This window comes from Synechococcus sp. PH41509 (genome assembly GCF_020514285.1).
In the GTDB taxonomy this organism is placed as follows: Bacteria; Cyanobacteriota; Cyanobacteriia; order PCC-6307; family Cyanobiaceae; genus Parasynechococcus.
In genome coordinates, this window is the sequence record NZ_VTLD01000024.1 from 1 (window position 1) to 213,735 (window position 213,735).

General features: G+C 57.7%; 248 protein-coding genes, 2 tRNA genes, 1 other RNA gene, 1 pseudogene and 1 riboswitch. Of the genes and pseudogenes, 124 read left to right on the forward strand and 128 right to left on the reverse strand.

Features of this window, described 5'->3' with window-relative positions; all coding sequences use genetic code 11:
- The first annotated feature begins 436 nt into the window (after positions 1–436).
- Positions 437–610 (forward strand): hypothetical protein, encoded by a 174-nt coding sequence (locus FZZ88_RS08210; protein ID WP_166016488.1) that lies wholly within the window; start codon positions 437–439, stop codon positions 608–610.
- 188 nt (positions 611–798) lie between these two features.
- Here FZZ88_RS08210 and FZZ88_RS08215 read toward each other — a convergent pair whose 3' ends face one another.
- Entirely contained in the window at positions 799–984 is a 186-nt protein-coding gene (locus FZZ88_RS08215; protein WP_166016489.1) for a hypothetical protein, read from the reverse strand.
- 519 nt (positions 985–1,503) lie between these two features.
- Complete coding sequence (locus FZZ88_RS08220; RefSeq protein ID WP_166016490.1) at positions 1,504–2,940, reverse strand: site-specific integrase; 1,437 nt, start codon at positions 2,938–2,940, stop codon at positions 1,504–1,506.
- Between the two features lie 74 nt (positions 2,941–3,014).
- Between FZZ88_RS08220 and FZZ88_RS08225 the strand changes: the two genes are divergently transcribed.
- A complete protein-coding gene (locus FZZ88_RS08225) occupies positions 3,015–3,779 on the forward strand; it encodes a 16S rRNA (uracil(1498)-N(3))-methyltransferase (protein WP_206339074.1) in 765 nt (254 codons plus the stop codon).
- Here FZZ88_RS08225 and FZZ88_RS08230 read toward each other — a convergent pair.
- Positions 3,769–4,257: a hypothetical protein gene (locus tag FZZ88_RS08230; RefSeq protein ID WP_166016491.1), complete on the reverse strand. Its 489-nt coding sequence runs from the start codon at positions 4,255–4,257 to the stop codon at positions 3,769–3,771. The genes FZZ88_RS08225 and FZZ88_RS08230 overlap by 11 nt on opposite strands.
- Before the next feature lie 86 nt (positions 4,258–4,343).
- On the opposite strand from FZZ88_RS08230, the gene FZZ88_RS08235 reads away from it, so the two are divergent.
- On the forward strand, positions 4,344–5,063 hold the full coding sequence (locus FZZ88_RS08235; RefSeq protein ID WP_166016492.1) for a TIGR00297 family protein: 720 nt from the start codon (positions 4,344–4,346) through the stop codon (positions 5,061–5,063).
- Here FZZ88_RS08235 and FZZ88_RS08240 read toward each other — a convergent pair whose 3' ends face one another.
- Positions 5,064–5,789 carry a sigma-70 family RNA polymerase sigma factor gene (locus tag FZZ88_RS08240; RefSeq protein ID WP_166016493.1) on the reverse strand — a complete coding sequence of 242 codons (726 nt, stop codon included), beginning with the start codon at positions 5,787–5,789 and terminating at the stop codon, positions 5,064–5,066.
- Between the two features lie 59 nt (positions 5,790–5,848).
- On the opposite strand from FZZ88_RS08240, the gene FZZ88_RS08245 reads away from it, so the two are divergent.
- Positions 5,849–6,067, forward strand: coding sequence for a PCP reductase family protein (locus FZZ88_RS08245; protein WP_370520000.1), 219 nt, complete (start codon positions 5,849–5,851; stop codon positions 6,065–6,067).
- A gap of 3 nt (positions 6,068–6,070) precedes the next feature.
- Here the strand turns inward: FZZ88_RS08245 and FZZ88_RS08250 are convergent, their stop codons facing one another.
- Genes FZZ88_RS08250 through FZZ88_RS08275 form a run of 6 tightly spaced genes read right to left on the reverse strand, consistent with a single transcriptional unit; the run spans position 6,071 to position 11,311 of the window.
- A complete protein-coding gene (locus FZZ88_RS08250) occupies positions 6,071–6,238 on the reverse strand; it encodes a hypothetical protein (protein WP_166016494.1) in 168 nt (55 codons plus the stop codon).
- A 54-nt stretch (positions 6,239–6,292) separates the two neighbouring features.
- A complete protein-coding gene (locus FZZ88_RS08255; protein ID WP_166016495.1) occupies positions 6,293–6,979 on the reverse strand; it encodes a GDSL-type esterase/lipase family protein in 687 nt (228 codons plus the stop codon).
- Positions 6,976–8,502 carry an ABC transporter permease gene (locus FZZ88_RS08260; RefSeq protein ID WP_166016496.1) on the reverse strand — a complete coding sequence of 509 codons (1,527 nt, stop codon included), beginning with the start codon at positions 8,500–8,502 and terminating at the stop codon, positions 6,976–6,978. Before FZZ88_RS08260 ends, FZZ88_RS08255 begins: the two co-directional genes overlap by 4 nt.
- Complete coding sequence (locus FZZ88_RS08265; protein WP_166016497.1) at positions 8,481–9,185, reverse strand: phosphonate ABC transporter ATP-binding protein; 705 nt, start codon at positions 9,183–9,185, stop codon at positions 8,481–8,483. Before FZZ88_RS08265 ends, FZZ88_RS08260 begins: the two co-directional genes overlap by 22 nt.
- Positions 9,182–10,105, reverse strand: a complete 924-nt coding sequence (locus FZZ88_RS08270; protein ID WP_166016498.1) for a putative selenate ABC transporter substrate-binding protein — start codon at positions 10,103–10,105, stop codon at positions 9,182–9,184. Before FZZ88_RS08270 ends, FZZ88_RS08265 begins: the two co-directional genes overlap by 4 nt.
- Before the next feature lie 27 nt (positions 10,106–10,132).
- Positions 10,133–11,311 (reverse strand): pyridoxal phosphate-dependent aminotransferase, encoded by a 1,179-nt coding sequence (locus FZZ88_RS08275; RefSeq protein WP_166016499.1) that lies wholly within the window; start codon positions 11,309–11,311, stop codon positions 10,133–10,135.
- 95 nt (positions 11,312–11,406) lie between these two features.
- Between FZZ88_RS08275 and FZZ88_RS08280 the strand changes: the two genes are divergently transcribed.
- The 4 genes from FZZ88_RS08280 to FZZ88_RS08295 are packed head-to-tail and all read left to right on the forward strand — an operon-like array spanning position 11,407 to position 14,963.
- Positions 11,407–11,799: a VOC family protein gene (locus FZZ88_RS08280; RefSeq protein WP_226423611.1), complete on the forward strand. Its 393-nt coding sequence runs from the start codon at positions 11,407–11,409 to the stop codon at positions 11,797–11,799.
- Positions 11,796–12,383 carry a uracil-DNA glycosylase gene (locus FZZ88_RS08285; protein ID WP_166016501.1) on the forward strand — a complete coding sequence of 196 codons (588 nt, stop codon included), beginning with the start codon at positions 11,796–11,798 and terminating at the stop codon, positions 12,381–12,383. Before FZZ88_RS08280 ends, FZZ88_RS08285 begins: the two co-directional genes overlap by 4 nt.
- Entirely contained in the window at positions 12,380–13,576 is a 1,197-nt protein-coding gene (gene ispG, locus FZZ88_RS08290) for a (E)-4-hydroxy-3-methylbut-2-enyl-diphosphate synthase (RefSeq protein WP_166016502.1), read from the forward strand. Before FZZ88_RS08285 ends, ispG begins: the two co-directional genes overlap by 4 nt.
- 34 nt (positions 13,577–13,610) lie before the next feature.
- Positions 13,611–14,963, forward strand: coding sequence for a S41 family peptidase (locus tag FZZ88_RS08295; RefSeq protein WP_166016503.1), 1,353 nt, complete (start codon positions 13,611–13,613; stop codon positions 14,961–14,963).
- A 1-nt stretch (position 14,964) separates the two neighbouring features.
- Here FZZ88_RS08295 and FZZ88_RS08300 read toward each other — a convergent pair whose 3' ends face one another.
- Positions 14,965–15,132, reverse strand: a complete 168-nt coding sequence (locus tag FZZ88_RS08300; RefSeq protein WP_006849887.1) for a hypothetical protein — start codon at positions 15,130–15,132, stop codon at positions 14,965–14,967.
- 79 nt (positions 15,133–15,211) lie between these two features.
- Positions 15,212–18,790, reverse strand: coding sequence for a transcription-repair coupling factor (mfd, locus tag FZZ88_RS08305; protein ID WP_166016504.1), 3,579 nt, complete (start codon positions 18,788–18,790; stop codon positions 15,212–15,214).
- A 341-nt stretch (positions 18,791–19,131) separates the two neighbouring features.
- On the opposite strand from mfd, the gene FZZ88_RS12160 reads away from it, so the two are divergent.
- Positions 19,132–19,266 (forward strand): hypothetical protein, encoded by a 135-nt coding sequence (locus tag FZZ88_RS12160; protein WP_255453052.1) that lies wholly within the window; start codon positions 19,132–19,134, stop codon positions 19,264–19,266.
- Between the two features lie 90 nt (positions 19,267–19,356).
- Here the strand turns inward: FZZ88_RS12160 and FZZ88_RS08310 are convergent, their stop codons facing one another.
- Complete coding sequence (locus FZZ88_RS08310; RefSeq protein ID WP_226423612.1) at positions 19,357–19,809, reverse strand: hypothetical protein; 453 nt, start codon at positions 19,807–19,809, stop codon at positions 19,357–19,359.
- A gap of 333 nt (positions 19,810–20,142) precedes the next feature.
- Here FZZ88_RS08310 and FZZ88_RS08315 point away from each other — a divergent pair, with 333 nt between their 5' ends.
- Positions 20,143–20,397 carry a hypothetical protein gene (locus FZZ88_RS08315; RefSeq protein WP_166016506.1) on the forward strand — a complete coding sequence of 85 codons (255 nt, stop codon included), beginning with the start codon at positions 20,143–20,145 and terminating at the stop codon, positions 20,395–20,397.
- Between the two features lie 583 nt (positions 20,398–20,980).
- On the opposite strand, the gene FZZ88_RS08320 is transcribed toward FZZ88_RS08315, so the two are convergent.
- Both FZZ88_RS08320 and FZZ88_RS08325 read right to left on the reverse strand, forming a co-directional pair.
- A complete protein-coding gene (locus FZZ88_RS08320; protein ID WP_166016507.1) occupies positions 20,981–21,169 on the reverse strand; it encodes a hypothetical protein in 189 nt (62 codons plus the stop codon).
- A gap of 1,606 nt (positions 21,170–22,775) precedes the next feature.
- Complete coding sequence (locus tag FZZ88_RS08325; protein ID WP_166016508.1) at positions 22,776–23,519, reverse strand: hypothetical protein; 744 nt, start codon at positions 23,517–23,519, stop codon at positions 22,776–22,778.
- Between the two features lie 38 nt (positions 23,520–23,557).
- Between FZZ88_RS08325 and FZZ88_RS08330 the strand changes: the two genes are divergently transcribed.
- The 3 genes from FZZ88_RS08330 to FZZ88_RS08340 are packed head-to-tail and all read left to right on the forward strand — an operon-like array spanning position 23,558 to position 25,277.
- Positions 23,558–24,295: a DUF475 domain-containing protein gene (locus tag FZZ88_RS08330; RefSeq protein ID WP_166016509.1), complete on the forward strand. Its 738-nt coding sequence runs from the start codon at positions 23,558–23,560 to the stop codon at positions 24,293–24,295.
- The gene (locus tag FZZ88_RS08335) at positions 24,285–24,623 is read left to right on the forward strand and encodes a DUF6464 family protein (protein ID WP_166016510.1); all 339 of its coding nucleotides are present in this window, start codon (positions 24,285–24,287) and stop codon (positions 24,621–24,623) included. Before FZZ88_RS08330 ends, FZZ88_RS08335 begins: the two co-directional genes overlap by 11 nt.
- Before the next feature lie 3 nt (positions 24,624–24,626).
- Positions 24,627–25,277 carry a hypothetical protein gene (locus FZZ88_RS08340; protein WP_166016511.1) on the forward strand — a complete coding sequence of 217 codons (651 nt, stop codon included), beginning with the start codon at positions 24,627–24,629 and terminating at the stop codon, positions 25,275–25,277.
- Between the two features lies 1 nt (position 25,278).
- Here FZZ88_RS08340 and fmt read toward each other — a convergent pair whose 3' ends face one another.
- The 11 genes from fmt to FZZ88_RS08395 all read right to left on the reverse strand — a co-directional run bounded on the left by fmt (position 25,279) and on the right by FZZ88_RS08395 (position 35,249).
- Positions 25,279–26,295: a methionyl-tRNA formyltransferase gene (gene fmt, locus FZZ88_RS08345; RefSeq protein WP_166016512.1), complete on the reverse strand. Its 1,017-nt coding sequence runs from the start codon at positions 26,293–26,295 to the stop codon at positions 25,279–25,281.
- A gap of 2 nt (positions 26,296–26,297) precedes the next feature.
- Positions 26,298–27,665 (reverse strand): TldD/PmbA family protein, encoded by a 1,368-nt coding sequence (locus FZZ88_RS08350; protein WP_166016513.1) that lies wholly within the window; start codon positions 27,663–27,665, stop codon positions 26,298–26,300.
- A gap of 2 nt (positions 27,666–27,667) precedes the next feature.
- Positions 27,668–29,077 (reverse strand): TldD/PmbA family protein, encoded by a 1,410-nt coding sequence (locus FZZ88_RS08355; RefSeq protein WP_166016514.1) that lies wholly within the window; start codon positions 29,075–29,077, stop codon positions 27,668–27,670.
- Positions 29,078–29,108: 31 nt separating this feature from the next.
- Entirely contained in the window at positions 29,109–30,179 is a 1,071-nt protein-coding gene (acsF, locus tag FZZ88_RS08360) for a magnesium-protoporphyrin IX monomethyl ester (oxidative) cyclase (protein WP_166016515.1), read from the reverse strand.
- A 66-nt stretch (positions 30,180–30,245) separates the two neighbouring features.
- Positions 30,246–30,683, reverse strand: coding sequence for a DUF2996 domain-containing protein (locus FZZ88_RS08365; RefSeq protein WP_115093862.1), 438 nt, complete (start codon positions 30,681–30,683; stop codon positions 30,246–30,248).
- Between the two features lie 45 nt (positions 30,684–30,728).
- Positions 30,729–31,202 (reverse strand): hypothetical protein, encoded by a 474-nt coding sequence (locus FZZ88_RS08370; RefSeq protein ID WP_166016516.1) that lies wholly within the window; start codon positions 31,200–31,202, stop codon positions 30,729–30,731.
- Positions 31,199–31,807, reverse strand: coding sequence for a flavin prenyltransferase UbiX (locus tag FZZ88_RS08375; protein ID WP_166016517.1), 609 nt, complete (start codon positions 31,805–31,807; stop codon positions 31,199–31,201). The genes FZZ88_RS08370 and FZZ88_RS08375 overlap by 4 nt, the downstream gene beginning before the upstream one ends.
- A gap of 3 nt (positions 31,808–31,810) precedes the next feature.
- A complete protein-coding gene (locus tag FZZ88_RS08380; RefSeq protein ID WP_166016518.1) occupies positions 31,811–34,132 on the reverse strand; it encodes an RNB domain-containing ribonuclease in 2,322 nt (773 codons plus the stop codon).
- 100 nt (positions 34,133–34,232) lie between these two features.
- Positions 34,233–34,550 carry a TMEM165/GDT1 family protein gene (locus tag FZZ88_RS08385; RefSeq protein WP_166016519.1) on the reverse strand — a complete coding sequence of 106 codons (318 nt, stop codon included), beginning with the start codon at positions 34,548–34,550 and terminating at the stop codon, positions 34,233–34,235.
- A 2-nt stretch (positions 34,551–34,552) separates the two neighbouring features.
- On the reverse strand, positions 34,553–34,885 hold the full coding sequence (locus tag FZZ88_RS08390) for a TMEM165/GDT1 family protein (RefSeq protein WP_115023142.1): 333 nt from the start codon (positions 34,883–34,885) through the stop codon (positions 34,553–34,555).
- Positions 34,875–35,249 (reverse strand): YkgJ family cysteine cluster protein, encoded by a 375-nt coding sequence (locus FZZ88_RS08395; RefSeq protein WP_166016520.1) that lies wholly within the window; start codon positions 35,247–35,249, stop codon positions 34,875–34,877. Before FZZ88_RS08395 ends, FZZ88_RS08390 begins: the two co-directional genes overlap by 11 nt.
- 108 nt (positions 35,250–35,357) lie before the next feature.
- On the opposite strand from FZZ88_RS08395, the gene psb30 reads away from it, so the two are divergent.
- Positions 35,358–35,465, forward strand: coding sequence for a photosystem II reaction center protein Ycf12/Psb30 (gene psb30 / locus FZZ88_RS08400; RefSeq protein ID WP_115023138.1), 108 nt, complete (start codon positions 35,358–35,360; stop codon positions 35,463–35,465).
- 10 nt (positions 35,466–35,475) lie between these two features.
- Here the strand turns inward: psb30 and recJ are convergent, their stop codons facing one another.
- Positions 35,476–37,374, reverse strand: a complete 1,899-nt coding sequence (recJ, locus tag FZZ88_RS08405) for a single-stranded-DNA-specific exonuclease RecJ (protein ID WP_166016521.1) — start codon at positions 37,372–37,374, stop codon at positions 35,476–35,478.
- 32 nt (positions 37,375–37,406) lie between these two features.
- Here recJ and FZZ88_RS08410 point away from each other — a divergent pair, with 32 nt between their 5' ends.
- Genes FZZ88_RS08410 through FZZ88_RS08420 form a run of 3 tightly spaced genes read left to right on the forward strand, consistent with a single transcriptional unit; the run spans position 37,407 to position 39,461 of the window.
- Positions 37,407–38,186, forward strand: coding sequence for an HAD-IA family hydrolase (locus tag FZZ88_RS08410; RefSeq protein WP_230332860.1), 780 nt, complete (start codon positions 37,407–37,409; stop codon positions 38,184–38,186).
- Positions 38,183–38,494, forward strand: coding sequence for a DUF565 domain-containing protein (locus FZZ88_RS08415; RefSeq protein ID WP_166016523.1), 312 nt, complete (start codon positions 38,183–38,185; stop codon positions 38,492–38,494). The genes FZZ88_RS08410 and FZZ88_RS08415 overlap by 4 nt, the downstream gene beginning before the upstream one ends.
- Before the next feature lie 10 nt (positions 38,495–38,504).
- A complete protein-coding gene (locus FZZ88_RS08420; RefSeq protein ID WP_226423613.1) occupies positions 38,505–39,461 on the forward strand; it encodes a phosphoribulokinase in 957 nt (318 codons plus the stop codon).
- On the opposite strand, the gene rpmF is transcribed toward FZZ88_RS08420, so the two are convergent.
- A complete protein-coding gene (gene rpmF / locus FZZ88_RS08425) occupies positions 39,425–39,601 on the reverse strand; it encodes a 50S ribosomal protein L32 (RefSeq protein WP_006851068.1) in 177 nt (58 codons plus the stop codon). The genes FZZ88_RS08420 and rpmF overlap by 37 nt on opposite strands.
- An 87-nt stretch (positions 39,602–39,688) precedes the next feature.
- Between rpmF and ftsH (FZZ88_RS08430) the strand changes: the two genes are divergently transcribed.
- Positions 39,689–41,488 (forward strand): ATP-dependent zinc metalloprotease FtsH, encoded by a 1,800-nt coding sequence (ftsH, locus tag FZZ88_RS08430; protein WP_166016525.1) that lies wholly within the window; start codon positions 39,689–39,691, stop codon positions 41,486–41,488.
- On the forward strand, positions 41,485–44,232 hold the full coding sequence (locus tag FZZ88_RS08435) for a UPF0182 family protein (RefSeq protein ID WP_166016526.1): 2,748 nt from the start codon (positions 41,485–41,487) through the stop codon (positions 44,230–44,232). The genes ftsH (FZZ88_RS08430) and FZZ88_RS08435 overlap by 4 nt, the downstream gene beginning before the upstream one ends.
- A 45-nt stretch (positions 44,233–44,277) precedes the next feature.
- On the opposite strand, the gene FZZ88_RS08440 is transcribed toward FZZ88_RS08435, so the two are convergent.
- Entirely contained in the window at positions 44,278–44,880 is a 603-nt protein-coding gene (locus FZZ88_RS08440; protein ID WP_166016527.1) for a peroxiredoxin, read from the reverse strand.
- A 121-nt stretch (positions 44,881–45,001) separates the two neighbouring features.
- Here FZZ88_RS08440 and FZZ88_RS12265 point away from each other — a divergent pair, with 121 nt between their 5' ends.
- Positions 45,002–45,304 (forward strand): hypothetical protein, encoded by a 303-nt coding sequence (locus FZZ88_RS12265; RefSeq protein ID WP_166016528.1) that lies wholly within the window; start codon positions 45,002–45,004, stop codon positions 45,302–45,304.
- 47 nt (positions 45,305–45,351) lie between these two features.
- Positions 45,352–45,425, forward strand: a tRNA-Met gene (locus tag FZZ88_RS08445).
- Between the two features lie 62 nt (positions 45,426–45,487).
- Here FZZ88_RS08445 and FZZ88_RS08450 read toward each other — a convergent pair.
- From FZZ88_RS08450 to FZZ88_RS08475, 6 genes are all read right to left on the reverse strand, one after another.
- Entirely contained in the window at positions 45,488–46,207 is a 720-nt protein-coding gene (locus tag FZZ88_RS08450) for a peptidoglycan DD-metalloendopeptidase family protein (protein ID WP_370519985.1), read from the reverse strand.
- Between the two features lie 402 nt (positions 46,208–46,609).
- Positions 46,610–47,101: a tRNA (cytidine(34)-2'-O)-methyltransferase gene (locus tag FZZ88_RS08455; protein WP_166016530.1), complete on the reverse strand. Its 492-nt coding sequence runs from the start codon at positions 47,099–47,101 to the stop codon at positions 46,610–46,612.
- A complete protein-coding gene (cobU, locus tag FZZ88_RS08460; protein WP_166016531.1) occupies positions 47,098–47,682 on the reverse strand; it encodes a bifunctional adenosylcobinamide kinase/adenosylcobinamide-phosphate guanylyltransferase in 585 nt (194 codons plus the stop codon). Before cobU ends, FZZ88_RS08455 begins: the two co-directional genes overlap by 4 nt.
- Positions 47,669–48,817 (reverse strand): proton extrusion protein PcxA, encoded by a 1,149-nt coding sequence (pxcA, locus tag FZZ88_RS08465; RefSeq protein WP_166016532.1) that lies wholly within the window; start codon positions 48,815–48,817, stop codon positions 47,669–47,671. The genes cobU and pxcA overlap by 14 nt, the downstream gene beginning before the upstream one ends.
- Positions 48,818–48,830: 13 nt before the next feature.
- Positions 48,831–49,502 carry a photosystem II repair protein Psb32 gene (psb32, locus tag FZZ88_RS08470; protein WP_166016533.1) on the reverse strand — a complete coding sequence of 224 codons (672 nt, stop codon included), beginning with the start codon at positions 49,500–49,502 and terminating at the stop codon, positions 48,831–48,833.
- 33 nt (positions 49,503–49,535) lie between these two features.
- Positions 49,536–49,943, reverse strand: coding sequence for a tellurite resistance TerB family protein (locus FZZ88_RS08475; protein ID WP_166016534.1), 408 nt, complete (start codon positions 49,941–49,943; stop codon positions 49,536–49,538).
- Positions 49,944–50,005: 62 nt separating this feature from the next.
- Between FZZ88_RS08475 and FZZ88_RS08480 the strand changes: the two genes are divergently transcribed.
- Positions 50,006–50,644 (forward strand): cofactor assembly of complex C subunit B, encoded by a 639-nt coding sequence (locus FZZ88_RS08480; RefSeq protein ID WP_166016535.1) that lies wholly within the window; start codon positions 50,006–50,008, stop codon positions 50,642–50,644.
- Here the strand turns inward: FZZ88_RS08480 and lptC are convergent.
- Together lptC and metG are read right to left on the reverse strand one after the other, a co-directional pair.
- Positions 50,601–51,770, reverse strand: coding sequence for an LPS export ABC transporter periplasmic protein LptC (lptC, locus tag FZZ88_RS08485; protein WP_166016536.1), 1,170 nt, complete (start codon positions 51,768–51,770; stop codon positions 50,601–50,603). The two genes, FZZ88_RS08480 and lptC, sit on opposite strands and share 44 nt — an antisense overlap.
- Positions 51,771–51,778: 8 nt before the next feature.
- On the reverse strand, positions 51,779–53,323 hold the full coding sequence (metG, locus tag FZZ88_RS08490) for a methionine--tRNA ligase (protein WP_166016537.1): 1,545 nt from the start codon (positions 53,321–53,323) through the stop codon (positions 51,779–51,781).
- Between the two features lie 86 nt (positions 53,324–53,409).
- Here metG and FZZ88_RS08495 point away from each other — a divergent pair, with 86 nt between their 5' ends.
- Entirely contained in the window at positions 53,410–55,188 is a 1,779-nt protein-coding gene (locus tag FZZ88_RS08495) for an FAD-dependent oxidoreductase (protein WP_166016538.1), read from the forward strand.
- Here FZZ88_RS08495 and FZZ88_RS08500 read toward each other — a convergent pair.
- Genes FZZ88_RS08500 through rpmG form a run of 3 tightly spaced genes read right to left on the reverse strand, consistent with a single transcriptional unit; the run spans position 55,185 to position 57,680 of the window.
- Entirely contained in the window at positions 55,185–57,215 is a 2,031-nt protein-coding gene (locus FZZ88_RS08500; protein WP_166016539.1) for a ribonuclease catalytic domain-containing protein, read from the reverse strand. The genes FZZ88_RS08495 and FZZ88_RS08500 overlap by 4 nt on opposite strands.
- Before the next feature lie 10 nt (positions 57,216–57,225).
- Entirely contained in the window at positions 57,226–57,447 is a 222-nt protein-coding gene (gene rpsR, locus FZZ88_RS08505) for a 30S ribosomal protein S18 (protein WP_006041316.1), read from the reverse strand.
- Positions 57,448–57,485: 38 nt separating this feature from the next.
- Entirely contained in the window at positions 57,486–57,680 is a 195-nt protein-coding gene (gene rpmG, locus FZZ88_RS08510; RefSeq protein WP_006851071.1) for a 50S ribosomal protein L33, read from the reverse strand.
- 126 nt (positions 57,681–57,806) lie between these two features.
- On the opposite strand from rpmG, the gene pheT reads away from it, so the two are divergent.
- Complete coding sequence (gene pheT, locus FZZ88_RS08515) at positions 57,807–60,230, forward strand: phenylalanine--tRNA ligase subunit beta (RefSeq protein WP_166016540.1); 2,424 nt, start codon at positions 57,807–57,809, stop codon at positions 60,228–60,230.
- On the opposite strand, the gene rlmD is transcribed toward pheT, so the two are convergent.
- Positions 60,220–61,617 (reverse strand): 23S rRNA (uracil(1939)-C(5))-methyltransferase RlmD, encoded by a 1,398-nt coding sequence (gene rlmD / locus FZZ88_RS08520; protein ID WP_166016541.1) that lies wholly within the window; start codon positions 61,615–61,617, stop codon positions 60,220–60,222. The genes pheT and rlmD overlap by 11 nt on opposite strands.
- A 100-nt stretch (positions 61,618–61,717) precedes the next feature.
- Here rlmD and FZZ88_RS08525 point away from each other — a divergent pair, with 100 nt between their 5' ends.
- The gene (locus FZZ88_RS08525; RefSeq protein ID WP_115023095.1) at positions 61,718–62,212 is read left to right on the forward strand and encodes an allophycocyanin subunit alpha-B; all 495 of its coding nucleotides are present in this window, start codon (positions 61,718–61,720) and stop codon (positions 62,210–62,212) included.
- A 532-nt stretch (positions 62,213–62,744) separates the two neighbouring features.
- Positions 62,745–63,278: a YqhA family protein gene (locus FZZ88_RS08530; protein ID WP_166016542.1), complete on the forward strand. Its 534-nt coding sequence runs from the start codon at positions 62,745–62,747 to the stop codon at positions 63,276–63,278.
- A 63-nt stretch (positions 63,279–63,341) separates the two neighbouring features.
- On the opposite strand, the gene FZZ88_RS08535 is transcribed toward FZZ88_RS08530, so the two are convergent.
- Positions 63,342–64,289: a molecular chaperone DnaJ gene (locus tag FZZ88_RS08535; protein WP_206339076.1), complete on the reverse strand. Its 948-nt coding sequence runs from the start codon at positions 64,287–64,289 to the stop codon at positions 63,342–63,344.
- A gap of 78 nt (positions 64,290–64,367) precedes the next feature.
- Positions 64,368–65,912 carry a DUF3370 family protein gene (locus FZZ88_RS08540; protein ID WP_166016544.1) on the reverse strand — a complete coding sequence of 515 codons (1,545 nt, stop codon included), beginning with the start codon at positions 65,910–65,912 and terminating at the stop codon, positions 64,368–64,370.
- Between the two features lie 155 nt (positions 65,913–66,067).
- On the opposite strand from FZZ88_RS08540, the gene FZZ88_RS08545 reads away from it, so the two are divergent.
- Positions 66,068–66,253: a hypothetical protein gene (locus FZZ88_RS08545; protein ID WP_226423614.1), complete on the forward strand. Its 186-nt coding sequence runs from the start codon at positions 66,068–66,070 to the stop codon at positions 66,251–66,253.
- On the opposite strand, the gene FZZ88_RS08550 is transcribed toward FZZ88_RS08545, so the two are convergent.
- Positions 66,238–66,870: a sigma-70 family RNA polymerase sigma factor gene (locus FZZ88_RS08550; protein WP_226423615.1), complete on the reverse strand. Its 633-nt coding sequence runs from the start codon at positions 66,868–66,870 to the stop codon at positions 66,238–66,240. The genes FZZ88_RS08545 and FZZ88_RS08550 overlap by 16 nt on opposite strands.
- Positions 66,871–66,964: 94 nt before the next feature.
- Between FZZ88_RS08550 and FZZ88_RS08555 the strand changes: the two genes are divergently transcribed.
- On the forward strand, positions 66,965–67,495 hold the full coding sequence (locus FZZ88_RS08555) for a hypothetical protein (RefSeq protein WP_166016546.1): 531 nt from the start codon (positions 66,965–66,967) through the stop codon (positions 67,493–67,495).
- 20 nt (positions 67,496–67,515) lie between these two features.
- Here the strand turns inward: FZZ88_RS08555 and FZZ88_RS08560 are convergent, their stop codons facing one another.
- The gene (locus FZZ88_RS08560) at positions 67,516–68,358 is read right to left on the reverse strand and encodes a DUF4922 domain-containing protein (protein WP_166016547.1); all 843 of its coding nucleotides are present in this window, start codon (positions 68,356–68,358) and stop codon (positions 67,516–67,518) included.
- Entirely contained in the window at positions 68,348–69,268 is a 921-nt protein-coding gene (locus FZZ88_RS08565; RefSeq protein ID WP_226423616.1) for a SpoIID/LytB domain-containing protein, read from the reverse strand. The genes FZZ88_RS08560 and FZZ88_RS08565 overlap by 11 nt, the downstream gene beginning before the upstream one ends.
- Before the next feature lie 76 nt (positions 69,269–69,344).
- Between FZZ88_RS08565 and FZZ88_RS08570 the strand changes: the two genes are divergently transcribed.
- Complete coding sequence (locus FZZ88_RS08570; RefSeq protein WP_166016548.1) at positions 69,345–70,073, forward strand: SDR family NAD(P)-dependent oxidoreductase; 729 nt, start codon at positions 69,345–69,347, stop codon at positions 70,071–70,073.
- On the opposite strand, the gene FZZ88_RS08575 is transcribed toward FZZ88_RS08570, so the two are convergent.
- Positions 70,055–70,450, reverse strand: coding sequence for a DUF2237 family protein (locus FZZ88_RS08575; RefSeq protein ID WP_166016549.1), 396 nt, complete (start codon positions 70,448–70,450; stop codon positions 70,055–70,057). The two genes, FZZ88_RS08570 and FZZ88_RS08575, sit on opposite strands and share 19 nt — an antisense overlap.
- A gap of 111 nt (positions 70,451–70,561) precedes the next feature.
- On the opposite strand from FZZ88_RS08575, the gene FZZ88_RS08580 reads away from it, so the two are divergent.
- Positions 70,562–70,792, forward strand: coding sequence for a hypothetical protein (locus FZZ88_RS08580; protein ID WP_166016550.1), 231 nt, complete (start codon positions 70,562–70,564; stop codon positions 70,790–70,792).
- A 34-nt stretch (positions 70,793–70,826) separates the two neighbouring features.
- On the opposite strand, the gene FZZ88_RS08585 is transcribed toward FZZ88_RS08580, so the two are convergent.
- From FZZ88_RS08585 to FZZ88_RS08595, 3 genes are read right to left on the reverse strand one after another with little or no spacing between them, the layout of a single operon-like run.
- The gene (locus FZZ88_RS08585) at positions 70,827–71,099 is read right to left on the reverse strand and encodes a DUF4090 family protein (RefSeq protein WP_115023072.1); all 273 of its coding nucleotides are present in this window, start codon (positions 71,097–71,099) and stop codon (positions 70,827–70,829) included.
- A 46-nt stretch (positions 71,100–71,145) separates the two neighbouring features.
- Positions 71,146–74,772 carry a methionine synthase gene (gene metH / locus FZZ88_RS08590; protein ID WP_166016551.1) on the reverse strand — a complete coding sequence of 1,209 codons (3,627 nt, stop codon included), beginning with the start codon at positions 74,770–74,772 and terminating at the stop codon, positions 71,146–71,148.
- 52 nt (positions 74,773–74,824) lie between these two features.
- Positions 74,825–75,739 (reverse strand): branched-chain amino acid transaminase, encoded by a 915-nt coding sequence (locus FZZ88_RS08595; RefSeq protein ID WP_115023068.1) that lies wholly within the window; start codon positions 75,737–75,739, stop codon positions 74,825–74,827.
- Between the two features lie 65 nt (positions 75,740–75,804).
- Between FZZ88_RS08595 and cobN the strand changes: the two genes are divergently transcribed.
- Positions 75,805–79,533, forward strand: coding sequence for a cobaltochelatase subunit CobN (gene cobN / locus FZZ88_RS08600; protein WP_166016552.1), 3,729 nt, complete (start codon positions 75,805–75,807; stop codon positions 79,531–79,533).
- Here the strand turns inward: cobN and FZZ88_RS08605 are convergent.
- From FZZ88_RS08605 to FZZ88_RS08635, 7 genes are read right to left on the reverse strand one after another with little or no spacing between them, the layout of a single operon-like run.
- Entirely contained in the window at positions 79,523–80,077 is a 555-nt protein-coding gene (locus FZZ88_RS08605) for a hypothetical protein (RefSeq protein WP_166016553.1), read from the reverse strand. The two genes, cobN and FZZ88_RS08605, sit on opposite strands and share 11 nt — an antisense overlap.
- Before the next feature lie 27 nt (positions 80,078–80,104).
- The gene (locus FZZ88_RS08610; RefSeq protein ID WP_166016554.1) at positions 80,105–80,752 is read right to left on the reverse strand and encodes a PHP domain-containing protein; all 648 of its coding nucleotides are present in this window, start codon (positions 80,750–80,752) and stop codon (positions 80,105–80,107) included.
- Between the two features lies 1 nt (position 80,753).
- On the reverse strand, positions 80,754–81,326 hold the full coding sequence (hemJ, locus tag FZZ88_RS08615; RefSeq protein ID WP_166016555.1) for a protoporphyrinogen oxidase HemJ: 573 nt from the start codon (positions 81,324–81,326) through the stop codon (positions 80,754–80,756).
- Between the two features lie 35 nt (positions 81,327–81,361).
- The gene (locus tag FZZ88_RS08620) at positions 81,362–82,849 is read right to left on the reverse strand and encodes a cryptochrome/photolyase family protein (protein ID WP_166016556.1); all 1,488 of its coding nucleotides are present in this window, start codon (positions 82,847–82,849) and stop codon (positions 81,362–81,364) included.
- A gap of 2 nt (positions 82,850–82,851) precedes the next feature.
- On the reverse strand, positions 82,852–83,139 hold the full coding sequence (locus tag FZZ88_RS08625; protein WP_115023056.1) for a hypothetical protein: 288 nt from the start codon (positions 83,137–83,139) through the stop codon (positions 82,852–82,854).
- Complete coding sequence (uvrC, locus tag FZZ88_RS08630; RefSeq protein ID WP_166016557.1) at positions 83,136–85,121, reverse strand: excinuclease ABC subunit UvrC; 1,986 nt, start codon at positions 85,119–85,121, stop codon at positions 83,136–83,138. The genes FZZ88_RS08625 and uvrC overlap by 4 nt, the downstream gene beginning before the upstream one ends.
- A 9-nt stretch (positions 85,122–85,130) precedes the next feature.
- On the reverse strand, positions 85,131–85,613 hold the full coding sequence (locus FZZ88_RS08635; RefSeq protein ID WP_166016558.1) for a flavin reductase family protein: 483 nt from the start codon (positions 85,611–85,613) through the stop codon (positions 85,131–85,133).
- A gap of 69 nt (positions 85,614–85,682) precedes the next feature.
- Here FZZ88_RS08635 and coaD point away from each other — a divergent pair, with 69 nt between their 5' ends.
- Entirely contained in the window at positions 85,683–86,174 is a 492-nt protein-coding gene (gene coaD, locus FZZ88_RS08640; protein WP_166016559.1) for a pantetheine-phosphate adenylyltransferase, read from the forward strand.
- A gap of 1 nt (position 86,175) precedes the next feature.
- Positions 86,176–87,195 carry a hypothetical protein gene (locus FZZ88_RS08645; protein WP_166016560.1) on the forward strand — a complete coding sequence of 340 codons (1,020 nt, stop codon included), beginning with the start codon at positions 86,176–86,178 and terminating at the stop codon, positions 87,193–87,195.
- Here the strand turns inward: FZZ88_RS08645 and dacB are convergent.
- From dacB to dapF, 5 genes are all read right to left on the reverse strand, one after another.
- Positions 87,140–88,444 carry a D-alanyl-D-alanine carboxypeptidase/D-alanyl-D-alanine-endopeptidase gene (gene dacB / locus FZZ88_RS08650; protein ID WP_166016561.1) on the reverse strand — a complete coding sequence of 435 codons (1,305 nt, stop codon included), beginning with the start codon at positions 88,442–88,444 and terminating at the stop codon, positions 87,140–87,142. The genes FZZ88_RS08645 and dacB overlap by 56 nt on opposite strands.
- Positions 88,444–88,950: a DUF4330 domain-containing protein gene (locus FZZ88_RS08655; protein WP_166016562.1), complete on the reverse strand. Its 507-nt coding sequence runs from the start codon at positions 88,948–88,950 to the stop codon at positions 88,444–88,446. Before FZZ88_RS08655 ends, dacB begins: the two co-directional genes overlap by 1 nt.
- A gap of 62 nt (positions 88,951–89,012) precedes the next feature.
- Entirely contained in the window at positions 89,013–89,729 is a 717-nt protein-coding gene (locus FZZ88_RS08660) for a DUF1995 family protein (RefSeq protein WP_166016563.1), read from the reverse strand.
- A 12-nt stretch (positions 89,730–89,741) separates the two neighbouring features.
- Positions 89,742–90,914 (reverse strand): aminotransferase class V-fold PLP-dependent enzyme, encoded by a 1,173-nt coding sequence (locus FZZ88_RS08665; protein WP_166016564.1) that lies wholly within the window; start codon positions 90,912–90,914, stop codon positions 89,742–89,744.
- The gene (dapF, locus tag FZZ88_RS08670; RefSeq protein WP_166016565.1) at positions 90,901–91,983 is read right to left on the reverse strand and encodes a diaminopimelate epimerase; all 1,083 of its coding nucleotides are present in this window, start codon (positions 91,981–91,983) and stop codon (positions 90,901–90,903) included. The genes FZZ88_RS08665 and dapF overlap by 14 nt, the downstream gene beginning before the upstream one ends.
- Positions 91,984–92,010: 27 nt before the next feature.
- Between dapF and FZZ88_RS08675 the strand changes: the two genes are divergently transcribed.
- Positions 92,011–92,232: a hypothetical protein gene (locus FZZ88_RS08675; protein WP_166016566.1), complete on the forward strand. Its 222-nt coding sequence runs from the start codon at positions 92,011–92,013 to the stop codon at positions 92,230–92,232.
- Positions 92,233–92,278: 46 nt separating this feature from the next.
- Positions 92,279–94,888, forward strand: a complete 2,610-nt coding sequence (leuS, locus tag FZZ88_RS08680; RefSeq protein WP_166016567.1) for a leucine--tRNA ligase — start codon at positions 92,279–92,281, stop codon at positions 94,886–94,888.
- A 12-nt stretch (positions 94,889–94,900) separates the two neighbouring features.
- On the opposite strand, the gene FZZ88_RS08685 is transcribed toward leuS, so the two are convergent.
- Complete coding sequence (locus tag FZZ88_RS08685) at positions 94,901–96,499, reverse strand: glucose-6-phosphate isomerase (RefSeq protein ID WP_166016568.1); 1,599 nt, start codon at positions 96,497–96,499, stop codon at positions 94,901–94,903.
- A gap of 116 nt (positions 96,500–96,615) precedes the next feature.
- Here FZZ88_RS08685 and FZZ88_RS08690 point away from each other — a divergent pair, with 116 nt between their 5' ends.
- Positions 96,616–97,386, forward strand: a complete 771-nt coding sequence (locus FZZ88_RS08690) for a helicase DnaB (RefSeq protein WP_166016569.1) — start codon at positions 96,616–96,618, stop codon at positions 97,384–97,386.
- 477 nt (positions 97,387–97,863) lie between these two features.
- Here the strand turns inward: FZZ88_RS08690 and FZZ88_RS08695 are convergent, their stop codons facing one another.
- From FZZ88_RS08695 to FZZ88_RS08710, 4 genes are read right to left on the reverse strand one after another with little or no spacing between them, the layout of a single operon-like run.
- The gene (locus FZZ88_RS08695) at positions 97,864–98,103 is read right to left on the reverse strand and encodes a TIGR03643 family protein (RefSeq protein WP_166016570.1); all 240 of its coding nucleotides are present in this window, start codon (positions 98,101–98,103) and stop codon (positions 97,864–97,866) included.
- Positions 98,104–98,140: 37 nt separating this feature from the next.
- Positions 98,141–99,067, reverse strand: coding sequence for an N-acetylmuramoyl-L-alanine amidase (locus tag FZZ88_RS08700; RefSeq protein ID WP_166016571.1), 927 nt, complete (start codon positions 99,065–99,067; stop codon positions 98,141–98,143).
- Entirely contained in the window at positions 99,049–100,746 is a 1,698-nt protein-coding gene (locus FZZ88_RS08705; RefSeq protein WP_166016572.1) for a PDZ domain-containing protein, read from the reverse strand. The genes FZZ88_RS08700 and FZZ88_RS08705 overlap by 19 nt, the downstream gene beginning before the upstream one ends.
- Position 100,747: 1 nt before the next feature.
- Positions 100,748–101,098, reverse strand: coding sequence for a DUF1257 domain-containing protein (locus FZZ88_RS08710; protein ID WP_166016573.1), 351 nt, complete (start codon positions 101,096–101,098; stop codon positions 100,748–100,750).
- A 72-nt stretch (positions 101,099–101,170) separates the two neighbouring features.
- On the opposite strand from FZZ88_RS08710, the gene purN reads away from it, so the two are divergent.
- On the forward strand, positions 101,171–101,731 hold the full coding sequence (purN, locus tag FZZ88_RS08715; protein WP_226423654.1) for a phosphoribosylglycinamide formyltransferase: 561 nt from the start codon (positions 101,171–101,173) through the stop codon (positions 101,729–101,731).
- On the opposite strand, the gene argC is transcribed toward purN, so the two are convergent.
- On the reverse strand, positions 101,722–102,795 hold the full coding sequence (gene argC, locus FZZ88_RS08720; RefSeq protein ID WP_206339098.1) for an N-acetyl-gamma-glutamyl-phosphate reductase: 1,074 nt from the start codon (positions 102,793–102,795) through the stop codon (positions 101,722–101,724). The two genes, purN and argC, sit on opposite strands and share 10 nt — an antisense overlap.
- A 137-nt stretch (positions 102,796–102,932) precedes the next feature.
- Between argC and ribBA the strand changes: the two genes are divergently transcribed.
- Positions 102,933–104,528, forward strand: a complete 1,596-nt coding sequence (gene ribBA, locus FZZ88_RS08725; protein ID WP_226423655.1) for a bifunctional 3,4-dihydroxy-2-butanone-4-phosphate synthase/GTP cyclohydrolase II — start codon at positions 102,933–102,935, stop codon at positions 104,526–104,528.
- On the opposite strand, the gene FZZ88_RS08730 is transcribed toward ribBA, so the two are convergent.
- On the reverse strand, positions 104,529–104,972 hold the full coding sequence (locus FZZ88_RS08730) for a peptidylprolyl isomerase (RefSeq protein WP_115022066.1): 444 nt from the start codon (positions 104,970–104,972) through the stop codon (positions 104,529–104,531).
- Between the two features lie 40 nt (positions 104,973–105,012).
- Here FZZ88_RS08730 and mtnP point away from each other — a divergent pair, with 40 nt between their 5' ends.
- Positions 105,013–105,921 (forward strand): S-methyl-5'-thioadenosine phosphorylase, encoded by a 909-nt coding sequence (mtnP, locus tag FZZ88_RS08735; RefSeq protein ID WP_166016575.1) that lies wholly within the window; start codon positions 105,013–105,015, stop codon positions 105,919–105,921.
- Here mtnP and murQ read toward each other — a convergent pair.
- Genes murQ through dnaK form a run of 4 tightly spaced genes read right to left on the reverse strand, consistent with a single transcriptional unit; the run spans position 105,903 to position 110,256 of the window.
- Positions 105,903–106,853, reverse strand: coding sequence for an N-acetylmuramic acid 6-phosphate etherase (murQ, locus tag FZZ88_RS08740; RefSeq protein ID WP_166016576.1), 951 nt, complete (start codon positions 106,851–106,853; stop codon positions 105,903–105,905). The genes mtnP and murQ overlap by 19 nt on opposite strands.
- A gap of 3 nt (positions 106,854–106,856) precedes the next feature.
- The gene (locus tag FZZ88_RS08745) at positions 106,857–107,306 is read right to left on the reverse strand and encodes a DUF3110 domain-containing protein (RefSeq protein ID WP_166016577.1); all 450 of its coding nucleotides are present in this window, start codon (positions 107,304–107,306) and stop codon (positions 106,857–106,859) included.
- A 42-nt stretch (positions 107,307–107,348) separates the two neighbouring features.
- Entirely contained in the window at positions 107,349–108,281 is a 933-nt protein-coding gene (locus FZZ88_RS08750) for a DnaJ domain-containing protein (RefSeq protein WP_166016578.1), read from the reverse strand.
- A complete protein-coding gene (gene dnaK / locus FZZ88_RS08755) occupies positions 108,265–110,256 on the reverse strand; it encodes a molecular chaperone DnaK (RefSeq protein ID WP_166016579.1) in 1,992 nt (663 codons plus the stop codon). Before dnaK ends, FZZ88_RS08750 begins: the two co-directional genes overlap by 17 nt.
- Positions 110,257–110,409: 153 nt before the next feature.
- Here dnaK and pstC point away from each other — a divergent pair, with 153 nt between their 5' ends.
- Genes pstC through pstB form a run of 3 tightly spaced genes read left to right on the forward strand, consistent with a single transcriptional unit; the run spans position 110,410 to position 113,119 of the window.
- Positions 110,410–111,357, forward strand: a complete 948-nt coding sequence (gene pstC / locus FZZ88_RS08760; protein ID WP_166016580.1) for a phosphate ABC transporter permease subunit PstC — start codon at positions 110,410–110,412, stop codon at positions 111,355–111,357.
- 1 nt (position 111,358) lies between these two features.
- The gene (gene pstA / locus FZZ88_RS08765) at positions 111,359–112,276 is read left to right on the forward strand and encodes a phosphate ABC transporter permease PstA (RefSeq protein ID WP_166016581.1); all 918 of its coding nucleotides are present in this window, start codon (positions 111,359–111,361) and stop codon (positions 112,274–112,276) included.
- A 21-nt stretch (positions 112,277–112,297) separates the two neighbouring features.
- A complete protein-coding gene (gene pstB, locus FZZ88_RS08770; RefSeq protein WP_166016582.1) occupies positions 112,298–113,119 on the forward strand; it encodes a phosphate ABC transporter ATP-binding protein PstB in 822 nt (273 codons plus the stop codon).
- A 135-nt stretch (positions 113,120–113,254) separates the two neighbouring features.
- On the opposite strand, the gene FZZ88_RS08775 is transcribed toward pstB, so the two are convergent.
- Positions 113,255–113,341, reverse strand: a tRNA-Ser gene (locus tag FZZ88_RS08775).
- A 53-nt stretch (positions 113,342–113,394) separates the two neighbouring features.
- On the opposite strand from FZZ88_RS08775, the gene FZZ88_RS08780 reads away from it, so the two are divergent.
- From FZZ88_RS08780 to FZZ88_RS08835, 12 genes are all read left to right on the forward strand, one after another.
- Positions 113,395–113,763 (forward strand): 2Fe-2S iron-sulfur cluster-binding protein, encoded by a 369-nt coding sequence (locus FZZ88_RS08780; protein WP_166016583.1) that lies wholly within the window; start codon positions 113,395–113,397, stop codon positions 113,761–113,763.
- A 2-nt stretch (positions 113,764–113,765) separates the two neighbouring features.
- Positions 113,766–114,653: an inositol monophosphatase family protein gene (locus FZZ88_RS08785; RefSeq protein WP_230332861.1), complete on the forward strand. Its 888-nt coding sequence runs from the start codon at positions 113,766–113,768 to the stop codon at positions 114,651–114,653.
- Between the two features lie 22 nt (positions 114,654–114,675).
- Positions 114,676–115,854: an ATP phosphoribosyltransferase regulatory subunit gene (locus FZZ88_RS08790; protein WP_166016585.1), complete on the forward strand. Its 1,179-nt coding sequence runs from the start codon at positions 114,676–114,678 to the stop codon at positions 115,852–115,854.
- A gap of 25 nt (positions 115,855–115,879) precedes the next feature.
- Positions 115,880–116,104 (forward strand): ferredoxin family protein, encoded by a 225-nt coding sequence (locus tag FZZ88_RS08795; protein WP_115022046.1) that lies wholly within the window; start codon positions 115,880–115,882, stop codon positions 116,102–116,104.
- Positions 116,105–116,192: 88 nt separating this feature from the next.
- Positions 116,193–118,097, forward strand: a complete 1,905-nt coding sequence (gene htpG, locus FZZ88_RS08800; protein WP_166016586.1) for a molecular chaperone HtpG — start codon at positions 116,193–116,195, stop codon at positions 118,095–118,097.
- A 79-nt stretch (positions 118,098–118,176) separates the two neighbouring features.
- The gene (rpmB, locus tag FZZ88_RS08805) at positions 118,177–118,413 is read left to right on the forward strand and encodes a 50S ribosomal protein L28 (protein WP_006850205.1); all 237 of its coding nucleotides are present in this window, start codon (positions 118,177–118,179) and stop codon (positions 118,411–118,413) included.
- A 12-nt stretch (positions 118,414–118,425) separates the two neighbouring features.
- Positions 118,426–118,986, forward strand: coding sequence for a peroxiredoxin (locus FZZ88_RS08810; RefSeq protein ID WP_115022043.1), 561 nt, complete (start codon positions 118,426–118,428; stop codon positions 118,984–118,986).
- Between the two features lie 52 nt (positions 118,987–119,038).
- Entirely contained in the window at positions 119,039–120,529 is a 1,491-nt protein-coding gene (gene ggpS, locus FZZ88_RS08815) for a glucosylglycerol-phosphate synthase (protein ID WP_166016587.1), read from the forward strand.
- Positions 120,526–121,791, forward strand: a complete 1,266-nt coding sequence (locus FZZ88_RS08820; protein ID WP_166016588.1) for an ABC transporter substrate-binding protein — start codon at positions 120,526–120,528, stop codon at positions 121,789–121,791. The genes ggpS and FZZ88_RS08820 overlap by 4 nt, the downstream gene beginning before the upstream one ends.
- On the forward strand, positions 121,788–122,654 hold the full coding sequence (locus FZZ88_RS08825) for a carbohydrate ABC transporter permease (RefSeq protein ID WP_166016589.1): 867 nt from the start codon (positions 121,788–121,790) through the stop codon (positions 122,652–122,654). The genes FZZ88_RS08820 and FZZ88_RS08825 overlap by 4 nt, the downstream gene beginning before the upstream one ends.
- Positions 122,651–123,466 carry a carbohydrate ABC transporter permease gene (locus FZZ88_RS08830; RefSeq protein WP_166016590.1) on the forward strand — a complete coding sequence of 272 codons (816 nt, stop codon included), beginning with the start codon at positions 122,651–122,653 and terminating at the stop codon, positions 123,464–123,466. Before FZZ88_RS08825 ends, FZZ88_RS08830 begins: the two co-directional genes overlap by 4 nt.
- Complete coding sequence (locus tag FZZ88_RS08835) at positions 123,463–124,440, forward strand: ABC transporter ATP-binding protein (RefSeq protein ID WP_166016591.1); 978 nt, start codon at positions 123,463–123,465, stop codon at positions 124,438–124,440. The genes FZZ88_RS08830 and FZZ88_RS08835 overlap by 4 nt, the downstream gene beginning before the upstream one ends.
- Here FZZ88_RS08835 and csaB read toward each other — a convergent pair.
- Entirely contained in the window at positions 124,373–125,479 is a 1,107-nt protein-coding gene (gene csaB, locus FZZ88_RS08840) for a polysaccharide pyruvyl transferase CsaB (RefSeq protein WP_166016592.1), read from the reverse strand. The two genes, FZZ88_RS08835 and csaB, sit on opposite strands and share 68 nt — an antisense overlap.
- Before the next feature lie 54 nt (positions 125,480–125,533).
- Between csaB and FZZ88_RS08845 the strand changes: the two genes are divergently transcribed.
- The 3 genes from FZZ88_RS08845 (at position 125,534) to psaK (ending at position 126,433) form a co-directional block, all read left to right on the forward strand.
- Entirely contained in the window at positions 125,534–125,830 is a 297-nt protein-coding gene (locus FZZ88_RS08845; RefSeq protein ID WP_166016593.1) for a DUF2499 domain-containing protein, read from the forward strand.
- A complete protein-coding gene (locus tag FZZ88_RS08850; RefSeq protein WP_166016594.1) occupies positions 125,820–126,107 on the forward strand; it encodes a DUF3593 domain-containing protein in 288 nt (95 codons plus the stop codon). Before FZZ88_RS08845 ends, FZZ88_RS08850 begins: the two co-directional genes overlap by 11 nt.
- A 68-nt stretch (positions 126,108–126,175) precedes the next feature.
- Entirely contained in the window at positions 126,176–126,433 is a 258-nt protein-coding gene (gene psaK, locus FZZ88_RS08855) for a photosystem I reaction center subunit PsaK (RefSeq protein ID WP_115022027.1), read from the forward strand.
- Positions 126,434–126,485: 52 nt separating this feature from the next.
- Here the strand turns inward: psaK and FZZ88_RS08860 are convergent, their stop codons facing one another.
- Positions 126,486–127,673 (reverse strand): NAD(P)/FAD-dependent oxidoreductase, encoded by a 1,188-nt coding sequence (locus FZZ88_RS08860; protein ID WP_166016595.1) that lies wholly within the window; start codon positions 127,671–127,673, stop codon positions 126,486–126,488.
- Positions 127,674–127,686: 13 nt separating this feature from the next.
- Positions 127,687–129,618 carry a 1-deoxy-D-xylulose-5-phosphate synthase gene (gene dxs, locus FZZ88_RS08865; protein ID WP_166016596.1) on the reverse strand — a complete coding sequence of 644 codons (1,932 nt, stop codon included), beginning with the start codon at positions 129,616–129,618 and terminating at the stop codon, positions 127,687–127,689.
- Between the two features lie 80 nt (positions 129,619–129,698).
- Here dxs and ilvA point away from each other — a divergent pair, with 80 nt between their 5' ends.
- The 3 genes from ilvA to FZZ88_RS08880 are packed head-to-tail and all read left to right on the forward strand — an operon-like array spanning position 129,699 to position 132,086.
- Positions 129,699–131,228 carry a threonine ammonia-lyase, biosynthetic gene (gene ilvA, locus FZZ88_RS08870; protein ID WP_166016597.1) on the forward strand — a complete coding sequence of 510 codons (1,530 nt, stop codon included), beginning with the start codon at positions 129,699–129,701 and terminating at the stop codon, positions 131,226–131,228.
- Between the two features lie 39 nt (positions 131,229–131,267).
- Positions 131,268–131,765 (forward strand): SMC-Scp complex subunit ScpB, encoded by a 498-nt coding sequence (gene scpB, locus FZZ88_RS08875; RefSeq protein WP_115022019.1) that lies wholly within the window; start codon positions 131,268–131,270, stop codon positions 131,763–131,765.
- A gap of 24 nt (positions 131,766–131,789) precedes the next feature.
- Positions 131,790–132,086: a YggT family protein gene (locus FZZ88_RS08880; RefSeq protein ID WP_166016598.1), complete on the forward strand. Its 297-nt coding sequence runs from the start codon at positions 131,790–131,792 to the stop codon at positions 132,084–132,086.
- Here FZZ88_RS08880 and FZZ88_RS08885 read toward each other — a convergent pair.
- Both FZZ88_RS08885 and FZZ88_RS08890 read right to left on the reverse strand, forming a co-directional pair.
- A complete protein-coding gene (locus FZZ88_RS08885) occupies positions 132,075–132,560 on the reverse strand; it encodes a hypothetical protein (RefSeq protein WP_166016599.1) in 486 nt (161 codons plus the stop codon). The two genes, FZZ88_RS08880 and FZZ88_RS08885, sit on opposite strands and share 12 nt — an antisense overlap.
- A gap of 8 nt (positions 132,561–132,568) precedes the next feature.
- Positions 132,569–132,898, reverse strand: a complete 330-nt coding sequence (locus tag FZZ88_RS08890; protein ID WP_166016600.1) for a nucleoside triphosphate pyrophosphohydrolase family protein — start codon at positions 132,896–132,898, stop codon at positions 132,569–132,571.
- A 56-nt stretch (positions 132,899–132,954) separates the two neighbouring features.
- Here FZZ88_RS08890 and pyk point away from each other — a divergent pair, with 56 nt between their 5' ends.
- The 3 genes from pyk to ftsH (FZZ88_RS08905) are packed head-to-tail and all read left to right on the forward strand — an operon-like array spanning position 132,955 to position 137,627.
- The gene (gene pyk / locus FZZ88_RS08895; protein ID WP_166016601.1) at positions 132,955–134,406 is read left to right on the forward strand and encodes a pyruvate kinase; all 1,452 of its coding nucleotides are present in this window, start codon (positions 132,955–132,957) and stop codon (positions 134,404–134,406) included.
- 13 nt (positions 134,407–134,419) lie between these two features.
- Positions 134,420–135,649 (forward strand): ABC transporter permease, encoded by a 1,230-nt coding sequence (locus FZZ88_RS08900; RefSeq protein ID WP_166016602.1) that lies wholly within the window; start codon positions 134,420–134,422, stop codon positions 135,647–135,649.
- A gap of 58 nt (positions 135,650–135,707) precedes the next feature.
- The gene (gene ftsH, locus FZZ88_RS08905) at positions 135,708–137,627 is read left to right on the forward strand and encodes an ATP-dependent zinc metalloprotease FtsH (RefSeq protein ID WP_166016603.1); all 1,920 of its coding nucleotides are present in this window, start codon (positions 135,708–135,710) and stop codon (positions 137,625–137,627) included.
- A 51-nt stretch (positions 137,628–137,678) separates the two neighbouring features.
- On the opposite strand, the gene FZZ88_RS08910 is transcribed toward ftsH (FZZ88_RS08905), so the two are convergent.
- Both FZZ88_RS08910 and clpP read right to left on the reverse strand, forming a co-directional pair.
- Entirely contained in the window at positions 137,679–137,849 is a 171-nt protein-coding gene (locus FZZ88_RS08910; RefSeq protein WP_115022000.1) for a DUF2256 domain-containing protein, read from the reverse strand.
- Positions 137,846–138,439 carry an ATP-dependent Clp endopeptidase proteolytic subunit ClpP gene (gene clpP, locus FZZ88_RS08915; protein ID WP_115021998.1) on the reverse strand — a complete coding sequence of 198 codons (594 nt, stop codon included), beginning with the start codon at positions 138,437–138,439 and terminating at the stop codon, positions 137,846–137,848. The genes FZZ88_RS08910 and clpP overlap by 4 nt, the downstream gene beginning before the upstream one ends.
- Before the next feature lie 81 nt (positions 138,440–138,520).
- Here clpP and psb29 point away from each other — a divergent pair, with 81 nt between their 5' ends.
- Complete coding sequence (gene psb29 / locus FZZ88_RS08920) at positions 138,521–139,168, forward strand: photosystem II biogenesis protein Psp29 (protein WP_166016913.1); 648 nt, start codon at positions 138,521–138,523, stop codon at positions 139,166–139,168.
- Here the strand turns inward: psb29 and FZZ88_RS08925 are convergent.
- The 3 genes from FZZ88_RS08925 to petN all read right to left on the reverse strand — a co-directional run bounded on the left by FZZ88_RS08925 (position 139,150) and on the right by petN (position 140,716).
- Positions 139,150–140,259: a hypothetical protein gene (locus FZZ88_RS08925; protein WP_166016604.1), complete on the reverse strand. Its 1,110-nt coding sequence runs from the start codon at positions 140,257–140,259 to the stop codon at positions 139,150–139,152. The two genes, psb29 and FZZ88_RS08925, sit on opposite strands and share 19 nt — an antisense overlap.
- A 197-nt stretch (positions 140,260–140,456) precedes the next feature.
- Complete coding sequence (locus FZZ88_RS08930) at positions 140,457–140,606, reverse strand: hypothetical protein (RefSeq protein ID WP_166016605.1); 150 nt, start codon at positions 140,604–140,606, stop codon at positions 140,457–140,459.
- Between the two features lie 8 nt (positions 140,607–140,614).
- Positions 140,615–140,716, reverse strand: a complete 102-nt coding sequence (gene petN / locus FZZ88_RS08935) for a cytochrome b6-f complex subunit PetN (protein ID WP_011364412.1) — start codon at positions 140,714–140,716, stop codon at positions 140,615–140,617.
- Positions 140,717–140,788: 72 nt separating this feature from the next.
- On the opposite strand from petN, the gene clpS reads away from it, so the two are divergent.
- A complete protein-coding gene (gene clpS / locus FZZ88_RS08940) occupies positions 140,789–141,085 on the forward strand; it encodes an ATP-dependent Clp protease adapter ClpS (protein WP_166016606.1) in 297 nt (98 codons plus the stop codon).
- Between the two features lies 1 nt (position 141,086).
- Here clpS and FZZ88_RS08945 read toward each other — a convergent pair whose 3' ends face one another.
- Entirely contained in the window at positions 141,087–141,314 is a 228-nt protein-coding gene (locus tag FZZ88_RS08945; RefSeq protein ID WP_166016607.1) for a hypothetical protein, read from the reverse strand.
- Positions 141,315–141,386: 72 nt separating this feature from the next.
- Between FZZ88_RS08945 and FZZ88_RS08950 the strand changes: the two genes are divergently transcribed.
- Complete coding sequence (locus FZZ88_RS08950) at positions 141,387–141,662, forward strand: DUF2103 domain-containing protein (RefSeq protein WP_166016608.1); 276 nt, start codon at positions 141,387–141,389, stop codon at positions 141,660–141,662.
- Between the two features lie 343 nt (positions 141,663–142,005).
- Here FZZ88_RS08950 and FZZ88_RS08955 read toward each other — a convergent pair whose 3' ends face one another.
- Positions 142,006–142,158 (reverse strand): hypothetical protein, encoded by a 153-nt coding sequence (locus FZZ88_RS08955; protein ID WP_166016609.1) that lies wholly within the window; start codon positions 142,156–142,158, stop codon positions 142,006–142,008.
- Positions 142,159–142,285: 127 nt separating this feature from the next.
- On the opposite strand from FZZ88_RS08955, the gene FZZ88_RS08960 reads away from it, so the two are divergent.
- Positions 142,286–142,498, forward strand: coding sequence for a hypothetical protein (locus FZZ88_RS08960; RefSeq protein ID WP_166016610.1), 213 nt, complete (start codon positions 142,286–142,288; stop codon positions 142,496–142,498).
- A gap of 404 nt (positions 142,499–142,902) precedes the next feature.
- Here the strand turns inward: FZZ88_RS08960 and ssrS are convergent.
- The 3 genes from ssrS to FZZ88_RS08975 all read right to left on the reverse strand — a co-directional run bounded on the left by ssrS (position 142,903) and on the right by FZZ88_RS08975 (position 145,178).
- Positions 142,903–143,085, reverse strand: a non-coding RNA gene (gene ssrS, locus FZZ88_RS08965) — 6S RNA.
- A gap of 7 nt (positions 143,086–143,092) precedes the next feature.
- Complete coding sequence (locus tag FZZ88_RS08970) at positions 143,093–144,253, reverse strand: 5-(carboxyamino)imidazole ribonucleotide synthase (RefSeq protein WP_166016611.1); 1,161 nt, start codon at positions 144,251–144,253, stop codon at positions 143,093–143,095.
- Between the two features lie 52 nt (positions 144,254–144,305).
- Complete coding sequence (locus tag FZZ88_RS08975) at positions 144,306–145,178, reverse strand: carbohydrate ABC transporter permease (protein ID WP_226423656.1); 873 nt, start codon at positions 145,176–145,178, stop codon at positions 144,306–144,308.
- Between the two features lie 76 nt (positions 145,179–145,254).
- On the opposite strand from FZZ88_RS08975, the gene aroB reads away from it, so the two are divergent.
- Positions 145,255–146,370: a 3-dehydroquinate synthase gene (aroB, locus tag FZZ88_RS08980; RefSeq protein ID WP_166016613.1), complete on the forward strand. Its 1,116-nt coding sequence runs from the start codon at positions 145,255–145,257 to the stop codon at positions 146,368–146,370.
- On the opposite strand, the gene FZZ88_RS08985 is transcribed toward aroB, so the two are convergent.
- Positions 146,324–147,439 (reverse strand): class I SAM-dependent methyltransferase, encoded by a 1,116-nt coding sequence (locus FZZ88_RS08985; protein ID WP_230332862.1) that lies wholly within the window; start codon positions 147,437–147,439, stop codon positions 146,324–146,326. The genes aroB and FZZ88_RS08985 overlap by 47 nt on opposite strands.
- Positions 147,440–147,554: 115 nt before the next feature.
- Between FZZ88_RS08985 and FZZ88_RS08990 the strand changes: the two genes are divergently transcribed.
- Positions 147,555–148,364, forward strand: a complete 810-nt coding sequence (locus FZZ88_RS08990; protein ID WP_166016615.1) for a TPM domain-containing protein — start codon at positions 147,555–147,557, stop codon at positions 148,362–148,364.
- 16 nt (positions 148,365–148,380) lie between these two features.
- On the opposite strand, the gene FZZ88_RS08995 is transcribed toward FZZ88_RS08990, so the two are convergent.
- The 3 genes from FZZ88_RS08995 to FZZ88_RS09005 form a co-directional block, all read right to left on the reverse strand.
- Positions 148,381–149,097, reverse strand: a complete 717-nt coding sequence (locus FZZ88_RS08995) for a glycoside hydrolase family 104 protein (RefSeq protein WP_166016616.1) — start codon at positions 149,095–149,097, stop codon at positions 148,381–148,383.
- A 207-nt stretch (positions 149,098–149,304) separates the two neighbouring features.
- On the reverse strand, positions 149,305–150,390 hold the full coding sequence (locus tag FZZ88_RS09000) for a hypothetical protein (RefSeq protein ID WP_166016617.1): 1,086 nt from the start codon (positions 150,388–150,390) through the stop codon (positions 149,305–149,307).
- On the reverse strand, positions 150,384–151,232 hold the full coding sequence (locus FZZ88_RS09005; protein WP_166016914.1) for a TIGR04168 family protein: 849 nt from the start codon (positions 151,230–151,232) through the stop codon (positions 150,384–150,386). The genes FZZ88_RS09000 and FZZ88_RS09005 overlap by 7 nt, the downstream gene beginning before the upstream one ends.
- Before the next feature lie 53 nt (positions 151,233–151,285).
- On the opposite strand from FZZ88_RS09005, the gene nadA reads away from it, so the two are divergent.
- The 3 genes from nadA to FZZ88_RS09020 are packed head-to-tail and all read left to right on the forward strand — an operon-like array spanning position 151,286 to position 152,980.
- Positions 151,286–152,218 (forward strand): quinolinate synthase NadA, encoded by a 933-nt coding sequence (gene nadA, locus FZZ88_RS09010; protein ID WP_230332863.1) that lies wholly within the window; start codon positions 151,286–151,288, stop codon positions 152,216–152,218.
- A complete protein-coding gene (locus tag FZZ88_RS09015; RefSeq protein WP_226423618.1) occupies positions 152,215–152,520 on the forward strand; it encodes a hypothetical protein in 306 nt (101 codons plus the stop codon). Before nadA ends, FZZ88_RS09015 begins: the two co-directional genes overlap by 4 nt.
- 37 nt (positions 152,521–152,557) lie before the next feature.
- Positions 152,558–152,980 (forward strand): hypothetical protein, encoded by a 423-nt coding sequence (locus FZZ88_RS09020; RefSeq protein ID WP_166016619.1) that lies wholly within the window; start codon positions 152,558–152,560, stop codon positions 152,978–152,980.
- Here the strand turns inward: FZZ88_RS09020 and FZZ88_RS09025 are convergent, their stop codons facing one another.
- Positions 152,981–153,214 (reverse strand): hypothetical protein, encoded by a 234-nt coding sequence (locus FZZ88_RS09025; RefSeq protein ID WP_166016620.1) that lies wholly within the window; start codon positions 153,212–153,214, stop codon positions 152,981–152,983. It lies immediately after the preceding gene.
- 67 nt (positions 153,215–153,281) lie between these two features.
- Here FZZ88_RS09025 and FZZ88_RS09030 point away from each other — a divergent pair, with 67 nt between their 5' ends.
- A complete protein-coding gene (locus FZZ88_RS09030; RefSeq protein WP_166016916.1) occupies positions 153,282–154,268 on the forward strand; it encodes a ligase-associated DNA damage response exonuclease in 987 nt (328 codons plus the stop codon).
- On the opposite strand, the gene FZZ88_RS09035 is transcribed toward FZZ88_RS09030, so the two are convergent.
- Entirely contained in the window at positions 154,265–154,525 is a 261-nt protein-coding gene (locus FZZ88_RS09035) for a hypothetical protein (RefSeq protein ID WP_166016621.1), read from the reverse strand. The genes FZZ88_RS09030 and FZZ88_RS09035 overlap by 4 nt on opposite strands.
- Before the next feature lie 119 nt (positions 154,526–154,644).
- Between FZZ88_RS09035 and FZZ88_RS09040 the strand changes: the two genes are divergently transcribed.
- On the forward strand, positions 154,645–156,303 hold the full coding sequence (locus FZZ88_RS09040) for an ATP-dependent DNA ligase (protein WP_166016917.1): 1,659 nt from the start codon (positions 154,645–154,647) through the stop codon (positions 156,301–156,303).
- A gap of 32 nt (positions 156,304–156,335) precedes the next feature.
- On the opposite strand, the gene FZZ88_RS09045 is transcribed toward FZZ88_RS09040, so the two are convergent.
- A complete protein-coding gene (locus FZZ88_RS09045) occupies positions 156,336–158,183 on the reverse strand; it encodes an alpha-amylase family glycosyl hydrolase (RefSeq protein WP_166016622.1) in 1,848 nt (615 codons plus the stop codon).
- A gap of 130 nt (positions 158,184–158,313) precedes the next feature.
- Here FZZ88_RS09045 and FZZ88_RS09050 point away from each other — a divergent pair, with 130 nt between their 5' ends.
- From FZZ88_RS09050 to FZZ88_RS09060, 3 genes are all read left to right on the forward strand, one after another.
- Complete coding sequence (locus tag FZZ88_RS09050) at positions 158,314–160,758, forward strand: ligase-associated DNA damage response DEXH box helicase (RefSeq protein ID WP_166016623.1); 2,445 nt, start codon at positions 158,314–158,316, stop codon at positions 160,756–160,758.
- Between the two features lie 200 nt (positions 160,759–160,958).
- A complete protein-coding gene (locus tag FZZ88_RS09055; protein ID WP_166016624.1) occupies positions 160,959–161,183 on the forward strand; it encodes a hypothetical protein in 225 nt (74 codons plus the stop codon).
- Between the two features lie 167 nt (positions 161,184–161,350).
- The gene (locus tag FZZ88_RS09060; RefSeq protein WP_166016625.1) at positions 161,351–161,563 is read left to right on the forward strand and encodes a hypothetical protein; all 213 of its coding nucleotides are present in this window, start codon (positions 161,351–161,353) and stop codon (positions 161,561–161,563) included.
- A gap of 994 nt (positions 161,564–162,557) precedes the next feature.
- Here FZZ88_RS09060 and FZZ88_RS09065 read toward each other — a convergent pair.
- Complete coding sequence (locus FZZ88_RS09065; protein WP_166016626.1) at positions 162,558–162,704, reverse strand: hypothetical protein; 147 nt, start codon at positions 162,702–162,704, stop codon at positions 162,558–162,560.
- A 193-nt stretch (positions 162,705–162,897) separates the two neighbouring features.
- Here FZZ88_RS09065 and FZZ88_RS09070 point away from each other — a divergent pair, with 193 nt between their 5' ends.
- Both FZZ88_RS09070 and FZZ88_RS09075 read left to right on the forward strand, forming a co-directional pair.
- Positions 162,898–163,203 (forward strand): hypothetical protein, encoded by a 306-nt coding sequence (locus FZZ88_RS09070; RefSeq protein ID WP_166016627.1) that lies wholly within the window; start codon positions 162,898–162,900, stop codon positions 163,201–163,203.
- 401 nt (positions 163,204–163,604) lie between these two features.
- Positions 163,605–163,787 carry a hypothetical protein gene (locus tag FZZ88_RS09075; RefSeq protein ID WP_166016628.1) on the forward strand — a complete coding sequence of 61 codons (183 nt, stop codon included), beginning with the start codon at positions 163,605–163,607 and terminating at the stop codon, positions 163,785–163,787.
- A gap of 2 nt (positions 163,788–163,789) precedes the next feature.
- On the opposite strand, the gene FZZ88_RS09080 is transcribed toward FZZ88_RS09075, so the two are convergent.
- The 5 genes from FZZ88_RS09080 to FZZ88_RS09095 form a co-directional block, all read right to left on the reverse strand.
- The gene (locus tag FZZ88_RS09080) at positions 163,790–165,424 is read right to left on the reverse strand and encodes an FAD-dependent oxidoreductase (RefSeq protein WP_166016918.1); all 1,635 of its coding nucleotides are present in this window, start codon (positions 165,422–165,424) and stop codon (positions 163,790–163,792) included.
- A gap of 242 nt (positions 165,425–165,666) precedes the next feature.
- Positions 165,667–165,876 carry a hypothetical protein gene (locus tag FZZ88_RS09085; protein ID WP_166016629.1) on the reverse strand — a complete coding sequence of 70 codons (210 nt, stop codon included), beginning with the start codon at positions 165,874–165,876 and terminating at the stop codon, positions 165,667–165,669.
- A complete protein-coding gene (locus FZZ88_RS12165; protein WP_255453053.1) occupies positions 165,869–166,000 on the reverse strand; it encodes a hypothetical protein in 132 nt (43 codons plus the stop codon). Before FZZ88_RS12165 ends, FZZ88_RS09085 begins: the two co-directional genes overlap by 8 nt.
- A 283-nt stretch (positions 166,001–166,283) precedes the next feature.
- Complete coding sequence (locus tag FZZ88_RS09090) at positions 166,284–166,811, reverse strand: hypothetical protein (protein WP_226423621.1); 528 nt, start codon at positions 166,809–166,811, stop codon at positions 166,284–166,286.
- Between the two features lie 78 nt (positions 166,812–166,889).
- Complete coding sequence (locus FZZ88_RS09095) at positions 166,890–167,081, reverse strand: hypothetical protein (protein ID WP_115094203.1); 192 nt, start codon at positions 167,079–167,081, stop codon at positions 166,890–166,892.
- Between the two features lie 575 nt (positions 167,082–167,656).
- On the opposite strand from FZZ88_RS09095, the gene FZZ88_RS09100 reads away from it, so the two are divergent.
- Positions 167,657–167,761, forward strand: coding sequence for a DUF4278 domain-containing protein (locus FZZ88_RS09100; RefSeq protein WP_166016630.1), 105 nt, complete (start codon positions 167,657–167,659; stop codon positions 167,759–167,761).
- 232 nt (positions 167,762–167,993) lie between these two features.
- Here FZZ88_RS09100 and FZZ88_RS09105 read toward each other — a convergent pair whose 3' ends face one another.
- The 5 genes from FZZ88_RS09105 to FZZ88_RS09125 form a co-directional block, all read right to left on the reverse strand.
- Positions 167,994–168,779, reverse strand: coding sequence for a J domain-containing protein (locus FZZ88_RS09105; protein ID WP_166016631.1), 786 nt, complete (start codon positions 168,777–168,779; stop codon positions 167,994–167,996).
- A gap of 15 nt (positions 168,780–168,794) precedes the next feature.
- The gene (locus FZZ88_RS09110; protein WP_166016632.1) at positions 168,795–169,460 is read right to left on the reverse strand and encodes an SDR family oxidoreductase; all 666 of its coding nucleotides are present in this window, start codon (positions 169,458–169,460) and stop codon (positions 168,795–168,797) included.
- 69 nt (positions 169,461–169,529) lie between these two features.
- Positions 169,530–169,742 (reverse strand): hypothetical protein, encoded by a 213-nt coding sequence (locus tag FZZ88_RS09115; protein ID WP_166016633.1) that lies wholly within the window; start codon positions 169,740–169,742, stop codon positions 169,530–169,532.
- Between the two features lie 110 nt (positions 169,743–169,852).
- Positions 169,853–170,038, reverse strand: a complete 186-nt coding sequence (locus tag FZZ88_RS09120) for a hypothetical protein (protein ID WP_115023459.1) — start codon at positions 170,036–170,038, stop codon at positions 169,853–169,855.
- 212 nt (positions 170,039–170,250) lie between these two features.
- Positions 170,251–170,550 (reverse strand): hypothetical protein, encoded by a 300-nt coding sequence (locus FZZ88_RS09125; RefSeq protein ID WP_166016634.1) that lies wholly within the window; start codon positions 170,548–170,550, stop codon positions 170,251–170,253.
- A gap of 125 nt (positions 170,551–170,675) precedes the next feature.
- Between FZZ88_RS09125 and FZZ88_RS09130 the strand changes: the two genes are divergently transcribed.
- From FZZ88_RS09130 to FZZ88_RS09170, 9 genes are all read left to right on the forward strand, one after another.
- Positions 170,676–170,831, forward strand: coding sequence for a hypothetical protein (locus tag FZZ88_RS09130; protein ID WP_226423622.1), 156 nt, complete (start codon positions 170,676–170,678; stop codon positions 170,829–170,831).
- A gap of 340 nt (positions 170,832–171,171) precedes the next feature.
- The gene (locus FZZ88_RS09135) at positions 171,172–171,336 is read left to right on the forward strand and encodes a hypothetical protein (RefSeq protein WP_166016636.1); all 165 of its coding nucleotides are present in this window, start codon (positions 171,172–171,174) and stop codon (positions 171,334–171,336) included.
- Between the two features lie 474 nt (positions 171,337–171,810).
- Positions 171,811–171,911, forward strand: a riboswitch (guanidine-I (ykkC/yxkD leader).
- A 26-nt stretch (positions 171,912–171,937) separates the two neighbouring features.
- On the forward strand, positions 171,938–173,128 hold the full coding sequence (gene speB / locus FZZ88_RS09140; protein ID WP_166016637.1) for an agmatinase: 1,191 nt from the start codon (positions 171,938–171,940) through the stop codon (positions 173,126–173,128).
- Between the two features lie 3 nt (positions 173,129–173,131).
- Positions 173,132–173,530 (forward strand): hydrogenase maturation nickel metallochaperone HypA, encoded by a 399-nt coding sequence (locus FZZ88_RS09145; protein ID WP_166016638.1) that lies wholly within the window; start codon positions 173,132–173,134, stop codon positions 173,528–173,530.
- Positions 173,531–173,552: 22 nt separating this feature from the next.
- Positions 173,553–174,257: a hydrogenase nickel incorporation protein HypB gene (gene hypB / locus FZZ88_RS09150; protein ID WP_166016919.1), complete on the forward strand. Its 705-nt coding sequence runs from the start codon at positions 173,553–173,555 to the stop codon at positions 174,255–174,257.
- A gap of 38 nt (positions 174,258–174,295) precedes the next feature.
- A complete protein-coding gene (locus FZZ88_RS09155) occupies positions 174,296–175,297 on the forward strand; it encodes an ABC transporter substrate-binding protein (protein ID WP_166016639.1) in 1,002 nt (333 codons plus the stop codon).
- Complete coding sequence (locus tag FZZ88_RS09160) at positions 175,297–176,124, forward strand: ABC transporter permease (RefSeq protein WP_166016640.1); 828 nt, start codon at positions 175,297–175,299, stop codon at positions 176,122–176,124. Before FZZ88_RS09155 ends, FZZ88_RS09160 begins: the two co-directional genes overlap by 1 nt.
- A 3-nt stretch (positions 176,125–176,127) precedes the next feature.
- The gene (locus FZZ88_RS09165) at positions 176,128–176,883 is read left to right on the forward strand and encodes an ABC transporter ATP-binding protein (RefSeq protein ID WP_166016641.1); all 756 of its coding nucleotides are present in this window, start codon (positions 176,128–176,130) and stop codon (positions 176,881–176,883) included.
- A gap of 8 nt (positions 176,884–176,891) precedes the next feature.
- Positions 176,892–177,962, forward strand: coding sequence for an SRPBCC family protein (locus tag FZZ88_RS09170; RefSeq protein ID WP_166016642.1), 1,071 nt, complete (start codon positions 176,892–176,894; stop codon positions 177,960–177,962).
- Here the strand turns inward: FZZ88_RS09170 and FZZ88_RS09175 are convergent.
- Genes FZZ88_RS09175 through FZZ88_RS09185 form a run of 3 tightly spaced genes read right to left on the reverse strand, consistent with a single transcriptional unit; the run spans position 177,884 to position 179,302 of the window.
- Entirely contained in the window at positions 177,884–178,753 is an 870-nt protein-coding gene (locus tag FZZ88_RS09175; RefSeq protein ID WP_166016643.1) for a sugar phosphate isomerase/epimerase, read from the reverse strand. The two genes, FZZ88_RS09170 and FZZ88_RS09175, sit on opposite strands and share 79 nt — an antisense overlap.
- Complete coding sequence (locus tag FZZ88_RS09180; protein ID WP_166016644.1) at positions 178,750–178,929, reverse strand: hypothetical protein; 180 nt, start codon at positions 178,927–178,929, stop codon at positions 178,750–178,752. Before FZZ88_RS09180 ends, FZZ88_RS09175 begins: the two co-directional genes overlap by 4 nt.
- Positions 178,930–178,963: 34 nt before the next feature.
- Positions 178,964–179,302, reverse strand: coding sequence for a phenylpyruvate tautomerase MIF-related protein (locus tag FZZ88_RS09185; RefSeq protein WP_166016920.1), 339 nt, complete (start codon positions 179,300–179,302; stop codon positions 178,964–178,966).
- 158 nt (positions 179,303–179,460) lie between these two features.
- On the opposite strand from FZZ88_RS09185, the gene FZZ88_RS09190 reads away from it, so the two are divergent.
- The 3 genes from FZZ88_RS09190 (at position 179,461) to FZZ88_RS12170 (ending at position 181,483) form a co-directional block, all read left to right on the forward strand.
- A complete protein-coding gene (locus tag FZZ88_RS09190; RefSeq protein WP_166016645.1) occupies positions 179,461–179,802 on the forward strand; it encodes a hypothetical protein in 342 nt (113 codons plus the stop codon).
- Positions 179,803–179,814: 12 nt separating this feature from the next.
- Positions 179,815–181,275, forward strand: coding sequence for a glycosyl hydrolase family 57 (locus FZZ88_RS09195; protein ID WP_230332864.1), 1,461 nt, complete (start codon positions 179,815–179,817; stop codon positions 181,273–181,275).
- 85 nt (positions 181,276–181,360) lie between these two features.
- Positions 181,361–181,483 (forward strand): hypothetical protein, encoded by a 123-nt coding sequence (locus FZZ88_RS12170; RefSeq protein WP_255453054.1) that lies wholly within the window; start codon positions 181,361–181,363, stop codon positions 181,481–181,483.
- 344 nt (positions 181,484–181,827) lie between these two features.
- On the opposite strand, the gene FZZ88_RS09200 is transcribed toward FZZ88_RS12170, so the two are convergent.
- Positions 181,828–182,004 carry a hypothetical protein gene (locus FZZ88_RS09200; RefSeq protein ID WP_166016647.1) on the reverse strand — a complete coding sequence of 59 codons (177 nt, stop codon included), beginning with the start codon at positions 182,002–182,004 and terminating at the stop codon, positions 181,828–181,830.
- Between the two features lie 392 nt (positions 182,005–182,396).
- Here FZZ88_RS09200 and FZZ88_RS09205 point away from each other — a divergent pair, with 392 nt between their 5' ends.
- From FZZ88_RS09205 to FZZ88_RS09210, 3 genes are all read left to right on the forward strand, one after another.
- Positions 182,397–182,555, forward strand: a complete 159-nt coding sequence (locus tag FZZ88_RS09205) for a hypothetical protein (protein ID WP_166016648.1) — start codon at positions 182,397–182,399, stop codon at positions 182,553–182,555.
- A 256-nt stretch (positions 182,556–182,811) separates the two neighbouring features.
- Positions 182,812–182,937: a hypothetical protein gene (locus tag FZZ88_RS12175; protein ID WP_255453055.1), complete on the forward strand. Its 126-nt coding sequence runs from the start codon at positions 182,812–182,814 to the stop codon at positions 182,935–182,937.
- Between the two features lie 32 nt (positions 182,938–182,969).
- A complete protein-coding gene (locus tag FZZ88_RS09210; RefSeq protein WP_166016921.1) occupies positions 182,970–183,335 on the forward strand; it encodes a DUF1499 domain-containing protein in 366 nt (121 codons plus the stop codon).
- A gap of 7 nt (positions 183,336–183,342) precedes the next feature.
- On the opposite strand, the gene FZZ88_RS09215 is transcribed toward FZZ88_RS09210, so the two are convergent.
- Positions 183,343–183,483, reverse strand: a complete 141-nt coding sequence (locus FZZ88_RS09215; RefSeq protein WP_166016650.1) for a hypothetical protein — start codon at positions 183,481–183,483, stop codon at positions 183,343–183,345.
- Positions 183,484–183,571: 88 nt separating this feature from the next.
- On the opposite strand from FZZ88_RS09215, the gene FZZ88_RS09220 reads away from it, so the two are divergent.
- From FZZ88_RS09220 to FZZ88_RS09230, 3 genes are all read left to right on the forward strand, one after another.
- A complete protein-coding gene (locus FZZ88_RS09220; RefSeq protein ID WP_166016651.1) occupies positions 183,572–184,948 on the forward strand; it encodes a DUF2130 domain-containing protein in 1,377 nt (458 codons plus the stop codon).
- Positions 184,949–184,951: 3 nt separating this feature from the next.
- Entirely contained in the window at positions 184,952–185,449 is a 498-nt protein-coding gene (locus FZZ88_RS09225; RefSeq protein WP_226423623.1) for an early protein (E6), read from the forward strand.
- A 310-nt stretch (positions 185,450–185,759) separates the two neighbouring features.
- Entirely contained in the window at positions 185,760–186,077 is a 318-nt protein-coding gene (locus tag FZZ88_RS09230) for a hypothetical protein (RefSeq protein ID WP_166016652.1), read from the forward strand.
- Between the two features lie 12 nt (positions 186,078–186,089).
- On the opposite strand, the gene FZZ88_RS09235 is transcribed toward FZZ88_RS09230, so the two are convergent.
- Positions 186,090–186,245 (reverse strand): hypothetical protein, encoded by a 156-nt coding sequence (locus FZZ88_RS09235; RefSeq protein ID WP_166016653.1) that lies wholly within the window; start codon positions 186,243–186,245, stop codon positions 186,090–186,092.
- Between the two features lie 290 nt (positions 186,246–186,535).
- On the opposite strand from FZZ88_RS09235, the gene rpsU reads away from it, so the two are divergent.
- The 3 genes from rpsU (at position 186,536) to FZZ88_RS09250 (ending at position 187,838) form a co-directional block, all read left to right on the forward strand.
- Positions 186,536–186,712, forward strand: a complete 177-nt coding sequence (rpsU, locus tag FZZ88_RS09240; RefSeq protein WP_009790002.1) for a 30S ribosomal protein S21 — start codon at positions 186,536–186,538, stop codon at positions 186,710–186,712.
- A 214-nt stretch (positions 186,713–186,926) separates the two neighbouring features.
- The gene (locus FZZ88_RS09245; RefSeq protein WP_226423625.1) at positions 186,927–187,166 is read left to right on the forward strand and encodes a hypothetical protein; all 240 of its coding nucleotides are present in this window, start codon (positions 186,927–186,929) and stop codon (positions 187,164–187,166) included.
- 3 nt (positions 187,167–187,169) lie between these two features.
- On the forward strand, positions 187,170–187,838 hold the full coding sequence (locus FZZ88_RS09250) for a hypothetical protein (protein WP_166016655.1): 669 nt from the start codon (positions 187,170–187,172) through the stop codon (positions 187,836–187,838).
- On the opposite strand, the gene FZZ88_RS09255 is transcribed toward FZZ88_RS09250, so the two are convergent.
- The 4 genes from FZZ88_RS09255 to FZZ88_RS09270 all read right to left on the reverse strand — a co-directional run bounded on the left by FZZ88_RS09255 (position 187,816) and on the right by FZZ88_RS09270 (position 189,409).
- Entirely contained in the window at positions 187,816–188,124 is a 309-nt protein-coding gene (locus FZZ88_RS09255; RefSeq protein WP_226423626.1) for a hypothetical protein, read from the reverse strand. The genes FZZ88_RS09250 and FZZ88_RS09255 overlap by 23 nt on opposite strands.
- A gap of 194 nt (positions 188,125–188,318) precedes the next feature.
- A complete protein-coding gene (locus FZZ88_RS09260) occupies positions 188,319–188,549 on the reverse strand; it encodes a hypothetical protein (RefSeq protein ID WP_166016483.1) in 231 nt (76 codons plus the stop codon).
- 34 nt (positions 188,550–188,583) lie between these two features.
- The gene (locus FZZ88_RS09265) at positions 188,584–189,081 is read right to left on the reverse strand and encodes a DoxX family protein (RefSeq protein WP_166016656.1); all 498 of its coding nucleotides are present in this window, start codon (positions 189,079–189,081) and stop codon (positions 188,584–188,586) included.
- A 109-nt stretch (positions 189,082–189,190) separates the two neighbouring features.
- The gene (locus FZZ88_RS09270) at positions 189,191–189,409 is read right to left on the reverse strand and encodes a CP12 domain-containing protein (RefSeq protein WP_115024259.1); all 219 of its coding nucleotides are present in this window, start codon (positions 189,407–189,409) and stop codon (positions 189,191–189,193) included.
- A 188-nt stretch (positions 189,410–189,597) separates the two neighbouring features.
- Here FZZ88_RS09270 and FZZ88_RS09275 point away from each other — a divergent pair, with 188 nt between their 5' ends.
- A complete protein-coding gene (locus FZZ88_RS09275) occupies positions 189,598–189,756 on the forward strand; it encodes a hypothetical protein (RefSeq protein WP_166016657.1) in 159 nt (52 codons plus the stop codon).
- 148 nt (positions 189,757–189,904) lie between these two features.
- On the opposite strand, the gene FZZ88_RS09280 is transcribed toward FZZ88_RS09275, so the two are convergent.
- A complete protein-coding gene (locus tag FZZ88_RS09280; protein WP_166016658.1) occupies positions 189,905–190,075 on the reverse strand; it encodes a hypothetical protein in 171 nt (56 codons plus the stop codon).
- Between the two features lie 77 nt (positions 190,076–190,152).
- Here FZZ88_RS09280 and FZZ88_RS09285 point away from each other — a divergent pair, with 77 nt between their 5' ends.
- Positions 190,153–190,650 (forward strand): hypothetical protein, encoded by a 498-nt coding sequence (locus FZZ88_RS09285; protein WP_166016659.1) that lies wholly within the window; start codon positions 190,153–190,155, stop codon positions 190,648–190,650.
- 34 nt (positions 190,651–190,684) lie between these two features.
- Positions 190,685–191,455 (forward strand): sulfite exporter TauE/SafE family protein, encoded by a 771-nt coding sequence (locus FZZ88_RS09290; protein ID WP_166016660.1) that lies wholly within the window; start codon positions 190,685–190,687, stop codon positions 191,453–191,455.
- Here FZZ88_RS09290 and FZZ88_RS09295 read toward each other — a convergent pair.
- Complete coding sequence (locus FZZ88_RS09295; protein ID WP_115023489.1) at positions 191,438–191,662, reverse strand: hypothetical protein; 225 nt, start codon at positions 191,660–191,662, stop codon at positions 191,438–191,440. The genes FZZ88_RS09290 and FZZ88_RS09295 overlap by 18 nt on opposite strands.
- 96 nt (positions 191,663–191,758) lie before the next feature.
- Between FZZ88_RS09295 and FZZ88_RS09300 the strand changes: the two genes are divergently transcribed.
- The 8 genes from FZZ88_RS09300 to FZZ88_RS09330 all read left to right on the forward strand — a co-directional run bounded on the left by FZZ88_RS09300 (position 191,759) and on the right by FZZ88_RS09330 (position 195,337).
- A complete protein-coding gene (locus tag FZZ88_RS09300; protein ID WP_115024260.1) occupies positions 191,759–192,028 on the forward strand; it encodes a hypothetical protein in 270 nt (89 codons plus the stop codon).
- An 80-nt stretch (positions 192,029–192,108) separates the two neighbouring features.
- Positions 192,109–192,234 carry a hypothetical protein gene (locus tag FZZ88_RS12180; RefSeq protein WP_255453056.1) on the forward strand — a complete coding sequence of 42 codons (126 nt, stop codon included), beginning with the start codon at positions 192,109–192,111 and terminating at the stop codon, positions 192,232–192,234.
- A 4-nt stretch (positions 192,235–192,238) separates the two neighbouring features.
- A complete protein-coding gene (locus tag FZZ88_RS09305) occupies positions 192,239–193,138 on the forward strand; it encodes a DUF481 domain-containing protein (RefSeq protein ID WP_166016661.1) in 900 nt (299 codons plus the stop codon).
- Positions 193,139–193,152: 14 nt separating this feature from the next.
- Positions 193,153–193,587 (forward strand): nuclear transport factor 2 family protein, encoded by a 435-nt coding sequence (locus tag FZZ88_RS09310; protein ID WP_166016662.1) that lies wholly within the window; start codon positions 193,153–193,155, stop codon positions 193,585–193,587.
- Complete coding sequence (locus tag FZZ88_RS09315; protein ID WP_166016663.1) at positions 193,580–194,122, forward strand: AAA family ATPase; 543 nt, start codon at positions 193,580–193,582, stop codon at positions 194,120–194,122. The genes FZZ88_RS09310 and FZZ88_RS09315 overlap by 8 nt, the downstream gene beginning before the upstream one ends.
- 57 nt (positions 194,123–194,179) lie before the next feature.
- The gene (locus FZZ88_RS09320) at positions 194,180–194,362 is read left to right on the forward strand and encodes a hypothetical protein (protein ID WP_115094193.1); all 183 of its coding nucleotides are present in this window, start codon (positions 194,180–194,182) and stop codon (positions 194,360–194,362) included.
- A gap of 17 nt (positions 194,363–194,379) precedes the next feature.
- Positions 194,380–194,781, forward strand: coding sequence for an OsmC family protein (locus FZZ88_RS09325; RefSeq protein WP_166016664.1), 402 nt, complete (start codon positions 194,380–194,382; stop codon positions 194,779–194,781).
- 109 nt (positions 194,782–194,890) lie between these two features.
- Positions 194,891–195,337 (forward strand): hemagglutinin, encoded by a 447-nt coding sequence (locus tag FZZ88_RS09330; protein ID WP_370519991.1) that lies wholly within the window; start codon positions 194,891–194,893, stop codon positions 195,335–195,337.
- Between the two features lie 168 nt (positions 195,338–195,505).
- On the opposite strand, the gene FZZ88_RS09335 is transcribed toward FZZ88_RS09330, so the two are convergent.
- Positions 195,506–195,721: a hypothetical protein gene (locus FZZ88_RS09335; RefSeq protein ID WP_226426185.1), complete on the reverse strand. Its 216-nt coding sequence runs from the start codon at positions 195,719–195,721 to the stop codon at positions 195,506–195,508.
- A 24-nt stretch (positions 195,722–195,745) separates the two neighbouring features.
- Positions 195,746–195,943, reverse strand: a complete 198-nt coding sequence (locus tag FZZ88_RS09340; protein ID WP_166016667.1) for a hypothetical protein — start codon at positions 195,941–195,943, stop codon at positions 195,746–195,748.
- A gap of 133 nt (positions 195,944–196,076) precedes the next feature.
- On the opposite strand from FZZ88_RS09340, the gene FZZ88_RS09345 reads away from it, so the two are divergent.
- The gene (locus FZZ88_RS09345) at positions 196,077–196,289 is read left to right on the forward strand and encodes a galactose oxidase (protein ID WP_226423627.1); all 213 of its coding nucleotides are present in this window, start codon (positions 196,077–196,079) and stop codon (positions 196,287–196,289) included.
- A gap of 111 nt (positions 196,290–196,400) precedes the next feature.
- Here FZZ88_RS09345 and psbA read toward each other — a convergent pair whose 3' ends face one another.
- Positions 196,401–197,477: a photosystem II q(b) protein gene (psbA, locus tag FZZ88_RS09350; protein ID WP_230332865.1), complete on the reverse strand. Its 1,077-nt coding sequence runs from the start codon at positions 197,475–197,477 to the stop codon at positions 196,401–196,403.
- A gap of 143 nt (positions 197,478–197,620) precedes the next feature.
- Entirely contained in the window at positions 197,621–198,904 is a 1,284-nt protein-coding gene (locus tag FZZ88_RS09355) for a YcjF family protein (RefSeq protein ID WP_166016670.1), read from the reverse strand.
- 169 nt (positions 198,905–199,073) lie between these two features.
- Between FZZ88_RS09355 and FZZ88_RS09360 the strand changes: the two genes are divergently transcribed.
- The 5 genes from FZZ88_RS09360 to FZZ88_RS09380 all read left to right on the forward strand — a co-directional run bounded on the left by FZZ88_RS09360 (position 199,074) and on the right by FZZ88_RS09380 (position 203,016).
- The gene (locus FZZ88_RS09360) at positions 199,074–199,976 is read left to right on the forward strand and encodes a cation diffusion facilitator family transporter (RefSeq protein ID WP_166016923.1); all 903 of its coding nucleotides are present in this window, start codon (positions 199,074–199,076) and stop codon (positions 199,974–199,976) included.
- Complete coding sequence (locus FZZ88_RS09365) at positions 199,969–200,496, forward strand: hypothetical protein (RefSeq protein WP_166016671.1); 528 nt, start codon at positions 199,969–199,971, stop codon at positions 200,494–200,496. Before FZZ88_RS09360 ends, FZZ88_RS09365 begins: the two co-directional genes overlap by 8 nt.
- Before the next feature lie 16 nt (positions 200,497–200,512).
- Complete coding sequence (locus FZZ88_RS09370) at positions 200,513–201,100, forward strand: hypothetical protein (protein WP_166016672.1); 588 nt, start codon at positions 200,513–200,515, stop codon at positions 201,098–201,100.
- 3 nt (positions 201,101–201,103) lie between these two features.
- On the forward strand, positions 201,104–202,117 hold the full coding sequence (gene trpS / locus FZZ88_RS09375) for a tryptophan--tRNA ligase (RefSeq protein WP_166016673.1): 1,014 nt from the start codon (positions 201,104–201,106) through the stop codon (positions 202,115–202,117).
- Positions 202,118–202,428: 311 nt separating this feature from the next.
- Positions 202,429–203,016 (forward strand): glycoside hydrolase family 104 protein, encoded by a 588-nt coding sequence (locus FZZ88_RS09380; protein ID WP_226423629.1) that lies wholly within the window; start codon positions 202,429–202,431, stop codon positions 203,014–203,016.
- Here the strand turns inward: FZZ88_RS09380 and FZZ88_RS09385 are convergent.
- Positions 203,001–203,333 (reverse strand): DUF2605 family protein, encoded by a 333-nt coding sequence (locus tag FZZ88_RS09385; RefSeq protein WP_370629775.1) that lies wholly within the window; start codon positions 203,331–203,333, stop codon positions 203,001–203,003. The two genes, FZZ88_RS09380 and FZZ88_RS09385, sit on opposite strands and share 16 nt — an antisense overlap.
- A gap of 27 nt (positions 203,334–203,360) precedes the next feature.
- Between FZZ88_RS09385 and thrS the strand changes: the two genes are divergently transcribed.
- The 6 genes from thrS to FZZ88_RS09415 are packed head-to-tail and all read left to right on the forward strand — an operon-like array spanning position 203,361 to position 211,320.
- Positions 203,361–205,193, forward strand: a complete 1,833-nt coding sequence (gene thrS / locus FZZ88_RS09390) for a threonine--tRNA ligase (protein WP_166016925.1) — start codon at positions 203,361–203,363, stop codon at positions 205,191–205,193.
- Entirely contained in the window at positions 205,193–205,588 is a 396-nt protein-coding gene (locus tag FZZ88_RS09395) for a DUF1824 family protein (protein WP_166016675.1), read from the forward strand. The genes thrS and FZZ88_RS09395 overlap by 1 nt, the downstream gene beginning before the upstream one ends.
- 35 nt (positions 205,589–205,623) lie before the next feature.
- Positions 205,624–206,658 carry a glucokinase gene (locus FZZ88_RS09400; RefSeq protein ID WP_166016676.1) on the forward strand — a complete coding sequence of 345 codons (1,035 nt, stop codon included), beginning with the start codon at positions 205,624–205,626 and terminating at the stop codon, positions 206,656–206,658.
- A gap of 14 nt (positions 206,659–206,672) precedes the next feature.
- Positions 206,673–207,620 carry a homoserine kinase gene (gene thrB / locus FZZ88_RS09405; protein ID WP_166016677.1) on the forward strand — a complete coding sequence of 316 codons (948 nt, stop codon included), beginning with the start codon at positions 206,673–206,675 and terminating at the stop codon, positions 207,618–207,620.
- Between the two features lie 57 nt (positions 207,621–207,677).
- Positions 207,678–209,213: an NAD(P)H-quinone oxidoreductase subunit 4 gene (locus tag FZZ88_RS09410; protein ID WP_166016678.1), complete on the forward strand. Its 1,536-nt coding sequence runs from the start codon at positions 207,678–207,680 to the stop codon at positions 209,211–209,213.
- Between the two features lies 1 nt (position 209,214).
- On the forward strand, positions 209,215–211,320 hold the full coding sequence (locus tag FZZ88_RS09415; RefSeq protein ID WP_166016679.1) for a M3 family metallopeptidase: 2,106 nt from the start codon (positions 209,215–209,217) through the stop codon (positions 211,318–211,320).
- 2 nt (positions 211,321–211,322) lie between these two features.
- Here the strand turns inward: FZZ88_RS09415 and FZZ88_RS09420 are convergent, their stop codons facing one another.
- From FZZ88_RS09420 to FZZ88_RS09435, 4 genes and pseudogenes are all read right to left on the reverse strand, one after another.
- Positions 211,323–211,910, reverse strand: a complete 588-nt coding sequence (locus FZZ88_RS09420; protein ID WP_166016680.1) for an alpha/beta fold hydrolase — start codon at positions 211,908–211,910, stop codon at positions 211,323–211,325.
- Positions 211,907–212,278, reverse strand: a complete 372-nt coding sequence (locus FZZ88_RS09425) for a dihydroneopterin aldolase (RefSeq protein WP_166016681.1) — start codon at positions 212,276–212,278, stop codon at positions 211,907–211,909. The genes FZZ88_RS09420 and FZZ88_RS09425 overlap by 4 nt, the downstream gene beginning before the upstream one ends.
- Positions 212,278–213,585, reverse strand: coding sequence for a glutamate-5-semialdehyde dehydrogenase (locus FZZ88_RS09430; protein ID WP_206339082.1), 1,308 nt, complete (start codon positions 213,583–213,585; stop codon positions 212,278–212,280). Before FZZ88_RS09430 ends, FZZ88_RS09425 begins: the two co-directional genes overlap by 1 nt.
- Positions 213,586–213,593: 8 nt before the next feature.
- Positions 213,594–213,735 (reverse strand): annotated as a pseudogene (locus FZZ88_RS09435) (ROK family protein); the annotation flags it as partial.

Genomic DNA, 213,735 nt, shown 5'->3' on the forward strand with positions numbered 1-213,735 from the left:
CCATAAGGGCTTCACTGAGGACGTTTACGGCGAAGAAGAAAAGGACCCCAAACCTCGAAAGAAGACCATCAATAATGCATTACCCAATAGGTACAGCATCTCGTGTTGATAGCTCTTACCAGTACCCATGACTGGCGGCATGCCTCCGTTGTTATCTCGGAAGTCAGTCAGTTGTCACTTCGTTTTAAGCCCAGCTTGGCTTTAATTTAATTAAGGGCTAGTCCTCCCTGTATACGGGTGGGACCACTTCTCCCTGTATAAGGGTGGGACCTGGCTTTTTCCTGTATACGGGTGGGACCACAATTCCCCCGTCAGTAGCAAGGGTGATTGTGAGGCTCGATGTCTAACTCACATGGGCCGAAAACCGTTATGACCACTCGTGCATTGCATAGCAAGCCAATGAGCCTTAGAACGTATCTTTCCTATCAACTTCTCCATGCCTCGTGTCAAGTGGGAAACAATGACTGACGAGAGTCAAGCCATGGTCAAAAAGGTTGGGCTTATAAGCATCGTTGGAGTCATCCTTCTGGCTTTCAGCAAGATGATTTTTCCTTTGGTCTTGCTCGGTGGTGGTGGTTATGTCGCATGGCGTGCTCTCAACAAGAAGTGAGCAATAGAAGAGGTCACTAGTAAGAGCAAAGACCTGCATTCATGCAAGGAAACTAGCTTTTATAGTCCAACACAATTTGGATGCAAAATACTGGGCTTTTTGGGGTTTTTACATTGAATTGCAGCGAGTGAGAAACAATAGTCTTCTGACCGTGCAAATGATTGGTTTGTCGTCATTGCAAGCGGAAATTATTTCATTTTATCTTCTTTGATAATCTTCTGCAAGGAGAGCAACTTGCCTTGTTCTTCGTCTCCAATCACTGCATGAACGATTGTCCCGTTGGCTAGTTGGAAGTCTTCGGTAATTATTGAATCTGGATCAACCTCTAGCTGAATCTTTTCGCCTTCTAGCAGCATATAAGTATGACGATTCATCTATTTGCCTGACTTTCAGCTCACTCTGGCTCTTGATGAGCAGAGTGCTTAGAAGCATTACATAAATTAAGGTGTGTTCATCTTGTACTTATTTCTCTTGGCGTGGAGTCTCTTCTTCGGTTATTGAATCATCTCTTCTTTCTGCAATCCCATAACCAGAGGATCAAGGAGGAAATAAAGAGATAAAGAATGGTGTTCTCATCGGCAAAGTCAGGCAAGAAAAATTCAAAAGCAAATATGACCACTACATCTGCAAGCAAATACCATAATAAGGAGCGGAAGTTAAGGTCCATCGCTGTAACGGAGCTTGTTCATCTTATGCCTACCTTGTAGGGCAGACACCTATCTTCCTGTAGGCATCCCTGACCGCTCCTTCTGTATAGATAACCCACCGCTCTGCGTGCATCTTTGGCAGGCTTTAACTGCATCGATAGGGTATGGCTGCCTAACACTTGCTAGCGCTTGACTGAGAGCCTATCAGTCTCCGTGGAGACCACATCCGAATGATGACTGTGAACATTATATGGCTGACCTTCTAACAGTCTTTGGTTTTGCACCCATTTCAAAGCTCGTCATTTCCCTTGATCTCTTGCGTGGGTCTATCCGCTCATAGTGTTTCATCAAGGTCTTCACATCGTGTCCTGCTGCCTTAGTAATCAGGAAGATGTCCTTACCTGCTAGCAAGCTGTCCTCGATGAACGTAGACCTCATCGAGTAGATCGTGTATGGCTCATCACTGAAAATGTGACCCTTAAACTTCTTACCAATCACGTCTCTAATCTCTATCCACAGTTGCTTGTAGCGGCTGTAGGTCAATGTGTTGCCTTGGTTGTAAGGACATTCCCACACCAAGCTGTTCGGGTTGACCTCATAGGTGTATCCATTCTCCTGTGACCAGTTCTGCTGGAACTTCAACCACCTCTCAAAGATATAGACACAGTTGCAACTGCTTATCCTTGACTGTCCTGTCTTGGCTGACTTCAAGACAACGTGAGCAATCTCATGGCTAACTTTTCCTAGTTCATCAAGGTTGTCCTCATCAATAGGTAGACCCATAGATATCATCTCTTGGATTCTGTCCTTCTGCGCTGTCTTGCTGAACCTGCCTATGTCTTCATACTCAATATCTTTCCAACGCAGCTTCAGTAGCTCCTCAGGTCTGGCTCCCGTGCTCTTAGACACAAGCATCCAGTTCCAGAACATAGTTCTAGACCAATAGCCTTTCCTGTATTTGGCTGCTTGACTTCGCCATTCTTTGCGGACATAGTTGACGATTGTGTCCCAGTCATCAGCGTTAATAGCAGGGTTAGCTTGCAAGTCCTCTGCTCGTACCTTTGGATAGACAATAAATCTTTTATCTGTTGCTATCTCAGCTTTGATTAGCTTGTGTGGAAGTAAGTAGTGACTAACCCATTTCTTTATCTGTTGTAGTTCTTTGCTCAGGGTCAAGGCAGTCACACCCTCGCTGTTCTTCAAGACACCGTGTCGACCCTTTGCTCTGCTTTGTCTCCAAACCACATAGTTCTGAAACGTCTCTATGTGTATGTCTGATGTCTTTGTAATCCTGTTCTCTTCAAAGAAAGGCAAGACAAGTTTGTAGATAACAGCTTCTGCTACGTCATAGGTCCCATCACTTATCTGCTTTGCTCTGACCTGTGAGCTGAGGTGCTTCAGGTAGTCCTGTATGACCTTCTTCACTCCTCTTGCTGAGGTTGTTGTGGATGGTGTTGTCGTAGCTGCTGTAGGTGCTTCTATTGGTGCTACACGCAGTGCTGAGTAGGCATCGACAGCTTCTAGCTGTGCTGCTTCAACAGTTGATGCTGTGAGTTTTCTTGTTCTGTAGCTCTTTGTTCCTGTAATCAGTTCTCGGTAGTAGAACGTGGAAGGGTCTCGCTCATATGCAATGACCTCTGCTCTCCCGCTGAGAACCTTCGCCTTGGAGTGGATTTTGGGCATTTTTCAGTTGGACAAAAGTCTGACTTTGTCGAACCCTCATTGCAAGATAGCTGTTGTAGAAAAGGATGTCTCTGATGAAGAGCATCCCGACAGCGTTTTCCCTGCTGGTGGCTGAACACCGCAGGCTGCTCCTAACGCCGGATCGCCTGGCTGATTCTGGATCGGTCCTGCTCAAGACCGAAGAGCAGCACTACCTCCGCAGAGTGTTGCGTTTGCGCTGTGGCGACCGGGTGGATGTCATCGATGGTTGCGGTCGTCTCTCAGTCGCAACACTGCTGGAATCCAACCTGATTGAGATCGACCCGACCGCGCTGCACATTGAGGCGCCGCCTCAACCTCAGCTTGGTTTGGCCGTGGCCTTGATGCGGCGGGGGATGGATGAGGTGATCCGCATGGCCTGTGAGCTCGGCATTGATCGAATTCAGCCCCTCCGATGCGAGCGCTGTGTTCCCCAGGCCGAACATCGACCGGAGCGCTGGGCCACGATCATTCGTGAAGCGGTGGAGCAGTGCGAGCGGTTGTGGATGCCGCAGCTGCTTGCTGTGGAGGAGTTATCCCAATGGATGGGAGATGACCAAGGCCAGCGTCTGGTGGGGGTGACCCGTGAGACAGAACCTCCGGCGTTGAATCAATGGTTGATCCAAAAGGGCGATCCCCTTCAACTCACGTGGTTGGTGATTGGTCCGGAAGGAGGATGGACGGCAGCGGAGAAAAGCTTGATTACCGAAGCAAGAGTTCATCCCATCCAGATGGGATCAACCATCCTGCGCAGTTCCACAGCGGCGGTTGCGGGTGCTGTGGAACTGGTGCGTTGGCGAGATGGTCTAATCAGCTCTTGAATAGATCTTGGGCAATTCCTCGGAAGGATTTCAGAGCGGCTCCGGGGCGACGGCTGCGCTGGCGCAATCCGCCACCTGGGGCGAGGTTGCTAGGAGCGAAAGTTGTGTAAGCAACGGCAGGACGTGATGCGTCCGCTGCGGCGAGTTCCGCTGCGATAGCTTCCGCAGTGGTCATCCCAGATGAGGACTGAGGACGGTCTTCACCCTTGGGTTCAGCAACAGCCTTGGCAACAGGAGCAGCTTTGGGCTCAGCAACAGGCTTGGCCTCAGCAACTGCCTTAGGAGCAGGAGCGGCCTTGGCAACAGGAGCAGAAGCAGCGGCTGTTGGCTTGGGAGCCTCCAGCTTGGTGGTTGCTACCGAGGGCTCAGATGTTGCTTGCTTGTCCTGGGCAGCCTCTTCCTTAGGCACCTCAAGGGTGGCCGGAGCGGCGGCGTCATCCAGGGTGAGGAAAAAGCCCTTGTTTCTGTTGAACACCATCCGGTCGACCAGAGAACGAACGGATCCGATTCTCCCTCTGCCAAGCCCGAAGGCAGGACATGCTTAGGGCACTGCAACACGGTGTGATGTCTGGACTCTGGATTCAGGCCCTGGTGGTGAACACGTTCTTGATTGCTTTGGCGCAGCGAACACCCTTGCTCACCCGCAGTGGCTGGGTTCATGCTGCAGCGCTAGGCACGATCCTTTGGGGTTGTCTTGGTTGGTCGGGCTGGCTTGCCGTTGTGGCCTATCTCAGCCTGGGAACTCTGGTCACCAAGATCGGTTTTCAGAACAAGCAGATCCGGGGCCTCGCCGAAGCCCGCGGTGGCCAGCGCGGGCCTGAAAATGTCTGGGGTTCGGCAGCGGTTGGGGCGTTCCTGGCGTTGCTCATCGGTGCCGGTGTCGAGCCCCGCGCGCTGCTGATGGTTGGTTTTGCCGCAAGTTTCGCCGCCAAACTCGCCGATACCTTTGGCAGCGAGATCGGCAAACGCTTCGGTCGCACCACGGTTTTGATCACTAGCCTGCGCCCCGTTCCTCCGGGAACTGAGGGGGCCATCAGCCTCGAGGGAACGCTGGCGAGTGCCGTCGGCAGCATTGTGATGACCCTCGTGATGCTGGCGCTTCAGCTGCTTCCCTCTTGGCCCTTGGCTGGGCTGGTGATGGTGGTTGGTCTGCTGGCCACCCTTGCCGAAAGTCTGCTTGGCGCCCTGGTGCAGGATCGCGTGGCCTGGTTGAGCAATGAGCTGGTCAATGCTCTCCAGACCCTGCTGGCCGCTCTCCTGGCCATGTTGCTGATGGCGCTTTGATCAGCTTGTCTGGATGGGCATCAGACCATCGCGTCGCGCCCATTGCCGCAGGAGGGCCAGTCCCTCTTTGAGCTGCTGACGCAAGGTCGAACGGCTGCAATTGAACGCCTGAGCAAGATCCTTGATGCTCTGGCCATCGATCAGGTGAGCCTGCAACACCTTGCCCGGCATGCCGTCCACTTGGTGCAGAACGCTTTTTAACCAGCTCAGTTGCTCATCCTCTTCGATGGGGCTTGCTGGTTCGATCGCGCTGAGTGTTAGATCAACGATGTGGCAGGCCCGTTGGCTGTTCACTGCAGCGGCCCAGCGTTCAGGGCGTACAGACAGTTCTGCGGCAAGAGCCTGATCACTGAGGGGAGGTTCCTGGTTCTGTTCGCGATCGCGTTGAATCTTCATCCCTGCGGCGTACAGATCCCGCAACCTCCAGGGAATTCGGATCGTTCGAGATCGATCGCGGCGGTAATGAAGGATCTGACCTGTGGCTCGAGAAAGGAGATAGCTGCTGGGTCGGATGCCCCGTTGTGGATCAAACAGATCAAGACCTCGAATCAACCCAAACCGCGACTCCTGAATGAGGTCGTCAAATTCTTCAGGCCCGCGTTGCTGTTGGCGGCGGGCCGCGCAGTGGGCCAGACCGAGGTGTTCAAGGATCTGTTGATTTCGCCGCGCAATGAAGGGGGGCAGCACGCGGCGGGATTCCTGCCGCAGGTGACGTTGTGAAATCAAGGGATCAGTGCAACTGATCCAACGGTTCAATGCTTCGCTTTCAACCGGTCGCCCCTTTGGTGCCGCAATTCGGCACTTTCGTGCCGGATCATGGGTGCAACGGTTTTGGACGGATGGACTGGCAACCAGATGCGCTGGCAGCCCTCAAAAAAGATGTTCCTTTCTTCGTGCGTCCTGCTGTCCGCAAACGCGTTGAGGCGATGGCGAATTCAGAAGGACGCTCTGACATTGATCTGAGCTTTTACCAGTCCGCAAAGCAGGCGATGGCGCCAAGCTGAGTTTCAGGATGGCTCCAGATCGCAACGTCGAAGCTCTGGCTGGGTGAGCCTGTCAATAATCCGTGCCATATCAACGGCAGTTAGTTCACCGTTGTCGTCCCACTTGAGTGTGGTTTTGCGCTGGGCAGGGTGATGGCCGGAAGCGCGTTCTGCAGAGCGGTCAGGTCCCAAGTCTGATCACCAATGTCAGGAGGCTCACACATTAGTCGTTCTCGTGGGGGTCGTTTACATGGTGATAGGTGTTGATGTGTTACGTGGAGCGAGTCCGGCCCATTGGCGTAACGGCGCCCACTGATCCAGGCGCTGGTCCAGCCAGCGGTGTCCTTCGGCGTTGAGATGAATCCCATCGGGTTCCATCCAGGTCAACCAGTCGGGCTCCTCCTGCATCTCCTGATGCACGGGCAGGAAGGGAACATCCGCCTCGCGACATTGTTCCGCCAAGGCTGCTTCTGTCGCTGCGATCTGCCGATTGCTGTACCAGAGGCAGCCGGCAAAAGGCATGACGTGCTCATCCACTGCGGTGAGGCCCAGAACAAAGACCTGAATCTCCCGCTTCATTTCACCGAGGAGCTGGCTGATGCCGAAGGCATAGGCATCCACCTCTAGCTGCGGTCTGCCGTCGATCCGACCAACTCTGGCTGTGTCATTGAGCCCAACACTGAGCAGTAGCCCGCCAGGTGTCTGTCGGCGCAGTTCACCGCGACAAGACCACTCGCTCCGCCAACGGGACGCGACGCGTTCCAATCCGTCTCCGCGTACGCCCAGTGGATAGACGACTGGAGCAGCAGGCAGATTCATCCAGCGCATGCGAAGCCTCTGACACCAGCCGCCCTCCTCTCGGTCCCCCCATCCATGCACCCCACTGTCCCCCAACACGATCAACTGACGGGGGGCTTTGTTTGAACTGCTCATAACGCCATGGCTCGGCTGTTCCAGCTCCCCTGAAGACGTTCGCCCAGGCTCTCACCCAGCAGCGTGAGCACAGCAGATGTCAGCACGATCCAAAACACCAACCACCAGTGAAAGGAACTGAGGGCTTCCATCAGTTGCCAGCCAAGGCCGGCTCCCCCGACGAGTCCGATGATTGCGGTGTCGCGCAGGATCACATCGATTCGGTAAATCGCATAAGTGAGGTAAGGGCGGCTGACATCAGCCAGCGGTCCATAGAGCCAGCTAACCCGTGGGGAAGCGCCGCAGGACTTCAGCGTCTGGGCGGAACGCAACCCTGTGTTTCGAATGTCGTCCATCAGCACCCGTCCCATCACACCGCTGTGGTGAAGCCCAAGGGCCAGCCCTGCAAGGGCCAGACTCGGTTTGGCCAACATCAGCAACAGAAGTGCTGTGAGCGGGGCCGGGAGTAGTCGCAACGCTCCCCACAGCAACTCCTGGATCCGGAGGCTGGTCTGAGCAGGCCAAACCAGAAGCAGCAGAGGAGGCAAGCCCGTGGCAATGCAACCGGCGATCAGAGTGATCCATAACGTTGATGCAATCACCGCTGGCCAAGAGATCTCAAGGGCAGCACTCAGGCCTTGCGACCCATCCATCACGTTGGCGAAGAGCACAGACCACTGGCCGACAGGCCATGACAGCTGCAGATCCAGGTGTGTGCCCCAGGCGATGGCGATCAAAGGGCTCAGCACTGGAATGATCAGCATCCGCGACCAGCCACGCAGCATTCGAAGGCAACGATCGAGAATCACCATGGCGATGGCCAGCAACCACAGGCCACTCCACATCTCCTGAAACTGGAGCGAGCGCAGGCTGAGGCTGAGGTCCGTACCCAAGCCACCGAGGCCGAACACGCCAAGAATGAGTGCTGAGCGAAGCGCGCAGTCGAGGCGGTGGCCAACGTGGTTGCAAAGCGGCTGCGCCAGGGGAGGAACAAGCCCCGTGAGGATGACGGCCCATGGTGCGGCGCCGCTGCCCTTGAGCACGGGGAGGGCAGGGGAGACATGACAGTCCACCTGATCAGCAATCACACGCGCCATCAGCACCGTGTAAGGAATGGCGATAGCGCAGACAGCAACCCAGCCATTCAGCCCGAACACCTGGAGCAACAACAGCCCCCAAATCAGTTCATGAACAGCTCGCAGGGGGGCCAGGCAGCGACGAAGAAGCACTGCTGGCCAGCTCACACCCGTCACAATCTCCGAAACGGTGATGGAGGAGAGGAGACCGAGTCCCACGCCGAGAACACTGCTGATTCCCCACGACAGCAACGCGATGACCAGGGTGATTTGAAGACCGTTCAGCAAGCTTCCCAACACAACGGGATCGAGTGACGGATGCACCGCTGCAGCCGCGAACTCCTGCAGAAGAGGCAGCCCTCCGCCATGACCGTCCCTGAACAGCACAGCCACGATGCCAAGCAGGCTCAGGCCAGGTAGCAGTGGGATCAGCGGCAGCGCCGGTTTCAGGGTGATGCGTACAGCCATTCCATCTGATCACGATGAATCGTCTCCGGGGCCGCATCGATCACCAAGGCACCATGACGAAGCCCCAAAACCCGATCAAATCGATGAATTAGATCGGGGCGATGCAGGCTGATCAGGCACGCCGGTAAAAGCAGAAGAGTGTTGAGGACATCGTCCGCAAGGGTGGGATCGAGAGCCGAAAGGGGCTCGTCAGCCAAAACCATTTCAGGCAGCTGACGCAGCAAGCGGGCCAGGGCTACCCGTTGGCGCTGACCTCCCGAAAGCTCTCGAACGGGCTGATTTAAGAGTGAGGCATCCAGTTTGACCTGGTTCATCACCTCGAGACAGCAGTCCTGTTCGAGGGGACCCATCAAGTTTCGAAGAGCCCAGAGCAGACCATGGCGTCCGAGGGCTCCACTGTTGATGTTCTGGATGACACTCAGTTCCTCCACCAGGCGAAGGTCCTGCCAGAGCGTGCCGATGCGCCGCTGTTGCCGCCGCGACAGGTGTTGATGGGGTTGCCCACACCAGTGCACCGATCCAGCATCGGGTCTCAAGGCCCCGTTGCAGAGCTTCAAGAGAGTGGTTTTGCCGGCGCCACTGGCACCGAGCAAAACCACCCGCTCATCCGCGCGAAGCGTCAATGTGATCGGTTGGAGCCGTTGACCCAGGCAGGCTTGGGTCAGCTCCAGCAGAGCCGTCAACGGATCTTGCCGAGCTGCCGACCCACAGTTTCGATCATCACGTAGTCGCCGTCCTCAGCAGGGATAAAGCGTTCAGCACCGAACAACTCCAGAATCGCGGCACCATTTTCTGTCTCTGCCGATAGCTCCAACAACGTGGATTGCAGGTTGTCTGTGAAGCCATCGCCAAAGCGAGCATCAAGATCGGGGCGCACAACCCAGTGGTAATCCACGTAGGGCGGTGTCCTCCAGATCACCTTCACCTTGTCGGGGTCAACACGACCGTCCTTCACATTGCTGCGCCAGACCTGCTCATTCAAGGCACCTACCTCATAGGCACCGCTCTGCACTACGGCAATCGTGGCGTCATGGCTACCGCTAAAGCCGGGAGCTCCTCCCGCGAGATCGTCAGGTTTTACGCCGTTTTCCCCCATGAAGTACTGGGGCATCAGGCGGCCTGAGGTGGAACTCTCTGAACCGAAAGCCAGGCGGCGTCCTTTCAGCTCAACCAGTTGGTCTGCACTGGTAAAGGGGCGTAAACCACTTGCGCCATTGGCGATGAACACGCTGGTGAATTCGGCATCTATATCCCGTTGTGCCAACACGCGAGCGCCAGGCGTCTGAAGCCTTGCTTGCACGCCGGTGAGTCCGCCGAACCACACCAGATCAAGGCTGCCGGTGCGGAAGGCGCTGACCGCCGCTGCGTAATTACTGACCGGTGCATAACGAACGGGAACCTCCAGCTTTTCGCTGAGTTCTTCCGACAAGCTGCCGTACAGACGGTTTAGTTTTTCAGGATTCTGGTCGGGAATAGCACCGATCCACAGCACGGTTTCCCCACTCGTTTGTTGGAGCGAGCTGCAGCTGGTCACACTGGCCGCGATGGCCAGGCCACTGATCAGTCTGGTGGCGATCACGGCCCGCTGTTCTCGAACAGACATACAGAGGTCGTAGAGGATCAGAGTGGGTCAGATGGCACTGAGCAGTCGCTTCAGACGCTTCAGACCATCGTTGATCGTCTCATCCGATACGGCACACGACAGACGGATGCAACGGTCGTCGCCGAAGGCGAGGCCTGGGACGACAGCCAGGCCTTCCTGTTCGAGGGCTTGGCGACAAAACTCCATGGAATCCGGTGCCCCGTCGGGCAGGCGCGGGAAGGCATAAAAGGCACCCTGCGGAGGAGTCAATGTGATGCCATCCAGCGCTACTAGTCCTTCTGTGAGCAACGTGCGCCGATGGTTGTAACTGATCGCCATCTCTCGAACGCAGTCCCTGGATCCCTCAATCGCAGCCAAGGCACCCCGTTGGGCAAAGCTGCACACATTGCTGGTGCTCTGGCTCTGAAGTGCTGAGGCGGCCTTGATGACGGCTGCATCACCGGCGAGGTATCCCAGGCGCCAGCCCGTCATGGCCCAGCCTTTGGCAAAACCATTCACGGTGAAACAACGATCGCGGATCTCCTCGGCAATTGCAGCAAAGCTGCAGTGCTGTTGGCCGTCAGCCAGGAGATATTCATAGATCTCATCGCTCATCACCATCAGCTGGGGGTGACGGGCCACAAGTTCGGCGAGAGCCTCGAGCTCGGCCCGTGGCATCACCTGACCGCTGGGGTTTCCGGGTGAATTGATCACCAGAAGACGGCTGCGGGTGGTGATTTGCTGCTCCAGCAAGTCGAGATCCAGGTGGAATCCCTCATCAGCTTTCGTGGGGATGATGGTTGTGCTGGCACCAGCCAGGGCAGCCATCTCCGGGTAGCTCAGCCAGTAAGGAGCAGAGAGCAGCACCTCATCGCCGGGATTGAGCAGAACCTGGAACAGGTTGTAGATCGCCTGCTTCCCGCCGTTGGTAATCAGAACCTGCTCAGGTTGGGTTGGAATCTCGTTTTCAACAGTCAGTTTGTGTGCGAGCGCGGCACGTAGATCTGGATCGCCCGATGCAGGGCCGTACCGGGTGAAGCCTGATGCGAGTGCCCGCTGTGCTGCTTCAACAATGAATGGGGGTGTGTTGAAGTCCGGTTCTCCTGCACTAAGGCTGCAGATGTCTTTGCCGCTGTCGCGGAGCGCTTTGGCCTTGGCACTGATCTCCAGCGTCAAGGACGGTTTCAGGGCCACGGCCCGATCGGAAAGTTCTGGCGGGCGTGGCATCAGTAACGCACCTCCCCGCGGCGCGTTTAAAACGACATCATCCTGCCTCAAATGGTGTCGCAGACAACCTTGATGTCACCGCACAAATGAACGCGATGCAGATCAGTTGGGTTCTGGCCGCTGATGACACCGGCAACCTTGGCCGCTTTTACAGCGACTTGTTTCAGGCCAGGTTGATTCCTGGGATGGCAGACCACCACTGCGTCGTTGAGTTTGGCAATGGAACCCGGCTTGAGATCTACAGGCCCTCGCGCAAGCGCTCTTTTCCCACGCGTGGGCGTGCGTTGGCTCCCTGTTTACGTTTGGATCCATCGCGAGATCCGCTGCCTGAGCTTCAAAGTCTTCTCAGCACGGCCCTTGAGCGTGGTGGATCACTTCTGGAGGAAGCGCGGGTCGAAGCCTTTGGTGCCGAGGCCTGGATCAAGGATCCTGAGGGCAATCCACTGTTGCTGCTGGCTCCCTTGGCCTCTGCTGATTCGATGTCATGACCGGTTCAAGCCTGGAGAATTGCCACCTCTGCACGGCCTGTGAACTGGCCAGCACGCGCCAGACAGTCGTCATCAGTCGCGGCAATCCAAACGCTGATCTGATGCTGATTGGTGAAGCCCCAGGAGCTCAGGAAGATGACCAGGGCATCCCTTTTGTAGGTCGCTCCGGTCGTGCGCTTGATCAATTGCTACGGGAGGTGGACCTTGACCCCTCCTGTGATTTGTACATCTGCAATGCCATCAAGTGCAGACCGCCGAATAACCGGCGACCGAAGAAAGCAGAGCTGGCCGCCTGCCGTCCGTGGCTGAATCTTCAACTTGAGGCCATGAACCCCAAAGTGATTGTGCTCACCGGAGCAACCGCTGTGGAAGCAATCCTCGGGATCAAAGGAGGCATGACCCAGTTACGCGGCCAGTGGCAGAGCTGGAATGGACGGGCTGTGATGCCGATTTTTCACCCTTCGTATCTTCTGCGGAATCCCTCCAAAGCTGCAGGTGCTCCCCTAGATCTGACCCGACAGGATCTCGCCGCGGTTCGTCATCGCCTGTGCGAGCCTTGGACTGCTTCCAACTCAGCTCCATGACTGCCCTGGATCGGCGTTACGACACCAAGATCCACCGCCGTGTAACTCGCACCGTGATGGTGGGGGATGTGCCTGTGGGAAGTGAGCACCCGATCGTGGTGCAGTCGATGATCAATGAGGACACTCTCGATATTGAGGGGTCGGTTGCCGGGATCTTGCGACTTGTAGAGGCCGGCTGCGAAATCGTTCGGGTGACCACCCCTTCCATTGGTCATGCCAAAGCCATGGCCAAGATCCGGGCTTCGCTGAGGGCGCAGGGTTGCACGGTTCCCCTTGTGGCCGATGTTCACCACAACGGCATCAAGATCGCCCTGGAAGTCGCCAAGCATGTCGACAAGGTTCGAATCAATCCAGGTCTTTTTGTTTTCGATAAACCCGATCCAGACCGGCAGGAGTTCACCAAGGAAGAGTTCGAGGCCATTGGTGCGCGCATCCGCGAGACCTTTGAACCCCTGGTCACCCTGCTGCGGGATCAGAACAAAGCCCTGAGAATCGGGGTCAATCACGGCTCCCTTGCCGAGCGGATGCTCTTCACCTACGGGGACACCCCTGAGGGAATGGTCGAATCAGCGATGGAATTCGTTCGGATTTGCCATGAGCTTGATTTCCACAACATCGTGATCTCGATGAAGGCCTCGCGAGCTCCGGTGATGCTTGCGGCCTATCGGCTGATGGCAGACACCATGGACAAGGAAGGCTTCAATTACCCATTGCATCTGGGGGTAACGGAAGCCGGAGATGGAGATTACGGAAGGATCAAGAGCACGGCGGGGATCGCCACTTTGTTGGCGGATGGTCTCGGCGACACCTTGCGGGTCTCGCTCACGGAATCACCAGAAAAGGAAATTCCTGTCTGTTACTCGATCCTCCAGTCCCTGGGACTGCGCAAAACCATGGTCGAGTACGTGGCCTGCCCCAGTTGTGGTCGCACCTTGTTCAATCTGGAGGAGGTGTTGCACAAAGTGCGGGATGCGACCCAGCATCTGCAGGGTCTTGATATCGCCGTGATGGGATGCATCGTCAACGGCCCTGGAGAAATGGCTGATGCGGACTATGGCTATGTCGGCAAAGGGCCCGGAACCATCGCTCTTTATCGCGGTCGCGAAGAAATCGGCAAGGTTCCGGAAGCTGATGGCGTTGAGGCTCTGATCCAGTTGATCAAAGAAGACGGTCGCTGGGTTGAGCCCGCCTGATCTCGTTAGGCTAGAGAGTAAGCATGGAGACGAAATGACTCGAGGTCGCTTTTTGGAGTCATTTCTTCGTTCAACACCCCTTCTGCTTTTGCTCGGAGTTGGTGGCATTACTACGGCTGTTACGTTCAGCAAACCGGGCTTTTCGCTTCCTTACTCATACCAACTTGACTCGATCACTGACAGTCCCAAAGAGGTAATTGATCAGGTCTGGCAAATAGTTTATCGCGATTACCTCGACTCTTCAGGTGATTTCAACGAGAACAGCTGGAGAAAATTACGTTCTGATTTGCTGAGTAAATCCTACCTGGGAACCACTGAGTCTTATGAGGCCATCCGAGGAATGCTCTCAAGCCTTGATGATCCATACACCCGTTTTATGGATCCAAAAGAATTCAAAGAGATGCAGATTGACACATCCGGAGAACTATTAGGTGTTGGGATTCAGCTCAGTCTCGACAAAGAAACCAAGGAACTCGTTGTTGTTTCGCCGATTGAAGGTACACCTGCTTCTCGGGCCGGCGTTCAATCCAAGGACGTGATTGTCACAATCGATGGGGTGTCTACGGAAGGGATGTCGACTGGAGATGCCGTAAAACTAATTCGCGGACCTGAGGGAACGAGTGTCGTGCTGGGTCTTCGTCGAGATGGTGATGTTATTGATTTTTCACTTGAACGTGCACGCATTGAGATTAATGCAGTAGAAAGCTCGTTAAACAATTCTCCCAAAGGTTACAAGGTTGGTTATATTCGTCTCAAGCAGTTCAATGCTAAGGCGTCTCGCGAAATGGGCACTGCTATTAAAGAATTAGAGAACTCTGACGCTGATGGTTATGTTCTTGATCTGCGCAGTAATCCTGGTGGACTTCTCGAAGCAAGTGTGGAAATAACGCGTCAATGGCTTAATGAAGGAATTATTGTTAGCACCAAAACTCGTGAAGGCATACGTGATGTCAGGCGTGCCACAGGCAGCGCCTTAACAGATAAACCTCTTGTGATTTTAATTGACCAGGGTTCAGCGAGTGCGAGTGAAATTGTTTCAGGCGCACTTCAAGATAATGGTCGCGCCATATTGGTTGGTGCCAAAACATACGGAAAAGGCGTAGTTCAAGCAGTTCGTGGACTTGCTGACGGCTCGGGCATGACTGTAACGGTTGCTAAATATCTAACTCCGAATGGAACGGACATTCACAAGTTTGGGATCAAACCTGATATTGAAGCCCTCGTCAAGAAAAAGGAAATCGAGAATTTCAAAATCGAGGACCTGGGTACAGAAAAAGATTCACAATACGTACAAGCCATCACTGCGTTGACTGAACGAATTTCTCTCTCAGAAGTTGGAACAACATTCCAGCCCGGAAAAACAAATCTGAGTTACGCCCTGCAGTAAGTCAGGAGATTGGCTGCATTAAGCCACCACCGCCACCACCGTTGGAGTCGTCATCGTCGGACGCTCCAGGTTGGAACAGTGCATAGACACCGAGTGCAGTGGCACAGAAAACGCCGCTGATCAGTTCCAGAGAGACGCCACCGGCACCGATTTCGACGAATTCACCCATGTTCAACGGTTTGCGATGCAGCCATTGTAACGAAGAATTGCGTGGTTGGTAACGTTTTTCTCAGAATTGACTTGAGGCCTCAGACCTCAACTACTTCCGCGTTCTTGGCACTCAGCTCCTCTTGGCGCTGCGCCTCGGTTTTGCCATCGGCATCGGGAATCTGGGCCGCCATCAATCGAAGCCACTCCATCAGCTGTTCGAGTTGCTTCTCCATGGGCAGCACTCCGAGACCACGGGCCATCACTTTGTGTTGGATGCCACTGCCGGCCTGATAGACCAAACGGCCATGCAAATGCTGGGGTAATCCCTGGCGTAGCAAGCGGAATGCCGGTTCTTCCATGGGGGTCTCGAACACCACGTTGGGTTTTTCCGGTTTGATCCTGGAAAAGCCGCAGCGCTTCGCCAGAAGCTTGAGTTCCATCAACTGGAGAAGAGATACAACTGCAGCGGGCAGTGCCCCATAGCGATCGGCCCAACCCGCGGCAAGTTCCACGAGAGCTTCGGCCGTTAGGCAATCAGCAGCAGCTCGGTAGGCAGCGATTTTCTCGTCGGGGTCGGTGATCCAGTCGGCAGGTACGAAGGCGGTCACCGGAAGATCCACCTGGGTGTCATCAACACTGGGAATGTCCTGCCCCTGAATTTCGGCCAGCGATTCCTGCAGCATTTCCATGTAGAGATCAAAGCCGATGGTTTCCATCTGGCCGCTTTGCTGCACACCGAGCAGATTGCCCACCCCACGGATCTCCATATCCCTCATGGCGAGCTGATAGCCACTCCCCAGCTGGGCAAACTCCTGGATGGCGCGCAGTCGTTGACGCGCGTTATCGCTCAGCGAGGAGTTTCCGGGATAAAACAGCCAAGCGTGGGCCTGAATTCCACTGCGACCAACGCGGCCCCGCAGTTGATACAGCTGGGCCAAGCCAAAACGGTGTGCGTCCTCAATCAGGATTGTGTTGACGCGAGGGATATCCAGGCCACTTTCAACAATGGTGGTGCAAAGCATCACATCGGCTTCGCCGGCATTGAAAGCCACCATGGCGCTTTCCAGCTCGCCCTCGGCCATCTGGCCATGGGCCACCAGCAGTTTCAGGCCCGGCAGCATGTCTCTTAGGCCAGCGGCCACCTCTTCGATTCCTTCCACACGGGGAACCACGTAAAACACCTGTCCTCCCCGATCCAGTTCCTGGCGGATGGCGCTTCGTATGGCTTCAGGATCGAGTGAGGCCAAGTGCGTTTTGATCGGGCGACGCAATGGTGGTGGCGTCGTGATCAGGCTCATCTCCCGAACCCCCGAAAGACTCATGTACAGCGTTCTGGGGATTGGCGTTGCCGACAACGTGAGAACGTCCACGTCCTTCCGCAACACTTTGATTTTTTCCTTCTGGTTGACCCCGAAACGCTGTTCTTCGTCCACCACAAGTAGGCCTAGTTGTTGGAAGGCGGCTCCTTTGCTCAACAACTGATGCGTTCCCACCACCGCATCGATGGTTCCTTGCTTGAGTCCGTCCAGAATGTTTTTTCGCTCCGATGCTGTGCGGAAGCGATTCAACAGCGCCACCTTGATCGGATAGGGCGCAAAGCGTTCCGACAACGTCCGCCAATGCTGTTGGGCTAACACCGTTGTCGGCGCAAGCATTGCCACCTGCTTCCCGGCGGTGATTGCCTTGAAGATTGCGCGGATAGCGACTTCCGTCTTGCCGAAACCAACATCACCACACACAAGCCGGTCCATCGGCTCCTCTTTCTCCATGTCCCGTTTCACGTCGGTTGTGGCTTTCAGCTGATCTGGCGTTGGTTCGTAGGGAAATGAGTCCTCCATCTCCACTTGCCAGGGGCCATCTGTTGGGAACGCAAAACCAGCTGCTTGCTGCCGTTCCGCGTATAGCTTCACCAGGTCAAGGGCAACCTTGCGAACCGCCTTCTTCGCCCGTTCCTTGGCTTTGTTCCAGGCGCTGCCACCCATGCGGTTGAGCTGAGGCGGCGTTTCACTTGTGGCGCGATATCGACCAAGGCTCCCTAGCTGATCGGCTGCGACGCGGAGAATTCCGTCGGCGTACTGAACCACGAGGTAGTCGCGAATGTCACCGGACATCGCCAGTTTTTCCAGGGCTTTGAACCGTCCAATTCCATGGTTCCGGTGCACGACAAAATCCCCGGGTCGCATCTTGTTGGGGTCGACGGTGCGGCTGGCCGCCTTGCGTCGACGACGGACGTACCCACTCGAACTCAGACTTTGCTGTCCGAAGAATTCACGGTCTGTCACCAGTGCAATCCGCCAAGCCGGCAGCTGCAGCCCCTCCAGTTCTGCAGTCCCCCTCACTTTCAAAGCAACGGGTGTGTTCTGCTCAATCAGTCGCGAGATGGCGTTGGTATCTCCGGCGTTTGGAACAAATCGACTGATGCAGTCGTGCTCTTCCAGCAAGGCAACAGCTCGACTTGGCTGAGCGGAGATCAACCAAACAGCTGTGCGCTCGGTCTGAAACCCCTTGATCAGTTCTCCGAGCTTCCCGAATTGGTTGGGATAGGCCGGGACGGGGCGGCTGGCGAGATCGAAACTGTTGGGGTGCTGGTCGACCTCCAGCAGTTCTTCCATGTCGAAGCTATGGAAGATCTCGGTCAACCCATATGCGGCGTCGATGTTGCGGTGCAGAACTGCAGGCCAGATCTGTTCGCGCTCGGATTCATTCAGCCCTGCCTCAACAGCCATTTCAAGGTGATGCTCTTCAACGTGAGCAAGCCACTGCTGGCCGTGGGCTACTCCATGGCGACGTTCGTCAATGACGATTGTTGTGGTGTCGGGGATGTAGTCGAGCAGGGAGGCTGGTTGCTCCCAGGCCAGTCCCATCAGCCGACGCATGCCTTCTGGTGTGCCACCGTCGAGAAGTTGTTCTGTGGCTTGATCCCCGAGGAGTCGCTCCAATCCATCAGGCATCAACGTGCGCAGCTGATCGGCAACAAGTGGTCCGAACCCCGTTGGAGTCAGTCGAAGAGCATCGACTGCATCCAGTGACCGTTGACTTGCTGGGTCGAATTCACGCAGCTTGTCGAGTTCTTCGCCGAAAAACTCAAGCCGTACAGGCAGCTCACTGCTCACCGGGAAGATATCGACAATGTCGCCCCGACGGCTCCAGCTTCCTTCCTGCTCGATTGTTGTGACTCTCTCGTAGCCGAGCTGGGCCAACGTTTCGCCCAGTTCTTCCAGATCGACTTCATCGCCCTTACGAAGCGTGCGAGTCGTGCTTTTCAGCGCATCTGGAGGGGGGAGATGAGGCTGGAGACAGCGTTCCGTTGCCACGATTGCCCATGACGATGCATCGGGATCACCCAACAGATCACTGAGAACTTGGAGTTGTCCCCAGATAATTTCGCTTGTGGGATCAAAGGGTTCGTAGGGAGAACCTTCGCTGGTGGGATACAGGCTTGCCTGTTTCCAGCCCATCAACTCCAGAAGCGCCGTCCAACGCCCTGCTTCCTCCAGCGTCGGGACCACCACCAGTAGAGGCGTGCCTCGACGTTGGGCGAGTGCGCTGGAGACCAGTGCACGGCTGCAACGGCCTGCCCCGCGCATCAACAGACGATCTGCGCGGCTTGAGCGCTCATCGAGCTCACCGGTGAGTGCAGTTTCCCGCAACTTGGTCACCAGAGAACGGAGCGGCATGGAGGAGATCTCGGTAATCCCTGATCTTCGCAATAAGGTGCGATGAGCTGCGTTCCACCGGTCGATGCCGCGCTATCGATGCCCGTCGTGCTGTTGTGGTCCAGCGATTGTTCTGCACCCCTCGAAGGGGGTTACTCCGGTTTGTTCAAGCTGCGCGACACCCTTACAGCGTCAACCGCTGGTGCGTCCAATCCCCCTGCTTGTGCTGCTCACTGTGGGAGGAGTACTCGTCGCTTCATCCATACCCATCATGTTCAACCCCCAACCACTTCCGAGATCCAGATCAGAGAAGCTGGCCTAGCGCCAGGTTTTCGGTTCAATAAAGGATTAATAGTGCATTCATGACCCTCGGCCGTTTTCTGATCCTGTTTGTGATCGGGCTTGTGCTCGCGATAACGATTCCCCAACTGAGCTGGCTGTATTGGGTTCTTGCAGTGTCTGCGCTGTTGGTTCTGCTGCAACTGATCCGCTCCTGACATTCATGAGCCCTGATCTCTGAGAAACCTCGAAGCAGGGTTGATCGACCCGGCTGAGCTCTGTGTCTAAGACCGGTTGTTCGTCTCAGCTCAGGACAACCAGCCAGCGTCAACTGAGAAGGTCAAAACGGCGTGAGCATCACGATCACCATCCTTGGTGATCGCAATACAGGCCAGCTGACCATCGTCAAAGCACGATTTTGACTTAAGCACAAATTTTGCAGCGTCACTGTGGGACCAAACCGGCAAACCCTGTTGGTGCGCTTCATCGTTGTAGATGTCCCAAAGTTCAGCAAACCGTTCTGCTTCAGAACCATGCATAAACTCATCGAGAGCTTCATCGGCTCCAACCTCACGGAAGCGCTCAAGAAATGAGCGCATCAAAGGTTCGTCAATCACATTGCTTGTGGCAATAGCACCGGTAATGCCTCGTACAGACGTCCGAACCATGCGGCTTGGATGGTTCCTTGCGTCAATGATGACTACAGGACACTGAAGGTCCCAGGTGCTTCGGTTTCTAAGCTCGCGACCTGCTTCGGACATATCGTCCCGAAGCTCAGTTATCAACTGTCGTACAAGAAGCTTGTGCTCTTCCATGCCTAACCATAACGCCAAGCAACCCATAAAAAGTTAACAAGGTAACGATTAAAATAAGCTGTGATGTTAAATTGGGAGATAAGACCGAATATGGTTGTTCTTGTTCATCGCACAGTGACGGGTTATACAGCTCTCGGCGCTGATTGCGACGAACTAGTTTTAAACTGCATCCCATCCACATCGCTTGGGCTAGCTACTGCTCATCATTGGCTCCTATGATTAAATTCAGAAATGCGTAAATCTGTTCGATTCAGCCGACACTTCTTGAGTCTTTCCGTGTTGTCGCTGATCCCGATAGGAGTCAGCAATTTCGTTCAGGCTGGACAATGTCAAAGCTATGAAGCGGCTTATAATATTGAGGCAAAAATGGGAGAAGGATTTTCGCTCGAGCAAGCAATAGCAAGTGTCATAAAGCAGGATTACTCAGATGGCTCTCCTGCATGTTTTTCTGAAATCAAGAAAGAAATCGGACAAATGCCCTACGCTTTCCCACTTATTCATCGCGCTCTCTACAAGACAACGCGTCGACAATGACTCCTGGGATCAAGCGAATCACCATTGTTCATCAGTATGTCCTGATTGAGTCGAATGATAAAAGGCGGGCAATTTAAGCTTCGCAGATTATCTCAACCAGTCCAAACTATTCAAGCGGTAACACGTCGAAATTCTATCGAAATAAACGCATCAACTGTTCATGTCAAATCCTCTGCATTTCTAAAAGCTTGCGAGGTGTTGAACATCCTTTCATCAAGTCAAAGCATGATGTATAATTTGTTGAGTCGAAGTTCAGACCATCGCAGAGTCGATAACGACAAGAGCAAGTGGCCAGAAATCCAAGCATCTGGAAAAGGCCGCCGAATATTACCTTCGAGCGAAAGAGTTTATCGAAGTTAATGAAGATTGGCAGTCATGTGGGTCCATGATCCTCAAGGCGCTTGCTGAAGAAAGGAAGTCTGAAAACACAGGCTTGCAGGTTATGAACGTTATTAAATATCAAAAACCTAAAACGAAACTTGAGTTCAGTTTTCGCAGTTGATACCTGCTTCAAGGTGGAGTTGCTTTGAAGAGAATTCTCCTATTGAATCAACGCAATTAATTTGCATCCGAAACTAAACATTCAGCGCCAGACTTGATCACTAAAGCTGGCCTCAGCAAGAGCTCTGAAAACCTCTTGCTTCTTTTCCAAAAGGAACTGCTGTTCTGCAGGGTCTCCGCCACGCCAATACATCAGTGCGTCACATGTGGTTTTGTATTCCAGGCGCAATGCGATGAGATTATAGGAAAAGTGCGCAACAGCTTCGTCCATAACATTCTAGATTTTTCATATCTTACGAAGGAAGTTAAATGCTTGACGTATCAACGGATGCTGTAATTAGTCACCGCATTGCCGTAGGTTTGGCTTATTGTTCAATCCTGCATTGATGCTTCCACTTCAACATTAGTTTGATAAACAGAAATTTCCTGCGGAAATAGAATTGGTTTCCAATCTAGATGAAATCACAGGGGTAGAGGCAATACAACTAAATCTCTATTATCAATGGCCATCGGCAATGATCGACATTATGGAATGAAGCATTGGCCGAGGTTAGGGAATTGGGCTAAGTTATCGCTTTTTTACTTTGTCTCGATGTTTAAAATTGATGCAGAACCTTTTCTTGAATATGCGTTTTACTCGTAGTTGATTTACGCATGAATCCTTGGTCCCAAAAAACTTATTTACCGGCATGTATAGCCACTACCTCCTGTTCTGTAATAAAGACAAGCTACGTATTCAGTAGATCACTGCAATTGGTATGCCATTAGCTACCGAAAGGGGCCATTTCACCTTTCAGAAACGGTGCATGGGAAATAGCCGGAATGCGCAGAGTGTTTAGATGACTCACTCTTCCGCAAACGGCATGAACGCCGTATCAGCCCCTGCCGCAAATCTGTTTTAAGCCAGTGAATGGAAGCATTCCTGGGTCTCAATACTTATTTTATTGGAAGAGGTCGAGAAGCATTCAGGACCCATGAGTTGCTGTTCCGAAAGCCTGTCGTTTCAAACGGATGCCAGTAAAATCTGAATTAGAAATGGCTGGAACGTTAGTTGTGAAGCTGGTCCGCTAGGTGGTGCGGTGGATGCAGGCCATGGAATTGGGTACATGCCTGTATCGCTCCAACAGAGTCGGACCCAACTGCTCTGGGTGCGAAGAGCATGTCGCGTTTCTGGAGCAGACGGTAAGAGTTTCTGAGATGAGCTAGAAACTCTTACTAGAAGGTGTGCTGATTCAATACTCGGTCAAAAAAAACTATAGAAACCACGGCTGAGCGGTTGCCTGGATCTGGTTTGGATGGAACTTTGTACTTCTAGAAAAGGATTGATGATTTGATCTGAGCGAATACTGATCATCAGTCGCAGTCGTAGCTGCTTTTGCGGCTGGTTGTCAGTGAATGTTGCGTGGCCGACGGTGATGCAACACCGGAGCGATTCGGCCACATCATCACCTTGATTGGGATAAGAGTATCTGCCTATACAGCACTTAATTTCTTAAGGAAGAACGGACTTGACCCCCAGCAGAAGCGAAGGTCAAATCACAGCTCTCGTCGGGCATCGCTCTGCCCGGCTTTCAGGTCCGACTAGCGACCCGACGCCTTGATAATGGTCCGAAAATCACGCGGATGTAGTGCCATGGTGAGCACTTTCCCGACATCCACAAATTGACGGCTACTTCTCTGATTTCTGGTAGGGCTAGATGGGCTAGATGATGGCATTGCTGGGCGCCTCCAGCACGTCAACACGATCGCTCTTAATGCAGAGCATGTGACGACTGGTGATCGGAAATCGCAATCCATGCTGATTTTGACGATACGTGTCAATAGAGCTCATTACCGTGATGTCTCACTTGCAGGGCAAGAGGAGGCTGCTTTCTCAGTTACTTCGATGAGCTGAGCGTCTGCTCCTCCAAGAGCATGTTGAATTGAAGCAGCTGTTCATCACTGAGCTGCTGGCGACTTGTCGAGCCAAGATGTTGTTGCAGAAATGCACGAGCCTGATCTGAGTTCCAGCCAAGCTGCTTCAACATCGAATCTCCCTGGTTGAGCATGTCTCCACGGCGGATTGGCGCCGGGGCCGTGGAAGCATCATCGTTGGCTTCAATCAACTTGAGCTGACGCAGATAGGCGACCAAATCGGCGTAGCGCGTGAGTTTGTGGCGGCTGCCAAGGCCAAATGCTCGCGTGAGGTACGTCTGCTCCTGCTCTCGGGTCCAACCGATGCGTCTGATTTCGAGGTCGATGGCGGTGAGTTCGTCGCTCCAATCATCAGGATCTGTCGGTGTTTCCGATGGTGGATCTGCAGTTTCGGGAATCTCTGGAGTGGCAGAAGGGGCAGGAAGAACAGGCTCAGGCGCCTCAATCTTCCTTGGCCGCTCTACAGAGACATGCTCTGCTGCCTTTGGGCTTTCGTTGGCTTGGGGACTGACAGAAACCTGTTCCAGTCGTTGTGGAGGACTGATATGAAGCCTGGTGTTGAGGCGTTGTAACGCCCTTTCCTCAGCTTCTTCAGCAGTGGCTGCCTCGCCAAGGGCGCTGCCCAAAACAGCCTCGTCAGTCCATGCCTCAACCCTCACGATGCATCGCAGGGTGTCGACGTGACACAGCTCGGCCCGGATCTGCATCGCAATGGAACAGCGCTCGCACTTTCTAGGCTGCCGCAATGGACATCACTTCGCTCCCCTCGCTTTCGGATTTCTTTGAAGGTGCCGACCAGTGGGGAGAGATTTTTGCTCTGCTCCCCGTGCTGGTGCTTCTGGAGCTGATCCTTTCGGCTGACAATGCCGTCGCTCTTGCTGCCATTGCCCGTAGTAGTCGTCAGCCAGAGCAAGAGCGACTGGCGCTCAACTTGGGTATAGGCATCGCTCTGCTGTTGCGAATCGCCCTGATTGTTGTCGCCCAATGGGTTTTACAAAATACGTGGGTTCAGCTCTTCGCCGCTGCCTATCTGGTTTGGCTTGTGCTGGATCACTTCAAGAGCCGATCACACGATTCCGCCTCCGCTTTGGATGCCGATGGGTCTGATCGCAGTCAAAGACCCTTTCTCAAGACCGTTCTGCTTCTGGCCTTCACTGATCTTGCCTTCTCCATCGACAGTGTTGCCGCTGCGGTGGCAATCAGTGATCAAATCCTGCTGATCAGTGCAGGCGCCTTTATCGGGATCGTGGCTTTGCGCTTCACATCCGCCTTATTCATTCGCTGGCTTGACCTGTATCCACGTCTTGAAACAGCTGGTTTCCTTGCCGTTGCTTTCGTTGCCTTTAGGTTGATCGTTCACGTCATCGTTCCAGACTTGAATCAACCCGATTGGTTCACACTGCTGGTTGTGTTGGTTTTGTTTGCTTGGGGAATGTCTATCCGAACCAGTGATCTCGATCAAGACGAAAGCCATGCTTGTTGAACTTCGCCATGTCAGTGGTGATTATTTAATCAACCGCGTTGATATTGAGGACCCACCACATCCTGGACGATGGCTCGTTGTCAAGGACGAATCATTCCTAGTGATGCAACGTCGCCACCGCTACGCCCTGCGCAACGGGCGCTATGTCATGGCGTCAGTGGCCTTAATGGTTAAACCTCAAGCTCGTCCTGCTGATGCAACGCCCTGGCGGCACGGATGGGTCATCGGCGACCCGAACTGTCGTTTCAATGCACGCAGCCCTTTGTTGCGCTGCGCTGTGTGGCCCGAAGGACCCTGTGAAAGCTGCAGTCATCATGAACGTCGCTGACCAATGAACGCTGAATGGCTCACTGGGCGTCTCTGCGCTGGCCATGGTGTCGCTTCCGGAACAAGCACCGAATCTCCTTATCCGGATGGAACGATTCGAATGCAAACTCCTGTATTCATGGCATTAGGTCTCGACCTGACTGACTGTTACTTCGGCACGTTGAATGTTGACTTTTCACCCCTAGAAGTGTCACTTTCGAGTCCAGATCACCTGTTCGAGAAAGTGCGGTGGACAGAGCTCCATCCTCCTGAGACGTTCTCATTCTGGAGTGTGCAAATCAAGGCAAGAGAAGCTGAAGTTGTCAGCGGATGGATTTATTGCCCCCATCCCGAAACAAAGCAACGCCACTGGCAACCTCCAACAACATTGGAGCTGGTTGCACCTCGATTAAGTGGCGTGAATGAAGGTTGCACAATTCATCTTCTCGATGAACGCGGACGTATCAAACTCGTTAACACGATTCGGCTGCGTGCTCGGTTGCTTGAATTTCTCAAATTTAGAGTTCTCGCGTCTCAGCAAACATTCTTTGAGGCCGACAGCTTGTTGAAACGGCAGCAATGGCTCTCCAGCGTGTTCCCCGAAGCCCTTCAACTTTCCGCACAGGATCTCGATCGGGTCTGGGCTCAAGCGCGTTCGTTGTACACGGAATCCTGAATCAATCAACGTCGAAGCGATCTCCACTTGTGGCCTTGAGTTGCTGCAATAAAACTGGGGCTGTGCTGCGTGCCTTACCTTCCAGCTGAGCTTCGCGAATCAAAAGAGGACAACCGGAACTGCTGACCACTAGGCCCTGATCCTCAAGCACCGCCAGGATTGTCCCTGGTGCATGAGCACCGGTGGGCCACTGGCCCACCAGCTGGCGGCTGTTCGTGCTGAGTTGATCCTTCAACCGCTCGATCAACGGTTCACAGCGCAACACCTTCAGCCGTTTGCCTTGCCAATAGGTGAAGGCTCCGGGATAAAGCCCCATCACTTTTCGGTGAATGCTTAGAGCAGGGGCTGACCAATCCAACCTAAAATCCTGCTTCTCCAGCATGCGTGCATAGCTCGACTCCTCTGCCTGAGCACGCACCTTCAGCCTCGACAATCTCTCTGGCTCGCTTCCTGGACCTGCCGCTTCGATCAAAGGCATGGCCTCCACCATCAGCTCTGCTGTGAGGGAACTCAGCCGTTCAGCCAGATCGATGGAGGTATCCAGTAGCTGGATCGGAATCCTCTGCTCTAGGAGCACAGGTCCGGTGTCGAGTCCTTCTTCCATGGCCATGATCCCTACACCTGTTTCCTCGTCACCCTCAAGCAGGGCCCATTGAATTGGACCAGCACCCCGCCAACGCGGCAGAAGTGATCCGTGGCCGTTCCAACAACCCAGGCGAGGTTGCTGCAAAACATCCTTAGGGAGAATTTGTCCGAAGGCGACCACCACTGAGGCATCGGCTCCGAGAGCAGCAAGTTCCTCCTTGCAATCGTCATCCCGTCGGATCCGTTCCGGGGTGAACACCGGAAGTAACAGCTGTTCCGCCCTTGCCTTAACCGGTGATGGCACCAGTTGGTTGCCACGACCACGCCGCCGATCAGGCTGTGTCACGACTCCCACAATCGTGTGACCAGCCTTATGCAAAGCATCAAGGGTGGGCACCGCATAGGCCGGTGTTCCCCAGAACAGAATCCTCAACGTCAGGCTTCGCCGGTGATTGACAAACCATCCACCCAAACGTGAGGGCTCACGCCGCGGTGGGTGACTTCGGCCTCAGATTCAAGGTGCGCAATCCCGTTGAGAACAGTGCGGATGTCACCAGCAACCGTTGCAGCTTCAACCGAAACCCTTTCACCGTTCTTGACCAACCAACCATCAAACGGCAGAGAGAAGGATCCCTGGGTGGCCTTTACACCGGCATGCAGTGCAGAGAGATCTTCGATCAAAACGAATGGCCCGGATTCTGTGCGGTGATTCAGGCTGCTGCCGCTCATAACCTCTGGATCGGAGCCGACCACGAACCAGTCCGGACCGACCGAGACCTTGGCTCCGAGCCCCGCATGGCCGGTGGGCTCAACGCCGAATGCTCGCGCCGTGGCTTCAGAATGGAGGAAGTTCTTCAGTGTTCCTCCTTCAATCAAGGAAAGACGACGGGTCGGCGTACCTTCGCCATCGAAGGCTGCAGCACTGATATGGCCAGGATGAAGTCCGTCGTCGTGCAGATTCAAGAACGGAACTGCCACCTTGGAATCGATCGAATCACGCTGGCTCAGGCTTACACCGTCGAGCACCGAACGAGCATTGAACATGCTGCTGAAGGCACCAAGTAGGGAGAGAAAAGCCTCCGGTGTAAAGCAGACCCGGTAACTGCCGGTGTCGATAGGGCGATAGTCGAGATGACTGATCGTTCGGTCAACCGCTTCGCTGATGCAGCCTTGAACATCAAGTTCGCTGCTGCCGAGCCCAAGACGGACGGCTCCTCCACTTCTTGGCTTGCGGCCGGCCTCTTCGGCTCTGGCATAAAGATAGAGGCTGGCTTGGGTGCGCTCCATCTGGCGCAGAGCCCCATCACTGTTCAGATAAAGGCTCTGGGATAGAGATTCCGCCAGGCCGTTGTAAGGCACTGTTTCGATGGCCCGGTGGCGGCTCAAAAGGTCTGCTTCTGCGTCCCGAAGGGTGTCCAACAGGGGGAGGATTCCCTGGCGGGGTTGCAGTGGTCGATCCAGTTCAGGCAGGGGTGCCGTCGCCAGAGGTGAAAACTGAGGAATTTCGTCGGGGTTGCCAAAACGACTGGCCGCATGGGCCCCGACCAGCGCCTGCTCTAACCCTCCATCGGAAAGGTCGGTCGTGCTGGTGATGCCGACCAGGCCATCGCTGTTCCAGACGCGAACTGTGATGGAACTCCGCTGTGATGCCTTGAGTTGTTTTGCTTCACCCCGGTCAACCTGAACAGAGCAATCGTCGCTACATGCAGCACCGAGATCCCAACAGCGAATCCCTTCTCGTGAGGCGAGAGTCTGGAGTCGATCTCTCAGATGTGTGGCGTTGAGGCTGTTGTTGCTGGTCATCCTCAGCGCCCCCCAACTGTGATCGAGTCAACCTTGATGTGGGGTTGTCCGACGGTGACAAACACACTGCCGCTTACGGAACCGCAGAACCCTGCAGCCAGTTCAAGGTCATTGGCACACATCGAAATCCGTGGCATGACCTCTTTGGCATCACCGATCAGCGTTGCTCCTTTGACGGGTTTGGTGAGTTTGCCGTTCTCAATCAGATAGCCCTCTTCAACGGAGAAGTTGAACTGGCCAGTCGGACCAACGCTCCCGCCTCCCATGGCCTTGCAATAAAGACCCCTATCCACGGATTCAATCAGTTGTTCAGGCGAATGTGATCCAGCATCGATAAAGGTGTTTCGCATCCGGCTGGCAGCTGCAAACGCATGGCTCTGACGTCGACCGCTTCCCGTGCGTTTGTGGCCGGTGCGCAGTTCCCCAGCACGGTCGCTGATGAAGCGCTGCAGCACACCGTCTTTGATCAAGACAGTGCGCTCAGGTTCCATGCCCTCATCGTCCATGGACAAAGAACCGAAGGATCCACCACTCAAGCCTTCGTCGATTGCGGTGACGGCCGGGTGAGCAATGAGTTCACCCACACGGTCAGCGAAAGGGGTTGTGCCGCGTTCGATCTGAGTTGTTTCGAGAAGGTGTCCACAGGCCTCGTGGAAGATCACACCGCCGAACCGATTGGCCAGCACAGCTGGCATTTGTCCAGCATCCACGTAATCGGCACGCAACATCGTGCCGGCGCTGTTGCAGACCTCTGCTGCACTGGCTTCGGAATCCCAGTCACGAAGGTCGTCTGGCCGATCGGAACTGCCGTAGCGACGGCCAATGCTGGATCGGTGATCTCCGTCGGCAGCCAGGACTGATAAGCCCGACGACTGATGCAATCGAATGTCTCTCGCGAAGGTTCCGTCTGATGCAGCGACCAGCACTTCCTGCCAATCGCGGGCGTAACTGCCGCGGCGAACCTGTAGGTGCTGGCCCAAGCGCTCGAGATGAGCAGTTCCCTGCAGAAGGCATTGGCTGGCTTGATCCAGGGAAGGGCAGCGATCAAGCCAATCCGCCTTCGCCAAGCCGTGATCCGTCAGGGCCTTCAATCCTTCAAAACCAGCTGACGTGGTGAGGTCTTGGGGCTCAAGTCCCAGCATGGCCAGGGCCTGGTCAAGAGCACGCTTCAGTCCTGCTCCGCTGAGGTCATTGGTGCTGACAAAGCCATCTCGTCCTTCACGGAACACCCGCAGTCCTGCCCCACGAGCAAAGGATGGATTGACACTGGTGATCCGATCCTGTTCAGCGAGCAAACCAATGTGATCTGTTCGCTCGAGGAATACTTCCACCAGATCGGCACCTGCAGCGCTGCCGCGTTGCAATAGGGACTCCAAAAGTCCGCGCCACTGATTGGAAAAGGCGTTGGTCAAGGAAACTCCTGAATTTGGCTGGGGAATACCCTCAGCGCACGGCTGGTTGAAAACGCTCGCTGTCGATCGCTGGCATCAGAAATAGCTTTGCCATTTCGGCACCGTTACCGATCCAGAAAGGCAACTTCCGCAGCAACTTGACGGGAGCAATGGAATCGCTGGCCTCGGCCTGCTCCAAGGCATTGTTGTTGGCAACAATGCGCTCGAGGCGAGTCCAGAATTTTTCGTTCTTGACGTCGAGGACGACGGGGAATACACGAGCAGAGGTCTCGTTGGTTTTCTCGATCACCATTTTGTCGTAGGTGCGAGCGTCGAGGCCTAGGGCCTCGTAGAACTCCTTTCGGGCCACATCACGCACGTACATGGTCGCGAATACCGCCAGAAGGAAGAAGCGACACCAGAGTTTGGCGATCGGACCGCGAACCGTATCGGGTTGTGCCTTCATGAGAGCATCGAAGAAATCGCCATGGCGATTTTCGTCCTGACACCAGTTCTCAAAGAAGTTGAAGATCGGGAAAATCTTGCTGTCGGGGTTCTTTTCGAGGTGGCGGAAAATAGCGATGTAACGCCAGTAGCCAATCTTTTCAGAGAGATATGTCGCGTAAAAAATGAACTTCGGCTTAAAAAAGGTGTAATCCTTATTGGCCGTGAGAAAACCAAGGTCAAGTTGCATACCGAAGTCGCTCATCGACTTATTGAGGAAGCCTGCATGACGGGCTTCATCACGAGCCATGTGAGCAAAACACTCAGCAAGAAGAGGATTTTTGGCTTTAATCCGACGGCTCAATTCCTTGTAAAGAAGGAATCCTGAAAATTCAGACGTGCAGCTTTGCTCAAGGAATTCGATGAAGACCTTGCGGGTCTCCGGGTCGAGCTTGTCTGCGGCTCCCTCAAACTCCTCGTTGCGAACAAAGTGATGGCGGTTGTAATCCTTCCTGAATTCTTCGCAGATGGCTTCTAGTTCAGCCTCGTTCGGCTGAAGATCCATCGCCGCCATCGCTTCAAAATCAGTGGTGTAGAAGCGAGGGGTGAGGATTGTGTCCTTGACAGGATCCTTGATGGCTACAGCGCTGCCTTCGGCCACGGTGGTGGGAGGGACCATCAGTTGCGTTTCACGATCCTGCCAATGTAGGCGTGTCAGGACGACTCCAGAGGTCAAAACGACCGGTTAGTTACCTCCCAACCACTTTTGGCCGTTGAGGCGTTGCAACAGGCGGGAGACCAAAAGGGGCAGGGACATCCGCTTCTCGTCGATCAGGAAGCTTTCCAACAAGGTGGGGTCACTGCCGGGGTCAGCTAAGGCAATCACCTTTGTGCTGTTGATGTCTGCCTTGGAGAAGCAGAGCCAGAAGCGGCGTCCACCAGGGAGTTCGCCGATGACCATTGGACAATCCCCTCCAACCACGGGACGTTGACCATCCACGCGCTCCAGTCGTTCGGCTGTGATGTTGTGGTCAGCCAGCTGTTTGGCGACGGCCGGCACAAACAGCGAGTCGATGAACTCTGGGAAGGGTTTGTCCTCCGGTTTCGGAGGCTTTGCTTTCGCCGCAGGCTTGGCAGGGGTCTCTTGACCTGAAGGTTCCTTCTCGACAGGGGTTTCGCTCACCGATCCAGGGTTACTGCGGCAACTGTAAGCAGCCTGGAGCTTTGGTTACCAGTTCGCTTCAGGATCATCCCCCCAGTCGCTGGACTGCTGTGAGGGAGATGGTACCGCTGGGGGTTGTGGATGCTGGGATTCAGACGTAGGGCGTTGAATCACGCGATAAGCGACAGAAACCGTCGGGGCCGGTTCGCGCACATCCCTTTCAGGACCAGGGGTTGCAGAGGATCGGCGGGCCGAGTCGTTGACGGGTGATTCCGTCTCGTGGACGTCGGGGTGGACAGGGGAATGGCGCTTCCGACTGAGAGGACGTTGCGCTGGCAACAACAAGAACGCTGTGAGTGCTGCTCCCGCAGCGCCACCACCGGCGGCGAGCGCAGTCCACGCACCCAGGGGCATGGCTGGGGTCGTCCAAACCAGCAAGCGAAGCCGAGTCTTGTCTCCAACATTGGTCGCAGAAAGGGCGAGCAAAGCCAGAAGAGGAGCCAGGCAAGGGATCAGCAGCAGCCGCTGAAACGTGCTCATTCCAGCGGACCGCTCCAGCGGTTCAACGGAGCAAGATCATCTTCCAGCCCATCGAATAGACGCACCACAAGAAAATCCACCATCTCGTTCAACGACTCTGGTCGGGTGTACCAAGCCGGAATGGGAGCGGCAATGGTTGCTCCTGCTTCCGCCAGACCGGTGAGGTTGCGGAGGTGAATCAGGTTGAAGGGCATCTCCCGTGGAGCGATCACGAGCGGACGACGCTCTTTGAGGTGAACATCCGCACAGCGTTCGATCAGATCAGCGGCAATTCCGGCGTGGATGCGTCCAACGGTTCCCATGCTGCAAGGAACGATCACCATCGCCCGCGTCCGGTAGCTCCCACTCGCGATGCATGCGGCTTGATCATTCCAGCGATGGCATGTCAAATCTCCGCTCTCCACCCCAAGCCTGACTTTCCAGAACTCTTTTTGCTTCAGGGGATCCACGGGAATGGACAGGCCTTGTTCGGCACGGAAGACCTCATGGGCCCCGTGGCTGAGAACGAGATGGACAGAGCGTCCTCGCTGCAGAAGCAACTGAAGGGCACGCTCTGCAAGGGGTTGTGCCGACGCACCGGTGACGGCCAGAACGTAGGGATGCATCACTCAGCGCTCGCTGAGGGAAACAGGCAGCGGCTCAGACGGTTGAGGCTCGGTGGTTCCTTCGCCGCCCTGACTGATGACCTCGAGATCGATCTGGTTGCGTAGAACATCGACATTGATCACACGCACCTGAACTTGATCACCGAGTTGATAGGTCTGACGGTTCTTGCGACCGACCAAACGATTCTGCCGTGATCTGTATTCGTACCAATCATCGTTGAGGGAGCTCACATGAACCAGGCCCTCGACCCGACTCTCGCCAACTTCAACGAAGAAGCCATAGCTCTGAACACCACTGATACGGCCTTCCACCTGCTCGCCAATCAGCGGTTGTGCTGATCTGGCCTGGATCATCGACAGCAGATCTTTTTCAAGCTCCAGCACCTGCCGGCGACACGAATTGAGCCGCTGCGCCGTGCGGTCGTTGACCAAACCATTCAATTTCTCGTCCTGGGATGCCGTGAATAAGGGCCAAGTCAGATCAGCGCCTGCTCCCTTGCAACCAAGGTTCAAACGCTTCTTGTGACGGACGGTCGGACGATCTTTGGCGTCCGTCAAAAGTGCAACGAGCAACTGTTGATTGACAAGGTGTCCGTAATGCTGTGTGGCACAGGTCCAAGGGGTGAGTGATGCGTCATGGCTGGCTGGGTCTCTCTCCTCTTCTGGGGAAGGCTCCTGTTCTGCATGGGATGTCTCCGTGGACGCCGCAAAATTGAGTGGAGGGAGTGCGTGACTGAGCTGCTGTTCAAGCACCCGTCGTTGGCCGCTGTCTTTGAACACCTGGATCAGCTCGGACGCTGACGGACACCCCTCGTCATCGAGTTCAAGGGGGAGGTCCAAAGCGATGGCCGTCTTGGCAACATCGGTCAAGACGTTGCCATCGGGTTCCTCAGCCTGAATGCTGATCCCGGGCAATTGGAGATCAATGCGGTGTGCAGTCCAGGCACGATCGGCACACCTCAGCAGAGGTTGAAGGAATGCATGGGGATCCTCCGGGTTGAAGGCGTCAACCCAGCGATGACGAAGACCGGATGGATCCGCACTGCGTAAATCACCAAGCGCCTCAATCTGGGGAGGGCGTAGGTCCAGTTGCACAGCCCCGATGCTGCGCTCGTAGTCCAGCAGGAGAGTGCTGCAGAACCGCAAGGTTTCCAGTTGAGCCAAATGATCTTTGATGGGCTTAAGTGCCGCCGGAATGCTTCGAGCCTTTGGTTTGCGTTCCGCCAGAGCGATCAATTGAGCAGCGCTCACTTCGGCTGTGGGGCGAACCGTGCTGAGCATGAACTCCCAGTCGCAGAGTTCACCATTGGCTGCGACGTCCAGTCGCACGCTGATGGCCTCGACTTCCTTGCCGGTGGCGAAGTTCGTCGCTTTGTTGAGTGCGGGTGTTAGTAGGGGGTGCCAGACCTCACCGAGGCAAAGTGCTTCGCCGCGATCTCGCAGACAAACATCGAGGCTGCTGCCTAATCCGATTCGCTCGCCCACGCTGGGTACGTGGATCCACAGACGACATCCGCCATCCTTGGCTTCAACATGAACTGCCGGCAAGCCCGGTGCCTCCTCCTGCTTCCAGCCTTTGAGAAGGAGGCAGGGTTGTCCTGTCATATCGACACGGCCCTTTGCCGCAGGAGTTTTGCCAGAACTACGAGGTGCAGCCGGACGATCTTGAAGCCCAGCCTTGGTCAATAAGAGGTCACGGTCCGCTGTAGGGCCGCCGTTGAGCGGGAGAGAGCGCACCACACGACCGGCAGCAGCGTTCTGGGCCACGGGATAGCGGTCAATGTGCACCTCGACAACGCTTGAGATCTCTTCTCCAGGTAGATGCTCGGAATCCTCTGGTGGCAGTTCGATGCCAGCCAGCACCCTGTCATCAAGGGGTGATGCCAGTAACTGCTGGCCCTGTTGCTCCACCTGGGCCAGAAGAGAGCGGGTTGCACGCTCAAGGATGCACTGAACTCCGCCTTCGGGAGAGCGTCGTCGTCCGCCCTCGCGCGTTACACGTACCAACACGCGATCACCATTCCAAGCATGGTTGAGCTGATGATCCCGGATGTAGATGTCCTCACCGCCGTCATCACGAATGGCGAAGCAGAACCCTTTGCTACTGCACCTCAGTCGGGCATCAATCAGATCATTTTCAAGTGGGCGCTTCAGTCCACCCTCGCTCGATCGTTCAACGACACCGAGCTTCACCAGTGATGCGATTGCAAGCTCCAGCGACGCTTGATCCGTCTTATTGAGCTTCAGGATCTTGGCCAGCTGGTCTTGTTCAGAAGGATGCTCTGTAGAGAGCTGATCCAGCAGATCGGCAACCGTGAATTTCATCGTGGCGTACGCAGGAACCGACCATCAGGGCCGGGAGAGAAGGAAGGGGTGGCCGACGCCGAACAGCTGGCCGTGCTGAGTCAACCCTTCGAACTTCACTTTAAGGCTCTGAAGTCTGATCCCCGTCTGTGGAGTTTTGAGCATTGCTGAACAGAGGCAACAGCAAGCGACCACCAATCACGAGAAAACCGATGGAAGCAACCAACTGGAGAAGGTCGCTGGGAATCACTGTGGCGACGGATCCTCCTGCAAAGGCGCCCAGCAAGCTCGCGAGAACAAGAGCTGATGATGATCCAAGAAACACCGCCAGGGGGCGATTTGAAGTGCCGCTGATGGCGACAGTGGCGAGTTGGGTCTTGTCACCGAGTTCGGCCAAGAACACGGTCAAGAAGGTGGAAATCAGAAGGGGAAAATCCATTGTCAACTCGCAGCACTAAGCCATAAAGATCGGGCGGCTTGCAGGCCTAGCCAGATGCCAAGGGCCACCATCAGCAGTCCAGCCATCAGCTCCAGTCGCTCAGGAGGAAGCGTTTTGGCCAACCATTGACCCACGAGGACTCCCACAAGGCTGGACGCAATCAAAGCCAGCGCGGCACCGATGAACACCAACACCGGTGAGCCGGACTGGGCGGAGAGCAGCAGCGTCGCCAGCTGCGTCTTGTCACCCAGTTCAGCCACGAAAACTGTTGTGAAGGTGCTGAACAGCACGGCAGCAAAGCTCCGCGACTCGCTGCTTGTTTGCTCACTGGTCAACAGGACCTCCCGCTGTCTGCGCGCGGTTGAACCTACGCATCACGCCACTGCGGCCGCCATAGGTGCTGCGGATCTGCTGGTTGCAACAGGCAATGGCGAAGCCGTCGAGTGCATCATCTGGAACGTGAAACAACCGCCCCAGCTCGCTGACGCGGCAGAAATCAGGACGCTCGTCGTAGATCCTGCAGCGCTGCCTGCCCGTGTCGTAATTAATGCACCAGCCATCTGGCCCCACCATGGCTAGATAAGTGCGCTGTTGATCTTCGGTCAAAGCCGCTAGAGCATCAGCACGTTCCTCCGGAGCGAGTCGACAACAGGCACCGCAGTGCTTGATGCAGGTCCACTGAAGCTTCTCTCTGGTCATCGCTGAGGCTGTGACAAGCCATCACAGAGAGAGGAACGAATTCGTCGATCTCGGGACAGAGCCCCGTAGCCTGGGAGATGAAAAGATTTCGGACAGCGCTGCATCGTCATGGGCTTTGACATTCACCTGATCGCCAACTTTGCCGCCCTGGCGTTGATCACCATTGCCGGCCCCGCTGTCATCTTCATCCTCTTCTACCGCCGCGGCGCGCTCTGATCGCCTCTGCTTAGGGACGAAGCCCCAATCCAAGACAGGCTTCTTCCATCAACTGAACGACACGTGTATCCCTCGCCAGGTCGTCGTCACTGGTGAGGGATTTTTCTTGTTCAATCTTTGCCTGCAAGGTTTTCCCATCTCCATTGGTGAGCGTGAGACCTGACATTTCGTTCCAGCAAGCTGTGTACTGACGGGTCCCGCGGTCGATCAGCACTAGCTCCGTATGGGCTCGAATTGCTTTCAGCTCCAGTTGCAGACGCTGTTCGCCCTGCCAACGGTTGATCGAAATGCTGTAAGCCACGTCACAGGATTCGGGGACGACCGCTGATGGATCCCATCGCCAGGCAATGGCACGGCACTCGCTGTCTCCCTGGCGAAGCCTCAGGGCTAGGTGTCCTCCTTTGAGGTCACGGCGCTCCTCAACGTTGACGCCCCGTGACCAGAACAACGGTTTCGGATGACCGATCCCAAAGGGAGCCAAGGATTGCAAATGCCGCCAGAGCTCCCAGTTCACGTCGTTTAAATGCAGCAGAGCATCGGGTTGCACTGGTCGGCCGAGGGCCTGAGTCATCAGCCAACCATCCGCTTGTTCGCAGAGACGTTCATGCAGAGCATGCACATGCTCCGCTTTCACGGTGAACCCTCCGGCGGCGGGATGGCCTCCAAAACGGGACAACAGATCACTGCAACTGGAGAGGGCCTCATCCACAGCAAATCCGACGGGCCCACGCACCGAAGCCCGTAGACAGCCATCACCATCTCCGGCAAGGAGAGCGGTGGGTCGGTGATATCGCTCCATTAGACGCGCAGCAACAATGCCAATCACCCCGTGATGCCAGTGGCTTTGCGCCAATAGAAGAAATGATGGGAGAGCATCACTTGTCTCCGCTTCCACAAGGGCCACGGCCTCCGCTTCAATCGCATCGCATAGATCGCGCCGCTGGCGGTTGAAATCATCACAACGTCGCGCCAACGCCATCGCCGAATCAGAGTCTTCCGCTGTGAGTAGATCCACGACGAGCTTCGGTTCTCCTAAGCGACCAACAGCATTGATGCGTGGTGCAAGTTGAAATCCGATGTCTTCGGCCGTCAGCGGACGTTCCCCGAGACCAGCTAGACGCTGCAGTGCTTGCAATCCCCTGCACTCGGACCGATGCAGATGATTCAGTCCCTCGAGCAACCAGCTGCGGTTGGCGCCTACCAAGGGGGCCATATCGGCCACAGTTCCAATGCAGAACAGATCCCGAGCCACGCGGATGGCCTCAGGCTTGTTCAGGGCTTCGGCCACGGCATGGGCAAGCACATAAGCCAGTCCAACCCCTGCCAGACCACGATAAGGAGAGCCGTGCGGTGTAGTCGCTGGGTGAATCAGGGCGGTCATGGGCGGCCGTTTCGACGGAATGGTGTGGTGATCAGTCACGATCACCTGCATGTTCAAGCTGGCGGCGAGATTGAGCGCTTCCCTCGCGGCAACGCCGTTATCGACGGTGACCAAAAGTCGCACTCCGTCGTCGTAGAGCCGCTGAACCATGGCTGGGTTGAGGCCGTATCCCTCGTCCATCCGTGACGGAATCGCTGGCTCTGGATCGGCGCCAAGCGGGCCCAAGGCTCTCAAAAGGAGAGCTGTGCTGGTCATTCCATCGGCGTCGTAATCGCCACAGATGGCCAAGCGTTCTCTGGCACGGCAAGCCTTAACCAAGCGCGCACAGGCTTGGTCCAGATCAGGGAAGTGATCGCTGGTGGGCGGCAGATCACTAGGTGAGAGGAACGTTTCCGCCTCGGATCGTGATGTGAAGCCCCTGCGACGCAGAACACACCGCAACGCCAGCGGTAAATCAAGCCCCAGCAATGGCGATGGTTCCACTACGGCTGGAAGGGACCAGGACCAGTGGAGGGGGACAGCCGGCAAGGGAACGCAACAGGCGGTGATGTCCCAGCATTGTGCCGTTGCTGGTCATCAAGTTGAACAGGCTTTCAGCGGGTTTTTGGGATGTGGATGGAACCTTGGCTGATACGGAAATGGATGGTCATCGCCCGGCCTTCAACACGGCTTTCGAGGAGCTGAATCTTCCGTTTCATTGGGATGAAGTGCTTTACAACACGCTTCTGGCAATTCCTGGAGGACTCCGCAGGGTGAAGATCCACGCTGAAGACCGTGGGGTGATGCTCAGCCAAGATCAACTGGAGCAAGTGCGTGATCGCAAAAGGCTGCATTACCTGGAGCGCGTCCGTCAGGGCAATGTGAAGTTGCGCCCCGGTGTCAGGAGACTGCTGGAGGAGCTGAACCTCGCTGGGGTGCAGCAGTGGATTGTGACTTCAAGCGGATCCGCCTCGGTGATGGCCCTTCTCGAGCAGATCCAGAACGACATCCCTCACTTCGATGGCGTCGTGACATCCGACGACGTTTCAGCAGGCAAACCTGCCCCGGACGGCTATCTGCTGGCCCTCAGACGCAGCGGGGCCGATGGCGCGGCAAGTCTCGCTGTGGAGGATTCAGCGGCGGGTCTGTCTGCTGCAACTGCAGCTGGTTTGCGTTGCTTGCTCACCCCCTCCCCATGGGATGCGTCTGCCCTGCGTGATGCCAGTAAAAATGCAGCTGCCGTGCTGGATCACCTTGGTGAATCGGGGGTGCCGGCGACCGTACGTTCGGGTCCCACTTGCCAGGACGGAACAGTGACGCTGAAGTATTTGGAGACTCTGCTTTCGGTGCCTGATCGATGAGCTCAATCCAGCGCACACGTCTGGCGGGCCTGCAGAACAGTTGGGGAGGAGTACTCCGGCGGAATTGGTCAGGCCCCTGGTGGCGACGTAGTGCGTCGTTGTTGATTCTTTTGTTTGGATTTTTCATCGGCAGCAACCTCACAGTGCATCTGGCGAATGCCGTAGGGGTCAGAACGTTCACGGCCCTCTATGCCCTTATTGCCTGTGAACTCCTGGTGTTCTGGCGCCGTCGTCTCCCCTGGCTCGACAACCTGCGATTGGGTTTTGTTTACGCCATTGTTTTGGAGGCCTTCAAACTTGGATCCTGAGGGCCAACGTTTGATTCCGAGCGACGACCAGAAACGGTTGCTCGAGCACCTTGAGCTGGGAGATGCCATCGCCTGGGGTGCAGAACAGAGGAGAAGCAAGCGCCACCAGGTGTCCCTCGATCAATGGCACCCGAAAGCGGCGCCGGATTGGTTGTGGTCTGTTGGTCTGCCCGTTCTGGGCCTGGCGGAGCAATGCCAGGGAGAACGTCGTCTGCTCGGACTCAGTGCTCTGCCTGGATGTGGGAAGACCACACTCGGGCAATGGATTGAAGCCGCCGCAGGGGCTCTAGGTCTCTCGATTCAGGTGGTGTCGCTGGATGATTTTTATTTCGAGGCCGATCGGCTTGATGCAGCCATGCACGGCAACCCCTGGGGTGTCCCCCGCGCACTTCCGGGTAGCCATGACTTGGAGCTCCTAAAGAACTGTCTTCAGCGATGGCGTCAGGGTCAGGAGGTCTTGATGCCTTGCTTCGACAAAGCCAAACGACAGGGCCGTGGAGATCGCAACGGTTGGCGCCGCTGCAATGCGAACTTGCTGATCCTTGAGGGTTGGTTTGTCGGCTGCAGATCAACCGGTGGCCTTTCCTCAGATGAGCCTCATCTCGTCACCCCCTTGAGTCCACAGGAGCAGGAGTGGCGCCAGAAACTGCAGCCGGTGCTCGCCAAGTACGAAGCCATTTGGGATGGCTTCGATCAACTCTGGCAATTGCGAGCGACGGATTTCAACGCTCCGTTGCTGTGGAAACGACAACAGGAAGCAACCCTGCAGGCGCAAAAGGGAGCATCCCTCTCAGCCTCGGAATTGGATCTCTTCATCCGCATGATCCTCTGCGCGCTGCCATCGAGCAGTTTTCAAGACATGCTGGCGGATGTTGTTGTGGAGGTGGATCCGGATCGAACCTTGCGGCGAATCCACCTGCCCAATGCGATTCAGGATTCTCCGTCTTCTGACTCACTTACCGGGTAGACAAAGCCCTGAGCACGGCCACTCAACACAGACTTGCCGATGGACATTGCACGCTGGGCGGCAACCGCTGCCTTGGCCTTCCAGGTGGCGCTGCGCTGGTTGCGCTTGGCCTTGGATGTTTTCTTCTTCGGGACGGCCATTTCGCCTGGTGTATTTCCAAACTGAGATTGTCTCGTTTGGAACCCCCTTGCGTCAAATCGCTAGGCTCAATAGAGCTCAACGCTGACGTGACACCAGGTTCGAACAGCTCTAGTGATTCCGCTGCCCCTCAGAAGGTTCAACCTTCCTCGATTCAGGGCTTCTGGAAGAAACAGGACACTGTGAGTTATTCCACCCTGCTGAGGGATATTGACGCAAAACAGGTCAAGCAGTTGGATCTTGTGCCTGGCCAGAGGGAGGTCAGGGTCCAATACAACGACGGGCGACGAATCACAGTTCCTGTTTTCGCGAACGACAATCAGATCCTGCGCGCTGCCGAGAGCTCTGGCACGTCCCTGACGGTCGTGGATGTGCGACGCGAACAAGCAGGTCGCGAACTGGCGGGAACCCTGTTCCTGGTACTCCTGGTGGTGGTCGGCTTGTCTTTTCTGCTGAGACGATCGGCACAGATGGCGAATCGTGCCCTGGGCTTTGGGCGCAGTCAGCCGCGGTTGAAACCACAGGAAGACCTGCAGCTGCGTTTTGAGGACGTTGCCGGTATCAACGATGCACGGCTCGAACTGGAGGAGGTCGTCACCTTTCTCAAGCAGCCTGAAGCGTTCATTCGGCTTGGCGCCAAGATTCCACGAGGGGTGCTGCTGGTCGGTCCCCCTGGGACAGGCAAAACCCTTCTAGCCAAGGCGATTGCAGGAGAGGCGGAAGTGCCCTTCTTCTCCATGGCAGCGTCCGAGTTTGTGGAACTTTTCGTTGGTGTTGGCGCGAGCAGAGTTCGCGATCTATTCCGCCAAGCCAAGGAAAAATCCCCCTGCATCGTCTTCATCGATGAGATCGATGCCGTCGGTCGTCAGCGTGGGGCTGGGATCGGCGGCGGTAACGATGAACGTGAGCAGACCCTCAACCAACTCCTGACGGAGATGGATGGGTTCGAGGAGAACTCCGGCGTGATCCTTCTTGCGGCCACGAACCGCGCCGATGTGCTTGATGCCGCTCTCCTGAGGCCAGGACGATTCGACCGCCGCATTGATGTGGGCCTACCTGATCGTCGTGGACGTGAGGCGATTCTGGCGGTGCACGCCCGAACAAGACCCCTCGATGACTCCGTCTCTTTGTCGGATTGGGCGAGCCGGACCCCCGGCTTCTCTGGTGCAGATCTTGCCAATCTGCTGAATGAGGCAGCCATCCTCACGGCACGTCAGAACATGCTCCGCATCGGCCAGTTTCAGTTGGAAGGTGCCTTGGAACGCATCACCATGGGGCTGAGCAATCGGCCCTTGCAAGACACTGCCAAAAAACGCCTTATCGCTTACCACGAGGTGGGCCACGCCCTTGTGGCGACCCTTCTGCCGGCCGCCAGTGCGGTGGATAAGGTCACGATTCTTCCTCGGGGCGGAGCCGGTGGATACACCCGCTTTATGCCAGACGAAGAGGTGCTCGATTCCGGTTTGATCACCCGCGCGTCCTGCTTGGCGGATCTGGTGGTGGCACTGGGTGGACGAGCAGCGGAGCAAGTGGTCTTCGGCTCCCTCGAGATCACCCAGGGGGCTAGTGGAGATCTCCAGATGGTGGCTCAACTGGCCCGCGAGATGGTGACACGCTTTGGCTTTTCCAATCTCGGACCCATGGCGCTGGAGGGGCCAGGAGCGGAGGTCTTCCTCGGTCGCGACTGGTTCAACCAACGGCCTGGCTATGCCGAATCCACTGGCCAGGCCATTGATGCACAGATCCGCCAGCTCGCCAAGAATGCTTTGACGCAGGCCATCACTCTGCTGGAACAGCGTCGCGAGTTGATGGACCACCTGGTTGAAGTTTTGATTGCTGAGGAAACGATCAATGGTGATCGTTTCCGCGAGATCGCCGGACTGCCATGAGACGCCTCCTCCTTCTGCTGCCGCTGGTTGTTGTCGCAGCCCGGATGCAGATCGAGTGGCTCTGGTTTGAGCAGTTCGGCTGGACTGACGTTCTCCTGAAGCGCTGGCTTCTGCAGTTTCTGTTTGCGGGGTTGGCGCTGCTGCCACTGATGGCTGCACGGACCTGGTCAAGACAGTTCAAGCACCACAACCTGACGTCAGCTCAGGGATGGCGCCTTACCGGTTGGGCCTACGGGACAGCACTCCTGCTCAGTGGCGGTGTGGTTCTGATCAGCACAATGCTGACCCTTGATCTGGTGGCATTGACCATCCGTGATCCGTTCCAGCTGGGGGAATGGGTGCCGAGCCTGTTGCCTGACAACGGAATCACGGCTGCTGTGATTCTCATCAAGGCAGTGCTTATTACCGTGGCAATGGCCTGGCGTCGCACAAGCCCCTGGCTGGCACGGATCGTCGCAGGTTCACTAGTTTTTGTCGTCGCGCGAGCGTGGGGCATCTGGTCGTTAGCCCTTTGGATCCCGAACAGTTCCCTGCAAGATCCCAGGCTTGGTGCCGATGTCAGCTTCGGCCTGGGACGCTTCGCGGGCTTGCATTTGGGCCTGGAGCTGCTGGTGCTGAGCACCGCCTTCACCCTCTGTTTTGAACTCTGGCGTTGTCTCGCTCACTCCCAAGCCATCTCTGACTGGGCCAGTCCTGCCTTTGCAACGCGACAGCTGCAGTTGCTCAGACTCCTTTCAGCTGTTCTGGTTTTGCAAACGGCCGGCTTGGTCTGGTTATCAAGGCATCAATTGCTTTGGAGCCAACACGGACTGGTGGCTGGTGCAGGCTGGCTTCAGGCTCACATCACGCTTCCGCTGCGGGCTGCTGCCACGCTGCTGCTCGTTTTGATTGCATTGGCGCTGCTCTTGCCTTGTCGCCAACGCCTGCATCAAGGGCTTGTTCTCACGTTGGCTTCGCTCGTGGCGCTGGAGATGGTGGCCACGCCACTGACGCGTTGGCTCCTGGTCCGTCCGCAGGAGATCAATCTGCAAGCTCCTTATCTGGCAGACGCAATTAAGGCCACCCGATGGGGTTTCCAGCTGGACCACATTGAACGTCAGGTCTACGAACCACAGACAAGGCTCAGCGCAATGGATTTGAAGCAAGGCGCCAGCACTCTGGGCAATGTGCGCCTGTGGGATAGCGCCCCCTTGCTGGAAGCCAATCGGCAACTGCAACAGCTTCGGGTCTACTACCGATTCTCGAATGCGGCGGTTGACCGTTATCCGCTCAATCAAGACAGCGATTCGGCCCAACAAGTGATTGTTTCTGCACGTGAATTGGATCAGTCCGCGTTGCCGAGGCGATCAAAAACGTGGCAGAACAGCCATTTCATTTTTACCCACGGCTATGGATTCACCGTTAGCCCTGTGAACGAACGCAGCAATGATGGTCTGCCCTCGTATTTCATTAGTGATCTCGGTACAGAAACACGGATTAAGGGAAATGAGGCACTTGGAATCGATCAATCCGAGGTTAGAGATGCGATCCCTGTTGGCAATGCTGCTCTCTACTACGGGATGCTCCCCTCTCCCTATGCAGTTGCTCCAACAGCGATTCCGGAATTCGATTATCCCGAGGGAGATCTCAATGTTGAGACCCACTATCGAGGTTCAGGTGGGATCCCTATTGGATCCTGGCTTCAGCGTTGTGCAGCGGCCGTTTATCTCCATGAGCCGCGACTGCTGACGACAAAAGCAATCTCCGCTGATTCAAAAATATTGATCCGTCGTGAAGTGAGAAGCCGTGTTTCAGCAATTGCTCCATTCATTGATTTCCGTGGCGATCCTTATCTGATTTCGATCCCGGAAACTTATCCCGAATCGGCTGGAACGATTGAAACACGATCGCCGCAACGTCAACAGCATCAGTATTGGGTCGTTGAAGGTTATACCCACAGTTCCACCCTTGCCTACAGTGCGGCGGTCTCTTCCGAAGATTCTGATCGATATTTAAGAAACTCGGTTAAGGCCATCGTCGATGCTTACAACGGCAATGTTCGTCTTTATATCTCAGAGATGGATGATCCGATTGTGAACGGCTGGGATGAAGCATTTCCAGGCTTGTTTGAATCCATGCAATTCATGCCGCAGCTGGTTCGTGATCACCTCAGAGTGCCCGAGGATTTCTTCAATGTTCAGGTCAACCAGCTGAAGCGATATCACGTCGAAGATCCAAGAATCTTTTACAGCGGTGATGATGTCTGGCAGGTCCCCAGTGAGATTTATGGCGGCGAGAAAGTTAATGTGGAGCCTTATCACGTTACGGCTCAGGTTCAGGGCAATGACAACTCGGAATTTCTCCTACTTCAGCCTCTAACACCACTGGCACGGCCCAATCTCACCGCCTGGCTGGCTGCCCGAAACGATGGCGAGCACTACGGTGAATTGGAGCTGATCGATTTCCCAAAAGACAAGAACATTCTGGGTCCTGAACAGGTGCAGGCTCTGATTCATCAGGATCCGGAGGTCAGCAAGGTGTTTGGTCTCTGGGATCAGGGGGATCTTGAACTCGTCCAGGGCAATCTCTTGGTGCTTCCCCTTGGTGAGGGGCTTCTCTACGTCGAACCGGTTTATCTGCGCACCAGCAAGGTGGGCCTGCCCTCGCTGGCCCGAATCGTTGTCAGTGATGGACGCTCAATCGCCATGGAGCAGAGCTTGCCCCTTGCTTTGGAGCAACTCATGAAAAAAGCCCCACCCGTTTGAGGGGCGGGGCAAACGAGGCATGCCAAATGGCGTGCTGAAGAGAAATCAGCCGATTGACGAGAAATACTCTTTTGAGCCTTTGGGATCGGGCTTCATGGTCTTTTCGCCAGGAGTCCAGTTGGCAGGGCAGACCTCGTCAGGGTTGGACTGCACGTACTGGAAGGCCTGCAGAACCCGCAGGGTTTCATCAACGTTACGACCCACGGGCAGGTTGTTGATCGTGGCGTGCATGATGACGCCATCGGGATCGATAATGAACAGCCCACGCAATGCGACACCTTCAGCGTCATCGAGGACGTTGTAGGCGGTGGAGATTTCCTTTTTCAGGTCAGCGACGAGGGGATAGTTGATGTCGCCCAGGCCACCCTGATTGCGTGCAGTCTGAATCCAAGCCAGGTGGCTGAACTGGCTGTCCACGGAAACGCCGAGTACTTCGGTGTTCTTGCTGGAGAAATCGGAATAACGGTCACTGAAGGCCGTGATTTCAGTCGGGCAGACGAAGGTGAAATCCAGAGGGTAGAAGAACAGCACCACGTACTTGCCCCGGTACTGGGACAGCGTGATTTCCTTGAACTCCTGGTCCACCACAGCGGTAGCTGTGAAATCAGGGGCCTGCTGGCCAACACGCAGGCAACCGTTGTCGGTCATGATTGGAGGGAGAATGAATGACCTGAAGGCCGCAACCGACTTAATACGTAGTCGATTCGACTTCCAGTTTCATGTTTCAACCTATCACGGCTATGGCCGTCCGTCGCCATAAACTCAGACGATGACTGATCAACTCACGAGCTGGGACCCTTCACTGCTTCGAAAGTTCAGCGCTACCGGACATTTTCGTCTGCTGAACCAGCTGAAGGGAGATCTGCGGAAAAAGCCCTTGGATCGTGACCAACGATCAGGACAGCTCAGGAGTCTGAGTGTCAATCGCGGCTCAACCCGTCGTTCGGCGCCAGCGCGAAACACCGAGCCAGCCTCGGCACCAGTACAGACGGTCCAGGTTGAGGCTCTTGCCAACCTGGATGATCAGCCCAAATCATTCCGAGATCGACTCAATGCCATCGATATGCGCTGAGCCAGAACCCTCGAGATGTATGATGGCGACTGGCCTGAAGGGCCTGCGTCAGAGTAGCTCAGCTGGTTAGAGCACAGGATTCATAACCCTGAGGTCGGGAGTTCAAGTCTCCCCTCTGACATTTATTCGACAAACCTGGGGAGATGCCAAAACCCTCTCGGTTTGAGTTGGAATTTCATGTGCTCAAGCCTTGCGCACAGGCAGCTTTACTAGAGGATTGAGGGCTGCACCACCGGCACGACGGATTTCAAAGTGAAGGTGGGGACCTGTGCTTCGACCGGTACTTCCCATGAGAGAAATACGCGCGCCACGGGGAACAACCTGGCCTTTTTTGACAAGAAGACGACTGTTATGGGCATAACGGGTTGATTCACCGTCGCTATGGGCGATTTCAACCAAATAGCCATAGGCACCGCTCCAGCCGGAGAAGGAGACAATGCCATCCCGTGCAGCAATAACCGGAGTTCCTGTGTTGTTGGCGATGTCAATCCCTTTGTGCATCCGACCCCATCGCCATCCATACCCAGAGGTGAACACACCCTTTGTCGGCCATTGGTAGCCAACAATCGGGGGCTTCAGGCTGTCGGGTTGGTCGACTGTCGTTAATGGGTTTTGTTGAGGCCAGGCAGCACCACCACTGAGGAGAGGGCGAACGGCAAGAACAGACTGACCTGACGATGCTTTAGCGATCTGGAGTTCGCGACCGACAGTCAAGTCATTCAGTTGAACACCAGGATTAAAGGACTTCAACTGCGCTTGGGTCACCCCATGACGGTTGAGGAATGCAGCGAGTGAGTCACCCTGCTGAATTTTCGCAATGGTGCTGACTGGAGGTGGGGCCGAAACAGGAAGCGTGTTGCGTTCACTGGCTCGATCGAGAGACGAAAGAGTTACTGCAACCACCCGAGTTGAATCAGGAAGAGCAAGCCAACTGGTTGGCTCGAAAACATGAGACGGAGAAACGCTGTTCAACGTCGCAAGAGTCTGTGAGTCCAGCCGAAGCAATTCGGCAAATCTATTCAGTGAAGTCGACCTGAGAACCTTGAACCAAAGCCTGGATGTGGTGTCTGTTTTGCTCGCCAGGGAAACTGGCTCAGGAGAATCAACAGATGGGAGTGGTGGTAATTCAGCGAGATTGAACGTGGCGTTATCAGCAATTCCGGGCAGGGTGCTCCATACACCCAGCGTCACAACAGGGGTTACAGCAGTTGCTATAGCAAGCAGTGCGCGCATGAAACCCGATAGACGCGTTGAAGGTAACGAGCCGAACATCACAGCGCAAGGGGGCTTGGAGCAGTGGTGCGATCACCACAACCGCAACTGCTGACCAGCCACATAGGTCACTAGTGCACAGGCCACAGAAAGATTCAGGCTGCGCACGCCTCCCTGGCCAGCGTCATCGGCCGCACCGGGCATCGGAATCGTCAGGATGGTGTCGCAGACCTCACGAACCGAGTCCGGCAGACCGGTGTCTTCACGGCCGAACAGCAGAACATCACCCCGTTTGAATTGAAATGAGGAGAGCGATGCACCACCGCGACGACTACAGCCGATCAACCTCTGCTCCGGCAGAAGTTGTGACTGGAATGCCGGAAAATCTGAGGCGATGCAGAGTTGAACGTGCGGCCAGTAATCGAGACCGGCCCGGCGAACGCTGCGATCATCGACCTTGAAGCCAAGGGGTTCGATCAACGTCAGGGGCACTCTGAAGGCAGCAGAGGTACGCGCAATATTCCCCGTGTTTGGTGGAATCTGTGGCTCGAACAGTGCAATACGCAGCGGATCGATGTCAGTCATGGCACCACACGGCCAAGGGCATGAAGGTCAAGAGCACGTCCCTGGAGAACAAGCCAGGCAGCATCGGCAACACGATCAAATTCTTGAGCGAGAGCTCCTAAACGGTCTCGAAACAGCCCACCAATACGTGTAGGAGGAACAACGCCCCATCCTGTCTCTTCGATCACGAGTACAACAGTGCAGCGCGATGACGTGACGGCATCGATCAGACGTTGACACAGCAGGTTCCAGGCGGATGCATCGAGCTCCAAATGATGAGCAACGAAGCCGCCAAGCGCATCGATCAGCACCGACTGACCTGGCGACAGGGTCTCAATGACCTCCACCAGCTCAGCACCGGATTCAGCAACAGTCCAGTGCTCAGGACGACGTTGTCGGTGAGCTTCAAGACGTTTCTTCCACTCAAGGTCTGCCGGGCGGGCTGCTGCCGTCGCGATGTACGTCACATCAGGGTGGTTCTGCAGCAGATGCTCTGCCCACCGGCTCTTGCCACTGCGCGCTGGCCCGCTGACCAGAATCAAACTGTTGTTGATCTCTGAAACTATGGGCTCGTTAGGGGCCTTTGGATCAACCACCGCCATTCATACCTTTCAAGGTTGCAACGGACGACGGAGAGACGCGGTTGAGATACCTGAAAATCCAATACTTAAAAATTGTCGCCAACACGACGGGGAAGGTCGCAATGAAGAGATTGACGAAACTTTCGCTTGATGGAAGGCCGAAATGCTCTGCGATTCCATCCAGCAAGACAGACCAGCCTTCAGGGCTGTGATAACCCACAAAGATATCGGTGAACAAAATAATGGCGAAGGCCTTGGCGGAATCACTCAGGCCGTACACGGCTTCATCAACAAATCCCCGGAGAACCCTGAGTTCGTCCCGACTGATCAGACACACCACAGCAAAAGCAATCAGACCTGCGAAATCGGCAAAGACGTTTTTGATCGCCTTCAGGCTCTCCTCATCAGCATCGTGCTTGAGCTCCGTTGCCTTCTCGGTGAGCTGGTCGCGCAGCTGAGCATCATCCAGCGGCGGCACACCCTTTAAAAATGCATCAAATTCCAACTCTTGTTTATAAAGGCGAAGCTTTTCAGCCGCTTTTTCCTCCAGTTGTGGCTTTGGGTAACTGAGGAAAGGTAGTTCGGGTGAAAAGTGATTCACCGCAGGTGAGATCAGATACGTGCCGGCGATCTGCTGAACCAGCAAGGGAACTAGAATCAGCAACAGCAGAACACGCAGGGAGATCAGCGTGCTGTCACGACGGCGTCGATAGCCCGCAACAACGTTGTCCTCCGTTGAGGGATCCAACTGCAGTCGAATACTGTCAAAGACACCCAGAAGTGAACGGGGCAGCGCGTCCGGTGAACGACTAATAGACGGTGTGCCACTCGAACGTCGGGGTCCATAGCGGCTGACAACGGTTTCAATCAGTTGGAGTTGCCGTAGCTCCTGAGAATCAAGTTGGGCCCGTTGTTCCGAAAGATTAACCGCTGAATTGCGGCAAATGGCCAGTGCAGTTTTGAACCGGCGCAGAATCGTGGCCTGAACAGCTCGAGGTACGGAAAGCTTGAGGTCAGGGCGGATCTGTCGGTCGCCGTAATACTCCAGCTCCAGGCTCTGAATGAGCAGAGCAGCCTCATAACCACGCTCAAGATCACTGGACAATTCAATGGATTGATTGGAGCTGAATAGATTGATCCAGTTACGGCGGCTCATCTCAATCGTTCAATCAGCGCGAGAAAACCCACCAGGTCGCCATCGGAATGATGGTTCCAAGCACCAGAAGGATGATGACCCATTTGGTGGCATCGCTCTCTTCGGTTTCCGCCTTGGTTGGGATGTTGGTGGGCAGGGTGACCCGTTCAATTTGCTGCGGTGGGCCGGGGTCTTCTCCGCCTGAGAGAACTGTCGAAAGACGCGTCAGACCATCCACGGAAGCTTGGCGGTAGCGGTCCCCTTCCCGCAAGGGCACAGTCATCGTTGTGCGGGCGGTACTGGAAAGAAGGCTGGCGGGAAGCTGAGCTTCGAGCTCCTGATCCGCAACCAGGGCGGATTTCTTGTTCTGAGTTTCGATCAACATCAAAAGGAGAGGATTGCCAGTCGGAGAACTCCAGGTTTCGAGGAGTTCCTCACCGAAGCTGTTCAGACTGATGCCGTAATCCAAACGTCGCAGGGTGATCAGACGGGCATCCACCCGTTGATCATCAAAACTGCGTAACTTCGCCTCCAATTCGCCACGACTGGCACGGCTGAGCACATCCGCTTCGTCGATCACCAGTGTCTCCGGCAGGCTTCCGCCTAAGGCAGCAGGAGCTATCGCAAAGCTGGCAGGGGCCAAGAGAAGCAGACAGATCCCAAAACTGAGCAGGCTGGCCAACAGGCGTCTGGCGGAAAGGAACATCCCATCAAGCGTTATGACCACCTCAGTCTGCCGTTAGCTGTCCAGCATGTCTCGGTTGAGGGCTTCAATTGCTTGAACGACCATGCGGGCCTCATCGACGGGCAATGACATTTGACAGGTGAGTTGTTCCAGGAATTCGGTCTCCTCCGGAGTGACCTTGCGATCGGCATGGACGAGATGCGCCGCCACGGCGAGGGCGGACTGCTGCTGCATTTCATTGAGCTGCGGCAGGGCGGATGCAATCAGACCATCAACTCCCTGGTCCCGCAGCAGCAGCAGCAGCCGATCAAACAATTCCCCCATCGCAGCTTCAGAGCTGTCGCTGTAGAGGGATCGGTACTCCAGTTGACAGCGGAGGGCATGGGCTTCATCCCTCCCGAGCTTTCCATCACATGAAACAGCGGCAAGGGCAATGGCGGCAAAGGCCTCTTGAGTCGTCATGGCAAGGACATACGTGTCCGTATTTGAGCAGGATGATTGCGTTCTGACAGCACCCATCGTTGATGCCAGCCCCAGCCCGTGCCGTTCTGATATGTGCGCTCCTGTTGCTGGGTCTGACCGTGACGAATGCGGGGTTAGCGGTAACGGTCACACCAGATCTCCAACGGGCAGAGGTTCTGGCCGGAATGGCATCGGTGGCACTGATGCTGGTAGCCGTTCTCTGGACACGGGCCAATCCGAAATCAGCCGAGAAGGTGTCGTTGACTGGAGAGCAAGGGCTGGTGTTGTCCGAGCAGCTCAACGATCTTCAAAAACAGGAGCTGGCCTGGGGAAGTCACATGCTTCTGACAGCGACACCAGCCGCTTCTGTTCTGGTGGTTTGGCGTCAGCAGGTTGTACTGCGCAGGGGCCTGATCAGTCAGGACCCATTCCAACCAGGAGCAATCACCAAGCGAGCCATGGACCGCGAACAGACCATCTCTCTCGTGAACACCACACTCTTTCCCGGTCGGGCCGAATTTGACGGGATGCTGCAGTCTCTTCCAGCAATTCTCGTGTGCCCCATGGGACAGCAGGGGGTGGTGATTTTGGGGGGCTGGTCGCCCCGTTGTTTCAGCCGTTCAGATGAGCGTTGGCTGGAGGGGTGGGCCCAGCGACTCAGAACGACACTGGAGGCCGAGGACGCTTCTTCTCGGTCTTAGGTTTCAGCTTGATCGTTGATTCAACACGCTGACCTGGTTGGCCGAAACGGATCTCCCCGTCTTCAGTGATCGTGGCTTCCATCCGTGAGGCCCGCGTGGTCTGCTCCGGTTCCTTTCGGCGCAAGACCACATCTCCATCAGCCACGACTCGTTCACTGTTCCAGTTCCAACTGCAACGGCGAGCTGTGAGGGTTTCCTGCTTCTGCTGCAGACGACAGTCGCTGGGGATAATCACCGTGCCGCTGCGTTCATCAAGCTTGAAACCCTTTCCTTGAACTGTGCTGTTCTGCAATTCAGCCTGTACCGGTTGCACGGACTGGAGCTGCTGCGCCGAGAACAACCAGCGCGTTCGGCCGGCGGTGATGGTGCCACGGTCGTTCTCGAGAAGAAGCGTCACCGGCTCCTGCAGATCGAGAAATCCCTCACGGGTGTTACCACTTAACCCTGAAGCAATGAGCTTCCGGCCATCGCGTCGAACAGCCTCAACCTGGCCCGGAGCCTGCATCAGACCACTCCGCAAATTCCAGGTGCCGCTGCCACCACGCACCACTGTTGAATCAGGATTGTCGTCTGTGGGGGTGCTGTCGTCGCTTCCATCGTCTCGACGTTTCAGCTCTGTTGGACCATCGAAGACCAAGAGTTCTGTGTCCTGTTGAAAGGCCAGTTCACGGGAACGGATTTGCGTCTGGCCATCACTCGCCATCGGCCTCTGATTGATCACCATCCGCGACTGAGTGGGCGTCCAAATCAGGTTGTCCCCCTTGATCGTTAGCCCCCGTTGGTTCAACTGACGGAGATGAACCGAACCTTCAAGAATGACGAGTTCACCATCCCTCAACACCGTGGCCAGATCAGCGGTGATCCGGTAGTGCGGTTGATCATCGCGATACAAGATCCCCTGGGGGCGCCGCGCGCGAATGGTTCGACTGCTCAGGTCGTAGCGCGCCTCTGGGCTGGTCAAATCCCAGTCGCGATCTCCATTGTCGGCTCGCTGACTCAAATCCAGAGATCGGAAGACGAACGAAGGCGTGGGTTCAATCGTGGGCTGCCGGCTGGAACTGCAGGCGGACAGAAGCGAGGTGGCCACGAGGGCTGCTGTCAGACCACAGCGAGACAGGCAGTGCATGCTTTCCCTCAAAGCGGTTCATCCAGTTCCAACCGCTGCATCACCGGGGTTGGTTTGGGCAGAGCGGAACCGCTGCTCAGCCTGCCCCATATCAGCTGATTCGACCAGTTATTGGAATCAAGACACTGCCCCAGCTGGGCCAGGATGCGCTGACTGAGGTCAGGCAGCAGCGGAGCGAGCAGAAGACCGACGATGCGAGTGGTCTCCAACACAGCGAACAGATCTTCGCCCACGCTGGCCTCTTGGCCGGGTTCTTTCATTCGGCTCCAGGGAGCGGTGTCATTCAGATGGCCGTTTGCTGCAATCGCCAATTGAAGAATCGACTCGGCCGCGGTCTTGAAGGCGAGATTCGGCATGGCGTCCATCACCGTGCTGACGGTTACAGCGGCCTTCAGAGCCAGGGGATGGTCAGGGTCAGTGGCAGCCCCAGCAGGGGGAACGCTGTCGTCAAACCACTTACGCGCCATCGATGACGTGCGGTTCAGAAGATTGCCGATGGTGTTGGCCAGATCGTTGTTGACCAAATCGACGAAGCGCTGCTGTTGGAAATCACCGTCGTCCCCGAATTGGATATCGCGCAACAGGTACCAGCGAACGGCATCGGTGCCGCATCGCTCCAGCAGCAATTCTGGATCCAGCACGTTGCCGAGGGATTTCCCCATCTTTTGCCCCTCGCGGGTCAGAAAGCCATGGCCGAAAACCTTTTGCGGTACCGGCAGCCCCGCAGACATGCACATGGCAGGCCAGAAGACGGCATGAAAGCGAAGAATGTCCTTGCCAATCACGTGGACGGAAGCGGGCCAACCGCAGGAGCCGAGTCGATCGAGAGACACCGGTTCTCCGTCATCGAGAAGTGCGGTCAGATAGCCAAGCAGTGCATCAAACCAGACGTAGAAGGTGTGGCCGGGATGATCGGGCACGGGCAGCCCCCAGGACACATTCACTCGGGAAATGGAGAAGTCGCGCAGCCCCTGGGCGACAAAATTTCGAACCTCCTGACGTCTGCTGGCGGGAGCGATGAAGTCGTCCCGAGCCACTAACTCTTCAATGGCGGACTGGTAACGGGAAAGCCGGAAGAAAAGGTTCTCCTCATCGCGCCATTCCAGAGGCTTGCGGTGGATCGCACATGACGGGGACTCCGCCTCAGCAGGGTCATCCTTGTATTCCTCGCAATCGACGCAGTACCAGCCGGTCTGATTGCCGACAACGATGTCGCCTGATGCCTTGACCCGCTCGTAGAACTGCTCGACCAACTTCAAGTGGCGCGGGTTCGTGGTACGCACGAAGCGATCCTCTGAAATCCCCCACTGCTTCCAAAGGTCGCGGTAGCGGCTGCTGACGCGGTCGCAGTGGTCCTGAGGACTGAGCTGCTGTCGTTCAGCCGTGCGTTGAATCTTTTGCCCATGCTCGTCAACGCCGGTGACGAAGGTCACCTCCTGCAGGCATAGGCGCTCGAACCGCGCCAGTGCATCGCAGGCCAAGGTCGTATAGGTACTGCCCAGATGGGGCCGATCGTTGACGTAATAGAGCGGAGTCGTAAGGGTGTAAGGCATCAGAAAAACTCGAACTCCGCTGCACCGCAGCGACGCCAGACTCTAACGATCATGCCCATCGCGATCCACTCCAAAAGCCCGTTTCCATGACGCACCGCGACGTGGTGGTTTGGGGCGGCGGCTGCGGGGGTGTCGCAGCCGCTCTGCAAAGCGCGAGATCAGGGGCTGTAACGACGTTGCTCACCCCAGGGCCATGGCTGGGAGGCATGGTGAGCTCGGCTGGAGTCTGTGCTCCAGATGGCCATGAGTTGAGTTGCTGGCAGACCGGACTGTGGGGCGCTTTTCTTCGGCAGCTGGAACTGGAGGAACCGACGGGCCTGGACCACAACTGGGTGAGCTGTTTCGGATACCGACCGCAGACAGCGGAACAGATCCTGCAAGGCTGGGTGGCGGCTGAGCCGAAGCTTGAATGGCGGGCCAACTGCAGGCTGGAGCAAGTCCACTGCCGCCAAGGGCACATCCACTCAGTTCAGATCCTCAGAGCTGATGGCTTCGAGACCGTTGCAGCGGAGGTTTTTATTGATGGCAGTGATCTTGGTGATCTGCTGGCCCAGACTTCGGCCCCTATCCGTTGGGGTTGGGAAGCCAAGGAGCTCTGGGATGAACCCAGCGCACCTGAGCAATCAAGGATTGAGAAGGAGACGTTCTTCCAACGCCAACCGGTTCAGTCACCGACGTGGGTGGTGATGGGGCAATTGCATGGGGAGCTCGCTCAGCAGCACCTCAATGCAATTCCACGGGCCCCCTTTCAGCGCAGCACTGCCAATTTTGGCCTTGAAAAAACTGTGACCTATGGCCGTCTGCCGGGCGGCCTGGTCATGGTGAACTGGCCCCTGAAGGGAAATGACTGGCACAACGGACTCGGTCGAGCCATCAGTGCCGATGCCCAGGAACGCGCAGATCTGGCCCATGAGATGCAGCATCACAGCAAGGATTTTCTCGCTGCGCTGTCGGAATGCAGCGGCGGTTGGATTGCTCCTGGCTACGCCTTTCCGGGAGAAGACCCCAGCCTGGCTTTGATGCCGTACTGGCGTGAAAGTCGGCGCCTGATCGGCAGAACAACGGTGACGGAATGCGACCTGTTGCCGATCTCGTCGGGCGCCCTTCGTGGACCGCTCCCGATCGATGCCAAGGGACGCTGCACCAGCATCGCTGTGGGGACCTACGCCAATGACCATCACTATCCTGGTGAAGACTGGCCTCTGGCTCCGAAAAGTGTGCGCTGGGGAGGACGTTGGAGCGGTACCCCGTTCTGCATCCCATTCGATGCCCTGATCTCTGATTCCGTTGCCAACCTGGTAATGGCGGAGAAAGGAGTCAGCGTCAGCCACATGGCCAACGGGGCAACCCGGTTGCAGCCGTTGATTCTGAATCTGGGCCAGGTGGCTGGTCTTGCAGCCGCCCTAGCCGTTCGACAGGGATGTGCCATTGGCGATCTGGCGGTCGATGAGATCCAGTCATCCCTGATTGAAGAGCCACAAGCCCCGGCTGCAGTTCTCCCGATCTGGGACTGGCCCCACTGGCATCCGCACTGGGCGGAGGCCCAGAAGCAGGGCCTGGCTCAGCCGGATCAACTGGATGCATGGGCCGAATTTGCAGGCCGGCAATCAAGAGATCTGAAACAGCCAGGGTTGAATCAAGCGCCAAAGCAGCGGCATGAGATCGCATTAAGCGGCGTGCTCACTGGCAACGCCGAAGAGGGATACGAGTTGAAGAGTGCTGATGAAAGCTGGCCTCTCATCACCCTGGAACCAGCGATTCATCACTGGCTTGCCTCCACTGATCACTCAGGTCAGAGGCTGAACCTGCGCGGAATCAAAAATCCATGGGGACCCTGGGTCCGGATCACCGGAGTTCTGGATTAACCGATTAGAAGCTGCAACTCCCCGCGCATGGGATCAGCACAACCCACCCTGAGCTCCAGAGTGTCGCCTGGCGCTGGGTCTGTGGAGGCGACACATCCCACCAGATCCATCGCCAGGTCGCTGACATGAACCAGGGCCAATCGATCCTGGGGCCGCAACCAACGCAGGAATTGTGCTGACCAAACAGTGCTTTGACGCTCGGCGAACCAGACCTGCTGCCAGTGGCGTTGATCCTCTCGACTGATCTGAATGGATTGGCGCAGAGGGTCGTCGAGATCGTCGATCAGTTCACCAAGACGCTCCTCACCCATCGGTTGAATCGCAGAGAGCTGCGCAAGAATCTGCCGGTGGGTCACGAGATCTGCGTAACGACGGATCGGTGATGTCGCCTGCACATAGGCGGCCAATCCGAGGCTGAAATGGGGCATCGGTCGCGTGCCCTGTACGCCGCGACTCAAGCAACGCTTGATCGCCGCATCGCGGGCTGGACCCTCTGGGATCCGATCGAGTTCATCGCTGGAGGGCAACTCCGCTGCTGGTTGGCTGCGGTACGGAAGCGGGAGGTCGTGCTGTTGCCCAAAGCTGGCCACAACTGCCCCCATCAGAAGCATCGCTTCACTCACCATCAAGCGGGAGGGTGACGGGTCAATCACCTGCAGTGTCAGCGATTCATCACAGCGGCGAAAGCGTCCTTCCGGACGGTCAAACATCACAGCCCCGTTGGAGCGACGCCAGCGCATTCGCTGCAGCAACAGTCGAGACAGATCCGAGAGAGCCTCATCGCCAGGGGGGGCCAACTCGATGAGCTCATCACCGTCGGCATAGGTCAGTCCGTAGCGGGGTCGAATCCAGCTGCGCGCAATGCGGTGCTCTACCACCGCACCATCGTCCCCAAGCCTGACGGCGACACTCAGGGCTGCGCAACGCTGACCGGCACGAAGGCTGAGGGGGCCAGCTGCCAACACGAGGGGCAGCATCGGCATGACCCCATCGGCGAGGTAGAGACTGGTGGCCCGTCGTCGGGCCTCCAGATCGAGGGGAGAGTCGGCACCAATGAGACGACTGGGATCAGCGATGTGGATCCAGATCCAATCGCATCCATCTCGCCGCTCGAGCGACAGCGCATCATCAATTTCACGGGTGCCCGCATCGTCAAGGCTGTAGGTGGCCAGGTCGGTGAGGTCGATGCGCTGCTCGTCCCCAGGCAGCTCCTCTCTGGACAACGCAACGAGACGTTCCGCTTCCGCCTCCAGGTCGTGGGGAAAGCTGCGCGACCAGACACTGCCTCTGAGGGCGATCGGTTGATTGGGATCGAGCAATCCACGCACGATCAACCAGTGCCGCAGATCGGCGGCATCCGACCCGATCGACAACGGATTAGACCATTGCTGGAGATCCAGGTCGGAGCCCACCGCCGCGGGATTGTCTTTCAGCAGCTGAATCCAGTGGCTGAAGCGCTCAATCCAGATCTGCCCCAGCTCGGCTAGTTCATCGGTGGTGAGACTGCGCTCCGCCCGCAGCAACGCGAGCTGCTGTTCTGCCTTCCTTTGCGCTTGGCGCTCAGAACGGCGCTGGCGCCGCTGGCTGGCACGCTCCTCGAGGGTCAGCGGTTGGAGTAAGCGGTCTCGACGCCAGCGGAACAACTGCTGTGACCCCTGCACCCAGCTCCACAGTGCTGCCAAACCTTCGAGGGTGAGGGGTGTCAGTACAAGCTCTCCCAGTTCGCAGAGGCTGAGTCGAGCCATTCCGCCTGGTTGATCCGTTTCCAACAGCTGCCAGGCCTGAACAACAGCCCGGGCTGATGGGGCGCTGTCCTGCACCTGCTCGGGGGCGGGCAGAACGCTGTTATCGAAAAGATGCTCCGGATCGATAGCAATCAGGTCTCGCAGGGGCAGGCCCTGGTCACGACGTTGACCGCCAAAAGAAACAGCCGCCTTGCTGCCCTTGATGGACAGAAGACGGCCGATGAGTGGGGAACCCTTAAGAACAACCGCGACGGTGTCTCCGGGTTGGATGGAGTTGTTCAACGCCCGAGGATCAACCTTCGGGGTTCACGAACGGCAGAAGGGCAACGATGCGTGCACGCTTGACGGCGTTGGTGAGATCGCGCTGCTGTTTAGCGGTCAAACCGGTGAGGCGACGGGGAAGGATCTTGCCCCGCTCGGTGATGAACTTCTTGAGAAGATCCACATCTTTGTAATCGATGGGATCACCGGGCTTGATCGGCGAGAGACGCTTCTTGAAGAAGGAGCTGGACATGACTCAGGAACGGATGGAGGAAAGACGGACCTGCAAGGTCACTTGATCTCCTTATGGAGCGTGGACTTGTTGCAGTGGGGACAGAACTTTTTGATCTCCAGCCGTTCGGTGGTGTTCCGGCGGTTCTTTTCCGTCGTGTAGCGAGACACGCCGGGTGAACGCTTGGCGGGATTGGACCGGCATTCGGTGCACTCGAGAGTGATCACGATCCGGACGCCCTTGTTCTTGGCCATAAAGGACGTTGCGCCGCAGGTGCGAAGCGAATTGACAAACATCGAGCTTACCCCCTGACCCGACAGGCACTGAGCAGCACTCCAAGGGGGACTTCCTAAGATCGCGCGCTGTCTGGCTTTGATCCGATGCGGGTATCCATCTCCTGGCTGAAACAGCTGGTCCAGGTGAATGAATCCGTGGACGATCTCTCGGAGCGTCTATCCATGGCGGGCTTTGAGGTGGACGACGTTGATGACCTCAGCGCGCGCGCCCAGGGCGTGGTGGTCGGCCATGTGCTCGAACGGGACAAACACCCCAATGCCGACAAGCTCAGCGTCTGCAGCGTCGATGTCGGTGCCCAGGAGCCGATCCAGATCGTCTGTGGTGCCAGCAACGTTCGCGCCGGCATTCATGTTCCAGTCGCCATGGTCGGAGCGACCCTTCCCGCCGTTGGTTTGACGATCAAGGCCGGCGAACTCCGCGGAGTCGCCAGCAACGGGATGATCTGCTCCCTGACGGAACTTGGCCTGACGGAGCAATCCGAAGGCATCGCCATCCTTGATGAGCTCCAGGCAACGCTGCCTGCGACGGGTGCACCAGTGGCGCCACTGCTGGGCCTTGATGACACCGTCTTGGAGCTGGCGATCACCGCCAATCGCCCCGATGGCCTGTCCATGGTGGGTATTGCTCGCGAGGTGGCGGCCCTGACCGGTGGGAGCTTGAGCCTGCCCCAGCTGGATCTTGATCCCAGCACCACACCGCTGACCACGGACATGGATGGCTGCTTTTACTCGATCACCAGGATCGAGGGCGTGGATGGCTCCAAGCAGTCACCGACCTGGTTGCAGCAGCGGCTTGAGCGCGGTGGTGTGAACAGCGTGAATGCGGTGGTCGACGTCACCAATCTGGTGATGCTGGAGCAGGGGCAGCCCCTCCACGCCTTTGATGCCGATGCGCTGGAACAACTAACAGGGCATCCGGTGGATGCCCAGAGTTTTGCTGTCCGTCCCGCTCGCGACGGGGAAACCTTTGTGGGTCTGGATGATCAGAAGCGCAGCCTCGACAGCCGCGTTCAGGTCGTCACCTGTCATGACCGACCTGTGGCCGTCGCGGGGGTGATGGGGAGTCTCGAGAGTGGCGTGACCGCCCAGACACGGAAGATCTGGCTGGAATCCGCCCTGTTTGCACCACCGCGGGTTCGCCAGTCCGCCCGGGCTCTTGGGTTGCGCACGGATGCCAGCAGCCGTTACGAAAAAGGCTTGCCCGTAGAGATGACCCTGGCTTGTTCAGCTCGGGCCTCTGCGTTGTTAAACAAGGAGTTCGCCTGCACCGAGACGGGCCGCTGGGTTGGTGGGGATGGTCCCGCTGAACCCGCACCAGTGATGTTGCGGCGCAATGCACTGCATCAACTGCTTGGCCCTCTCGTCAGGCCGGACGGCGCTGAAGATCTGGACGACCGCAGCATCGAGACCTGTTTGACAGCCCTGGGCTGTCAACTCTCAGCCTTTGACGAGGGGTGGCAGGTCATAGCGCCACCCTCAAGACGCCAAGACCTGCAGCGTGAAGTGGATCTGATTGAAGAAGTGGCGCGTCTGGTCGGCTTCGACCGTTTCGGGACTCATCTGCCTGATCCGCTGGAACCAGGTGTACTGACACCGCGCCAGCAGGCGGAACGGCGCTTACGGCAGCTGTTCTGTGCGACGGGCCTTCAGGAAGTGACCACCCTGTCGCTTGTTCCGGGTTCAGAGCAAGAACAGCGCATCGCCATCAGTAATCCTTTGCTGGCCGATACCAGCCATCTGCGCACCAATCTCTGGGAGGAACATCTTCAGATCTGCGTGCGCAACCTGAAGGCATCCCAGCGCGGGTGTTCCGTCTTCGAGATCGGCAACACATACAGCGGATCAGCTGAAGCGGTGAACCAAACAGCTGTACTCGGTGGCGTGATTTGCGGAGATCGGCGCCTCTCCATCTGGAAAACCAGTGGTAAACCGCAGGCGCCGGACTATTTCCAGGCCCGTGGTGTGCTGACCAGGGTGATGGAAACCCTGCAACTGGAGCTGTCTGATCGTCGCCTGTCTGACGATCCACGACTGCATCCCGGCCGGGCCGCCACCCTGGTGTTGGAGGGACGCCCCTTGGGTTGTTTCGGTCAGCTTCACCCAGCCATGGCTGAGGAGCTTGATCTTCCTGAAGCCACCTATCTGTTCGAACTCGACCTTGCGCGACTGCTGGATGCCGCCACCCGCAGCAACCGCTGGACGCCATCCTTCAAGCCCTACCCAACCGTGCCTTTCAGCGAGCGGGATCTTGCCGTGGTGGTTGACCGAGCCAGTGCAGCTGCCGATCTGATTCAAGCCATCCGCAAAGCGGGAAAGCCTCTGCTGGAGCAGGTGGAGTTGGTGGATCGGTTTGAAGGTGAGCAACTCGGAGACAACAAGGTCAGCCAGGCCTTTCGTCTGCGTTATCGCGGCAAGAACGAAACCTTGACTGACGACAAAATCCAGCCGGTGCACGACAAGGTACGGGCTGCTTTAAGCAAGCAGTTTCAGGCCGAGCTCAGGAGTTAATTCGCTTCATCAGCGCCAACGACTCAAGGTGAGTTGTTTGGGGGAAGAAATCGACGGGCTGAAGAGTTTCCAGCTCGTAGGGGCCTAATGGTGCAAGTAGTTCTTTGAGATCCCTTGCCTGGGTGGCGGGATCACAACTGAGGTAAGCCAGCACTTCGGGAGGTTGCTCAAGAATGCTGGCTACCACGCGGCGATCGAGGCCCCGTCGGGGTGGATCCAGAACGAGGGCTTGGCAGTTCTCAAGCTGAGAGGCGAGCAGATCCGCCACATCACCGGGATGAAATTCACAGCGTGAGGAAAGGCCGTTGTGCATGGCGTTCAGCCGAGCCTGCTCCACAGAGTCGGGATTCAATTCCAAACCCTGAACATGAAAGCCAGCCTTTGCCAGGGGTAGAGCAATGGTTCCGACGCCGCAGTAGGCATCGACCACGGTTCCGCCACCACATTGAACCGACAGCCAGTCAGTCAGCCGATGAACAATGCGTTCCGCTTGTGATGTGTTGACCTGAACAAAGGTGGTGCTGCTCAGGGAAAGCTTGATGCCGCAGAACTGTTCCTCGATGGTCGGCGAACCGGCGAGGCAGTGGGTCGTTCGACCGAGAACGAGATTGTTGGCCTTCGGTTGAAGGTTCAGGCAGACACCCTTCACCTCAGGCCATCGCTGAACCCAGGTCTGGGCTAGGTCCTGGAGTCCAGGAAGTTGGCCATGGCTGCTGATCAGAGTGATCAACACATCGCCAGTGGCGCTGGCCATACGAAGCCCGAGATGACGCAAACCTTGGGCATCGATAAGGTCATGGTCGGCCGGCCACCCCCCTGCATCAAGGTCTTTTTTGATGGGTTCCAACAGTGCATCCAAACGTGGATCAAGCACCGGACAGTGATTCAGATTGACAATCTTGTGAGACCTGGGACGGAAGTATCCAGCTTTCAGGCGTCCGTTCTGGTCTCGCTTTAATGGAATCAGGGCTCGGTTGCGATAGCCGAAGCAACGGTCGGCATCAACCAGGGGAGCCGCGGGTGCAAGGTTGATTCCTCCTATCCGCTGCATGGTCTGCTGGATCTGCTGCTCTTTCCAACGGGTCTGAGCTGGATCATCGAGACGTTGCAGGGTGCAGCCACCACAGTCGTCAGCGAGGATGCAAGGGGGACGGCGGCGAACCTCGGAGACGGATATCAGCTCAACGCGTCGGCTCAGCCAGCGGGAACGTTGGCGTTGCTGGAGTTGAACAGTCGCACGCTCCCCTGGCAGGAGATCAGGCACGACAATCACCCAGTTGTTCCAACGGGCCAGTCCTTTTCCTTCACGGTCGAGGTCAACAGATTCCACCTCGATGGTGAGCCCCGGCCGCGGTTCACTGCTGTTCGAGCTGTCGGCGTAGGTCATGCTCAAGGTTCCCTGCCATTGCAATGGCGTAACACCCGGGCGAAGTTGGGTCGGGTGAACGGGTCGAGACCACTAAACTCCACGAAGCCTGCCCAGTTCCATGAGCGTTGTCCGGGATCTCATCCTCCAGGCCGATGACGATCTGCGGTATCCCACCAGTGGCGAACTCCGCACGATGGTGGATTTCCTTGACCAAGGCGCCATGCGCGTGTCGGTGGTCAAGGTTCTGACCGAGAACGAAAAGAAGATCGTCGACGAATCTGCCAAGCAGTTGTTTGGTCGTAAGCCGGAGTACGTCGCCCCCGGCGGCAATGCCTACGGTCAACGTCAGCGCGCCCAGTGCCTGCGTGACTACAGCTGGTACCTGCGCTTGGTCACGTACGGAGTCCTTGCGGGCAGTACCGAAATGATCCAGGAGATCGGCTTAGTGGGCGCACGCGAGATGTACAACAGCCTGGGTGTTCCGATGCCAGGCATGGTGGAGGCCATCAAGTGCATGAAGGACGCCTCCCTGGCGCTTTTGTCGGAACAGCAGGTGAAGCTCACGTCGCCTTATTTCGACTACCTGATTCAAGGCATGCAAACTTCAACCTGATCCAAGGTTCGTCATCGCTGAAAACCGGGCATTTGGGCCCGGTTTTTTATTGCTCATCTATCTCTTTTGAGACAAAGCACAAGACTTAGGGTGCGACGCAGCTGAGAACATTAAGTCGACTGGATGATCTCAACCGGCTTGCCTAAGACACAGTGGGAGTCCAGAAATAATTCCAGGAAGTGACCTGAGAGACGCATAAACAGGTCCCAAAACCCGGAATCCAGGAAGAAACGCTTGCGTACCTGTGTCTACAGCAGGTACGCAAGCGTCAAAATGCCTGCAATCAAGGGTTCTAGCGACTCGCGCACAAGAGCTGGACTGGCCATGGACGAACGATAATCGGAACTATTGTTCGCTGGAATGGCTTGCAATCCATCTCAGGGGTGATCCAATAAAAAAACAGCTTTTTGTGATCTTATTAATTAGCAAGCTTCGCGCGTAAGACGCAAAACGAGACTGGCAATGAGTCGCAAGCTAGGCAAGTTAGATCACTCTTCCCTGTGCTAGCCGTAGGCATTGCAGTGCATTTCTCATGGTCGCCCGTTGGGTTGAAAGGCGGTTTGAACGGGTTATCTGGAAATTCCGCCTGATCAGCATTGTTCCCGTAGTGCTGAGCCTTCTCGGCAGTGTGGGCTGCTTCGTGATTGGGGCGATTGAAGTGTTCGAAGCTTTTCTCTTGATCCTGCGAATGCCATTCAGTGCAAAGAGCATCGCAGCAAAGACAATTGCTCAGATGGTGGGCGGTGTTGATTATTTCGTCATCGGCATTGCCCTGCTCATCTTTGGATACGGCATTTATGAATTGGTAATTTCAGATCTTGATCCGCGCCTTGAAGGAGGCTCTGAGCAACACACCAACATCCTTTCGGTGAACAGCCTGCAAAGCCTTAAAAACAATCTCTCCAACGTGATTGTTGTTGGCCTGATTGTCGCTGCGTTCAAAAAAACAATTGGTTTCGAGGTGAAAAATGCCACAGATTTACTGGCACTCAGTGGATCGGTGGTGATGCTGGCTCTCAGTGCCTGGTTGATTGTTCGGAGTCATGGAGCGGAGGAAAAGGCCTAGACCAATCGTCTCAGGTGCGACTTATTCAGAGTCCAGGCTTGCGCCTTGCCTTAGACGGTTGAGCTAGCGATTGCGGTACAACTCGCGCAGCAGTCGGTAGGCCTCATTAAGTCGACGCATCGCATCGGTTGATCCGCCAGCGTCGGGATGCTCTTCCAGGGCACGCTGCTTGTAGGCATCCCGAATGGAGCTCAACGTCACTGCTGTGCCCGCTCGCGTGGACAGCCCTAAGAGCTTGAGCGCTCCGTGGACGGTCATCGTGGACTCAAGAGTTTCGAAGGACGTGACCTGACGGCTGCGGCGAAAACGATTCACGAACCGGCGGATCAATGTCGGCATGCGTTCGGCCAGCGACGAGGTGGCGAATGGATCCTCAAGCGCACCTGCCACGGCCATCACACGGCCGAGGGAAGGTTCACGGGACTCCCATCCAGTACAAAGCGTCTCAACAGCAGCATTGGCGGCAGACCATGTGAACGGTCGGCCATCACTGGCGTCGGTGCTGGACCAAACGTCCCGGGCCAGCCAAGTCATGGAGGCTTCGATCACCGTGGGGCCCGGTGGTTGTCCATACAGTGATCTCCAGTGATCTTCAGCAGCAGCACTGGCATCTTGTAAATCAGAGGGATCAACCGTGGATACAAGAGGGTCGTTCTGAGCGGAATCTCGTTGCTGCGGCGACCTGAGTGTCGCTTTGAGCTGACTGGTTCGTTTGCTTACGAAGCCTGGAAGGTCAATGCCCGAAGAAACGTTGGCGGAAGTTGCTCTTGGATCGGGAGGTTGGCTCGGTTCTGCATTGTGGAGAAGACTTCCGGAGCCAATCAAAACCAGACTCGTTATCTCATCGGTGCTAGTGGTCGCCTCTGGTTCGACCTCGTCGTTGACGGATGTTTCCTCAGGGCCTGTGCTCCCATCGGCTGGATCGAGCAGATCCTGCAACAACATTTCGAGAACACGCCCCCGAGAGCGTGCTCCGTATTCACCCTTGAGCTGGTCAATCAACTCGACCATGGGCTCTGACATCTCGACAGAGATCCTTTGACGTTTTGAGTCCTCGCCGCTCAAAAGTTCAGTCCTGCTCAGCGAAGGTTATCGACCCTGCAGCTGAAGCAACCACTGATGCTGCGATTGGATAACCTCGCTGTAGCGAGGACTGGTAACAGGCACGATCGCAGGGATCGAAGGAAGGGGTGCGGAGTTCTGCTTCTGCTGCATGGGAGCGGGCTTCACAACAACAGGCGTTAGCGGGGGTTGTGGTGGTGCGGTTTTGGGCCCCACCTTGCGAGCTTTGGTTTCAGCGAGCTTTATCAGGGCGTCCCGCTGTTGCTGCTTGCGGCGGTGAAGCACGGCCAGTTGCTGCGCAGGAACAACACTGAGCAGGTGGCCTGGTGTGGCATCCGCTGGATAAACCAGACTCACCTTGACAGCCTTACTTGTGCCAGGAGCCAAATTGAGATCCGTCAGAGCAAGGCTCTCGCCAGAGCGCATGCCGACATGAACCTCCTGAAGGGTCTGATCTTGAACAATCTGCAGCGAACCACGGAAGGCAGTGAACGTTTTCTTTCCGGAAACAACCGGGTGACTGAGCACCAGTTGATGAAGGCCCGCACCTGAAAGGTTGAGTGTCACGTCGTAACGGACACCGTAGGTGCCAACGTTGTTCAAAGCAGAATCCACCATCCGCGTTGTTAGTGGATTGACCTGAATGTCGCTCGTGCCGAAGTGATGCCGCTTCGTACTGGTAAGGGGAACATGGAGTGCCCCCTGACTGAGATCATGGTGGATCTCGGCCTTGTAAGCATCGCCGAGAGCCACTCCAGCCACGCGCGAGAAGACCCTGCCCAGCTGGATTTCACGAATTCGGTTGAGGTAGATCCGTCCAGGCGCCAAGCGACCTGACTCCAGCACCGCAAAGAGATCGGAATCCTGTGCTGATTGCTCAGCTGCGACGACAGCCATGGTGAAAGGACCATTGCTGCGTCCCCTCAACAGACCATTGGCGATGCCACGGGCAGGCAGCACGGTACGTACCACGACCCGTCGACCTCCAGCGGGTATCTCAAGCCGATCGGGCAGTTTGCGGTCTAATTCACCGCGAAGCAGTTGAACGGCAGTGGCATCACCCGGTCCTGTATTCCAAGGACGCTTCCCCAGGGGCTTCACCCCCATCAGGCGATTTGGGTGATACGGCGCCTCAAAACTGTTTTTGACGGAACCACGGTCGAATTGAAGCGTGATTGGCTTCGATCCAGGATTCGTTGCAATCAGAGCCAGGGTCATCAAGCCCCTGGATCGACGTCCACCAAGCTTGGACAGGTCCTGGGGGTAGTACTTGTGATGCATGTGAACGCCGAACTCACCGTTGAAGGAGTAAGCGGCGTTACGAAGCGGCTGGTTGGACTCAGCCGCGATGGCAGATCCAGGCGCTGTGTTCACCAGAATCCCTGGACCAGTAACAATCTCCGGCTGGTTTGAATGCAGAACCGGGACGTTGTTAAACGTCCCTTTTAAGGGGCGTGCACGCTGACCAGCCATCAAGGCGACGTATGCCTCGCCCCTTCCCTGCAATCCAAACTCAAGTCCTGCAAATGAGACGCAGAGCAAGACCAATGCTGGGACTCGTCTGAGACTCATACGACGTGTTGTCGTGGTGTTCGCCTGGACGTCGACACCACAGTGCAGATGTTGTTAATCCACACCGTAGGTCCACCTCCTGCGAGAGCCAACTGATTGAAGAGTCGCATCACGCCTGAAAATCCGTCAGGATCTAAGGGATTGCTTTTGCTGACATGCTTCCTCCTTTCTGCTGCAGCGGCACCACTGATCACGCAACCTTGCGCCGGCATCATCAGGAGCGGAAGCTGTCGATGTTGCGTTTTTGGAGGGATAGTGCTGAACGGCAACTTTCGGCCCTGAACGCCGCCATCAAAACACTCCAGGAACAAATGGAACGCGACACTCAAACCCAGGCTTGATCTTCGTTCAATTGGCTCGCGAGGCTTCTCAGGCCGCGTTTGACGCGTCGTTGAACCGTCATCGCTGAAATCCCGAGTTGTCGCGATGCCTGCCTAAGGCTCATTCCATCGATCACGACCATCTGCAGGACACGTTGTTCATCTGTTCCAATCCTCAGGAACATTGTTCGAACCCTCTTCCACGCTTCTTGACGTGCGACCAATTCGATTCCCTGCGGGGTGTCGTCGACCAGGTCATCGTTGAACTCCACCCAGTGATGCTTGCTGCGGTACTGGTGAACGACCAGAGCATCAGCAGCGTTTAAGCAGCCTTCAGGGTTTCGCAGCATCCTCATGGCCCGTTCCTCAACGGCCCTTGGAAGGCGGATTACACCGACCTTGTCCCGTAGAAAGTGAAGAATGGCTCCCCGGATATGCGGTTTAGCGAAGCTGGGGAATGTTGTTCCTCTCTTGGTTTCGAATCGGTTTGAAGCCTTGATCAGTCCGAGACAGCCCACCTGCAGCAGATCATCTTGATCGAGGCCCGTTTGCAGGGCGTAATGGCGCGCAATGGGACGGACCAGATGCAAGTTTTCCTGAATCTGACGGTTCCGATGCTGGAGGCAGTTCTTGTTCAAAGGATGCGTGTCGATCTCATCTCCAGCCTTGGCAGAGCGGGGTAAGCCCTGGCATCCGTGCCACCACGGAAGTGCCGGGAACCGTCGACAGCCTGTGCCTATCGCTACAAAGTTGGGGCTTGAATACGGCTCTAATGATTTTTGCTACCTCTTGGCCTTGGACAAGCGAGCTTTCTGTGAATCGTTGGTGACCCGTTTGGGTCAAGAGTCGTTTGATGCCACTGCAACGATCACCAGAATTCGTGGCTTTGATGGTGAATGCCCTTCCCAAAGCAATAACTTTTGCTGTGTTGATGCCACAGAAGATCTTTCTGAGTTCAGGGGATTGGTGAATATCAACAAAACTCAGTATTGCTTTATTGCACAAATCAATTCCGACGATCAACATCGTGCACGCTTCATTCCTGCCAACGAATTACTAGAGGACCCCTCAGGTAAGCCCAGAAAAATGCAACCAATCATTCAAGAAATGATCCTGGGCCGCAAGCGTGGTGTGATGCTGATCCCGGAGTGCGAAGACGATGCAGTTGATGTGATTGCCGGTTTGATCGAACAGGGATTTCAAGACCTGGCCTCTGAATACAGGGATTTCATCATCGGCCAGTTGGAGAAAGCAAAGGCCTGAGCCTCTTTGACTCACTCGCCTCAGACCGCTTCAATAACAGCGCGAAGCAGGGCTTCTGGCCCTGATCTCTGAATCCATTCACGATCGGATTCATCGGTACTTAGCAAGGACCCAGCAAAACCGAGGGCATTGACGCTGAAACCGCGAATGCCTTCCGATTTACGCCGAACAATGGCCATCCACTGGCGTGACAACAGAAGGTTGTAGGCACCCCTTGGACAGCTGTCGTTTGACGGGGATCCCAGCCAGAGTTCTCCAGCAAGCGAAAGATAGATCTGGTGGAGCATTTCCCCTGTCAGGGGTGAAGTGAGCGGTGCAACACGGCTACTCCGGAACAGAGGGTCATCCGCCAGGGCCGTTGGACCTGCAGCACAACGTCGGAACCAATCTTGCCGTGCACAAATCGGTTCCCCTGCCGCTCGAGGTAACAACTGCAGGTGCCGATGCGGCTGACTGGCGCCAGCATTGGGACCGCTATTGAAAAACCACAATCCAGTGGTTGTTGCATCGACTAAGGCGAGGGCACGCCAATCGTCAAGGGACAACCAACCTGTTTGGGGTTGCCAGGTCTGGGTAATCAGCAGCATGTGGGCGGACTGAACCGGATATTTGTTCAAAATCACCACGTGCGAATCCCCGATCTGTTCCACCTCCAGACGTTGATCCCAGGGGAGGAAGGGATTCGGCTTGGGGCCTGCGGCTCGCAAGTGTTTTGGTGTTGCGCTAAGGAGATGGCGTAGCTCAAAGCTGGTGCCTCCCTCGCCCATCAGGTGCGTTAGCGAGGTCTTGAGCGGAACCAACGCTCCCGATGCTTTCGCCTCAGCCGCAACGGCATTCGCTTGACGTAGCAGTTCACTGGTCATGCCGTTTCAACCGTGCCAGCGAGGCTCCTGCGTAGTACCTGCCAAGAATTACATTGAAGGAGAGTCCTTGACGGGCGAGTTGCTGTGCCCCGGTTTGACTCATGCTTGCGCCGAGATGGCCATGGGCTTCAGCACTGACTTGCTCATTTGATGCATACAGGCTTTCCACAATGCCACCTGCGTAACTGAGGATGATCCCTCGGGTCTCCCAGGTAGCTGATCGACTGGCCTGGGTGGTGCTTGTCTCACCCGAGTACACCTGCCAGCGCGTCGTGTCGCCCAGGTGATAGGCCGTTGTCGCTGGTCTTGCAAGGTGCGCCAGGGCATAGGAGCGTGCTGCCACAGCTTGTGCCTTCAAGGCCTCTTGGTGCCAGTTGCTGGGCATTTCTGCACCGACGACCGAGGCCACATATGTTTCTAAATCCAGGGAAATCACGGCGAGCCAATCACGTTGGCCTTTGAGCAGAGATACATCCCCCAGATAGCGCTGTTGATTGATCTGAACGTGCCCTCCGGAGCAGTGAATCTCCTGTTGGGTGGATGAAGCGATTGTGCTGCCCAACTGCTGTGCAGGGATCACAGAGCCCGCATGGTTACGACACAGGACGTCGCGACCCGGCCAGAAAGCTGTGACCGGCGTCTGGCTGACCAGACCAACACGGATATCAAGTGGAACGGCTTCAGCCCCTATTGGCACCTTGGGAACGACGTTTTTAGGTGTTTGAACGGCCGCCGTTCTGGATGGGGCTGCGCCAGCATCGATCGACTCATTCTCGAGCAGCTCAAGCAGGCTGAGAGGCCTCTGGTCGGCTTGTTGAGGGAGAGGAGGTCGTGCAAGCCAGCCCACCAAGGCGGTCATGAGCAGAGTTCCGAGCGCTGCAGGGGGCCAGTAACGACTGCGATTCGCCACCAAAGTTGCTCGACTGAGCTTGCAGCCGATGATGCCCGATTTCCGTTAGACGGTCTCCACTCCGCAGCAAGATCACATGGTCGAAGCGTCCTCGACCGACTGGGTTGGCCTGGCCTTGGTGGTCGGTCCTGGCGGCATCGGTTCGGCGGTCGCGGCGGAACTGAGGCGGTCCTGTCCTGGCCTCAAGCTTCTGACCGCTGGACGTCATGGTCCATCAGCCTGCTCACTGCGTTTTGACATCGAAAACGACAGCGATCTGGACGGTCTGGCCGCAACGCTGCGTACACAGACGCTGCCCCTACGGTTGGTCTTCAACTGCACCGGCCGTCTACACGGACCTGAGCTTCATCCAGAAAAACGTCTTCAACAGGTCGACCGCTCCCAGTTGGAGGAGCAATTCCGAATCAATGCCATTGCTCCGATCCTCCTGGCCAAAGCGATTGAACCTCTACTGGAGCGGGATCAACCATTCCATTTCGCCAGCCTGAGTGCCCGGGTGGGCAGCATTGGTGATAACCGCAGTGGTGGCTGGTACGGCTACAGGGCTGCTAAGGCGGCGCAGAACCAGCTTCTGCGCTCTCTGAGCATTGAATGGGCCCGCCGTTGGCCCCTTGCCACGGTCAGCCTGTTGCATCCGGGCACAACGGACACAGCGTTGTCTCGTCCGTTCCAGAGCTTTGTCGCACCCGAGAAGTTGTTCACACCCGAACGGGCTGCCCGGCAGTTGGTGGAGGTGATGCTTCAACAGACCCCAGCCCAGTCAGGACGTTTTCTCGCTTGGGATGGTCAGTCGATCGACTGGTGAGCATGCTGCTTCAGCTGTTCGAGACTGACCACGTTCAGTGCCGTGTCTTCTGTCGCCTCTAACCGGACAAGGGGCGCAACGCCGTCTTCGTAGGCCTGTTTCCATCGCGGTGCACAAACACACCAGTGATCCCCAGGTTTCAACCCGGGGAATTGAAACGCTGGCACTGGGGTTATCAGGTCATTGCCCTGGGCCTTGCTGTAAAGGAGAAACTGTTCGGTCATCACACAGCAGATGCTGTGCTGGCCGTGATCCGTTGGATCGGTTTGGCAGAGACCATTGCGATACCAGCCCGTCATCGGCTCGCAACTGCAACTCTGCAGCGGTTCCCCGAGAACGTTGCTGGCCGGTGAAAATTCGGGGCTATTGCTGGACATCTGACTGATGGAGAGAAGGGGAGTCTGCCCAAGGACTGGCACATTTTGACTCCAGACGGTTGACGAACCCCTGGGGGAGCGGGTTAAAGGTCTTTCAGTCATGTCCACTCGATGGATTGGGAGTTCACTGAAGACGCTGCGTTTCTGGCGCTCTGCGATGCATTTCGCGAGAGCGGCGAAAGCTCACCGATCGAGTTCCTTGCCAATGGAGAGGGAGCCTTTCATTTCCAGGACCTGGCCCAAAACGCCGCAGGGGAAGGCCTTGATCTGAGTGAGTCCAGCGCCCTGGACACGTTTCAGCAGGAGGTGATCGACACCATGGAGAAGCTCTGCCAGGACTGACTCAGGCAGAGGCAGTCTCTGCTTCAGTGCGGAATCATCCGTAGAAGAAGGCGATCTCTTTGTCCTTCAGACCCTCCCATCCGGCCTCCTGCAGCCTCTGATTGAGAGTCTCCTGGTCGAAATGCTTGGCTCCGGTCTTGACCACCCGGTTGCGCATCGACTTAACAACACCACTTCGAGCACGCTGACTCTCAAGATCCATCACCTGGTTGTAGAGAGCGAGCATTGCTTCGGGAATTGGACTTCCATCCAGATCAACACCCGCCTTGATGGCGGCATCAACACCATCAGGTCCGGCAATGGCCATGGTGAACAAAACAGGGCGACTCAGGTTATGGGACGTCCTGCTTGGCTCAGGCGCTGAAGTACCGAGCTTGCGAATGAAGAGCTACGAGTGCTGTGGTGCTCTGCTCCGGTTCGAGCTGGTCGCTGGCGTCCATCGTGAGGCCGATCCGTTCGGCATCAAGCCACTCCAACTGTTGCCTGGAATCGGCCACATTGGGGCATGCGGGATATCCGAAGGAATAGCGACTTCCGCGATAACGCTGAGCCAGAACATCCCGCAGAACCATGCCGTCGGGATCAGCAAAGCCGAGTTCCGCGCGCATCCGCGCGTGCACCCACTCCGCCATCGCCTCAGCCATCTGAACGGCAAGACCATGGAAGTACAGGTAGTCGCTGTAGCGATCACCCTTGAACAAGTCCTGCGCCACAACTGACGCCTTCTGTCCCATGGTCACGGCCTGCATGGGCAGCACGTCGGTGGGGCGTCCATCAGAGTCCAGGTCATTGAAGAAATCGGCGATGCAGTAGCGGTTGCCGGAGCGTTGACGGGGCAGATCAAATCGGCCTAGTTCCCTTGTGCCATCGGCATCGAACACCCTGAGGCTGTTCCCATCGCGCCCCACAGGGAAGTAGCCGTAAACCGCCCGCGGGGTCAAGAGTGACTCATCGATGCAGCGCTGCATCCACTCCTGCAACACCGGCTCCGCCTTCTCAGCCAGCATCGCCTCGTAATCGTCCCGGCTCTGCTCCTTCGTTTTGCGAAGCATCCATTGACCGGCGAACAGGGCATTGCGGTCGAGGTAGTCAAAGACCTCGGCAATGTCGATGTCGTCTTCGGTGATCACAGCAGACCCCAGGAAGGGCGGCTTCGGTGCGGCTTCAGCGGGGACAGCCTCAGATCGATCTGAGGTGACGGGAGGCAAATCCGCTGCTGGAGCATCCGTAGTGGAGGCGGAAGGCTCGACAGCCTCCTCAGAGAGTTTCGATTCTTCATCCAAGCCAACGCCCTGAGGTGCGTCTGCCAGGAATCCCTTGGAGTTGGTCCAGTTGTCGTTCCGCTTGGCATCCATCAACGCGTCCATAAAGCGCAGATCAGCGAAGGCATCTCGTCCGTAGATCACCTTGCCGTCGTAAACCTCGCGGCAATCCTTCTGAACAAAGCGTGGCGTCAGCGCCGCACCGCCAAGGATCACAGGAACATCGATTTCTGCATCATTGAAAGCCTGGAGGTTGTCCTTCATGAAGGCCGTGGACTTCACCAGCAGTCCGCTCATAGCGATGCAATCGGCCTGGTGCTCGCGCTGGGCTTCAACGATGGCTTCACAGCTCTGCTTGATCCCCAGGTTGATCACCTCATAGCCGTTGTTGGTGAGGATGATGTCGACAAGGTTCTTGCCGATGTCGTGGACATCGCCTTTCACCGTGGCGATCAGAAACTTGCCCTTGCTGGTGCTCTCCCCTTCGATCTGCTCCATGTACGGCTCCAGATGAGCCACTGCGGATTTCATCGTCTCGGCGCTTTGCAGCACGAAGGGAAGCTGCATCTGGCCACTGCCAAACAGCTCACCCACCACCTTCATGCCATCAAGCAGGAAGGTGTTGATGATCTGCAGGGGGGGATAGGTCTGCAGCGCCTCATTGAGAGACGGTTCCAGGCCGATGCGTTCCCCATCAATAATGTGTTGCTTCAGCCGTTCCTCGATTGGGAGATCCGCCAATGAGGGGCCTGACGCCCGGGCTTCTTTGGTGCTGACGCCTTCAAACAGCGTGGTGAGCTCGGTGAGCGGGTCGTAAACGCAGATGCCGTCGTCAAAGCGCCGGTTGTCGTTGATCAGATCACGACAGACTTTCTGGTGGTCTTCGCTGATCTTGATCAGAGGAAGAATCTTGGCGGGGCTGACGATGGCCGCATCCATGCCGGCTTGGCAGCAGTCGTGCAGGAACACCGAGTTGAGGGTGATCCGTGCCGCCGGTGACAGGCCGAAACTCACATTGCTGACCCCCAGCACCACGTGAACGCCTGGGAGGTTCTCCCGGATCATTCGAATGGAATCGACGGTCGCCCGGCCATTCAGGCGATCTTCCTCAATGCCAGTGGAGATGGGCAGCGCCAGAGGGTCGTAGAAGATCTCGTGGGCCGGAATGCCGAATTCAAGGGCGTCGCGATAGGCCCGTTGGGCGATCGCGAACTTCTTCTCAGCCGTTCTGGCCATTCCGTCTTCATCGATCGTGCCGACGACCACGGCAGCGCCGTAGCGCCGGGCCAGTTCAAGCACCTTGAAGAAGCGCTCATCGCCGTCTTCGTAGTTGGTGGAATTGAGGATGCATTTACCACCAGCCACCTTCAGGCCAGCCTCCATCTTCTGCCACTCAGTGGAGTCGAGCATCAGGGGAAGGTTGACGTTGGTGACCAGACGACTCACCAGCGCATGCATGTCCCGTTCGCCATCGCGACCGACGTAGTCGACGTTGACATCGAGCACGTGGGCGTTCTCCTTCACCTGGCCGCGGGCCACCGACACCAAACCGTCCCAGTCCTCCTCCGCCAGCAGTTCACGCACCTTGCGGCTGCCGCTGGCATTGAGCCGTTCGCCAATGATCAGAAAAGAGTTGTCCTGGTAATACGGCGTGACGCCGTAAATCGATGATGCGGCCGGTTCATAGTTGAGGCTGGGGCGAACGTCCTCAGCCGTGGCGCAGTGCCAGCGGGAGGGGCGTTCCGCTGGCTTGAGCTCCTGAGCAAGTTCTGCCAGGCTGCCGATGTGGGCGGGAGTGGTGCCGCAGCAGCCACCGATCACCTGCACCCCGAGATCTTCAACGAAGTGCATCAACTGCATCTTCAACTCCACCGGGGTCAGGCGGTAATGAGCCACACCACCAATGTTTTCCGGAAGACCAGCATTGGGAATACAGCTGACGGTGAAGGGGGAATGCTCCGAGAGGTAGCGAATGTGCTCCTTCATCTGCTCGGGCCCGGTGGCGCAGTTCAGACCGAGGATGTCGATTGGGAAGGGCTCCAGGATCGACACCACCGCTGCGATGTCCGTGCCGACGAGCATGGTCCCAGTGGTTTCCATGGTCACCGACACCATCAGCGCCCGCCGCTCACCGGTGGCCTCAAATGCCTCTTCAATGCCCTGCAGAGCTGCCTTGATCTGCAGCACGTCTTGACACGTCTCAACAATGAACAGGTCGACGTTGCCGGCAATCAGGCCCTCGGCTTGCTCGCGGAACGAGGCCCGCATCGTGTCGAAGTCGATGTGGCCCAGGGTGGGCAACTTGGTGGTTGGTCCCATGGACCCAGCCACAAATCGGGGTTTGTCAGAGGTGCTGAATTCATCGGCGATCTCCCGGGCCAGCTCCGCCGCCCGTTTGTTCAGCTCAAAAGCCTTGTCCTCAAGGCCGTACTCCGCCAGAACGATTGAGGCAGCACCAAAGGTGTCGGTCTCGATGACATCGCAGCCCACCTCCAGGAACTTGCGGTGCACAGCCTTGACCGCGTCCGGTTTGGTGACGGCGAGGTTTTCATTGCAACCCTCCAGGTCTGGCCCACCGAAATCGTCAGCCGTGAGACCAAGGTCCTGAAGGCTGGTGCCGGTTGCACCGTCGAACACCAGAACAGGCCTGTCGGGACCGTGCAGATGGTCCAGGAAGCGGGAGGTGGTGAGTTGCCGGGTTGCCTGCGCCACCACCATTCCGTTCACTCCCGGGAAGACAGCTAATCCTAGGAAAAGCTCAGGACGAACTTCAGGCGATCGGAATACGGGTCACCCAGTGCTCATAGGCGGGGTCCCGACCTTCGGTGATGGCCACAAGCTTGGTCTTCAAAGCATTCATCACGGGACGCTCGGCGTTCAGAACCGTGGATTCGATCTGCCGAATCGGCGTCACCTTGGCGGCCGTGCCTGACAGAAACACTTCATCGGCGATGAACAACTCGGTTTTGTCGACAGGCCGCTCGATCACAGGGATCTCCATCGCTTTCGCCAGCTCAATCACGCTGGCGCGGGTGATCCCCTCGAGGATGTCCTGATCGACCCCAGGCGTAATCAGTTGGCCATCGCGCACCAGGAAAAGATTCATGCCGCTGGCTTCGCTGATCTTGCCGCGGCTGTTCAGCAGCAGGGCCTCGTCGAAACCGCTCTGTACGGCTTCCGTCTTGGCTAGCGAACTGGTGATGTAAGCGCCGGAGATTTTGCCGCGCAACGGCAGCGAGCGATCCTCCTGGCGGGTCCAGCTGCTGATCCTGCAGCTCACCCCTTCCGGGGAGAGGTAATCCCCCAGGGGGAGTCCGTAGATCAGGAAATCGGTCTCAATGTTGTGCAGTCGCGGAGCGATGCCCAGATCACTGGTGTAAACGAAGGGCCTCAGATAGATCGGCTGGTCAGGCTTGTTGGCCCTCAGCATGGCGGTGAGTGCGGAGAGGATTGTCTCCTCACTCAGATCAGTCAGCAGCAACCTGGCGCTCTGGCTCAAGCGGCGTGCGTGCCGATCAGCGCGAAACAACAGCATCGTGTCGCTGTTCTGCGGATCGGGAATGGCCCGCATCCCGCCGAACGCTCCGGTGCCGTAGTGCAGGGCGTGGGTGGCGATGGAGATCCTGGCCTCCTCGAAGGGAACGCACTGGCCCTGGAACCAGGCATAGGGCAGGAACTGATGCATCACCTTGATGAATCCGATCGCTGAATCTTCTCACCACCGGGCACCACGAGACGGAGAATGGAGCCATGCATCGTCTTGCCACCTGTCCGGGTCTGGACCCACCCGAAGACGTGGTGCTCGTCGAGCAGCCAGGCGCAGATGTGCTGTTCTTGACCAGCGCCGGCACAGATATCAGTTGCCTCGACGCCTGCCTTCCACTCACTCCGGCCTGGAACGAGCGGATCCGCGCGTTGCCCCTGAGTTGTCTCGAACACCCAGCTCAGCTGGACCACTACCTCAACACCACTGCCCAGGCGGCTCGGTTGATTGTGGTTCGACTGCTGGGAAGCCGTGGGCACTGGAGCTACGGGTTCGAGCAGCTGCAGCGATGGTGCAGTGATGCACCGCAACGGGAATTGATCGTCCTGGCCGGAACCGCCGACCAAAGCAACGAACTCCATGGACTTGGCTCCTGCAGCCCTGAACTAGCTGATCAGCTGTCGGCACTACTGCGGGAGGGAGGTATCGAGAACATGGGCCAACTGCTGCGATGCCTCGAGGCCCTGCTTGACGGCAGCCCACCGTCCCCAAAGAGCATTGCGGTGGTGCCATGCCCTGACCCCATGCCCTGGGATTGGCGGGATGAATCCGGTGCCACGGTGGGAGTGGTGCTTTACCGAGCCCAGTTTCAAGCAGGTGATCTGGCCCTGGCGGATGCCTTGAATGACGCCCTGCGGAGGCAGGGACTGCGACCCTGTCTGCTCTGGGTCAGCAGCTTGCGAGACCCCGCAGTCCAGGCCGGAGTGCATGACCTGCTCCTGCAGCAACGGGCAGAGCTCGTCATCGCAGGCACGTCTTTTGCCTCGGTCCAGGCGGAACAAGCCGGCTTGGGCAGTCCGCTCTGGGATCGCCTGGATCGACCGGTGTTGCAGCTGCTCAGCAGCAGCCGCAGCCGCGCCCAGTGGCTGGAGAGCAGCCAAGGGCTCAATCCGATGGATCTTTCGCTGCAGGTGGTGATGCCGGAACTGGATGCGCGGATCACCACGCGCCCGTGCGCTTTTCGTGACCACCGGAAGGCCACCGGACCTCTAGCCACAGCCATTCCCTGCCTAGAGCCGGATTCAAGGGGGATTGGATGGCTTGCAGAGCACAGCCGCCGCTGGATCGAGCTGCGCCAGACGCCATGCGCTGACCGTCGTATCGCCATGGTTCTGGCCAACTATCCCGTCCGGGATGGCCGTGTTGCCAATGGCGTCGGTCTCGACACACCTGACAGCACGTGGCGGATGCTCACCTGGCTAGCGGAAGCGGGCTATGGCCTCGGGACGGAGTCTTTGCCAAGCACGGGCGATGACTTGATGCAACAGCTGCTGGCCGGACGGACCAATGCACCGGAGGGGCAGAACCGACCGCCGCTGGATCATCTTCCCCTTGCCATCTATTTGGACTGGTGGAGCACAATTCCTGAGCCGGCACGACGCTTGATCGCATCCCGATGGGGACCTCCGGAGAGCGCCTGCGATCTGGACGGAAGCAAGGGTTTTGCGATTCACGGGCTGCGCTTCGGTCACGTGCTGGTGTTGATCCAACCGGATCGTGGTTACGACGCTGATCAGATCGCTGATCTTCATTCACCAGATCTTCCACCACCGCACCGTTATCTGGCCCAATACCTCTGGCTACGCCAGGTGCATCAGACCCAGGTGATGTTGCATGTGGGAAAACACGGCAGTGCCGAATGGTTGCCGGGCAAATCGGTGGGACTGAGCGAGAGCTGCGGCCCCGGTCTTGCCCTCGGTCCCATCCCCCACCTCTATCCCTTCATCGTCAACGACCCCGGAGAAGGCTCCCAGGCCAAACGACGTGGTCACGCCGTCGTTCTGGACCACCTCACACCTCCTCTCGGCCGTGCTGGGCTGCATGGACCATTGCAGCGCTTAGAAGGGCTTCTCGATGAACTGGTGGAGGTTCGTCAGCTCGGGGGTGAACGAGCGCGGGTGCTGGAACAGTCGGTTCATGCCACCTTGCTGACCCTCAACTGGCCTGGAATTCCCAGCGGGGAGGAGCTTCGACGTCAACCGGAACTCCTGGAGACCTGCCTGGATCAGGCAGAGACCTATCTCTGCGAACTGAAGGAATCGCAGATCCGCACCGGGCTGCATCGGTTCGGCGTCGCTCCTTCTGCCGCCGCAGCCGATGAACTGCTGATCGCACTCGCCCGCCCGCCCCGGCAAGGGCAGCCAGGGTTGCTGCAGGCCATGGCCCAGCAAGCGAGCCTGGCGTTCGACCCCTGGCAACAGGATGAAGGTGAGCGGCTGTCTGAGACGGACCAGAACCGGCTAAGCAGGCTGGGCGGCTCGGATTGCCGTCGGGTCGGAGATGGCTGTGACTGGCTTGAGCAGCAGGCGCTTCTGTTGATTCGACAGGTTGTCCACGGAGAACGAAGCGACGGGCTGGCCGAACCCTTCCAGAACTGGGACCCGGATGATCGCTGCCTGTTCAACCTCCGCAACGAGCTCTGGCCCCGCTTGAACGGTTGTGCCGGGGCCGAAAAATCGGCCTTCTTGCGGGGCATTCAAGGCCAGCGCATTGCAGCGGGACCCTCAGGAGCTCCGAGTCGTGGACGTCCCGATGTGCTTCCCACGGGCCGAAATTTTTATTCGGTCGACCTACGGGGTTTGCCCACGGAAGCGGCCTGGGATCTCGGGCGTCGGTCAGCGGAGCAGCTGCTGGACCTTCATCTGCTGGAGCAAGGGGAGCCATTGCGCCATATGGCTTTATCGGTCTGGGGAACTGCCACGATGCGCAATGGCGGAGAAGACATCGCCCAACTGCTGGCCCTGATCGGTGTTCGGCCGGTCTGGGATGGCCCCACCCGGCGGTTGGTGGATCTCGAGGTCATTCCGGCTCGATTGCTGGGTCGACCGCGAGTGGATGTGGTGCTGCGCATCTCTGGACTGTTCCGCGATGCCTTTCCCCAGTTGGTGGGCTGGGTGCATCAGGCCCAGTCGATGGTCGCAGTGCTCGATGAACCGGACTCAGTCAATCCGCTGGCGGGTCTGACCCGTGAAGGGGGACCCCAGGGCCGCATCTATGGATCAGCCCCAGGTGCCTATGGAGCCGGTCTTCAGGCCCTAATCGACAGTGGCAGCTGGGAGTCACGCTCAGATCTCGCGCAGGCTTTCCTCAGCTGGAGTCAGTGGTCCTATGACGGCTCCGACGCTCCCAGCCTTGATCGCTCCGGACTCGAGCAGGCACTGGGCAGGGTGCAGGTGGTTCTGCACAACCAGGACAACCGCGAGCATGATCTGCTCGATTCAGACGACTATTACCAGTTCCAGGGTGGGCTGAGTGCAGCCGTGGAAGAGGTGTCCGGGGCGCGTCCGCAGCTGTGGTTTGGGGATCACTCACGCCATGAACGGCCTCGGATGCACCATCTCGAGAAAGAAATCGACAAAGTGATGCGCAGCCGGATGCTCAATCCCCGCTGGATCGAGGGAATGATGCAACACGGCTACAAGGGGGCCTTCGAGATGGGGGCCAGTCTTGATTACCTGTTCGCCTATGACGCCTCCACCGATCGTGTACCCGATTGGTGTTACGGAGCACTCTGTGATCAGTGGTTGAACCAGCCCAGGATCCAGGAGTTCCTAAGCACCAGCAATCCCTGGGTGCTTAGGGATATGGGGGAACGACTTTTGGAAGCCTCGAATCGAGGCCTCTGGGGTACCGCAACTGCTGAACAGTTGCAGCTGCTGCAACGGCTGGTGAACAGCAGCGAAGCCAAGATTGAACGGGGCAGCCCTATTTGTTGAGATCGCGGACCATCTGACGGAAGGGATCGATCGATCCAGGCTTGGAGGATGGTGCAGCGGAGCCAACCTTGGCCGTCGGTTCCGCCGGGGCCTTCAGCTCTTCCTTGCGACCGACAGGAGCTGCATCAGCCGCTGCAGGGGTATTAACCCCGGTGATGGCCGTGCCCTTGAGGCGCTGGCTCATCTCCTTCGTGCTCACCTGTTCAGCAAAGGTTTTCTTCACCGGCTTGGGAATGCCGGCTGTGATGTTGACGGATTCTTCCTTCTTGACAGCCCCGCCAAGGCCTTCGCTGCGCTTCTCAAGCTTCTCGGTTTCGGCAGCCACCTCCATGATCTGTTCCTTCGTTCCGGGGCTGGCAGCCGTGCCGGGGAAGGTGCGGCGAATCGTTTTCGACTCGCGCATGTAGTTCACATCCCCCAGTGAGGATGAGGAATCTGCATCGAGGAAGAACTCCGCCGGCTTCTCCTTCGCTGGCTTGCGAGGCTCAATCGAGGAGTCGGACTCTGCGGAATCCTTTTTCAGCAGACGATCCAAGAAGCCCATGTCGACCGGAACTGAGATGGTCCGAACTTAGCGGCCACGAAGGTCAATTCCATGGGTATCAGTGCCACACGTACGCAAAAGGCCAAGGTTGCCGAGCTGACGATCGATGGAGTCGCAGATCAACGGGCTGGCAGACCAGGTCGTTTGCATGTCGTAGTCGTACCAGGCCTCACCCCCATCGAAACCCAGCCGAGCCGCCTCGTTGATCAGAACGTCATGGTCAAGGCGATACCGGGCGGGATGAGCAAGGATCGCCAATCCGCCGGCGGCATGAATGGCCTTGACCACCGCCTCGGCACGCAACGGTTCTCCAACGACGGCATCACCGCGGTTGTAAGGCTGAAGTGCTGGGTGGTGCAGCTCAAAGCCGAGGGCCAGCACATGCACAAGGCATCCCTTCAGCAATGCACTGATTTCCATCCCGCTCCAGACCATGGGACACACAGCACCGGCGCCGCGTTGCTGATCTAACCAGGCACGGATCTCCCTGTGGGCCTGGGAGCTGTGGTGATCCGTCACCGCCAGGTGCTGGAGCCCCAGCTCGGTGGCCTGTTGGATGAGCTCGAGCGGTTCGAGGCTTCCGTCACTGCAGACGGTGTGGCAGTGAAAGTTGTGCGTGGTGGGGCAGCTCGACGGTCCCACCTGCTCGAGGACGGCCTTGAGGGGGTGGGTCATCTCAGGCTTTGGCAGAAGCTTCAGCCCGCAGACGCCGCCAGCGGGCATAGAACTGGATCGACGCCGCCATGAACACCACCAGGGCAACGATGAACCAGGTCGCCGCGCTTGTGGGGAATTGCGTCTTGAACACCACCAGCATCACCACGATCACCAGCAGCAGGGTGGGCAGCTCATTCAGAGCTCGAAGCTGCTTGCCCGACCAGGCGCAGGTGCCCGCGTGCAGTTGGCCCATAAGCCGATAACAAAACACGTGATAGGCCAGCAGGGCTGCCACAAAAGCAAGTTTGGCGTGCATCCAGCCCTGTTGAAGCCAAGACGGTTGAGCCAACAGCAGGCCGATGGCCATCGAGACAGCCACAACCATGCCGGGCGTGGTGATGATGTTGGCGAGACGTTTCTCCATCAAGGTGTACTGATCCCGGAACGGCTGTTGCAGTTCCGGCGCCAGCTCCTCGGTTTCGACGTGGTAGATGAACAGGCGCACTAAATAAAAGAGGCCCGCAAACCACACCACAACCCCAACGATGTGCAGGGTCTTGAACCAGAGGTAGGCCTCGGGCGAGAACGTCATCAACACAGCCGATCTGAAGCGACCTTACGCAGGGTTCAGGTGAGCCCGTCAAGAAAATCGCTGGCCCGGCGCTGATGGGCCAAGAGAGCATCAGGGCCCATGCGATCCAGGTTTCGGGCCATCATCGCCAGCCGGTATTGGCGACGGAAGAAGTCTTGATGGCGGTGGATGAAGGTCCAGAACAATCCATCCCAGGTGTCGCACCACTCCCCCTTGCGGTAGTCCGACATCTTGCGCACGTAATTCGAACCCGACAGATAGGGCTTGGTCGTGAACAGCCCACCATCGGCGAACTGACTCATCCCATAAACGTTGGGCACCATCACCCAGTCGTAGGCATCGACAAAAAGCTCCATGAACCAGGTGTAGATCCGGGTTGGATGGAATCCGCAGAGGAGCATCACATTGCCCAGGAGCATCAAGCGTTCGATGTGGTGGCAGTAGCCGGTCTCGAGCGCATGACGGATGGCGTCATCAATCGGGGGCAGGCCCGTTGATGCGGTGTAGAAGGCAGAGGGAATCGGTCGGTCTTCGAAACCCCAGAAATTGCCCTTTCGCATCTCCACCCCATGGCGCCGGTACATCGCGGCCATGAACTCCCGCCAGCCGACGATCTGACGCAGAAATCCTTCAAGTGAATTCAGGGGAACATCGCCGCTCGCAGCTCGCTCCAGCGTGCGATCCAGCACCTGTTGTGGCGTGAGCAGCCCGATGTTCAGCATCGGTGTGAGCACGCTGTGCCACATCACCCGGTGCTGGGTGCTGATCGCATCTTCATAGGCCCCGAACTCTCGCAACCGTTGGTCAAGAAACCCATCCAGCCAGCGGGCAGCATCCAAATGGGTCACGGGGTAATGAAACGAATCCCAGCTGCCGATACCAGCCACGCCCTCCTCGATCAGCTGCTGACGCGCTTGGTCAACGGCTGTTGTCGAGCGCTCCACTGGTGGATCAGGAACAACGATGCCTTTGGGCAGCTTCTTGCGGTTATCGGCATCAAAACTCCAGCGCCCGCCAACGGGGCCACCCTCAGGTTCGATCAACAGATCCAGTCGCTTGCGCTGCATCTCGTAGAAGCGACCCATCAAGGGCTTCTTGCCAGCAGCGAAGTGTTCATCGATCACCGCAGCTGGGGTGAGCAGCATCGGTGTGGGGACGATCTCTAGGCCGCATTGATGCCGCGATGCAAAGGCTGAGATCCGTTTCGAGAGGACATCGTCGACCGGATCCGCCAGATAAAAAGAGCGGTATCCCTGGGCCACTAGATCCGCCAAGATCTCAGTGGTGTCACCCACCTTCCCCTGCAGAACGCGCAGAACGGTGAGGCCCTTGGCTTGAAGCATCTCGGCGTAGGCCGTCATCGATGCTCGATGAAGAAGAAGACGCTGCCGATGCACCTGCATGGGCCAGGTGGGGTCGGAACCAAAGAAGAGCGGATCCTCGATCAGGGCAACGGGCCGTCCAGGACGAATCGCAGGGTGGTGCTCAAACAGCTGATGGGGAAAAACGAGACTGAGATCCACCGTCAGCTGTCCTCACCCGCAAGACGGCAGGCACGACGACCCAGGGCGGTGGCATAAGCCCGATCCACAGGACCGGACATGGGGCTCAGCTGGCCGGCCCGGCAATTCATCACCACCTTTTCGTGATGGCCCTGCTGGTCGTTGAGACGCAGCACCAACTGCCAATGATTCTTGGCACTGCGGGTGATGCCGTCGGCACAGACAGGCCCTGTGCAGAGGCCGGGAGACGCCCAGACCGGGGTGGCGAATAGAAGCACTCCTGCCAGGGCCATGCAGAGATGACGGATCATGCGGAGAGTTCCTGAGGCTGTTCTTCTAAACCAGCCCCGTCAACACCGTCGTCCCCGGCCTCTGAAGGGTGGAAGAAGTCATGGATATCGCGGGCCAGCGCGGGGCCCACCCCAGGTGCTTTGGAGAGGGTCTCGATCGACGCCAACTGGATGGCATCGATCGAATGGAAATGGGCCAGAAGATCCTTCACCCGCTTCGGCCCAACCCCTGGGATGTCAGACAGGCGAGACCGCTTCATCCGTTCTCCCCGCTGCTGGCGATGGAAGGTGACGGCAAAACGGTGAGCTTCGTCCCGCAACCGGCGCAGAAGCACAACACCGAGCTGGTCCGGTTCACTCTCCAGCGGTTGGCTTTCACCCGGGAGAAAAACCTCTTCGCGCTGTTTGGCGAGCGAGCAGACGTTCAGATCCTCATGTAGATCCAGTTCGCGCAGGGCCTCCATCACGGCGGAAAGCTGGCCCTTGCCCCCATCGATCATCACCACATCGGGCCAGTCGTTAAGGCCGTCGGTTTGCAGCGCACTGCCGCCTTTGTGTCGCAGCGCCCCCACATCCACCCCCTCAGCTTTCGCCCGAGCCCAACGTCGAAAACGGCGACGCATGATTTCCGCCATCGCCATGAAGTCGTCGCTGTGGCCAGCTCGGATGCTGCTGCTGCGGATTTTGTATTTGCGGTAGTGCTGCTTGGCCGGGAGTCCATCAATGAACACCACCTGCGAGGCCACGGCATCGCTGCCCTGGATATGGCTGATGTCATATCCCTCAATCCGCCGCGGCGGGGTCGGTAACTCCAGCAGCTGCGCCAGATCCTCCGTCGCCAAAGACTGCTTCTCCTGCCCCTGCTTGGCGCGAAGCAACTCAAACTCAGCATTGCGCTGAACCAGTTCGATCAGGTCGGCCTTTTGCTGGCGCTGCGGGCAGTGGATCTGCACCCGACGCTCCCGTTGTTCCGACAACCAGTCCTCCATCAGCGTCTGCTGAGGCAAAGCGTGTTGAACCAAAAGCTCGGGCGGAACCTCAACGGAATCCACCTGGCTGTAGTGCTCTTCAATCACGCGCTGCAGGATCAGGCCAGGCTCCAAACCGGACGCATCGGCGGTGTAGCCCAGACGTCCCACCAGCTTCCCGGCCCGCATCTGAAACAGCTGGACGGCAGCCAGCCGCTCATCAAACGCAAGGGCAAGAACATCTCGGCTTACGGAAGAGTCCGGCAGGCTCATTTTTTGGTCTGCGGTGAGCTGATCCAGACCCTGAAGTTGATCGCGCACCCTGGCTGCCGATTCGTAATCCATTCGCTCGGCGTAACGCCCCATCTGCTCCTGAAGCAGCTGCTGCAACTCATCACTGCGGCCCTGAAACACCATCGCCACCTTGCGGATGGTGCGGTGGTAGTCCTCGGAGCTGATTTTTTCCTGACAAACCCCCGGACAGCGGCCGATGTTGTAGTTGAGGCAGGTGCGGTCGGGATACATCGGTCGTGGCCGCTGCCGCAGCGGGAAGACGCGTTTCACCAGAAACAGCGTGCGACGCAACAGCCCAACATCGACATAGGGCCCGTAGAAGCGGTCCAGGGGACTGCGGAAACGACGGCGACGGGTGATGAAAATCCTTGGATAGGCCTCACTCCAGGTGATGCAGAGGTATGGGTATTTTTTGTCATCCTTCAGCAGCACGTTGAAGTGCGGCTGATGGTTCTTGATCAGGTTGGATTCAAGAACGAGGGCTTCCGCCTCGCTGTCGGTCACGATGAACTCGATCTCGCAGACCTGGCGCGTCATCAGGCGGATCCGTGGCGACAGATCGTGCCGACTGCGGAAATAACTGCGCACCCGACTGCGCAAGGACTTCGACTTACCGACGTAGAGGATCCGGTCGTCGCCGTCCCGCATCAGATAGCAACCCGGTTCAGCGGGAATCTCCTTCAGGCGGTGTTCAAGACGTTCAGGCTGCGTCAGCAGCGGTGAACCAGGAGCTGCATCCACCTCGTCTGCTCAGCCGCCGTAATTCCAGCCGGTGCTGGCCAGATTCAGTGCATCACCATCAGCAATCAGACGCGCTGTTTTCACTTCTCCAACAAAGACTGTGTGGTCACCGTGCTTGATCGACCCCACGAGTTCGCACTCCACACCACCGACGGCATCGGTGAGGAGAGGCAAGCCAAGCTCTCCCTCTTCAAACGGTGCCGCCTCAAAACGACCACCAAGCGCCTTTTGGGGCTTGAAAAAAACGGCAGCCAGATCTTTTTGGTCGGCCCGCAGCACATTCAGGGAGAACTTGCCGGTGGCTTCGATGATGGCGTGACTGCTGCTGTCGGCTCGAACGCCCATCACCACCAGAGGTGGTTCAAAGGATCCCTGGGTCACCCAGCTGGCGGTGAAACCATTGACCTCATCGCCGTTGCGAACGCCGCAGATGAAGAGTCCATGGGGGATCTTGCGGAGCAGGACCTTCTTGGCGTCAACGTCGAGGCTCATGGCACGGATGCGTTGGACGAAATCTAAACAGCAATCCGCTGCATAGGATCCGCCCATCGCTGATTCCCGATGCGGGCGCTCTACCCAGGCAGTTTCGACCCTCTCACCAATGGTCATATGGACCTGATTGAGCGGGCTGTGAGTCTCTTTGGCGAAGTGGTCGTTGCCGTGCTCAGCAATCCGAGCAAGCGCCCTGCCTTCACTGTCGAAGAACGAATCGAACAGATCCGCACCTCGACGCGTCATTTGTCTGGCGTTGAGGTGATCAGTTTCGATGGCCTCACGGTGAACTGTGCTGTTACCCATCGCGCCGACTTAATCCTGCGGGGCCTGCGAGCAATGAGTGACTTCGAATATGAGCTACAGATCGCCCACACCAACCGGTCGTTAGCGGAGGATCTGGAGACCGTGTTCATGGCCACGACAGCACGCCATAGCTTTCTCAGCAGCTCCGTGGTGAAGGAAGTGGCCCGCTTCGGCGGATCCATCGACCACATGGTGCCGCCAGAGGTGGCGAAGGACCTCAACAGGCTCTTTAATTCGGCTTTCCCAGCCAGCTGAGATGAACGACGTCCGGTTCACCGTTCTCGATCAACTCGACCAGTTGGAGGAAGTTGTTCTGGAGGGCAGTCGACTCCCCTTCACTGGCGGACGTCTGGTCAACGAAGCCGATGCCGTTGAGCTTCTCGATGCCGTACGGGAGGGACTGCCCAAAGACTTGGAGCGGGCCGCCAAGCTGATTGATCGGCGCGACGAGTTCATCAACACCGCCCGCAAGAGCGCAGAGGAGATCGTTGATCAGGCCCAGCGCCAGCGCGAACAGCTTGTGAACAATGCCGCCATTCGCCAGGAAGCTGAGCGGCAGGTGAATGAGATGCGTGATCAGACCCGCCAGCAGTGTGAGCAGCTGCTTCAGACGACGCGTCAGCAAGGCGCCAAGTTGGAACAGGAGATGCAAAGCAAGCTGGCGCAGATGGAGCAACAGTTCGCTGCCCGGCGGCAGCAACTGGAGCAGGAGGCCCTGGAACGTCGTCAGCAGCTCGATCAAGAGGCGATTGAACTGAAGCGCCAGCATGGGGATCAACACGAAGCGAGCCGCCAACAGGCTCAGCAACAGATCCAGCAAATGGAAAAGAACGCTATTGAGCTCAAGCGTCAACACGCTGAGCAGCATGAAGCGAACCGCCAGCAGGCACTGCAGGATCTTGAAACCATCCGCCATGAGGCTCTTCGCCTGCAAAAGGAAGGCCGCGAGGAGGCTGAGCGGATCCACAACGATGCGCTTCAGTTCCGCCAGCAGACCCAGCAGCAGTGCGAGTCGCTGATCCAGCGCAGCCGTCAGGAGGCCGCCGGTGTTCAGGATGGCGCCAACCGTTATGCCGAGCAGACCCTGGGTGAGCTGGAAGTGCGGTTGAAGGAAATGGCCCAGGTGGTGATGGCCGGCCGTCAGGAGCTGTCCAAGATTCAGACGATCCGTTCAGCTGCCCCTGCGGCCAACGGAGGAGAGGACTCCAAGGCCGTGCCGATCAGTCGGGCCCACCGTGCTGCGTCCCGCCTGCGTTCCATGAGGGGCAACGGCTGACCCGCTGGCTTGCCAGAAGAATCTGCCCCATCACGCTGTTGGGTGCATAGGCCCCGTTGGAGATCATGCTCACGTATCGGGGTCCATCAGCGGTCTCAAGAATTCCCGAAATCGAGCGAACACCGCTCAGGGTTCCTGTTTTGCCCCAGAAACGCCCTTGAAGTGATGTGCCACGGAAATAGTTGCGCAGAGTTCCTCTCTGCCCTGCAATCGCCATCGAGGCCTGGTAGTAAGCCGCCAGGGGATGTTGCGCCATGCGCCACAGCAAAACGGAGAGGGAGCGACTGGTCAAACGGTTGCCCCTTGAAAGTCCACTGCCGTCCCGCACCCGCAGTCCTGTCATAGGAAGCCCTTGGGCCTGCATCCATCGGGTGGTGGCCAGGGCCGCATGATTCACGTCCCAGACGTCTGAGGCTTCGCGCATCAGCACCTCGGCGGTGAAGTTATGGCTCTCCGTGTTGGCAAGGCTGAGGAGAGCATGCATCGGCGCTGAATCCTCGCTGTGCAGCACCACACTCGCCTCATCACTCCGCGCAGTTACCGCTTCTCGGGTCTGCTGGTCAACCATCTGAAGACGGATCTCCCCCCCCTGCTGACGGATGGTGGAATTCAGAATCCGCTGCAACCGTGCCGCTGGATCCATCACCGCCATATGCAGTGCATTGCTGGTGAGAGCGAGGCGGGTGATCGGAGCGCCGTAGGCATAGGAGCGATCCGCCGGGTCCCAGTCGGCGGGCCACCAGCGCTGCCGCGGTTCCTCTCGCACCATCAACTGCACAGGCACTGTTGAAAGGCTGGTCGGGGTGCGAGAGCCGCCCTGGCCGAGCGCCACCATGGCGAACTTCTGGATCTCCGCAATGCTGAGGTCGGGATCCCCTTCCCCAACAATTTCAAGCGTCCCATCGGCATGACGCAACAACTGCGTTTTCAGCCTGAAGTCGGGACCGAGGCGATCCAGAGCAAAGGCCGTGCTGACCAGTTTTTGATTGGATGCTGGAACACGGGGAATCCCCCCGTTCAGATCAGCCAGCAAATGGCCGCGTTGATCCACAACGCTGACGCTCCACACCCGCTTTTCAGGACCCACAGCGGTTTCCAGGGCCGATTGCAATGCCGGACAAAGGGCTCCACCGGCGAGCAGCACCTGGCCTTGGCGCTGAACCACCGGTGGCGGTGCCAGCAACGGAGTTGCTGCCCTCAGAGGCAACTGGGGCGCCAGCAAAAGCAGGGTGAATAGAGCAGAACGCATCACAGAGGCGTCACTCCACTGACGAAACCGTTTAAGCGGTAGAGACGTCCTTCAAGCTCGACGGGAACTCCAACCTTGAGCTTGGTCCCGCCGATCACAACACCTGAAGGTTTGATCTCCGCATTGGCCTCCATCACAAAACGAGCGTGTCGGGGCAGGGCGGTGCTGGGGGCATCAGCAACAACCACCGAACCATCGGGCTGAACTGCCGTCAGGGAATTGGTGAGGTCATCCACCGAAACCAAAGTCACACGGCCGGCTGGTTGGTTCCGTATCACGATGTTCAGCGCCGCTTCCTCCCGGGCTGAATTCAGCAGTTGCTCAGGATTAGCGCTGTACAGATGACGCACATCCACGCTGACCTGCACAGGCTTCAAGGCACCAGTCGCTTTCGCGACTGCATTGGAGAGCTTGGGGGACCAGATCACTCCACCAAGAGCTGCCAGGGCGACAACAGCTGCCACTGCATCGATGGGAGAAAAGGATCGCAGCCTGTTGAGCACCATCGAAGGGGAGCTTGGGCACGAACCTTAAAGAGTGTCTGATCCTGGATCAAGCCAACCGCTTCTCAAGTGCGAAGACCATCAAGGAAGCGATCAACGCCGGAGAGCTGCTGCTTGATGCTGTCGGGATCTTCCCCAGCCAGCAGAGCTGCGGTGGTGTCAGGGTCCGGGCGTTCGGGAAGCACCTCCAATGGCCGGTACCCATCGGGATCCTGGCGATAGAGACGCCAGTCATCGGGGAAGCAGCGCATCAGCGCTCCTCCATCCAACGGCTGGAGCCAATAGGCCTGTTGCCAACTGGCCACGAAACCCTTACGGCGCTCCCGGGCCACGCTGCCGATCCCGACAGCGGCGTCTTCCAGACGTCCATTCAGCATCAAGATCACTCCGGCATGGTTTTCGCATAAGGCCTGGAACTCCTCGTAATCAGCGGGCGAAGGATTCACCGCGAGGAGCAGGCGCGTATCGGGAGTTGTGCTGTCCGAGCGTTTCAGCTGATTGAAGTCGAGGATCACGTCTTTGAGATCCTCCGCATCACGCCGCGCCAGGGCTGCAGCGCCGGCGTCGGGCCAGACCATCACCAGCTGCTGACCGGTAGCGATGAGTGCACGGGCCAGACGCACCGCCACCGGCAGCAGTCGCAACCCCTCAAACCGCAGGCTTGCTGCCCAGCGTTGGCCGTCGCCAGAACCCACCGCTGCCAGGGCGGCTTGCAACATGGCCTCCTCGGCTGCAAGCAGATCCGCGGGGAGGTTGAGACAGGGGGCGTCGGATTGAGTCATCGCCAAAGCATGTCAGGGAAAAGCCCTCAATACGGATTCAAAACGGCCTGGAACAGCGTCGAGGTCCTGATCAGAGAGCCATGGGCCAAGGGTCAGGCGCAGCCCTGACTGCCGTTCAGGCTCGGGAATCCCCATGGCCGTGAGAACGACACTGTCTGAGCTGCTTCCACTGCTGCAGGCGCTGCCACTGCTGCAGGCCACTCCCGCCGCTGCAAGCCGCCGCACGAGGTCGCGACCCGGCAGAGGCATGCCATCGGTCGACTTCACCAGCAGCGCAATGTGGTGCGGCAGACGGCCTGACAGCGGGGGGCCGCAAAGCCGGAGCTGGGGAAGCTCCAGTAGGCGCTCAAGCAGTTGATCGCGTTGGCGGCGGATCTGCACTGCGCTGCCAGGGGGTACGGGATGCGTAACGGGGTCAAAGCTTGGAAGCACCTTCAGAGCTTCTGCCATACCGCTGACAAGAGCGACGGGTTCAGTACCGGAGCGCAGGCCATGCTCCTGTCCACCACCGCCCTGGAGCGTTGAGAGGGCAACACCTGGGGCGCGAATCAGCAGGCCCACGCCCCGGGGACCACGGAACTTGTGGGCGGAGAGGGTTAGCAAGTCGACCCCGAGACGCTCGAACGGGAAACAGCCCTGCGGTACGAGTTGGGTGGCATCGCTGTGGATCACGATGCCGCGCTCGCGGCAGGCCTGGGCAACCTCGATCAGAGGTTGAAGCGCACCCACCTCACCCTGGGCGGCGGTCAGGGAGACCAACCGCGTCGGAGCAGACAACAGCTGATCGAGTTGGTCCAGTCGCACCACCCCCTGCCCATCGACAGGCCATTCAGCAACGCTCCACCCCCGGGCCTCGAGTTGGTAAGCCGCAGCGATCACCGCTGGATGCTCCACTGCAGAGATCACCACCCGGCCGGGGGCAAGACCCGCGGCACTGCCGAGAAGGGCGAGATGGACGGATTCAGTCGCCCCAGAGGTAACGATCAACTGATCAGCACCGACACCAAAACGATCAGCCATACGCCAGCGCGCCCGCTCGAGGGCCTCCGCTGCTGCCAGCCCTGCTCCATGGAGACTGCTGGGGTTCGCCCAGGCCGACTGCTGAAGCTGCTGCATCACCGTGAGCACCGCCGGCAGTGGCGGCGTCGTGGCAGCAGCATCCAGATAGAGCTCAGGGCGTCCCACGCTCGAACCGCGCCTTGGTGCGTTGCTCCAGTGACTCACTGGCGAGATTGAGCATCGAATCGAGAGAGGTGGAGTTCAGAAAGTTCTGCACCTGCTCCAGGGCGGCCGCTTCGTCCTCTGGACTCGCAGCAGGCGTCGCCTCTTTGGCGGGTGAGGAATTGGTGTTGACCTGGTTAACGGGACTGAGCTGGGGAGCCACGGCAGACGGACCAGGAACCAACTCTGGCGTCAGCACACCATCAAACACTGCCTCCGCCGGTCCAGTCATCAGCACCGAACCAGTTCGATCGCGCCATTCGATCATCAGCGGACCGCCGGGAAGGAGAACCTCGGCACAGTCATCGGCGAGGCCCAGCAACACCGCCGCCACGAGGGTGGCGCAGGCTCCAGTGCCGCAAGCCAGGGTTGGACCTGCACCCCGCTCCCACACCCGGATCTCCAGACGCTCACGGCTGTGAACCTGAAGGAAATGAACATTGGTTTTGGCGGGGAACGCTGGATGCACCTCCAGGGCTGCTCCCCAGGCCTCAAAGGGAATGCTGGCGAGATCCTCAACGGGAACCACCACGTGAGGGTTGCCCATACCAACAGCGGCCACCTTCAGTTGATCGTCGTCCAGCATCAGCACCCCCTGGGGCAGACCGTCCTCCGGCATCAGTGTTGTGGGGATGCCGTCCGGCGTGAGGAAAGGAGACCCCATGTCCACCCGCAACTGGCGGTCCGCCATAAGTTCAGGGCGAATCATTCCCGCGAGGGTTTCGATGTCCCAACTTCGGCCTGGCGCATCTCCATCGGTATCGGCCAGATAACGCGCCAGGCAACGAATGCCGTTGCCGCACATCTCGGCCTCACTTCCATCCGCATTGATAATCCGCATGCGCAGTTCACCCTCCGCCTGAGGTGGAAGCGCCAGGATCAGGCCATCCGCGCCAACACCGAAACGCCGATCGCAGATATGGCGCACCCAGGCGGGATCGGGATCACTGATGGCATCGGGCAGTTGTCCCTGCCGGCCCTCCACAATCAGGAAGTCGTTGCCAAGTCCCTGATATTTGCTGAACTGCAGCATGCGTGGCCGGTATCGCCCCTGAATCCTATGGAGACATCTCCACTTGATCCAAGTCTTCCGGGGGTTCGGCTGCTACAGAGCTGGATTCGTGAACAGCTGCCACTCAGCATCGGGCTGGTTGGTCAGGAGCCCATCGAGGGGCGTCTGATCTGGCAGGACCCTGAATTTCTAGCCATTGAACGCATGGCAGCCAGCCGACCCGTGCTGATCAATCGACGTCAGATCACTGTGATCCGCTCCCTCGGCTAAACACCAGGCATGTGGCACGATCGCAACCTTGCCGAGCGCTGGTTCCGTGAACGCTGCCAACCCTGCCGTCGACGCCAGTGCCCAGAATGATCGTTACGACCCCGTAGCGCTGGAACTGCGCTGGCAGGACAGCTGGAAGACCGATGGGGTGGATGCCACCGACGAGAACAGTGAAAAACCGGGCTTCTTTGCCCTGTCGATGTTCCCGTACCCATCGGGAAGCTTGCACATGGGCCATGTGCGCAACTACGTCATCACCGATGTAATCGCCCGTGTTCAGCGCATGCGCGGACACTCCGTACTGCATCCCATGGGTTGGGATGCCTTCGGACTCCCCGCGGAAAATGCGGCGATCGAGCGGAATGTCGATCCTGGGGACTGGACCGACCGCAACATTGATCAGATGCGGGCGCAACTGGATCGTCTTGGCTTATCGATTGACTGGAGCCGCGAACAGGCGACCTGCCACAGCGACTACTACCGCTGGACCCAATGGCTGTTTCTTGAGCTGCTCGAAGGGGGCCTGGCCTATCGCAAAAATGCCACCGTCAACTGGGACCCCGTCGATCAGACCGTTCTGGCCAATGAGCAAGTGGATGGCGACGGCCGCTCCTGGCGCTCCGGGGCCCTGGTGGAACAACGCCAGCTGAACCAATGGTTTCTACGCATCACCGACTACGCCGAACCGCTGCTTAACGACCTTGACGCGCTTCATGGCTGGCCTGAACGGGTTCGCACCATGCAGGCCAACTGGATCGGCCGCTCCGAAGGCGCGGAAATCACCTTCTGCGTTGAAGGGGCCCAGGACCAGACGATCACCGTGTTCACCACCCGGCCCGACACCCTCGCCGGGGCGAGCTACGTGGTGCTGGCTCCGGAAAACGACCTCGTCGACGACCTGACAAGCGCTGAGCAGAAGGGGGCGGTCGAAGCCTTCAAAAAGGAGGTGGCGCGGCTCAGCACGATCGAACGCACCAGCGATGACCGACCCAAGCGGGGGGTGCCCATCGGCAGTCACGTCGTCAACCCCCTGACGGGAGCTGTTCTTCCGGTCTGGATCGCCGACTACGTGCTCGCCGAATACGGCACCGGGGCCGTCATGGGCGTGCCGGCCCATGACCAACGTGACATCGACTTTGCCCAATCCAATGATCTACCGATTCAGCAGGTGATCGATGCCGAGGGGGCTGCAGAGGCGATCGCCGCTGGTCAGGCCTGGACTGATGCCGGAACACTGATCCATTCCGGGGAGTTCGATGGCATCACCTCAACCGAGGCCAAGAGCTCCATCACCGGCCATGGCGCAGCGCAGGGATGGGCCAGCAGCAAGGTCACCTATCGATTACGCGACTGGCTGATCTCCCGTCAGCGCTACTGGGGCTGCCCGATTCCTGTCATTCACTGCGATGACTGCGGCGCTGTAGCTGTACCCAAAGAAGACCTGCCGGTGGAACTGCCCCGGGGCATTGATCTTTCTGGGAAGGGTGGCTCCCCCCTGAGTCAGCAGAGCGACTGGGTCAACGTGCCATGCCCCAGCTGTGGCAAGCCAGCCAAGCGCGAGACCGACACCATGGACACGTTCATGTGTTCCTCCTGGTATTTCCTCCGTTTTGCGGATCCTCACAACACCGAAAAGCCCTTCAACAAGGAGGCAGTGAACCGCTGGTTGCCGGTGAAGCAGTACGTGGGCGGTATCGAGCACGCCATCCTGCACCTGCTCTATGCCCGTTTCTTCACCAAGGCGCTCAAGGATCGCGGCCTAATTGACATCAATGAGCCATTTGAACGCCTCCTCACCCAGGGCATGGTGCAGGGCATCACCTACAGAAATCCGACAACCGGCAAATACATCGCTCCGGCGGATGTGGCTAATCCGGACGATCCCCGTGATCCCAACACCAACGACAAGCTGGAGGTGTTGTTCGAAAAGATGTCGAAGTCGAAGTACAACGGCGTCGACCCCGCGGCGGTGATTGACCGCTACGGCGCTGATACGGCCCGCATGTTCATCCTGTTCAAGGCTCCTCCGGAGAAAGATCTGGAATGGGATGACGCCGATGTGGAAGGCCAGTTCCGTTTCCTTCAACGGCTATGGCGGATTGTTGAGTCGGGTGCAACACGCATCGATTCCATGGAGCCGATGCAACGGCCGGATTCGCTTAATGAAGCCGACAGCGCCGTGCGTCGTGCCGTGCATCTCGCCATCGAAGCCGTCAGCGAAGATCTCAGCGATGAGATTCAGCTGAATACGGCGATCTCCGAGCTGATGAAGCTCTCCAATGCCATCAGCGCAACAGGCGTCGACACCCTGAGTGATCCTGTGTTGCAGGAGGCCCTCTCCGGCCTGGTTCGCCTCTTAGCCCCCTTTGCACCGCATCTTGCAGAAGAGTTCTGGAGCCGCCTCGGTGGAATCGGAAGTGTTCATCGCCAAACCTGGCCAGACCTCGATCCGTCGGCACTTATTCAAGACAGTGTTGAACTTGTGATCCAGGTGAAGGGCAAGGTGAGGGGCAAGATTCAGGTTCCCGCTTCTGCCGACAAGCAGGAGTTAGAACGGCTCGCGCTGGCCAGTGAAGTAGCCGAAAAATGGTTGGAGGGCGCCGCACCGCGGCGGGTGATTGTGGTTCCCGGCAAACTGGTCAACCTGGTTCCCTGATACCAGACGCAATCAGCTCTTGCTGAACCGCATGGAAGCTGGTTTGCCCCAGTCCCCCTGAGCGTTGAATCCCCGCTTGTTGCCGGTGAGATGACGCAGGATCCAGAAAATGGATTCATCGGTGCCATCCCCGAGGGCCAGGCGGATCTCGACGGCGGAACGAGCCACACCGTCGGCCAGGATCGCCTCCACACGGCCTTGCAGGTCAAGAATCGCCGCCGCGGCTTTTTTGCCCGCCTCAACGCCGGGCTGATGGTAGGCATTGATGTTGACGAGTTCGCCATAAAGGCCAACGGCGCGCTCGAACAAGGCAATCAAGGCACCGAGACGCCGAGCATCAAAACGGCGCATGCTGATCGTCATGCTCTGGCGCCCACCCTCAGTGAGGGCTGAACGGGTGCCCTGTAGAAATCCGTCGAGGAAGTCGCCGGGGCATTCGCCACCAATGACGGGGATGTCGCTGACATCCTCCAGAACCTCTATGAAGGTGGCAAAAAAGTTGTCGACACCATCACGCAGTTGCTGCACATAGGCGTGCTGATCGGTTGAGCCTTTGTTGCCGTATACAGCAATGCCTTGGTGAACCACATCACCGTTGCGATCGAGACGCTTGCCCAGGGATTCCATCACCAGCTGCTGGAGGTAGCGGCTGAACACCTCCAGGCGATCGCGATAGGGCAGAACAACCATGTCGCGCTTACCACGACCGCCGCCGGCGACAAACCAGGAGGCCGCCATCAGGGCTGCCGGATTTCGACGCAGATCCGCCTCGCGGGTGGCGGCATCCATCTGAGAGGCGCCAGCGAGAAAGTCGCGGATGTCGCAACCGATCAAGGCCCCGGGCAGCAGACCTACGGCACTGGTGATGCTGGTGCGGCCACCGACCCAATCGAACATGTCGAATCGTTTGAGCCAAGCCTCCGACTGGGCCTGCTGATCCAACTTGCTGTTCAGCATCGTCACAGCGACAGCCTGACCAGCCCACTGGCCGCCAGCCGCTTCAAGCCGATGCCGGGCCTGCTCCAGCCCGAGATGCGGTTCGGGGGTGCCTCCCGACTTGCTCACCGTCACCACCAGCGTGCGATCCAAGCGGCCCTCAAGACCCGCCAAGACGTTGCTCATCCCATTGGGATCGACATTGTCGAAGAAATGAAAGGGAAGCCCCTGACCGGGGTTCTGCAGAGCTCGAATCATCAATGCCGGACCCAGACCGCTGCCGCCGATGCCGATCCAGAGCACATCAGTGAAAGCTTCACCGTTGGGAGCCTTGATCGTTCCGTTGATCACGTCACGCCCAAAGGCAGCAATCAGGTCGATTTCGCGGGAAATATGCTGCTGCAGCTCTGAGTTGGGGGCGAGTTCGGGAGAGCGCAACCAGTAGTGGCCCACCTGACGCTTTTCATCAGGATTGGCGATCGCTCCGGCTTCAAGCTCCTGCATCGCGGTGAAGGCCTTGTCCATCCGCGGCTGCAACTGCTGCAGGTCTGCAGCGTTGACGTGCATCCGGCTGATGTCCAGCCAGACCCCAAGATCATCGTGGTACCAACTGAGATCACAGAAACGCTGCCATTGAATCTGAGCGTCGGAAGCGCTGAAATCCGGGAAGCTCATGCCGGGCGGGCGATGCAGTCTTGCTGAACGTATCCAGGATCTGACGGGATGCCCACGCAAAAGGACACCCCAGTTAGTTTCATGTCACCTTCCACTGACGGGTTTTCCAGCCCCCCATGGCTGAGCCACTGCGATTAACCACTGCGCTTCTGGCGACAGCAGCAAGCTTTTGCTTGATCGGTCAGTGGGCACAACCAGTCACTGATCGCGAGAATCAGGTGCCTGTGGTCGTCGAGGACAGACTCGAACCGACAGATTTCTCACCGGAAGAATTGAAGCTGCTGCAGCGGCGATTCGGGGTGCACGGACCCCAGACGCAGCTGGCCCAGCTGTTCACGAATGGGGTCGACCAACTCAAACCGCTGCGCTCACAAACGTTGGATCGCCTGCGCGAGCTGAAACCGGTGATCCTGCGTGAATCGGCGGCGCATCGGGTCAACCCGATGCTGATCACAGCGGTGCTGTTTGACGAGATCCAGCATTCAAAACCGGGGGAGAGCCTTCCCTTCATCGCCCATTCCGGCCTAGTCAAAACCCATGGCCCTGCCCAAATCGGCATCTCTGAGCTGATTCATCAAAAGCGACTGCCAGAAAACCCGACGCAGGAGGAGATCACCTGGGCCCGCAAACAGCTGCTGGACCCCGAGATGAACATCACCTTCTTGGCGGCAAAGTTCCAGCGGCTGAAGCTGGCCCTTGGCCTGCCGGAGAGCTTGATGCTGCAAGCGAGTCGCTCATATCTGGATGCAAAGACCATCGCCACCCTCACCTATCTGCACAACGGAAAGCTGGATTACCCAGTTCGGGTGATGGGCTACATGCAAGACCCTGAACTGCACGGGTTGATTTACTGCGGCCGCCAATCCAACCCCGACATCACGGTTTAGAGGCCGTTCACCCGAGGAACTTGGCTTTGGAAGAGCCCCAATCCAATCCCTGAGTACGCCACTTCTTAAGTACAGGAGGACAAGCAGCGACAACAATCCCTCATTTGGGGGATGTGAAAACCCCGTTTTTATTGAAGCATCGATCCAGCACGGCAGATCGATGAAAAAACTGTTCCTACCACTTGCTTTTGGCCTGCTTCTCCCAACATCAGCACTGGCTCAGGTAGCCCCCAAGGTGGCGGCCCAGTGCAAAGAGGCTAGCGATTTCTATGGCTACGTCAGGGCCTTTAAGACTCCTCCCGAATCCAGAGCTGACCGGGCCCCTCTTGCGGGAGTGATAGGGCCGGTGGCTACAGCTCTGATCTCAGGCCCAAACCTCCGTAACTCAGTCTCAAACTTCCCTCCGGGCGTCATTCCGGCTGACCTTGTTGAGGGGATCCTGCAAGGCGTCCTGCGGTGAAACGAGGCAGGAGTTGATTACTTATGACAACTGGCCCGAAAACGATCCGAACGGCTCGTCGAGGCATGCTTTGTCTTGCGGCCGCTCACCCGCTTTCGCCAGAGCTTGAACGACGACGATTTCAGGTGTTGCCGCATCACACCAATCACCTGCGGCTCGGAAAGTCCGAACTGAAATTCAATTGCCTCGAAGGTGGTGCGGTCCTCCCAGGCCATCTCAACAATCCGATCCAGATCTTCGCTGGGAGGTCGTGTCAACGAGGGGCTAATGAGGAAGCAAGACGCTAACGACACTTCAGGTCACGCAGAGGTCGCCAAGAGCCGCTAACCGCACTTGAAGTTTCGACCAGTCAAAACTGCGCGGATCACCCCGTTCTCCGCCCAGATCCACATGGCGATGGGTCGTGATCGCCGCTGGAGGGAGATTGAAAGAACGGATCCACCCCGACAGCACCAAGGCCAACGCGTCGTATTGCTGGGTCGTGTAGCCGGCATGGGTGCCATTGGCGTTCGCCCCTGAAGGAGGTGTTTCCAGGCTCAGGTGCAACGCGAAGTTGTTCACAGAGCCCTTGAGCTTTTTATTGGTGATCGCCCACTCCCCCAGAAAGGCTGAAAAACCGGCGCCATAGGCACGACTTAAGGGGTCCACCAGATCCAAAACACGCCCGTCCTGCCCCACAAGCGTGTGGTAACTCACCTGATCCTCATCCCGCGGGTGAGGCGTCATGAAGGTGTTCAAGGCGGAACCGAGTGAATAAACCGTCTCGTGTAGCACCACCACCCTGGGAGTGGCGTCAATCCGACGACCGAACGCGTCTTGGTCGTAACGCTCACCGAAATTGGTGGGATCGATCTTCACGAATGCACGCCAGGAGCTCGACCGAGCATCGAGCTGGTTCAGACGGGACCGCAGCGCGGTATCGACATCAGAGCATTGGCGAGCCAATGGAGAGCGCCACGAGCGCGACTTCGGCGGTAATGGCACCGAGGAGGAGGGGTTCTCTTCCAATTGGCGACCGCGTTCCCTCCCCACCTGGTCGAGCAGCTCCATCAGGGACGGGCGAACCCCTGCATGGGACAGCCCACCCTGATCCACCAACACCCAGCCGACCAGGCCAAGCACCAACGACCCTGCTGCTGCTGCAGTAATCGAAAGACCCCGATGCTCCTGAACGCGACCCCGAAGACTGCTCCAATAACGACTTAAACGATCTCGAACCATCGATCCCGCAATTGCCGTTGTTCCGTTGTGCACCCAGGATCCCAATCCAACGACCAATGGTCCACACCTTTGTCAGGAAACAGCTGGGTCTCCTTCAAGAGACTGCGTCGCGCGTAGGTGACGCTCACACAGTCCTGCTTGTCCAAAAGAGACGGGAGATCGCTGCCGCGACGCACCCGATAGCCATTGATCGCAAGCAACTCATCGCCCACCACAAGCCCAGCCCGTTGGCCGGGACTCTGGCGCCGCACCCGCTGAATTAAGGCGGCACCGTCTCCATCCTTGAGGGTGAGTCCATGGTCGGGATGCTTGAGCGGAACTGGATCCATCCGCAGCCCGAGAGCCTCCACGCAATCGATCAAGGGAAGAGCCTCAGGTTGATCCAGCCATTGATCCAGATCGGCCGCCAGGTCGGCATCCCATTGGGCCAAGGCGTCTTTGATGTCGTGGCGGCTGTAACCGCGGGCCTGACGGCCAAGCCTCAGCCACAGTTCCCGCAGGATGGCCGCCATGGATTGACCACGCTGCCGTAGGCGCACATCCAGGCAGAAGGCCACCGCGGCACCCAATCGGTAGTAGCTGATCTGGGTATCCCGCGACGCTGGCGTGGCCTTGTAGAGCTTGATCCAAGCCTCACGGGCACTGGCTGCCAGCGATTGAACGGAGCAGCCAGGTGACATCAACACGCTGGAGAGCTCCTCCCCCAGATCCTTGAGCAGGGTCGGCCGATCCGAACGCCCCGCCAGCAGGGGCAAGCTCAGGTCGTAGTAACTGGTGATCCCCTCGGCAAACCAGAGGCCCTCAGTGATCACCGCCTGTCCGTAGTCGTAGGGACGCAGCTCAACAGGCCGCAGCCGGCGCACGTTCCATTGGTGCAGGTATTCGTGGCCGATCAACTGCAACAGCTGCCGGTAGCCCTTGGGCTTGGCCAAGGCCGACCAACTGAACTGCAACACGGCACTGTGATCGTGCTCGAGGCCGCCATAGCCCTGGTCGAGCAATTGCAGAACCAGCTGATAGCGATCCCCAGCCGGAGGAGGAGTTCCCATCAATCGACAGGTTGCGCTGCAAACGCGCTCGATGTCGCTGAGGAAGTTCGGCGGCCAACCCATGGGCGGAACGCCGATTAACAGCAACTCATGGCTGCAGCCCTGCACCGTGAAGGGTTCCGCCTGAAAGGGACCGGCATGGAGCGGGCTGTCGACGAGGGCATCGAAATCCGCAGCGATCCACCCTTCAGGACTGGTTTCAAGCGGCAGATGCACACTCCAGTGCTCCGGAGCCTTCACCGCAACGCGGTGGGGCGACCAGCGGAAGCCATCGATATCCATCGCCACAGCGGCGAGGCAGAGCGAGGCAAAATCAGGATCCAGCAACCCAGTGCGGACGGTCAGATCCCTTGCTTCAAGCTGATAGTTGAGCGTGAGCGGGCTCAGATCAGGAAGATCACAGAGCCACTGGTGGGGCGCCAAACGACGTACCGCGAGCTCTTCGCTGTTGGCCAGCAGCTCCAGGCTGTGAAGGTGCTGAGCGTGATCGCGCACCGTGTAGGACCCCGGGGTCCACACCGGCAGCTGAAAGGTCTGGCGCCTCGTCTGGGGTGTCCATTGGATGGACACACCGATGGCCTGCGTTTCGGGATGGCTCAGATCGAGCCTGATCTGAACCAGATCTGGCACGTCAGTGCGACTGCACGATCAGGTCGGCCGATCCCATCGCGCCAAAACGCACCTGGTCCATGGCATGGAGCAGGGCATAGCGACGGGTCACCCGCTGCAACCGTTGTTCAAGCCCCGGCTGGCGGCTGATCCGTTGAATGTCGCCATGCATCACGATCGTGCCGTCCTCCCGCTGGGTCCAGCCGAGGGGCAGGGCATCACCATGAACAGCAAGCACATCAACGGTGTGGGAATCGTCAGCAAAACCCTGCAATTCGGTCGTTCGCTCAACACTGAAGCCCTCATCACGCAGGGCCCGCACAAGTCGCTCGAGATCGGTAAAGACAGTCGGCAGGATGGAGAGATGGGACATGGACCGGACCCCGCTTTGACTGACCCTAGCCACAACATTCGAGCTGACCAGGCCCCCTTGCAGCTGGGGGTGATGGCATCCGGAAACGGCAGCAACTTCGAGGCCTTGGCCCAAGCGATCCAGGCGGGGAAACTCAATGCACGGATTCAACGGCTCGTGGTTAACAATCCAGGCTGTGGAGCCCAGCAACGCGCCGAACGTCTCGGGATTCCTGTGTCGGTGCTCGACCATCGTCTGCTCAAGAACCGACGCGAGCTAGACGCCGAATTGGTGCGACTGTTTCGTGCCGATCAGGTGGAGCTGGTGGTGATGGCGGGTTGGATGCGGATCGTCACCGATGTATTAATCAGCGGATTTTCAGAACGCTTGATCAACATCCACCCATCGCTGCTGCCCAGCTTCCGCGGCATGGACGCGGTGGGTCAGGCCTTAGAAGCCGGAGTGAAGCTCACCGGCTGCACGGTTCACATCGTCACCGAGGAGCTGGATGCCGGCCCGATCTTGTCCCAGGCCGCCGTCCCCGTTCTCGATGGTGATGACCACGCCACACTTGCCAAACGGATCCAAGAACAGGAACACCTGCTCTTGCCGGCTGCCCTTGCTGGCCTGAAGCCAACCTGGCGTCAGGGATAGAACGACTGCAGAGGCAGACCCGTCTCAGGCGCGAGGCCAGCCATGAGGTTCAGGCATTGCACGCCCTGCCCCGCCTGGCCCTTGATCAGGTTATCGATCGCACTCATCAACACCAGCTGGCCCGTGCGGGTGTCCACCTGAACTGACAGCAGGGCGCGATTCGTGTGCCGCGCCCATTTGGTGGCGGGGTAGGTGCCCACTGGGAGCACCTCAACGCAGGGATGGTGCCTGTAGATGGCGTCCAGAACGGTGCTGCAATCCTCAGCGGTGAGGCCGGGGTCGCGCAGTCGGGCATACACCGTTGAAAGCAGACCGCGCACCATCGGCACGAGGTGCGGCGTGAACTGAAGACGCACCTCCTGCCCAGCCACCTCCGTCGCCATCTGTTCGATCTCTGAGGTGTGGCGATGACCGATTACGCCGTAGGGCGCAATGGATTCCGAGGCTTCCGCCAGCAACATCGCTTCTTTTGGCACCCGTCCACCACCGGAGGTGCCGGTCTTGGCATCAATCACGATGCCATTCGTCTCAATCAGACCTTGCTTGAGAAAAGGGAGCAAGGGCAGCAAACTCGCTGTGGGGAAACATCCGGGAGCCGCCACCAACTTCGCCTCGGCGATCGCAGGGCCGTTCCATTCAGGCAGGCCATAGACAGCATTGCTGCAGAGCTCGGCGTCCTTTCGATTGAGGGACCCAGCCTCCTTGGCATAGACCTGCAGCCACTGGTCGAGGGAGCGGTAGCGGAAGTCGGCGGAAAGATCCACAACCCGCACACCACGCTCCAGCAGTTGTGGCGCCAATTGGCATGCCAGGCCGTTGGGAAGACTCAGAACGGCGAAGTCGGAGCAGGCGGCAATCCGGTCGGGGTCTGCCGATTCCACCATCGGGTCATCCGGCAGGGGCAGGAAGGAACAAACAGAACTCCAGCGTTGGCCGGCACTGCGTTCACCGCCGAGAAAACTGACGGAAAGACCCTGGTGTCCCTGCAGGAGACGAATGGTCTGCAGGCCGCCATAGCCGGAGGCACCAATGACAGCAACCCGTCCGCCCTTCAACGTTGCCATCGCTTCAACCGCCGACGCTTTGTTGCCTGCCATTGAATCAACCAACCAACGGCTGATCGTACAGAGATCAATAATGAGGTCATCAACCGGCGACCAGGCTCCTGAACCCCAGTTCCCTTGACCCCGCGAACGATCCCATCGCGTTTGATGCCATCAGCGATGCTCTCGCGGCGATCCGAAATGGTGAGTGCATTGTCGTGGTGGACGACGAACAGCGGGAGAACGAAGGTGATTTGATCTGCGCAGCCCAGTTCGCAACTCCAGAAGCGATCAACTTCATGGCCACCGAGGCGCGGGGCCTGATCTGTCTCGCCATGGAGGGACAACGGCTGGATGAACTCGATCTGCCGCTGATGGTGGATCGCAACACCGATGCCAACGAAACGGCCTTCACGGTGAGCATCGATGCTGGAATTGAGCATGGGGTGACCACTGGAATCTCTGCCGAAGACCGCGCCGCCACAATTCAAGTGGCGCTCAATCCGGCCACTCGGCCGGCTGAACTGCGCAGACCCGGACACATCTTTCCCTTGCGCGCCCGCCCTGGTGGCGTGCTGAAACGCGCTGGCCACACTGAAGCCGCCGTCGATCTGTCACAGCTGGCAGGCCTCAGCCCTGCGGGGGTGATCTGCGAAATCCAAAACAGCGATGGCTCGATGGCCCGGCTGCCGGAGCTGCGCAGCTACGCCGATCGGTGGGGGCTGAAGCTGATCAGCATTGCGGATCTGATCCGTTACCGGCTGGAGAACGAGCGGTTTGTCCGCCGGCTGGCCCAGGCACAGATGCCGAGCCGATTCGGGACCTTCCAGGCGGTGGGTTATCGCAACGAACTGGATGGTTCCGAACATGTTGCTCTGATCAAGGGCGAGCCGAATGCCCTGCGTGAGCCAGTGCTGGTGCGCATGCATTCCGAATGCCTCACCGGTGATGCCTTTGGCTCGCTGCGTTGTGACTGCCGGCCCCAGCTGGAGGCGGCATTGCGGCAGATCGAAGCGGAAGGGGAGGGTGTAGTCGTCTACCTGCGGCAGGAAGGACGTGGCATCGGCCTGATCAACAAACTGAAGGCCTACAGCCTTCAGGAAGCAGGTTTAGACACCGTTGAAGCCAATGAACGCCTCGGCTTCCCAGCGGATCTCCGCAACTACGGCGTCGGCGCCCAGATTCTCTCTGACCTGGGAATCCATCGGCTGCGCCTGCTCACAAACAACCCGCGCAAGATTGCCGGACTCGGTGGCTATGGCCTTCAGGTGGAAGAGCGGGTGCCGCTGGTGATGGACCCAGGCGTTCATAACGCCGGCTACCTTGCGGCCAAGCGGGAGAAGCTCGGACATCTCTTCGAATCTGAGAGTCCTTGTGTGGTTCTGGCGCTGGCGGTGAACGTTGGCCCGGAAAGCTGGCCCACCATTCGCTTGGAAGTGGAGGGAATCGCGCATCGCCATGGCTTCAGCCTCGAGGCCCTGCATGAGCCCCGTCTGTTGGCGCTCTGGGACCGTCCGCAATTCGTCTGGAAACTGTCCCCAGATGGTGGAGATGCCAGCCCTCTGCTGCAAAGCCTGGCGGCCCTGGCGGCTACCGAACGGGTGGGACTTATGCGGGTTCCGACCGAGCGGATGGCACTGCACCCGCCCCAGAATCTTGAGCGGGTGGAGCACCAGCTCAATGAGCTGATCGACATGAGCAGTGACGGACTGATCGAAAACGGCCCGTCACTCCTGCACTGGACGCGGCGCTAATCAGCCCTCCTGGATCGTCACTTTGTTGATCCGGGAGCCGTTGGAGAGCTTCAACACCACATCCATGTTGCCGGTGTGGCCAAACACCGTATGGACTCCGTCGAGGTGGGACTGGGCCTCATGGCAGATGTAGAACTGCGAACCACCGGTGTTGCGGCCGGCATGGGCCATGGCGAGGGTTCCGGCCTGGTGCTTCTGTGGGTTGATCTCGCAATCGATTTGGTAACCGGGACCTCCGGTTCCAGCCATACCGCGGGCGCCCTCACGGCTGTTGGGGCATCCTCCCTGGGCCATAAAACCTGGGATCACCCGGTGAAAGGCCAGGCCGTCGTAAAAGCCGTCTTTCACCAGCTTCACGAAGTTGGCGACAGTGTTCGGGGCATCGGCATCAAATAGCTCGAGCTCGATCAGGCCTGCTTCTGTGTCCATCAAGGCCTTAGTCATGATCGCGCGAGCAAAACTGGAGTTTAGTGAGAGTAGTGGCATGGCAGATCTCGAGGGAGCCCGCGTTGGCGTCATCGGCGGTAGCGGCCTGTATTCGATTCCCGGCTTAAGCCAGGTGGAAGAACGTGCGATACCAACACCGTTCGGGGCGCCATCCGATCAACTGCGACTGGGAAAACTTGAGGGGGTCGAGACCGTCTTCCTGGCCCGCCATGGCCGGCATCACCAGCTGCTGCCCAGTGAAGTTCCCTACCGGGCCAACATCTGGGCGATGCGGTCGCTAGGGGTGCGCTGGTTGATCTCCCTCTCCGCGGTTGGATCACTCCAGGGCCATTTGCATCCGCGGGACATGGTCGTACCGGATCAGTTCATTGACCGCACGCGTCAAAGGCCATCCAGTTTTTTCGGGAACGGCTGTGTGGCTCACGTCAGCCTTGCCGAACCTTTCTGCCCGCAGTTAAGTGCCCTACTGGCCGATGCTGCCGAGAAGGGCTTGCCGAAGGGGCAAAAGCTGCATCGCGGAGGAACGTATCTCTGCATGGAGGGCCCCGCCTTTTCCACCCAGGCCGAAAGCAAGCTCTACCGCTCCTGGGGTTGTTCAGTCATCGGGATGACCAATCACACCGAGGCCCGCCTGGCCCGGGAAGCCGAATTGGCCTATGCCTCCCTGAGCATGGTCACCGACTTTGACTGCTGGCATGAAGACCATGACGCGGTCTCTGTGGAGATGGTGATTAGCAACCTGCAGGCCAATGCCTCGGCCACCGAACCGATCCTGAGCGGTTTGATGCAGCAGCTGAAGCACAAGCCTCCTGCTTCGACGGCCCACACAGCTCTCGCCAATGCCTTGATCACGCCCAAGGACCAGGTGCCTGCCGAGACCCGATCAAAGCTCGATCTGTTCACAGCCACCTATTGGGGCAGCTTCAATCAGGCCTCCGCCAGTTGAGTGCCGCAGGCCGCGAGGGCTGTCCGCAGCTGTTGATCATGCAGCTGCAAAAGGGCATTGGCCTGGTCAGCCGACAACTCGGCAGATGCCATCAACAAAGCGAGTTTGACCGATCCGCCGGCGTCTTCAAGCAGCGTCAGCCCACGCTCCCGCTCGACACCGGCCAGATCCCTCAGGATTCGCAGCGATCGGTCCACCAACTTGCTGTTGCTTGCGGCTACATCCACCATCCGATTCCCATAGACCTTGCCGAGCTTCACCATCACGGCGGTCGACAGAGTGTTTAAGGCAAGTTTTGTGGCCGTGCCGGCCTTCATCCGCGTGGATCCAGTCAACAACTCAGGGCCGGTGAGCAGACGAATGTCGATATCGCAGGGAAGATGAGCCTGCTCCGTTGGAACGCAGGCCATGGCAATCGCCAGAGCGCCGATGCTTTTCGCGAAGGCCAGGCCGCCGCGCACGTAGGGGGTGGTACCGCCAGCGGCGATTCCCACCAGGCAGTCATTGGAGCAAAATCCCCGCTCCTCAAGATCAACGCGACCGGCGGACTCAATGTCTTCAAGCCCCTCCGAACTGCGCAGCAGCGCAGCGGAACCACCGGCGAGAACACCCTGCACCTGTTCGGGATCACTGCAAAAGGTGGGCGGGCACTCCGCAGCGTCCAACACCCCCAGCCGTCCGGAGGTGCCAGCACCCAGATAAAAGAGCCGACCGCCGGCACGAAGTCGCTCAGAAACGGCATCAACGGCCTGAGCAAGGTCAGGAGCGGCCGCGGCGACAGCCTCTTGGGGACGCCGATCCTCGTCCGCAAACAGGGCGACGAGCTCGAGGGTCTCGAGTTGATCCAAGCGCGAACTGCGCTGATTGCTCTGCTCGGTCAGCAAATGGCCGCGGTCGCTGGAGGGCTGGAGATCAGGGTCAAACAGAGCCATGGTTCAGAGCAACCCCTCCAGCCGCCGACGCAGTTCATCGAGTTCAGGATTTGACTCGGGCTCGGGCTCGGTCTCCAGTCCCTGGCGCGCAGGTTCAGCGGCGTGTTGTTCAGGGATGGCGTTGTCAGGGTTGGCGTCGTCCTTCCAGTTGCTCACATCGCGATTGCTCTGCGGCGGCGCCATGAACAGGCGCTCCTCGTCATTGCTCGGCACAAAACCCGACTCGATAACGCGGGCCTCATAGCCGGCCTCACGACAGAACAGATCGACGTCTTCACGGTCCAGGGCCTCCACCGTCGGAACCGGAAAGTCCTGGGCCTCCAGAAGACCGGCATAACGCTCGGCATCGTCGGGGTTCTCAAACAAAAGAACCACGGTGCGTCCGGCAATTTCAAGCGAGTGGATGCCTTCGCTATCCGTACCGGCATCAAAGAGCAGGACGTGGACGCGCATCGAGAAAACGTCAGATCAATCGGACCGGAGTCTCACCCATCGTCATCCAATCTGCTCGGATTCGCTCGCCAGTTCCTGAAGGCGGCGATAAAGAGCCCGTTCGGCATCGCCCAAATCTGAAGGAATCACCACAACAATCTCGACCAGTTGGTCCCCCCTTTCGTTTTCCAGCTGCAGCCCACGACCACGAAGTCGCAGCAGGCGACCGCTCGATGACCCGGGAGGAACTTGCAGCGTCACGGGTCCATCTAGCGTCGGCACATCCACAGCGCAGCCCAGAGCCGCATCTGGGGGAAACAACAGCAGCTTGTAGAGCACGCGAAGTCCATCGATCCGAAGCCCGTCTTCGGTCACAACCCGGAGCTGCAGGAAATGATCACGCCCCCCCGGGGCGACTCCCTCAAGTCGAAGTCGCCAGCCATCACCAGCGAAGGGAGGAGTGTTCAACTCGATCACCGTGCCGTCGTCGAGCGTCAGCTCCACCTGGGTGCCCTGCAGAGCCTGATCAGCGGTGAGATGAACGACCGATTCGAGATCCTCCACAGCACGCACGGGCGGCGGCGAAGGCGGTGCTGACACCGGAGGTTCAGTTCTTCTGGTTTCACTTCTGACGTCATCACCGCGGAAGGGTGGATCCGGCTCCATGTCCGACTCAGCCGTTGATCGCCCTGCCCCCCCACCGAAAATCACGTCGAGATAGTCCTCGAAATCGGGGAACCCGTGCGCGAAGGGATCAGCAACACCCGCACATGTACCACCGCCCCGTTGCCAAGCATCACGGCGGCGGGGATCACTGAGCACCGCATAGGCCTCATTGACCAGCTTGAAGCGATCCTCTGCAACTGGATCATTGCTGTTCAGATCCGGATGCCAACGGCGCGCCTCGCGGCGAAAGGCACGTTTCAGCTGCTGATCCGTGCAGTCGGGATCAACCCCCAGCAGAGACCAATAATCAGGGTCAGCGGTAGATGTCATCGTCCCAAGGTGCAGAGTCACGACGGCTCAGGCCTCGACCGCGTTCACCCGGACGACTGGGGGGACCCCATGGGTCGTCATCCCAATCATCGGCAAACAGCTCATCCTTGAGGGAACCGAGGGTGTTGCGAATCCCCTGAAGCGGACTGCCATCGCCCTGACGTTCCGCCGAAAGACGACGGTTCAGACCGAAGAGAGCCTCCTCAAGACCGCTTACACACAGATCCAGCTCCTGGAGGTCGTCGTTGGCGAGGCAGTCCTGCACATCGCGCATGGCCATTTCAACAGCACGTTGCTGCCGTTCAGCGCCGTAGGGCCCCAGCTCCAGCGAAGCGTCCCGCAGACGCCGTTCCGCCTGAGCAAGCAACGTTTGGGCACGGTTGCGACGCTCGATTTGATTGCGTTTGCGCCGATCCTCATCGGCCCGTGCCTCCGCTTCCGCCAACAGAGCGGTCACATCCTCCTCGTTGAGATTCGAACCGCCCTGAATCGAAACCGACTGCTTGCGCCCCGTGGTGCGGTCGGTGGCGCTGACCTGAAGCAGGCCATTGGCATCAATGTCGAACGCCACCTGCACCTGAGGCACACCCCTCGGAGCCGGTGGAATGCCGGAGAGACGGAAACGACCAAGAGATTTGTTGTCCGATGCCATCTGGCGCTCGCCTTGCCAGACATGGATTTCAACGGACGACTGATTGGCTTCCGAAGTGCTGAACACATCGGACTGGCGCACCGGGATCGGAGTGTTGCGAGGGATCAGCACCTTCATCAGTCCGCCAATCGTCTCCAGTCCGAGCGAGAGAGGTGTGACGTCATTCAGCAACAGGTCCCTGAGTTCCCCTGTGAGGATGCCCGCCTGAACGGCAGCACCGATCGCCACCACCTCATCGGGATTCACCGATTGGCAGGGATCGATGGGCACAAGGGTGCGAACCAATTGCTGAACCATGGGCATCCGGGTGGCGCCCCCCACCAGCACAACGTCATCAATGTCGTTTGCAGACCAACCCGAGTCGCGCAGTGCCGCTTGGACCGGACTCAGCAAACGGTCGAGAAGATCCGGGCATAGACCCTCGAAGGTGGAACGGTCCAACCGGGTCTCAATGTGCAGCGGTCCATCACTGCCGGTAGCAATGAACGGCAGCGAAATCGGGGTGCTCAGCACACCAGAGAGTTCCTGCTTCGCTTTTTCAGCAGCCTCCGTCAATCGCTGAAGGGCCTGACGATCCCGCCGCAGATCAACGCCATGCTCCTCAGCAAACGCATCGGCCAACCAGTTGACGATGCGTTGATCAAAATCATTGCCGCCGAGCTGGGTGTCTCCATTCGTCGCCTTGACGTCAAAGACGCCATTGGCGATGCGCAGCAGCGACACGTCAAATGTGCCTCCACCCAGGTCAAACACGAGCACCCGTTTGACCGCACTGCGATCAAATCCGTAAGCGAGAGCAGCGGCGGTGGGCTCATTAAGAATGCGTTCCACTGAAATGCCCGCCAACCGTCCGGCATCACGGGTGGCTTGACGCTGCGCATCATTGAAATAGGCCGGAACAGTCACCACAGCCGCTTCAACCGGCTCGCCCAGGTAGGTGGAGGCATCGTCGACCAGTTTGCGGATGATGCTGGCGACAATCTCTTCGGGCGCATACTCCCGCTCCGTCACCGGGCAGGGGACGCGAACCTGACCCTGGTCGTTGGCACGAACTGTGTAGGGCACGGACAGGCTGCTGTCCTCCAACTCGTCCCAGTCACGACCAACAAACCGCTTCAAATTGGAAAAGGTGTTTCGGGGGCTGAGCACGAGTTGGCGACGGGCCAGCTGCCCCACCAGCAGCTCCTGATCCTTGGTGTAACCCACTACGGATGGGGTGGTTCGTCCGCCCTCGGCATTGGCAATCACATGGGGACGACCCGCCTCCAGCACAGCGACAACCGAATTGGTGGTCCCCAGATCGATGCCGACGATCCGCCCCATATCCCTTAAATCTTGATCTCCACGCTAACGGCAGCTTCCAACCTGCTCCAGCCCCAGTCGCGATAAATGGCAGGACAGAGCCCATCGCTTAAGGCGTTCTTAATCATGTCAAGAGGATCGGGACATACCTTGTATTCGCCTGCCTTTGGGTAAATGTCCGACCCGGACAAGCGATACCTATTCCGAAGACGTCCACCGTTCGAAAAATTGGTGGACGTCAGTTTCAAGAATCTGGCCATTGCCATGGCCTCGGTGGTGGCGATTGTTCTTTTCTCCATCCTGATCGTCGTCTTCCAAGGAAGCTTGGAATCCATGGCCCGCTACGGCTGGCAATTTCTGATCACCTCAGATTGGAACCCTGTGGATGACCAGTACGGCGCCGCTGCAGCCATCTACGGCACCCTGATTACATCACTGCTGGCCTTGATGGTCGCTGTGCCCTTGGGGGTTGGAACAGCCATCTTCATCACCGAAAACATCATCCCCAGCCGGATTCGCAGTGTGATCGGCCTGATGGTGGAACTTCTCGCCGCAATCCCATCCGTGGTACTCGGCCTGTGGGCCATCTTTGTGTTGGAACCATTCATCCGTCCGGGGCTTGAGCTTCTCTATGAGCTCTTCAATTGGTTCCCCCTCTTCAGCACACCGCCGATGGGTCCAGGCACCATCCCAGCCGTGTTGATCCTGGTGGTGATGATCCTTCCGATCATCACGGCTATTTCCCGTGATTGTTTGAATCAGGTACCGACACAACTCCGACAAGCGGCCTATGGCGTGGGGACAACACGTTGGGGAGCGATCATCAATGTGATTCTTCCGGCAGCGATTTCTGGAATCATTGGTGGAGTGATGCTGGCACTGGGCCGAGCCATGGGCGAGACCATGGCCGTCACGATGATCATCGGCAATTCCAACAATTTCAGCCTTTCGCTATTGGCACCGGGCAACACCATCGCAGCGATGCTTGCTAACCAGTTTGGTGAAGCGGATGGTTCCCAAGTGTCATCGCTGATGTATGCAGCATTTGTGTTGATCATCCTGACGTTGTGCGTGAATATTTTTGCCCAGTGGATTGTGAAGCGCTTGAGCCTGAAGTACTGACATGACACAAACGCTCACCCACACCCGATCCGACTCAGCTCCTGATCTGAGCTACAAGCCGTTTCTGCGCAGAAATATCCGCAGCGGCCTTCTCTCCTTCTTGGCGGGATTATTTGCGGTTATCGCTGTTCTGCCCCTTGTCCTGGTTTTGGGCTACGTGCTTGTGCAAGGTGGCAGCAAGATCAGTCTGGCCCTGCTGACGGAACTTCCACCACCACCGGGACTGGAGGAAGGCGGTATCGCTAACGCGATTATTGGAACCCTCGTCGTAACAGGCATCGCTGGATTGATTGCCATTCCAGTGGGCGTCGGAGGTGGGATCTTCCTTGCCGAATACTCCCGTTCAGGCTGGTTCGCTCAGTTCATTCGATTCGGCACCAATGTATTGGCTGGTGTGCCATCGATCATTGCTGGCGTGTTCATCTACGGAACCATCGTCACCAGCCGAATTCTCTTCGGGAACGCCTACAGCGCCGTTGCGGGGGGCATGGCCCTGGCTGTGTTGATGCTCCCCACGGTTATTAAAACGACCGACGAAGGTCTGAAGCTGGTTCCTGATGACCTGCGTCGTGGTGCTTTGGGAGTGGGGGCATCGAGATTTGTCACTGTTGTGCGAATCACACTCCCTGCCGCCTTAACCCCGATCGCGACAGGGGTGGTTCTTGGAATCGCAAGAGCCGCAGGGGAAACGGCTCCTTTGATCTTCACGGCACTCTTCTCACCGTTCTGGTCAGATCTGCTCACACCCGATGGCATCTTCGCTCCCATCGCGACCCTCTCCGTGATGATCTACAACTTTGCGATCATGCCCTATGAGTTTCACAACGAATTGGCCTGGGCCGCATCGTTCGTACTGGTGATGATGATTTTGACGCTCAATCTTTTATCTCGATGGCTGGCGCGATTTGCAGCCAAATAAACCAATTTTCCACTTAAATCAATGACCAGTATCAGCCCACCCCAAGATCCCGATATCAAGAGTGCAGACTCAGCACTTTCGCTGCAGAACGTCACGATCAGCTACGGCAACTTTGAAGCCGTAAAAAATGTTTTTTGCGACATTCCTCGCGGCAAGGTCACGGCTTTCATCGGTCCATCCGGCTGCGGAAAATCAACGGTTCTTCGAGCCTTGAACCGCATGAATGACCTGATCGATTCATGCTCCCTCAAGGGAAGCATTTTGTTTGGTGGGGTCGACTTGTACGGTTCCAATGTTGATCCTGTAGAGGTGCGACGTCGTATCGGGATGGTGTTCCAGCAACCCAACCCATTCCCGAAAAGCATCTACGAAAACATTGCCTTTGGCGCGCGCATCAATGGATATACGGGAAATATGGATGAACTCGTTGAGCAATCTCTACGGCAGGCAGCAGTTTGGGATGAATGCAAAGACAAACTGAATGAGAGCGGCTATTCACTCTCTGGCGGACAGCAACAACGTCTTTGTATCGCCCGAACCATCGCCATCCAGCCAGAAGTCATCTTGATGGATGAGCCCTGTTCAGCCCTGGATCCAATCTCGACGTTGAAGATCGAAGAGACGATGCATGAGCTCAAGAAGAGCTTCACCATCGTGATCGTGACCCACAACATGCAGCAGGCCGTCCGTGTCAGCGACATGACGGCTTTCTTCAACGCCGAAGCCGTCGAGGGCGGAACCGGAAAAGTGGGCTACCTCGTGGAATTCAACGACACAGACAAGATCTTCAACGCGCCCCAACAGCAAGCCACCCAGGACTACGTCTCAGGTCGGTTCGGCTGATCCCGACCCCTCAGCAACGACGCAGCTGTCAGGAACACCAAAGCCCCAGCCTCGCCAAGGTTTGACGGCCGTGCGTGGGTCTGACGCGCCGCCTCAGATGGACAAAAAAAATCCGGACCTTGCGGACCGGAGAAGCGGAGAGCGAGGGATTCGAACCCTCGATAGAGTTGCCCCTATACAGCATTTCCAGTGCTGCGCCTTCGACCACTCGGCCAGCTCTCCACCGGCTAAATGGGGCAGGTGAGAATGTAGCAGGGCACTGCCAGCAGAGCTTTATGAGTCCCAGCCACAGGATCACCATTCACTGGCGCCAGGAGGGTCGCACCATCACCCACGACGTCCCAGAGGGTGAGTACATCCTGCAGAGCTTTGAAGAGCAAGGAGACCCACTTCCCTTCTCCTGCAGAAACGGATGCTGCACCAGCTGTGCCGTTCGGGTGCAAAGCGGAACCCTCGACCAGCGCGAAGCCATGGGTCTTTCTCAGGAGCTGAGGTCCCAGGGTTACGGCCTGCTCTGTGTGGCCCGGGCAGTTGCCCCTCTCGAAGCAGAAACCCAAGACGAAGACGAGGTATACGAGCTTCAATTCGGGCGCCACTTTGGGAAAGGACGCGTCACCACCCGGATCCCCATCGAAGAGGAGTGACCATGCAGGAGTCCATCTGCAGCCGTGCCGCCCGCGATGGCGGACTCAGCCCAAGCGATCTAGAGCGTTATCTGGCCGTGGCCCGCTCGGCGGCCGATGCCGGTGGCCAGGAGCTGATGCGCCATTACGGACGCTTGTCATCGATCGAAAGTAAAGGGCGCATCGGCGATCTGGTCACGAATGCCGACGTTGCAGCTGAACGCATCGTCTTGGAGATGCTGGCGGACCAGACCCCTGAGATCGCCGTGCTGGCCGAAGAAAGCGGGGCAACAGGACAGCAGGACGGTCTGAAGTGGTGTGTTGACCCCCTGGATGGGACCACCAACTTCGCCCACGGTTATCCCTTCTTTGCCACCTCGATCGGGCTCACCGTGGGGCAACAACCCATCCTTGGTGCCATCGCCGTGCCCTTCCTCAAGGAGATGTACTGGGGGGCGACGGGAATCGGGGCGTTCTGCAACGACACGGCACTTCAGGTGAGCAGCTGTGATCGGCTCGAGGATGCTCTACTCGTTACCGGGTTTGCCTATGACCGCCACAGCCGTCTCGACAACAACTACGCCGAGTTCTGCTGGTTCACCCACCGCACCCATGGGGTTCGTCGAGGCGGCGCTGCAGCGGTTGATCTGGCGTTCGTGGCCGCTGGCCGCCAGGACGGCTACTGGGAACGGGGCCTGTCTCCCTGGGACCTGGCTGCGGGCGTGGCCTTGGTGGATCTAGCGGGGGGAACCGTCACGGGATATGGGAATCAACCCTTCGATCTCACCAGCGGCCGAGTCGTAGCGGCTGGTCCTGGCTTGCATGACGCAATCAGGGATGGCTTGTCTCAGGTGAAACCGCTTCCTGGAGCCGCCTTCGGTGCCCCGGAGGTCACGGCCATGGGATCCTGAGTCGTGGCCGCGAGGACGTGAGATGGCGCTGCAACCTGCAGCTGGCGCAAAGGATCTGAATCCACGTCAGGTGGAGACCAATCGAAAGCTGACGGAACGTCTTGCATCGGTTTTCCGTCTGTGGGGCTATGAGGAGGTGTCGCCACCGCGGGTTGAGCGTCTGGCAACGTTGATGGCCGGGGGTGCCATCGACAGTTCAGACATCGTTCGTCTCGTTGCAGATGACCCTCTCGGGCTACGGCCAGAGATGACGGCATCCATCGCCAGAGCGGCTTGCACACGATTCGCCGATCGCCAACGGCCGTTGCGTCTCTGGGCCTCCGGAACGGTGTTCCGCACCCGTTCCGCCGATGAAGGAGGGCAATCGATCGAAGAGAACCTGCAGAGCGGCGTTGAACTGTTCGGAGTTAGCGGCAGCGAAGCGGAGATGGAACTGCTCAGCCTGTTGATGGCAGCAATTCAGACCCTGGAGCTGCAACCCAGCCAGAAACCAAGGCTGTTGCTCGGCCACACCGCTCTGATGGATCTGATTCTCAGCCCGTTCAACGGTGAGATGCGCGATCAGATCCGCACAGCCTTGATCGATTTCGACCGTCTGGCCATTGAGAATTTCGAGCTGACCAAGGACGCCAAGGCCAGGCTTCTTTTCCTCCTTGACTGCCGCGGAACCCCCGACCAGGTCCTGACCCAGCTCGCCAGCATGGGCGGGGATCAGCCGGTCTTCGACAAGCTTCGCCGTCTCTGCGACCATCTCTCAAAAGCAGCTCAGGATCAGTCGGTAACGATTCAGCTCGACCCGACATTCCAGCCCCATTTCGAGCTGTACAACGGCTTGGTGTTCCAGCTGGTCTGTGATGGCCGCAGCTCTCCTGTGGTGATTGCCCGTGGCGGCCGTTACGACGATCTGGTGCAGCGTTGCGGCGCGACCGATCACCAGGCCTATGGCGCTGGGTTCAGCCTGGCGATCGACCCGATCCGAGAACTGATCTCGGAATTCGATACAGCAGAGAAGCAACAGACCGATGTACTCGTGGCCTTTTCACCAGCCACAAGCCTGGAAGCGGCCATGGAACATCAGCGGGGCTGGCATCAGCAAGATCGCACCGCGGTGTTGGCCTTGGAACCGTTGGAGTCCAGGGAGAAGGCTGAACAGCTGGCGAAGGCACAGGGCGGTCTACAGCTCGATTGGGTCGATCCTTAGGATCCAGCAGATCAGCAGGTCGTCCATGGCTCATTCCATCGTCACCGACGTTTGCGAGGGCATCGCTGACTGCGTCGATGCATGCCCGGTGGCCTGCATTGACCAAGGCAATGGAAAAAACAAGAAAGGGACAGACTTTTACTGGATCAATTTCGACACCTGCATCGATTGCGGCATATGCCTGCAGGTCTGTCCGGTTGAGGGCGCCATCGTTGCGGAAGAGCGTCCTGACCTTCAGAAGACGCCCTGAGCTCCAACGAGGTACGGAGAACCCCCCGAACAGGCCGTTGAGCCGGAGTGAAACCGGTCTCTAGTGTCTATTTTTTCGGGACACAGGAATGGCGGTGATGGAGGAACAGGGTCAGATTCAGATCCACACCGAAAACATTTTCCCGATCATCAAGAAGGCCGTGTATTCCGGTCACGAGGTGTTTCTCCGGGAACTAGTCAGCAATGGCGTTGATGCCATCAGCAAGCGCCGCATGGCTGCCATGGCTGGCGATTGCAGCGAAGGGGATGACGGTGCCATTCGCATCACGGTGGATCGGGAGGCCAAGACCGTCACCATCAGTGACAACGGCATCGGAATGACAGCCGATGAGGTGAAGCGCTACATCAACCAGGTGGCCTTCTCCAGTGCCGAGGATTTCCTGGAGAAGTACAAGCAGGAAAACGACGCCATCATCGGCCACTTTGGCCTGGGCTTCTATTCCAGTTTCATGGTGGCCGAGCAGGTTGAATTGCTGACCCGTTCAGCTCGTCCCGACGCTGAAGCTGTGCGCTGGAGCTGTGATGGTTCACCGAACTTCAGCCTCAGCGCCGCCGAGAAAGAGCAGCCGGGCACAGACGTGATCCTTCATCTAATGGAGGACGAGCTCGAATATCTGGAACCGGCACGGATCCGAACTCTGATCAACACCTACTGCGACTTCATGGCAGTGCCGGTGCAGCTCGAGGGTGAAACCATCAACAAGATGGAAGCCCCCTGGCGCAAGAGCGCCAGAGATCTCAGTGATCAGGATTACATCGACCTTTACCACTATCTCTATCCCTTTCAAGGCGATCCCCTGCTCTGGGTTCACCTCAATACCGACTACCCCTACAACCTTCAGGGAATTCTCTTTTTCCCCAAGCAGACCGGTCGTGCCGACTGGGAGAAGGGCGAAATCAAGCTCTACTGCAACCAGGTGTTCGTCAGCGATTCGATCAAGGAAGTTGTGCCGCGCTACCTGCTGCCCTTGCGGGGAGTGATCGATTCACCCGACATTCCTCTCAATGTGAGCCGCAGTGCTCTGCAGACCGACCGACGCGTTCGCTCAATCGGAAATTTTGTCGCCAAGAAGGTGTCAGATCGGCTGCGGGGATTGAAAAAAGAGGATCCCAAGGCCTATGCCGAGGCGTGGGATGCCCTGGCACCCTTCGTGAAGATCGGCGCCATGGAAGACGAGAAGTTCGCCGAGCAGGTCTCCGAATTGATCCTGTTTGCCACCACAGCTGCCGCCGGGGAAGGCGACGACGCTGACCCGATCGGCTGCGATGGCCGTGCTTTCACCACTCTGGAGGGATACCTCAGCCGACTCGCCGCAGATCAGAACAAGCGCGTGCTCTACAGCACCGATGACGTTTCCCAGGCTGGTGCTCTCAATCTCTGGACATCCCAGGGCGCGGAAGTGCTGAAGCTGGAAACGGTGATCGACACTCAGTTCATCCACTGGCTCGAACATCGCCACGAGGAACTCACCTTCCAACGCGTCGACTCGGAACTGGACGAGAGCCTGAAAGACAACAATGCGGAACTCACCGATCAAGATGGAACAACGGAATCAGACCGACTGCGTGATCTGATCAAGGAATCCCTGGCCAATGAGAAGGTGACCATTCAGGTACAGGCCCTGAAAGCGGAAGGGGCACCTCCGGCGATGATTCTTCTGCCTGAACAGATGCGCAGGCTGAACGACATGGGCGCCTTAATGGAACAACGCCTGCCAGGCCTTCCCGAGCACCACGTACTTTTGGTGAACCGGCGCCATCCCCTGGTGGAAGGGATGCTCAAGCTGCGGGCCGGTGGCGTGCTGGTGGGAGCGTCAGAAGCCTCACCCAACGCAAGCCTCGCCCAGGATGTGGCCCGCCATCTCTACGACATGGCTCGGCTGGGCGTGGGCGGGCTGGAGCCCAATGAACTTGGCGGATTCCAGACCCGCAGTGCTGAATTGATGGGTGCTCTGATGCAGAGAGGCCTTTGAGGTGAAGACCTTTTGCTAACTTGGTCGTTTGGAACTGTTAATTCAGCTCCAAACAACCTCTCAGTAGAAGGAGATCGTCATGTCACGGGTGTGTCAGCTCACCGGTACTCGCGCCAACAACGGCATGGCCGTGAGCCATTCCCACATCCGCACCAAGAAGCTGCAGCAGGCCAACCTGCAGCAGCGTCGCCTCTGGTGGGCTGAAGGCAACCGCTGGGTGAAGCTGCGCGTGACCACCCGCGCCCTCAAAACCATCCAGAAGAAAGGCCTCGGCGCCTACGCCAAGTCTCTGGGCATTAACCTGGCCAAGATCTGAGATCTTGAACGGGTGAATCGGCGGGAATTACTAGTCAAGTCCGGCCTTTTCCTTGCAGCTCTGACGCTTTCACCCTCGCGGGCTTCGGCTCTCGGGGGTGTTGTTTTGGAAACGGGCAGCACAGTGCCCGACTTTGATCTGCCCGGATCCAGCCAATCCGAACCCGACCGTAACCGTTGGAGCACCGGAGATCTGCGCGGTCGTTGGTTGGCGGTTTATTTCTACCCAAGAGACTTCACCGGTGGCTGCACCATCGAAGCCAGGGGCTTCGAAAGCCTGCACGCGGAGTTTCTTCAGGCCGGTGCCGAGGTCATCGGCATCAGCGCCGACAGTGTCGACGAGCACGAATCCTTCTGTGAAAGCGAAGGGCTGAGTTTTCCCCTGCTCTCTGATCCTGACGGAACCGTGAGCAAGGCCTACGGTTCCTGGATGGCGCCCTATTCGTTGCGCCACTCCTTCCTGATCGATCCCGATGGCGTTCTACGTGAGCGCTGGGTGGCAGTTCGACCAAACGGTCACGCCAGGGAAGTGCTGGATTCCTTGACGACACTTCAGAACAAAACCACCATTTGACAAAAAACAGCTTTTGCTGAATGGTGGAACGAACGAAGTGTTGTTCGAATAGATGGGTGCGGGTCAAAGTTCGTTCATAATCCTCTACCACCGCACCCCTTTTGACGAATCAAAAGACAACAACGGATCAAGAATTTGGGTCGACCAGAAAAGCCCTAACGGAATAATTCCTACCCTTCGCAATCTCTTTCGGAGCTGCGAGAAAGGTACATGGATTGCCTGGAGACGCGTCGACAATCAGTCGAATGAGGGCACAGAACGGATTGAAATGGACAATCCATCTCCTTTCACGCTCTGCCGAATCCCTCTAGAAGACGAGCAGATCTCCAGTTTTTATCACATCACGTCAAAAGAATGTTTTTGGCCGATCCTGCACACATTTCCCACATACTTCAACGTTAATAATGCGAACTGGAAGATCTTTGAAGAGGTCAACAAACGATTCGCCTCTGCAGCATGTGCCGAGGCTGCCGAGGGCGCAACGGTATGGGTTCATGATTACAACCTCTGGTTGGTTCCCGGTTACATCCGAGCCGAACGTCCCGACCTAAAGATTGCCTTTTTCCATCACACCCCCTTCCCAGGGAATGATGTCTTCGCGATCCTGCCATGGCGTGAGCAAATTCTTGAAAGTTTGCTCTGTTGCGATGTCGTTGGTTTCCATATCCCGCGCTACACCGAAAACTTTGCCCGTGCCGCCAGCACCCTTGTAGGAGCCAAGCGCGGTCCAAAAGTTTCAGTGGATCGGAAATTCATTGGAGTAGGAACAGCCCTTTCCGAAGGCACGGTCACCAGTCATCTCGAGCACAAAGGCCGCACCATTCAGTTACTCAGCTCACCGGTGGGCACATCTCCTGATCTAATTCAGGAGTTGTGCTGGAGCCCATCCGTTGAAAGCCATGGTGAATTGATCGTTCAAGACACCAAAAAGGGACGAAAACTGATCCTCTCCGCGAGTCGTGTTGATTACACGAAGGGCAATGAGGAGTTGCTGCTGGCCTTCGAACGCCTGCTGGAACGACGCAAGGATTTGCATGGGCAAGTTGTACTGATGCTCGCCTGCGTCGCCGCTGCCAGTGGGATGAAAATCTACGAAGACACGCAACGCTCGATTGAAGAAATGGCGGGGCGGATCAACGGACGCTTCAGCCAAATTGATTGGGTCCCGATCCGGTTTTCAACCCGTCGGATCCCCTACGACGAAATGATTGCCTGGTTCTGCCAAGCAGATGTCTGCTGGATCACACCTCTGCGCGATGGACTGAATCTGGTAGCCAAGGAATATGCGGCTGCTCGGCGAAACCGCGGCGGTGTTCTTGTTCTTTCCGAATTCACCGGCGCTTCGGTTGTCCTTGATGGCGCCGTTCTGACCAACCCCTATTCGAATCGCCGCATGGACGATGCAATCGAATCGGCGCTGGAAATGGACGAAGACGAACAACGCGATCGAATGAGTCGCATGACCGATGCCGTGGAGAGCTATACCGTTCGTGACTGGGCCGATGAACAGATGTCAGGTCTGACGCCCTCAAAAGCCCAGTGAAGCTGCGCCGCTGGCTGACGAGCGGGGCCTTGGCGCTGGTCATGGCCCTCGGCTGCCTGGTGGGGTCAGCGTCCTTCCGGGCGGAAGAGGTGAGCATCCTCATGCCCTCCTCCTTCACCGACGCCAGCGCTGAGCTGGTGAAAACCTTCAACCGCGAGCATCGGGGCCGGATTCATCTGAATTTGATCCGAGGTCCGTTGAACACGGAATCGATTTCAGATCTTGCAATCAGCAGCCTTCTGCTCGGTGATGCCCCCTTCGACGCGCTGTTGATGGATGTCACCTGGCTGCCGAAATATGCCGCCGCGGGATGGCTGGAACCCCTGGACCACTGGTTTGATCAGGCCGACCAGGAACAGCTCGTGGAGGGCGCACGGCTGGGCAACGACTACGACGGCCATCTCTACCGCTGGCCCTTGGTGGCCGATGTGGGACTGCTCTATTGGCGGACGGATCTCATGAAAGAGCCACCGAAGACACCAGACGAGTTGGTATCCGTTGCAGGACAGCTGGTCCAGACCAACGCCGTTGCCAATGGTTTCGTCTGGCAGGGGCGTCAGTACGAAGGGCTGAGCTGCGACTTCCTAGAAGTGCTGCAGGGCTTCGGCGGCGAGTGGATGGACACCACCACCAACACCATGCAGCTGGATACGCCTGAGGCAACAAGGGCTGCAGCCTGGTTGAACGATCTGATCAACGAAGGGATCAGTCCCTATGCCGTTACCAATTACGCCGAATCGGAGTCGCTTCAAGCTTTCAAATCCGGCGATGCCGCACTGATGCGGAACTGGCCCTATGCCTGGGCTGAACTGCAGAAGGACGACAGCAATGTGAAAGGCAACGTGGGCATCAGCCTGATGGTGGCGCAACCGGGCGAACGACCCGGAGCGACCCTGGGCAGCTGGGGGTTGAGCTTGATGCGTCAGTCGCCCCATCAGGAGGCGGCGGTGGAAGCCATTCGATACCTCACCAATGAAGCCTCCCAGCGAGCTCGCTTTCTCAACAACGGCTACTCACCCACCCAAGCGAATTTGTTCAGCGATCCGGAGATGTTGAAGAGTTCCCCTGTGCTTCCGGAGCTGCAGTTAGCGCTAAACAACGCGGTTGTGCGTCCACCAACACCCCTCTACGCCCAACTCAGTGATGTGGTGCAGCGCGAACTCAACGGATTGTTCACCGAAACTGGATCCGCTGATGAAGCGATGGCGACCAGTCAGCAGCGAAGCCAGACCCTGCTTCGTGCAGCGGGAGCGACGCCATGACGGTTCTCCTGGCTGTTCCAGCCCTACTGCTGATCGCCGTCGTCTTCGGCTGGCCGATGCTTCGTTACGCCTGGCTGAGCTTCCACGCTGATTCCGTCCTCACCGGACTGGAACCGGTGGCCAACGGAGGAGCCAACTGGATACGCCTGGCAGTTGATCAGAGGTTCTGGCTGGATGCGGGGCAGACCGCGCGATTCGCCCTGATCTCCGTGGGAATGGAATTGCTATTGGCACTGGCCATCGCGCTCCTGCTTCATCAGAGCTGGCGTGGCAGAGGCGCCGTTCGAGCCCTGACCCTGCTCCCCTGGGCACTGCCAACAACAATGATGGCCCTTGGCTGGCGCTGGATCTTCAACACTCCTTACGGCCCAATCGAGGTGCTGGCCCGAACACTTGGCCTCAACTCCCTGGATCTGTTGTCCACCCCATCGATCACCTGGTTGGTGACGGTTTTCGCCGATGTCTGGAAGACAACACCCTTCATCACGCTGATCCTTTTGGCTGGGCTCCAAAGCATTCCCGACGACCTTTACAGCGCCTTCCGTCTGGAAGGCGGAACCCCTCTGCAGGCCCTGCGCCGCGTCACCTTGCCGCTGCTGCTGCCCTACATCCTGCTGAGCCTTCTGTTCCGCTTGGCCCAGGCCTTCGGGGTGTTTGATCTGGTGCAGGTGTTGACCGGTGGTGGTCCTGCCGGCAGCACAGAAAGCATCGCCCTTTATGCCTATCTCAACGGCATGCGCTTCCTTGATTTCGGCTACAGCGCAACGGTGATGCTCGCGGGATTCCTCTTGCTCACAGCCCTGATCCTGGCGGGAACGCTGGTGCTGAAAACCTTCGGTGTGTTGAGGCCCCTGGATCGATGACGCGACGTTCCATCTGGATTGCACTGCTGCTGGTCTGGTCCCTCGCCCCGATGCTGTGGCAATTGGTGAGTTCATTCACCACGGCCGATGCCCTGGTCAACGAACAACTGAGCTTCTGGAACCGCTGGACGCTGAACAACTACAGGGATCTGCTGAGCACCGATCCGCCGTTCTGGAGATACCTGTTCAACAGCAGCCTGGTGGCCTCCCTTACAACACTGCTCACCTTGGTGCTAGCGATCCCAGCCGCCTACGGACTGGCGAAACTCCCCATTCGATTGAGGGGAAGCCTCCGGGCAGCCGTGGTGGGAGCCGCCTTGTTTCCCTATGTGCTGCTGTTTCTGGCACTGCTCGAACTGGCCCGCACGTTTTCGCTGGGCAACAACCTCATCGCCATTTCCATTCCCTATAGCGCTCTGTCGATGCCCCTGGCCCTGCTTCTGCTCACCGCTGCCTTCGAAGCCCTACCCAATGATCTCGAGGACGCGGCGAAGCTTGAGGGTCTATCTCTCTGGCAACGGCTGCGCTGGGTGCTGCTTCCCTTGATTGCACCAGCCTCCGCCAGCACAGCGATCCTGGTGTTCCTGTTTGCCTGGAACGAGTATCCAGTGGCCCTCACCTGGCTAAGCCGCAGCGATCTGCTCACATTGCCGGTGGCGATGGCTCGGATTGCAGGATCATCCACCTATTCGGTCCCCTACGGCACCTACGCAGCCGCGACTGTGCTCGGTGCCATACCTCTGCTGGTGCTGGTGCTGGTGTTCCAGCGGCAGATCGTCAGTGGACTCACCAACGGAGCAATTAAGGGATGACACTGGAACTACGGGCCATCAGCAAGAGCTTCGGCGAACGCCAGGTTCTCAAGCAGCTCGACCTCAACGTGGCCGATGGGGAATGCGTCGCTCTGCTGGGTGCCAGTGGCTGTGGGAAAAGCACGGCTTTGCGTCTAATCGCGGGGCTCGATCAACCGGATCAAGGCTCCATTCGCATTAATGATGCCGAGATGGTTGACGTTCCCGCTGAACGGCGCCGGGTGGGGATGGTCTTTCAAAGCTATGCCCTGTTCCCGCATCTCAACGTGTGGGAGAACCTCGAACTGGGTTTGAGGATTCGAGGTGGCACCACCAGCACCCGCGATGCGCGGATCAGCAGCGTTCTGGAGGTGCTTCAACTCAGCGAATATGCCCAGCAACGGCCATCACAACTCTCCGGCGGACAGCGCCAACGGGTCGCCCTAGCCAGAGCGTTGCTGAGGGATCCACTGGTTTATCTGCTGGATGAGCCGATGAGCAATCTGGATGCGCAATTGCGTGAGGACCTGCGTCCCCAGTTGCGCCGTCTGATGATCGGTGGTGACCAACCCGTGGTCTACGTCACCCATGACCAGCAGGAGGCAATGGCGTTGGCGGATCGCATCGCCGTGATGCGCAATGGAAGCATCGAACAGATCGGAACACCTCGCGAGCTCTATCTGCAGCCGGCCAGCACGTACGTCGCCCAGTTCATCGGCCGCCCGCAGATGAATCTGTTGCCAGCTCAGAACGGCGTGACCATTGGCATCCGACCGGACGACCTGCGGCTCGATTCCGATGGCTGGCTGTGCACAATCCTCAGCCGTGAATGGTTCGGTGCCAATCAGATGCTTCTGGTCCGCTGCGATCGCGGCGACCTACGGATGGTCTGCTCCGGAGAAACGACGATCGCGGCTGAACCGCGGATCAGTTGGTCGAGCGATTGTGAGCATCGCTTCGATGCGATCTCCGGTCGTCGACTGCCATCCGCTTGAGCAGGTCGCTATGAGCCGATGCCTGGCATCGCAATTCTTCCGTTTGATTGGGATCCGCCGGGCGATCCACTTCAGCTCGCCACAGATTCAGCAATGCATCCACGGAAGGCAAGGAGGGCAATGGGGTGCAAGGCACGGACGCCATGGCAGCGGCGGCCTCAACCTTCGGGTCGTAGCTGATAGCAGCCATCGGACTGTTGGAAAGACGGGCCAAGATCAAGGCATGCAGGCGCATGGGCAGAACAAGTCGTGCCCGTTGGACTACATCAGAAACAACCTCCAGCGACTGGGGCACCAGGGTTGTGCTGCACCCCTTCAGACGCTTTGGCAGCAGCCCCGCATCGCTCAGTTGCTGCAGCAACGGTGCATCCTGATGCTCATGGAACGCCAACCAGATCACCGGGGCTGCCAACTCGGCACTGAGAGCATCCAAAGCATCCGTCAACCGACGCCAGCCCGAGTGATCCAGGAGTGGTGTTGGACGCCAGCTCAGAACGATGGCGTCGCCACCGATCCATGGACGCGCTGGCATCTGCCAGACCGGATCTGCGGCCAGCACCATCGGTAACGATCGCGCCCAGCGCCGAGCCAATTCAAAGGAGCGCTGATCGCGCCAACTCGCCGCCTTGCAGAACGGCAACACAGCGCGCACCAGCATCCGACTGATCCGACGCTGCAATGGCCCCAGACCCTGGCCCCAGAGAACCACCTCGGCACCACCGATACGGGCGACCGCCATCAGAAGCAGGTAGTAAACAAGGCTGCTGAAGCTGGTGCTGTCCTGAAGAAGGCTGCCGCCCCCAAGAACCAGCACATCCGCGCGCAGAGCGGCACGAAGGCAGCTCACCAATGAGCGGCGATTCACGGTGACGGACGACGGTGCCAGGGCAAGGACCGGAACTGGATCACGCACTGTGATCAACAACTGCTGCGACTCGGGAAGCGCTGACACCAGCACCTGAAGCAGTGCATCGTCCCCGAGATTGTGTTCTCCGTAGTAGCCACAAAGCAGAAGGACAGGTGCAGCGGGGCGGACCACGGGCAGCAGCCTGTTCACTCCAAGCATTATCAACGGATTCCTAGAATTCAGGCCATGCACGTGTTGTCGCTCGGAACCTGGTGGATCCACGTCGCCTCAGTGATCGAGTGGTGTGTGGCGATCGTGTTGATGCATCGACGCGGACTGTCAGGCATGGCCTGGGCCATGCTTCCGGCCCTGGTGAGTGCGATGGCAGCCTGCACATGGCACTTGTTTGACAACAGCGACGCTCTGCGGGGCCTGGTCACCCTTCAGGCCCTATTCACCGTGATCGGGAACAGCACCCTGGCGTTTGCGGCATGGCAGCTCCAACGGCGTCGGGTGGCAGACGGGGTGGTCAATGAACTTTGATCCCGCACCCCTGTTTGCGGTCTCGCTAATCCCTTATTTGTTGTTTCTCTTCTGGCTCCACAGGAGTAAGGCACTTCCGCAGATGGCGGAACGCGGCTTTCAACTCACACTGCTGTTCGTAGCCGTCACGATTGTTGCCGCCATCGCAGCTCTGCGCTGCTGCTCAGCGGAACTGGTGGAGATCGACTGGTTGCACGGTGGTGCAGAAGCCTTCCTAACGCTCGGCAACACCGTTCTGGTGTTCGGACTGCTGCTACCGACCCCCAAGAAAGGGTGAACAACTCTTAAGAGACTCAGGCAAGAGGGCGGAAGCCCCGGATGATGAGGTGTCGCTCATTGGCTCGAATGCTGACCCACCTTTTCGCGATCGCTCCCGCCACCGTGTCCTGGTCTCCCAAGGTCGCCCTGGTGATGATCCTCTGCAATGTGGTTGCCATCATGGTCGGCAAGGCCACGATTAAGCACCCCAACGAAGGCGCTGCACTTCCCAACTCCACCTTCTTCGGTGGGATGGGACATGCAGCCATGCTCGGTACCACCAGCCTTGGCCACATCATTGGCATTGGTGCAATCCAGGGCCTGGCAGCCCGCGGTGTGCTCTGAAGCAACACCTTTCCGGGAAGGAGCCACGGCTCCTCCCCGGAAACAACATCGCTCAAAGCAGATAGGGCAAGAGGCGTAAGCCGTAACGCTCGAATCGGTACTCAAACAACAGCTCAGATAGGGCAGTTGCTTTTGCTGTGGAAGAAAGTCCATTGATCAGACGTTCGAGTCGTTGATCAGCCCGGCAATTGTTGAGCCCCCACCAGGTGCGCCGAGCCAGACGGCCTGACACCGACCATCGCCAGCTCCGCTGGGCAGCAAGTACCTGTCTGTAGCGATGGGGAATGGTTGCTGAGTAGCCGCGCATCCCATCAGCTATCAACAAATCGGCCAGTTGATCGGCATTGTCCATCGCATGGCGGATGCCTTCTCCACCGAGGAGATTGGCTGTACTTGCCGCATCTCCAACCGCCAACAGCGCATCGACACCCAGCGCTTCAGATCGGGAGATCGAGCTGGAAACAGGCCCACCATGGCGATCCAGAACGAGACAGTCGGACAAGCCGCAGCGTTGAATCAACCGCTGCAAGGGCTGCGCCAGGCTGCCGGAGGTCTGACGATGGGGCGGAGGAAGGTGACAGACACCCACCTTCAGCCGTTGTCCTTGCATAGGGAAGATCCAGCCGTATCCGTGGCTGATCCAGGGCGTCCCCAGAAAAAAACTGATCCGATCCCGCCAGGGTGCGGCGTGGCGATCATCGGCTTGAAGCAGCCACTCGACTCCGAGCCCCTGCAGCAGCGGATCTGCTGGATTGGGCTTGACACCAGCCTGCTGAAGCAGATCGCGGCGTGCACCCGTGGCGTCAATCAGCCACCGGACTGAGCGCAACGACTCCACACAATCGCGCGTCTGCAGCTGCACGGTTGCGTTCTCTGCGCTGAGGCTTTTCAGAACTGCCCGACAGCCTTGAATCAACTCCACACCATGGCGACGCGCTTCCGACCAGAGAAAGGAACGGAGCCTGCCGAAGTCGAGCACCACTCCCAGATCGTCGTCAGACCACCACTGATGCACAAGACCGGAAGGATCGTGCAGCTGCCAGCCCTGCCAGGTTGCGGCAATGGTTTCATCCGGCAGGCCAAGCCGACGAACAGCCTCCAGAGGAAGAGCTGCGCTGGAATAGGCATTGCGTTCCGGATCCATCAACCGATCCACCAGGGTGACCTCAGCACCCCTGCGCGCAAGCTGGATCGCCAGGCGGGCACCGGAAGGCCCCGCACCAACGACTAGAACCGACACAGATCCTTCCGCTTCAGGCCTGCAGAGCCTTGATCGAAGCGGTGGATGGCAGATCACCAGCGGCCTTGCTGAAGCGCTCAAGGATGCGTTCAGCCATCTGTGCAGGGGTTAGGCCAAGAGCTTCCTTGCTCTGTTGAGGAGTGGCGTGATCGACCAGCTGATCGGGAATGCCGATCCGCAGCATTGAGACAGTGATGTCCTGATCGCTCAACGACTCGAGAACGGCGGCCCCAAATCCTCCGGGGAGAGCTCCCTCCTCCATGGTGACCACACGGGGGATGCGTCGGGCCAGAGGATGAATGAGGGCCTGGTCCAGCGGCCGCAGGAACCGGGCATTGATCACCGTGGTCGAAAGACCTGCTTCCTCAAGCAGAGTGGCTGTGGCAAGAGCCGGCGCCACCATGGCGCCATAGGCAACGATCATCAAGTCGTCACCTTCCCGCAGCAATTCTCCACGGCCGATCGGCAGGGATTCCCAACCCTCTTCCATCAAGGGCACGCCTTCACCCGATCCCCGGGGAATGCGTAGGGCTGTCGGTCCGTCGTGACTGAGGCAGGTCACCAGCATCTGCTGTAGCTCGGCCTCATCCTTCGGAGCCATCACCGTGAAATTGGGAATGGCACGCATGTAGCTGATGTCGTATTGACCCTGGTGCGTCGGCCCATCGGCACCAACGATGCCCGCACGATCCAGCACGAAGGTGACCGGCAGCTTCTGGATTCCAACGTCGTGGATCAACTGGTCGTAGGCCCGCTGCAGGAAGGTGCTGTAGATCGCGCAAACAGGACGCAAGCCTTCGCATGCCATCCCCGCTGCAAGGGTGACGGCATGCTGCTCGGCAATGCCGACGTCCAAGTACTGATTGGGGATGGCCTTCTGCAGCAGATCGAGCCCGGTACCGGTGGCCATCGCCGCAGTGATTCCCACCACCCGGCTGTTTTGCTCGCACAGCTTGACGAGGGTTTGACCAAACACCTTGCTGTAGCTGGGGGGCTTGGGTTTCGATGAGGGGATCGCCTTACCGGTATTGAGATCGAAAGCTGATTGCGCGTGGTAGCCGACCTGATCAGCCTCGGCGTAGGGATAGCCCTTGCCCTTTGTCGTGACCACATGCACCAGAACAGGACCACCCTCACGGTGGGCCGCCTGAAAAGTGCGCACCATCTCACCGATGTCGTGACCGTCGATCGGACCCATGTAAGTGAAACCGAGTTCCTCGAACACGGCACCAACCTTGGGAACAGCGAGTCGTCGCATGCTTCCCTTCAGGCGATTGAGTTCCGCAGGAAGCTCTCCACCCATGAACGGCAGGTGACGAACACTCTCTTCGACACTTCCCGAGATGAACTGCATCGGTGGGCTAAGCCGCGCACGGTTCAGAACACTCGATAGGGCTCCCACCGGTGGGGAGATCGACATGTCGTTGTCGTTCAGCACCACCAGGAGCGGGGTATTGGGAAGATGCCCCGCGTGATTGATGGCTTCCAGGGCCATGCCGCCTGTCAGGGCACCATCACCGATAACAGCAACGCATTTGTACGACTCACCCTTGTTGTCCCGCGCCATCGCCATCCCCAGCGCAGCGGATATCGAGGTGCTCGCGTGACCGGCTCCGAAGTGATCGAAGCCACTCTCCGAACGCTTGAGGTATCCAGCCACCCCACGCTGCTGGCGCAGGGAATCGAAATCGTTGAACCGCCCTGTGATCAATTTGTGGGGGTATGCCTGATGACCGACATCCCAGATCACGCGGTCATGATCGAGGTCGAGGGTCTGGTAAAGAGCGAGTGTGAGCTCCACAACACCCAGACCAGGACCAAGGTGTCCACCACTGGTCGACACAACCTGCAGATGCCTCTCACGGATCTGCCGTGCCACATCCTCGAGCTGAGCCGGGCTGAGTCCGTGCAGTTCATTCGGATGCTTGAGATCTCCGAGATGCATGCACTGCCAGTTCCAATACGAGCAATCTACGGGAACCAGCCCGCATGCTGTCTGGATCGAACCCTTGGAAGAATGGTGAGATGACCGACTACCTGCAGCGGATCCTGCGTGCACGCGTTTACGACGTGGCGCGTGAAACCCCCCTGGATCACGCCCCCAATCTGAGCCGCCGACTGAACAACACGGTCTGGTTGAAGCGTGAGGATCTCCAGCCGGTGTTTTCCTTCAAACTGCGCGGCGCTTACAACCGCATGGCACAGCTGAGCGCTGACGAGCTGAAGCGCGGTGTCATTGCATCCAGTGCCGGTAACCATGCCCAAGGAGTGGCGCTGAGTGCCAAGCGACTCGACTGTCGAGCGGTGATTGTGATGCCAAGCACAACGCCGGAGGTCAAGGTGCGCGCCGTGCGCGCCCTGGGCGGTGAAGTAGTGCTCCATGGAGAGACCTACGACGAGTGTTCCGCAGAAGCACAGCGGCGCTGCAAAGCCGAAGGTCTCACTTTTATCCACCCCTTTGACGATCCCGAGGTGATCGCTGGTCAGGGGACGATCGGGATGGAGATCATGCGCCAGGCAGAGCAGCCACCCAACGCCATCTACGTGGCAGTTGGTGGAGGTGGCCTGATCGCCGGAATCGCCGCCTACGTCAAACGGCTCTGGCCTGAAACCGAGGTCATTGGTGTGGAACCGATCGATGCCGATGCCCTGACCCGCTCCTTGGAGCAGGGGCAGAGGGTGGAGCTGGAGCAGGTTGGCCTGTTTGCCGACGGTGTCGCCGTAAGGAAAGTGGGTGAACACACCTTTGAGTTGGCCCAACGATTTGTCGATCGGATGGTCCGGGTCGATACCGACGCCATCTGTGCCGCCATCAAAGACGTCTTCGAAGACACCCGCTCCATCCTGGAACCTGCGGGCGCACTGGCGATTGCCGGTCTCAAGCAGGACGTGGCCGATCGCAACCAAGCAGGTCGCAATCTCGTAGCGGTGGCCTGCGGTGCCAACATGAATTTCGACCGCCTGCGCTTCATCGCCGAACGGGCTGAGCTCGGTGAAGAGCGGGAAGCGATGTTGGCCGTGGAGATTCCCGAATCACCCGGCAGCCTCAGGCGCCTCTGCGAACTGCTGCGGGAGCGCAGCCTCACGGAATTCAGTTACCGCATGACCGATGGCGCCACGGCGCAGATCTTCATCGGTGTGCAGGTGAAGGATGAGGACGATCGGTCATCTCTACTGAACCAACTGGAGCAGGGTGGCTTTCCCTCTCTTGATCTCAGCGACAACGAATTCGCCAAGGTCCATTTGCGCCACATGGTTGGAGGTCGGCTGCCGTCTTCAGCGCGATCGGCCTACGCCGGGGAATGCCAAGAGCTGCTGTATCGCTTCGAATTCCCCGAACGACCGGGTGCCCTGATGAGCTTCGTTGATGCCCTACACCCGGGATGGAGCATCAGCATCTTCCACTACAGAAACCACGGTGCCGACGTAGGGCGCATCGTGGTGGGAGTTCTGGTACCGAAACAGGAGATGGAAGGGTGGACCGACTTCCTCAGTGCCCTGGGGTATCGCCACTGGGATGAAACAAACAACCCTGCCTATGCACTGTTCCTCTGAGTTTCAGGACGGTAACTTGAGTGCTCTTGAGGGGTTGTGATGACGTCTGCATCCCTGCCCACACGGCTCGAGGCCGTTCTTTATTTAAAGGGCAGACCCGTCAGTGTCGGCGAACTCGCTGAGCTGGCTGGCACCGAGCGTCGCGACGTGGAGGAAGCGCTCGTGGCTCTCACCGCCTCCTACGCCCAGCGAGACAGTGCACTGGAGATCGTGGAGCAGAGCGGTCGCTACGGCCTGCAGCTGAGGCCGGGCATGGGCGATCTCGTGAAAGACCTGCTGCCGGTGAATCTCTCCACCGCGACGTTGCGAACCCTCGCCACCATTGCCCTGAAGAAGCGAATCCTCCAATCCGATCTCGTGGATCTGCGTGGATCGGGTGCCTATGACCACATCAAGGAACTGGTGGCGCAGGAGTTCATCGAACGCCGCCGTCAAAGTGAAGGCCGCTCCTACTGGATCACCCTCACCGAAAAATTCCATCGCACCTTCTCCGTGCTTCCTGATCTCGGTGCAACCGATCTGACAGAAGCTGCATAAAGTCGGAGTAGATCAGCCCTCGTCATGGAATCTCTTCCCGTCACCCTGCTGCAGGTGCTGTCCCAGACCCTGCAGATTTACTCCCTGGTCTTGATCGTTCGGGTTCTGCTGAGCTGGTTCCCCAACCTCGACTGGGGAAACCCGGTGCTGAGCAGCGTCAGTGCGATCACCGATCCCTACCTCAACGCCTTCCGGGGACTAATTCCGCCCCTGGGGGGAATCGATCTCTCCGCCATCCTGGCGTTCCTGGCCTTGAATCTGCTTCAGAGCCTTGTGGGCCAGTCCATCAGTGCTTTTTACGTGTCGGGATCAACCTGGTAAAGAATCCAGATTGATACCCCGTTCAAGCGGCAGCAGATCGTCGTCGTCTGCATCGACGCGGGTTCGAACAGGCGCCTTGAAACCACGAGCCCGGGCATTTTTAATCTCGAACGGTCCTGGGGTTCCGGCAGGAACCGAAATACGCAACGCGAATTGGGATTGACCGGGGTTCACGTCGCCGATCGATCCCACCCGGGTTCTGTTTGGAAGCACAGGTTCACCACTGGCATCCAGGATTCGTGCGTAAACGTCGGTGTCGACAACGCTGTCCCGGCTGCTGTTCTCAACGTCCCCCGTCAGCACATAGCAGCTGGCACCCACCGGACGGCTCAAGTCGGGCTGATTACCGGGGTCCTGTTCACCACAGGGATCCAAGCGAACTCCACTGAGTTGCAGTTCAGCGGCATCACAGGGCAGCGCCAGTCCCAACAGCAGCGGCAGGCTCAAAAAAAGCGTGAAAAAACGACGAAACATCGGGCCGATCAACGTTGGTCACCGCTACCGCCGATGCGCCCACGGGCAGCTCGGCTCGACAGTTTTTGAAGATTGGCTTCTGCCACCTCATCCAGTTCATAACCCATTTCGCTGGCCAGCTGAGCCACGTACCAGAGCACATCGCCCAGTTCCAACTTGATCGCTTCGCGGGTCTCAACATCAAAGACACCCTGACGATCGCGAATCACCTTCTTGACCTTGTCGGCAACCTCGCCAGCTTCTCCCGTCAAACCGAGGGTCGGATAGATCGGATTACAGCCCACATCCGGGTAGGCAGCCGTCTTTCGAGCGGCGTCCTGATAGGAATTCATCTCCATGGGGCCGGTTAGGAAACGCCCGGATGGTAGTTTCCGCAAGGATTTTCAGCCACGATATGGGCCAGTTCGACGTGAACCGACGGACCAAGATCGTGGCCACCATCGGACCAGCCACTGAGAGTCCAGAGCGCATCAAGGAACTTGTGAGGGCTGGCGCGACGACGTTCAGGCTGAATTTCTCCCACGGAGACCACAGCGAACACGCCGCACGCATCGCCACCATTCGTCAGGTGTCTGAAGAATTGGGGCAGACCATCGGCATCCTCCAGGACCTTCAGGGTCCAAAAATCAGGTTGGGGCGATTCGCTGAGGGGCCGATCACCCTGGCCAACGGGGATCCGTTCACGCTTACCTCACGGCCGGTGAGCTGCGACAAAACCATCGCAACGGTGACCTACGACAAACTGGCCGACGAAGTTACTGCCGGGAGCAGGATTCTTCTCGACGATGGCCGTGTCGAGATGAAGGTCGATGCCGTCGACAAAGCAGAGCAGACCCTGCATTGCACCGTCACCGTTGGCGGTGTTCTTTCGAACAACAAGGGCGTCAACTTTCCTGACGTTCAGCTTTCCGTCCGTGCCCTGACCGACAAAGATAAAACTGATCTGGCTTTCGGTCTCAGTCAGGGGGTGGACTGGGTGGCCCTCAGCTTCGTTCGAAACCCCTCCGACATGGAGGAAATCCGCGGGCTGATCCGTGACCACGGTCATGAGACCCCTGTCGTGGCCAAGATCGAGAAATTTGAGGCCATCGATCAAATCGATTCCATTCTTCCGCTGTGCGACGGCGTAATGGTGGCCCGTGGTGACCTAGGGGTGGAGATGCCGGCGGAGGAAGTTCCTTTGCTGCAGAAGGAACTCATCCGCAAGGCCAACAGCCTGGGCATTCCGATCATCACGGCGACCCAGATGCTGGACTCAATGGCCTCCAGCCCCCGGCCGACCCGTGCCGAAGTCAGCGATGTGGCGAACGCCATCCTTGATGGCACAGACGCTGTGATGCTGTCCAACGAGACCGCTGTGGGGGATTTCCCGGTGGAAGCCGTGCAGACCATGGCCACCATCGCCCAACGGATCGAGAAGGACTATCCCCAGCGCTCCATCGACAGCCACCTACCCAGCACAATTCCCAACGCGTTGAGTGGTGCGGTCAGCACAATCGCCAGCCAACTCAACGCATCGGCGATTGTTCCACTCACCAAAAGTGGTGCAACTGCACGCAACGTCAGCAAGTTCCGACCGGCGGCGCCGATCCTGGCCATCACACCTGATCGCACCGTTGCCTGTCGCCTTCAGCTGGTGTGGGGGGTGACCCCCCTTGTCATCCCTCAGGGAGAACGCACCACCCAGACCTTTCACGCTGCCATGGTTAAAGCCAGGGAGCTGAACCTGCTCAAAGAGGGAGATCTCGTCATTCAGTCCGCAGGCACCCACGCAGGGGTCTCTGGATCCACTGATTTGGTCAAAGTGAGCATCGTGAGTAACGAAGCTGAGGCGACACTGCTCTGAACGACAACACACCATGAACCGGCGCATGCCCGCCACGGAAACGGTGCGGATGGCCCTGTCCACCCTGCGGAGCAACCGACTTCGCAGCCTGCTCACCATGGTGGGCATCGTGATCGGAAACGCCTCGGTAATCACCCTGGTGGGGGTTGGACGTGGCGCTCAGGGGCTGGCTGAGGAGCAGCTGACCAATCTTGGTGCCAACGTCTTGTTTGTGGTGCCGGGCAACAACAACACCCGTCGACAGGGAATAACGCGTCCAAAGACCCTCGTGCTTGAAGACGCAGAAGCCATCGCGGAACAAGTCCCCAGCGTCAAGAGGGTGGCGCCCCAAATCAACAGCAACCAGGTGGTTCAGGCCGGGGCGCGCAGTGCCACAAGTTCGATCTATGGCGTCACACCGGAGTTTGTGCCGGTTCGCAGCTTTGAGGTAGCCCAGGGACGTTTCATCAGTTCTCAGGATGAATCAGGCGCTCGAGCTGTTGCGGTTTTGGGCTCTGATCTGCGGACCAAACTGTTTCCAACCGGTGCGGCGATCGGTCAGCAGGTTCGGATCGGCAATCAGGCCTTCAAGGTTGTCGGTGTGATGGCCCCCAAAGGAGCCGTGTTCGGCAGCAACCAAGATGAAAATGCTTACATTCCGCTCTCAACAATGGTGAGCCGGATCACCGGTCGGGATCCCATTTACGGCGTCAGCCTCACCTTCATCAGTGTTGAAGCAAGGGATGAACAAAGCACGAGCGCAGCCAAGTTCCAAATCACCAACCTGCTGAGGCAGCGTCACCGAATTCTTCGGGATGACGATTTCGCGGTGCGTTCCCAGAAGGATGCCCTCACCATCGTCGGCACCATCACCGGAGGCCTCACTCTGATGCTCGCTGCCATCGGGGGGATCTCTCTCCTGGTGGGCGGCATCGGGATCATGAACATCATGCTGGTCTCCGTGAGCGAGCGCACCGAGGAGATCGGTCTGCGCAAGGCCTTGGGAGCCCGCAGCAGCGATGTGCTGCAGCAATTTCTTGTGGAGTCGCTGGTGCTCGCCAGCCTGGGCGGCGCCATCGGCACCTTGGTTGGTCTGGGAACGGTCAGCCTCGTGGCTGCATTCACTCCACTCCCGGCCGCAATCGGCGCGACAACAGTTGTTGTCACGGTGGGACTCTCAGGATCGATCGGACTGTTCTTCGGCGTCGTTCCGGCCCGTAGAGCCGCCAAGCTCGACCCGATTGTTGCCCTGAGAAGCCTTTAAAGAAGATCCCGAAATCCAGTCCATCTCCTTTACACTAGTTAATGATTTAATTCAGCTCATGAATCAGCGCTGGCGCCTTCTTGCTCTCTGGCTTCTGCCGATCGGCGTCGTTTTGCTGATTGGTTGGCAGGTGGTCAGCAACGGAGGCATCAATAGCCTCAGCCAAGACAGCAACGGCACAACTGTTGCTCCACGCAATGCTGCGGTGGCCCGCATGAGCTACGGCCGCTTCCTCGACTACGTCGAAGCAGGTCGTGTGACAGCCGTTGACATCTATGACGGCGGCCGCAATGCAGTCGTGGAAGCCGTCGATCCAGACCTCGACAACAGGGTTCAGAGACTTCGCGTTGACCTCCCAGGTCTTGCACCGGAGCTGATCAACACACTCAAAACTGAAGGCATCAGTTTCGATATTCATCCCCCTCGCACGGCACCACCAGTCCTGGGTGTACTGGGCAATCTCCTCTTCCCACTTCTGCTGATCGGTGCGCTGATTTTTCTGGCGCGCCGCAACAGCAACATGCCCGGCGGCCCTGGCCAAGCCATGCAATTTGGCAAGAGCAAGGCGAAGTTCATGATGGAGGCCGAAACAGGCGTGATGTTTGACGACGTCGCAGGCGTCACAGAAGCCAAGCAGGAACTCGAAGAGGTCGTCACCTTCCTCAAACAGCCCGAGCGGTTTACTTCCGTGGGTGCTCAGATCCCGCGTGGCCTGCTGCTGGTCGGCCCTCCTGGTACAGGCAAAACGCTTCTCGCCAAAGCCATTGCAGGTGAAGCAGGGGTTCCATTCTTTGCTCTTTCGGGCTCTGAGTTTGTTGAGATGTTTGTTGGTGTTGGTGCCAGCCGTGTCCGCGACTTGTTCAAAAAGGCCAAAGAAAACAGCCCTTGCTTGATCTTCATCGATGAAATCGATGCCGTTGGCCGTCAGCGCGGTGCGGGAATCGGTGGAGGAAACGATGAGCGCGAGCAGACGCTGAACCAGCTCCTGACGGAGATGGATGGATTTGAAGGCAACAGCGGCATCATCATCATTGCGGCGACCAACCGTCCCGACGTACTCGATTCAGCGTTAATGCGACCCGGTCGCTTTGACCGTCAGGTCACCGTTGATGCTCCTGACATCAAAGGTCGTCTTGCCATTCTCGATGTTCATTGCCGCAACAAGAAGCTTGACGCTGAGCTTTCTCTAGAAAGCATTGCCCGTCGAACCCCTGGCTTCACCGGTGCTGACCTGGCCAACCTGATGAACGAGGCAGCCATCCTCACCGCCCGCCGAAGGAAGGACTCCATCGGTCTGAGTGAGATTGATGATGCCGTTGACCGCATCATCGCCGGCATGGAGGGTCGTCCCCTCACCGACGGTCGCAGCAAGCGTCTGATCGCTTACCACGAAGTCGGTCATGCATTGATCGGAACTCTGGTTAAGGATCACGACCCTGTTCAGAAGGTCACCCTGGTTCCTCGTGGTCAAGCCCAAGGCCTCACCTGGTTCTCGCCTGATGAGGAGCAGACCCTGGTCACCCGTGCACAGCTCAAGGCACGAATCATGGGCGCCCTTGGTGGTCGAGCCGCAGAGGATGTGGTGTTCGGTCACCAGGAAGTCACCACCGGAGCCGGTGGCGACATCCAGCAGGTGGCTTCGATGGCCCGGAATATGGTGACGCGGCTTGGCATGAGTGATCTTGGACCTGTTGCCCTTGAGGGTGGTGGTCAGGAAGTCTTTCTAGGCAGAGATTTGATGTCCCGTAGCGAAATCTCCGAGTCGATTTCCCAGCAGATCGACATCCAGGTGCGCGACATGGTGAAGCGCTGTTATGACGAAACCGTGGAAATCGTGGCTTCCAATCGTGAAGCTATCGACCGCCTGGTGGAACTCCTGATTGAGAAGGAAACCATGAACGGTGATGAGTTCAAGGCTGTTGTCGCTGAATTTACCGCTGTTCCTGAAAAAGACCGCACCGTTGTCACCCTGGACTGAGTCAAAGATCCAACAACCAAAAGCCCCCGCCTTAAGCAGGCGGGGGCTTTTTTATGGGTTCGATTTGTTCTTGCGGCGACGACAGCGATCGGAACAGTAGACAACATCATCCCAACAATTTCTCCAGGCCTTGCGCCACTCAAATGGTCGGGCGCATACCGGGCAGATCTTGCTGGGACGGTTGTTTTTTAAACCTCCGTTTTTGGATCCACCCCGCTTCAAGCGACAGCCTGAACGGGGCGCTTGTCGATCACCGAATCAATCAAGCCATAGTTCACTGCTTCGGTGGGGGACATGAAGAAATCACGGTCCGTGTCGTGCTGAATACGATCCAGCGGTTGACCTGTGCGATCAGCAAGCTCCTGATTGAGTCGATCCTTCAGGAACAGAATTTCATCAGCCTGGATCCGAATGTCACTCGCCTGTCCCTGAGCACCACCCAAGGGCTGGTGAATCATGATTCGGGAGTGCTGAAGGCTGCTGCGCTTGCCCTTGGTGCCGGCACAGAGAAGAAAGGCACCCATGCTGGCGGCAAGGCCCACACAAACGGTGTGCACATCCGGTTTGATGTGCTGCATGGTGTCGAAGATGCCGAGACCGTCGTAAACCGAGCCTCCAGGTGAGTTGATGTAGAGGTAAATATCTTTTTCAGGATCCTCAGCTTCGAGGAACAACATCTGAGCAACGATCCGATTGGCAGAGTCACTCGTGACTGCTTCACCAAGGAAGATGATTCGCTCGCGCAGAAGTCGGGAATAAATGTCAAAGGCCCTTTCCCCCCGGCCAGACTCCTCAATCACAATCGGGATCATTCGAGCTTGAGCAGGGTCAAACAATCCTAACGGCGATGTCTGCGGCGCTAGGGTTCCAGCCATTCATTCATGGACTGCACGTTGGCCGAAAGTCAGACCATCGCGGACAGCAAACGGTCGTTTCATCAGTCCTTTCCCCACGTCATCGCACCGCTGTACCGCAGGCTCGCTGACGAGTTGTTGGTGGAGCTGCACCTGCTGAGCCATCAGAGTCGCTTTGAAGCCAATGAGCTCTTCAGCGTCGGACTCTGCACAGTGTTCGACACCTTTACGAAGGGATATCGGCCGGAAGCCCAGACAGAAGCCTTGTTGAGCGCCCTCTGTAGCAGCAATGGCTTTGACGCTGCAGGGCTGCGTAAGACCAGCACAACGCTGATTGATGAGGCCAAAGGGAAAGATCTAGACAGCATCAAGACCTCGCTGTCCTCCAAACGTCTCCCGGATGGCGGCCACTATTCTCGATTGATGGCAGTTGGACTGATGCGCCTGCTTGAGGCTGCCCGAGTGGATGGCAGCAGCCCTGACAGTCAGGCCCTGGGCGAACAGTGCAAGGAACTCGCCGAAAGCCTCGGCTTACCCGCAGATCGTGTCGATAAAGATCTATCGCTGTTTGGCTCAAACAGGGAACGGATGGACCAGGCGGTTGACCTGGTGCAAGAGACCATTGCGGCCGAGAAGCGGAAAAAGGAGCGCCGTTTGGCGGAACAGGGTCAGGGCAGTGCCAGCTGAAGCCGCAGCCATCCGGGCTGTCGCTCTTTAGGCAGTGCTGTCATCTCAAGCTCCAGCTGAGATGCGTTGCGAATCACACTGGGCCAGCCCGGTCCAAGCCAGCCCAGCCGAACCAATTCATTGGGTCGGCCTCGGAGACGAAGACGTTGTTGACCATGGCGTTTCAGAGGGCCCTGGTTAAGAGTCGGTGCTTCGCCCAGGGCAAGCAGCACCTCCACCCGTCCCTGCGTCTCCGGACCAAGCGACCATCCACCACTGGGATCACCCTGGGGATCAAGCCAGACATCGGCAAAACGGTTTGAGCCTGGCCCCTTGGGCATCAGCAGAGGGCGTTGCTCACGTTGGAACCCCCGCCGTAACAATGCTGTTGAAACAGCATCAAGGCTGGCCTTGAGATGGCCGATTTGATCAGCTGGAAGCATCAACCTGGCTTGAACGGAGGCGCGAAAGCGACCATCGTCGAGGCCATCCACGCGCAGAATGACAGGAGCAGCGAGCAGAACATCACGAAGCTCCTGAGGGAGTCCATAACGGCTGGTCAGCTGCTCAGCGATCAAAGGGTTGTTCAGAAAAGATCCGAGCAGTGGCTGCAAAGCAACGCTGTTCAGCTGGAGAAAACCCAAGGAGGCATCGAACCGAACCCGCTTGGTTTGACCTCGAGCCTGTGCATCCTTTAGGGACACAAAGGGTCTGGAGGCGACAGGCCCCTCAGCAATGAGCCGATCTCCCTGAAGCACAACACGCAGGCAGCCATGAGACACACTTGCCAAGGAGGGGAACAGGGGCCCACTGATCGACGCCAGCCCTGAGGGTTGCCACTGAACAGCCGTTGCGCTGGTGAGACGCTTCAGACAGTTCTGCTCCAGTGGCGACGGTGTACGTGACTCAAGCGGGGGGAGTTGATCAAAGCTGATGCGATGCAGCTCATCAGCAAAAAGAAGATCCAGAGAAGACGGATCCGATGAGCTCGGAAGAGCAAGAACGGGTTCACCGTCATCCATCCAGATCAGCCACCAAACAGCACGTCCGTAGCGTTTCCAACGATCAAGCGCAGCATCAGCGGAAAGCCGCTTCTGCCAGATCAGGGGCACGGGTGATGTTGGATCAGCTTCAAAACTCTGAACCAGCCGAGCATGTCTTGTGATCTCGAACAGCTCTGCTGTTCCTCGGCGATTAAGAGTGGGCGTGAGGCTTGACGCGCTGAGCAGCAGGCTAGGAACAAGAAGAATCAGACCCAGCAGTAGAGCCGTGCACGTGTAGGCAGACAGCTGCCTTCGAATCGAACCAATCAGGATGAAGATTTGGTTGGACCCTTGCGGCGTCGCCGGTCTCTCCATTCGATCGTTGAGAGGTAGATCACCGCAACGCTGACGAAGCCAAGAAGCACTGCTGCCGTGACCGCCAGGGTCTGACTCAGAAGTGGCGCGTCTTGAAGCACAGATTCGATCAGAAGTTCAAGGTTCCGTCACCGTTGCGTCCCCAGACGACCATGGCGATTGAGAAACTGAACATGGCGGCCAATGAAGCCCAACCCAGAGTGAACAACATGCGCTTGACCTCTTGATTCTTGAGATCCTACCTAGGGTCAAGCATGATTTCGTACTGCCGGAGGCAACTGTCATGACCAGCTCCAGCCCCGGTTCCTCAGCAGTGATGGAGCGCCAGGAGACGACCCAGCGCTATCCCCAAGCTCGCGTCATCGTCTTGGACGACGATGTGAACACCTTTCAGCATGTTGTGGATTGCCTGCGCAAGATCATTCCTGGCATGAGTGAGGACAACGCCTGGAACCTTGCGAACAAGATTGATCAACAGGGTTCAGCTGAGGTTTGGTGTGGCCCCCTAGAGCAAGCCGAGCTTTACCACCAGCAGCTGCAGGCCGAGGGACTCACCATGGCCCCAATAGAACGCTGTTGATCTAGGCCGCTGGTTTGCGACTGGCCTTGGTCAAGCGGAGTCGATCATCAATCTGCAAACGCTGTAACCGTTCATCCATCACGTAACACACCACTCGGCCAGGGCAGAGAGCAAGGCCCCGGACTTCCGTTCCGTGCACCTCAGCGGTGAGCATGCGGGCTTGGGGGCCGCATGCATCTTCCAGTGGTCCCCGAATCACGAGACGGAGAGCGTCAACTGATTTCAGCATCACAGCTCCGGAGCTCTCTCTGGCATAGCCAAAGTGGCTAACTTTCACCAGTTCTCAGGTTTTGGTTCAGCTTTGGGCCGGGTTGTCATCACCCACAGCACCTACGTCCAGGGATTGATCCCATGGCTGAAAGCCCTGGCTGACGAGACAGGCATTCAGACCATTACCCCTGCCGTGATCAGCAGGGTCCGTGGACGAAGTCCAGATCTTCAGCTTCGGGTGTCAACGCCAATCCATGGTGGATACAAGCTGGTGGCACGCAAAGGGACCTCAGCCCAGGAAGTTTTTGTGGTCACATCAATGAGTCGACCTGATCTAGAGAAGGCTGTGAAGTATCACCGCCCCTGATGTGGTTTGCCCTGCTCAAATCCTGCGGCTCGACAGGACACTGCATGGCCCTCAGCAAAGTCGGGATCCCCAGCGCAAAGTGCAGCCCAGTCGGATCGCTTGAAACACTGGGGAAGAATCGCTCTGCAAGCGATTTCAGCATCATCAGGCAGAAAGGTGACGGCGTTGACCCTGGGGCTGCTTGAAAGGTCGAAGCACGACATTCCGGCTGTCACCAAGAACACAGCAGCAAAAGCATGGATGGTTGACATTCAGGTGACAGCGAAGACCTAATCAATCAAAAGAATTTGAAAAAAAGAGACTAGATCTTTACTTTCATAATACCAACAAGATCTATCAAGCCTCAAGATTTTGATTTCGGGTGCGTTAACTTGAATTCTAAAAACAAGGCTTCGGCACCCGCATAATCCTTCTTTTCCCGCAGATAAAAAACCTGAGCTTTCCACCAATCCCAGGTTTCCATTTGAATTAACTCATCGAGCCGAGGATCGCGCATCACAGCACTGCAACCATCCAGACCTTAAAGACGACCAAGTCATTGACAAGCCATGTTCACATAGCAGTAAGCATCATCGACTACACATCACCTCACGGGTAATCTTCGAAAGCTCTGAAGATCTCCCATGCCCCTTGAAATTGCAGTCAGGCAAGGACCACAAAGCACCGAGAGCATAGGAGTCTTCGACGATCTTGAAGATGCGCTAACCGAATTCAACGAACTGATCAATCGTCGAAACTGGCATCAAAGTGTGACCACCATCTCGCTGACCGATACAGAAAAAAACAAATGCCTTGCCCAATACGCACTCCAAGAGTTCAATCACTCCGAAGTCTAGATCACGAAAAGCTTTATTGAATCAACCATTACACCTTCCCTTGAACATCGTCCATGCAGCCTCGACCCGAAGAATCTAGACTTCCACAAAAGCCAATGATTACAGAGTGAACGGCAAGACCCTGGTCATTTGCATCGGCACATTCTTCCTTTTGTTCTTTCTTGCAGAGTCTTGGATGATGAGAGGATTACCCCATTAACAAGAAAAACCATAACCATCCTCGTTGACAGCCATACAACAAAACCTACTAGACAATCACTGAGAAGCTCAAAAACTCATTGACCAAAGACAGCATTACGAAAAATAGTTTTCGAAACCAAACGCATTCAAGCTATTAATTAAATAATAAGATCCCTTCTCCACAATTTTTCGAGAAGTTCCTCACGCCAGGCAGAGGTTGAAGAGGGTGAACCACCATGCCGTGCGAGCCCCAGTGGTCGACCTGGAAGAACCAGAAGGGGCAACAAAGTGGGGCTTCGTTTCCGGCTGCATGGCCGGTCTACGTCACCGTCACGACAGTCTCCCCAAGTCGAAAGAGAGTCAGATCAGAGCACTAGAAAAGGCCGTCACCAACACAGCAGTTCAATCACAACTTTAGTCCGGACTCTCGCTTTCGAGAGGCCAGATCCTGCGAATGGCCGCAAGTGCTAACTCGGCTTCATCGCGGCGCTTCAGAACCGTGTTGCCCTCGAGAAGCAGCGTCACATGCCCCAACTTGCGCCCCGGTGTCTCCGGCGACTTGCCGTACCAATGCAGGTGAAGACCCGGCATGGCTTCAAGCATCTGGAGCCGCTGATCCAAGGGAGCATGGCGGTCTGGATCCAGACCTAGAAGGTTGACCATCAATGCACCGCGACTTCTGAGCTCAGGCTCCGGCACTGGTAGGCCGGCAGCAATGCAGAGCTGCTGATCAAACTGACTGCTGGTGCAAGCCTCGATGGAGAAATGGCCTGAATTGTGGGTGCGAGGGGCAATTTCATTCACTTGAAGACCTGCTGGCCCGTAAAAGAATTCCAAAGCCAGCACGCCGACGTAACTGAGCTTCGTCATCAGCGATGCCGCAACGTTGTAGGCCAAAGCCGCCACCGACGGGTCCACCGGCGCAGGTGCCAGAACCCAGTCACAGACTTGTTGATGCTGGTGGGTTTGCACCAGTGGGAAGTGGCGGATCCTTCCTTTTTGATCTCGGCTGACGACGAGAGCCAGCTCCAGCTCGTAATCCACCCACGATTCCAGGAGCCAGTCGTCTGCTGTGACGGCCCGCAACAACTGCGCAAGGGCTTCGATATCGCGCAGCACCACCGTGCCCTTGCCGTCATATCCCCCACGGGACGCCTTCGCCATCACAGGAAAGGTCCAACCCTGGGGCAGAGCAGGTTGGGCCGGAGAAATCAAACTGAGCGGACACCAGGGTGAACTGGGAATCGCCAGGTCGTCGAGCAGCTGACGCTGCGAGAGTTTGTCGACAAGTGGCGACAGAGCGGCCAACGACGGGCGAAAGCGAACCCCCTGCTGCTCAAGTGGAAGAAGGGCGTCGATGTTGACCCACTCGTTCTCGAAGGTGACACCGTCACAACCCACCACCAGTTCACGGGTTCCAGCCACGTCCCGGGGATCCGCCTCAACATGACGCGCCGCCAAGCCGGCGGCAGGATCCGCTGCATTTGAGGTTTGCACCGCGATCGGAACCTCTCGTTGCGTGGCGGCCTGCACAAGCATCCGTGCCAGCTGACCACCTCCCACAACACCGATCATCGTGTCCGAGCCGTCTCCCGCAGCTTGCCACCTAGCGGGGCCGATGACAGCGTCAAATCAACGGACGATCGCCGGCAAAGGCCAGACGAATCATCGTTAACAGAAGGACCACTAGGAACAGGGCCAAGCCCAAGGTGCAGGCATAGCTGATCTCCAATTCAGCAAAGGCCTGGTCGTAGACGTAATACACGATGGTTCGCGTGGCATCGGCCGGACCTCCCTGGGTCATCAAAAACACCTCTTCGAAAACCTTTGTGGCTGCAATCGACGACACGACAGCGACCAAGGTCACGTAGGGCCCCATCAAGGGCAAAGTGATGTCGAGATGCTTTCTCCAGCCCTCGCTGCCATCCAACTCAGCTGCCTCGTAGAGCTCCTTGGGGATGCCCTGGAGACCCGCCAGAAAGATAACCATGTAGTAGCCGAGACCCTTCCAGAGGGTCACCAACATCACCGCTGGAAGCGCCAGCTGCGGGGTTGTGAGAAAACCGATCGGGCTAAAGGAATCGCCGAGCAGCACGCTCAGCCATCCGTTGATCAGACCGTTCTCGGCGTAAAGCCAGCGGAAGGCGATGGCAGCAACCACGATTGACACCAGCACGGGGGTGTAGAAGGCACCCCGCAGCAAGGAACGTCCTGGCAAACCCTGGTTGACCAGAACAGCTAGCGCCAATGCCCCCAGAACGATTGGGGGCACAACACCGATCAGATACAGAAATGTGGTGACCAGCACCTGACGCGCCATGGGATCCGACACCAACCGTTGAAGATTGGCCAGGCCCACGAAGCGCAGGGGTTCACTGACGTCCAGCCCCGTGGCGGTGAAACTCATCAGCAAGGCCATCAACGCCGGAACCAACACCGACAGACTGATCAGAATGACCGCGGGCAAGAGGAACGCCCAGGCTGAAAGGGAGTTGCGCACTGATTTGTCGAGCCCTGATCGGTCGAGCACTGGACCAGCGACACTGTTGCGAGAGTAGGTGGGTTCCAACGGTTTCATGACCACAATCACCCCGTTGCATCACATCCGCGTTGCGCTGGAGCGCAATCCCTACGACGTTGTGATCGGAGCAGGGGGCCTGGCCACCCTCGGCCAGCAGATGCTGAGGTCAGGAGTCCAGCAGGGTCGTCGTGTTCTTGTGGTCAGCAACCCGGATGTCGCCACCCCTTATGGCGACGTCTGCCTGAATAGCCTCAAGGACGCAGGCTTCAGTGTTGAACTCCTGGTGATTGACGCCGGCGAACATCAGAAGACGCCTGCCACCGTGGCAGCAATTCACGATGCGGCTTACAGCGCAAAGCTTGAACGCAGCTCGTTGATGGTGGCCCTGGGCGGTGGCGTTGTGGGAGACATGACTGGTTTTGCAGCAGCAACCTGGCTGCGGGGCATTCAGGTCGTCCAGGTGCCCACGACCCTTCTAGCAATGGTCGATGCTTCTATCGGTGGCAAGACCGGCGTCAACCATCCCCGCGGAAAGAACCTGATCGGCGCCTTTCACCAGCCGCGCTTGGTGCTAATCGATCCTTCAACCCTCAGCACCCTGCCCGAAAGGGAATTCCGCGCGGGCATGGCAGAGGTGATCAAATACGGAATTCTCGGAGATACGGAACTGTTTGATGAGCTGGAGGCCTGCGCAGACCCGAGTACTCCCGCTGGCCTGGGTTCGGAACCGTTGAGCTCGATTCTGCGTCGATCCGCCGCGGCCAAGGCTCGGGTGGTGGAGGCTGATGAACGGGAAGGCGGCTTGCGAGCGATCCTGAATTACGGCCATACCTTCGGCCACGTGGTGGAGACCCTCTGCGGCTACGGCACCTGGCTGCATGGCGAGGCGGTCGCCATCGGCATGGTGGCGGTGGGCGAACTCGCGGTGCTGCGGGGGAGCTGGAGTCGCGAAGACGCGGATCGGCAACGCCGGCTCATCGAAAGCGCCGGCCTGCCGACCGCCTGGCCCGATCTCTCAGCAGAAGCGGTGCTGGACAGCTTGCAGGGCGACAAGAAGGTGCGCGACGGTCGGTTGCGCTTCGTTCTCCCAACAGGAATCGGTTCTGTCGAAATTCGCGATGACGTCAGTCGCGAGCAGATTCTGAGCTGCCTGGAGCAGCTGAAAGGCTGAAGGCCCCCTCGGGCAATCCCCACAGATAGGTCAGCCAGCGGAAGGCACCAAGGCCCGCAGGGTCCACCAGGCGAAGCAGGGCTTCACGGCGCTGCAGGGCTTCTGCCAGACGTTGGCCAGGCAGCTGTTGAAGGTCATGGAGACGCTCTGCAAGTCCCAGTGCAAGGAGCGCCTCACCCTGCTTGGCCTGATCACCCACCAACCAGCCGCTGCCCTTGGCGGCCTCAGCAACAACATCGATGCAGAGATGTGCCGTCAGGTCCTGCTCGCCAGGCTGATGCAACGGCGACAGGCCCGCCTGTTGGGCTCGAACAGCCATGAGGGTGCCCTCCGAGCGCCGAGCCGTGTAGTAGCGATGGGCTTCCAGGGCGTAATCAATCACAAGGAGCACTCCTGAATCCAAAGCAGCGGCCACCGTGGCGAACCAATCGGGCAGTGAACTGTTCCACTCCGTGGTCCAACCCTCCTCTGCATCGGGGGGAGGCAGCTGGATTCCGTGATTGATGCACACACGGTTGATCTCGTCCTGCAATGCAACTGGCAGGGGCCGATGGGTCGTCCGCAGCTCATGGGTTTGATCCAGTTCAACCCACTCCTGTTGGAGTGATCCATCCCTCCACACCAATCGCTCTACCGGGAGGGCATCCAGCAACTCATGGGCGATCACCACCCCACGCACCGGATCACTCCGCAGCTGCTCAAGGGAGCACCACCGCACCGAAAAACCATCCACCTGCGGAAGCAGGGCCTGTTGTCGCTGACGCATGCCGGGGTTGACCTCCACCAGAACCATCTCGATCTGAGGCAGAAGCGCTGAGTCGGAACTGAGAAGTTGGGCGATTAGATCCCGGGCAAGATGGCCTTCCCCAGGCCCGATTTCCACAATCGAAAGGCGCTGATCTGAATCCGTTCTGGACAGCGAAGCAAGCCAGGTCAGGAGTTGGGGCGCCAGCAGGGCAGCGAAGTCGCTGCCCAGGGATGGAGACGTGACGAAATCACCCTGGGTTCCGATGCGGGCACGGCCTGCTCCGTAGTAGCCATGCTCTTGCTCGTTGAGAGCCAGATCCATGAACCGGGAAAACGGAACGGCACCCCCCGCCTGTTGCAGATGCGTTGCCAACCAGTCGGGACAGGCCGCAGCCATCGGTTTCATTGGAGAGAATGCCGATCGCTGCAGCAGTTCCATGGGAACACATCGCATCCAACATCTGTGGAGCTTCGTCGTGGTGGCTCTGGTCAGCCTGGGTGTTCTGGTGACTCCCGCTGATGCCTACGACAACCCCGAGCTGCTGCCAGATCACCCCACCCCGGTCATCGACCTCGCCAAGGTTTTCAGTGATACCCAAAGGGCCCAGTTGGAGGCATCCCTGGGTGATGTGGAAGAGCGCACAGGCTGGAAAATGCGAGTGTTGACGCAGTACGAACGCACACCAGGACTAGCCATTCGCGAGTTCTGGGGGCTGGATGAAAGCAGCCTGCTGCTGGTGGCAGACCCACGGGGGGGGAATCTGCTGAACTTCAACGTCGGCGATGCCTACTTCGCGATGATGCCGCGCACCTACTGGGTCGAACTGCAAACCCGTTACGGCAACCAGTACTACGTAAAGGAGCACGGTGAAGACGGAGCGGTGCTCGACGCGCTCAATGCTGTGGAGATCTGTCTGGACCGGGGCGGTTGTCAGGTCGTGCCAGGACTTCCGCAAGAACAGTGGCTATGGACGCTGACCACATCGGTATTTGGAGGCTTAATTGCAGGCTTTGCGGCGTACCCCCGCAAGGACGATGAAACGATTGCCTGGGGCTGGATGCTTTTGCTGTCACCACTTTGGCTGATGCTGTTTGGCGTCTTTGGCATCGCGCCTGTCATTACCCGCACATCGGAGTATTTGCCCATTCTGAGAAACACCGTTGGATTCTTCGGTGGAGGCATTGCTGCCTATCTGATCGCTCAGGCAACGGTTGGCAGACGCCTCCAGAGCGACACAGATGATTGAAAGGCTTTGATGCCCCTCAGAGCCGGGTTGCACACTCGATGCGCGACCCGGTGCAGAGCGCAGGAGGAGCAACGAGGGCCTGACGCTTTAAATCTCGCAGGCGACGGAGCTCAGCAAGATTCACGTCGTAAAACGACCGCAATCGTGCATATTTTTTGACGGGCTGGCCGTAGTAGCTGCGACCGGCAAGCGTGGGGAACGAGGCCCACTCTGGTGCCAGTTTTGCGGCAAGTATGGGGCTGAGAATCCCGCTGTCAGTAAGGAGAAGAGCTTTACGGCGCTGAATCAAAAACAAAGCTCCCTGATCTTGAGCCTCAGGACCAAACCCCCGAACACCGATGCTGCGTTGAACCAGATTCCAGGTGAAGGGCATGAACTGGTAGGCCCCGGCAGCCGCACTGGCATACCGGGAGCTGTAGATCACGCGATTGGGATGACGGTCGAGAGAGGGCATCAAGCCACCACCGAACATCACCCGATAACCAACATCCAGACCGCCTTTCCAGGTGCCTTCAGCGAAGCGAATCGTGTTGAGCATTGCCCTACGTTCGGGCGTAATCACATAGGGAATTGCCAGGCTGGGCTGGACTTCGGGGGTGTGAACCAACTGCGCCCGCGAGGCAGGAGGCAGCAAGCTGGCTTGAGCTGGCAGAACGGAACAAACGGCAGGCAGAACTCCGACGATCACGGCCGCTGAAAGCGTCTGACGACCGATGAATGCAGAGATAGCCATAAAAAGCGTTCAAAGAGCATGCCCTCAAAAGAGGACGAGAAGCACATCAGAAGCGGATGAGGTGCTCAGGCGGAAAGAATTTCCACTCGCCGTGACTCTGTCGAACCAAAGGTTCAAAGCAATAGGTATATATGCCAGTCAAGAAATCGGCCAGGCCATCAGCAAGGGGGCAAATTTGCTCGAAATAGGGATTATTAATTGTGCAAATTAATAATGCTCCTGGACCCACTCCACAAGTGCCAGAGAGGCTTCCAGAGCCCCAAATGCAGAAAGAGGCGCATCGGTGGGAGGCAACAGAGACTGATCCAGCTGCCATCTCCCCACATCCAGCTCCAGCCGGCTTAGGCATCGGTGCTGACCGTGCCGTTGCAGGCCATCCATCAGCACAGACGCTTCAGCAAAACCGCTGCGCTCAACCACGTGAAGCCCAACACCCTGCGCCATCGCCTCGCAGAAGCTGCTGAAGCCCGGCTTGCCCAGAAAACGGGAACAGCGATCCAGCACATCGACAGGACGCACCCCCTCCGGCAGAACTGTGAGATTGGGGAGTTCAGCCAGCTCAGGCTGTTGCGAGGCCGTGGCTGAGGCCGGAAGTAGGAAATGGTGGTTGGACCAAAGCTGAAACAGATCACTGCGAAGGGACAGACCGATGCCACCGAACCCAACAAGAACCACTGGAACGTGAAGGGCATCCAAGGAAGCCTCCAGATCCGTCGGAATGGGCCTCGGCGCAGCGCACACCAACCCGAGTCTGCGTTCGGGTAAGCCCCAGTTCATGGGTAGATCAAACGGACAACGAAGCAGCAGATCACCGCAGCGATAGGCCTCTGCTGCATCCTCAGCAGCCCGTTGAAACGCAGGGCCCAAGGCCGCATAGATGTCATCCCATCCAAAATTGCTCATCCAGACAAGGGGTGCCCTCACCCGCTGCGCCAAGGCGGCTGCGGCCGGGGGAATGTCGCCGAAGATGAGCACTGGCTGCTCCTGTGCCGCCAACCAGCTGGCTTCAGCCTCAATCAAGGCCGGCAACCTTTGCTCGAGCAGATCCAAGGCGGTGAGTGTGGCCGCGCGATTCACACCGAGAGCATCCGCTTGCACCATGCCCACATCCCACTGACAGGAGCGTTGCTGAATGGATGAATCCCCCAGCAGAAGCTTCAGCACAGGGGGGGGGAGACCCGAACTCATGACCAGAGTCCACTCGGGCCGCAGGCGTCGAAGCTCCTGCAGCACTGCCGCATCCCGAGCCGCGTGGCCAAAGCCATGGCTGCTGCTGCAGGTATAAATCAGCACGACGAGGAAGCATCCATCGGCAACTGCTCCTGATGGATCAGCTCGGCGTCTGAGGTGTACCAATGATGGGCCAGCTGAGTCAGCTGGGAGCCCTGGAATTCAGCCCAGGAAAGATGCAGAAGCGGCCGATCTTGCCCATCGAGCCCGGAGCGCGGCACGCAGGCAGCATTGATCAGTGCCGTTCCGTGACGGTGGCGCAGCAGGTTCTGCCGAAGACCGGAGCCCCGTTTGAGGGCATGGTGCATGTGGCCGAAAATCACCAGATCTGCAGGTCGATTCCGCGCCATGCGATCCAAGGCGAGGGCAAGATCCTGATCACCCCAGTCAACAGCTGGCGTCTTCCAGTCCCGACCACAGGGGCTGGCTGCATCCGATCCCAGCCCCGTGGGACCGCAGTGGGCCATCACGATCAAGGGCTGATCGGCGGGCACACCTGCCGCGGCCTGAACGATCCGATCGGCGGACGCCTCAAGCGACACCGGTCCGTAAACCGCCTCCACGGCATTTGAGAGATGAAACCCACCTCCAGCACTGCATGGACGTGCACCGACAATCGTCAAGGGCAGCTCCGGCCATTGGATGGCCCGCCAAGCGCAGTGAAGATCACCGAGTACAGCCAGTTGCTGCTCAAGGATGCCGCCACTGCGATCCCGCCCACGATCGTGGTTCCCCAGGATCACGGCTACGGGAAACGGAAGCCGCGTGATCCTGCGCGTCAGGCGCAGGTCGCCATCGGAGAGATCACCAACGAAGAGAACAGCGTCGGGCCTGAGGATCTGCAGAAGCTTCTCGTCTGCATCGCCCCAGGCGCCATGCAGATCACCAGCAATGGCAAGTCGCAGGTGCGTCAGAGCGGATGCCTAGGCTGTGTTCATCCTGCCCCGAACCGGTCCTGATGAGCGCTGACACCGCCCTTGTTGCGGCGATCAACCGGCTTCGCGAGGACCGCAATGCCGTGATCCTGGCGCATTACTACCAGGAACCGGAGATTCAAGACATCGCCGATTTCGTTGGCGACTCCCTGGAACTATCACGACAAGCTGCCAGCACCGATGCAGATGTGATCGTGTTCTGCGGTGTGCATTTCATGGCGGAGACCGCCAAGATTCTCAGCCCAGATAAAACAGTGGTCCTTCCGGACTTGGACGCCGGTTGCTCCCTTGCAGATGACTGTCCTGCAGATGACTTTGCCAAGTTTTGTTCGGAACATCCCGACCACTTTGTGGTGAGCTACATCAACTGCACGGCAGCAGTCAAAGCTCAGAGCGATTTGATCTGCACCAGCAGTAATGCAGTGGATCTAGTGAATCAACTGCCAGCGGATCAGCCGGTTCTGTTCGCACCAGATCAAAACCTGGGGAGATGGGTGCAGCAACAGAGTGGTCGCAACCTGACCCTCTGGCCGGGACGCTGCATCGTTCACGAAACTTTCAGCGAAGAAGCCGTGCTTGCGCTCAAGCACGAACATCCCGCGGCCGAAGTCATTGCCCACCCTGAATGCCAGCAGAACCTGCTTGATCTGGCGGACTTCATTGGGTCCACCAGCAAGCTCTTGAACTATTCAGAACAAAGTTCCTGCAACAGCTTCATCGTTCTGACCGAACCAGGGATCCTGCATCAAATGCAGCAGCGGGTTCCAGAGAAAACGCTGCTCGACGTCCCTGGGCTGGATGGCTGCAGCTGCAATGCCTGTCCCTACATGCGGCTCAACACACTGGACAAACTGAAGGCATGCCTGGAGACCCTCACGCCTGCAATCGACATGGATGAAACGCTTCGACTGCAGGCCCTGAAACCCATGCAGCGCATGCTTGAAATGAGCCGTTGAAACCGGATCTGTCGACCATCAAAGGTTCTCAGCAATTGTGTGCACTGGTCATCGCGCTGCTCCTTGCAGCTTGCTCAACCATGAGCGAGCAAGAGAGGAAAGCATTCCTTTGTGAGCAATGGGAACAAGGCACGAAAAATGTGGATCAGCTCAAGGCGACCTATTTCATCGTCACGGGCAAGCGGTTGATCATCCGATCAGGAGGCCCCAGGACTGGAGTCAGCTTCATCGACGGTGATCTCAAGCAGCTTGCCCAGGAGGTCGACACAGCTTGCGACGTCAAATCCATGGGATTGGACTAGATTTTCGAGTCCTAAAACATCGTTTAAGGAGCGTCCTGTGAGCCGTGTATGGGGCATCGACGTCCTGACCTTGATGGCTGTTGTCTCATGCGGTTGGAGCATGAAAGTTTCGGCACAAACCTGGAACCAACCCATCCCTGAACCCGCTACGGAATCCACACCAGAAACAATTCAATTGGCCGACCAACTCAATACGGTGGGCGCCAAGTTTTTTGGAGCGCATTGGTGTCCAGCCTGCAAAGAGCAAATGAAACTCTTCGGCAAACAGGCCGGACGCCGACTGAATTACGTGGAGTGCGGTCTTCCCGAAACGTATCCAGATCAGATCAACCAATGCCGGGATGCCGGAATTCAATCGATCCCTACCTGGACGCGACCTGGATCATCGCGGCTAGAGGGTGTTCAGTCGATCAACACCCTCGAACGTTGGAGTGGTCTGAAACTACTCCAACAGAATTGATTACTTCTTACGGCAATAACCAGCACCAACATTCATCCATCCGGAAGGGCAGGCTTCACCGTTGGTGGGCATCATCTCGTAGTAGATCGGTGACACACAGGTGGTGCCCAAGGTGTTGACATAACCCAAGGGGCATTGGTTATGGCCTTGTGCCTTAGGAATCTTTTTCTGAGCCAACGCGGAGCTGGGAACAGCCAGGGCTGAAACAAACAGAGCGGCAACGAACAGCTTCATCGCAGTGCAAGAAAACGCGATCAAACTAAGGGGCTTTCAGACTGTCTGCAGCGATCAGCAGCGGCGCTTGATCGAACGCACGCCTCAAGGGTTGTACTGCCGAGCCGCGAAGGCCTGGGTCGACCCATGGCGTCCAGTCCCCAGGGCTCTGATCACCCACGCCCACGCCGACCACGCCAGGCCCGGATGCGGGGAGTACTGGGCCGTGGCGTCCAGTGAAGGGGTCCTGCGCCAAAGGCTCGGACAAGACATCACGCTTCACCCGGTGGCCTACGGCGAAGAACTCTGGCTCGGCCAGTGCAAGGTGTCGTTTCACAGTGCCGGACACGTGCTTGGTTCGGCGCAGATCCGCCTGGAATCCGAGGGTGAGGTGTGGGTGGTCAGCGGTGATTACAAGCGTGATGACGACCCCAGCTGCGCCCCCTTTGAACCGGTGCGCTGCGATGTACTGATCACCGAAGCCACCTTCGGAATGCCGATCTATCGCTGGCAGAGCGGGGCTGATGTAGCCCACGACATCCATGAATGGTGGACCAGTGATCAGAGCAGCCCGTCCCTGCTGTTCTGCTACGCCTTCGGCAAAGCCCAACGCTTGCTGGCCGAACTCAAGGCCATTGGCGTGAACGAGGAAGTGCTGCTGCACGGTGCTGTAGAGACCGTGACCCGTCACTATCGCGATGCGGGGATTCCCATGACCCCCAGTCGGCCCGTCAGTGAGCTTTCCCGCAAGGATCCGCTTCATGGACGGTTGATCCTGGCGCCGCCATCGGCCTATCGATCAAGCTGGATGCGCCGATTCAAGGCACCCCAGACAGCGTTTGCCTCGGGCTGGATGGCAGTGAGAGGAGCCCGAAGACGGCGGGGTTACGAGCGGGGGTTCGTACTCAGTGACCATGCCGACTGGCCTGGTTTACTCCAGACCGTTCGGGAGAGCGGCGCACGAAAGTTGTACGTCACCCATGGGCAGAGCGACGTTCTGGCCCGCTACCTGCGTGAGGTCGAGGGATTGGATGCGGAACCGCTGGAGACCCTGTTTGAAGGGGAAGCGGACTAAAACTTGGCGACGCCGTCCGGGAGCTCAGGAAGGTTCAAATTCGCCTGACGGCCTTCGATCGCTGCAGTCAACGACTCGATCATCATGGCGTTGCCGCTGTCCTTAACGGCATCAAGCGCCTTTTGCAGGCGAAGTCGACGATCGGAAGGATCATCCGAAGTGCCAGAACCGGCCACGGGGGTTACGACGGCCGTGGCTGAGGCGGTAGCGCGCACGTTGCTGAGTTGTTGCGCCAGGTTGTCCCAGAGGAGTGCCATCCGGCTGATTCAGGAAGCTGTCGCTCAGATCAACACAGGTCTCCACCGGATTTCCAGCACTGCTCACAAAATGTCTTGTCAGGATGGCGGGACTGTTGACGCACCCCGTTCAAGCGCGCATGCGGGCCTTTCAGGACCTGTTCAATCAGCTGGATCAGGTCACGAGCACCAAGGCGAAGGTGCAGGCGCTGGTCGATCACTTTCAGGAGGTCGATCCAGGGGAAGCGGCCTGGGCGTTGATGCTCCTGTTGGGCAAACGCCGCCGCCGCTTGATCACCGGTCGCCGCCTCCGCGACATCCTTCGTGACCGGGGCGGTCTTCCGGATTGGCTGATCGACGACTGCTACGGCCAAGTGGGCGACTCAGCTGAAACCATCAGCCTGCTCTGGCCCGCCGTGCAAAAGCGCATTGAAGCAACGGATCCAAGCCTGCCCAGCGGAAAGGGGGACATGCCCCTCAGCTGGTGGATGGAAACACTGCTGCCGGCCATCAGCGCCAGAAGCGACGATGACCAATCCAATGCGGTGATCTGGCTCTGGCACAGCACCCCGCTCGACCAGCACTTCATCGTCAATAAGTTGCTCACAGGGGGGTTCCGTGTCGGCGTGTCGACTGGACTGATCAGTCGCGCCATTGCCGAGGCGTTTGATCTCGAAGAGAGTCTGGTGGTGCAACGGCTGATGGGCGGGTTTGAGCCCTCCGCTGAGCGATTCGTTCAACTCACCGCCCCTGCGACGCCGGATGAGCACCTCTCCAGTGGCACGCCGTACCCCTTTTATCTCGCCAGCCCCCTGGAACCCGAACGGCTTCGGAAGACATCTGTAAACGATTGGCAACTCGAGTGGAAATGGGATGGGATCCGCGGTCAGCTGATTCATCGCGGTGGAGGGGTCTATCTCTGGAGTCGTGGGGAAGAGCTGGTCAACGACAGCTTCCCTGAACTGGTGGATGTCGCCCAGGCATTGCCCTCTGGCACTGTTCTTGACGGAGAAGTGATCTGTTGGCAGCAAAACGAGGCAACACCGCTTGGCTTTGACCAGCTGCAACGACGGCTAGGACGCAAAACCGTTGGAGCAACGTTGAAACGGGAATGCCCAATGCGATTCATCGCCTACGACCTGCTGGAACATGAGTCCATCGACATCCGCCAAAAGGGCTTGAGGCAGCGCCAGGATCAGCTGGCTGACCTGCTTGGCAAGATCGAGCATCCCGAGTCGTGGCGGTTGCAGCAGAGCCGGTCATGGTCGATGGAGAAGTGGGAAGACCTGGATCAACAACGCAACCAGGCCCGTCAACACAACGCCGAAGGTCTGATGCTCAAACACGTTGAATCTCCCTATCTGAGCGGACGAAAACGCGGCAACTGGTGGAAACACAAACTTGACCCGATGACCCTCGACGCGGTGCTCCTCTATGCCCAGGCAGGCAGTGGACGTCGCGCCAATCTGTTCACTGATTACACCTTTGGCCTCTGGACCAACGCTGAAGAACTGCAACTGGTGACCTTCGCCAAGGCCTATTCCGGCCTGAACGATGCCGAAATCCTTGAGCTTGACCGATGGATCCGTCGCAACACCTTGCAGCGCTTCGGCCCAGCGCGGTTAGTCAAAGCCGAACTGGTGTTTGAAATCGGTTTCGAGGGCATTCATCCCTCCAAGCGCCACAAATCAGGTATCGCAGTTCGCTTCCCGCGCATCTTGCGCTGGCGACGCGACAAGACAGCCAAGGAGGCAGATCGACTCGATACCGCCAGACAGCTGATGAGCAAACGGGTATGACCAAACGTTGACGAGGAGGGCAGATGCTGGACTCAGTTGTTGGTGTTCCAGAAGCAGTCGATAGCAATCCGGCCGCTTTGAGGAAGCATGGTGCGTCGGTTGATCAGATACTCAACAATCGGTTCTCCATTGGCCTGACGCACAATGAACTTGTAATTGAGCAAAAAGGCCTGATCAGGATGAAAACCAACAGTCGCAACCCAGGTGTTGTCGTTGACATATTCCATACCATAGGCCTTGGCATGATCCCAATTCCCGAGTTCATCACAGTCCCCAATAATCGCGAGTGACTGTCCGGGCTGGGTTGCGAATCCGTTGATCTGGAACACAACCACCAAAGGTGCTTCGACAGGCTTGCCCTCACAACTGATCACCATGGCCGAATTGCCATGCACCGTGTAGCCGGAGAGCCGCCCTCCCTGAATGTTGAGCGGATAACCAGTGAGCAAGCACTGGTAAGTTCCATCGGGCATCTGAATATTTTCAGCGTTAACAACATGATCCTGGTCGGCCTTGTTGACCATCACCATCACTGCTGAATCACGGAAATTCCTAGTGAAGAGATAAAAGTCATCATTCATCCATGCCGTGTGATGCGAACCAAGGGCAAGAGCCTGATTTTGACGACGCAGATTGAGTAACGTCTGAACCAACACAAAAGAATGGCTGCTGGTATCCCAGGATTCCATCATGGGGCGGTTATAGGGATCTTCACCGCCATTGGTCCCATTGTTGAGATACTGCTCCGTGCCATAAAAGAGGCAAGGAACACCACGCAGTGTCGACAACAGCACCAGTGCCAAATCCAACTTGCGTGAATCCGGAACAATCGACAAGAACCGCGGCATATCGTGGTTGTCGATAAAGGTCACCAATTCGTTGGCACGGTGATAAACATTGTCGTAAGCAAGAACCCTCTCAACCTGATGAAAACCACCTGGCTCTTGCCCTGAGAAGCAGAAACGAATGCCATCGCATAGACCGAAGTCGAGTATCGACATCCCAATATTGTTAGCGTATTCAACGGAACGCTGCTCCCAAGGCTTACTGAATCCATATTCACCGAACATGAATAAGCCAGGTTTATGAGCCTTCATGGCCGTGGTGAACTCTTGCCAAAACCAGATCGGCATATGCTTCAGTGTGTCCACACGCAGCGCATCCACTCCGGAATCAAGCCACATCTGAATAGCAGACTTGATGTAGTTTCGATAGTCAACATTTCTCTCATTAAACGTCGCTAGACCCATCATCTCCAGATGGATCAACTGATACTCATCCTCCCAGTCCGTAATTTCTCCCTCGTGATAATAAAAGCATTTGTCATCAAGGTTGAAATCAGCCAGTGGCTTACCGTCATCCAGCACAACACCTTTTGAACCATTCACATCAGGCGAACTATGGTTGCAGACGACATCAAGAACCAACTTGATTCCATTGGCATGAAGCTCATCAATGAGCCGACGCAATGTTGATGAATTAGAGAGACTATTTAACTCCCCAGTCGGCAAAAATCTTGGGTTAATTCGCTTAAAATCCTTCGTCCAGTAACCGTGCATTGGCGCACGATCATATTGCATATCATCCACCTGCTCAAACAAAGGTGAGAGCCAAAGAGCCGTAACTCCAAGCTCTTTAAGATATGGAATCTTATCTACAATACCGAGAAGATTTCCGCCCCAGTATTTCCCCCATTGCGTCCAAGTTTTGTCGTATAGACCTTCCTTAGAGCCTCTATCCCAGACGCCCTGCCTCTCTTCCTCATCGCTTGTGGCATCGTAAAAGCGATCAACAATCAGGAAGTAAATCACTTCCGAACGGAAATCTACCGGGGAATCGAAGAGACCTTTGGTGAGATCGGAGGCCGACAGGCTCGACATGTGTCAAAGACAAGGCTTTGCCTTGAATGCTGACAAGACCTGACAGTTCCGCCCATACACCGGCAAAGTTTCACGCTGAAGAGCTGCAGAAGCCAAGATTTCGTGACGTTCCATCGGCAAACCTCCCCCTGTGGAAAGCCTCCAACCCGTTTTCGACTGGTTTGAGCGGCAGGGCTGGGAGCCCCTGCCCTTTCAGCAAAAGACCTGGGAGGCCTACCTCGCAGGACGCAGCGGATTGATTCAAGTGCCCACGGGGTCCGGCAAAACCTTTGCCGCCGTTATGGGACCCATCGCGCGGATGTTGGCGGACGAGCAATCACTGAAAGGAATACACCTGCTGTACATCACGCCATTGCGCGCCTTGAGCCGCGATTTGACTCTGGCGATCAGCGAACCGATCGAGGCGATGGGTTGGCCACTTCGGGTTGGCATCCGCAATGGCGACAGCAGCAGTAGCGAGCGCACCAAGCAACTCAAGGCACCACCAGAGATCCTGGTCACCACTCCCGAATCCCTCGCTCTCCTGCTCAGCAATGCCAAGGCTGAAGAGCTGTTCGGTCAGCTCCAGACGGTGATCCTCGACGAATGGCATGAATTGATGGGCAGCAAACGGGGCAGCCAGACAGAACTGTGTTTGTGCTGGTTGCGCCAGCTCAAACCCAAGCTCCAGACCTGGGCAATCAGTGCAACCATCGGCAACATCGACCAGGCGGCACGCCATGCCCTTGGAACGGCAGGGGAAGCGCAGCTGATCGGAGGAGCCCCGGCCCGCAGTACTGAAATCCAGAGCATCCTTCCCGAGACGATCGATGGCTTCCCTTGGGCCGGGCACCTCGGGTTGCGGATGTACGAAGAGCTGGTGGCCCGTCTGAATCCTGGAATCAGCACGTTGCTGTTTACCAACACCCGTAATCAGTCGGAGCGTTGGCACCAGTGTCTGCGATTCGCGTGCCCGGAGATGGAGGAGGGATTGGCCCTGCACCACAGCGCTATCGATCGGAACGAACGCGAAGCCATCGAGGCCTCCGTGAAAGCCGGCAGCATCCGCTGGGTGGTGTGCACCAGCTCTCTGGATCTTGGGGTCGACTTCCAACCGGTGGAACAGGTGGTGCAGATCGGCAGCCCCAAGAATCTGGCGCGACTGCTGCAGCGGGCGGGACGATCAGCGCACTTGCCAGGCGGAACATCCCAGGTGCTGTTCATGCCAACCAACGCCCTGGAACTGCTCGAACTCAGTGCTGTGCGTCGCGGATTGGCGGAAGGTCTGGTGGAACAACGCAAACCTCCGAAAGCCCCCTTGGATGTACTCCTGCAACACCTCACAGGGCTGGCCTGCGGCCCTGGATTCAATCCCGAACAGACCTTGCAGGCCGTTCGGAGCTGTGCGGCCTATGCCGATTTGAGCCAGGAGGACTGGGACTGGTGCATGTTGTTCCTGGAGAAGGGCGGGGAATGCCTCGGGGCCTATCCCCGCTACCGCAAGCTCGAATGGGAGAAGACGAGCCAGCGATACCGAGTTCGAGAGAGTGCCATCGCACGTCTGCACCGTCTCAACGTCGGAACGATCACGGCCGCACCGGCAATCACGGTGCGTTTTGCACGTGGTGCCGTCCTTGGCCATGTGGAAGAGACCTTCATCAGCCAACTGAAACCGAAGGATGTGTTCTTCTTCTCCGGACGACAGCTGGAATTTGTGCGACTGCGGGACATGACCGCCTACGTGAAGGTGAGCACAAAAAAAACGCGCACGGTTCCCGCCTGGGCTGGTGGACAGATGGCGCTTTCCGATCTGTTGACCCATCACCTGCGTCTGGAAGTGGACCGAGCCAGCCGTGGAGATCTCGACAACGCCGAACTACAAGCGCTGAAACCTCTGTTTGAGAGGCAACAGGACCTCTCCGTGCTGCCGACGGTTGGTCAGCTGTTGATCGAGACCTGTCGCACCCGGGAAGGCACGCACCTCTTTGCTTACCCCTTTGAAGGTCGGTTCGTGCATGAAGGCATCGGCTTTCTCTGGGCTTCGCGGCTAACCCGTCTGGAACGCGGCACCATCACAGTGTCGGTGAACGACTACGGCTTTGAGCTTTTGGCACCGAAGAGCTACCCCATGGCGGAGCTGCTGGAGGACCACATCGATCTGCTGCTTGATCGCCAAAAGCTGGAGCTGGATCTGAAAAATGCCCTCAATCTTTCCGAGCTGCAACGGCGACGCTTCCGCGCTATTGCCCAGATCGCTGGCCTGATGAACCGAGGATTCCCCGGATCAAGCAAGAGCACTGGACAGCTTCAAATCAGTGCCTCGCTGCTGTTCGATGTGTTCACCCGCCATGAGCCACACAACCGCTTGTTGCTGCAGGCACAACAGGAGGTGCTCGACGACCAGTTGGAGATCTCCCGACTGGAGGCGGCCTTAGAACGTGCTGCAAACCAGGAATGGCTGCACGTTGAAACACCACGGCCCAGCCCGCTGGCCTTTCCGCTGCTGGTGGAACGCCTCAACAACAGAATGAGCAATGAATCCGTTTTAGAACGGGTTCAGCGGATGAGAGATGAGGCACTCCGCAAGGAGGAATAGTGAGCAATCAGCAATTGGCTTAGCTGACTGAAGCGGTTCTTTGAAGCCTGCTTCTGCAGTTGCTGTGAAAAGTACATCGACAGATCGCAGCACTTAGAAGCGAGCAAAGCGAAGTCATTGCAGTTGTTCTGAGCCCCTGCAGCAACATCAGAGGTCGAGGCACCCCAAGGCATCGAACCACCAACGGGCAGAGTGAGGGGATGAAACAGCCGAACGCTCGACAACTCCGATCACTTCGGCTCTCTGCTTTAGCCCGCGATAACAGAGCAGTGGCTGAATTAAATGCACGAATCTCCAACTCACCGGACTACCTGGTGGAGGAGCTGATGAATCGCCATGGGTGGCCTGCTCATGAAGCCATCTGTGCAGTGCAGCAACTGCAGGAGAAAGCTTTGCAAGAGACCGCAGACCACTCGGCGGCTTGATCCAAGGGTGTCCAAAAGCAGGGGTTTGGCTTACAAGTGTCCTGGATGTGGAATAACGATGAGATGCAAGCGGTTACAGCTGAATACGCCGATGAGGCTCAGCCCGTCAGCATGATCAAGCTGCAGCCCGGTGAATTGGGAGAGCGAGCCCTGGCACTTCAGAACTGATGACTGAACCAACGAAGCCCAGAGCACTGACCTATACAGAAATGATGAATGGGGGCCGTCAGCACCTCGATGAGGCTGAACATATCCGCGAGCAAGAACTTCAGAAGAAGGTCGTCGCTTTAGAACGTCATGTCGATCACTTGGAACGAGCCCTTCAAGACAGCGTTACGCCAAAGGGGAAGGCCTCCCTTCCTGAAGACAAGACGACCTAGAGCATTTGTTTGTTCATGCTGAAACCCTTGTTTTGATGCAGGGTTGAGAGGCCGGCCCAGCCACGACAGGAATGGGGTGAGCACTCTCATGACTGACGTCCGCCACTCCTGTAGTGAGCTGAAAGTCAGGCGTCTTTTTTGGTTTGCACCGTTGGAGTGTCGACCGTAGTTGGTAGCTGCAATCTCGATGGACTCACCCTCTTCAGCGAGCATCAGCAGGGTTATGAGCGATTGGATATCGGGCTCACCCTGCTGAAGAATATTGCTTCCAGAGCAATTACATCACTGGGTACGACATTCCCAGAACTGTGCCGAGAGCGATCGTTCCCAGTACAAGCAGCAGCATCACTGTTGAGCCCCACGAAAAACCTCCTTGGAGGAAGGTTCAATGAAGTGTTCACTCATGTTGTGCACAACAATCGTTCGTGAATCAGGAGGTCAGTGAGCCCTCACCTGATGCTTCGTCAAAAGATTTAAGGGGACGCGTGCTGATCAGAAAAATTCACCTCAGCGACGGCTGGATCGCTTTGAGTGGCTGTGTTTCGACGACAAATGCAACAAGCTAGAAGCCTTGTCTTGCTCTTCCACTTTGGTGAGCTTTTTCACAAGGATCCAGGTGTCTTGGGCAGACATCTCCCCATCCGGCTCCCATTTGATGCTCGATAGCTCTGCGGGGGACATCTAGAGCTGTCTAGGGGGCAACAAGCTAAGGAACCCAGCCTGGTAGGAACCGGCAAACCCGACCCTTGTCACTTAAGAAAATCAGAGATTGGTTTGCTTGGTTACAACTTTCTGCGCTGGACAACAAAAAAGCCCCAGCCGAACGGACTGGAGCCAGGTGATGGGGGATATTTGAAGGATACCGGCCCTGCATCGTCAAGCAAGACACGGAGCACCACATCTAGCGCCATTACCCCTCAGAGGCGGGGCTAACCTGAAAAAAACACCAGATGCAGGGGATGAGCAGAAGCCCCTTGATCGAGGTCAATACCGGTCAGTGCGTGCCGAACCAGGAACAACAGGAGCCAAGACGCATCGTCAAAAGCGTCAGCACACCAACTGCTGCAGCCACAAACGACAGACCCATCAGCTGCTGACGACGCTTCTCTCTGATGACCTCGATCGATTGACTGCCGTTCAAGCTGCATGCGCCGGTTCGAGGATCTTAACGAATTTTAGTAACGAAAGCTACCAAGACTGTGACTACGGGTGAAAAGGCCTAACGCGTCTGCGACGAACGACGTCGACTTCAGGTCCGCACACAAAACGAAATTCTCTGTAATCGCAGCCAAGAGTTTGGGCTGATACACCTCTGTCAGATCTTGGCCGAGACCATGAGTGACCTGAGCAAGCAACAGGAACAAGCCATTGCTCGGTCGACCATGTATCTCTTCGCAGCAATCCTGACGATACTGATGGTTTCCCTTGCAGGACTCTTCCTCAGTGCCGAACTGGAGCAGCAAGCCAAGAACAAAGAGGCGACATCAGTGCAGATCTCACGCCAACCCGATGTCGCTCCTCAATCCCAACGACCTTGGACACGATGGAAACAACAACGACCCGCAATGTTTCCTGTGAAAATCCATGGTTTACACGAGCCCAGCAAGGTCTTTGAACTGAGGTTCTCATCGCTCACTTGAAGCAAAGCGGAGCCAAGCAAAAAAGGGAGGCTTTCGATCGCTTCAGGGTGCAGCGGCGAAGCGGCGACTGCGGGCAGTCAATTGGGTGCGCGCTCTGAGATGGCGATGCCGACGACAGGGCCTTGCGTAGAGATCAGAGCTGTTTTTCCAGGAACGTGGATAGGGCCAGCTTCGTTTGACCGCCGGCGAATTGGTTGTTCTGCAACACCACCAAGAGTGGAGCCACAGGGCTGTCATGCCACAGATCAGACCAGTCATAGCTGCATGATGAAACCCAATGGGGCGACGTCAACTCAGCCCCCAACCATCGGGTGTTGCATCAACTCTGCATAAATGAGTGATAAGGCCAGTTGCCAAGACCCCGGAGGCCGATGCAGAACGGGGGCATCGGATCCGCAGCCATGGCCAAGCGTCGCTTTCTCGACAAGCAACCAATCACCCAGGCAGAAGGGCTAACTGCCCTGATCATGATGGGGGTGGGTCTAACCCTCGGCGGCATCAGCGTGACCATCTTCATGGCGTTAAGTGCTGCAGCCCAAGGGTCTTGGCAGGAACTTTGGCTCTCCGGTCAGCTGAATTTCTGAGCTCAGGGCATCCAAGGCCACCGGATACCGAAAGCCTCCAACGGGTCCATCACGAGTTTGTTCATCACCCGCCCCAGCAGCACTTGGGGCTCTTCGGGACGAATCGGAAGCACTTCATGCTCTCGAGTCGTCTCGCGATCCATTCCTTTGAGCACACCACTCCGGATCAAGGCATTGGCTGCCTCGAGGCCGCATACATAGGCACGTTCCTGGCACAGTCCCTTGGCACCGTGTTCGCGTTCTCCCATCCGCACCCAGTCGCCAGCGCAGACCAGGGATTGCAGCGATGTTTGCAGCGGCGGACGTTGGCTGAAACTGCCAGGTGAGAACAAGGACACCGAACCCGGGTAACGCCGCACCTCAAACTCCAGAGCCCGCGCCAACCGAAAACCCGGCACCGCCTGCGGCAGAAGCTCTTTCATCAGGGTGTCGACGATCTCTTGATCACTCAGCGCCGCAATCGCTGTTGCGTTGTAGAAGTCGCTGGCAACGACGGACCCCTGTGGAGCACGACCGCCCCAGAGATCCGTTTCATCCTCTTTCTGCAGCTGGTCGAGCATGAAGAAGGTGGCGCCCGAACCCTGCAATGGCGCAAAGCGTGAGAAGACATTGGCGGGATCGTCGACTTCGACATAGCGATCCAGCCACAACCGCACCGACACCACATCAATCGCGCCCAATGTACCGGCAGCCACCAGCTCCGGTAGGGCTCCCGCACAGCACGGCGACTGCTCCATCAGAGCATTCATGCCCTTGGAACCCACCGCCAGAACAACCGCATCGACATCGTCGATCACCCTTGTTCGTCCCGTTGCGGGAGAACGGACCTCCACAGACTGGATCGCTGCTGCCTTGTGATCGAGATTGAGACAAGTTGCCAGCGTGCCTCCCTGAACTGTGAGCTGACAACGGTCCAGCAAGCGTTCCGCCAATGGAGCGATCAACCGCTCAGCGATGGTCCCAGAACGAATCCAGCGCACATCGAAGGAGTCCTGATGGGCCAAGGCGTAGTAATAGAGCAGCTCCATAGTGACGGCAGCGGATAAGTCTTCGGGTGACTTGAACAGCCCCACCAGAAGAATCGGACGCAAAAACTCATTGATCATCCGCTCACTGATCTTCAGTTGGCGGAACAGCGTCAGCGCATCGATGGCGTCATAACGCCGGAATGTTGCCTCACTGCGATTGAGGTCAAGCATCGCCACCAGAAGCCCGGCGATACTCAATCGATCGGCAACTGGAAGGCGCTTGAAGTTCTTGACCGTCGCCAGGGCCTGACCCAAAGGACTGGGGAGTTGCCACCCATCACCAAACACCGGTGCGGTGGCCTCCAAACCATCGGGAGACCAGAAGGCACTGGTCGTGAAGTCGGTAAACACATGCTCGAGCTCGAGCTCATGGGTCAGCGCATTGATGTTGGGGTAATCCCTCCAGAAACCACGGGTACCGGCTTCAAAAGGTTTGCCAGTTGCGGTGCGCGTTGGCGTACGACCTGATGGATCCGCCATCCCATCGATCAGGGTGACGCGCATGCCTGCTTCACAGAGGGCTTTCGCAGCGCCCCAGCCCGCCCAGCCAGCACCGATCACCACGACATGGGAGGACTCACCCTGGGTGACCATGGATTGCTCAGGCATCGAACCTTCAGAGATCGAGTGAACCGTCTCCGCATCATGGAGCTCTGAGGCGGCAACGGTCGCCATCGCCACTGAGCAGAAGGGCTCAATAGCGTTGACTCGATTGTTCGAAACCATCCGATGAATCCCGACACAACTGCACGCTGGCCTGTTCTTCTTCCCTTGGTGTTGTTCTTCGGGGGGATCGGTGCAGCGGCAGCGATGACTCAGTTACTTGGATCGTTCTGAAATTCAGCTCGTCATCAGACCAAGTTCAAGGCGTGCAGAACCTGCACGCGGATGCCTCCCAAGCGGACCCATGCCCGCAGTGCATCGGCTTTGCAGGTGTAGGGCCTCCAGTCGTCCTCATGAATACGCCGTTGAATGTGACGCACCACCCGCTCAGCAACAACACGGTCGCTTGGCACCTTCAGCACAACCTGCTGACCGTTGACCAAGAGCGTCTCAGTCATTTTTAGGCGGTTTGATTAGCTCGCCGGTCTGCAACGACACCACAGCGAAGCTACCCACAAACACCAACGCCACCAAAGCCAGAAAGACTGCGGTGAGATTGCTGATCTCCAGCTGCCCGAGCATGAATGCGAAAAGACCTGACATCAAAAGCAGCGACGGCCTCTGAACTTAAACCGACTGGTCAGTGGTGAGAGTTCCCAGAACAACACCGGCCATAGACAGGCCGATCGCAAGCATCACAACGGTTTCGATCATGCTTTTTCACCAGAGGAGCTCGCGTTGAGCACGGCAACAGTTCGGGAGGACTTCACCGCAGGTTGCGCTGAAGAGGCAGATAAATCATTGGGCTGCCAGGTTGAAGCTGCTGAACAACGGGTCGGATTTTTCACCCAGGAACTACGGCCCATCACCAAACAACCAATTGGAACGATGATCGCGGCAACCGATTGGCCTGTCTGTTCGATCGGCAACCGACGCCGTGGGTGATCGCCATACAAGCGTTCAGTGATCTGAACAGCCGCATGCCAATAGGCCGACCCTCCACCGCTGCTTTTTCAAACGCAGCCAACAGGGGGATTTCTGCCTGCATCACATCGACCCCAAAACCATCCAAGATTTGGCGCGCATCCTGAGCAAGCGGTTGTTGACGACGATCCACCTTCACCAACAACGCGGTATGCATGGTGCCCATCTGCCGCAGCATTGAGGAGAGTTCAACCGTGAACTCGACGGCACCTACTGAGAGATTGTTGAGTTCATCTTCATGGCTTCTGGCTTGACCCTCCGTGATGATCACGGAGGCATGGCGCGTGGCTTTCGCTGCAGCCTCGGATGGAACCCCCTGAAACGGGAGAATTCCTCGGGCGAAGAGGCGGTTGCGGAACGGTTGCGATCCGCGTCCATAACACACACCGACATGCCCTGTTAAGCCCATACACAGGCCAGATGAATACTGGTGCAGGTTTTCGCCACACCTCCCTTTTGGCCCAAAAAAGTCAAAAACAGAATTCGGTTAAATGCGCGGAATGATCGCGTCATTCGGGAAGAACTCCTCAAACACACAAATGCGGTCGGCCCAGCGCGCCTCCACTTCCAAGCGCATTAAGCGGTTTCGCACCCACATCAATGTGTCCACATCAATGGGCTTATGAAGCTTGTGTTGCTGTGCCTTCACCCAATCATCTTTGCTCTGAGAGCTGTTCATCACATCTAAAACCGTGTGCCTACACGGTACGAACGGAGGCCCTTAGCGCTAGCAGCTTCACACTAAGTAAGCATCAAAGATCACTTAATTGCGGGCGAACTGTTCACAATGGCAACAAGTTAATGGAAGCTTTGAGTCCAGAACAATCCGTCAGAGCTTGAACCGCCAGATCGGTAGCCGATCCATCATTCCGTCACTCCAAGCAGCGACAAGATGAAGACAGTTCCTGAAACGCTGAGATGACGCAAACCACTGCCTACCCCACTCTGTTGCAGTCCATCACCAAGGCGGCTCAAAAAACGCCGCAACTCAAACCTCGCCCGGTGCATACACCGCCAAACGGGCGCGGAAGCAATTGAATGAAAACCGCTGAAATAGCATCCAAGCGGGGTTATTCAGGCCTGGGCTAAACAAGATTGCAGCTGTGTAACAGCATGAACGACACGTGGGTTGATATCGCCTCTATAAAGGTTGTGTAGCAACAGCTACGCAACTACGTTCACCTCGCCTTAGGCGAGGCGCAGTTCGATTCAGGCCATGGAACGGGGACCTGAGCTTGCTTCGAGGAACCCATCATGACCCTGACCTATCGCGGCCAGAAGTACACCAAGAACAACGCTGCTGCTTCCAGCAACCAGCGTTCTGTTCTCATTTATCGCGGTCAGAAAGTCGCGCGCTGACAACAGCAAAAAACGTTCGCTCAAGTCCCGCTTTGGCGGGGCTTTTTTTATGGCTGTTTCGTCGTGGGATCAGGTTGCTTGGCTTTCCAACGTTCAAACCAAACCGCCACACCCAAGGAGACAGCAATGGCGATGCCTGCACCAATACAGATGACCCCAAATTCCACTGGCATGGCACCACCGCAAACACAACAATCATCGGACATAAGCGATCAGTCCTGACTGGACGGCGTTATTGGACCAACGACTGATAAGCCTCGTTGACGTTGCGAAAAGCCTCTGCCGAACCGCCAAGGTCAGGATGGTGCTTTTTCACCAATTTCCGGTGAGCCTGCTTGATCTCGGTGAGTGAGGCATTGGCGTCCAACCCGAGGACATCTAAAGCTGCAAGCCGTGGATCACGTGGATGTCCAAAGTCCACACGATCTGTTCGCCTTTGATCACTTCGCGTGCGACGTCCCTGCCGCTTGGAGCTGAATTTTTCCTGTTGCTGACGCAGCTGTTCAACCACCCGTCGTGGATCCTCATCCAGCCACTCGCTAGCCCGGACGCCGAACATCGCAAACGCCGCCAGGACTGCCGATGTTTGTTTACTCGCCTTGGATCCCACCGCCACCCGCAGATCAGTTCCTAAACCAGGAACCAGACGATCGAGTCGCTGTTCAAGGGTCAGATGTGAGGGAAAACTGCTGCGGTTGAGCTGATCAATCAAAGACTCCAACCCGCGCTGACGCAGTGCACTCCATCCCGGCTGCTGTCCAAGCGACTGGCCCCAAGCCTGCACCTGGAGGCTGCTGATGCGCGGCGGAGCTTGCGCCGACGGCTCGCTCCAAGAGCGGTGGGAAGTGGATTCGGTTCGGAAGCGTTGGCGTTGCTGCCGCTGCAGTCGGTCCAACTCACGGTTGAGCCGCAACACCTCACGTCGAAGGGCATCGTTCTCCGCCAGCAACGCCTCAACATTGCTGGTGACCCGTTGTTCAGAACGTCCGCCAGACCAGTGACGCGGATCAAAACCCAAAGCGTTTCTCCCGTCTCACCACGGCAACAGCTCACCATTGGCATGCCAGAAGCTGCCGCTGTTGGCCATGGTCAAGGCATCAACCCGTGCCAACAGACCCTCCACCGCCTGCTCCGGGTCAATACCGCTTGGATTGAACTGGATCATGCGAGTCCGCACCAATCCAGGATGCAAAAGTGCAACGGCGATGCCGAGTGGCTCCAGATCAATCGCCAATGATTTTCCGGCCATATTGAGGGCCACCTTCGACATCCGATAGCCATAGGAACCTCCAGATGTGTTGTCATCGATGGAGCCCATACGGCTGGTCATCAACACCAACTTGGCACCACGGGGCATCTGATTCACCAAAGCCCGGGCGAGCAGCAGAGGAGCAAGGGCATTCACCTCAAACTGCCGAAAGATCCCCGTGGGATCCAGATCGGCCAACCGCATCGACTGCAGGATTCCAGCATTGAGGATGACGCCATCTAGCGGCAAGCCCGCCAAGCGGTGCACCAGATCATCGATGCATTGGCTGTCACTCAGTTCAAGGCCGGCTTCAACACGCACCCCTAGATGCTCCAGTTCATCACTGCTTTGACGGCAGACCGCCACCACCTCCTCGCCCCGAGCCTTGAGCTGACGGCAGTATTCCAACCCGATCCCACGGTTCGCGCCGGTGACCAGGAACGTCGACATGGGGAAATTTCAGCCACCGCCATCCTGCCGGCTCTTCCATCGATCCACCCAAGAGATCAAACGATTCGATCAATCGGATAGATCACCATCAACACCGTACTGATGCAGACACTGCTTCACAGTGAGCACCGAAATTGTGCCGCCGGTCTCCGCATTCACCAGTAAATACGGGCAGCCTCGAAGAACACAGCGACGTCGTGCGTCGATGTAGGCATCAAAAGCATGGGCATGGGAACACTCCTCCACCCAACCTTCGCTACTGAGATACCGCGTGAGAATCATGTCCAAAGTCCCCGAGGCCAGTGGTTATGGCTCAGGACATCCCTCATCCCAGGAAGTGACCTGAAGTCTTCGGGATCACAGCAGCACTGAAGACGCCAAATCAAAGCCATTCAAAAGGATTCAGCCGATCCCTGCACAACGGTGACCACTTGATTCCAGGTGGCATGAACCACGCGATAGGTCTTCAAGGTGGCGCGTGATTTGGTACGGGCATTCACAAAGGCTTTGAACTCCGTTTTGAAGCAGATCTCCTGAATCCATTGCCCACCTGAATCAAGCCTCTCGATGCAATACATCAGACAAAAGTCATTAAAAACATCACAACCGCAAAACTTTTGCTGAGCACAAAATCAAAAGGTGTAGTTCGGGATTGGGGCAAGAAAAAGCCCCCGCGGTTAACGGAGGCTCAGGTGGTGTGAGGAGTCGACGTTTTTTTTACAAAGGCCGACACTGTTTTCATAGCCTGATTTCACCGCGACGGCACCACCAGCCACAAAGCTTTGTCGGCTCAAAAATAAAGAAGACTTTCGCGACAGCGCTGGAGGGCCTCACGAACAGCGGTCAGCGCAGCTTCATCAGGTCGTTGCAGTCCGACAGGAACAACAACCAAATCATCAGGATCCATCCGGACCCTTGCCGAGAACCAGGTGCCATGCCCTGGCATGGACGCACGGCAGATCGGATCCTGCATGTCATCCAAACGACGTTCGATCAACCACCCTTCCACACGATCTAAGGGCTGGAAAGGCGTTGCCCCAAAGGCAACAGGCGAAATCAGGATCAGCAGCAACACACGCAATGGCTGCATCACAACGCTGGGGCGGCGGAAGCACACCCATCGTCACAGAGAACACCGGTTCGGCAGGGCCATTGCGTTAGAAGGGCGGCGTCGCGAAATCGTCGATGCCGTTATTTCGCTGTGAGGGATGCTCAATGCGCATCGAACGCTCCATGGAGGCCTACTGGCGCAACAAGGGGAAATTGCTGTGCTCCTCATGCCTAGACCGCCAGGCCATGCCTCAAAAAACGACCGAGGACGGTCGCCAGGATGGATCTTCAGGATTCCGTGACAACGGCAACAAAAGCTGACGCCAGCTGTGGAAATGATGGCGAAGCCATTCTTTCCTGAACCATGGGCTTCCTCGCCGTCGCCGGATGCATGCTCCTGGCCACAGCCATGTCTGCTGCACTCACCACCAAACCCTCCAAAGCCTGAGCGATCTGTACGCAACTCACAAACATCAAAGGAACTGGGCATGGCCCGGTTTCTTTTTGGTCACGACTGATGTGCCGATCAATCACAACGGAGGCATCACGGCACTCCCATAGCCATTCCTCTTTTCTTTCAGCGAAGAGATTTAGAAGTGCAAAACAAGCGTGCAAGGGGAACCCGCGTGGCTGTAGATCCTTGATCCAACGAAGGAATTCCATGGCGAACATCAGTCGTATCTGCGCCACCTCCAAGGGCACAACAATTGATGCCATCGGCCAGGGCCGTTATCGCGTCTGCAATCGTCAGGAGGTGTGCTCAGAAGTAGAAGGCCTTTGGCAGGCCTACGAGACCCTGCGGCGCCAAGAACAATCCTTAGGGTGATCCACACAATCAGGAATAGGTATCAACACTTACAGCGCTACTTTGTTCAGTACGTAACACTTAGTGCACCCCGGTGAGGGGTAATGCGTCGACTCTGGGAGGGCTTAGGGAACCCTCCTTTTTTATGCGTGGTCATCAGAGGTTCAGACTTCCTGCGCTGTCTTCTCCGAACTCCAAATACAGACACCGAGCGTCTTCAGCCCGCCCGCAATCAATCAGGTGTTGAACCCGTTCACGCCACCATTGCGACACACCAGAACTCAACTCTTTGTTGGGCAGACCTCCGAAAGATTCACTCACAGCAATCATTCTTGTTGAACAACGCTAAGGAAAGTGATTGATGCACCGATTCGGGTTGTTACCTGCTGTTAGCAGCTGTTGTTACTCAACCGAATCGTTCTGCACAACCAGCCACACCAATCATTTGTAGCGGTTCACACTCCGAAGAGCATCAAAGCCGCAGACAGTGAAATTGCGGATGAAACCTAGGGTTCCGATCTCTACACAGGGATGCCTGGTCCAAGAGGTTTCCACCGGCTTTGCCGGTTGCACGGAGGGATAAAAGCCCGGGAGACCGCCCTAACGCACACTCCCTTGTTTGATGCCATCCCCATCGGACCCCTCGGGGGCCTTCCAGCGTTCGCATCCCAGCGAAGGCATCCAGGCACTCGAAAAAGAACGCAAACTTCCACTCACCGGCTGGCAGCAAGAAGTTGACCAGGCCAAACGCTTCGGGCTCGAAGCAGCCGAAAGCATTGTTGACCGCAACATCTCCACCTTCTCCAGAGGTGAGCTGCCGCATTTCGCCGGCATCAACACCTTTATGAAGGCGCCCTACTTGGAAGACGTGAACCAAGTGGGCAACTACGACGTCGCCATCGTTGGCGTTCCCCACGACTGCGGCACCACCTACCGGCCCGGAACGCGCTTCGGCCCTCAAGGCATTCGACGAATTTCAGCGCTCTACACCCCTTACAACTACGAAATGGGGGTGGACCTACGCGAACAGATCACCCTCTGCGATGTGGGTGACATCTTCACGATCCCTGCCAACAACGAGAAGAGCTTCGATCAGATCTCCAAAGGCATCGCCCACGTGTTCTCCAGCGGCGCCTTCCCGATCATCCTCGGTGGCGACCACTCGATCGGTTTCCCCACGGTGCGTGGGGTCTGCCGCCATCTCGGCGACAAAAAAGTGGGAATCATCCATTTCGATCGCCACGTCGACACCCAGGAGATCGACCTGGACGAGCGGATGCACACCTGCCCGTGGTTCCATGCCACAAACATGGCCAATGCTCCGGCAGAAAATCTCGTGCAGCTGGGCATTGGTGGCTGGCAAGTGCCTCGGGAAGGAGTCAAGGTCTGCAGGGAGCGGGGCACCAATGTGCTCACGGTGACCGACATCACCGAAATGGGGTTGGAAGCCGCAGCTCAGTACGCCATTGAGCGAGCCACTGATGGCACGGACTGCGTCTACATCTCCTTCGACATTGACTGCATCGATGCCGGCTTCGTGCCGGGAACTGGCTGGCCCGAGCCGGGTGGACTGATGCCGCGGGAAGCCCTCAAGCTGCTCGAGCTGATCGTGCGAAACGTTCCCGTCTGCGGTCTGGAAATTGTTGAGGTATCACCGCCTTACGACATCAGTGACATGACCTCCCTGATGGCTACCCGTGTGATTTGCGACACCATGGCTCACCTTGTGGTGAGCGGTCAGTTGCCCCGCAAAGAGAAGCCGGATTGGATCAGCGATACCTGCAACATGAACGTTGATCAGAAGTGGAGATAGGCCATGCATGAAGTCGACATGACCAAGTGCCTGCTGATCTCCCTGAATGAATGGCGAAACCGTCGCGAGGACACCTCTGCGATGGTCGAAACCGTTCACCTCGATGTTGGGCGATTCACCTGCGTTGAACCCGATCAGCTGGTGACCACCTACAACGCTGCAGTGCAAGGAACCTGGCTGGATGGATCCCGGCTCACGATCACGGAAATCCCCTTTGTGGGCCGCTGCTTGATCTGCAATGACACCTACGACCCCGTGCCCGAAAACGCCTTCCGCTCTCCCTGCTGCGATCACCCGCTAGAGGAGATCGTCAGCGGTAGGGAATTACGCATCCGCAGCATCGATTACCGCAGCGATGCCGCTGCTGCCCTTGAGTCCGTTCCAATCCAGCGTCAGCGCTGAAACCAATACCCCCTTTTTTGCCATGCATATGCCTCTTGAGGACACCCTCGGCCTCAACCTGCTTGCAGCCAACACCCATCAGGCCGAACACAACAACGAGCATTTCCAGAGCTGGGATCTGCTTTGCCTCAACCTGATGAGCAGCCCGGGCGCAGGCAAAACCGCCTTGCTCGAGCGTTCCCTTCCAGCTTTGGCTCGCGAACTCAGCATGGCCGTGCTGGAAGGCGACATGACCACCCAACTGGATGCCGACCGCTTGGAAGCCGTTGGCATCCCGGTCGTCCCCATCACCACAGGCAGAGCCTGCCACCTTGATGCGGCAATGGTGAGTGGTGGCCTGAAGTTGCTGCAACAGCGACTGGATCCTTCCGCGCTGGATTTGCTGCTCGTGGAGAACGTGGGCAACCTGGTCTGCCCGGCGGAATTTGACGTTGGGGAACACAACAAAGTGGCGTTGCTGAGCGTTACCGAGGGCGACGACAAGCCGCTCAAGTACCCCCTGATGTTCCGCAACGCGGATGTGGTGCTGATCACCAAGGTGGATCTTCTGCCCCACCTGCCTGTGGATGTTGCGGCAATCCGCCGCAACATCCACAGCATCAACCCCAACGCCACGGTGATTGAGGTCTCCGCCCTCACAGGCGAAGGCCTGGATGCCTGGCACATCTGGGTGCGGCAAGCCCTCGCCAGCCGGACCGCAACAGCCCCTGCTCTGGCCACCGCCTGAGCACATCAATCCAACGTCTTGTTCCTCACGCCCATGCCATGACCAAACAACTACGCAACCTTCTCTTCGCCGGCCTTGCCATCATGCTGGCCGTCGCCTGCTCCAAACCCTCTACCCCGACGGTGGGCGGCACACCGATCGTTTTGGGCTACAGCAACTGGGCCGGATGGTGGCCGTGGGCCATTGCCGTGGAGGAAAAGCTGTTCGAAAAGAACGGCGTGAATGTGGAGATGAAGTGGTTCGACGGCTATGTGCAATCGATGGAAACCTTCGCCGCAGGCAAGATCGACGGCAACTCCCAAACCTTGAACGACACCATTTCCTTCCTACCGGGTGAGAACGGCGGTGAAGTGGTGGTTCTGGTGAATGACAATTCTGCTGGCAATGACCAGATCATCGCCGACGCCTCCATCACATCCATCGCCGATCTCAAAGGTAAGACCGTTGCTGTTGAGGAAGGCGTCGTGGACGACTACCTCCTCAGCCTTGCCCTCAAGGATGCTGGCCTTAGCCGCGACGACGTGGTGATCAAAGGCATGCCCACCGATCAGGCAGCCACTGCCTTCGCGGCCGGTCAGGTGGATGCCGTTGGGGCCTTCCCTCCTTACACCGGCACCGCGATGCAGCGTGAAGGCGCTCAGGTGATCGCCAGCTCTAAGGAATACCCCGGTGCAATTCCTGATCTGCTCACCGTCAGCGGTGATCTGATCAAGGACCGTCCCGATGATGTGCAGAAGATCGTGAAGACCTGGTGGGACGTTCGCGAGTTCATGGAGAAGAACCCCGAAAAATCCGAGGCGATCATGGCCAAGCGTGCCGGCATTCCCACCGAGGAATACGAGCAGTACAAGGACGGCACCCGCTTCTTCTCCATCGAGGAGAACCTCGAGGCCTTCAGCGATGGTGAGGGTATGAAGTTCATGCCATTCGCCGCTGACTCGATGGCCGACTTCATGGTTTCAGTGGGCTTCATCCCTGAGAAACCAGACATGAGCAAGCTGTTTGACGACAGCTTCATCAAGAAGGTCGCCGCCTCCTGATGACTGCCACGGCCGCCGCTGCCAGCAAGGGGAGAAGCACTGGTCTTCTCTCCCTCCTCACCCTTGGTGCCATGCCATCCAAGGCAGTGCGTGGCGGTCTGCAGGTGGCATCACTGCTGGTGCCCCTCCTGCTCTGGACCGCCATCGCCTCCCTTGGCCTGGTGGATGAAAAGTTCCTGCCCTCACCGCAGGCCGTGTTCCGCTCCCTGGCCTCCATGGCCGAGAGCGGAATCCTTTTTCAAGACATCGTCGCCAGCACCGGCCGTGTGTTCGGAGGATTTCTTTTGGCCACACTTCTGGCGGTACCGATCGGCATCTGCATGGGGGTGTACCCGGCGATCTGCGCCATCTGCGAGCCGCTGATCGCCATGCTGCGTTACATGCCTGCAGCGGCCTTCATCCCTCTGCTGATCATCTACCTGGGCATCGGCGAGGAGCCGAAAATCGCTCTGATTTTTCTCGGCACCATTTACTTCAACATCCTGATGGTGATGGATGCGGTGAAGTTCGTTCCGAAGGAACTCATTGAAACCACCCTCACCCTGGGTGGTCGCAGTCGGCAGGTGCTGGTGCAAGTCGTTGCCCGCTACAGCCTGCCCAGCATCATCGACACATTGCGAATCAACATCGCAACCTCCTGGAACCTCGTTGTGGTGGCTGAGCTAGTGGCCGCGGAAGTGGGCCTCGGCAAACGCATACAGCTCGCTCAGCGCTTTTTCCGTACCGATCAGATTTTCGCCGAGTTGATCGTCCTTGGTTTGATCGGCTTCGCCATCGACATGGGATTCCGGCTGTTGCTGCGTCTCAGCTGCAAATGGGCGGTGTGAGCCATGGAACTGATCGTTAACAACCTCAGCAAGCGTTTCGGGGAGAAATTGATCCTTGATCACTTGTCGTTCTCCATGCAATCCGGAGACTTCATGGCCCTGGTGGGCAGCTCTGGGTCTGGGAAGAGCACGATTCTGCGGCTGATCGCTGGTCTGGATCACCCGAGTAGCGGCAACATCGCTGTCGACGGCACACCCATATCCGGCCCTGGGCCAGACAGGGGCATGGTGTTTCAGAAATACAGCCTCTATCCCTGGCTGAACGCCGCTGAGAACGTTGCCTTCGGGATGCGACTCCAGCGGATGAAAGCAGCAGAGATCAAGGAGCGAACCGCCTATTTCCTCGAAGTGGTTGGGCTCAGTGACGCCGCCACAAAATTGCCGCGCGAACTGTCGGGGGGAATGCAGCAGCGGGTAGCCATCGCGCGGGCCCTCGCCACCAACCCCAGCATCCTGCTGCTGGATGAACCCTTCGGTGCTCTGGATTTACAGATCCGTGAATCGATGCAGGACTTCCTTCTCAAGCTCTGGCAACGAACAGGTTTGACAGTTCTGCTGATTACCCACGACGTGGAAGAAGCTTTGGTGTTGGCCCAGCGCGTTCATGTGCTTGCCCCCAATCCAGGGCGAATCATCCGCTCCCTCGATGTTGATCTCGATAAAACCGATCTTGATCAGCTGCGCCTAAGCAGCGACTTCCTCTCAATGCGTCGGTCCCTCTCCGCCACGATGCGAGAGCTGGAGCCGGCACTGTCCTGAGTGAAACCGTGTTGAATCAGCCGTTCCTTCCAGCATCGCTGTACCGCGGCGTCGCGATGCACCAATGGGACAGCCACACCTACGCCAACTATTACTGGCATCCAGTTGCAGGTATCGGCTACCTCCATCCAGGAGAGGTACTGGAAGTCACCATCCTGGATCAGCCACTTCTGCTCACTTGGCCTAAAGGTGAACAGCCCCGTGCTTTTCGCAACCGGTGTCCCCATCGCGGTGTTGCATTCCGGCCAGGGGCCGAAACAGGGCAGCCCTGTCGGCGCCTAATCTGCCCTTATCACGGCTGGACCTACAACCTGCGCGGGGAACTGCTGGCGGCGGCACGACAAGCAGAATTTGAGCAGAACTTTGACCGGCAGGAATGGGGGTTGCAAGAGCTTGCCTGCCGCATTGATGGCCCACTGATCTGGATCGCTTTGAGCGACCAGGCCCTAACGCTCGAGGAGCAGCTGCAGCTGATTCATACCGAAGCCGGAGGCGCCTGGAACTCTGCATCCGATCTGTTGCGGCAGAGCCGAAGCAACCTGGCCTGCAATTGGAAGATCGCCCACGACAACACACTTGACGACTACCACGTCGCCATTGCCCATCCGACAACGCTGCACCGCGAACAAGGGCCAGTGCGGGATTATCGCCATCGCTTCAGCCGGCACAACAACCTTCTGGAAACTCCTCACCCAGACGGTGGACGCTTCCTTACCTTCGGGCTGCCGCCATGGAGCCATCTTCTGGTCTGGCCAGACGGACGGTTGGCGTTTCTGGAATTTATGCCCGATCGAGCCGATCGCTGCACGATGCAATTGCGCTTGTTCGCAACCAGCGACGCCATGGATTCAGCCTCAGCCGACGCTTGGCTGAGGGAAATGCTCACCTTTCTGGAAGAAGACAAGGCTTTGGTTGAATCAGCCCAGCAGGGATATCAAGACGATTTCAAGCCAGGGCCACCGCATCGGCTGGAACGAAGGATCCTGCACTGGCAGGGTCTCTACCGAGAACGGTTGGGATCAGCAGGAATCAGCATTGTGGATCGCAGCCAGGAGGCCATCTCTGCATTGAGGAGCTGAACATCCGCAAGAGGTTCAGCTGTGAATGGATGAAGCGGCATGTAGCCATCGGGGCCGAACTCTGGCGTCATCGTGATCGGCAGTTCGGGCCTTGCGCTCTTATCAAGGAACAACTGCCAACAGCGGCGATGACTCTCGAGGGCCTCGGCCCATTCCGGTGCGAAAGGGTGGCTGACTGAGGGCCCCTGAGCATGGCCGATGCGGGCATGGATGTGATCAACCCGAGCGGCCATCGCTTGAATGGGGGGCAGCTCAGGCGACATCATCCGTTCCGATACCGCACACCAGTGACTCAGATCCGCTGTGAGCCGAAGGCGTGGATGGCGGGCCAGCCAGGCCGGCATGCGCCAGGGGTCGAACAGAGAACGACTGCGATGCGTCTCGAGCGTCACCGGAATGGAACAGGCATCGATCTGATCCAGAACGCTGTCAAGAAAGCGATGCTGCTCGACCTCATCCCAGCTGTCGCTGCCAGTGATCAGAGTGATCTTGAGAGGGGCCAGCCCCATGGCCCGCTCCAAGCCGCGCTGAATTTGATCAAGATGCTGTGATGGAGAGCCATTGAGATCGGGGGTGTAATCCCCCCCGGTAACAATTTCAAGAATCAGATGCTGTTTTGCATCCGAGACGCAGCGTCGGATCGCTTCTGGATTAAGGGCCTCGAGACAGGGGTGGTCGAGATTGACTTCTAAGCCATCAAACCGATCGCTTTCCGCCGATGAACAGGCCTGTTCCAGGGACGCCGTCCAGCCCCACAGTGTTTTGAACAGCAGCAACCTTGAGCTGCTCAATGGATCTCTGTAAACACCTGCGGCTGGATACCGAGATAAACCGCTTCGCGGAAGAGAGCCCGCTTGGCCTTGGCATCACGGTTCTGTTCTGCCAACCGGAAGCGCTCACGCAAGGATGCGATCAACGAGGTCTGACGTGGGTTGCCCGGAGCGCCGGGAACAGAGCTGGTCACCACCAGAGCACGATTTCGGCCTCAGTATGAAGGGGCATCACCCAAAGGTGTTGCCATTCCACCCCCAACAGCTCGCCTGCACATCTTCAAAACCGATGTACACCCGGTTGGAAGGGATTCCTGTGCGTGCCTGGATCAGTTCACAGAACGCAGCTGTCATCGCTGGTGGACGAAGGGCACCGATCGATTTCACCTCCACGTAGGCACAGGGCTCGTGGCTGCCGGCGAAGGTCATCGACACGCCCGTCTCCAGGAGCGTCATCACGTAGGCCTCCGGCTTGCCCGTCTGGTTGGCCAACTCGGAGGAAAGCTCCTGCAGCAAAGCCGATCCATCCTTCAGCGCCGGCAGCGATGTGCGCACGTTGATGAGGGGCATTGCACCAAGAAAGCTAGACAAAGCTTGGCACTCTCCAACAGCGAGTGCCAAGCATGACTAGCGATCAACCTCAAACATTTCCAAAAGAAAAGATCATCAATCTGAACAGCGTGCCTCAAAAGAAAGCTCGTAAGTTCACTAACAAAGTGATCAGTGCCATGATCCTTCTTCATATCTTTGGTCTGGGAGATGTTCTGCGACGCTTTGAACTCGAGCAGATCACAGGTCTGAAATTGATGGGCTTTAGGCCACTCAGCCTCGACGAGTTGATGCATTGGTCACAACACATTGCCGATCAACAAAACTGGGATGTTGATTCGATTCGGCAAGATGTCATAAGCATTTGGCTTGATCAAGCGGAAGACATCACCTGCTGGAGACAGCGACTGGATCGGGCGCCGGCCGAAGTGGAACTGCTGGCAGGCATTGGCGATCAGAACACATGGAGAGATCATTGGGAAGGCATGCTGCGCCAAACACCGCGTGCCGGCTGGCAATAACGAGCAAATTCAATGACAACCTGCCCACCGATCAGCGGCCGCGAACAGGACGTTGCGGCCTTGATGCTGAAACCACGTCAGGCCTGGTCCAATAGCGCGATCAAGTTTGAGCAACTTCGTTCGGGATTTGCCTGTGCTCTCCACATGCACCAACCGACGGTGCCAGCGGGAGCGGGCAACACATTGATTTCCCATCTTCAGTACATGCTGGATCACCCCAACGAAGGTGATAACCACAACGCTGAACCCTTCGCGCATTGCTACCGCCGTCTTGCCGAGCTCCTGCCAGAACTGATCAACGAGGGCTGCGCCCCAAGAATCATGCTCGACTATTCAGGCAACCTGCTGTGGGGAATCGAACAGATGGGGCGTCGCGATATCGGCGACGCACTTCATTACCTGGCCTGTGATCCCCTGATGCAGGAGCACGTGGAATGGCTTGGAACGTTCTGGAGTCATGCCGTTGCCCCATCAACACCGATCCCAGACCTGAAACTGCAGATCAGCGCCTGGCAACAGCAGTTCGAGGCCTGTTTCGGCAGAGCAGCACTGGAACGCGTCAAGGGATTTTCCCCACCGGAGATGGCACTACCGAACCATCCCGACACCTTGTTCGAATTTGTCAAAGCCCTGAAGGATGCCGGATATCAGTGGCTATTGGTCCAGGAGCACAGCGTCGAGCGCATCGACGGCAGCCCACTGCAGCGCGACCAGTGCTTTGTTCCCAATCGGCTTGTTGCCAGGAACAGCAAAGGCGAGGAAACCTGCATCACGGCGCTCATCAAGACCCAGGGCTCAGACACCAAGCTGGTGGGGCAAATGCAGCCTTATTACGAGGCGCTGGGCTGCGACCGCCAACAGCTCGGCGAGGTCGATGTGCCATCGCTCGTAAGCCAGATTGCCGATGGAGAAAACGGGGGCGTGATGATGAATGAATTCCCTGAGGCGTTCCGTCAGGCCAATCGCCAAATCCGTGACAACCCCAATGGCACCGTTGCCATCAACGGCAGTGAATACATCGAAGCCCTTGAGCGGAGCGGGGTGAATCCCAGCCACTCCCCGACCATTGAGGCTGTTCAGCACCACCGCCTCTGGAGAGAGGCCGGGGACAACGCCACTGCAGACGGCATTCAGAGCGCGATCAACAGGCTGAGTGACGCTGATGCTGGCTTCAACATGGAGGGTGCGTCTTGGACCAACAATCTCAGCTGGGTGGAGGGTTACGCCAATGTGCTGGGCCCCATGAATCAACTGAGTGCTCAGTTTCATGCGCTGTTTGATCAGACAGTCGACAGAGACTCCTCGATCACCTGCACGCAGGCCTATCAAGAGTCGCTACTCCATGTACTGCTGCTGGAAACCAGCTGTTTTCGGTACTGGGGGCAAGGCGCTTGGACCGATTACGCCCACGAGATCCATCGCCGCGGAAACGAACGCCTCAGTCAGGAGGATTGTTCCAAGCTGTGCAGCTAAGCGGCCACAGCCGTGAACCAAAAACTGAGAAACGCTTTACAGAGCGTTACATGCGTGTAACGTGGGCGCAGTACCAGGTTGAGCCATGGGCGACTACACGACGGCGATCATCGCCATGGTTGGCATCGGTGTTGTGCTCACCGCAGCTGTCGTGTTCGCCTTGATGCAACCCAGCGACCTCCCCCCTATCGACGAGAACCGCAACTAATCATGGGGATCGGGACTGAGCTTCTGATGGCTTTTACTGAAATCGGTATCGCACTTTTGGTTGCGATGTCACTTCCTGTTGCCGAGTCACCGAACTGATACTTAGGCGACACCTTTCAAGCGAAACTCAAGGTAAATCGAGGCTGCATCCATCTCACGGTCAAGTTCGACTAAATCACTGCATCTTGATTGCATCCAGCCATCTGTCTCTCTCCAGATTTGAAGCAGATAACGTCGTTCGAGATTTTGTCCAGATCCTTCCATTGCTTCACTGCGAGCTTCCTTAAACGTAGTGAATTGATCATGACATCGTTTTTGATGTCAACGTTTACCCACCGAGGTGTTTCAGAGTTGAGGCCCAGGAGCCAGAGGACTCGGCACGTTGAGTAAGTCTTGTTCAAGATCACGCAGCAGAAGCGCCAGCCCCACCCCCATCAGCGCGAGAGCAGCACCTCGCTCCTGATCACCAGCAGCCTCAACAGATCGAGCGAGCTCAAGATGTTGCGACCAGGAAAAGTGCATGAAACCATCAATCAATACCATCCTGAGAAAAATCCAGACGAGACAGACCAAAAAGCGACAACAGGCAATGCTCTGTCATCAAAATCATGTACGCACCAGAACACATCCGGCCTGAAACGTACCTGTTGTTACGACGACGCAGGAGCAGACCGATATTTTGATCCCAACTTGTCGACGTCACCATGGAGCCCATTGCTCTGACACTTGGCCAACAGTTCGACCTGGAACAGCGGACTCGAGATATCAGCACGATCACAGATGTCAAAGAGCTTCAGGAGATGAGCAAAGATCTTCTCTTGGCATGGCAGAAGGAGATCGCACGTTCACGGGCGGCAGCCATCTCACAACACAAATAACGGTTGATTAGAGTTGGTTCACTTCCTGGTTGAGCTATGAATCTGAGTCTGACTCAGCAATTCGAAGCTGAATCGATCAAGCGATCCATCGATGACACCAATGACCTTGAAACGTTGAAAGCCATTGCAAGAGAACTGGCTGATCTATACGTGCGACAAAGAGCAGCAACAGCATGGGTGATTGCTGAGCGTTAACGGGTTACACCTTGCTGTCCTTGCGCCAGCTTCGTTCCAAACGCTGGCGGGCATCATCAACGGATTGTTGACTTGATCGAGCCGTCTTCTTGCGAAATGGGCGCGTGATCGACCAAAACTTGATGGCAGAAGCAAACGCCACAACCAACCAGGCCAGCACAATCCAGCTTGGATTCGACATCGTCTCCCACGCATCATCACCATGATGACGAAGCGGGTGCCTATCAGCTCTATCGGACCTCCAACCAGCACAAACGTGGATCCTGAAGCTCGTCAACTCGTGATCAGCCAGCTTGTGGTGATTGCACTGCCGGTAGGAACTCTTTTCGGGGTCTGGCTTTGGATGCTCAACTGGAGCGGTCGTTCCCGCAGAGACCAGTGACCTTTCTTGCCGGCCTACTGGCTCCAATCCTGATGTTGTTCCATCTCGTCGGCCCCGTTCCTGCCGATTTGGGAGTCAGCAAGGGTGACCTCCGTGCTTGCAAGACGACCGCTCACTGCGCAAGGGAAGTGTGGGTGAGCTCAGATCCAACCGCAGATTTCAACATGCTGAACACGCTGGTTCGGCAGAGTCCCCGAATGGTTGTCGTGAATGAGAGGGAGGCCTACTTCCATGCGGAGGCAAGCAGCGCATTCTTCGGCTTCATTGACGACCTAGAAGTATTCGCAGACGACGACAAGAGCCAGATTCAAGCACGCTCCGAGTCTCGGATTGGTGACTCTGACCTTGGTGTGAATGCCGCAAGGATTTCGGAGCTGCGGTCCGCCCTAGAGCGCTGAAGGATCCTCACACCTTGGCTCGACGCATCTTGCGCACATCCAAGATCAACTCCTTGATACCCGCCACGAATCCGACAGCAGCTATCACCACAATGCCGGCGACCAGCACAGTTTCCACAAGGGCGCGAGGGTCAAACCAATCAGACACAGCATGAACCGTTGATCTGAACTCGTATTAGCCAGAGCCCGATAAAATGCCACGACGTGGCGCGATCGAAAAACACAAAACGTCAGACATGCACGACATCATCTGCCCCAACTGCAACACTGCCTTCAAGGTGGATGAGGCCGGCTATGCCGACATCCTGAAGCAGGTGAGAGATAGAGACTTTGAACAACAGCTGAACAAACGACTTGCACTGGCGGAACAGGACAAGCGCAATGCCATCGAATTGGCCATTGCCAAAAAAGACACAGAAATGCAGACGCTTGAAGCCCAACTCAAGCAAAGTGCGATGCATCAAGAATTAGCGATTAAAGATGCTGTCAATAAAGCCGAGAAGCAGCGAGATCGCATCGCCGCCGAACTACAGCAAATGCGGGAACAACAGGCGACACAGCAACGCCTCGCAGAGACCAGATTCGCCAAAGAGATGCAGGCGGTGACGCTTCAGAAAGATAGTGAGCTTCGTGATTTGCAGGCACAGCTGAATGCCGGTTCGATGCAACAGCAGCTAGCAGTGAATGAAGCGGTGAGCACGGTTGAGAAGCAACGAGATGCTCTCCAAAGCGTTTTAAACGAAACAGAGCTGAAGCATCAACTGGAATCACAATCGCTCAAGGAACGCTATGAAACCCAGCTCAGTGACCGAGATCAAGCCATAGAACGACTGCGCGACATGAAAGCGCGACTCTCCACCAAAATGGTGGGAGAAACTCTTGAACAGCACTGCGAAACCGAATTCAACCGCATTCGTGCTGCTGCTTTCCCGAAGGCCTACTTCGAAAAAGACAACGATGCCCGCAGTGGTAGCAAGGGCGATTACATCTTCCGCGACCAAGACGAACTCAACAATGAAATCATCTCAATTATGTTTGAGATGAAAAACGAAGCCGACACAACAGCCACCAAGAAGAAAAACGAGGATTTTCTCAAAGAGCTCAATAAAGATAGAAATGAAAAGAACTGCGAGTATGCAGTTCTTGTATCGCTCCTCGAGCCCGAAAATGAGTTATACAATTCAGGAATCGTTGATGTTTCTCATCGCTATACAAAAACCTATATCATTCGGCCACAGTTTTTTATTCCATTTATCACTTTGCTACGCAATGCTGCTCTGAAATCGCTTGAGTACAAGGCAGAGCTTGCCCTTGTAAAAGCTCAGAATATTGATGTAACCAACTTCGAGAACGACCTCGAAACCTTCAAAACGGCATTCTCACGAAACTACGACCTTGCCTCGAGACGCTTCCAAACGGCGATTGATGAAATCGATAAATCCATTGATCATCTCCAAAAAACTAAAGATGCGCTGATGGGAGCTGATCGAAATCTTCGCCTCGCCAATGACAAAGCGCAGGATGTCACCGTTAAAAAGTTGACCCGCAAAAATCCAACGATGGAAGCAAAGTTTGCCGATTTAGACAATTCAGCTGACCAACAATCCGCCTAAACGATGCCTTCCAGCCCACGCAACCGCATCGGCGAGGTTTACGGAAAGCTCACTGTAGTGCGCGCTTCCGAACGTCGAACCAAAGCAGGGAACGTTTACTGGTGGTGCCGCTGCAGCTGTGGAGCAGAGCGAGAGGTACCCAGCGACAAATTGTCGCTCAACACAGCGCGTCGCAAACCCACCGTGAACGCTTGCGAGCATTGTGCGAGAGAACTCCAGATTGAAGGGGTTTATCGCAAAAACGATCGGGAGGAGAAAGAACGCCGCCAAGCAGCTGTTGAGGCCAGATCGAAATTGGTAGGACAAGTTCCCGAGCGCTGGCTGACGCTGCCTCTAACCGATGCACATGCTCGTGAACAAGGGAAAAAACTGTTTTTTCGCGGGACCACGTGCCTTCGGGGCCACTTGGCGCCTTACCGAATTAACGGGGGCTGCCTGGCTTGTTCGGGTCAGACCCCATCTGCGGCAAATTCGCCATCAACCAAGCCCACAGGGTCATAATCGCAGCCCCGAACGCCAACATTGCTAGAAGCTTGGATTCCATCAAAGAAAATCGAAGTCGTCTTCAGAGTCACCAGAAAATGCATTCATAACGAGTGCAGAAAAAGGGACGAATACAGCTGCAAGCACGAGTATTTCCACAGGCTTAAAACGTTGATCCGAACATAACTGGTTTTACTTTACAAAAAGTCATCAGCACTACCGTTCCACTGGAGTGAGTCCAAATACTCAATTCTCTGCCGTCATAGGCATTTCACTCTGTTGTCAGCCGTGAGGGCCGAATCAGACTGAGGTGAGTCGCAAGACGAAGATGCCAAAGATGCTTAGGTCGGCCTCGGAAAGAATCCGCAACCTTCTGAAGCCGCCGGTTCAACAGAGCATTTCCGAAGACCGGCTCCGCAATGATCGGCAGAGCTACTTCGCCATAACACGAGCCCTGATCGATGCCCAGCTCGAATGGCGTGATGCTGAACTCACCTCACGCTTATGGCAGGAGGTGGTCGACCGTGGCATGGATCGTGGTCGCATCCTTCAACTCCTCTTCAGCGTTGAGGCACCCCATGACGACGAAGCTCTACAGAGGTCTGACTTGGCCTATCTCCAACTGATCGATCCCAAGGATCCCTGAAGGAGGCTTCCTTCAAATCTCAAACACGGTCCCCAGAAGCATGGCGGGATGGGTGGACTCTCCTGCTGTGCTGCGTTCGAGTTGAACCGCCATGACGCAATGGGCAAGGAATCGAACTGCCGATAGAACAGCCAGGCCAATGCACAGGGGGCAGTGCGTGATGCTCAAGACGAAGACCTGCTGAAGGTGATTGACCTATCCCAAAGCAGAAGCGTGGAAGCGCCACCATCTCTTCAACAAGCGTCACGCAAAAGAGTGCAGGCAGCAAAGCAGTCCATAGGTCTTAAAGCCGAAGCGGGGCATCAGACCTCAGCCGCTTCTGAATGCTGAACGCGTTTCGAGCTGATCTCGCCAGGGCTTGTCATGCCTGGCAGGGGGGTCGCCACAGAGTCTGACCTGCTTCACGACGAGAGGGTGGCTGTTAAAGTCGATGTTTATTGCTCTCTTTCGGGGAACGGATGAGTCAGGTCACAGTCGGCGAGAACGAAGGTATTGAATCCGCGTTGCGTCGCTTCAAACGCTCCGTCGCCAAAGCCGGCATCTTTTCTGATCTGCGTCGGATCCGTCACCACGAAACCCCCGTTGAGAAGTACAAGCGCAAGCTGAAGCAACGCTCCCGCAACCGCCGGCGCTGATCCGGCAACGTCGATTCGACGAACGGGCCCAAGGGCCCGTTTTTTATGTGCCATCAATTGGCCATAACAGACACCGCCGAGGGAACCGGTTTCACCAGAAACGTCCAGTGCTTGTGTACTGCTTGAACAGCACGTCTCCTAATGGCGGGATGTCACGGTACGTCTCTGTTTTCGCCAGAATTAATCAACGCTTTAGACCGACAAAAACCACCCGATGGTGTTGTTCAACCCATTTTGTCCCATCAGTGCAGCAAAAATTGCCGGCCTGAAGGCCACCATCGTCTTGCTGTTGGTGTTGCTGATGAAGTCAAAACTGCTTCGAATCAAAATGTCTCTTCTGGGCTCTTTTCTGGGATTCGCCATTTTGGTGGGCTTCCTGTTGAGCGCTGGATTTTTGACAGTGATCAGCGGCGGAGCCATTGCCTACGCCGCCCTGCAGAACCGGAGCAACTGAGTCATGCGCAACAGTCTTCCCTTCTTCAGTGGTCTTGCTCTGGCAACACTCGGTGTTTCAGGCCTGGCCGGCGGAGGTTTGCTTTGGAATTTTCAGGGTCGCACTTTTGGGCTTGGCAGCACCGTGACATCGTTGGTGCTTTTGGGGATCAGCTTTGTATTGCTGCGACCTGAACCACGAGTCCTACCCGTTGCATCCAGCGAAGACACCCAGCCGCTCAAAGTCAAAGCACCTCAGGCGTCAATCCTCGGCTTGATCCTCGCCACCATCGGAACCCTCGGCATGGCTGGTTCGGGGCTGCTTTGGAACTTTCAGAGCCTGGCGTTTGGACTCACTGGCACCTTGACTGCCGCAGTCGCTCTTCTGCTGAGTCTTGTCTTTCTCTGGCCCCTCGGTTCAACCAAATTGACCAGACAACGTGACACCTCATCTGTTGCAAGCAGGGCGATCAAGGTGGAAGCGGTTTCGCAAAACCCAATACCCACACCAACCACTGCTGAAGCCATTGCTGAAGTGTTGGCGGCTGAACAGAAAGAGAATCCAGAACCGACACTCGTGAATTACGCCCCCCTGCATCTTCTTCCCGGACAACGATTGTCAGCACGTGCCAGACGTGGAGGAAGTTCTCTTGGTCGTTACCGGTCGATGGCTAAAGACCTTTTCCGGAGCTGACGTCTCTCCAGATATTACGGAGCTGTCGATGCCATGGCGTGATGTTGACGTCACGGCGTTGCTTGCTCTTAAAGGTTCCATCGATACTGAATCCAGCTTCTTCCATCTCCCGTCGGAGACGACGGGAAATTGGGATAAGCAAAATTGAAATAATTAACGCTGCTAGTAATAGAAAAGGAAGTAGTGAAAGCAGCCAAATGGTGCTCACCAGTGTGATCGTTGCGGCGAGAACGGTTTTCAGCCAACGAGGCATGTTTGGTCCCCGTTGGCCAGGCAGTTGTTTCATGATTCAGGGTGTTCACTCAGTTCATAAAAAATTCTCTGAAGCTCACGGCGAAAAGCCGTGGTACTGAGTGGTTCACCTAAGCGTCTGCGACGACTTCGTCGCAACATGACCCCAATCCAACTGATCTGCAGTGCAATCAGCAGAGAGGAGATAATCAGAAAAGGAGTAGCGAAATCATTCCACTCCATCTGTTCTCAATAACTTGATTGAGGCAGAGTGAAGCCGGACTGCATATGTCCAAAATCCAGCAGGACGTAGGTCAGCCAGATCAATACTGCTGCAACACCAGCGCCAGCAGCAACCTTGGCCAATGAACGACCAATCATTTCCAACAGACTGACCTCTTTCATCGCGTTGAACCAACTCTTTTGATTCTGACGCGTCTTCACCCCAAACCGTAGCCAGCCAACAAAAAAGCCCCGCAAGGCGGGGCTTGGTCAAAGGATCAACCGGGGATGTTCAGCGTCCGACCACTGCTTCTTCAAGAACACCGTTCTTGGAAAAGCTTTCATTGGGCTCAGCAGAAAACTCCATGTCTGGCTCAAGACGTCGAGCGATGAGCTCATCAATGGAGAACACACCAGGTCCGCAGGCCAACACTGCAACAGCTGCGGCGAAGTACAGCCCAAGAAGCTCGAGAAGATAGATGTTGAAACCGGCTGTGACGATGGCGTGATAGATGGCGACGGAGATGGTTCCAGCAACCGCCAATGCACCCATCCGTGTCAACAACCCTGTGATTAGCAACCAGCTTCCGATCACCTCCGAGAACGCCGCGACGTAGGAGAGCAGGATCGGGAAGGGCAGATGCAACGGACGAACGAATGCATCGGCAAAATTCTCGATATTGGCGAGCTTCTCGTAGCCGTGGTGAATCAGCAGAGCCCCTGTGAACACACGGAGGACAAGCAGACCAAGGTCGCCTGCAATGGGACGGGAAAGAATGGTGCGAATCACTGCAGAGCCAGTCGACTACACACAACTTAAATAAGTTGTGTGTCCCAGTGCGGGCCCGCGCCGAAGAGAACCCCTTGGTGAGTACTTCTACTCAGCTCGCCTGGACGGCTCAGTCGTCGTAAACCAAGCACTCGGGTTCATCGGGATTCTGCTCGCAGAACAGCTCCAGGGGAGATGGGTCATGGGGGTCATCGGGAAACTCCTTTTTGTGGTCCAACAACCACTGCAGCTCTTCAGTGAGATGACGCACCTTGCCGTCGTTGTGATCAGACAGGGCCTTGAGGAACTCCTCTTGGTCCTTCTGAATGTGCTCGTCAATTGTTTTCATGACTCGAACCGTCATCTAGCTGACATTGGGTTGTTAGCGAAGACGACCCATTCCCATCAGTCGGTAGATCTACCTTTGTGGTCGAAAGCACACAACAGACCGTCCGTAGACCGCATCACGTCCTGTGACATCGCTGTAGCCATCTGTCGCTCTGCCAAGGAAAGTCAGGAAGGCTGATCATCAAGTACATGCCGTTTTCCGATCGCAGTGTTCTGACAGGACTTCTTGTCTTTGCCATAGGAATTGTGCTGGGCATCGGGATTGGTTCGGCTAGTGCCGTATCGGCCCTGACCCAGGGTGCACCCGATGTGCTCCAGACATGGTCGGGTGTTGTGGCACTCCCCTGAGGGCTTGACTTGGCATCAATTCCTCCCTATCAGAGGCGGAGATCGGGTGAGCCGCGCGATGCTGTCACATGACCGAATGATTTTCAGTCGTAACAAAAGTCCGATGCGGCAATTCTTTAGTCGACTGCAACGCATTCTGTTTGGCTAATCAGCGCGTTCCGACACTGATATTGCCAACACCGATCAAATGCTCTAAACGCGCTGTGAGCTTCAATTCAGTGCGATCAAAGACATCCTGATTGCCAGATACGTAGGCAAGTTCTTCTGTGGTGATCACCTGGTGAGTCACAGCATCAAGGTAAATCTGAACCAGGGACATCCTGAACGTCTCCACTCGAGGGTCATCCTGGCAACACTGGAGTGCAAACGGCGAATCGAGCCGCGAACGACAGAACTATGGATCGGCAGACCATTCAGAACCTGATCAAGCAATGCAGCGTGGGGCTGTTTGATCTGGCCTGTGCCGTCAGCGGACATCCAAGCTGGGATCTGAACCTGCCTGTCGGAGTGATCGATGCAAGACGCACCAAACCGAAACTGATCGTGAGTGCAATCGGCACGATCAACTCGACGTTGAAGGCCTCATCCACCATTGCTCACCCTTTGATGGTGCAGCTGTTCGAGCGTTTTGAGGACGTGGGCTTGGAACAAGCTCTCACCGAAATGAAGAACGGAGAGGAGGGAGAGGCTTTCGCAGAGGTTTGGCAGGCTTACAGGGATGAACGCCGTAGCGGTGATGCCCCAATGTGGAGCATCGAGGACGCCACGGCCTTCGTCGTGCAATCTCGTGAGGCCCACGCTGATAGGGAAGTGGCCTGCGTCGCTGTTCTCCCTGGGGAGCCCCATCGCATCATCACGTTTTCGGTGCCTATTGCCTTCCTGACACGAGATTGAACAGGCCTATGGCGGTGCGACAAGCCAAGCAGGCATGAGTGTTTCCGAACTGCTAACCCAAATAGCCCTCTTGGGGATTGCCATTGGAGCCAATGGCCTATCAGCGCTAGCGGGCGGTGGCGCTGGACTGGTTCAACTCCCAGCGCTCATCCTTCTTGGTCTTCCATTTGCCATGGCACTGGCCACTCACAAGGTTGCCAGCGTTGCTCTGGGGCTCGGGGCAACGGGGCGTCACTGGCGAGCCAGCAGCCTTGACCTGAATCGCTCTGCAGTGGTGCTCGGTGCCGGTTTACCGGGGGTCTGTTTGGGCGCCAGCATGGTTCTTGCCCTGCCAGATCAAGCGGCTACCGCGAGCCTTGGTCTGCTGACGCTGGGGCTGGGGGTTTACTCCGCACGGAAGCCAGATCTGGGAACGATGGACGAGCCCCGCCCCCTGACGGCCAGCACCGTTGGAGTCGGAGCCTGTGGTCTCTTCATTATTGGAATCCTCAACGGTTCACTGACCTCGGGGACAGGTTTGTTTGTCACCCTGTGGCTGGTGCGCTGGTTCGGACTCAGCTACGCGAGAGCCGTAGCCCACACGCTGGTTTTGGTGGGATTGGGATGGAACGGGATGGGAGCCCTGGTGCTGGGTTTGAGCGGAGAAATCCGCTGGGACTGGCTACCAGCACTGGTTCTCGGGTCGTTCATCGGAGGCTTTCTGGGCGCCCACTACTCCCTGGTGAAAGGAAGTCGTCTGGTCAAACGATCTTTCGAAATCTTGGCGCTGCTTATGGGGGGATCTCTTCTAATCCGCTGTCTCTGAATCGGAGCCCTCAAGGAAACGCCCAGAGAATCGCGTTGCCAGTACCACCGTTGCAGCCCCGTAGGCAATGAACGTCACCGCCTGACCAGCACTGGCTGTTTCATAAACCTCACCCGTCAGCAGCATCCAGTCCATCAGGGACGCCACAGTTCCCCAAATCACCACCCAGACCGACACATAAGCAACGCCGCGAAAGGTCCGATCCACAAGCCCAGGGATTAATCCTCGCAACGCTAAGGGAAGCTGGTTGAACAAGGAGGGCCGCCGGCTCCCGTAATGTCGGTGATTGATCCGATTGAGGGGATGCCGAAGAAACGCCGCAAGCTCAACAAGGACATGGAAGCGGAAATGGCCGCTGCCAAGCGAAAGATTGAGCTAGTGGGCGCGCTGATCAACGACATCCGGAATGAGGACATCCAGGCTGAGTACCTCGGCGCCTTCACGCAGATCCGAAGCGCCGTGGTGAATCTCATCGCTAAGTACACCACCGACGGATTCTGCGAAGAAACAGAAGGCCTGCTCGCGCTTTACAAGGGCCTGATCCAGCAATTTGAAGAGGAGTACGAGCTCTGAAGAGGAGATCAAGTTGGTCGTCATGGGAACAGGCACTGACAGAGCACACCGTTTAAGGTCATCGACCTTTGTTCCAAGCCATGGCTCTTCGCCAGAACGACCCGCAGGTGTCACCACTGCGGCTGAAGATCACAGTTTTGATCGCCGGCTTCGGGCCACTGCTCGCCGTCGGCCTCTGGCTGCAGTCCAAAGGTTTTTTCAACTGACGCCATGCGCCGTTTTCTCGCCACCGCTGGACTGCTGACCCTCGGCATGCTCCCCAGCCTGAGCTGGGCCGAAACCGTCACGTTGACCCTGCGCAACGGCGACAAAATTCACGGCACGTTGATTGAGCGGAATTCGGAGGATGGAACCACCGTGCTCAACCACCCCCAGCTGGGGCGGTTGGAACTCACCGCAGAGCAACTCCAACCGGCCGAACCCAAGCCGCTCTGGACGAGCTCTGTGTCCGCGGGTCTCATCGGCAATGAGAAGGACGGCGACAGCTCCATGTCGATCAGCTTCACCGGTAAAACCCGCTACAGAGATGAACAACAGAAGCTGTCTTTGAGTGGCAGTTTCAACGCGAGCAAGTCGAAGGATTCGGGGGAGGCACTCTCCATCGATACGGAGAAGGGATCCGCGGAACTCCGATACGACAAACCCATAGGATCCAACCTCGATTTGTTTGCTCTGAGCAATTACCAGTACAACGGCACCAATGATTCCGGGGTGAACACCGTTCTGGGAAACATCGGTGTGGCCTTTCCACTAATGAAGTCAGAATCAACTGATTTCACAGTGTCCATCGGTCCTTCGGTGCAGTGGAGCGGAGGAGGCATCACCTGTGCCAGCGACACGTTTTGCGGCAACACCTACGGCGGCGCAACGCTCACCGCAGATCTCAGCTGGAAACCATGGTCAACGCTGAAGTTCGGACTTCAAAACCAGTTCACAACGGTCTGGGCGAACGAGATTCAACCAGGCAACATCCTTACCGCTGAGGTGCGTTATTACCCCGCCCTGAACAGCAAGTTGTTCACAACATTGCGGGTCCAATCGATTTACCAAAGCATGAGCACCCCACAGGTGAACAACACCATCACAGCTCAGGTGGGCGCCGACTTCTGATGACAACACCACCCATGCTTCAACCCCCGCTAGACGCAGCACAGATCCGTGCCCTGTTCACCAAGCCCTACGGAACACCCGGCCCCACAGCTGCGCAATGGAAGGCTGTTTACGCCGACGACGTTCACTTCACCGATCCAACCCAGGAACGGCAGGGAATTGACGCTTACATCCTTGCCCAGGAAGGTCTGATGCAGCGCTGTGATGACGTTTTCCTGGAAACAGAAACGGTGGTGGTAAACGGAGAAACTGCCTTCGTTGAATGGCGCATGGGCCTAAAAATAAAAGGAATTGAGTTCATCTATCCCGGTGCAACCCGACTCAGCTTCAATCCAGATGGAAAAATCGGGGATCATCGTGATTATTTTGATTTCGTCGGTCCCACATTCGCTCCTGTACCTGTGATTGGTGGGCTGGTGCGATGGCTGTACAAACGGTTCGTTGCCTGAACCAGCACAGCAGGGGCATCTGTTGATCGGTCCCCCCGGCAGTGGAAAGTCAACCCTCGCCGGGATCCTCGCTCCGTTGCTCCGCGCAAGGGTGATCTCCAACGACGCTCTGAGGAAACAGCTTTGGGGGGACGCAAACGTTCAGGGTCCCTGGCCTGAACTCGAGCCCCTCCTCCATGAAGCCATCGACAGCGCCCTGGCTGCTGGCGAGCACGTGCTTTTGGATGCCACCCATGCGCAACTCAGCTGGCGCCAACGGTTGATGCACAGAGACCTAGGGGTGAGGCGCCTGAAGTGGATCGGCTGGTGGCTACAGACACCGGTGGACCGCTGTCTTGCCTGGAACCGATCCCGTGAACGAATGGTCCCGGAACAGGTGATTCATGCGATGCACCGAACGCTGAACAGCCGTGCTGACAGACCCGATAAGAGGGAGGGATTTTCAAGCTTGATTCGCCTCAATCCCGCCAGGTCAGACCACAACGAACAGATCAATCGAGCACTTCAAATCATTCTTGGCCATGAAGAAAGGTAAGCAGGTCATGCACCCCCCTTTGAGTCCCATCAACGTGATTGGAACAGCATCAGTGCCATGACTCTCGGAGAACTGTTTCTGGAAGCCATGTCCACCGGCGTGATCACCAACGGTGAAATGGCGTGGGTGACCGACCGACAAGATCAATTCACGCGAACCGAGGAAGCCGTAGCGCAGCGACTCGGCCGACTCATCGACGAAGGCACGATTCAGCTGGGTTGCCGCATGCCGGTTGCCTGAGCAAGGGCAGTGCCCTAATGACGCGCATTTCCTGCCGCTACACCGGCGACCTGCACTGCTCAGCAGAACATGGGCCCTCAGGCGTGGCATTGCACACCGATGCACCGCCTGATCACGACGGACGTGGTGAAAGCTTTTCACCAACAGATTTGTTGGCCACCGCTCTTGGCACCTGCATCTTGACCGTGATGGGAATCACGGCCAAACGCCGAAATTGGACGGTTACTGATGCAGAAGCATCGGTGGAAAAAATCATGAGCCAATCGGGGCCCCGCAGGATCGAGACACTTCGGGTCAGCATCACCCTGCCGAAAGGTTTGTTAGATGAGCAGGTTCAGTTGTTCAAGCGTGTTGTGAATGACTGCCCTGTGAAACGCAATCTTGAGCAATCCATGACGATTAATGTGATCTGGTGCTGATCATCCGCATCGATGCAAAGACGGGTTTAGTGCGGAGATAAGAAGAGCAAGAGGAGGAATCGTGAGACTTCACTTCATACCGATTCATGTCTTCCGAGAAACTCCATCGGTGACCTTCTTTGATGCTGGGGTCCCAGGGAGCAATGGCACCGACGTGGTCGCCCACCATGGCGCCGCCACGTCACCCCCCGATCAAGACGGTTCAGAGCGGTACTACGTACACCGTCATCAGGTGGACAACAACCTGGTGTTGGAAGGGGCTCGGAGCTTCACGCTGCTGATTCCAGCCTGGGACCACCCCCATCACATCATTCATTTGATCCGCGCGATGGGTGCTCTCCAAATCCCGATCGGGACCTACCACCCCTCAGCTTCCAGTCACGAGGGCAGCCTGGTTATGAGCCAATCCATGCGTGATCGCGAATTTGATTACAGAACGGAATTCATCCCCATACGACTTCAAGCACAAGAGGATCTCCGGAAAGCAAAAGCAACGGTTCCATGGATCTGGAGCTGGGAAGATGAGCACATCTGCAGAGATCACGGATCTCAGTGATGGTGCTTCCGTCGTCGTGAATGACGACGAATGCGCTTCACCAATCGGTCGCTGATGGCGTTATCCGCCGCACACTCGAGCTGATTCCAGCGCCATCCCAGCAAAGACAGCAATAAGACGATTGCAATTGCGATCAACCAACCCACGGCTACAGCTCAGAGTGAACGCTCAGAGACAAAGACTGCTGGTCCAGAGTTCCTCCTCGTCACCGAGATGTGTCCGAACGCAGGTGGTCACGCACTCACCGTCATCAACCGAGCAGGTGGTGATGCACTCAAGGCATGCCTCAACAGAATCCCAGGTTCCAGCCTGCTGTTGCTCCATGACGCTCTTAACCACTGAAGGAGTTGTAAGTCGCCGATGGATCTCTGTCACAGCTTGCATGAAGACGAGTGAAGGAGGCGGGTTTTAGCGCTGGCCGTCCTGATCGAGGCTGAATTCCAGCAATGCTGCCGTGAGCAAGGTCTTCATCGCCTGCAGTGCCTCCTGCTCCCTTGGATCCGGCCCCCCAGGCCATTTCTCGAGATGAAAGCTCACCGAGCGATGGAGAAGGCGAACAGCCTCGAGATCCAGATCGAACTGGAGCGTGGCGCGGGACTCACTCATATCCACATTCTCCCTAACGCCGGCTCACCATGGCCAGATCGTTGACAGCGAGAAACCTAGGGAGTAGTACACAGTTACTACACTCATGGCTATGCAGTCCTTGAACGTACCCCTAGCTGGGACTTGGCCACCGATGGGCGCAGGGCAGCTACGGCCCAGCCGATCCCTCATGGTGTGCCTCACCTGCCAGCACTTTCAGCACACCCTTGCCGAGGCAGGAGTCACTCAGCCAGCCTGCGCACGCCATCAACAACTGCTCCCCCAGGGAGCACACCTTGATCACCGCTGCCACCAGTGGATGCAGCGACTGGAGAAGGAGATCGGCTGGTGCCCTGAGGGAGCCTGATTCGCTTCAAATCCTGCACCACAAACAAAAGCCCCCTCGTGAGAGGGGGCTTTCCGATTCAGTTGATCTGAATCGTTTGGTCTGTTCCAGAAGGAACAGGTTGATTCCAGATCAACCGATGGCAGGAGCCTGCAGAGCCACAGGAGTGGACTCAACAGCAGCCAGGTCGAGGGGGAAGTTGTGAGCATTACGCTCGTGCATCACTTCCATGCCGAGGCCGGCACGATTGATCATGTCGGCCCAGGTGTTCAGGACGCGGCCCTGACTATCCAGGATGGACTGGTTGAAGTTGAAACCGTTCAGGTTGAAGGCCATGGTTGACACGCCCATGGACGTGAACCAGATGCCGACAACAGGCCAGGCAGCCAGGAAGAAGTGAAGGCTACGGCTGTTGTTGAAGGAGGCGTATTGGAAGATCAGGCGACCGAAGTAACCGTGGGCAGCCACGATGTTGTAGGTCTCTTCCTCTTGGCCAAACTTGTAGCCGTAGTTCTGGGACTCGCTCTCGGTGGTTTCACGCACCAGGGAGGAGGTCACCAGAGAGCCGTGCATGGCGGAGAACAAGCTGCCGCCGAAGACACCTGCGACGCCCAACATGTGGAAGGGGTGCATCAGGATGTTGTGCTCGGCCTGGAACACCAACATGTAGTTGAAGGTGCCAGAGATGCCCAGGGGCATGCCGTCAGAGAAGGAGCCCTGACCGAAGGGGTAGACCAGGAAAACGGCCATCGCGGCAGACAGCGGAGCGCTGTAGGCGACGCAGATCCAGGGGCGCATGCCCAGGCGGTAGGAGAGTTCCCACTGACGCCCCATGTAGGCGGAAATGCCGATGAGGAAGTGGAAGCACACCAACTGATATGGGCCGCCGTTGTACAACCACTCATCGAGGGAAGCAGCTTCCCAGATGGGGTAGAAGTGCAGGCCAATGGCGTTTGAAGAAGGAACAACAGCACCGGAGATGATGTTGTTGCCGTAGATCAGAGAGCCAGCGACAGGCTCACGGATGCCATCGATATCGACAGGGGGTGCTGCGATAAACGCAATGGTGAAGCAGATGGTGGCCGCCAAGAGGCAGGGAATCATCAGTACGCCGAACCAACCCACGTAAATGCGGTTGTTGGTGTCGGTAACCCACTGACAAAAGGCTTCCCAATTGCTCTGGCGTCCGCTGCGAATTGCGGTGGACATAGAAGAAAAGAAGACGAATGAACCTCTCCCCAAAAAAAGGGGATAGGTGGACCAAGCCTATGGACGGAACCTTCCGTTACATGAGATCGAAACAATCAGAATCAGGTCTCAAACAATCTTCATTAAGCACTTCATGAAGCACTTCATGAAGTTGCATGAAGCAGCCAATCGCGTGATTGCTGAACGAAGCCGTTCCAGTTCAGCCGCTCCTGCTCAGCGGCCCGGGCCACGATCAACGGGGCCTGCTGCTTCAACGCCACCAGATCCAGCTCATCCACACCCGCGTTAACCGCCAGCCAATCCGCCATGGAACGTCCCACCACGCGGGTGAGATAGGCCGCACTAAGGGCTTGCATCGCTCCAGCGATGAGCCAGCTCCCCCCATCCAACTTGGCCAGACCCAGCAAGGTTTGTCCGGTCCACTCCACCACGCCCTGGGCCAGCGCCACACGCGCCAGCTGCGCCGCCGCTTCCCGGAGCACATCTGGCTGCAGCGACGTTCCCCAGATCTCTCCCATCTCCTTGATCATCAATCCGTTGGCCACCGCGACGGCAAGAAGATCAAAGCTGGGGACGGGGGATGCCAACACAGAACCGGCAACCACCCATTGGGTGCGTTGCTGGATCTGCAGAAAGCGCTCACGCCGAAGCGACTCCAAGTCGAGCTGCCAGCGCCGGTGAAGATCAGCCAGAAGGCGCGGCCGCGTCTCGGAAGCCGCCTGTTTCAGCAAACGGCGCAAAGGCCCCAAAGCAGCCCGAAGCGACATCGACGGATCCTGAACCAGAATTCGCTCACGCCAACGATCGGGGAGATCATCAACGAGAGCAGAGATGGCATCAGGAGACGATTCCTGACCCTCGGGAGTCACAAGCAGCCAGGCGGGTTGATCGTCCGGCAACTGCTGAAGCCAAAGCAGGTCTGAGGCCAGCAATGGAGTGCCCAGGGTGAACAAAATCAGGTCCTGATCCAGCAGACCGCGGGGCCAACAGCGGCTGCCGTCGTCCGTGATCAAGGGATGGCAGAACGACAGGCTCAAAGACACCGAGCCTGCAAGAGATCGGCTGAGGTCGTCTTCGTTTGGTCCCTGAGGCACCCCTAGGGCGACCATGGCCATACGCACAGGACCACAGCGGTCCACCACCAGCTTCAATTCAGCGCGTCGAGCTAGATCAGCGGATGGTTGTTGCTCAAAACGTGCGAACTGATCCAGCACCTCCTGACACCGAGCAATCCATCCATCCAGAGACACCGGTGCTGCGAACCGCGGTTTGCTGGGCTTGCGGCCGAGCCAGATCACCACGCCACCAGCAGCCAGGAGGCCCAGTCCTCCGCCAGGAACATGCATGACATCACTGATCAGCCAGTGTCCAGCAAGCAGCCCAGCTCCAGCCACAGCCAGCGGCCGCAGCAGCGACGTTGGTGGCATCACCAGATCTGGCAATGAAGCCGGAAATTTCAACCGAGAGCGTGATGTAGCAGTGGCCCTTCTTAGCTCAACCCAACTCCTGACACCAGGACTTCAGGTCAACGGGAAGACTTCTCCATAACTTAGGGAGTAGACGGGTTCAGCCATGACACACAGTCATCCCAACCCGATGGTCGACAACCGCAAGGGGGTGCGCAGGGTTCTCATGGTGGCTCTGGGCCTGAACATCACCATGTCGCTTCTGAAGCTTCTGGTGGGGGTCATGAGTGGATCCCTGGCGGTGATCGCGGATGCCATGCACAGCGCCACAGATGCCCTCTCCAGCCTCACGGGACTGGTCACGAACAAGCTCTCCGATCCACGGCCGGATCGCGATCATCCCTATGGACATCGCAAATACGAGGCGGTCGGAGCCCTCGGAATCGCAGGTTTCATCCTGTTCACAGCCATCGAAATCCTCCTGCGTTCAGGGGAGCGGCTCCTGGAGGGGTTGCCACCCATTCGTGTCACGGGCCAGGAGCTTGTACTGCTCACCCTTGTGCTGGGGTTCAATCTCCTGCTTGCAGGGTATGAGCTGCGGGAAGGTCGGCGACTCAACAGCAACCTGCTCAAGGCAGATGCCCAGCATGCAGCGAGTGACGTCTGGACCACCGTGGTGGTACTGGTGGGCATGGCAGGGGCGGTATGGCTGCAGGTGAGCTGGCTCGACGTTGCTTTGGCAATCCCCATGGCTCTGCTGCTGATCCGTGTCTGCTCGCAGGTGCTGCGCAGCACCTTGCCCTGGCTTGTCGACCACATGGCGATTGCCCCCGAGGCCATCTACGCCGAAGCGATGTCCACCGTCGGGGTGATGAACTGCCACGACATCGCCAGCCGCGGCGTGCCGGGTCAGCAGATCTTCATCGAAATGCATATGGTTGTCGATGCCGACGACCTCACCAAGGCGCACCAGATCACTGAGCAGGTGGAGGAGCGATTGGAGAAAACCTTCGGCCCGGTGCGTTGCACCATCCATCTGGAACCGAAGGACTACGTGGAGGACTGGATCACCTACACCGGTGCCCATGGCTGAAGCCGACACCGAAGTGGCGCCGCTCGCCGGGCTGACAGAGCGTCAACAGAGGGGCCTGATCGACGTACTCGATGAAGTCCGCCGCGCCGATGGCTGGTCTTGGCAACTGCCAGTTTTGCTGCAGGAACGCTGCTGGCTGAGGCTGTCCCGAACTCCCCTCACGGAGCTGCATCGCCTACTTCCCCCGGATGGGCGTGATGAAGCCCCGGAACTGGTGCATTACCGGCGCCTACTCCAGCAGGGGGTGGATCCACTCTTGGCACAGCAGAGCTGCTGGAATGACTTCGGCATGGAGGACTGCCAAAGAGCTCTCCGGGAGTATTGGAGCAGTCGGGACACGGCCATCCACGGATGGACTGCCCAGCGCTACCGACAATTGGTGAGCAGCTACCGCGAGCGGATCGAACGGGGGATCACGGCTGTTCCAATGCTGGTGCTCGCTCGAAAGAACAGCGTTGAATGCCACCAGCTGCTCTGGATCACCGAAAAAACCCCGGTGATGCGTCACACTTGCGCCTGATTCCAGGCCATGGGCCATGAGTGATTCCTACAGCGATCCCCAACATCAGGCGGGACAGGGAGACGGCGGCCGTGACGGCCAGCGCAGTCGTGGCAACCGTGCCGGCGGCCGCGAAGGCGGAGGCTTTCGCATTCGTCTGAGCGACAACGAAATGCGCTCCGCAAGGGCGCTACAGGAGGCCTTCAATCTCCGCTCCACCGTTGCCGTGCTTGGTTTCGCGGTCCGCAGCCTGGGGCAGATGTTGGAGGACGGCCAACTCGATGCCCTGATCGAGCAGCAACGCAATCAGCCCGCCAGGAGTGGCCGGCGCGATGGCGGTGGTCGTGATGGCGGTGGTCGTGATGGCGGTGGTCGTGATGGCGGTGGTCGCGGTCGCCGGTTCGACGACGAGCGCAGCAGCAGGGGTTCCCGTCCGAACCCGTTTGCTCGCCCTGCCAAACCCCAACCCGAAGCACAGGTTGAACCGGTAGCGGAAGCGGTGGTGGAGCCAGTAGTGGACTCGGAAGCGGCCCCAAGCGACGCCACCAGTTCGGCTCCCGTTGCGGATGGATCGGCCTTAGATGTGTCGACGGACGAGACCAAAACCGAAACGACCGAGGACTGATTGATGAACCGGCCAAGGGTTCTTTCCGGGGTGCAACCGACAGGGGCACTGCACCTCGGCAATTGGCTGGGTGCCATCCGCAACTGGGTTGACCTGCAGGAGAGCCACGACACCTTCGTCTGTGTGGTTGATCTCCACGCCATCACCGTTCCCCATGACCCCAGCCGTCTGGCTGAGGACACCCGCTCCACGGCTGCGCTCTACCTGGCCTGCGGCATGGACCCCAAGCGCTGCTCGGTGTTTGTGCAGAGCCAGGTGGCAGCCCACAGTGAACTCTGCTGGCTGCTGAATTGCGTCACACCGCTCAATTGGCTGGAACGGATGATCCAGTTCAAGGAAAAGGCGGTGAAGCAAGGGGACAACGTGTCCGTGGGTTTACTGGACTACCCGGTACTGATGGCCGCCGACATCCTTCTCTACGACGCTGACCTTGTGCCCGTCGGTGAAGACCAAAAGCAGCACTTAGAACTGGCGCGTGACATCGCTCAGCAGCGCATCAATGCCCGCTTCGGCGACCAGGAAAAGCCTGTGCTCAAGGTTCCGAAACCGCTGATCCTCAAGGAGGGCGCTCGGGTCATGAGCCTGACTGATGGTCGCAGCAAGATGAGCAAGAGCGATCCGAATGAGGGGAGTCGCATCACGCTGCTGGACCCGCCAGAGCTGATCACCAAAAAGATCAAACGGGCCAAAACAGATCCGCTGCGGGGACTTGAATTCAGCAACCCGGATCGACCGGAAACAGACAACCTCTTAGGGCTTTACGCGATCCTCAGCGGCAAGGGACGGGAGCAGGCTGCCAGCGAATGCGCCGAGATGGGATGGGGGCAGTTCAAACCGATGCTGGCCGAAGCCACAGTGAACGCCCTGGAGCCCATCCAGGTGCGCTATCGCGAGCTGATGAACGACCCCGCGGAGCTCGACCAAGTGCTGAGCACGGGACGCAAGAAAGCAGAAATCGTGGCCAACGCCACGCTGGAACGGGTTCGAGAGGCCCTGGGCTTTGCCCGACGAGCCTGATCGCCATCAAAGGCAACCATCAGCCGCTCTTATCAATACAAGAGATCCGGCCTCGCCCCATACCCCAAGAGATTTGCCAGAAACAATCGCAGCGACAGCAATGAGTCTCGGAAGACTCTCAGGACACCCTCACTTGCATTACACAGCTCAATCACCATGTCAACCCCTCAGAGACCGATCTCGCGCGGAGGCATCCTGGGCCAGCACTGTGACCGTCCACCTGATTGCCCTGCGTGCGTCTTCTTTTTTCTGCGTCCAACAAAAGCTCTCGTTGGAGCCGACCTCTGGTCGGTGCAGCGCTGACCGCAGGAATGGTTCTTTGCGCAGGAGCATCACAGCCCCCCCAAAGCCCCCAAGATCTCCAGACAGATATTGGCCCCAGCAGTCGCGCCTCCCTGTCTTCAGGTAACGAGGGAGGCCGCTACGAGTTGACGCCTGAGCGACGCGCATTGCTCAACACCATCCGCTATGCCGAAGGCACCTGGAAAGACGGTGAAGACAAGGGCTACCAAATCATGTACGGGGGAGGTCAGTTCCAGGACCTCTCCCGTCATCCCGAGCGGGTGATCGTGAAGCGCTACACCAGCGCCGCTGCGGGTGCCTATCAGTTCCTGCCCAAGACCTGGAAAGGTGTGGCCCAGGAACTCAGGCTGTCCAGCTTCGAACCCAGGCACCAGGATCAGGCTGCACTGCATCTCGCGGAGCGACGGGGTGCTCTGGATGAGATTGATCGGCAGGGTCTTACCAAGGACGCCATGGCAAAGCTGGCACCCGAATGGGCATCCTTCCCAACCAAAGCCGGCCACTCCGCCTATGGGCAACCGGTGAAGAGTCATCAGGAGCTGGCAAGCTTTTACAGCAGCAACCTGCGCGAGCTGAGAAGTCAGCTGGGTGCCTGAGGAGAACGGGAGGAACCCAGCTTCGCGGCCAAAGCCCATACCTCAGTGACCAAACCGTGCCACGGTTTCATGACCTCCATGGAAACGGCCATGGGCTGTGTTGAGGCAGCCACGAGAGCTCGTGTGGCAACAATCGCCTTCTTGCCGTCCTGCAGTCGCCCCTCAATGCTCTGACGCTCCTGGGGCGACATCACCGCATCCGGACAGGCCTGAAGAAGCTCCTCCCCGCGCTGAAACCAGTGCTCGAAGTCATCGAGGAGGGAAGCCAGCAGCTCATCCAGCAGAGCACCAGCCTCCCGATTAATTGACTCGCCCACGTGATGGCCTCGGGTCTCGCCCATAGGATGGCGGGCCTCGTACCTGAACCGGTGAGCAGCGCTGCAGCAACCACCCCAGCACCCTCAGCACCAGTGGTTCTGCCCAAGACCAGCGAAAGCGATCAACTGCTCAAAATCCGCCACTCGATGAGCCACGTGATGGCCATGGCTGTGCAGCAGCTGTTCCCCAAGGCACGCGTCACCATCGGCCCTTGGACCGAAACCGGGTTTTATTACGACTTCGACAATCCCGATCCCTTCACAGAGGCCGATCTGAAGGCCATCAAGAAAGGGATGATCAAGATCATCAACAAGAAGCTGCCCCTTGAACGGGTTGAGGTGAGCCGCGGCGAGGCCGAAGCAAAAATCAAGGCCCAGAACGAGCCCTACAAGCTGGAGATCCTTGAAGGCCTCCAGGAGCCCATCACCCTCTACACCTTGGGTGAGGCCTGGTGGGACCTCTGCGCAGGACCTCACGTGGACCACACTGGGCAGCTCAACGCCAAGGCCTTTGAGCTGGAAAGCGTGGCAGGCGCCTACTGGCGTGGTGATGAAACCAAAGCGCAGCTGCAGCGCATCTACGGCACAGCCTGGGAAACCCCCGAACAACTGGCGGAGCACAAACGCCGCAAGGAAGAAGCACTGCGCCGGGATCACCGACGCATCGGCAAAGACCTCGACCTCTTCTCCATCGAGGATGAGGCCGGTGCCGGCCTCGTGTTCTGGCACCCCCGCGGCGCCCGCATGCGCCTGCTGATCGAGGACTTCTGGCGTCAGGCCCACTTCGAGGGCGGATACGAGCTCCTCTACACACCCCACGTGGCCGACATCAGCCTCTGGAAGACCTCAGGCCACCTCGACTTCTACGCCGAGAGCATGTTTGGTCCGATGGAGGTGGACGAACGGGAATACCAGCTCAAGCCAATGAACTGCCCGTTCCACGTGCTCACCTATGCCAGCAAGCTGCACAGCTATCGGGAACTGCCGATTCGCTGGGCAGAACTCGGCACCGTGTATCGCTACGAGCGACCGGGTGTGATGCACGGCCTGATGCGCGTGCGCGGCTTCACCCAGGACGATGCCCACGTGTTCTGCCTGCCCGAACAGATCAGCGACGAGATTCTGAAAATCCTCGATCTCACCGAGCGCATCCTCTCCACCTTCGATTTCAACAACTACGAAATCAACCTCTCCACCCGACCGGAGAAGTCCATCGGAGATGACGACGTCTGGGACCTCGCCACCAAGGGACTAATCGAGGCCCTGGAGCGCAAGGGTTGGGCCTACAAGATCGATGAGGGTGGCGGCGCTTTCTATGGCCCGAAGATCGATCTCAAGATCGAAGACGCCATCGGACGGATGTGGCAGTGCTCGACCATCCAGCTGGATTTCAACCTGCCGGAACGTTTCAAGCTCGACTACATCGCCGCCGATGGCAGCAAGCAGCGGCCGATCATGATCCACCGCGCCATTTTCGGCTCGCTGGAGCGCTTCTTCGGAATCATGTCCGAAAACTATGCCGGCGATTACCCGTTCTGGCTGGCCCCTGAGCAGGTGCGACTGCTGCCTGTCACCGACGAAGTGCAGCCCTACGCCGAGCAGCTCCTGGACCAGCTCACCAAGGCCGGTGTTCGCGCCACGGTCGACCGCAGCGGCGACCGCCTCGGGAAATTGATTCGCACCGGAGAACAGATGAAGATCCCTGTTCTGGCCGTCATCGGTGCGAAGGAAGCGCAGCAGAGCGCTGTGAGCCTGCGCAGCCGACGGGATGGCGATCTCGGGGTCACAGCGGTGGCCGACCTGCTCAGAGCTGCCCAGATGGCCAACGGCCAACGCGCGGCAGGTCTGGAGCTGAATTGATGACGGAGTCTCCTGTGCACAACCTGGCCGATCTCGCGCGTTTGCGGGGAGCACCGGATCTGCTTGCTCAGACCAGGAATCAGCTCCGCCAGGAGCTCGACCAGGCGATGGCCACCGCCCATTGGTTCACCATTGGAGTGATGGCCCCCTCCATGGATCAGGCCCTCGCAGCGTTGCGCAGCCTGGAGCTACGCCAACAGTGGGACCCCATGGAGCTTGTCGACAGCCCTGAGGGACAAGGGCCTGTGTTTTTAAAAGCCAACCAGCGAGGCGGCACGATCCGGATTCGGATCGAGCACGGCCTCGGCGAGGGAATTCTGATCAGTGGACACGGTGACGACGAAACCACCCCAAGCACCACCTGGGGACCACTTCCACTGGACTTCTTCTCCTGACCAACCCACGCTGGTAGAAGACGCTGCGGCTTCGTATGGCCACCCCCACACTCCTTGCAGGGGATATGGGAGGCACCAAGACCCTTCTTGCTCTTTACGAGAGTGACGCGAGTCAGCTTCGCCTGCTGCATCAGCAGCGCTTCCGCTCCGGGGAATGGTCTTCTCTCGAGCCCATGCTTGCCAGCTTCCTCAACGATCGCCCAGCCGATCTTGCTGCTCCTGAGCATGCCTGCATCGCCGTCGCAGGTCCGGTACGCCACAGAGAAGCCCGGATCACAAATCTGCCCTGGCGACTCCGGGAGGCCGACCTGGCTCATGCGGCGGGATTGGAACGTCTCGAGCTGGTCAACGACTTCGGCGTGCTGATTTACGGGCTGCCCCACTTCGACGACAGTCAGCAGGTGATCCTTCAAAACGGTGAACAGGATCATGGCCCCCTGGCAATTCTTGGTGCCGGCACCGGTCTTGGAATGGCACGGGGACTTCAGACGGAACAGGGCTTGGTGGCCTTGGCAAGCGAAGGCGGGCACCGCGAGTTCGCCCCGCGCAATGAAGCGGAATGGGATCTGGCCTGTTGGCTCAAAAAGGATCTCGGCGTCAGCAGGCTGTCGATCGAGCGCATTGTGAGTGGCACAGGCCTCGGGCATGTGGCCCACTGGCTGCTTCAAAAACCCGATGCCGGAATGCACCCCCTGCGCAGCATTGCCGAAGCCTGGCGACGCAACAGCCCCAACGATCTTCCCGCTCAGGTGAGCCTCGCCGCTGAAGAAGGTGACCCTTTGATGCAGCGCGCCTTGCAGTTATGGCTGGAGGCCTATGGATCAGCAGCAGGTGATCTCGCCCTGCAGGAACTCTGCACAGGAGGCCTCTGGGTCGGTGGTGGCACAGCAGCAAAACAATTAAAAGGACTGCGATCCGCAAACTTTCTCAACCCGATGCGCGACAAAGGACGGTTCAGCGAGCTGATTGAAGGGCTGCAGGTCACGGCCGTGATCGATCCCGATGCCGGACTGTTCAGTGCCGCATGCCGCGCACAGATGCTGGCGGAGTCAGGTGGGACACTGGCCTGAGTAGAGGATCAGCGATGTCGCAGCCGCGCATCGGTCAAAAAGTGGTCGTTGACGTCCCGGCAACCACAGCCAATCTCGGACCAGGCTTTGATTGCCTCGGTGCAGCCCTTGATCTGAACAACCGATTCGCGATGCGGCGGATCGAAGGCGGCGGTGAACGATTTGAGTTGATTATTGAAGGTTCGGAGGGCAGCCACCTCCGCGGTGGGCCAGAGAATCTCGTCTACAGAGCGGCGCAACGCGTATGGAAAGCGGCTGGGCTTGAACCCGTTGCACTGGAAGCACGGGTGCGCCTTGCGGTCCCACCGGCACGGGGACTGGGCAGCAGTGCCACGGCGATTGTGGCCGGATTAATGGGGGCTAATGCCCTCGTGGGTGAACCCCTCTCGAAGGAGAAGCTGCTGGAACTGGCCATTGATATTGAAGGGCACCCAGACAACGTTGTGCCTTCGCTACTGGGGGGGCTGTGCATGACCGCCAAGGCTGCATCCCAGCGCTGGCGGGTGGTGCGTTGCGAATGGACAGCTGGAGTGAAGGCGGTTGTTGCGATTCCATCGATTCGCCTCAGCACCAGCGAAGCCCGCAGGGCCATGCCCAAGGCCATCCCCGTTGGCGATGCGGTGGTGAACTTGGGTGCCCTGACGTTGCTGCTGCAGGGTCTGCGCACCGGCAATGGTGACCTGATTTCTGACGGCATGCATGATCGTCTGCACGAGCCTTATCGCTGGCGTTTGATCAAAGGCGGTGACCAGGTGAAAGAGGCAGCGATGGAGGCTGGAGCCTGGGGATGCGCCATCAGCGGTGCGGGGCCAAGCGTCCTGGCACTCTGCTCGGAAGACAAAGGCCCAGGCGTGAGCCGCGCCATGGTCAAAGCGTGGGAAGCGGCGGGAGTCGCCAGCCGTGCACCGGTGCTGAATCTTCAGACCTCAGGCAGCCACTGGCAACCTGCGGAAGATGAGTAGATCCACCTAAAACGAGGGTTCAGCCCTGTTAGCTTTGTTAAAGATTGCAGACAAGGAATGGACGCTGGGTTAGCAGAGCTTGCTGTCTCGAGCAGTCCATTTCCCTGGTTATCCCTGATTGTGTTGCTGCCGGCGGCAGCAGCCCTGGTACTGCCACTGGTGCCAGCCAGCGAGGACAAGCCATCCCCGGCGCCCAGGATCATCACGCTCATTGTCCTTCTGGTCGATCTGCTGCTGATGATGGGGGTGTTTGCCACCCGCTTCGACCCCAGCGCTGAAGGCCTCCAGCTGGTGGAACGTGTGAGCTGGCTCCCGGCCCTCGGCCTGGAGTGGTCCCTTGGTGTGGATGGTCTTTCCGCGCCTTTGGTGGTTCTCAGCGGCTTGGTGACCTTGCTGTCAGTGGCAGCAAGCTGGTCGGTTCAGCGCAAACCAAGGCTGTACTTCGCCCTGATGCTGGTTCAGGCCTCTGCCCAGGGCCTGGTCTTTCTCTCCCAAGACTTCCTGCTCTTCTTCCTCGCCTGGGAATTGGAGCTAGTTCCCGTTTACCTGTTGATCGCCATTTGGGGCGGACAGAACCGCCAATACGCCGCGACCAAATTCATCCTTTACACAGCGCTTGCCTCCTTGCTGATCCTGATTAGTGGTTTAGCGCTGGCTCTTTCGGGCGATTCGTTTACTTTCAACCTCACTGAACTGGCCGCTCGCTCCCCCGGCGGCAGCTTCGGTCTGTTGTGTTATCTGGGCTTCCTAATCGGCTTCGGCGTAAAACTGCCGATGTTCCCTCTGCACACTTGGCTCCCGGATGCCCACGGTGAGGCGAATGCGCCGGTTTCGATGCTTCTGGCAGGCGTGCTCTTGAAAATGGGCGGATACGCGCTGCTTCGCTTCAACGTGCAGATGTTGCCGGATGCGCACTACACCCTCGCTCCTGCACTGGTGATCCTCGGGATCGTGAACATCGTCTACGGCGCCCTCAACGCCTTTGCCCAAGACAACGTGAAACGCAGGATCGCTTGCAGCTCAGTCAGTCACATGGGATTTGTCCTTGTGGGGATCGGTGCAGTGGATGCACTGGGGATCAGCGGCGCGATGCTGCAAATGGTCAGCCATGGCCTGATTGCCGCCGCGATGTTCTTCGTGACAGGGGTGTTTTACGAACGAACAAAAACTCTCTCAATTCCAAACATGGGGGGGTTGGCGAAAGCGTTGCCCATCACCTTCGCCTTCTTCCTGGCCAGCTCCCTTGCATCGCTAGCGCTGCCAGGGATGAGCGGCTTTATCAGTGAAATCACCGTGTTCCTTGGAATCACTAGCCAGGAAGCCTTCACCTCACTGTTCCGATCGATCACCGTCCTCCTGGCCGCCATCGGTCTTGTACTCACACCGATCTATTTGCTTTCCATGTGCAGGAGGGTGTTCTTTGGCCCCAGGATCCCTGCACTGGCCAGCGTGAATGACATGCGGCCCAGGGAACTGATCATTGGTCTCAGCCTGCTGGTGCCAACCCTGGTGATCGGAATCTGGCCTCGCGTCGCGATGGATCTCTACGAGGCCTCCACCAATGCCCTAGCCCTGCAGTTCATCGCCAGCTGAAATGACACCATCTATTTCCCCGCTCCTTCGCGGCAAAGGGCTACCCGAGTTTCAGGCCATTTCTCCAGAGCTGGTCAGCCAGGACATTCCCGTTCTCCTCGAACAGCTTGATCGAGCGTTCAGTGAGCTTGAGAAATCTCTGGAATCAGCCTTAGCGGGCCAGTCCCGACTCTCCTGGGACGCCGTCATGCAGCCGCTTCAGGCCATCGGCGAACGGCTGCGGTGGAGCTGGGGTGTGGTGTCTCACCTCAATGGCGTCTGCAATTCTCCCGAGCTACGCGATGCCCATGCCGCCCAGCAGCCCGATGTTGTGCGCCTCAGCAACCGTCTGGGCCAAAGCCAGATTCTTCATCGTGCCCTGGAATCGCTTCAAAGCGGTCCTGCCGATCCGCTCAACGCCACCCAACAGCGGATTCTGAAATCAGAGTTGCTGTCGATGCAGCAGCGCGGGGTTGGCCTCAGTGGCGAAGAGAAAGCAGCCTTCAACCGCACCAGTGAACGTCTAGCCGCACTCTCCACCCAGTTCGGCAACCACGTGCTCGATGCCACGCAGCAATGGACCCTGAAGCTCACCCAACCCAACGAGGTGGAAGGCCTGCCGCAAAGGGCTTTGGAAGCGCTGGCCGCAGCAGCGCGTGAAGCAGGGGACGCTGATGCTTCCGCTGAAGCCGGCCCCTGGCTGCTCGGGCTGGACATGCCCCGCTACCTGCCGTTCCTGACCCATGCCAAAAACAGGGCCCTGCGAGAACAGGCATATCGCGCTCACGTGGGTCGAGCAAGCGAGGGAGAACTCGATAACCGTGCGTTGATTGAAGAGATCCTGACCCTGAGGAGAGAACAAGCCTCTCGCTTGGGCTATGCCCATTGGGCTGACCTCAGCCTCAGCGCCAAGATGGCCGATGACGTGCCGGCGGTGGAGGCACTGCTCGAAGAACTCCGCGCTGCGGCCTACCCAGCGGCTGAGCAGGAACTGCGGGATCTGCAAAGCATCGCCCGGGATCAACAGGCCCCGGAAGCCGATGACTTGGCCCCCTGGGATGTCGCGTACTGGTCAGAGCGCCTGCGCCAATCCCGTTTCGACTTAGATCAAGAAGCTCTGCGCCCCTGGTTCCCACTGCCGAAGGTACTCGACGGGCTGTTCAGCCTCTGCTCACGGCTGTTTGACGTGGAGATTGTCGGCGCCGATGGCGAGGCACCGATCTGGAACGACGACGTGCGCTTCTTCCGGGTGAAACGCTCGGATGGCACACCGATCGCTGGCTTCTACCTGGACCCCTACAGCCGGCCGGCGAGCAAACGTGGTGGGGCCTGGATGGATGAATGCCTCGGTCTGAAGAAGCAACCAGATGGATCGATGGTGCTGCCGGTGGCCTATCTGATCTGCAACCAAACTCCACCTGTCGGAGACACCCCCAGCCTGATGAGCTTCGAGGAAGTGGAGACCCTCTTCCATGAATTCGGCCATGGGCTCCAGCACATGCTCACCACCGTTGAAGAACCGGAAGCCGCCGGCATCAGCAACGTGGAATGGGATGCCGTTGAACTCCCCAGCCAGTTCATGGAGAACTGGTGCCTCGATCACGCCACGTTGATGGGCATGGCGCGCCACTGGCAGACCGGTGAACCTCTGCCTGAGGCTGAATTCAACAAGCTACGCAGCAGTCGTACCTTCAATGCGGGACTGGCCACCCTGCGGCAGGTTCACTTCGCCCTCAGTGACCTTCGCCTCCACAGCAAGTGGACTCCGGAGCTCGGCGTTACGCCCGACGCGCTGCGCCGTGAGATCGCCGCGACCACCACAGTGATGGCTCCGATCCCGGAGGATCAGTTCCTCTGTTCCTTCGGCCATATCTTTGCGGGCGGTTATTCAGCCGGGTACTACTCCTACAAATGGGCTGAAGTGCTGAGTGCGGATGCCTTCTCAGCATTTGAGGAGGTGGGTCTGGATCATGAGGATCGGGTTCGTGAAACCGGAGCTCGCTTCCGCGACACCGTGCTCAGCTTGGGTGGTAGCCGTTCCCCTTCGGAAGTCTTCGAAGCATTCCGCGGCCGCCCTGCAAGCACCGAGGCGCTGATTCGCCATTCCGGCCTGGTTGCCGCTGCCTGAACTCAGTCGCGCAACGTGCTGCAAAGCCGTCGAAGGGCGGCGGGATGGCTAATCAACTGCTGATGGGTCCAAACGGGGAGGCCCTCGCGACGACCCATCGGCAGAACTGCCTTCCAGCCTGGGCACACCATCAGATCCCAGCGGCAAAAGAAGCTGCAGCACTCGATACCAGCCAGGGCCTTGGGCTGTCCATTCAGTTGCCGTAACAGGCGGCTGCCCACTTTCATGTCTGCAGCGCCGGCCAAAAGCGGGCGGGGCATCAGCTGGGCGGCAAGGGTGCCCTGCTGTGGACTGCCCACGCTGAAGAACCGCCTGGTGCGCTGCACCCCCCCCAGCTCCTGCAACCAGATCCTCCCGATCACTCCCCCCATCGAGAAACCCAGAAGATCAACCATGGTGTCTGAACCGAAGCGGTCCTGAATGTGCTGATCCAAGCGAGACGCCAACTGTCGTAAGGGGACCCACCCCAGACCATGGGGAAGGTGCGGCGCAAGCAACGGGCGATCCGGCTGGTCAAGTTCCTGAATCAGGCGGTGAAAGAGGCGGGGCGTGTCCCAGAGACCATGCACCAGCACGAGGGGAGTGGTCACAGCGCCGACGTCCCACCGTGACGCGAACGTTCCACGAACACCCGACCGTTGAACCCTGGAACCGGTGCAGCACATTTGGTCAGTCGCAGCCAGACCGGGATGGGCCCGTACAGCGTTTCCAGACGATCCAGAACCTGCTCGCTGAAGTGCTCGATCGTGAGGCAACGAACCTGCTGGGACAGAGCTTGCAGGGCCTGAATCGCCACGCTGTAGTCAAGGCTCCGGTTCAGGTCGTCGGCTCCTGCGGCGGCAGTCAGATCGAACTGAACACTGAAATCAAGGCTGAACCACTGGCCATCCCGGCGTTCGTGCTCCAACACCCCGACATGGGCCCACAAGCGGAGCTCCCGCACCCCGATGCAATCCATCAGAGGGGCCGGTCGATGTGGGTGAAGGCACGGCTGCCGTTGGCGTAGTCCGCAGCGATGTGGCCCTCGCCGCGCAACCGATAGCGGTACGTCACCAGCCCCTCCAGACCGACCGGTCCCCGGGGCGGCATGGTCTGGGTGCTAATTCCCACCTCAGCGCCGAATCCGTAGCGGAAACCATCGGCAAACCGGCTCGAGCAGTTGTGATAAACCCCGGCGCTGTCCACCGCCGCAAGGAAGCGATCAGCAGCCTTGGAATCCTCGGTAAGGATCACTTCGGTGTGACGCGACCCGTAAGAGCGGATGTGGTCGGTAGCTGCCTCTAGATCATCCACCAGCTTCACTGCCAGGATCAAATCCAGATACTCGGTGCTCCAGTCCTCCTCCGTGGCCGCTTCAGCGACACCAAGGGCCATGCTCTCCGCATCGCCCCGCAGCTGAACCCCGGCAGCCGCGAATGCCGGCAGTGCTGCAGCCAGAAAAGGCTTGGCAATGGCCCGGTGCACCAGCAACGTTTCGATGGCATTGCAGGCTGCGGGGTACTGGCTCTTGCTGTCCACCGCCACCCGAACGGCTTTTTCGACGTTGGCCGCAGCATCCACAAAGAGATGGCAGACCCCATCGGCATGGCCGAGCACCGGGATGCGGGTGTTGTCCTGGATGAAGCGAACCAGTTCGTTGCTGCCCCTGGGGATGATCAGATCCACGAGGCCATCCAGACGCAACAACGCCAGGCTCTCCTGACGTGTGGTGAGCAGCGCGAGGGCATCGGCAGACACCGGACTCGCCGCCAGACCTGCCTGCAAGGCTTCCATCACGGCCTCGTTGGTGCAGCGCGCCTCACTGCCCCCCTTCAACAGAGCGCCGTTGCCCGAACGAATCGCCAGGGACGCGATCTGCATGACCGCATCAGGCCTGGCTTCAAAGATCACACCCACCACCCCAAGCGGGACGGAGACCCGTTCCAGGACCAATCCGTGATCCAGCTCCCTATGCAACTGGCGACAGCCCAGTGGATCGCTCAGGCTGGCCACCTTGCGGACGCCATCAATCGCTGCAGCCAACTTGGTTTCATCCAGCTTCAGCCTGGCCATCAGGGCCGGTGCCAGACCCTCGGTTGTTGAACGTTCAAGATCCTGACGATTGGCAGCAAGGATGCTCTCGGCGCGCTCGGTCAGAGCATCCGCCATCGACTGGAGCGCCAGCGCCCGTTGGCCGTCATCGGTCTGCCCAAGATCAACAGCAGCACGGCGGACAGCCGCTGCACGCTGCAACAGCGCTGCGGAAGGCTCTGGAACGCTGGACATCAACGCAATCAATCTGGAGCCATCATCCCGTTCAGCCGCTGCAGGGCGAGCCGCGCAGCCCCCAGGCGTCCAGCACCATTGCCAAGGCAGGCGGCTTCGATGCGCAACCCTTCCCGCGACACAGCCTGAACCCGCGACTCCACCTCGCGG

Bases quoted from the DNA above. Each gene is read 5' to 3' on its own strand.
- FZZ88_RS08210 (WP_166016488.1), top strand. From the start codon at position 437: ATGCCTCGTGTCAAGTGGGAAACAATGACTGACGAGAGTCAAGCCATG.
- FZZ88_RS08215 (WP_166016489.1), bottom strand. From the start codon at position 984: ATGAATCGTCATACTTATATGCTGCTAGAAGGCGAAAAGATTCAGCTA.
- FZZ88_RS08220 (WP_166016490.1), bottom strand. From the start codon at position 2,940: ATGCCCAAAATCCACTCCAAGGCGAAGGTTCTCAGCGGGAGAGCAGAG.
- FZZ88_RS08225 (WP_206339074.1), top strand. From the start codon at position 3,015: ATGAAGAGCATCCCGACAGCGTTTTCCCTGCTGGTGGCTGAACACCGC.
- FZZ88_RS08230 (WP_166016491.1), bottom strand. From the start codon at position 4,257: ATGGTGTTCAACAGAAACAAGGGCTTTTTCCTCACCCTGGATGACGCC.
- FZZ88_RS08235 (WP_166016492.1), top strand. From the start codon at position 4,344: ATGTCTGGACTCTGGATTCAGGCCCTGGTGGTGAACACGTTCTTGATT.
- FZZ88_RS08255 (WP_166016495.1), bottom strand. From the start codon at position 6,979: ATGAGCAGTTCAAACAAAGCCCCCCGTCAGTTGATCGTGTTGGGGGAC.
- FZZ88_RS08260 (WP_166016496.1), bottom strand. From the start codon at position 8,502: ATGGCTGTACGCATCACCCTGAAACCGGCGCTGCCGCTGATCCCACTG.
- FZZ88_RS08270 (WP_166016498.1), bottom strand. From the start codon at position 10,105: ATGTCTGTTCGAGAACAGCGGGCCGTGATCGCCACCAGACTGATCAGT.
- FZZ88_RS08275 (WP_166016499.1), bottom strand. From the start codon at position 11,311: ATGCCACGCCCGCCAGAACTTTCCGATCGGGCCGTGGCCCTGAAACCG.
- FZZ88_RS08280 (WP_226423611.1), top strand. From the start codon at position 11,407: ATGCAGATCAGTTGGGTTCTGGCCGCTGATGACACCGGCAACCTTGGC.
- FZZ88_RS08285 (WP_166016501.1), top strand. From the start codon at position 11,796: ATGACCGGTTCAAGCCTGGAGAATTGCCACCTCTGCACGGCCTGTGAA.
- ispG (WP_166016502.1), top strand. From the start codon at position 12,380: ATGACTGCCCTGGATCGGCGTTACGACACCAAGATCCACCGCCGTGTA.
- FZZ88_RS08295 (WP_166016503.1), top strand. From the start codon at position 13,611: ATGACTCGAGGTCGCTTTTTGGAGTCATTTCTTCGTTCAACACCCCTT.
- FZZ88_RS08300 (WP_006849887.1), bottom strand. From the start codon at position 15,132: ATGGGTGAATTCGTCGAAATCGGTGCCGGTGGCGTCTCTCTGGAACTG.
- mfd (WP_166016504.1), bottom strand. From the start codon at position 18,790: ATGCCGCTCCGTTCTCTGGTGACCAAGTTGCGGGAAACTGCACTCACC.
- FZZ88_RS12160 (WP_255453052.1), top strand. From the start codon at position 19,132: ATGACCCTCGGCCGTTTTCTGATCCTGTTTGTGATCGGGCTTGTGCTC.
- FZZ88_RS08310 (WP_226423612.1), bottom strand. From the start codon at position 19,809: ATGTCCGAAGCAGGTCGCGAGCTTAGAAACCGAAGCACCTGGGACCTT.
- FZZ88_RS08320 (WP_166016507.1), bottom strand. From the start codon at position 21,169: ATGGACGAAGCTGTTGCGCACTTTTCCTATAATCTCATCGCATTGCGC.
- FZZ88_RS08325 (WP_166016508.1), bottom strand. From the start codon at position 23,519: ATGCAGATCCGGGCCGAGCTGTGTCACGTCGACACCCTGCGATGCATC.
- FZZ88_RS08330 (WP_166016509.1), top strand. From the start codon at position 23,558: ATGGACATCACTTCGCTCCCCTCGCTTTCGGATTTCTTTGAAGGTGCC.
- FZZ88_RS08335 (WP_166016510.1), top strand. From the start codon at position 24,285: ATGCTTGTTGAACTTCGCCATGTCAGTGGTGATTATTTAATCAACCGC.
- FZZ88_RS08340 (WP_166016511.1), top strand. From the start codon at position 24,627: ATGAACGCTGAATGGCTCACTGGGCGTCTCTGCGCTGGCCATGGTGTC.
- FZZ88_RS08350 (WP_166016513.1), bottom strand. From the start codon at position 27,665: ATGACCAGCAACAACAGCCTCAACGCCACACATCTGAGAGATCGACTC.
- acsF (WP_166016515.1), bottom strand. From the start codon at position 30,179: ATGGTCCCTCCCACCACCGTGGCCGAAGGCAGCGCTGTAGCCATCAAG.
- FZZ88_RS08370 (WP_166016516.1), bottom strand. From the start codon at position 31,202: ATGAGCACGTTTCAGCGGCTGCTGCTGATCCCTTGCCTGGCTCCTCTT.
- FZZ88_RS08375 (WP_166016517.1), bottom strand. From the start codon at position 31,807: ATGCATCCCTACGTTCTGGCCGTCACCGGTGCGTCGGCACAACCCCTT.
- FZZ88_RS08380 (WP_166016518.1), bottom strand. From the start codon at position 34,132: ATGAAATTCACGGTTGCCGATCTGCTGGATCAGCTCTCTACAGAGCAT.
- FZZ88_RS08385 (WP_166016519.1), bottom strand. From the start codon at position 34,550: ATGGATTTTCCCCTTCTGATTTCCACCTTCTTGACCGTGTTCTTGGCC.
- FZZ88_RS08395 (WP_166016520.1), bottom strand. From the start codon at position 35,249: ATGACCAGAGAGAAGCTTCAGTGGACCTGCATCAAGCACTGCGGTGCC.
- psb30 (WP_115023138.1), top strand. From the start codon at position 35,358: ATGGGCTTTGACATTCACCTGATCGCCAACTTTGCCGCCCTGGCGTTG.
- FZZ88_RS08415 (WP_166016523.1), top strand. From the start codon at position 38,183: ATGAGCTCAATCCAGCGCACACGTCTGGCGGGCCTGCAGAACAGTTGG.
- rpmF (WP_006851068.1), bottom strand. From the start codon at position 39,601: ATGGCCGTCCCGAAGAAGAAAACATCCAAGGCCAAGCGCAACCAGCGC.
- FZZ88_RS08435 (WP_166016526.1), top strand. From the start codon at position 41,485: ATGAGACGCCTCCTCCTTCTGCTGCCGCTGGTTGTTGTCGCAGCCCGG.
- FZZ88_RS08440 (WP_166016527.1), bottom strand. From the start codon at position 44,880: ATGACCGACAACGGTTGCCTGCGTGTTGGCCAGCAGGCCCCTGATTTC.
- FZZ88_RS12265 (WP_166016528.1), top strand. From the start codon at position 45,002: ATGACTGATCAACTCACGAGCTGGGACCCTTCACTGCTTCGAAAGTTC.
- FZZ88_RS08455 (WP_166016530.1), bottom strand. From the start codon at position 47,101: ATGACTGACATCGATCCGCTGCGTATTGCACTGTTCGAGCCACAGATT.
- cobU (WP_166016531.1), bottom strand. From the start codon at position 47,682: ATGGCGGTGGTTGATCCAAAGGCCCCTAACGAGCCCATAGTTTCAGAG.
- pxcA (WP_166016532.1), bottom strand. From the start codon at position 48,817: ATGAGCCGCCGTAACTGGATCAATCTATTCAGCTCCAATCAATCCATT.
- psb32 (WP_166016533.1), bottom strand. From the start codon at position 49,502: ATGTTCCTTTCCGCCAGACGCCTGTTGGCCAGCCTGCTCAGTTTTGGG.
- FZZ88_RS08475 (WP_166016534.1), bottom strand. From the start codon at position 49,943: ATGACGACTCAAGAGGCCTTTGCCGCCATTGCCCTTGCCGCTGTTTCA.
- FZZ88_RS08480 (WP_166016535.1), top strand. From the start codon at position 50,006: ATGCCAGCCCCAGCCCGTGCCGTTCTGATATGTGCGCTCCTGTTGCTG.
- lptC (WP_166016536.1), bottom strand. From the start codon at position 51,770: ATGCACTGCCTGTCTCGCTGTGGTCTGACAGCAGCCCTCGTGGCCACC.
- metG (WP_166016537.1), bottom strand. From the start codon at position 53,323: ATGCCTTACACCCTTACGACTCCGCTCTATTACGTCAACGATCGGCCC.
- FZZ88_RS08495 (WP_166016538.1), top strand. From the start codon at position 53,410: ATGACGCACCGCGACGTGGTGGTTTGGGGCGGCGGCTGCGGGGGTGTC.
- rpsR (WP_006041316.1), bottom strand. From the start codon at position 57,447: ATGTCCAGCTCCTTCTTCAAGAAGCGTCTCTCGCCGATCAAGCCCGGT.
- rpmG (WP_006851071.1), bottom strand. From the start codon at position 57,680: ATGGCCAAGAACAAGGGCGTCCGGATCGTGATCACTCTCGAGTGCACC.
- pheT (WP_166016540.1), top strand. From the start codon at position 57,807: ATGCGGGTATCCATCTCCTGGCTGAAACAGCTGGTCCAGGTGAATGAA.
- rlmD (WP_166016541.1), bottom strand. From the start codon at position 61,617: ATGACCTACGCCGACAGCTCGAACAGCAGTGAACCGCGGCCGGGGCTC.
- FZZ88_RS08525 (WP_115023095.1), top strand. From the start codon at position 61,718: ATGAGCGTTGTCCGGGATCTCATCCTCCAGGCCGATGACGATCTGCGG.
- FZZ88_RS08530 (WP_166016542.1), top strand. From the start codon at position 62,745: ATGGTCGCCCGTTGGGTTGAAAGGCGGTTTGAACGGGTTATCTGGAAA.
- FZZ88_RS08535 (WP_206339076.1), bottom strand. From the start codon at position 64,289: ATGGTCGAGTTGATTGACCAGCTCAAGGGTGAATACGGAGCACGCTCT.
- FZZ88_RS08540 (WP_166016544.1), bottom strand. From the start codon at position 65,912: ATGAGTCTCAGACGAGTCCCAGCATTGGTCTTGCTCTGCGTCTCATTT.
- FZZ88_RS08545 (WP_226423614.1), top strand. From the start codon at position 66,068: ATGCTTCCTCCTTTCTGCTGCAGCGGCACCACTGATCACGCAACCTTG.
- FZZ88_RS08560 (WP_166016547.1), bottom strand. From the start codon at position 68,358: ATGACCAGTGAACTGCTACGTCAAGCGAATGCCGTTGCGGCTGAGGCG.
- FZZ88_RS08570 (WP_166016548.1), top strand. From the start codon at position 69,345: ATGGTCGAAGCGTCCTCGACCGACTGGGTTGGCCTGGCCTTGGTGGTC.
- FZZ88_RS08575 (WP_166016549.1), bottom strand. From the start codon at position 70,450: ATGTCCAGCAATAGCCCCGAATTTTCACCGGCCAGCAACGTTCTCGGG.
- FZZ88_RS08580 (WP_166016550.1), top strand. From the start codon at position 70,562: ATGGATTGGGAGTTCACTGAAGACGCTGCGTTTCTGGCGCTCTGCGAT.
- FZZ88_RS08585 (WP_115023072.1), bottom strand. From the start codon at position 71,099: ATGGCCATTGCCGGACCTGATGGTGTTGATGCCGCCATCAAGGCGGGT.
- metH (WP_166016551.1), bottom strand. From the start codon at position 74,772: ATGGTGGTGGCGCAGGCAACCCGGCAACTCACCACCTCCCGCTTCCTG.
- FZZ88_RS08595 (WP_115023068.1), bottom strand. From the start codon at position 75,739: ATGCATCAGTTCCTGCCCTATGCCTGGTTCCAGGGCCAGTGCGTTCCC.
- cobN (WP_166016552.1), top strand. From the start codon at position 75,805: ATGCATCGTCTTGCCACCTGTCCGGGTCTGGACCCACCCGAAGACGTG.
- FZZ88_RS08605 (WP_166016553.1), bottom strand. From the start codon at position 80,077: ATGGGCTTCTTGGATCGTCTGCTGAAAAAGGATTCCGCAGAGTCCGAC.
- FZZ88_RS08610 (WP_166016554.1), bottom strand. From the start codon at position 80,752: ATGACCCACCCCCTCAAGGCCGTCCTCGAGCAGGTGGGACCGTCGAGC.
- hemJ (WP_166016555.1), bottom strand. From the start codon at position 81,326: ATGACGTTCTCGCCCGAGGCCTACCTCTGGTTCAAGACCCTGCACATC.
- FZZ88_RS08625 (WP_115023056.1), bottom strand. From the start codon at position 83,139: ATGATCCGTCATCTCTGCATGGCCCTGGCAGGAGTGCTTCTATTCGCC.
- FZZ88_RS08635 (WP_166016558.1), bottom strand. From the start codon at position 85,613: ATGAGCCTCGACGTTGACGCCAAGAAGGTCCTGCTCCGCAAGATCCCC.
- coaD (WP_166016559.1), top strand. From the start codon at position 85,683: ATGCGGGCGCTCTACCCAGGCAGTTTCGACCCTCTCACCAATGGTCAT.
- FZZ88_RS08645 (WP_166016560.1), top strand. From the start codon at position 86,176: ATGAACGACGTCCGGTTCACCGTTCTCGATCAACTCGACCAGTTGGAG.
- dacB (WP_166016561.1), bottom strand. From the start codon at position 88,444: ATGCGTTCTGCTCTATTCACCCTGCTTTTGCTGGCGCCCCAGTTGCCT.
- FZZ88_RS08655 (WP_166016562.1), bottom strand. From the start codon at position 88,950: ATGGTGCTCAACAGGCTGCGATCCTTTTCTCCCATCGATGCAGTGGCA.
- FZZ88_RS08660 (WP_166016563.1), bottom strand. From the start codon at position 89,729: ATGACTCAATCCGACGCCCCCTGTCTCAACCTCCCCGCGGATCTGCTT.
- dapF (WP_166016565.1), bottom strand. From the start codon at position 91,983: ATGCTGCAGTTCAGCAAATATCAGGGACTTGGCAACGACTTCCTGATT.
- FZZ88_RS08675 (WP_166016566.1), top strand. From the start codon at position 92,011: ATGGAGACATCTCCACTTGATCCAAGTCTTCCGGGGGTTCGGCTGCTA.
- FZZ88_RS08685 (WP_166016568.1), bottom strand. From the start codon at position 96,499: ATGAGCTTCCCGGATTTCAGCGCTTCCGACGCTCAGATTCAATGGCAG.
- FZZ88_RS08690 (WP_166016569.1), top strand. From the start codon at position 96,616: ATGGCTGAGCCACTGCGATTAACCACTGCGCTTCTGGCGACAGCAGCA.
- FZZ88_RS08700 (WP_166016571.1), bottom strand. From the start codon at position 99,067: ATGGTTCGAGATCGTTTAAGTCGTTATTGGAGCAGTCTTCGGGGTCGC.
- FZZ88_RS08710 (WP_166016573.1), bottom strand. From the start codon at position 101,098: ATGTCCCATCTCTCCATCCTGCCGACTGTCTTTACCGATCTCGAGCGA.
- purN (WP_226423654.1), top strand. From the start codon at position 101,171: ATGGCATCCGGAAACGGCAGCAACTTCGAGGCCTTGGCCCAAGCGATC.
- argC (WP_206339098.1), bottom strand. From the start codon at position 102,795: ATGGCAACGTTGAAGGGCGGACGGGTTGCTGTCATTGGTGCCTCCGGC.
- FZZ88_RS08730 (WP_115022066.1), bottom strand. From the start codon at position 104,972: ATGACTAAGGCCTTGATGGACACAGAAGCAGGCCTGATCGAGCTCGAG.
- mtnP (WP_166016575.1), top strand. From the start codon at position 105,013: ATGGCAGATCTCGAGGGAGCCCGCGTTGGCGTCATCGGCGGTAGCGGC.
- murQ (WP_166016576.1), bottom strand. From the start codon at position 106,853: ATGGCTCTGTTTGACCCTGATCTCCAGCCCTCCAGCGACCGCGGCCAT.
- FZZ88_RS08745 (WP_166016577.1), bottom strand. From the start codon at position 107,306: ATGCGCGTCCACGTCCTGCTCTTTGATGCCGGTACGGATAGCGAAGGC.
- FZZ88_RS08750 (WP_166016578.1), bottom strand. From the start codon at position 108,281: ATGACATCTACCGCTGACCCTGATTATTGGTCTCTGCTGGGGGTTGAT.
- dnaK (WP_166016579.1), bottom strand. From the start codon at position 110,256: ATGGGGCGGATCGTCGGCATCGATCTGGGGACCACCAATTCGGTTGTC.
- pstC (WP_166016580.1), top strand. From the start codon at position 110,410: ATGTCCGACCCGGACAAGCGATACCTATTCCGAAGACGTCCACCGTTC.
- pstA (WP_166016581.1), top strand. From the start codon at position 111,359: ATGACACAAACGCTCACCCACACCCGATCCGACTCAGCTCCTGATCTG.
- pstB (WP_166016582.1), top strand. From the start codon at position 112,298: ATGACCAGTATCAGCCCACCCCAAGATCCCGATATCAAGAGTGCAGAC.
- FZZ88_RS08780 (WP_166016583.1), top strand. From the start codon at position 113,395: ATGAGTCCCAGCCACAGGATCACCATTCACTGGCGCCAGGAGGGTCGC.
- FZZ88_RS08785 (WP_230332861.1), top strand. From the start codon at position 113,766: ATGCAGGAGTCCATCTGCAGCCGTGCCGCCCGCGATGGCGGACTCAGC.
- FZZ88_RS08790 (WP_166016585.1), top strand. From the start codon at position 114,676: ATGGCGCTGCAACCTGCAGCTGGCGCAAAGGATCTGAATCCACGTCAG.
- FZZ88_RS08795 (WP_115022046.1), top strand. From the start codon at position 115,880: ATGGCTCATTCCATCGTCACCGACGTTTGCGAGGGCATCGCTGACTGC.
- htpG (WP_166016586.1), top strand. From the start codon at position 116,193: ATGGCGGTGATGGAGGAACAGGGTCAGATTCAGATCCACACCGAAAAC.
- rpmB (WP_006850205.1), top strand. From the start codon at position 118,177: ATGTCACGGGTGTGTCAGCTCACCGGTACTCGCGCCAACAACGGCATG.
- ggpS (WP_166016587.1), top strand. From the start codon at position 119,039: ATGGGTGCGGGTCAAAGTTCGTTCATAATCCTCTACCACCGCACCCCT.
- FZZ88_RS08825 (WP_166016589.1), top strand. From the start codon at position 121,788: ATGACGGTTCTCCTGGCTGTTCCAGCCCTACTGCTGATCGCCGTCGTC.
- FZZ88_RS08830 (WP_166016590.1), top strand. From the start codon at position 122,651: ATGACGCGACGTTCCATCTGGATTGCACTGCTGCTGGTCTGGTCCCTC.
- FZZ88_RS08835 (WP_166016591.1), top strand. From the start codon at position 123,463: ATGACACTGGAACTACGGGCCATCAGCAAGAGCTTCGGCGAACGCCAG.
- FZZ88_RS08845 (WP_166016593.1), top strand. From the start codon at position 125,534: ATGCACGTGTTGTCGCTCGGAACCTGGTGGATCCACGTCGCCTCAGTG.
- FZZ88_RS08850 (WP_166016594.1), top strand. From the start codon at position 125,820: ATGAACTTTGATCCCGCACCCCTGTTTGCGGTCTCGCTAATCCCTTAT.
- psaK (WP_115022027.1), top strand. From the start codon at position 126,176: ATGCTGACCCACCTTTTCGCGATCGCTCCCGCCACCGTGTCCTGGTCT.
- dxs (WP_166016596.1), bottom strand. From the start codon at position 129,618: ATGCATCTCGGAGATCTCAAGCATCCGAATGAACTGCACGGACTCAGC.
- ilvA (WP_166016597.1), top strand. From the start codon at position 129,699: ATGACCGACTACCTGCAGCGGATCCTGCGTGCACGCGTTTACGACGTG.
- scpB (WP_115022019.1), top strand. From the start codon at position 131,268: ATGACGTCTGCATCCCTGCCCACACGGCTCGAGGCCGTTCTTTATTTA.
- FZZ88_RS08880 (WP_166016598.1), top strand. From the start codon at position 131,790: ATGGAATCTCTTCCCGTCACCCTGCTGCAGGTGCTGTCCCAGACCCTG.
- FZZ88_RS08885 (WP_166016599.1), bottom strand. From the start codon at position 132,560: ATGTTTCGTCGTTTTTTCACGCTTTTTTTGAGCCTGCCGCTGCTGTTG.
- FZZ88_RS08890 (WP_166016600.1), bottom strand. From the start codon at position 132,898: ATGGAGATGAATTCCTATCAGGACGCCGCTCGAAAGACGGCTGCCTAC.
- pyk (WP_166016601.1), top strand. From the start codon at position 132,955: ATGGGCCAGTTCGACGTGAACCGACGGACCAAGATCGTGGCCACCATC.
- FZZ88_RS08900 (WP_166016602.1), top strand. From the start codon at position 134,420: ATGAACCGGCGCATGCCCGCCACGGAAACGGTGCGGATGGCCCTGTCC.
- ftsH (WP_166016603.1), top strand. From the start codon at position 135,708: ATGAATCAGCGCTGGCGCCTTCTTGCTCTCTGGCTTCTGCCGATCGGC.
- clpP (WP_115021998.1), bottom strand. From the start codon at position 138,439: ATGATCCCGATTGTGATTGAGGAGTCTGGCCGGGGGGAAAGGGCCTTT.
- petN (WP_011364412.1), bottom strand. From the start codon at position 140,716: ATGTTGTTCACTCTGGGTTGGGCTTCATTGGCCGCCATGTTCAGTTTC.
- clpS (WP_166016606.1), top strand. From the start codon at position 140,789: ATGACCAGCTCCAGCCCCGGTTCCTCAGCAGTGATGGAGCGCCAGGAG.
- FZZ88_RS08945 (WP_166016607.1), bottom strand. From the start codon at position 141,314: ATGCTGAAATCAGTTGACGCTCTCCGTCTCGTGATTCGGGGACCACTG.
- FZZ88_RS08955 (WP_166016609.1), bottom strand. From the start codon at position 142,158: ATGCGCGATCCTCGGCTCGATGAGTTAATTCAAATGGAAACCTGGGAT.
- FZZ88_RS08960 (WP_166016610.1), top strand. From the start codon at position 142,286: ATGCCCCTTGAAATTGCAGTCAGGCAAGGACCACAAAGCACCGAGAGC.
- FZZ88_RS08970 (WP_166016611.1), bottom strand. From the start codon at position 144,253: ATGATCGGTGTTGTGGGAGGTGGTCAGCTGGCACGGATGCTTGTGCAG.
- aroB (WP_166016613.1), top strand. From the start codon at position 145,255: ATGACCACAATCACCCCGTTGCATCACATCCGCGTTGCGCTGGAGCGC.
- FZZ88_RS08985 (WP_230332862.1), bottom strand. From the start codon at position 147,439: ATGGATCTGGCTCTCAACGAGCAAGAGCATGGCTACTACGGAGCAGGC.
- FZZ88_RS08990 (WP_166016615.1), top strand. From the start codon at position 147,555: ATGGGAACACATCGCATCCAACATCTGTGGAGCTTCGTCGTGGTGGCT.
- FZZ88_RS08995 (WP_166016616.1), bottom strand. From the start codon at position 149,097: ATGGCTATCTCTGCATTCATCGGTCGTCAGACGCTTTCAGCGGCCGTG.
- nadA (WP_230332863.1), top strand. From the start codon at position 151,286: ATGAGCGCTGACACCGCCCTTGTTGCGGCGATCAACCGGCTTCGCGAG.
- FZZ88_RS09025 (WP_166016620.1), bottom strand. From the start codon at position 153,214: ATGAAGCTGTTCGTTGCCGCTCTGTTTGTTTCAGCCCTGGCTGTTCCC.
- FZZ88_RS09035 (WP_166016621.1), bottom strand. From the start codon at position 154,525: ATGGCACTCCTCTGGGACAACCTGGCGCAACAACTCAGCAACGTGCGC.
- FZZ88_RS09040 (WP_166016917.1), top strand. From the start codon at position 154,645: ATGCGGGCCTTTCAGGACCTGTTCAATCAGCTGGATCAGGTCACGAGC.
- FZZ88_RS09045 (WP_166016622.1), bottom strand. From the start codon at position 158,183: ATGTCGAGCCTGTCGGCCTCCGATCTCACCAAAGGTCTCTTCGATTCC.
- FZZ88_RS09055 (WP_166016624.1), top strand. From the start codon at position 160,959: ATGAAACAGCCGAACGCTCGACAACTCCGATCACTTCGGCTCTCTGCT.
- FZZ88_RS09060 (WP_166016625.1), top strand. From the start codon at position 161,351: ATGACTGAACCAACGAAGCCCAGAGCACTGACCTATACAGAAATGATG.
- FZZ88_RS09070 (WP_166016627.1), top strand. From the start codon at position 162,898: ATGAGTGACCTGAGCAAGCAACAGGAACAAGCCATTGCTCGGTCGACC.
- FZZ88_RS09075 (WP_166016628.1), top strand. From the start codon at position 163,605: ATGGCCAAGCGTCGCTTTCTCGACAAGCAACCAATCACCCAGGCAGAA.
- FZZ88_RS09080 (WP_166016918.1), bottom strand. From the start codon at position 165,424: ATGCCTGAGCAATCCATGGTCACCCAGGGTGAGTCCTCCCATGTCGTG.
- FZZ88_RS09085 (WP_166016629.1), bottom strand. From the start codon at position 165,876: ATGACTGAGACGCTCTTGGTCAACGGTCAGCAGGTTGTGCTGAAGGTG.
- FZZ88_RS12165 (WP_255453053.1), bottom strand. From the start codon at position 166,000: ATGCTCGGGCAGCTGGAGATCAGCAATCTCACCGCAGTCTTTCTGGCT.
- FZZ88_RS09090 (WP_226423621.1), bottom strand. From the start codon at position 166,811: ATGGGCTTAACAGGGCATGTCGGTGTGTGTTATGGACGCGGATCGCAA.
- FZZ88_RS09095 (WP_115094203.1), bottom strand. From the start codon at position 167,081: ATGAACAGCTCTCAGAGCAAAGATGATTGGGTGAAGGCACAGCAACAC.
- FZZ88_RS09100 (WP_166016630.1), top strand. From the start codon at position 167,657: ATGACCCTGACCTATCGCGGCCAGAAGTACACCAAGAACAACGCTGCT.
- FZZ88_RS09110 (WP_166016632.1), bottom strand. From the start codon at position 169,460: ATGTCGACGTTCCTGGTCACCGGCGCGAACCGTGGGATCGGGTTGGAA.
- FZZ88_RS09115 (WP_166016633.1), bottom strand. From the start codon at position 169,742: ATGATTCTCACGCGGTATCTCAGTAGCGAAGGTTGGGTGGAGGAGTGT.
- FZZ88_RS09120 (WP_115023459.1), bottom strand. From the start codon at position 170,038: ATGTATTGCATCGAGAGGCTTGATTCAGGTGGGCAATGGATTCAGGAG.
- FZZ88_RS09125 (WP_166016634.1), bottom strand. From the start codon at position 170,550: ATGCAGCCATTGCGTGTGTTGCTGCTGATCCTGATTTCGCCTGTTGCC.
- FZZ88_RS09130 (WP_226423622.1), top strand. From the start codon at position 170,676: ATGCGCATCGAACGCTCCATGGAGGCCTACTGGCGCAACAAGGGGAAA.
- FZZ88_RS09135 (WP_166016636.1), top strand. From the start codon at position 171,172: ATGGCGAACATCAGTCGTATCTGCGCCACCTCCAAGGGCACAACAATT.
- speB (WP_166016637.1), top strand. From the start codon at position 171,938: ATGCCATCCCCATCGGACCCCTCGGGGGCCTTCCAGCGTTCGCATCCC.
- FZZ88_RS09145 (WP_166016638.1), top strand. From the start codon at position 173,132: ATGCATGAAGTCGACATGACCAAGTGCCTGCTGATCTCCCTGAATGAA.
- hypB (WP_166016919.1), top strand. From the start codon at position 173,553: ATGCATATGCCTCTTGAGGACACCCTCGGCCTCAACCTGCTTGCAGCC.
- FZZ88_RS09155 (WP_166016639.1), top strand. From the start codon at position 174,296: ATGACCAAACAACTACGCAACCTTCTCTTCGCCGGCCTTGCCATCATG.
- FZZ88_RS09160 (WP_166016640.1), top strand. From the start codon at position 175,297: ATGACTGCCACGGCCGCCGCTGCCAGCAAGGGGAGAAGCACTGGTCTT.
- FZZ88_RS09165 (WP_166016641.1), top strand. From the start codon at position 176,128: ATGGAACTGATCGTTAACAACCTCAGCAAGCGTTTCGGGGAGAAATTG.
- FZZ88_RS09185 (WP_166016920.1), bottom strand. From the start codon at position 179,302: ATGCCCCTCATCAACGTGCGCACATCGCTGCCGGCGCTGAAGGATGGA.
- FZZ88_RS09190 (WP_166016645.1), top strand. From the start codon at position 179,461: ATGATCCTTCTTCATATCTTTGGTCTGGGAGATGTTCTGCGACGCTTT.
- FZZ88_RS09195 (WP_230332864.1), top strand. From the start codon at position 179,815: ATGACAACCTGCCCACCGATCAGCGGCCGCGAACAGGACGTTGCGGCC.
- FZZ88_RS12170 (WP_255453054.1), top strand. From the start codon at position 181,361: ATGGGCGACTACACGACGGCGATCATCGCCATGGTTGGCATCGGTGTT.
- FZZ88_RS09200 (WP_166016647.1), bottom strand. From the start codon at position 182,004: ATGCACTTTTCCTGGTCGCAACATCTTGAGCTCGCTCGATCTGTTGAG.
- FZZ88_RS09205 (WP_166016648.1), top strand. From the start codon at position 182,397: ATGAATCTGAGTCTGACTCAGCAATTCGAAGCTGAATCGATCAAGCGA.
- FZZ88_RS09210 (WP_166016921.1), top strand. From the start codon at position 182,970: ATGTTGTTCCATCTCGTCGGCCCCGTTCCTGCCGATTTGGGAGTCAGC.
- FZZ88_RS09220 (WP_166016651.1), top strand. From the start codon at position 183,572: ATGCACGACATCATCTGCCCCAACTGCAACACTGCCTTCAAGGTGGAT.
- FZZ88_RS09225 (WP_226423623.1), top strand. From the start codon at position 184,952: ATGCCTTCCAGCCCACGCAACCGCATCGGCGAGGTTTACGGAAAGCTC.
- FZZ88_RS09230 (WP_166016652.1), top strand. From the start codon at position 185,760: ATGCCAAAGATGCTTAGGTCGGCCTCGGAAAGAATCCGCAACCTTCTG.
- rpsU (WP_009790002.1), top strand. From the start codon at position 186,536: ATGAGTCAGGTCACAGTCGGCGAGAACGAAGGTATTGAATCCGCGTTG.
- FZZ88_RS09245 (WP_226423625.1), top strand. From the start codon at position 186,927: ATGGTGTTGTTCAACCCATTTTGTCCCATCAGTGCAGCAAAAATTGCC.
- FZZ88_RS09250 (WP_166016655.1), top strand. From the start codon at position 187,170: ATGCGCAACAGTCTTCCCTTCTTCAGTGGTCTTGCTCTGGCAACACTC.
- FZZ88_RS09255 (WP_226423626.1), bottom strand. From the start codon at position 188,124: ATGAAACAACTGCCTGGCCAACGGGGACCAAACATGCCTCGTTGGCTG.
- FZZ88_RS09270 (WP_115024259.1), bottom strand. From the start codon at position 189,409: ATGAAAACAATTGACGAGCACATTCAGAAGGACCAAGAGGAGTTCCTC.
- FZZ88_RS09275 (WP_166016657.1), top strand. From the start codon at position 189,598: ATGCCGTTTTCCGATCGCAGTGTTCTGACAGGACTTCTTGTCTTTGCC.
- FZZ88_RS09280 (WP_166016658.1), bottom strand. From the start codon at position 190,075: ATGTCCCTGGTTCAGATTTACCTTGATGCTGTGACTCACCAGGTGATC.
- FZZ88_RS09285 (WP_166016659.1), top strand. From the start codon at position 190,153: ATGGATCGGCAGACCATTCAGAACCTGATCAAGCAATGCAGCGTGGGG.
- FZZ88_RS09290 (WP_166016660.1), top strand. From the start codon at position 190,685: ATGAGTGTTTCCGAACTGCTAACCCAAATAGCCCTCTTGGGGATTGCC.
- FZZ88_RS09300 (WP_115024260.1), top strand. From the start codon at position 191,759: ATGCCGAAGAAACGCCGCAAGCTCAACAAGGACATGGAAGCGGAAATG.
- FZZ88_RS12180 (WP_255453056.1), top strand. From the start codon at position 192,109: ATGGCTCTTCGCCAGAACGACCCGCAGGTGTCACCACTGCGGCTGAAG.
- FZZ88_RS09305 (WP_166016661.1), top strand. From the start codon at position 192,239: ATGCGCCGTTTTCTCGCCACCGCTGGACTGCTGACCCTCGGCATGCTC.
- FZZ88_RS09310 (WP_166016662.1), top strand. From the start codon at position 193,153: ATGCTTCAACCCCCGCTAGACGCAGCACAGATCCGTGCCCTGTTCACC.
- FZZ88_RS09320 (WP_115094193.1), top strand. From the start codon at position 194,180: ATGACTCTCGGAGAACTGTTTCTGGAAGCCATGTCCACCGGCGTGATC.
- FZZ88_RS09325 (WP_166016664.1), top strand. From the start codon at position 194,380: ATGACGCGCATTTCCTGCCGCTACACCGGCGACCTGCACTGCTCAGCA.
- FZZ88_RS09335 (WP_226426185.1), bottom strand. From the start codon at position 195,721: ATGCAAGCTGTGACAGAGATCCATCGGCGACTTACAACTCCTTCAGTG.
- FZZ88_RS09340 (WP_166016667.1), bottom strand. From the start codon at position 195,943: ATGAGTGAGTCCCGCGCCACGCTCCAGTTCGATCTGGATCTCGAGGCT.
- FZZ88_RS09345 (WP_226423627.1), top strand. From the start codon at position 196,077: ATGGGCGCAGGGCAGCTACGGCCCAGCCGATCCCTCATGGTGTGCCTC.
- psbA (WP_230332865.1), bottom strand. From the start codon at position 197,477: ATGTCCACCGCAATTCGCAGCGGACGCCAGAGCAATTGGGAAGCCTTT.
- FZZ88_RS09355 (WP_166016670.1), bottom strand. From the start codon at position 198,904: ATGCCACCAACGTCGCTGCTGCGGCCGCTGGCTGTGGCTGGAGCTGGG.
- FZZ88_RS09360 (WP_166016923.1), top strand. From the start codon at position 199,074: ATGGTCGACAACCGCAAGGGGGTGCGCAGGGTTCTCATGGTGGCTCTG.
- FZZ88_RS09365 (WP_166016671.1), top strand. From the start codon at position 199,969: ATGGCTGAAGCCGACACCGAAGTGGCGCCGCTCGCCGGGCTGACAGAG.
- FZZ88_RS09370 (WP_166016672.1), top strand. From the start codon at position 200,513: ATGAGTGATTCCTACAGCGATCCCCAACATCAGGCGGGACAGGGAGAC.
- trpS (WP_166016673.1), top strand. From the start codon at position 201,104: ATGAACCGGCCAAGGGTTCTTTCCGGGGTGCAACCGACAGGGGCACTG.
- FZZ88_RS09380 (WP_226423629.1), top strand. From the start codon at position 202,429: ATGGTTCTTTGCGCAGGAGCATCACAGCCCCCCCAAAGCCCCCAAGAT.
- thrS (WP_166016925.1), top strand. From the start codon at position 203,361: ATGGCGGGCCTCGTACCTGAACCGGTGAGCAGCGCTGCAGCAACCACC.
- FZZ88_RS09395 (WP_166016675.1), top strand. From the start codon at position 205,193: ATGACGGAGTCTCCTGTGCACAACCTGGCCGATCTCGCGCGTTTGCGG.
- FZZ88_RS09400 (WP_166016676.1), top strand. From the start codon at position 205,624: ATGGCCACCCCCACACTCCTTGCAGGGGATATGGGAGGCACCAAGACC.
- thrB (WP_166016677.1), top strand. From the start codon at position 206,673: ATGTCGCAGCCGCGCATCGGTCAAAAAGTGGTCGTTGACGTCCCGGCA.
- FZZ88_RS09410 (WP_166016678.1), top strand. From the start codon at position 207,678: ATGGACGCTGGGTTAGCAGAGCTTGCTGTCTCGAGCAGTCCATTTCCC.
- FZZ88_RS09415 (WP_166016679.1), top strand. From the start codon at position 209,215: ATGACACCATCTATTTCCCCGCTCCTTCGCGGCAAAGGGCTACCCGAG.
- FZZ88_RS09425 (WP_166016681.1), bottom strand. From the start codon at position 212,278: ATGGATTGCATCGGGGTGCGGGAGCTCCGCTTGTGGGCCCATGTCGGG.
- FZZ88_RS09430 (WP_206339082.1), bottom strand. From the start codon at position 213,585: ATGTCCAGCGTTCCAGAGCCTTCCGCAGCGCTGTTGCAGCGTGCAGCG.